The following is a 191,918-nucleotide window of genomic DNA, read 5'->3' as shown; positions in this document are numbered from 1 at the left end:
TTCCCCTCAAAACCTCCGAAACCGAAGCTCCGAAGCCCTCAGGGCCGGCCCGTTTCCGAGCGAGGCGGCTCTATACGGGCCGCTCTTTTCCGCCGCAACCGGATTCTGACCAAACCATGAAAATTCTCGCGGAGTCGGACTCTTCGAACCCGCGCCGGCGCCCGCTTCAGCCCGTCGCTATATAGGTTCTGAGGCTTTCGGCCTCGCGGGCGTGATCGGCGATCTGACATTTGACGACGTCGCCGATGGAGATGACGCCGACCAGCCGGCCCTCGCTCAGAACCGGCAGATGGCGAATCCGCCGGTCGGTCATCCGCCCCATCACGTCGGACAGGGTTTCTCCCGGTTCGGCGAAGATCACCCGGGCGGACATGTAATCGGAGACGGGACGGCCCAGGGCGTTGGGTCCGTCGACCGCCAGGGCCTTCACCACATCCCTTTCGGAAAAGACGCCGGCGACGGATTCGCCGTCACGGACGACCAGGGCGCCGACGCGTTTGCGCTCCAGCTCTCCGCACGCCTGCGCCACCGTCAGGTCGGACGCGATGGAGAAGACGGCGTTTCCCTTGGTCTTGAGGATCTCGGCGACGAACATCGCGGCTCCTTCTCTATGGTTAGGAGACGACCGCCGGGCCGGGATGGCGACAGGGCCGCTCGATAACCATGATCGCGCAGCCGCGCCCCGGAATCAAACGTCCGATTCGGGCCGGGCCGACGTCCCCATGGGCAAAGGCCCCTTGCCGAAGGCGCGGCCCAAGGGGCCGATGACCAGCAATCCGGCGATGAAGCCGAAGGCGTGGGCCTCCCAGGCGATGCGGGCGCCGTCCGCTCCCGGAGCATAGCCGATCAGCCCGGTGACGGCGTTGACCGCCATCCAGGCGATGGACGCCCCGATCACGCGCCGATCGAACAGGCTCAGCACCCTGCCCCGTCCGCCCATCAGGCGGGTCGCTGCTCCAATCAGGCCGAACACGGCCCCCGACGCCCCCACCATGGCCTCGGTCGAGCCCCAGTGGACCAGGCCGTAGCCCAGGGCCGCAACCACGCCGCACCCTATATAGAAGAGCAGGAAGACGGTCGGCCCGATCCGGTCGCCGAACAGCCGGGCCACCGGCGCGCCGAAGGCCAGGGCGCCGATCGCATTCATTAGGGCGTGGGTCCAACTGCCGTGCAGCAGCATGGCGGTGAACAAGCCGCCCCACCGCCCGTTCTGCAGATCGATGGGTGCGAAGGCCATGGCGGCGCCCATGTCCGGCAACTGGCGCTGGAAGAAAAACAGCACGGGCATCGACAGGGCGATCAGCACCACCGCGACCGGGGCGTTGAACAGTCTTTCGGACCTTGGCCCTTCTGAATTCGGGGGCGCTGCGAATCGGCCATCGGGGTCGGACATGCCTCACCAATGCGCAACGATTTCTGCGATCTCAAGCGCTTCTTAATAACCTTAACGCAGTTTGGGGTGCGGATCGTGGTTTCGGTCCGTCGTCCGTTTGCGCGCCAGGAGTATTATCCATGCCGGTCAAGAGGCTGATCGCCCCCCTGCCGACCGTGCTTGCGACCCTGTTCGTCGCCGCCGCCCCGTCTCTCGCCATGGCCCAGACGACGGGCTCCGGCGGCGCCGCCCGCTTCCAGCAGGGCTATGGCTCCGCGCGCAACCTGACCAACACCGCCGCCACCGGTTCGACCCGCGACGCCAACGGCAATCGCCTGATCGTCAACGGCCTCATCCAGTCCGGCGCCTCTTCCTATTCCAGCCAGTCCGGCGGCGTGGCCTCGGCCTATGCCGGGGCCGGCTCGTCTTCCGGCAACGGCACGACCATCGGCGGCTCCACCGCCATCGGCAATCAGTTGAACGTCGTGGTCCAGGGCAGCCACAACACCGTCATCGTCAATTCGAAACAGACCAACAACGGCGACATCAACGCCGGCACGGCCCTGAACGGAAACATCACCCTGCCATGAGCCGCCCTCCTCTCCTTCGCACCGGCGCCGTCGTGACGGCTGCGGCCCTGCTGCTCGCCGGCTGCGTCAGCCCGGTGGCCGGGCCGTCGGGCCAATATGCGACGCCGATCGGCAATGCGCCGGTCACGGCCAACCCCACCCCCTATTCGGCGGCGCTCTATTGCCTGGCCGACTACGCGCGCCGCTACAACCTGCCCTCGCCGCGCATGGCCGTGGGCCGGATCAGCGACTACACGGGCACGGTCTCGTCGGACGGCGGGCGCCAGATCACCGGCGGCGCCTCGCTGATGGCGAACTCGGCCCTGGCCAAGGCCGGCGCCCGGATCGTCGAACGCTACGACACCTCGGTGTCGGAGCTGGAGCTGCGCTACGCCAACAACAAGCTGATCGGCGACAACACCCCCGGCGCCCAGGGACCGGAAGACACCCAGTACCGCCGCATCCTGGCCGGCCAGGTGCCCGGTTCGGACTTCTACATCGTCGGCGGCGTCACCGAGGTGAACTACAACATCCGCTCGGGCGGCTTCGACGCCGCTGGAGGCCAGGTGGACAGCGACCGTCCCGGCTCGGGCATCGCCACCTACCGCACCTATGTGATGAACATCGCCATGGATCTGCGGCTGGTTCAGACCACCACCCTCGAGGTCGTGGACGTCGTCTCGTACCAGAAGCAGATCATCGGCCGCGAGATCTCGGCCGGGGTGTTCGACTTCCTGAACGGCAATGTCTTCGACATCTCGGCCGGGTCCGGCGGGATGGAGCCGACCCAGCTGGCTGTCCGCGCCCTGGTCGAACGGGCCACGGTCGAGTTCATGGCCAATCTCTATGGGGCGCCCGGCCCCGAAATCTGCCTCAACGCCGCCAACGACCCGCTTGGCGATTCCGCTGTCGGTCCGACCGGCGGCTATTATCCGGCCTACCCCACCACGGAGACGAACAATGGCCAGACCCGCGCCGATCCGTCTCGCTGGCATGATCGCCGCGACGGCGACGTTCGCCCTAGCCGCTACTGAGGCGACGGCGCAGGAGACGCCGCTCTGCGATCCGCAGACCGGCTCGACCTGTTCCAGCACCCAGACCCAGTCCGGCGACGTGACCGGGTCGGTGAACCTGAACGTCACGGTCGATCAGCTCGAGGTGACCAATTCGGCCACGGGCAATTCGCTCGCGGGCGGGATCGAGGATTCGTCCGGGTCCCTGACGGCGCGCCAGACCATGACCGGCGCGACACGCGCTGACACGACCCTCGTCCTGAACGGCGAGTCGGACGGGGTGATCGGATCGACGACCCTGGCGCGCGGCGATTATCTGGGCGTCTCCACTGACGGCGCGACCTTCGCCCTTGATGCGGCCCAGGTCGCGACCGGCGATGACGTCACCGCCCGCACCGTCGTCCAGTCGCCGACCGGCCATATGCTGGCCGGCGGTTTCGCCGGCACGGCGGCCGTCGCCAACAGCGTCGCCCTGGGCGGTCCGTCCTCCTCCATCACCGGCGCAGTCGATCAGTCGGCCCAGACCACCGTTCTGGCCGAGACGGTCGCCGACGTTCAGTACATCCCCGCCCCCGCCGACTTCTCGTCCCAGGCCGTGGCCAACGCCGTCCAGGCCTCGACCACCGGCGCCTCTCACCAGGATCTGACGGTGCGCCAGACCAACGCCGCCTCGACGATTGAGGCGCGGACCGACGTCTATGTCGACAACGCCTGGAACCTGGCCGCCCGCGCCAACGTCGGCGCCAACCAGACCGTCCTGTCCAACGCCGGCGGCTCCCTGGTCGCCGCGACCGACCAGACCAACCAGGGCCGGGTCCGCGCCGTCTCCCGGGCCCGGACCAATCTGCAGGGCCAGACCACCGTCTCGGCCCGCGCCGTCGCCAATGAAGTGATCGCCGGCAACACCGACATCTATCTGGCGCTGGACAACACTCAGCTGAACACCGGCGGGGTCGAGGCGACCGCGACCTATACGGGCGTCAGCGGCTATGACGCCTATGTCGGCGCCGAGGCCGTCGGCAACAGCGTCACCGGTTCCGCCTGTTCCCAGTGCGGCGGCGAGGTCAACATCACCAACAACCAGACCAACAACGCCGCCATCACCGCCACGACCAACGCCACCATCGGCTCCGGCCGCGCCGCCGTGGTCGGGACCACCGCCGTCGGCAACAGCGCGACCTTCTATGTGAGCCGTCCGGGCGGGTGAGGCGGATATTCGACCCCGAAAGGCGGTCGAAACTTCTATGTTGAAACGCATCCTCCCAACATCCCGCGTCAGCGACCGCCTCGATATAGGGGCAAGGTCTCGTTCTGTGCCCAAGGCAGCTACACGAACGCAAGCGTGCACTTGAAAAACCGCATTTCAAGCGGCCGGAGCCGCCGAAGGCAGAGGCGTCACCGAGGGTGCCGGCAGCGGAGTCGCCGCAGATCGGGTCACAGAGATGTCGTAGCTGGGAAACTGGAGTTCTTCAGTCGCCGTGTTACCGCCCTTCAGATGGGTGGTTCCACCAAGAGTGCAGCTGACAGACGAGGTAGAGGCATCGATTAGATCCCCCGGCAAAGGTACCTTCAGTGAGATCCGATCGTTCGATTTGGGCACTTCGACATCCGTGGTTTGAAGCAGTATCGCCCGCTCAGGTCGCCCCTGGCATGAGACGGTGACACGCGTCGCGCCGTCCAGAGTGATCGACCGGCCGTGTTTGGATCGGACAGAGTAGGAAATCATATAGTTTAGCGGCGTCGAGGCCGCCGTGAACGCTACGAAACGGGGGCCATCGCCACTCCCTATGACCAGGTCGGCCCGATAGTCTGGGATATCGTAACGTCGCGATTCCAACAGGGGCGGCCCCGATGTGTCCTCGGCGGCGCGGACGGCGATAACGGCGCCGACGACGGAACGCGATGTGCTCTTTGGCGTGACACTAACCGTAAACCTACATGACCCCGGCGTGCCCGGCGCGGGCGCCACCCGCAGATCGCTGGCCTCGCCCAAGTTGCTCGGCTCTCCCGCGTGCTGTTGTGGCGCCGCAAGCCCCCATTCAGCGGTACGGCAGTAGTTGGAGGGAAGGTCAGCCAAGTCAGCTGAAAACTCCACGCGGGAGTTGCTTTGCACCGACAGGTTTTGCCCTTGGGTTGCAGAAAAATCGGCAGCCGAACGCATGTGCCTTTCGATTTGAGCCTTGTCCGGCAAGTCGATAAAATCACTCTCCCCAACCCAATAGGCTACAGCATAGCTGCGCTCCGAGCTCGTAGTGCTGGTCTGCGTGTTGCCGGAAACAGTCGCCCGCGCAGAGAAGAATGGCACATTCAATCCGGCCGCGCCTTCAGCCGTCAAAAGAGCGGTCTGGGTGAGTCCGATCACTCGGTAAACGGCAAGACCCTCCACCTGATTTCGTATCTGTAAATGGGCACCGGGAGCAGGCTTCGTCCGCCGGTACCACTGCCAGATGGCCGAGGCGATCCGGAAACTGGAAACGCCTGTTGGCGCATCGACCGTCGTCGTGTTGAGGCCAAGCACGGCTGCGATAGGCGAGACCATAACGCCTGCATAGGCGAACGCGGTCTCTGTATCTGCACGGGTGGTAGTGGCTGTAAAAGCCGCCCGCAGATCCGCCGCCGACAGACCCGCCGAAAGCTGCGCATTGCTGCCGAGCATGGTGACACAATTATGCTGCCTTTGCGCATTGCTGGCGTGCTCGTAGAGGATCGGCCTGTCCGTGGATGGCCAAGCAACGCCTAGCCTCTGCGCGAGAGGTCTGCGGGTGGCGGCCTCGCCTTCACCAATGACCTCAAAAACCTGCGCAAAGACGGCGTTCAACGACTGGGCTGACTGCACCTCGACCGGCGCATCCCAGTGATCCTTGAGCACCGACCATCCCTGTACGTCAGAGGGCACATATGAAGCAGGCGTTGCAGAGCGGCGCCCCGTTAGGAAGCCAAAACGACGCGCGGCCTGTGCAGGCAAACAAGTCTTTCCTACTTCCTTGAACTCCCCGTTTACGAAGGAGCTAAGGGTGTTCTGGAGGCCCGCTGTGGCCGGGACCGAAGCAGGCGCCGTCGGGACGGACGCCACGACCGGAATCGACGAGATCGCCGCGACGGCCATCAATGTGGAAGCGTACATGTCAAATGTCTCCATACGGCTGCGGACGAACTAGGTTGGGTCAAAAATCTACGCCGGATTGCAAGCCGGTGAGTGTGAACGCCTGTGCAAGCATCCTCCCGGCACGCCGCCAGCAAAGACCACGAGAGATACTGTACGGAACGCTATGGCTGTCTTCTCATGTCTCCGCCTGTCAGAAGGAACTCCAAAAACCATTGTTATGCAAGAGTCGTTCGCGTTGGCCGCGATACGATCTGGAAAGAGACGCGATGGTGACTCGCGCCCTTCTCCTGAGGCGCCTGCCAAACGGTCGCCTTGCCCTCGCCCCCGCCCTCGCCTACTCCAGACATCGGCCGTTCCATCGGGGGTTGCGGCGTTTCGGAGTAAACTCATGCGTTCTGCGCGTCGCCTTCTGCTTGTCGCGGCCTCTGGCCTGGCGCTTTCGACGGGGGCCTTCGCCGTCCCCGTCCTGGCCTTCGCGCCCGCCGCCCAAACCCAGACCCAGGTCCCGCCCTCCGATCCCTGGGCGCAGGCGACCAGCGACGTTCCGGCCGACCCCGCCGTCCGCTACGGCCTGATGCCCAACGGCATGCGCTACGCCCTGATGCACAACGCCACCCCGCCGGGTCAGGCCTCGTTCCGGCTGCGGATCGACGCGGGCTCGCTGATGGAGCGGGACGACCAGCAGGGGCTGGCGCACTTCATGGAGCACATGGCCTTCAACGGGACCAAGGACATCCCCGAGAACGAGATGCTGCGCATTCTCGAACGCCTGGGCCTGGCCTTCGGCGCCGACACCAACGCCTTCACCAGCTTCGAGCAGACGGCCTATATGCTGGAACTGCCCAACACCCAGGACGAGACGGTCGATACGTCCCTGCATGTGATGCGGGAAATGATGGGCGACGCCCTGATGGCGTCGGACGCCATCGACGCCGAGCGGGGCGTCATCGTCGGGGAGGAGCGGACCCGCAACTCGCCGCAGATGCGGGTGCTGAAGACCCAGCTGGCCCTGCTGGCGCCGGGCCAGCGCCTGTCGAAACGCCTGCCGATCGGCGACCTGGAGGTGATCCGCACCGCGCCGCGCGAGCGGTTCGTCGACTTCTATGACGCCTACTACCGGCCCTCGCGCGCGACCTTCATCGCCGTGGGCGACTTCGACGTGGACGCGATGGAGGCCAAGATCCGCACGACCTTCGCGGACTGGACGCCCAAGGCCGCCGACGGTCCCGAACCCGACCTGGGAACCGTCGCCGCGCGCCAGCCGGAGACCAGCATCATCGTCGAGCCGGGCGTCCAGTCGTCGATCCAGATCAACTGGATCAAGGCGCCGGACCTTGACCCCGACAGCCTGGCCGAACGCTCCGAGGCCGTTCGCCGCAGCCTGGGCCTGGCGGTGCTGAACCGCCGCCTGGGCGAGATGGCGCGGGCCGACAATCCGCCCTTCCTGGGCGCCGGCGGCGGTTATCAGTCGCTATTCGACAGCCTGGACGCCGGCGTCCTGTCGGTCGCCTTCACGCCGGGCGAATGGAAACGCGCGCTGGAGACCACCGAGCAGGAGGCCCGCCGTCTGACCCAGTACGGCGTCACCGCCCCCGAGCTGCAGCGCGAGATCACCGAATACCGCACCAGCCTGCAGAATGCGGTGGCCACGGAGGCGACCCGCTCCACCCCCGCCCTGGCCGGCGCCCTGCTGAACGCCGTCAATGGCGACACGGTCTTCACCTCGCCCCAGGAAAGTCTGGACCAGTTCGAGAAGATCGTCGCCGATCTGACGCCGGAACAGGTCAACGCCGCCGTGCGTCCGGTGTTCGAAGGCCAGGGGCCTCTGGTCCTGTTCACCAGCCCGGTCCCGGTCGAGGGCGGCGAGGCCGCCGTCACCGCCGCGCTGGAGGCCTCGCGTCAGGTTCCCGTCGCCGCGCCCGGCGATCAGTCGGCGTTGGAATGGCCCTATACGAACTTCGGCGCGCCGGCCGTTCCCGCCGCGCGCACCGAGGTGGCCGATCTGGGCGCCACCCTGGTCCGCTTCCCCAACGGGACCCTGCTGAACATCAAGAAGACCGACTTCCGCGATGACCAGATCCTGATCCGCGCCAATACGGGCATCGGCGGCATGGGTCTTCCCGCCGACCGCTTCTCGCCCCTGTTCGCCGCCAACACCGTGCTGAACGCCGGCGGCCTGGGCAAGCTGACGGTGGATGAGGCCGACCGCGTCCTGGCCGGCCATGTCGTCAACACCAGCGTCAGCCAGGGTACGGACAGCTACAGCTTCGGCGGCTCCACCCGCCCGGAGGACCTGCAACTGGAACTTCAGGTTCTGGCCGCCTTCCTGACGGATCCGGGTCTGCGCGCCGCGCCGCTGCAACGCGCCAAATCCTCCTATCCGCAGGCGCTGGAACAACAGGCCGCCACGCCCGGCGGCGCCTTCGGTCTGAAGGCCGGGGAACTGCTGGCCGGGGGCGACAAGCGCGCGGCCGCCCCGACCAACGAACAGTTCCAGTCGGTCGAGATCGAACCCCTGCGCGAACAGATCAAGGCGGCCCTCGCCTCCGGCCCGATCGAGATCACGGTCGTCGGCGATGTGGACGTGGACGCGGTCATCGCCGCCGTGGGTTCGACCTTCGGCGCCCTGCCCGCGCGCGGTCCCGCCCCGACCCCGCCGCCCGGATCGGCCGAGCGTCGCTTCCCCGCCCCGACCGCGACCCCGATCCGTTTGACCCACACGGGCCAGGCTGAACAGGCTCTGGGCTTCGTCGCCTGGCCCACCACCGACCAGATCGAAGACCGCACCACGGCCCGGCGACTGGCGATCCTGTCGGCCGTGCTGCAACTGCGCCTGAACGAGGAGATCCGCGAGAAACAGGGCATCGCCTATTCGCCCAGCGCCAGCGCCACCAGCTCCGACGCCTTCCCCGGCTACGGCTATATCGCCGTCGGCGCCGAAACGCCCCCCGAGTCCCTGACGAAACTGTTCGACGCCGTGGACGTGATCGCCGCCGACCTGCGCGACAATCCGGTCAGCGAGGATGAACTGAACCGCGCCCGCCGTCCGGCGGTGGAGCGGCTGCGGCGCAGCATGGCCGACAACGGCTACTGGCTGACCCAACTGTCGGAGGCCCAGTCCGACCCGGCCTCGCTGGACCAGACCCGCAACAATATCGCGGTGCTGGAGGCCGTCACCGCCGCCGACCTGCAAAGCCTGGCCCGGCAGTATCTGAAGCCCGACGCCGCCTGGCGCGCCGAGGTCGTCTCGGACAAGCTGGCCCAGTAAGAAAAACGGCCCCGGTTCGCAGGAACCGGGGCCGAGCCTTTTTGGGGCCAGTCTTCAGGATCGTCGACGGAGAGCCGACGGTCTTGTCTTGCGTCACACGGCCTGAGCCGCGCCTGAACGGGTCGCGTCAGGTCCGGTTCAGAACACCCGGCCGCCGACGCCGCCGTCCAGGGTGATGGCCCCGGTGATGACGGTCGCGCTCTGGACCTGTTCCTCGCGGTATTCGGTGTATTCTTCCTCGCGGTACATGGTCAGGATCTTCACCCCGGCCCCGTAGCGACGCAGCAGCGAGCGTTCGTTGCAGTCCCGCTCGGGCTTTTCGGGGCGGCATTCCAGCTTGCCTTCGCCGCCGAACCACAGGGCCTCGTGCTTCCTGCAGGTCAGGGTCGTGCCGTGGTCGAATTTGATGTCGCCCTCATAGTCGGCGATCGTCGCCTGGAGCCAGGTGCCGGCCAGGCAACGATAGATCTCGCCGTCATAGCCGTCGGCGATCTCGCGATCCGGCTTCACCTGAGAGGCGGGGTGCGGCACCTGGCGGTCGTCGATGCAGACCGCCTGGATCACCACCCGCTTCATCGACCGACGCCAGGCGGTGAAGGGCGTCCGCACCGTCTGGGCCAGGCCTTCGACGGCCAGGCCCTGGATGGTCGTCGGATAGGGCTGGTCCACGGTCACATAGGCCGCGCCGCCGCCCCCGCCGTAACCGCCGGAGAAGCCGCCGGCCCGCGCATTCACAAAGGCCCGCGACCCGGCGTTCGCATTGGCGCTGGCCCCCGCATTGACGTTGACGTTCACATTGACGTTGGTGTTCGAGTTCCAGCCGCCGTTCCCGCCCCCGCACGATCCCCCCCCGCAGGAAGGCGGCGGAGGCGGCGGAGGCTCGCAGCACGGCGGCGGCGGCGGTTCGCACGCCGGCTGGCCACAGCTCTGGGCCGTCGCCGCGCCCGCGACGCCCAACATGGCCCCGCCGGCCGCCAAACCCAGCATCCAATTCCTGATCCGCTGCCGCATCGGCGGGACTCCCGAACGAATTCTCACGTCGCCTGGACAGACTTCCGGACGATCCAACCTTAACCAAGACGACAAAAGCCTTTCGTTTCCGTTGAGATGGGAAAGTCTTCGGGGATGGCGCAATGCCGCATCCGTCTGCTAGACCGCCCGCATCATGACCGTCCGCGTCTCCATTCGCCTGATTTCGATTAGCCGCCCGGCGTAGCGCTTCCGGGCCCCGTGGCCCCGTGCACGCCGGGAAGACCGCCCTCTGTTCGGGCGAACGAAGCCGCCCTCGAGCAGCGCGAAGCGCGACAGGGCGAACGAAGACAGCGACATCACTTTCACGACGCCGAGACGACCCATGGCCGACGCCACAGACACCACCGACACCCCCTCCGGCCGCGACTATCGCGACACCGTCTTCCTGCCCGAGACGCCCTTCCCCATGCGCGGCGGCCTGCCGCAGAAGGAGCCGCTGATCCTGGAGCAGTGGGGCGACCTGTACGGGACCCTGCGCGCCGAGCGCCAGGCGCAGAAGGCCCCGCTCTACGTGCTGCACGACGGCCCGCCCTACGCCAACGGCGACATCCACATCGGCCATGCGCTGAACAAGACGCTGAAGGACTTCGTGGTCCGCAGCCGGTTCCTGCTGGGCTATGACGTCGACTATGTCCCCGGCTGGGACTGCCACGGCCTGCCGATCGAGTGGAAGATCGAGGAACAGTTCCGCGCCAAGGGCCGCCGCAAGGACGAGGTCTCCAAGGACGAGTTCCGCGCTGCCTGCCGCGAATACGCCGGCAAATACATCGACCTGCAACGCGACCAGTTCAAACGCCTGGGCATCACCGGCGACTTCGCCAACCGCTACGCCACCATGGACTTCACGTCCGAGGCGGCCATCATCGCCGAGTTCCATAAGTTCAAGAACTCGGGCCAGCTGTATCGCGGCTCCAAGCCCGTCATGTGGTCGCCGGTCGAGCGCACCGCCCTGGCCGACGCCGAGATCGAGTACCACGATCATGTGTCGCCGACGATCTGGGTCAAGTTCCCGGTCACGGGCGTGTCCGACGACCACCCCGACGACCTGCTGGCCTTCCGCACCAGCACCCCGTCCATCGTCATCTGGACGACCACGCCCTGGACCATCCCGGCCAACCGCGCCATCAGCTACGGCCCCGAGATCGCCTATGGCCTGTATGAGGTCACGGCCATGGAAGAGGGTCTGGAGTTCGCGCCCTGGGCCAAGCCGGGCGACCGGCTGATCGTCGCCGATAAGCTGGCCGAGGAGGTGTTCAAGGCCGCCAAGATCGCCGCCTGGACCCGCATCTACGACATCAATCCGTCGGGCCTGGAATGCGCCCACCCGCTAGCCGCGCTGGACAGCGGCTATGGCTTCTCGGTGCCGCTGCTGGCCGGCGACCATGTCACCGACGACGCGGGTACGGGCTTCGTCCACACCGCGCCGGGCCACGGCGCCGACGACTTCGAGGTGTGGAAGGCCCATGGTCATCATGAGGTGCCGGACACGGTCGATCCCGACGGCGCCTACTACCCCACCGTCCCCCTGTTCGCGGGGCTGAAGGTGCTGGAGACCGAGGGCAAGAAGACCGGCAAGTTCGGTCCCGCCAACGGCGCGGTGATGGACAAGCTGATCGAGGCCGGCAATCTGCTCGCGCGCGGCCGGCTGGAACACTCGTACCCGCACTCCTGGCGGTCCAAGGCGCCAGTCATCTTCCGCAACACGCCCCAATGGTTCATCCGCATGGACGAGCCCCTGAAGTCGGGCGACACCCTGCGCGAGATGGCCCTGACCGCCATTGACGACACGGCCTTCCACCCGGCGGCGGGCAAGAACCGCATCCGCTCGATGGTCGAGGGTCGTCCCGACTGGCTGGTCAGCCGCCAGCGCGCCTGGGGCACGCCCCTGGCCATGTTCATCGACAAACAGACCGGCCAGCCCCTGCATGATCCCGAGGTCGACGCCCGGATCGTCAAGGCCGTGGCCGAACACGGCGCCGACATCTGGTTCACCGCGCCCGACAGCGACTTCCTGGGCGCCCACGACCCGGCCCGGTATGAAAAGGTCGAGGACATCCTGGACGTCTGGTTCGACGCGGGTTCGACCCACGCCTTCGTTCTTGACCCGCGCCTGCCCGAGCATGGCTATACGGGCGACCGCCCGGCCCACTGGCCCGCCGACCTCTATCTGGAAGGCTCGGACCAGCATCGCGGCTGGTTCCAGTCGTCTCTGCTGGAAGGTTGCGGCACCCGTGGCCGCGCCCCGTTCAAGGCGGTCCTGACCCACGGCTTCACCCTCGATGAAAAGGGCGAGAAACAGTCCAAGTCCAAGGGCAATACGACCGATCCGCTGACGGTCATCAAGGAAAGCGGCGCCGACATCCTGCGTCTGTGGGTGTCGCTGGTCGACTATTCGGAAGACCAGCGGATCGGCAAACAGATCCTGCAGACCACGGTCGACGCCTATCGCAAGCTGCGGAACACGGTCCGCTATCTGCTGGGCGCCCTGGCCGACTTCGACGAGGCTGAACGTCTGCCGCTGGAGCAGATGCCGCCGCTGGAGAAGTTCATCCTGCACCGTCTGTGGGAGTTGGACGCCCATGTGCGCCAGGCCTACGTCGAATACCGCTTCCAGGACGTCGTCCGCCCGGTGCTGGAGTTCTGCTCCAACGACCTGTCGGCCCTGTATTTCGACATCCGCAAGGACAGCCTCTACTGCGACCGCCCCGACAGCCTGCGCCGTCGCGCCGCCCGCACGGTGATGGACGCGGTCTTCATGCGCCTGACCGCCTGGCTGGCGCCGCTGACGCCTTTCACGATGGAAGAGGCCTGGACGACGCGCTTCCCGGATGCGGGGACGAACTGTGCGCGGGTGATTCCGGAGACGCCTGCGGAATGGGAGAATGCGGCTGAGGCGAAACGTTGGAAAGACGTCCAGTGGGTTCTCCTGACCGTGAACGAGGCACTGGAGGCGAGCCGTCGGGAAAAGACGATCGGCAGCACTCTCGACGCCGAGGTCGCCATCCTTACCGACCAAAGCGTCCTGGATCTGTTTGAAAGCGAACAGGAAGCGGCAGACGTGTTCCGGAGCAGTTCTGCAAAATTGATTCTCTGGGATGCTGATGACGCCAAGGCGCTCGATGTTTGGGACTCGCTTCCCGCCATCTCGTTCGAGCCCATCGCCAAGGCAATGTCGGACCAAGCGCGATTGATGGTCAAAGTCCTCCCAATTACGGACAGACCCAAATGCGCCCGCTCCTGGCGCCGCGTCCCCGACGTCGGCTCCGACCCCGCCTACCCCGACCTGTCGGCCCGCGACGCCGATGCGGTCCGATACTGGGACCAGACGCGGAGCTGACGCTCAGACCCTCCCCCGCTTGCGGGGGAGGTGGGCCGGCGTCCGCGCAGCGGACCAGGCTCGGAGGGGGAAGTGTCGCCTAAAGAAGAATTCCCCCATCGTCAGGCGTGTCGCTGCGCGCCACGGCCTGACACTTCCCCCGCAAGCGGGGGAAGGCCTTGGGATGAGGTGTCGCCGAATTGCACTGTTTCGCCTGTTGCACCGGTTTCCCCCTGCGCCGTTCAATTTCAGCGCGGCCATTTCAGACTATTCAGACTATTCAGACCCTGTTTTTCGCGTCTGAATCGGACCCGCCTTGACCCCAGCCTCGGACATCGCCGCCAAAACCCCCGCCTGGGTCTGCGCGCCCGGCGTGCTGAAGGTCCCCTTCCTCGAGGTTTTCCTGGCGGACTACGCCCTGCACCGCCTGCCGGGTGATCAGGTTCAGGCCGTGCTGGGCTGGGGGATGAAGCCGACGGCCGCCGCGGGGCGACGCTGGGCCGCAGCCAACGACCGCCCCTATGTGGCGCTGGAGGACGGTTTCCTGCGCTCCGTCGGCATCGGCGAGGCGGGGGCGGCCAGTCTCAGCCTGATCGTCGATGACCTGGGCGTCTATTATGACGCCACCCGGCCCAGCCGGCTCGAACACCTGATCCAGACCGCCGACGCCTGGTGCGACGCCGCCACCATCGCCCGCGCCCGCGCCCTGATCGACCGGATCGCCGCCTCGGGCGTGTCCAAGACAAACATGGGCGGGCCGCTGGACCCCGGCCTGCTTCGGCCCGGCCGCCGCGTCCTGATCGTGGACCAGACCTTCGGCGACGCCTCCATCGGCTATGGCCTGGCGACGCAAGACAGTTTCGACGCCATGGTCGCCGCCGCCCGGCGCGACGAACCCGAGGCCCAGCTGATCGTCAAACGCCATCCGGCCGTGGCGGCGGGCAAGAAGCGGGGGTGCATAACAGACCTGGCCGGCGTCACCCTGGTGGACGCCGACGTGCGGCCCGCCGACCTGCTGGCGGCGGTGGACGCCGTCTATTGCGTCACGTCCGCGCTCGGATTCGAGGCCCTGTTGCGCGGTCTGCCGGTGCGCTGCTTCGGCGCGCCCTTCTATTCCGGCTGGGGCCTGACGACCGACGCCGTGGACACCGGCCGCCGCGGCGTGGCGCGCACGGTGGAACAGGTCGCCGCCGCCGCCCTGATCGCCTACAGCCGCTATGTCGATCCCGTCACCGGCGAACGGTGCGAGGCCGAACAGGCGCTGGAGCGGTTGATTTCCCTGCGGGACCGCGCCGACCGTCTGGCCGGCGACTGGGCGGCCGTCGGCTTCGCCCCGGCCAAACGCCCGCCGGTGCGTCGCCTGCTGAACTCGCCCAAGGCGCGGATGCGCTATTTCATGTCGCCGTCGCGCGCCGCCGCCCACGCCGCTGCTGTCAACGGCCGGCTGATCTGGTGGGCGGGCAAGGAGAGCGAGGCCGTGCGCCGGGCCGCCGCCGACTTTAGCGGCCCGACCGTCCGCATGGAGGACGGTTTCATCCGCTCGCGCGGCCTGGGGTCGGACTTCGTCGGCGCCCTGTCGGTCGCCCTGGATGACCAGGGCGTCTATTATGACCCGTCGCGCCCGTCGCGACTGGAGACCCTGATCGAGACGACAGAAGCGACGCCCGCCCAGTTGGCCCGCGCCGCCGCCCTGCGGTCCCGCATCGTCGAGGCGGGCCTGTCGAAATATAACCTGAAGGGCCAGGCGCCGGCGGACTGGCCTGCGGATCGCGACATCCTGCTGGTCGTCGGCCAGGTCGAGAACGACAAGTCGATTCTGCTGGGCTGCGAACCCGATCTGGCCACCAACTCCGCCCTGGTCGAGGCCGCACGGGCCGATCACCCCGACGCCTTCCTGGTGTATCGCAACCACCCCGACGTCCTGGCCGGCAATCGGCCGGGACGGCTGGAGGCCTCGGCCCTGGCCTCGGTGGACGCCAGCGCGGACGGGCTGGACATCATCGACTGCCTGAACGCCTGCCGTCGGGTGGCGACCCTGACCTCCCTGACCGGGTTCGAGGCCCTGATGCGAGGCAAGGCGGTGTCGGTCTATGGCCGGCCCTTCTATGCGGGATGGGGCCTGACCGACGACCGGCTGGCCTTCGAACGTCGCAGCCGCCGGGCGACGGTCGATCATCTGATCCTGGCCGCCCTGATCCACTATCCCCTCTATGTCACCCCGACGGGCTGGCCCTGCGAGGCCGAGGATCTGGTCCAGGCCCTGATCGCCGCCCGCGATCAGCCCCCGCCCAAGGCGCCGCGCGGCCAGGTCCAGCGCTGGGCCGCCGGGATCATCGCCTCTCTCGACCGCAGGCCGCCGCCGTCCTATTGAAGGCGTTCGCAAAGGAAACTGTCTACCCGTGCAACACGCCGTTATCGCCGCCACCGGCCTCTTCACCCCCGAACAATCGGTCTCCAACGCCGAACTGGTCGACAGCTACAACGCCTGGGCCGACGGCTGGAACGCCCGTCACGCCGCCCAGATCGAAGCCGGCGAGCTGGAGGCCAAGGCGCACTCCTCGCCCGAGTTCATCGAGAAGGCGTCGGGCATCAAGAGCCGCTTCGTCCTGGACAAGGCCGGGGTGATCGACCCCGAACGGATGGCGCCCAACCTGCCGGAACGTTCGAATGACGAACTGTCGATCCTGGCCGAGATGGCGGTCAAGGCCGCCCGCCAGGCGATCGAGGCCTGGGGCAAGCCGGTCAGCGAGATCGGCGCCGTCCTGTGCGCCGCCTCCAACATGCAGCGCCCCTATCCGGCCATGGCCATAGAGGTGCAGCAGGCCCTGGGGATCGAGGGCTTCGCCTTCGACATGAATGTGGCCTGTTCCTCGGCCACCTTCGGCGTCAAGACGGCGGCCGACTTCATCGCCGGCGGGTCGGTCAAGGCCGTGCTGATGGTCAACCCGGAGGTCTGCTCGGCCCACCTGAACTTCACCGACCGCGACAGCCATTTCATCTTCGGCGATGTGGCCACGGCCGTGATCGTGGAATCGGCCGAGACGGCCGGTCCGGGCGGCTGGGATGTACTGGGCACGCGTCTGAAGACGGTCTTCTCGAACAATATCCGCAATAATTTCGGCTTCCTGAACCGCAACGCCCGCGACACCGCCCATCTCGATTCGCCGGTCGCCGACGACAGCGTCCAGAACGACAAGCTGTTCATCCAGCAGGGCCGCAAGGTCTTCCGCGACGTGGTGCCGATGGTGTCGGACATGATCATCGACCACGCCGGCGAACTGGGCCTTGATCCGCACGAATTGAAGCGGTTGTGGCTGCACCAGGCCAACATCAACATGAACACCATGATCGGCAAGAAGGTGCTGGGCCGCGAGCCGTCCTCGGACGAGAACGTCATCATCCTGGACGACTACGCCAACACCTCCTCGGCCGGGTCGATCATCGCCTTCCACCTGCACAATGACGGCTTCGCCCCCGGCGAGACCGGCCTGATCTGCAGCTTCGGCGCCGGCTATTCGGCGGGGACGGTGTTCGTGCGCAAGCGCGCCTGACGATCAGGGCCGGGGCAGGAACAGGACGACGTCCAGACTCCACCGCCCCGGCCCACCGGCGATCAGCCCGAACAGAATGACCATCAGCAGGGTCTCGGGCAGGTCGAAATAGCTCGACAGGCGATAGCCAAGACTGGCGCCCTCCACCGACTTGGCGGCGACCGTCGCCAGCGCAACCATGCAGATCACGATCAGCACCAGGGCCGACAGGCTGGTGAACAGGCCCAGGATCAGCAGGCCTCCGAAGACGAACTCGCACACCGACACGAACCGGGCGGTCTGACGTGGCGCGACGACGCCCGCCTCCACCATCGTCTGCTGCATCTTCTCCGCCTGGGAGGGGGCGAACAACTTGTAGAAGCCCGACAGGAAGAACATTCCCCCGACCACGATCCGCGCGACCAGCAGCGCAACATCCATCAGCGCAGGCGCGCCAAGGCCCAGGGCGCGATACAGATCGATCATAGGACAAAGGCTCCGCAGGCAGGGTTCATCAATGCCTCGGCGCGCGGTCGGTTGCCGACGCGAGCCACGCCGACAGAAGCCGGAGAAATGGACCCGACGGGAGAGAACCAAAAAGTTTGACCGCCGTTACGTCAGGTTAATCCTGATCTGAGAAGATAATTGCTCAGGCTACGCTTGAATCCTGTACTGGATTTTGCGAGGCCTTTGATTGTCGAGAACAGGGGAGTTCCCAGATGGCTCAGACGACACCGAAGACGGTGCTGGAAAGCCTGGCTCAGGATATCGCCGCCGTGCTCAAGAGCATGGGCGGTTCGGCCCATCAGAATCTGGTCGTGGACTGCGTCGCGGCCCTGAAACGTCAGCGCGGCGAGGCGGTCAACACGCCGGACCTGCGTCAGAAGATCATCGAGACCTTCGAGCAGTATCGCGACTGGTTCGTGCGTCCGTTCGGCGAAGGCTCGCAGCGCTGGGCTCTCGCCGGCGACTTCGCCTAAACCACAAAGCAGAAGGCGCGCCCCTTGCGGAGCGCGCCTTTGTTCTTTCGCCTGATCGTGGGGATCAGAAGCGGCGGATGTAGCTGACCGAATAGGCGTCGGCTTCGCCCGCGTCGTCGCGGTAGTCGCGACGGGTCCAGTCGGCCCGCACGCCGTTCACGCCATCCAGATAGTAGTTGGCGCCGGCGCCATAGTTCCAGCTGTCGCCGCCCAAGTCGGTGTTGGCGCCCGGGAACTCCTGCTTGAGCTCGGTGTGGCCGTAGCCGCCGCGCGCGAACAGCTCCAGCTTGTCCGACACCGGGTATTTGCCGACCACATAGCCGGCGGCGTCCCACTCGTGCTTGATCGAACCGTCGACGCCGGCGACGGTGAAGTCGTCGTCCTTGACGCCGACCGAGGCTTCGGTCTCGACGGCCAGGTAACGGTTCAGGTTTACGCCCAGACGGCCGGTGACGGCGCCCGTGGTTGCATTGTCGCCTTCAAGATGAGTGTAACCCAGAGAGCCGTAACCACGCGGTTCGGGATTGGTTTGAGCAAAGGCCGGAGCGGCGATTGCGGAGACGGCGACGGCGGCGAGAAGAATGTTACGCATTGTTTCTTATTAACTCCTAGATGTGATGACCGATTGGATCATCAGCCCCATCCAGCGAATGCTTAAATAGGTGACGCCTTCGTCTGTTCCATAGGCTCGCGTCACATGACGCCGTCTGTGCGCGGCGAGACACACACTGCGTTCCGCCAAGCACGACAGAAATGCGACGCACAACGAAAAGGGGCGGCGCCTCGCTCAGAACCCGATTGATGGATCAGCGGTCCTTTTCGCGCTCCACGTTCAGCGCCGCCTGGGCTGCCGCCAAGCGGGCGATGGGCACGCGGTAGGGCGAGCAGGAGACGTAGTCCAGGCCGGCCTTCTCGCAGAAGGCGATCGACGACGGATCGCCGCCGTGTTCGCCGCAGATGCCCAGCTTGACGTCGGGCCGCACCGCGCGGCCGCGCTCGGCCGCGATCTCGATCAGGCCGCCGACGCCGTCCTGGTCCAGACGCACGAAGGGATCGGTCTCGAAGATGCCCTTGTCCAGATAGGCCTGCAGGAATCGCCCCGAATCGTCACGGCTGATGCCGAAGGTCGTCTGGGTCAGGTCGTTGGTGCCGAAGCTGAAGAACTGGGCGTATTCGGCCAGGTCCCCGGCGCGGATGGCGGCGCGGGGCAGTTCGATCATGGTGCCGACCAGATATTCGACGCTGTCGCCGGCGTCGGCGAACACGGCCTTGGCCGTGCGGTCGGTCAGTTCGCGCAGATATTTCATCTCCAGGCCGAGGGCGACCAGCGGGTGCATGATCTCCGGGATCGGCGCCTGGCCCGAGGTCTTCTTCACCTCCAGCGCAGCCTCCAGCACGGCCCGGACCTGCATCTCATAGATCTCGGGATAGGCGACGCCCAGGCGGCAGCCGCGGTGGCCCAGCATGGGGTTGGTCTCGTGCAGCTCCTTGGCGCGGCGCTTCAGCTTGTCGGCGTCGATGCCCGACGAGGCGGCCAGGGCGTCGATGTCCTCGTCCGTGTGGGGGATGAACTCGTGCAGCGGCGGGTCCAGCAGGCGCACCGTCACCGGCAGGCCGGTCATGATCTCGAACAGTTCGACGAAGTCCGACTTCTGGAACGGCGCGATCTTGGCCAGGGCCGTGCGGCGGCCGGCTTCGTCGTCGGCCAGGATCATCTCGCGCACGGCGGCGATCCGGGTGTCGTCGAAGAACATATGCTCGGTCCGGCACAGGCCGATGCCCTCGGCGCCGAAGCCGCGCGCGGTCTTGGCGTCCAGCGGCGTCTCGGCGTTGGCGCGCACCTTCAGGCGGCGCACCTTGTCGGCCCAGGCCATCAGGGTCTGGAAGTCGCCGGTCAGTTCCGGCTCGATCATGGCCACGGCGCCGTCCAGCACCTCGCCCTTCGACCCGTCGATGGTGATGACCTCGCCGGCCTTGAAGGTGCGGCCGCGCGCGGTGAAGACGCCCTTGGCCTCGTCGATATGGATCTCCCCGGCGCCCGAGACGCAGGCCCGGCCCATGCCGCGCGCCACCACGGCCGCGTGGCTGGTCATGCCGCCGCGCGCCGTGACGATGCCGCGAGCGGCGTGCATGCCGTGGATGTCCTCAGGCGAGGTCTCCTCGCGCACCAGGATGACGGCCTCGCCCAGACCGGCCAGGCGCTCGGCCTCGTCGGCGTCGAACACGATCTTGCCGGTCGCCGCGCCGGGCGACGCCGGGAGGCCGGCGGCGATCACGGTGCGGACGGCCTCGGGGTCCAGGGTCGGGTGCAGCAGTTGATCGAGCGCCGACGGCTCAACCCGGCTGATGGCTTCCTCCTGGGTGATCACGCCCTCGGCCGCCAGATCGACGGCCACCTTCAGCGCCGACTTGGCGGTGCGCTTGCCGTTGCGGGTCTGCAGCATCCAGAGCCGGCCCTGTTCGACCGTGAACTCGATATCCTGCATGTCGCGGTAGTGGCTCTCCAGCTTGTTCACCACCTCGACGAACTGGCCGAACACCTCGGGCATGGCCTCTTCCATCGAGGGGGCGGTCTCGCCCATCTCCTCGCGGCCGATCCTGGTCAGGGACTGGGGGGTGCGGATGCCGGCGACCACGTCTTCGCCCTGGGCGTTGATCAGGAACTCGCCGTAAAGCCGCGCCTCGCCGGTCGAGGGGTTGCGGGTGAAGGCCACGCCGGTGGCCGAGGTCTCGCCCATATTGCCGAACACCATCGACTGGACGCTGACGGCCGTGCCCCAGCTTTCGGGGATGTCGTGCATGCGGCGATAGAATTTGGCCCGCTCGTTCATCCAGCTGGCGAAGACGGCGCCGACCGCGCCCCACATCTGGTCGCGCGGGTCCTGCGGGAAGGGATGGCCCAGTTCGCGTTCGACCACGGCCTTGTAGTCCTCGACCACCCGCTCCCAGTCCTCGGCCTTCAGGTCGGTGTCGACGCTGACGCCCAGCCGGTCCTTGTGGGCGTCCAGCACCTCCTCGAAATCGTCGTGGCTGAGGCCCAGCACCACGTTCGAATACATGGTGATGAAGCGGCGGTAGCTGTCGAAGGCGAAGCGCCGGTCGCCCGACAGCCTGGCCAGACCCTCGACCGTCTGGTCGTTCAGGCCCAGGTTCAGCACCGTGTCCATCATGCCCGGCATCGAGGCGCGGGCGCCCGAACGGACCGAGACCAGCAGGGGATTGTTCACGTCGCCGAAGGTCTTGCCGACGATCGCCTCGACCTTGTCCAGGGCGGTCTTCACCTGGGCTTCCAGATCGGCGGGATAGGTCTCGCCGTTGGCGTAATAGTGGGTGCAGACCTCGGTGGTGATGGTGAAGCCCGGCGGGACGGGCAGACCCAGCGAAGACATTTCCGCCAGATTGGCGCCCTTTCCGCCGAGAAGGTTCTTCATCGACGCATCGCCGTCGGCGGAGCCTCCGCCGAAGCCGTACACCCACTGAGTCATCTTGCAGTCCCTGAGCTTTTCAGATCGTCCGGCGGGTTGCCCCCGCTCGTACATGCAGCACGATCTAGCGCGGAGGAACCGACTTGACCATGGCGGATGTAACAATGCGTGAGCAGGTAACCGGTTTCCTGATCGCTCGCGCGAAGAGGGCGCCCCCCCCCCCCCTCACCTCTCCGCGCGCGAAGGCGCGGGGGGAGGACAGGTCGCAGAGCGACCAGGCGGGGGGGCGACTCAGGCCGTGGTGATGACCACAGCAGCGTCTGACACCGAGTCGCCCCCACCTGGCGCTCGCTGACGCGATCGCCTGTCCTCCCCGCCGGCCTTCGCCGACGGGGAGGTGAAGGATCAGCCGGCGATCTGGCCGAAGTCGGCGACCTGGCCCATGACGTCGCGGACCTGGCCCAGCAGTTTCAGGCGGTTGTCGCGTTCGGCGGGCACGTCGGAGTTGACCAGCACGTCCTCGAAGAACCGGTCCACCGGCGCGCGCAGACGGGCCAGGGCGGTCATGGCGGCGGCGAAGTCCTCGGTCTCCAGCGCGGTCTCGACGGCGGTGCGGGCGGAGGCGACGGCGAAGGCCAGGACGGTCTCGGGCTCGGGCTGGTTCGGCAGGCCGGTCTGGACCATGCCGGTCGGAACCGGACCCTTCTTCTCCTCGGCGCGCAGGATGTTGGAGGCGCGCTTGTAGCCGGCCAGCAGATTGGCCCCGTCGTCGGTGGCCAGGAAGGCGGCCAGGGCCTCGACCCGGCGGACGATGCGGACGAGGTCGTCGTCGCCCAGGGCGAAGACCGCGGCGACGAGGTCGTGGCGCTGGCCCTGGTCGCGGAGGAGGACGGTCAGGCGGTCGGCGAAGAAGTCTAGGAGGTCTGCTGCCTTATCAATGAAGTCGTACTGCCCTGCGAAAATTTTGTTGTCGCGGAACGCAACTTCAAAAGCCCGGCGATTGAAACTCGCGAACGGGAAAACGATCGGCCAAATGTTAACTTGGGACGTTACGCCAGATGCTGCCGAGATCGCGCGCATGTGTGGGAGACCATGAAGCTCCAATAGTTCATGGGCCTCAGCATGCTGCCCTTCTTTGAGGGCCGCTAGTTTTTCAATGACGCTTAGCTCTCCAGAAATCCCCGCGTTTACGGCAGCATCGATTACTGAGCGCAATCCAATACGAACGCGATTATCGACGATCAATCTGATCATCCCCAACGCGGCTCGCCGAAGCGCATATGGGTCTTTAGATCCTGTCGGCTTCTCTCTTATTGCGAAGAAGCCGACCAGGGTGTCCAGCTTGTCGGCCAGAGCGACGGCGACCGTGACGGGCGCGGTCGGGACCGTGTCGGCGGGGCCTTGGGGCTTGTAGTGGTCGCGGACGGCGTCGGCGACGGCGTCGGAATGGCCGGCCAGACGGGCGTAATAGCCGCCCATGATCCCCTGCAGTTCCGGGAATTCGCTGACCATGCCCGACAGCAGGTCGGCCTTGGACAGGCGCGCCGCCATCTCGGCTTCGTCGGCGTCGGCGCCGACCAGGGGCGCGATCGCGCGGGCCAAAGCGGAGATCCGCTCGACGCGCTCGGCCAGGGTGCCCAGTTTGGCGTGGAAGGTGACGCCGGACAGTTTGGCGTTCCAGGCGTCGAAGCCGACCTTCTGGTCCTCGTCCCAGAAGAAGCGGGCGTCGTTCAGGCGGGCGGACAGGACGCGGCTGTTGCCGGCGGCCAGGGCCTTGCCGCCGTCGGTCGCCTCGACATTGGCGACGACGAGGAAGTTGGGCGCCAGTTGGGGCGCGCCCCCCTCCCCCGCTTCGCGGGTGCTCCCCCCAGAGGGGGGAGAGCCGCGGACGGCGAAATACTTCTGGTGCACCTTCATCGACAGGCGCACGACCTCGGGCGGCAGGGCCAGGAACTGCGGGTCCATGTCGCCCAGGATCGGGGTCGGCCATTCGGCCAGGCCCGCCACCTCGTCCAGCAGACCGTCGTCATCGACCAGGACCAGGCCCTTGGCGGCGCAGGCGGCCTTGGCCTGATCCAGGATGCGCAGCTTGCGGTCGGCCACGTCCAGCAGCACGAAATTCTGTTCCAGCTGGGTGCGGTAGTCGACGAAGTCGCTGACCTTCAGCAACTGGCCCGAGCCCATGAAGCGGTGGCCCTCGGTGATGGCGTCGGAGGGGATCCCGTCGATCTCGAACGGGACCACCTTGCCGTCGAACAGGCACAGGATGCGCTTGATCGGCCGCACCCAGCGCAGGGTTCCGGAGCCCCAGCGCATCGACTTGGGCCACGGGAAGGTGCGGATGACCTGATCCACCGTCTCGGCGACCAGATCGGTCGTGGCCCGGCCCTTGGACGACAGGACGGCGAACAGGACGCCGTCGCGCTCGGTCAGTTGGTCGCGGGTCAGGCCGGTCTTGCGCAGAAAGCCCTCCAGCGCCTGTTCCGGGGCCGAGGCGCGCGGGCCTTTCAGCTCTTCCTCGCGGTCGGGCGTGGCGGCGGGCAGGCCGTCGATGACCAGGGTCAGGCGGCGCGGCCCGGCGTAGGTGGTCAGCGCGTCCCAGGTCAGGCCGGCGGCCTTGAGCCGGTCGGAGACCATGCGCTCCAGGTCGCGCGCGGCGCCCTGCTGCATGCGGGCGGGGATTTCTTCGGAGAAGATTTCGAGAAGGAGTTGGGGCATCAGGCGGTTTTCCGCTCTTGTTCAACGTAGGCGAGGGCGCAGGCTTTGCAGAGTTCGCGGATGCGGCCGATGTAGCTCTGGCGTTCGGCGACGGCGATGGCGCCGCGGGCGTCCATCAGGTTGAACAGGTGGCTGGCCTTCAGCACCTGGTCATAGGCCGGCAGGACCAGGGGCTGGTCTTGCGGGCCGCGCATGTCCAGCAGGCGCGAAACCTCCGACACCATGTCCTCGAACCGGCGCTTCAGCCCGTCCACGTCATAGCCGTGGAAATTGGCTTCCGACTGCTGGCGTTCGTTCTCCAGGAAGACCTCGCCATAGGTCAGGCCCTCCTTGGTGAACTTGAGGTCATAGACGTTGTCCACGCCCTGGACATACATGGCCAGACGCTCCAGCCCGTAGGTCAGCTCGCCCGAGACCACATCGACCTCGATGCCGCCGACGCCCTGGAAATAGGTGAACTGGGTCACCTCCATCCCGTCGCACCAGACCTCCCAGCCCAGACCCCAGGCCCCCACGGTCGGGTTCTCCCAGTCATCCTCGACGAAGCGGATATCGTGCAGCTTCGGATCAATCCCGATCGCTGCCAGCGAGCCGAGATAGAGCTCCTGAAGATTGTCCGGGTTCGGTTTTAGTATCACCTGGTATTGGTAATAGTGTTGGAGGCGGTTCGGGTTTTCGCCATAGCGGCCGTCGCCGGGGCGGCGGCTGGGCTGGACATAGGCGGCCTTCCACGGCTTGGCGCCGAGCGCGCGCAGGACGGTGGCGGGGTGGAGCGTGCCGGCCCCGACCTCGATGTCATAGGGCTGAAGAATGGCGCAGCCCTGCTCGCCCCAATAGCGGTGCAGGGTCAGGATCAGATCCTGGAAGGCGAGCGGCTCGGTCGAGGTGGTCAAATCGGGCTCGGGAGGGGCTGGAAAAAGGACGGCGGACCATAGGGCCCGGCGCCGCGCGCTTCAACACGCGCTGGGGATTTATGGCTCAGGCGGCGGCGAGCCGGGTCGCGGCGACCCAGGCCGTGGGATGGGCGGCCGACAGAGCGGCTGCGGCGGCGGCCGCGTCCGCGCTGGACCGGCACAGGCCGAAGACGGTGGCGCCCGAGCCGGACATCCGCGCCAGGGCCACGCCGGGCGTCGCCGCCACCGCCTGAATCCCGTCGGCTATGGCCGGGGTCAGGGCCTCGGCGGGCGGCTGAAGATCGTTGCGCAGGCCGGCCAGCCAGTCGATGACGGCCGCGGGGCTCCAGTCGGCAGGCGGCGCAGGCCGGTCGGCGGCGCGCGGCGGACCGGCGTCATAGGCCCGGTAGACGGCGCCGGTGGGCGAAGGGACGCCCGGATTGAACAGGACGGCGTGGAGCGGCGGCAGGCGCGGCTCGTCGGTCAGGACGTCGCCCCGCCCCTCGGCCCAGGCGGTGCGCATCCGCAGGCACATGGGGCCGTCGGCCCCGATCACCCCCGCCACGGCCTCCAGGGCCGCATCGTCGATGTCCAGCCCCAGGGCCTGACGCGCCAGCTTCAGCGCCGCCCCCGCGTCCGACGAGCCCCCGCCCAGGCCGGCGGCGATGGGCAGGCGCTTGTCCAGCGTGACCCTCAGCGGCGGTTCGCCTGCGCCGGTCGCCTCGCCCACGGCGCGAAGGGCGCGCAGGATCAGATTGTCGGGCTCGGCCGCCAGACCCGCGCCGAACGGGCCGTTCACGGTCAGCGACAGCCGCGCCGCCGGTTCGACCGTCACCCGGTCGCCGACATCGGCGAAGGCGACCAGGCTGGACAGCGGATGATAGCCGTCGGCGTCCACCGGGCCGACGTGCAGGAAAAGGTTGATCTTGGCCGGAGCCAGGGCCGTGAGCGCGGACATGAGGCCTAGTGCGACCCGCCGGTCGCGGGCGCCGCGTCGTCCAGGCCGTGGGCGATCTTGCGCTCGACGTCGGTCTTGCGTTCGGGCTCGGGATCCAGGCTCAGGACGCGGTTCCACAGCCAGACCGCCTCGCGCTGGCGGCCCACCCGCCAATAGGCGTCGCCGAGGTGGTCGTTGATCTCGGGATTGGCGGGCTCCTTGTCGACCGCCTCCTCCAGGGTGACGACGGCGGTGTCGAAATAGCCCTGTTTGAACTGGGCCCAGCCCAGGGAGTCCTGGATGTTGCCGTTCTCGGGCTCCATGGCGTAGGCCTGGGCCAGAAGGCCCGCGCCCTGATCGACGCGCAGCCCCTTGTCCACCCAGAGATAGCCCAGATAGTTCAGGGTGTTGGCGTTGTTCGGATCGGCCAGATGCGCGGCCCACAGCTCGGCCTCGGCCTCGGGGATGCGGTCCAGGGATTCCAGGGCGGCGCCACGCAGGAAATGGATCTGGGCGCCCTGGGTCGCCGTGTTCAGCAGCGGGCCGCTCAACAGGGCCAGGGCCGCCTCATACTGCTCCAGCTGCATCAGCTGGCTGGCCATGACCAGAGCGATACGGGGATCGTCAGGCTCGGCGGCCGCGGCGGCGCGCAGCTCGGTCAGGGCGGCCTGCGACTGTCCGTCCTCTTCCAGGTTCAGCGCCAGCTGGGCGCGGGCGTTGGCGTACAGCACCGGATCCTCCGGCCCGACGCGCGACAGGGCGGTGCGGGCGGCGGCCTTCAGTCCGACCCGGTCCAGCACCTGGGCCAGCTGGATCTGGGTGGCGGCGTCTTCGTTCAGGTTCAGGGCCAGGCGCAGATAGACCACCGCGAACTCGTTGCCGCGCTCGGCCACGGCCTGGGCCGCCGCCGTGGTCAGGGCCTGGGCCGCGCCCTGGCGGAAGTCAGGCGCCGCCGGCGCGCGGCCGCCGGCCTGAAGCCGCGCCAGGGCGCGGGCGGTGGCCAGATCGACTTGCTGACCCTGCATCGCCGCCTGATAGACGGCCAAGGCCTCGTCCCGCTTGCCGCGTCGCTCCAGGAACTCGCCATAGGGGCGGTGGAACAGGGCGCCGATGGTCGGCATGTCGGACAGGGCCTTAAGCTCGGCCTCCGCCTCGGCGTATTTCCGACGCTTCTCCAGCAGGAGGGCCCGGTTCTGGCGGGCGAAGGCCAGGGTCAGGACGTCGCCCTGGGCCGGAGGCGCGGCCAGGGCGCGGGTCCAGTCGCCGGCGGCCGCCGCGATCCAGGGCGCGACCATCAGACCGGCGCGGCTGTGCGGCGCGGCGATGGGCCGGGCGACCAGGGCGGCGTTGGCGGCGCGGGCGTCGCCGTGGACGAAGGTCTGGACGGCCGAGATCAGCCGGCCGATCTCGATGAAGGCGGGCGCGGCGTCGGCGGTCGGCGCCAGTCGGCCCGCCACGTCCAGATCGCCGCTGAGCAGGGCCGAGGTGAAGGCCTGTTCGCGCACGCGGGGCTGTTCGGGCGTCAGGGCCGCGGCCTGGGCCAGCCAATCGGCGCCCTTGGCCCCCTCGCCCGTCATCAGGGCCAGCTTGCCGGCCAGGTACAGGCCATAGGCGCTGCGGCCCTGGGCGTTCAGCGGGACCGGCGCCCAGACCTCGGGAATGGCGGGCTCGGCCGGGTCGTCGGCGATGACGATATGGGGCGGGACATCGCCCTCGGGCGTCTGGGGCGCGCCGTCTTCCGGTTCGTCCTCGAACGGCGCGGCCTCCTGAACCTGGTCCGGCTCAAGTATGACGGCGGGCGGATGGGCGTCGGACGGATTGGCGGGCGCCGAAGCGGGGCCCATGTCCTGCGCCGCCGCCCCCTGGGCCAGGGCCAGGGCGAGGACGGTCAGGGAGGCGGCGAGCAGGCGCGAACGGGAGGCGATCATGCCGCGACCCTTCACGGTTTCCCCTGCCCCCGCAAGAGGACAGATGGTTGACGAGGGCGGGCGACGGCGTATCGTAAGGAAAATCCTTACCGAGGCGATGATGATCACAAGCCGCCTGACGTCCAAGGCCCAGACCACCATCCCCCAGCCGGTGCGCGCCGCCTTGAAACTGCAGGACGGCGACGAGTTGATCTACGAGATCGAGGGAGAACGGGTTCTGTTGAAAAAGGCGCGCAAAACGGCGGCCGACGATCCCTTTGCGACCTTCGAGGAATGGGACAGCGAGGCGGACCGCAAGGCCTATGCCGGACTTTGAACGCGGCGACGTCGTCCGCATCCCCTTTCCCTATACCGACCGCAACACCCGCCAGCATCGGCCGGGATTGGTGGTGTCCGCGGGCGGGATCGGCGATCAGGCCGGTTTGATCTGGGTGGTGATGATCACCAGCGCCGCGAACCGACGCTGGCCCGATGATCTGGATCTGGAGGACCGTTACGGGGAGGCAGGGCTGCCCGCCCCTTCGGTCGTGCGCCCCTCGAAGATCGCCACTATTGAGGCCTCAGCCGCCGAGAGGATCGGCCGGCTGGACGAGGCGCGACTGGCCGTCGTCATGGAGACGATCCGGCGCTGGCTATGACCCCAGCGCCGGTGTTGCGTCACATGTTCGGATAGTTCGGGCCGCCGCCGCCTTCGGGCGTGACCCAGACGATGTTCTGCGACGGATCCTTGATGTCGCAGGTTTTGCAGTGGACGCAGTTCTGGGCGTTGATGACGAAGCGCGGATCGGTCTTGGCGACCTCGTCCGCATAGACGACCTCGTACACCCCCGCCGGGCAATAGAGCCGCGCCGGCTCGCCATATTTGGGCAGGTTGACCTGGATCGGCTTGGACGGGTCCAGCAGTTTCAGGTGGGCCGGCTGGTCCTCGGCGTGGTTGGTGTTGGAGATGAAGACGGACGACAGCTTGTCGAACGACAATTTCCCGTCCGGCTTGGGATAGACGATCGGCTTGTGCTTGACCGCCAGTTCGGTCGAGGCGGCGTCGGTCTTGTCGTGCTTCAGCGTCGGGATCGGCGACCAGCCGCCCAGCAGGGTGCGGCACCACATGTCGAACATGCCCAGCGCCCCGCCCAGGGTGGTGCCGAACTTCGACAGCAGGGGCTTGGCGTTCCTGACCAGGGACAGCTCCTTGTGGACCCAGCTCTTTTCGAAGGCGGTCTGGTATTCGACCAGTTCGTCGCCGCCGCGCCCGGCCTGAACGGCGTCATAGGCGGCGTCGGCGGCGAGCATGCCGGTCTTCATCGCATTATGGCTGCCCTTGATGCGGGGCACGTTCACAAAGCCGGCCGAGCAGCCGATCAGGACGCCGCCGGGGAACGACAGCTTCGGAATCGACTGCAGGCCGCCCTCGGTGATCGCCCGGGCGCCGTAGGAGATGCGCGTGCCGCCCTCCAGATGCGAAGCGATGGACGGGTGGTGCTTGAAGCGCTGGAACTCGTCGAACGGCGACAGGAACGGGTTCTTGTAGTTCAGGTGCACCACATAGCCGATGGCCACGTAGCGGTCGCCGAAATGGTACAGGAAGCTGCCGCCGCCGGTGTGTTCGTCCAGCGGCCAGCCGGTGGTGTGCTGGGCCAGGCCGGGCTGATGCTGTTCGGCGGGCACCTGCCACAGCTCCTTCAGGCCGATGCCGTATTTCTGGGGCGACTTGCCGTCCTGGAGCCTGTGCTTGGCGATGATGGTCTTGGCCAGGGAGCCGCGAACGCCCTCGGCGATGAAGACATATTTTCCGTGCAGTTCGATGCCCGGCTGGAAGTCGCCGGTCGGCTTGCCCTCGCGGTCGATGCCGAAGACCCCCGCGACGACGCCCTTCACCCGGCCGGTGCCCTCTTCCCAGACGACGTGGCTGGCGGCCATGCCGGGATAGACCTCGACCCCCAGGGCCTCGGCCTGTTCGCCGAGCCAGCGCGCGACATTGCCCAGCGAGGCGATGTAGCAGCCGTGGTTGTGCATGAAGGGCGGCAGCAGGGGCATGGGCAGGGACGCCGACCCCTGCGGCCCCAGCAGAAGGAATTTGTCCCTGGTGACGGGGGTCTCCAGCGGCGCGCCGCGGTCCTTCCAGTCGGGGAAGAGTTCGTTCAGCGCCTTGGGATCGATCACCGCGCCCGACAGGATATGGCCGCCGACCTCGGCGCCCTTTTCCAGCACGGCGACACTGATTTCCTTGCCGTCCTTTTCCGCCCGCTGCTTCAGGCGGATGGCGGCGGACAGGCCGGCGGGGCCGCCGCCGACGATGACGACGTCATACTCCATCACCTCGCGCTCGACGCCCTGCAGCGCCTCCAGCGGCGGCAGATTGTCGATGATCGCTTCCTGGCGGGCGTTCTCTGCGCCGCCCTCGATGGCTTCTTCGGCCATGTCTTCCCCTGAAATCCAGCTTGTTCGTATGATTATGCCGCTTATCGGAAGGTGACGCGAGGGCGGTCAAGGCCTATCGGTACCTTAGACATGAACGCGCAACCCCATGACATAGCTGCAGTCGAAAGCCTGCTCGCCTTCTGGCGGGATGCGGGCGTGGACGCCTGCTATGGCGATGCGCCGGTCGATCACACCCATCTGGCCCCGCCCCCGGCCCTGAAGGCGGTGCAGAAGGCCACCGCCTCGGTCGTCATGCCCCTGGCCGGACCCAGCGCCCAGGACGCCCTGGCCGAGGCGCGGCGTCTGGCGGCGGGGGCCTCGACCCTGCAGGATCTGGCGGCGGCGGTGGCGGCGTTCGAGGGCTGTCCCCTGCGCGGCATGGGGGCCAGCCAGTCGGTGTTCGGGCGGGGCAATCCCAACGCCCCCGTCATGGTGATCGGCGAAGGCCCCGGCGCAGACGAGGACCGGCTGGGCCAGCCCTTCGTGGGTCGGGCCGGCAAGCTGCTGGACCGGATGCTGGCGGCGGCGGGCCTGACCGACAAGGTCTTCATCACCAACACCGTCTTCTGGCGCCCGCCCGGCAATCGCACCCCGACCCCGCAGGAACAGGCCGTGTGCGCCCCGTTCGTCGAACGCGCCTTCGCCCTGCTGCAGCCCAAGGCGGTCCTGTTGCTGGGCGCGGCGGCGGCCAAGTCGGTGCTGCAGACCGAAGACGGGATCATGAAGATGCGCGGCCAGTGGCGGGAGTGGCGGCTGGCTGAAGGGGGCGTGTCCGCCCCCGCCCTGCCGACCCTGCACCCCGCCTTCCTGCTGCGTCAGCCCCAGGCCAAACGGCAGGTCTGGGCCGATCTTCTCGCATTTGCAGCAAAACTGGACGGCTCAGGTTGAGGTTAGCGCCGCTTTAAGGCATGCTGGTCGTTTGACGACCAACGCCAAACGATCCCCGCCTGACGAGAACGGGCAGGGTGACGCCAACGGGGCCGCCGCGTATGAATATGTTCCGCCGGGCTAGTCTGGCCTCGACGCTGGTTTTTGCGCTCGCCGCTTCAGGTTGGGCCGCCGCAGGCTCGGCCCTGGCGGAAACGCCTTTTGACGGAATGTCCGGCGCCGCGTCCGGTTCCGCCCGCCCCACGGCCCTGAGTTCGGCCGACCGCCTGTCCTACACCACCGCCTTCGACGCCCTGCGGCGCGGCGACATCGAGGCCGCCCGCGCCTCGGCCCGTCAGGCCCAGGACCGGGTCCTGCTGGGCCAGGTCGAGTTCGAAAGCCTGTTCCACCCCGATCACGTCGCCACCTATGACGAACTGACGGCCTGGCTTGAAACCTATTCCGACCTGCCCTGCGCCGACCGGGTCTATACCCTGGCCCTGCGCCGCCGGCCCGACGGAGCGCCCGAACCGGTCAAGCCCGGCGGTCTTCTGGGTCGGACCTGGAACAGCGTCGTTTCCGCCGTCTCGGGCGGCCCGGCCGTCGATCCGATGAAGGCGGCGCGCATCGCCTATAACAATGACGACCTGACCGGCGCCTCGGCCGTCGGGCGCGAGATCGGCGACTGGTGGACGGTCGGACTGGCGGAATGGCGGCTGGGCCAGTTCCACGAATCCTTCGCCGCCTTCGAACGCGTCGCCAACGATCCGACCGAAGACCCCTGGGTCCGCGCCGGCGCCGCCTACTGGACCGCGCGCGCCGCCTCGCAGTCGGGCCGGCAGGACCGGGTCAACGACTATCTGCGCCTGGCCGGACAGTGGCCGGCCACCTTCTACGGCCAGATCGCCCTGCGTCAGCTGGGCGAGGAGCCGACCATCGAGAACATGGGGCCGCGCGCCTACCAGGCGGAACCGCGCCTGCAACGCGCCGCCTATGTGCCCCAGGGCGCGCGGGTCGAGACCGGCGAACTGGAAGCCTTTGTCCAGACCGACGCCCGCGCCAAACGCACCGTCGCCTATTATGAAGTGGGCCGACGCACCGAGGGCGAAAGCGAATTGCGCTCGGGCCTGCGCACCGCCGTGGGCGACGCCGCGCGCATGTGGACGGCTCTGGCGCGGGTGATGATGTCGGGCAATGGGGGCGACGCGACCCGGATCGACGCGATGCGCTTCCCCATGCCCGTGCTGGAGCCGGAGGGCGGCTTCGTCATCGAGAAGGCGCTGGTCTACGCCCTGGCGCGCAAGGAGACCGACTTCAATCCCGACGCCCGGTCCAGCGCCGGCGCCTATGGGCTGATGCAGGTGATGCCGACGACGGCGGCGGAGATGACCGGGGACCGGACCTTCGTCACCGATCCGTCCAAACTGCTGGTTCCCGCGACCAACATGCGGCTGGGCCAGGCCTATATCAACCGGATGCTCCAGCTGCCGGCCTTCCAGGGCGACCTGCTGCGGGCCGTGGCCTCGTACAACGCCGGACCGGGGCCGATGCTGACGGCGGTGCGCAAGCTGGGGCCGGACGCCGATCCCCTGCTGCTGATCGAGACGATCGACGTGCCCCAGGCGCGCGACTACGTGGAAAAGGTCGTGGCCAGCTACTGGATCTATCAGCGGATGTTCGGCGGACCGCTGAACACCCTGGACGCCGTGGCCTCGGGCGCGAAACTGGTTCCGGTGTCGCTGGACTATGTGCCGCCCGCGCCGGTCGCCGAACCCGTACTGGTCGCCCAGGCGGCCACCGTCGGCGGCGGTCGATAGGGTTCAGAACAGGGCGGTGAGCAGCATCGCCCAGAAGGCGGCGCCGACGACGGCGGCCAGCACATAGGCCATGACGGGATTGAGCGGGCGCGCCTGAACCGGGACCTCCGCCCCCTGTTTCGCCACGACTAAGCGGGTCGGCATCGGTCTTTCTCCCCGGCGAGACGCGCGATCCGCGTTCACATCCGGGATAACGACGTCGCCTTAACACCCGGTGCGAAAGCTTGGTTTCCCGGCTTTTAAGTCAGAGCCTCCGTCTCCCACAGGCGGAAGTCCGGGTGAGCCAGCAGGCTCTGGACATAGGCCGAGGCGACGCCGTCGTCGCCGTGGTCGGCCAGATCGATCTGGAAATGGCGGACACGCGCCGCGACCGGAGTGAAGAAGGCGTCGGCGATCGACCAGTCGCCGAACAGCCAGGGACCGTCCCCGCCGAACCGACGCCGCATCTGCCGAAACAGGGCGACGATCCGCGCCAGATCCCGGTCCAGCGCCGGGTCGGACGGGGTCTCTGACCGGGCGTCGCCGACCATGGGCCGGTCCGGTCCCATGCCGCAGAAGGTCCGAAGGGCGGAAAAGCCGGAATGCATCTCGGCCGTCGCCGACCGGGCCAGGGCGCGGACGACGGGATCGGCGGGCCACATCCGCGCCTGGGGATAGTGTTCAGCCGCCCATTCGCCGATGGCCAGGGTGTCCCAGATCATCTCGCCGTCCACCCGCAGCACGGGCACGAATCCGGACGGGGAGAGATCCCGCAGCGCCGCCTTCTGGGCCTTTGTGTCGTAGCACACGTCGATGACGCCGAAGTCCGCGCCGGTGTGCTTCAGGATCAACCAGCCGCGCAGCGACCAGGTCGAATAGGTGCGGGGGCCGATGATCAGTTCCATGTCGCGTCCTTCGCTCGATTCGCAGGCGGACACGCCGGGCGGCGCGTCTGATGGGATGGCGTTTTGCCCCATCCGGCGAATTTATGCATCCGGCCTGACCCGCCAGGAAGCCCGGCCGTATATAGGGGGCGCCCGACACTGCGTTTGACGCATGGGCCTCCCGCGCCGTTGCGTTGAAACGTGCCGGATTCTAAGGCTGCACAACGATGAACGGGATTTTCTAGATGCGCGTCGCAATGATCGGCACAGGCTATGTGGGCCTGGTGTCTGGAGCCTGTTTCGCCGACTTCGGCCATGTGGTGACCTGCATCGACAAGGATCCGTCGAAGATCGAACGGCTGGAGCGGGGCGAAATCCCGATCTTCGAACCCGGCCTGGACGATCTGGTCGCCGCCAACGTCGAGGAAGGCCGGCTGTTCTTCACGCTGGAGAGCGCCGAGGCCATTCGCAACGCCGACGCCGTCTTCATCGCCGTCGGCACCCCGACCCGCCGCGGCGACGGCCATGCGGACCTCAGCTATGTCTATGCTGCGGCCGAAGAGATCGCCGGGCTGATCGACGGCTTCACCGTGGTGGTGACCAAGTCCACGGTCCCGGTCGGCACCGGCGACGAGGTCGAGGCCATCATCCGCCGGGTCAATCCGAACGCCGACTTCTCCGTCGTGTCCAATCCCGAATTCCTGCGCGAAGGCGCCGCCATCGGCGACTTCAAACGCCCCGACCGGGTCGTGATCGGCGTCAACGACGGCGAGACGGCGCCGCGCGCCAGAGAGGTGATGAGCGAACTCTATCGTCCGCTGAACCTGAACGAGAGCCCCCTGCTGTTCGTCGGCCGGCGCACGTCCGAGCTGATCAAATATGCGGCCAACGCCTTCCTGGCGATGAAGATCACCTTCATCAACGAGATGGCCGACCTGTGCGAGGCCGTAGGCGCCGATGTGCAGCAGGTCGCGCGGGGCATCGGCCTGGACAAGCGGATCGGCTCCAAATTCCTGCACGCCGGCCCCGGCTACGGCGGCTCCTGCTTCCCCAAGGACACCATCGCCCTGGTCCGCACGGCCCAGCAGTACGGCGCGCCGGTGCGGCTGATCGAAACCACGGTCGAGGTCAACGACGCGCGCAAGAAGGCCATGGCCGGCCGGGTCGAGACGACCCTGGGCGACAGCGTCGCCGGCAAGACGGTCGCCCTGCTGGGCCTGACCTTCAAGCCCAACACCGACGACATGCGCGACGCCCCGTCGCTGGACATCGCTCCGGCCCTGATCGCCGCCGGCGCACGGGTCCAGGCCTTCGATCCCGAGGGCATGCACGAGGCCGGCAAGCTGCTGCCGGGCGTGTCCATGAAGGCCAACGCCTATGACGCCGTCGAAGGCGCCGACGCCGTCGTCATCATCACCGAATGGGACCAGTTCCGGGCCCTGGACCTGGACCGGGTCAAGCTGCTGATGAACCAGCCCGTACTGGTGGATCTGCGGAACGTCTATCGCCCCGAGGACATGCTGAAGCGCGGCTTCAGATATTCCGGCATCGGACGCGGCTGATGGCGGCGCCGATCCTGGTCACCGGCGCGGCCGGCTTCATCGGCATGCACACGGCCGAACGGTTGCTGGATCGCGGCGAAACCGTGATCGGGGTCGATAATTTCAACGACTACTACGACCCTGCCCTGAAGGACGCCCGCGCCGCCCGTCTGGAGGCCCGCGAGGGCTTCACCATGGTGCGGGCGGACATCGCCGACCACGAGCGGATGCTGGCCCTGGTGCGCGACCACGGCGTGGAGCGGATCGTCCATCTCGCCGCCCAGGCCGGGGTTCGCTACTCGATCGAGAACCCCTTCGCCTATGAGCGGTCCAACCTGGCCGGCCATCTGTCGATGCTCGAGGCCGCGCGCCACAACGGCGTGAAACACCTGGTCTACGCCTCGTCCAGTTCGGTCTATGGCGACCGGCCGCTGGAAGGTTCGGGCTTTCGGGAAGACGATCCGACGACAGATCCCGTGTCCCTGTACGCCGCGACCAAACGCTCGTGCGAACTGCTGAGCCAGAGCTACGCCAAGCTGTACGGCTTTCCCCAGTCGGGCCTGCGCTTCTTCACCGTCTATGGCCCGTGGGGCCGGCCCGACATGGCCTATTTCAGTTTTACGCGGAAGATCGCGCGCGGCGAGGCGATCGAGGTCTATGGCGAAGGCGAGATGGCGCGCGACTTCACCTATATCGACGACATCGTCGACGGGATCGTGGGGGTGCTGGACCATCCGCCCGCGCAGGGCGGGCACGAGATCTACAACATCGGCGACAGTTCGCCCGTCGGCCTGATGGAGATGATCACCACCCTGGAAGACGCCCTGGGCGCCGAGGCGGACAAGGTCATGCGGCCCATGCAGCCCGGCGACGTCACCGCCACCTATGCCGACGTCTCCAAGCTGAACGCCCTGACCGGGTACAAACCCAAGGTCACCCTGGCCGAGGGCCTGCCGCGCTTTGTCAAATGGTGGCGGGGATACGAGAACGGCTGACCGCCGCCCTCCCCCCACCGGATCAGATGCTGAAATCCTCGGTCGAGAACCGGCCGTCCAGCCAGGCGACGATCCGTTCGGCGGCGTCCTCGGCGGACATGGTGGTGGTGTCCACGACGATCTCGGGGGCCTCGGGGGCTTCGTAGGGGCTGTCGATGCCGGTGAAGTTCTTCAGTTCGCCGGCGCGGGCCTTCTTGTAGAGGCCCTTGACGTCGCGCTTTTCGGCGACGGCCAGAGGCGTGTCGACATAGACCTCGACGAACTCGCCCGGCCCCAGCAGGTCGCGGGCCAGGCGACGCTCGGCGCGGAAGGGCGAGATGAAGCTGACCAGGACGATCAGGCCGGCGTCCACCATCAGTTTCGACACCTCGGCGACGCGGCGGATATTCTCGACCCGGTCCTCCTCGGTGAAGCCCAGGTCGCGGTTCAGGCCGTGGCGGACATTGTCGCCGTCCAGCAGATAGGTGTGGCGGCCGTCGGCGTAGAGACGTTTTTCAACCAGATCGGCGATGGTGGACTTGCCGGCGCCCGACAGGCCGGTCAGCCAGATGACGCGCCCCTTTTGGTTCTTGATGGCCGCGCGCGCGGCCTTGTCCACCGACAGGGCCTGCCAGTGGATGTTGTGGGCGCGGCGCAGAGCGAAGTGCAGCAGGCCCGCCCCGACCGTGCGGTTCGAGATCCGGTCGATCAGGATGAAACCGCCAAGGTCCTTGTTCTCGGCATAGGGGGCGAAGGCGACGGGGGCGTCCAGCGACAGGTTGCAGACGCCGATCTCGTTCAGCTCCAGCCGCTTGGCCGGCTGTTGCTCCAGGGTGTTGACGTTCACCTTGTGCTTGGGCTCGGTGATGGTGGCGCCCACCAGCTTGGCGCCGATCTTCAGCAGATAGGGACGGCCCGGCAGCAGGGGTTCGTCGTCCATCCAGACGACTGTGGCCTCGAACTGGTCGGCGGCCTCGGGCGGGGCGTCGGCGCTGGCCAGGACGTCGCCGCGCGAGACGTCGATCTCATCAGCCAGGGTCAGGGTGATCGACTGGCCGGCGACCGCCTGGGCCAGATCGCCGTCGGCGGTGACGATGCGGGCGACGGTCGAGGTCTTGCCCGACGGCAGGACGCGGACGGGATCGCCGGGGCGCACGGTCCCGGCGGCGATCTGGCCGGAGAAGCCGCGGAAGTCGAGGTTGGGTCGGTTCACCCACTGCACCGGCAGGCGGAAGGGGTCGGCCTGAAGATCGTCGCCGACCTCCAGCATCTCCAGCAGGCTCATCAGCGACGGACCGGCGTACCAGGGCGAATGAGCGCTGGCCTCGGTGATATTGTCGCCGCGCAGGGCCGACATGGGGATGGCGTCGAAGGTCTTCAGCCCGATCTGGTCGGCGAAGGCGCGGAAGTCGGCGACGATGGTGTCGAAGACGGTCTGGGACCAGCCCATCAGGTCCATCTTGTTCACAGCCAGGATGACGTGGCGAATGCCCAGCAGGCTGACCAGATAGGCGTGACGGCGCGTCTGGGTCAGGACGCCCCGGCGCGCGTCGATCAGGATGACGGCGGCGTCGGCGGTCGAGGCGCCCGTGACCATGTTGCGGGTGTATTGTTCGTGGCCCGGCGTGTCGGCGACGATGAATTTGCGCTTTTCGGTCGAGAAGAAGCGATAGGCCACGTCGATGGTGATGCCCTGCTCGCGCTCGGCGGCCAGGCCGTCGACCAGAAGGGCGAAATCGATGTCGCCCCCTTGCGTGCCGACGCGGCGGCTGTCGGCCTCCAGCGCCGCCATCTGATCCTCGAAGATCATCTTGGAGTCGTACAGCAGCCGGCCGATCAGGGTGGACTTGCCGTCGTCGACGCTGCCGCAGGTGATGAAGCGCAGCAGGCTCTTGTGCTGATGGGCGTCCAGATAGGCGTCGATGTCGCGGGTGATCAGGTCCGACTGGTGAGCCATCAGAAATAGCCCTCCTGCTTCTTCTTCTCCATCGAGGCGGACTGGTCGTGGTCGATCATCCGACCCTGGCGTTCGGAGGTGGTGGTCAGCAGCATTTCCTGAATGACCTCGGGCAGGGTCGCGGCCGTGCTCTCGACCGCCCCGGTCAGGGGGTAGCAGCCCAGGGTGCGGAACCGCACCGACTTCATCTGCGGCGCCTCGCCGGGCCGCAGGCGGAAGCGGTCGTCATCCACCATGATCAGGGCGCCGTCGCGCTCGACCACCGGCCGTTCAGCGGCCAGATACAGGGGCACGATGGGGATCTGTTCCAGATGGATATATTGCCAGACGTCCAGCTCGGTCCAGTTGGAGATGGGGAAGACGCGGATGCTTTCGCCCGGCCGTTTGCGGGTGTTGTAGAGCCGCCAGAGCTCCGGGCGCTGGTTCTTGGGGTCCCAGCGATGCTCGGCCGTGCGGAAGGAGAAGATCCGCTCCTTGGCCCGCGACTTCTCCTCGTCGCGGCGAGCGCCGCCGAAAGCCGCGTCGAAGCCGTGCAAGGTCAGGGCCTGTTTCAGCCCCTCGGTCTTCCAGAGGTCGGTGTGCAGGGCCGAGCCGTGATCGAAGGGATTGATCCCGCGCGCCAGGGCCTCAGGATTCTGGTGGACCAGCAGTTCGACGCCCAGGTCGGCGGCGGCCTGTTCGCGCATCGCGTACATGGCGCGGAACTTCCAGGTCGTGTCGACGTGCAACAGGGGAAAAGGCGGCGTGGACGGATAGAAGGCTTTGCGCGCCAGGTGCAGCATCACCGCAGAATCCTTGCCGATCGAATACAGCATGACCGGGCGCTCGGCCTCGGCCGCCACCTCGCGCATGATGTGGATGCTCTCGGCCTCCAGGCGCTGAAGATGGGTCAGCCGCTCGGGACCGGGCGGCGGCGCGGACGGGGTCGGGGTTTCGGTCAGAATAGCGGCGTCCACCAAGTCAGGTCTCCATCGAACGCTGACGTGAAACGCCAGTGTGCGACGGGTCGCAAGCGATTGATACTGCCACACACTGTGAGATTTTCGGACCTGGCGGTCGAGGGGCGGCGTCCGCCTTGTGGAACTGAGCCGCGTGTGGCGACTTTATGGCGTTGAAATGGAGTCGCAATGCCCATCGTCAAATCCCTGATCGCCGCCGTCGTCGCCTCGGCCGCGCTGGCGGCCTGCGTCACAGCCCCCTCCCCCGCCGAATACCGTGCGCCCCAGCCGATCAAGGCCGTCGACGTGGATCGTCTGTGGTCCGGGCGCTGGCATGAGGTCGCCCGCCTGCCCGACCGGCTGACCGCCGGCTGCGTCGCCGGCGCCTCGATCTACACTCCGGTCAAGGCGGACCGCATCCATGTGCGCGACACCTGTCAGGTCGGCTCGCCGGAAGGCAAGGAAAAGGCCATCGAGGGCGGCGGCCGTATTCTGGACCCCGGCATGAACGCCAAGCTGCGGGTCCGGTACCTGCATGGTCTGGTGACCTGGGACTACTGGGTGCTGGACCGGGCGGACGACTACAGCTGGTTCATTTCGGCGGATCCAACCTTCGAGCGGCTGTTCATCTACACCCGCGAGGTTCCCAGCGAGGCGGAGGTGCGCGCCTTGACGGATCGGGCGCGGGCCCTGGGTTATGACGTCAGTCGGCTGGAGTTTCCCGCCCTGCCCAGGCGATAGGCCGACAGCAAAAGGCCCCGGCGAACGCCGGGGCCTTTTCATGGGTGACGGCGTCAGTTGACCGGCTCGACGGACACGGTCGGGGGCGGCTGGATCTGAACCGAGGCCGGGGCGGACGCCGCAGGGCTGGCCGCCGTGTTCAAGGCCGCCGTGTTCAAGGCCGCCGTGGCGGCGCTGTAGGGACGCGGGCCGGTCGGCTCGACAGGCCTATCCACACGCGGGGCCGGACGTTCCGCAGGTGGCGCCGACGGGGCCGCCCGGCGCACAGCGGGCTCGGCGCGACGCGGAACCGGGGCAGGCGTCGTCTGCGGCGTCGTCTGGACAGGGACGGGTTGGGCGAGCGGAGTCTCAACCGGCGTCAAAGCCGTCGGCGCGGTCTGCATCTGCGGCGCCGGGGTCGAAAGCGGCTGCGCCGAAGACGCCGGCGCGGCCGGCGCGTCGCCGCCCATCATCAGGGCCGCCGCCGTGCCGATCACCGCCAGGGCGCCGATCGGGGCGATGATCATCCAGGTCTTGACGGATTTGTTGCTTCGGCTGCGACGCTGAGCATAGCGTGGCACGAAGACCTCGTCGGCGGAACGCCCCGTCGCATCGACGGCGGCTGTGTTGGTCGTAACGTCTGCATAAGTCATCGACATGATGTGTCCTCCATGAGATCGGCAGGAAAACACGCTGTTCTTCGAGGTCGTTCCGATAAACGGTCAATGACCTTGAAGAAGCACTGATACGGCCCCGGCTAAGGCGAAATCAGATCTATTATAGGCCAGAAAAGAGCGAATAAGGCGAAAAATGCGCGTTTCGCTCTGGATTTCCCCGACGTCACCGAAACAAATGGGACACGGCCTTGTCTGATCGCGGTGGTTTCTAAGGCGTTTGTCCGCCTCGCGGTTGACCGAACAGGCTCCTTTCGTTCATCACGAGCGCGGGTGGAACACGCAAAGACCGGAGTAACGGCGAGCATGGGTTTTGTAGCCAATATCCGCAGGGACGTGCGCTTCGCGCGCGGACTGTTCCGCCTGCTCAAGCGTATCAAGCCGATCGAGCTGGATAGCGACATTCTGCTGTGCGACGACTTTGAAGAAGCCGTCGACAAGTTCGCGGACAACGTCGCCGTCGAGGACGAGCGCCGCAGCCTGACCTATCGCGACCTGGACGCCATGGCCAACCGCTACGCCCACTGGGCCAAGGGGCGCGGCCTGAACCGGGGCGACACCATCGCCCTGATGATGACCAACCGCGTCGAATATCTGGCGGCCTGGATCGGCTTCTCCAAGGTCGGCATCGCCACCGCCCTGATCAACACGAATCTGACGGGCCAGGGGCTGGCCCACTGCCTGACCATCTCCAACGCCTTCCAGGTGGTGGCGGACGAGGATTGCTGGCGCCAGGTCGAGGCGACCCGCCCCCTGGTCGGCCACACCCTGATGCTGTGGGTCCTGGGCCTGGGCGACGAGGACGAATCCAGCGACCGGCGCGGCCTGGACAAGCCGGTGCGCGGCGCCTCCTCCGTGCGGCCGTCCCGGTCGGTGCGCGAAGGCCTGACGAACCGCGACACGGCCCTGTATATCTACACCTCCGGCACCACCGGCCTGCCCAAGGCGGCCCGCATCCCGCATTCGCGGGCCCGCACCTATATGCGCGCTTTCGCCGGCGCGACCCGTTCGACGCCCAAGGACCGGATCTTCAACGTCCTGCCGCTGTATCACTCGACCGGGGGCCTGGTCGGCGTCGGCGCGGCCCTGCTGAACGGGGCGCGTCTGGTGATCCGCAAGCGGTTCTCGGCCAGCAGCTTCTGGCCCGACGTGGTGGCGTCCGGCGCCACCATGTTCGTCTATATCGGCGAGCTGTGCCGTTATCTGGTGAACAGCAAGCCCCAGGCCTATGAGCAGAAGCACAAGCTGCGTCTGGCCTTCGGCAACGGACTGCGCGCCGACGTCTGGCCCGAATTCCAGAGCCGGTTCCATATTCCCGAGGTGCTGGAGTTCTACGGCTCGACCGAAGGCAATGTCTCCCTGTTCAACTTCGACGGCAAACAGGGCGCCATCGGCCGGGTGCCGAGCTACCTGAAGAAACAGATCAATATCCGCCTGGTCCAGTTCGACGTGGACAGCGAACAGCCGATCCGCGGCCCGGACGGCCTGTGCCGCCTGACCCGCGTCGGCGAGATCGGCGAAGCCATCGGCGAGATCGGCAACGACATCCGCCACGACTTCTCGGGCTATGCTGACAAGGCCGCCTCGCAGAAGAAGATCCTGACCGACGTCTTCAAGAAGGGCGACCGCTGGTTCCGCACGGGCGACCTGATGAAACAGGACGCCGAGGGCTATTTCTACTTCGTCGACCGGATGGGCGACACCTTCCGCTGGAAGGGCGAGAACGTCTCGACCTCCGAGGTCGAACAGGTGCTGATGGAAGGCCCCGGCGTGTCCGAGGCCATCGTCTATGGCGTCCCCGTGCCCGGCCAGGACGGCAAGGCGGGGATGGCCGCCCTGGTGACGGACGCCAAGTTCGACCCCAAGGCCTTCGCCGAACACGTCGAGGCCCGCCTGCCCGCCTACGCCCAGCCCGTCTTCGTGCGGCTGATCGAGGCGGCCGAAACGACCGGCACCTTCAAATACCGCAAGGCCGATCTGGTGGCCGACGGGTTCGATCCGGAAAAAACCGGCGCGACCCTGTATGTGCGCGGCGGCAAGACCGGCTACCAGAAGCTGACGACGGCAGGGCGGACGGCCATTCTGAACGGCGAAGGCCGGCTGTGACGGTATAAGACGGCGTTTCCCGAAACGCCGTCTTAATCAATAACGGTCATCACTTGACGCCTCTCGCGTCAGGATACCGCGTCTCCATGTTCCAGATCATCGGCATCGTACTGCTGTTCGGCCTCGTGTTCGGCAGCTACGCCATCTCGGGCGGCAAGTTCGAGGTCATCATGCACGCCGCGCCCCACGAACTGATGGCGATCGGCGGCGCGGGCATCGCGGCCTTCCTGATCTCCAACTCGATAACGGTGGTCAAGGGTTCGCTGGCGGGTCTGGGCAAGGCCTTCGCCGGTCCGAAATGGAAGAAGCAGGACTACAAGGACCTGCTGTCCCTGCTGTTCCAGCTGACCAAGACCATGAAATCCAAGGGTGTCGTCGCGCTGGAAAGCCATATCGAAAAGCCCAAGGAATCGACCATCTTCCAGAAGTACCCCAAGGTGCTGAAGGACCATTTCGCCGTCGACTTCATCTGCGACACCCTGCGGATGATGACGATGAACCTGGAGGATCCGCACCAGGTCGAGGATGCGATGGAGAAGCAGCTCGAGAAGCATCACCACGAGCATCTCGACAACGCCCACGCCTTGCAGAACCTGGCGGACGCCCTGCCCGCACTGGGCATCGTCGCGGCCGTGCTGGGCGTCATCAAGACCATGGGCTCGATCACCGAGCCGCCGGAAGTTCTGGGGGGCATGATCGGCGGCGCCCTGGTCGGCACCTTCATGGGCGTGTTCCTGGCCTATGGCCTGGTCGGCCCGTTCGCGGCGCGCCTGACCTCGATCATCAATGAGGAAGCGGCCTACTACAAGATGATCCAGTCCGTGCTGATCGCCCACCTGCACGGCAACGCCGCCCAGATCTCGGTCGAGATCGGCCGCGGCGACATTCCCTCCGCCTCCCAGCCGTCCTTCGCCGAAATGGAAGAAGCGCTGAACAATATCAGCAACGACTGAAGCTGAGCGGGCCGGAACGTCCGGCCGCGCGACGAGTTTCAGACGCGGCATGACGCCGCCGTGATCCCGGCTTGCCCCGAGGTTCACGGCGGCGTTATCGTTTCCAGCGAGGCTTTCGGCCTCGCGAACAGCCTTCGGAGGATTGTCCCATGCGCATCACCGCCCTCATCGCCGCCTCGGCCGCCGCCCTGATCATCGCCGGGTGCCAGAAGGCGCCGGAAGAAAAGGCTCAGGAAGCCGCCAGCGACGCGGTCGAAGCGGCCGGAACCGCCGCCGACGCCGCCCTGACCGCCGACCAGGCCGCTGCGGAAGCCGCCGCCGCCGCCAATGAGGCCGCTCAGGACGCCGGCGCCGCCACCGCCTCCGCCTCCGCACAGCCCCCCGAAGGCGCGCCTGCGGCGACCGACACGGCGGCCGGGCAAGCCGCCGCCCCGGCGACCGACCACGGATCGGCCGAGGCCGCCGGCCACTGAGTCCTTCCCCCGACCCACAAAGGGGCCGCCCCGCGGGCGGCCCTTTTTCGTATCGGCGGCGGAGGTGCTAGAGCCGCGCCATGACGACCGACGACACCGCCCCGCACCTGACCTGGACCGATGACGACGAACCGCGCTCCGGCCGGTTCGGCGACGTCTATTTCTCACGCGACGACGGTCTGGCCGAGACCCGCGCCGTCTTCCTGGAAGGCTGCGGCCTGCCGGACGCCTGGGCCGGGCGACGCCATTTCACCGTGGCCGAGCTGGGGTTCGGCACCGGGCTGAACATCGCCGCCCTGCTGGACCTGTGGAGCCGGACCCGGCCCGAGGGCGGGCGGCTGCACGTCTTCTCCATCGAGGGGTTTCCCCTGACCGCCGACGAGGCGCGGCGCGCCCTGGGCGCCTGGCCCGAACTGGCGGAGGCGGCCCTGGCCCTGACTGAAGCGTGGCCGGAGCGGACGCCGGGCTTTCACCGGGTCGATCTGCCGGGGTTCCACGCGGTGCTCGACGTCGCCGTCGGCGACGTCGACTGGGCCCTGGACCAGTGGTCGGGAGCGGCCGACGCCTGGTTCCTGGACGGTTTCTCGCCGGCCCTGAACCCCGGCATGTGGTCCGAAACGGTGATGGACCGGATCGCCGCCCGGTCGGCCCCCGGCGCGCGAGTCGCCACCTTCACGGTCGCCGGCGCGGTTCGACGCGGCCTGTCGGAACGCGGCTTCGTGGTCGAGAAGAAGCCCGGCCACGGCCGCAAGCGTGAACGGCTGGAGGCGCGGCGGGACGGCGCCCCTGCGCCCGACCAGGCCCCCCGCGTCGCCGTCATCGGGGCCGGAGTGGCCGGGGCGGCCGTGGCCCGCGCCCTGGTCGCATCAGGAATCACGCCGGTGGTGATCGAGGGCGAGCGGCCCGGCGCGGGGGGATCGGGGTTTCCGGCCGGACTGGCGACGCCGCGCCTCGACGCCGGGGATGCGGCCATCGCCGGCCTGTACGCCCAGGCGCTGGAACGGGCGCGGCATCTGTATGACGCCACGCCGGGGGCCGTTCTGAGCCGGGGCGTCCTGCAACTGCCCCAGGCGGCGCGCGATCCGGCGCGCTTCGACAAGATCGCCGCCCAGTCCCTGTGGCGCGACGGCGCCATGTCGGTGATCGACGCCGAGGCCGCTGCAGACCGACTGGGCGAACCGACCGCCGAGGGCGGGCTGATGATGGCCGACGCCCGCGTGATTCACGCCGCCGCCATCCTGTCGGCCTGGCTGAAGGCCGTGCCCATGATCACCGCGACCGTGGCCCGGATCGAGCGCGGCGACGCCGGCTGGACCCTGAGTGACGCCGAGGGCCGGATCCTGGCCCAGGCGGACGCGGTGGTGGTGACGGCCGGCTGGGGAACGGCCGGATTGCTGGCGGACGCCGGCCTGTCGCCCGTCCGGGGCCAGGCCGACTGGGTCGAGGGTCCGGCGTCTCCGGGCGTGGCCTGGGGCGGCTATGTCGCGCCCACCGGCACGGGCGTCCTGTTCGGAGCAACCCACGACCGCGGCGACGTGACCCTGGAGGCGCGCGATGCGGACAGCGCCCGGAACCTGGACGCCCTGCGCGCGCGCCTGCCGCATCTGGCCGCCCAGGCTGAGACGGGCGTCCGCCATCGTCGGGTCGCCATCCGGGCCACGACACGCGACCGGCTGCCGTTGGCGGGGCGTCGAGCGGACGGGCTCTATCTGCTGTCGGGCCTGGGTTCACGCGGTTTCTGCGTGGCGCCCCTGCTGGGCGAACATGTCGCCGCCCTGATCGCCGGTACGCCTTCGCCGCTTCCTGCAACGCTTTTTGGACGGATCGATCCTGACCGTCTGGGGCCGGCTTGATCGGCCTTCAGGCTGTGTTCATGTGCGGCGTCTCTTCCTTGTTCCAGATTCCGTATTGGAGACTTCGATGCGTATCCTGCTGACCTCCGCGCTCGCCGCCTCGACGGTGGCGGCCATGAGCCTTTCCGCCTGCGCGCCCGCCGCAACCAGGGCCGCGGCCGCCGCCGACGGCGAAAAGTCCGTCGCCCGCTGCTTCCGTACAGACAGCGTGCGCAACTTCCGCACCGATCGCCAGTCCGACCTCTATATCCGGTCGTTGCGCGACGATGTGTTCCAGATCAACACCAGCGGCGCCTGCTGGGATCTGGATTCGGCGGTGTCCATCGCCGTGACGCCGACCCTCGGCGGATCCGACACCGTCTGCGTCGGCGATCCGGTCCAGATCCTCGTGCCGAACGCCGACCCGGGTCGCCGCACCTGCCGGGCCTTCGTCACCAAGTCGCTGACCGCGGAAGAGGTGGCCGCCCTGCCGGATCGCGCCCGACCCTGATCCGCCGCCGGTCGCAGGGGCGGCTTGAAATCGGGCGACCACGGGTATCAAATCCTCTCATTCACGGGAGGAAGACATGCGCGGAATCGCCAAACTGACCTTTGCCACACTGACGGTTGTCGGCGTCGCGGCCCTGACGGCGGCGACGCCGGCCGCAGCCGAGACCTGGACCCGTTTCTCGGCCAGCGACCGAACCGTCTATCTGATCGATCAGGACACCCTGACGCCGGTCGACGGCGTCGCCACGGCCCGCTTCGCCCGCGTTCCCGCACACGGCGACGCGGCCGATCAGAGCCATGAGGTCGAGGAGTTGGCGGTCCGCTGCTCGGACGGCCAGTCCCGCACCGTCGCCACCATCGTCCACGGCCCGGACGGCGCGGAAGCGGAACGGATCGCCGAAGACGCCCCCTGGGACGCCACCCCCTCCGGCGGCGTGTACGGCGCCCTCAAGTCCTTCGCCTGCGACGACATGCGCCCCCAGGGCGCGCCCTGGCCGACCATCGCCGCCTTCATCGCCGGCGGGCGCGGGGGCTAGGCGCCCCCGGCGGGGCGGCTCTGCGACCGACGGCGCCCGCACGTCCGGCGAGCCGTCGGAGACACCTCATCTTTGGTATCAGTCAGCGGCCGCCACCGGCGTGGCGTCGCTTGCCTCCGCGCGGCAGGAAATGCCCCACGGACCCTGGGTTTCGGCCCGCAGTGCAAGGCGGATAGGCGCCGTGGATCAGGGCTAGACGCAGAAAAAGGCCATCGCCGGGAATAATAGGCCGCCTCGCGGTGTCTATCGATCAAGTCCACCCTGTCCGATCAAAGGCCGCGATCAATGTCGATCTCCTCCCGCAAGTCCGTGATCCGGTTCGCCGTGCTCGCTGCGCTTGGTCTGTCCACACCGCTGGCGGCGAGCACGCCTTCGGAGCAATTTCTGGTCGAAAACGACGCGGTCATGGCCCGGATGCACGCGGCCATGGAAATCCAGCCGACGGGCGACATCGACAGGGATTTCGTGGCCATGATGATCCCGCATCATCAGGGCGGCATCGATATGGCCGTGGCGGTGCTTCGCCACAGCAACAACGAACAGATTCGTCGTCTCGCCCAGGAAATCATCGTCGAGCAACAGCAGGAGATCGCCGCCCTGCGCCTCGCCGTGGGCGAGCCCTTGCCTGCCTCCTATCCGGCCCCGACCAGCCCCCCGCCCACAGCGCCCGTCGGCGTCGAAGGCCCGCGCCGCCATCACGAAGGCTGAAGCCCCATGACTCGTCCCATCCTTGGCCTCGCCGCAAGCCTTTCGACCGCCCTTCTCGTCGCGGGCGCGGCCCAGGCCCAGGTCGCCCCCATACAGTCCAGCGATCGCGTCTATGCGGCGGAGCAGTTCTCGAACACCGTGTCGGTCACCGATCCCTCCACCAACCGCCTGGTGGGTCTGATCCGTTTGGGAGATGCGTCGCCGGCCAACTTCAGCCCTCTCTACCGCGGACAGTTGCTGGTTCACGGTCTAGGCTTCTCGCCGGACGGCAAGACGCTGGCGGTCGTGTCGATCGGCTCCAACTCCGTCAGCTTCATCGACACCGCCACAAATGCGGTGAAACATGTCACCTACATCGGCCGCTCTCCGCACGAGGCCTTCTTCACCCCCGACGGCGAGGAACTCTGGGTCACCGTGCGCGGCGAGGACTATGTCTCGGTGATCGACCCGGTCAGCTACAACGAGATCCATCGCATTCAGACGCCTGGCGGGCCGGGAATGACGATCTTCTCGCCGGACGGTCGTTACGGCTACATCTGTTCGTCCTTCAATCCCAAGACCGTGGTGGTGGATGCCGCCACCCATGAGATTGTCGGGGAAGTGGCCCAGCCCAGCGCCTTCTGCCCCAACATCGCCGCCTCTCCGGACGGGTCGCAGGTGTGGTTCACCCTGAAGGACATCGGCAAGACGGTGGCCTTCAACGCCCGTCCTCCGTTCAACGTGTTGGCGACCCTGGACACCGGCCCTCTCACCAACCACGTCAACTTCGCCCGGACGGCGCGCGGCCAGTTGGCCTATGTGACCGTGGGCGGGGAGAATGCGGTCAAGATCTTCCGGACGGACGACTTCAGCCCCGTCGCGACCATCCCTGTCGGGGCCCTGCCGCACGGCCTCTGGGCGTCGCCGGACGGATCGCGCGTCTATGTCGGTCTGGAGAACGCCAGCGAACTGGCGGTGATCGACACCGCCTCCAACACGGTGGTCGCCAATGTCGGCGTCGGCCAGGCGCCCCAGGCCGTCGTCTATGTGCCCGGGGCTGCGCCCTCGGGCGCCGGCGACCGGAACCTGCAGCCTCGGTCTGACGCCGGTTCTGTCCTGATCCGCATGCGCGTCAGCGACGGGACGGAGGCCGACACCACCATCAGCCTGTATGATCAAGGCCTGATCCAGGTCGTACAGGGATCGGTGTCGGGGCTGACGCCGCGCTCGCCCTATGTCCTGGCCCTGGCGAACGCTGCGGACGGCTCTGGCCCCCTGGAGCCGATCGCCGCCTTCACGAGCAATCCCGCCGGCGCCGCCATCGTCAATGCTCTGGGGCCTATTCGCCAGCAGGTCCGCGCCGAACAGGGTGTGTCGCGGCGCTATCTGGTGATCGCCCCCGGCACGGCGGCCATGCCCGGGGCTCCGGTTCAGATTCAGGTCGCGGCGCCCTAGGATGAGCACATGACGGACATGGGCCAGTTGATCGAGCCGGTCATCCCGGGGCTGCGGCGATACGCCAACGCCCTGGTTCGCGATCCAGCCGAGGCCGACGACCTTGTCCAGGATTGTCTGGAGCGCGCAGTCACGCGGTGGGGGCAACGCCGCGGCGATGGCGACACCCGCAGCTGGCTTTACGCCATCCTGCATAATCTGGCGGTCAATCGCTGGCGCTCGCTTCGCCGAAGGGGAGTGATGGCCGCGATCGAGACGGTCGATCCGGCGTTTCTGTCCGTGGCGCCAGCCCAGGAGCACGGACTGGCCCGGGCCGACGTTCTGCGCGCACTGGATCAATTGCCGGACGAATATCGAGCCGTGATCCTGTTGGTGACGGTCGAAGGCCTGTCCTATGCCGAGACAGCCCGTATTCTGGGCGTGCCGCTCGGCACCGTCATGTCTCGGCTCTCTCGCGGACGCGCCCGGCTGGCCAGTGCGATGGCCGAAGACACGCCCGTCAGATGTCATTTAAGGAGGATCAAATGACCGGGGACCGCCCGATTAGCGAAGACGACCTCCACGCCTTTCTGGACGGGGTGCTCGAGGAAAGCCGGCGCGACGCGGTGCGACGCTATCTCGACACCCATCCCGAGGCGCAGGAGAGATTCGCGGCCTACCGCGAACACGGCGAGGCGTTGCGCGACGCGCTGGCGCCGGTCTCCGACCAACCCCTGCCCGCGGAACTCAACCTGAAGGCCCTTGTCGAGCGTCGCCGGAAGACCTTGGCCGGAAGGCGTCAGATGGCGGCGGCCGCGGCCATTCTCTGCATCGGAGGCCTGTCGGGCTGGATGGGGCGCGAGGCGGTTTCACCCCCGGCGCGGGGCATTCAGGCCCTCGGTCGAGAGGCCGTCGACAACTATGTGGTCTACGCCTCAGACACGCGCCGCCCGGTCGAACTGGCGTCTGACCAGCGTGCGACGCTGACCCGCTGGGTGTCCGATCGTCTCGATACGCCGGTGCAACCCCCGGATCTGGAAGGCGCCGGCTATCGCTTCCTCGGCGGCCGACTGGTGACGACGCCGAATGGTCCCGCCGCCCTGTTCATCTATGAGGGGGCGGCGGCCGAGCGGCTGGCCGTGATGATGCGGCCGATGGAGATCGAAAAGAACCGGTCCATGTCCGAGCAATCCTACGGCGCGCTGGACGGCGTGACATGGTCGCGGGACGGTCTCGGTTTCAGCGTCGTGGCGCCCCGTGCATCGACGGATCTGCTTCCCGTGGCCGAGGATGTTCGACGGCAGACACCCTTCTCCTGACCACCCTCTCAGGTCGGATCGGCGGCGCGAACTCGGGCCACTGAACGAGGGGTTCGGTCCCCGACTGCTCATTTCTAACCTTGGAGACCCAGATGTACGTGAGACTTCCCAATCCGATCGCCGACTATGTGGACGCCATCGCGCGAGGCGACGTCGAAGGCATGGTGCAACCCTTCGCCGCCGACGGCGTCGTCGTCAGTGACGACGGCCGGCGTCATCAGGGCCGCCCGGCGATACGCACATGGATCCAGGAAACGTCGGCCGCCAACGGGACGGTCCTCACTCCGGACACCCTATGCCACGAGACCAGCAGAATCGTCGTCGAGGGCGTCAAGACCGGCGACTTCGAGGGGAGCCCCCGGCGGTTCGTCCTCGCCTTCGAGCTTGACGGCGGCGTAATCAAGACGATGGAGGCGGCATGACGGCGGAGCAACGCCCCTCCGCTCGATCCAACACATCCAGGCCCATGGGGTCATTCGCAAAATAGGGACAATGCGGAACTGTTTCAGCCGCAACCGGTTTCTCGCACCTCTCTGCGTGCCCGACCTGTAACGACAGCCTATGACCACGCCTGCTTCCCAAGCCCGTTCCACAATGGATCCGGCGACCCGTCAGGCCTCCCTGGCGGACGCGGGCGCAGCGAACGACCATGGGCGACCCCAGGCTCCGGCGGCGGTCGGTCATCCGTCCGACCTGCTGACCGTCCGGCCTCGCATCCTTTTCGCCGCCCGCGCCGCCAGTCCGCTTCAGGACCTGTCTTCGCCCCTTGAGAAAGACGGGATGCGGGTTGTCACGACCGAAACCCCCGCCGGCCTGTTTCGGCGTCTCGGCGACCATCCAAGCCTGGTGATCCTGGACCTCGAGCTCGGCGGCGACGGCCTCAACCTTCTGCGACGCCTGCGTGCGGCGTCGGAGGTTCCGATTATCCTCACGGCGGCGAACTCGCGCCACGCCGCCGACAGGATCGTCGGCCTCGAACTGGGGGCCGACGACTATCTCGACGATCCGGTCGATCCGCGCGAACTCAGCGCCCGAATCCGCAACATCCTGCGCCGACGCAACCGCTTGTCCGGAGCGGCCCGGCTGCATCCCCGCACGCACGTCCGGTTCGGCCCCTGGGAACTGGATTGCCGCACACGGCGCCTGTCCCGGGAGGGTGCTGTCGTCGTCCTGACCCTGGGCGAATTCCGGCTTCTCAACGCCTTCATCGTCGCGCCGCAACGCGTCTTGTCGCGTCAGGATCTGCTCGACGCCACGGGGATGCGCGAGGACCTGTCGGACCGCAGCATTGATGCTCAGGTGTTGCGGCTCCGGCGCAAGCTCCAGACCGGACCGAACAGCGCCGAGGCGATCGCGACCCTGAGGGGCCTAGGCTATATGTTCAAGGCGGAGGTCGAGGCGTCCTGATGCAACCGCAGAAATCGGCCCAAGCGATCCCCAACTGACCGGTCAAAAGGCTTCAACCGGAACGGCGATCCCATATCCGACGCCCCGCTCGGTTCGGATGATGCGCTGAGGGCCGGGCGCGGTTTGAAGCTTTCGCCTCAACCGCAGGATCATGACGTCGATGCTGCGGTCATTCACCTCGTCCGGATGGACTCGGCTGGCCGTGACCAACTGATGACGGGTCAGAATCTGGTTCGGGCTCCTCAAGAGGGCGGTCAAAAGGTTGAACTCCGCTGTCGTGAGCTTGACCAAGGCGCCGTCCGGCGAGGTGAGGCTTCGCCGACGCAGGTCGAGCTCCCACCCGGCGAACCGCCACCGGACGCGTTCTCGCGCCTTCGCCGGGCGCGCGCGACGCAAGACGGTGCGAATGCGGGCGAGCAATTCCCGCGGGCTGACGGGCGTGCTCATGCAATCGTCAGCGCCCAGCTCCAGCGCAACGACCTTGTCCGGCTCGCCGCCGCCAGCATCGGTGATGCTGATCACGGGGGCTTCGTCCCGATCGACGACGCCCCGCATCAGATCGAGGCCGTCCTCGCGCCGTATACCGAGATTGAGGACCACCAGATCGATGGGCCGGGCCCTGAGAATTCGCCGCATGGCTGCGCCGTCGGCGGCTGTGCTGACCTGAAAGGCATGCTCGCTGAGAAATCCGCCAAGCGCATCACGGGCTGAGGCGTTGTCGTCGACGACGAGGACGTGTCTTTGAGCGTACATCATGAAGAAGCACTTTCCTGACATGAACAGACTTGCAGAGGATTGGACGAGGCCCGCCCCGCACTTGAACAGGCGCTTCGACCTTGACCGGGCAGGCGGCCGCCGGTCTCCAACCAGCGGCCGCCCGTTCTTCCGGCCCTAGACCCCGTGAGCCGCGCGGATATAGCGCGAGGCCTTCTCACCGATGATCGTGCAGGGCGCCATGGTGTTGCCCGTCGCGACGCGCGGCATCACCGATCCGTCGGCAATGCGCAGCCCCTCGACACCATAGACGCGCAGACTGCCGTCCACGACGGACAGCGCGTCCCGCCCCATCTTGGCCGAACACGTCTGGTGCCAGTAGGTCACCGCCGCGTCTCGAACGTAACGCTCCATGTCCGCCTGCCCCAACGGGCCGGGCATGGCTTCACGCGCGACCAGCGGCTCAAAGGCCCGGGTGTTGCCCAGATCGCGGCACAGCTGGACGCAGGCGACCGCAGCGCGGAGATCGTCCGGATGGCTGAAGGTGTTGAGTTCGATGCGCGGCAGGGACAGGAGATCCCCGCTCGACAGGCGAACCCGACCGCGGCTCTTGGGGTGGGCGAGACCGGCGAACATGGTCCAACCGTGCTCCGGGACGCCAAGGCCAGCAGTTTCGGGGCTCGGCACCGGGAACTCGACCTGACAGAACAGCAAGTCTGGTTCGCTCAGGGCGGGGTCGGACTTCCAGTAGAGGGTCGCCTCGCTGCCGCTGTTCCGCGGCGCGATCGGCTCGCGGTATTCCCAGATACAGCCGAAGGACACATGGTCCTGCAGGTTGCGGCCTACGCCGGGCAGATGATGAAGGACCTTGATGTCTGCGGCGCGCAAATCGTCCTCGTCGCCGATCCCGGAACGCATCAGGACGGTCGGCGTCATGATGGCGCCGAGCGACAGAATGACCTCATGGGCGGCGTCAAACCGTTCGACCACCCCGTCCCGCACCGCCTCGACCCCGACCGCGCGACCGTTCTGAACGATCACCCGGTTCACCTGGGTGCGGGTCAGGAGCGTCAGATTGGGCCGGTCCAGGTAGGGATAGGTAAAGGCGCGGAAGATGGAATGCCGTTTGCCGTTCCGCGTCAGGACGTCGGAGATGGCGCAACCGCCGTCCCCCTCCATCATCTGGCCGTTCGGACTATCGTAAGTGGGTATGCCGAGCTCGAGCGCGGCGTCCAGCATCGCCAGAGCCGCCGGCCCCGGATCGGGCGTCGGCTGCACAAAGACTGGCCCGCCCGTGCCCCGATACAGGGGATCGGGCGCACCCTGCCAGTTCTCAATCTCAAGGTAGAGGCCGAGAACGGATTCATACCCCCAGGACTCGTCGCCGCTCTCCTGGGCGAAATAGTCCCAGTCGCTGCGGTGGCCGCGCGCCCAGACGCCGACGTTGATGCTTGAACCGCCGCCCAGAACCTTGCCCATGGACATCGGCATGGCCCGTCCGTTCAGCTCGGGATTTGGCTCGGCCACAAACCCCCAGTCTGTCTCGCTGCCCAGGTTGGTCGGCCAGGCGGCCGGCTCCATGACGCTCGGCCGATCATCACTCCCGCCGGCCTCGATCAGCAGCACATGGACAGCCGGATTTTCCGCCAGTCGTCGAGCGAGGACCGAGCCCGAACTGCCCGCGCCACAGACGATGAAATCGTATGTTTTCCGAAGGTTCGCCAGCCGCTGAGCCTGATTGGCCGCGACGCGGGCCGCGAACTCCCCCTTATAGGTTTGCAGTCCATCCGACATTCTCACATCTCCACATTGACGATTTAGGTATCAAATTTACCAATTTCATCAAATGCATCAGATTCTGGCGGAGGTGTGGCGGAGCGGGAGCGCGCCTCCATATTGACGCGAGACCGCGATCAGCCGCAGGAGAGACCATGGACGCCGCCGAGAAGGAGATCGTGACCACCACGGACGCCGCGAAGATTCTCGGCGTGTCGGTCAGAACCGCCCAGTTGCTGATCGAGGGCGGATCGATCCCTTCGTGGAAGACGCCCGGCGGCCATCGGCGGGTTTACCGGAGCGACGTCGTGGCGCTCGTCAAGGGTCAGGAACTCCCGGCCACGCCGGCCTCGGCCAGGGTCATCGTCATTGCGCGGCCCGAACGGTTGCCGCAGTTCAAGGCCGCGCTTGAGAGCGCGCCTTCCTGCTTTGTCGAAACCTATCCCGAGCCTTTCACCGCCTTGTTGGACATAGGCGGCCGCTCGCCGGCGGCCGTGGTCATCGACGCAGAGTCGTTCGCCGTCGCTGATGGCGTGCTCCATGCGCTGGGCTCCGATGTCGCCCTGCAACACACCGTCATACTGGTTGTCGGCCCTGAAGGCCGCCAGACTGTCGTCGACGCGTCCCAAGGAGCGGGCCGGGTTCGGTTCATCGACGACATCGACGATCTGGCCGAGGCGGCCGAGGCGGCCGTAAGGGGACCTGCTCAGCCGGGCGAGGGTCTGGAGGCGACCTCCTTGTTTCCCCTTCCCGGCAATGAGGCGCAGCGTCTACTCGCTCTTGAACGCTCCGGCCTCGTCGATACTCCGCCCGAGGACGCCTTTGACCGACTGACATGGCTGGCGGCGCAGACGCTCGGCATGCCCATCTCGCTGATCACCCTGCTGACGCCGACGCGGCAGTGGTTCAAGTCGCGGCATGGGCTGGAGATGGCCGACACGCCGAGAAGCTGGGCGTTCTGCAATCACACCATCCTGCAGAACAGCTGCATGATTTCAGAGGATCTGTCCGCCGACCCTCGCTTCTCCGACAACCCGGCTGTCGCGGACGCCCCGAACTTCCGCTTCTATGCTGGATGCCCTGTGGTCGATCCCGACGGTTTCACCCTCGGGTCCCTGTGTGTCATCGACACACGTCCGCGCACGCTTGATGACAGCCAGAGGGCGATCCTCACGAACCTGGCGGCGCTTGTTTCGGACGAGATCAAGTTGCGGGCGACCGACAGTCGCCTGCGGCGGGCCATGGAGGCCCTGGACCGAAAGTCTCACTGACCCGGCGCACTTTGATCGGACGGATCGAGGGGTCGGTCCGATCATCCGCGCCCATGCGCCGACCAAGTGGTTTCATCTGTCATCGATGATCACGGATCCTGAAGCTCGCCAGTGACACGGCGCGCTGAACCTGTCGCATCGGCCGTGGCCCACAGCGCCTGTACGGCCGCCGCTCCGACCTACAGGACCAGCGATGACTACGACACGGACCGCCCCCCAGGACGATCATCCGACCACTGCGGACCAGCAACCCGCTCCGTTTCTTGAGCTATCCCCGTCAGGCGAGCCAATCCCCGTCGTCTCCTCACTGGACCTGGAGCGCGACCCCCATGGCCTGTTTCGCCAATGGCGTTCAAAGAGCCCCGTGATCCAACGAGAGGATGGGGCCTGCCTCGTTCTCCGCGCGGATGATGTCGAGCGGCTTCTCAACGATCCCAGGACGCAGCAGATCGACGGCGCTCTCTATGCGCGCATGCGCGGCGTCCCGCCGGGTCCGCTGTTCGACCTCCTGGCGACATCCGTATTGCTGTCAGAAGGTGAGGCGCATCGCCGACGACGGGCGCCCCTGTCGCGCACCTTCGCCTTCCGGGCCATCGAGTCCCTGCGCGATACGGTGCGGACGGCCGCCGAAGGCTTGATCGACGGCTTTGAAGCCGATGGCGCGGCGGACCTGGTCCAGGCGTTCTGCGCGCCCCTGCCGCCTCTGGTTATGAGCCAGCTCCTCGGCGCCCCGGCGAGCGACGCGCAAGAGTTCGCCCGGGCGGTTTACAAAGTCTCTCCCGCCTTTGCGCCGGCCCTGCCCGGCGAAGATATGGACCGAATGGTCGATGGGGCCCGTTGGCTCACAGACTATGTAAAGGCGCGTCTAGCGGACGCGGCTTCCGGCCAGACGCCCCCCGCCGCGCTGCTTGAAGACATGCTCGCCGCCATCGGCGCGGGCGATCTGACCGAGGCCGAAGCCGCCGTCCAGATCGTGACCTTGATCATCGGCGCCAGCGACACGACCCGGGGCGCACTGGCGGTGCAGGTCAGCCTTTTGGCCGAGCGCGGTGCAGACTGGTCCGACTATGGCGACAATCCTGAACTTGCGCGTGCGGCCGTGGCGGAGGCGCTGCGGTTCGAACCGCCGGTGGGCTCCTTCCCCCGGTTCTCGACAGAGGCGATCACGCTGGACGGCATGGTCATTCCGGCCGGCTATCTGGTGTCTCTGTCCACCCTCTCCGCCATGCGCGATCCGGCCCGCTTCCAGGATCCGGACACCTTCCTCATCAACCGGCAAGATCATGTTCGCTGGCACATGGCGTTCGGCGCCGGCGTGCATCGGTGCATCGGCGAGGCCCTGGCCCGACTGGAACTTGAAGAGGGTCTGATGGCCCTTTGCCGCAAGCTGCCCGGGCTTCGCCTCGCTGGACCGCCGGTCAAGGTGGAAGGTTATGCGGGGATCCGACGCATCGGCCAGTTGCAGGTGACGTGGTGACCCAGATCCACTTCAAACGATCGCGCGGCATGACATGGCGCGCCCTCGGTCTGGGGCTCGTCCTCTTGCCCGGCCTTCTCGGCTGTTCGCCGCACCCATCCCCGCTCGAAAGCCTGCCGCCCGAGCGCGCCCTGCCCAGGATCCCCATACAGGGCGGCGTCTGGCGAGAGGCTGCCCATCTTTGGTACGGCGTGATCGGCAGCGGCCCCCCTGTGATCCTGTTGCACGGAGGACTGTCCAGCCACCGGGCCTGGGGCCGACAGGTCCCCGCTCTCCTTGACGCCGGCTATCAGGTCATCCTCATTGACAGCCGGGGCCACGGCCGCAGCACCCTGGGTTCGACACCTCTGAGCTACGATCAGTTGGCCGAGGATGTCGGAGCGGTGATCGATCATCTGCAGTTGAACCGACCCGCAATCATAGGCTGGAGCGACGGCGCCATAACGGCGCTCGTGCTCGGCATGGACCGAGGCGATCAACTCGGCCCCATCTATGCGTTCGGCGCCAATATGGATCTGCAGGGTGTCCGCAAGGACGCCGGCGATGCGCCGATCCTGCGGCAGGTGGGGCCCCGCTCGCCGCCGATTATGCCGAGCTCTCGCCCGCCCCGGATTTCTCCGGGCTGACCCGGGCGGTCAGGACCATGCAGACAACGCGACTTCACTACGGCCCCGGTCAACTCGCCCTGATCCGGGCGCCCCAGGTTCTGATCGTCGCGGGCTCGGAGGATGAATTCATAACGCCGCAGCATGCCGCCTATATTGCGGACGCCATCCCGGGCGCCGGTCTTCAGTATCTGGCGGACAGCGGGCATTTCGCGCCTTGGCAGAGCCCGGAACTGTTCAACCAGTCCATGATCCGGTTTCTGAAGTCAGCCGGATACGCGCCGGACACGGCGGAGACCGAATCCGCCGCGCCAGACGGAATGGACGCGAGAACAATGGCCAGGGGCGACGCCCTGCCCCAGGCCGCAAGCGTCTGCCTCCCCGCCGCCGTCCAATGCCGGTCTCCGGCTGAACCGGCCGGGTCTCGACCGGGACGGAGCGCGGCGCCGCTTCTACATTCAGCGCCGCACCCTACGCCGAAGGCTCAGTGTGGTCCGGGCTGGACGATCCCCCTACCCTTGCGGCCCGTGCGGCATCGCGGCGCAAAGCCTCGGCACGGAGCCGAAGAAGGTTGCCGGTTCGTCAATGACGGGGCGGATCTGTATATCTGAGGTTGATTGTCCAGTACAGATTGACGACGTGCGTATGAAATATTGACGACGCCTGTCAGCTTGTTCGGGTCGTCCAGTCTCTCTGTCGTCTGCGCCTAGGCAGACCACGGGGGACTACATCATGAAAACCAAATCTCGCTATCTGGCGGCGGCCGGAGGCCTGGCGTTGATCGCGGCCTTTCCGCAATGGGCGGCGGCCCAATCGCAGTCGCAATCGACCTCGTCCGAGGCGGAAACGGCGGCGCAACCCAACCCCGCCGTCCTCGATGAAGTCGTCGTCACCGGCTATCTGCAGGGCCTGCGCCGCTCGATCGACGAGAAGCGCAACAGCGACATGATCTCGGACAGCGTCAGCGCCGACGACATGGGCAAGCTGCCCTCGTCCAACCTGACCGAAGCCGCGTCCCGCATTCCGGGCGTGTCGGCGGTCCGCAACCACTTCACCGGCGAAGGCGACCGGGTGGTGATCCGGGGCATGGCGACCGAATACAACGCCTACGCCGTCAACGGCGTGCGCATGGGCGGCACCGGATCGCCGGGCGACAACTTCTTCCGCGGGGTGCGCCTCAGCTTCCTGCCGACGTCGGGCGTGGATGCGATCACCGTCTACAAGAGCCTGCTGCCCTATATGGACGGCGACGCCATCGGCGGCACCATCGACATCAAGACGCCGACGGCCTTCGACTATGATCCGACCCACGTCGCCGGTTCGATCGAGGGCACCCTGCTGCAACAGCGCGACGACCGGACCTCGTGGGCGGCCGACGTCGCCTTCGGCAAGCAGTTCTCCGATCGGCTGGGCCTGTTCGTGACCGGCAACTACTCGGAACGCGCCTCGCAGTTCGAGCAGATCGGCAACTCCGGGGATAATATGCCCCGTAACTGGTACGGCACGGCCCAGAGCCTGGACTTCGATCCCCAGACCTTCGTGACCCGCGGTCTGGAAATGTCCACCGGCGACACGGACGTGACGCGCTGGGGCTTCAACGGCTCGCTGGACTGGCGCGGCGACAATCACGACTTCCACCTGCGTGGTCAGTACAATGAGTATGAAGAGACCCAGTTCAGGAACCGCCTCAACTTCCGCAACGAGGCCGGCACCAGCGCCTCGGCGCGCCTGGAGCAGGTCGACAAGTCGCGCGGCGACCTGACTCAGCCCGCGAACGCCGTCATCGGCTATGGCCCCAAGGGCGCCATCTACAACTACACCACCGCCCAGATCGTCGACCGCGACAAGGATGGGGTGATCACCGACGCCGACAAGGGCTCCAACGGATACTACAGCCTGAACGGCTCGTCGGGTTCATGGGATCCCAAGGGCTTCCGCCTGCGTCGCTACTGGGAAGGCGGCACGACCGAAGGCGTGCTGCAGATGGTCAACTTCGGCGGCGAAAGCCGCTTCCGCGAGTTCACCCTCGACTACGACCTGTCGCACTCGGAATCCGAGGACAATATCGTCGACAGCTACGAGATGTACTTCGGCCGCAACGCCTATCTGTGGAAGGGCAACGAAGGCGTCGAGATCGTCAGCCAGGGGGATCCGCAGTACCTGAAATGGGTGCTGAACCCCGCCGGCATGGCGGGCGTCCAGGACCTGACCCAGTACACCGCCTCCAGCCTGAGCGGCAGCTACGGCGGCGCCAAGGAAACCCTGAACCAGGCCCAGTTCAACCTGCGCTACCAGCCGACAGGCTCCTGGCTGCAAGAGGTCCGCGCCGGCGCCAAATACTACAAGTCCGAGCGTGAACGCCTGGAAGGTTCGCTGATCGACCTGGAGCCCCGGGGCACCATGGCCGGCTATTCCGCCCTGTTCGGCGAAGCGATCACCGACATGTTCGACGGCCGTTACACCGGCCAGTACCAACTCGGCCCCGTCATCGACACCGACAAGATGATGGCCGAGATCGAACGCGCCAAGGCGGGCAACTCGACCCTGCTGACGCTGAACGAGGCGGACTCGATCGACTACGCCTCGACCTGGTTCTACGACGAACAGGTGGTGTCGGCCTACGCCATGGCCACGGCTCGTTTCGGCGCGGCCGAAGTGATCGCCGGCGTGCGGGTCGAGGACACCAGCAACGACATCCGCGCCTGGACCGAAAACCCGGTGCGGGGCGAGGACTACACCACCGACACCTCGGGCTTCACCAACTGGCTGCCCTCGATCCACGTCAACTATGACGTAAGCCGGAACGCCAAGCTGCGGGCGGCGATCTGGACCAGCGTCTCGCGTCCGGACATCAAACGGATGACCTCGGTCAAGGAATACAGCTACGACGGCGATCCCGACGGCGACGGCGTGACCAACCCGACCAGCGAATGGGTGCTGACCGGCATCGTCCAGGGCAATCCCGATCTCGAGCCGATGACCTCGGTCAACTACGACCTGTCGGCGGAATATTACAACGGACGCACGGGCGCCTACTCCGTCGCGCTGTTCTACAAGGATCTGGACAAGTTCCTGTTCCGCTCCTCGTCGTCGGTCATTCGGGACGGCACGGAGGGCGAGTTCGACGATCCGTCGGGCGTGCCCGTCTCCATGCCGATGAACGGTCGCAAGGCCGAGATCCGCGGCGTCGAGATCAACGCCCGCCAGCAACTCCACTGGCTGCCGGCGCCGTTCGACGGGCTGGGCGTGGCGGCGAACGCCACCATCCAGCGCTCGGAAGCCGAAACCGGCCTGTTCTGGCACCCTGAGGGCTACACCCTGCCCTTCATGGAAACCCCCGACCACATCGTGAACCTGGAACTGTTCTGGGAGCGCAACGGCTGGGAGGCCTATGTAGCCTACAACTATCAGGACGTGTCTCTGGAAGACATCGAGGACTTCGGCAACGATCCCTATGAGCAGGACTACCACTTCGTGGACCTGATGGCGCGGCGTCAGATCACGCCGAACCTGACGGCCACCTTCAAGGTGCAGAACCTGCTGGACAACTACACCTACTTCTACACCTTCGGTGCAGGAAAGGGCGGCGTCCGCGACTACATCGAGAACGGTCGTTACCTGAGCCTGAACCTGAACTGGCGGCTCTGATCGCGCCTGCCGCTCGCGGGAGATTTCCCGCGAGCGGCGCCTTTTCCTGACATCGAGGATACTCCATGCGCCTGTCCCTGCGCCTCGCCGCGACCCTGTCCTGCAGCGTCCTGGCCTTCGCCGCCCTCCAGACCGTCCCGGCGCAAGCCCAGACGGTTTCCGCGCCCGAACGCGTTATCGTCAATCTGACCGAGACGCCCTCGACCAGCCTGGCCTTCAACTGGCGCGCCGAAGCGGGCGCGGGCGATGGTTTCATCGAATATGCGATCCTGACGCCGGGGCCGGCCTATCCGGCCCAGGCCGTTCGCCTGCCCGCACAACGCACCTCCGCCGCCTTCACGACGCGGGACGAACAGAACGTCGCCGCCGACTATTACAGCGTGCGGCTGACCGGCCTGACCCCCGACACCCAGTACGTCTATCGCGTGGGCAAGGAAGGCGCCTGGTCGCCCTGGCGCCAGGTCAAGACCGCCGCCGCCGAGGTTCGTCCCTTTACCTTCCTCTATATGGGCGACGTCCAGAACGACATCCGCTCCATGGGCGGCCTGGCCGTGCGCCGCGCCCTGCGCCAGACCCCGGACGCGGCCTTCATGCTGTTCGCCGGCGACCTGATCAACCGGGCCGACAACGACGCGGAATGGGGCGAATGGTTCGATATGGACGCCCACCGTCTGGCCGAGACCCCGTCGCTGATGACGCCGGGCAACCACGAATACATGAAGCCCCAGGGCTCGACCCCGCAAATGCTGGCGCCCCAGTGGCGGCTGCAATTCACCCTGCCCGAGAACGGCCCGTCCGACATGCTGACCGAGACCGTGTATCGGGTCGATTATCAGGGCGTGCGCATCATCTCGCTCGACGCCGACATGATCGACGAAGACCCGCAGGCTGCGCAGGATCAGTTCGCCTGGCTGGAGCGCCAACTCGCGGACAACCCGTCCCGCTGGACGGTCGTCTTCCTGCACTACCCCCTTTACTCCACCGCTCGGGGACGCAGCGGGGAAGAGTTGCAAACCGCGCTGCAGCCGGTGTTCGACCGTTATCACGTCGACCTGGTGCTGGCCGGCCATGACCACACCTATGGGCGCGGCCGCCCCCACGAACAGGGCCCGGTCTATATGGTCTCCAACGTCGGGCCGAAACAGTATCCGCTGGGCGACCTCAACTGGACCGACCGCAAGGCCAGCGGCGTGCAGGTGTTCCAGCAGGTCGAGGTGGCCGGCGACCGACTGACGGTGCGAGCCTTCACCATGGACGGCGCCCTGTACGACGCCTTCCAGCTGGACAAGCCCGGCGCGGGTCCGGCGCGTCTGACCGATCTGAAGCCGGCGACGCCGGAGCTGATCCTGCGGCGCGAGGACCAGTAGTGATCGCGCGCACCGCGATCGTCGGGCTGCTCGCGGCATGGGCGGCGGGGCTGGCGGCGACGCCGGCCCTGGCCGATCCGGTCTGCGGGCAGACCGCCGTCATGTCGCGCCTTCAGGCCGAACTGGCGAAGCCGCGCGGCGCCCTGCTGATCGCCGCACACCGGGCCGGCCACCTCGACGCGCCCGAGAACTCGCTGGCCGCCATCGACGAAGCGGTGCGCGAGGGCGCCGACATCGTGGAGATCGACGTCAAGGTCTCCGCCGACGGCGTGCCCTTTCTGATGCACGATCATACGGTGGCTCGGACCACCGGCGGCGCCGGCGAGGCCGAGAGCCTGACCTACGCCCAACTGCGTCGCCTGCGGCTGGAAGACAGTTCCGAGCCGCCCCCGACCCTAGTCGAGGCGCTTCGCAAGACGTGCGGACGGGTGCTGGTTGATCTGGACCTCAAGACGGATCGCATCGGCCCCGTGGTCGCGGCGGTGCAGGGGCTGGGAATAACGGACCAGGTCGTCTTTTTCGACTCCGACAGGGCGGTGTTGCGGGCGGTGCGTGAGCTCGCGCCGCGCGCCCTGCTCATGCCGCGCGTCAGCCGTCCCGACGGCTTGGCCGCCGCCGTCGAGGGGCTGCCGGCGGCGACGATCATTCACGGCGACCCCGAGTCTCTGACCCCGCAGCTCCGCAACGGGGCGCGGGCCATGCCGGCGCGGATCTGGGTCAACAGTCTGGGCGATGTCGATGAGGCCTTGGCGGTCCGGGCGCCCGACCTGTGTTCCCGGCTGGAGGGACTGCTGGTCCTGGACGCCAATGTGATTCAGACGGATCGGCCACGGGGCCTTCGGCGCGCCGTGAGCGACTGCGGGCTCGCGGCGCTGCCATGATCGAAGCCATGCAAAGGCGCGGGGGCCGAGCGGGCGGCGCCTTCAATCCCCGCCTGACCACGAAGACGCGCGATCTTTCCGGGTCGTGCAGCCTCTCCGTGACGGATCGCTTTGACTTCGCCCAGGATGAGCTTTTGCTGACGGTGTGCAACGCGGCCGGCGGCGATGTGGCGCATCTTCAGATCCTCGATGCGCATCAGCCGTCGGCGTCCATGGACGCCTTCAGCCTGTCGCCCGGCGATCAGGTCGAACTGATCCGGACGGCCGCCCCCTATGATCTGCGCCTGCTTGGACCCGACGGCTTCTGCAGGCGCTTCTCCGGCTGTCTGGCCGAAGACGGCCCTGTCGCGGCGCGCCTGAAAGAGCCGCGCCGAGGTCGGGGCCTGATCCTGGAGATCGTCCCGGCCGAGGACGCCTGGTTCTGCGTCAATGACGAGACGGGCCTGTGTCCCACGCGTCGCTACAGGCTGAGCGCTGGAGCGCCCTTGCGCCTGCGACTTCCGGTCCTGCCGGACGGCGCCTACGACCTGACCGTCTCGCGCCTCGGCGGCGCCTTCAGCCGAAGGTTCGCGGGCCGCCTGGCGTCGCAGGATCCGCTCAGAAGCTGCGGCTGATCGCCAGGGTCACCGTCGGCCCGGTGCGGATGTACTCCCGCAAATCCTCCGGCCCCGAGCCGAAGGTGTACCAATAGGTATGGCTGTTCAGCAGGTTGCGGATCTGAATCGACGCCAAGCCGTCGCCGCCCAACCGTCGTCGAAGGCTGATGTCCACAAAACTGTAGGCCTGTTCGTAGGGGTCGTTGGCGAAACTATCCATACCTTCGAGGAAGCCGCCCTGGCGGCTCCAGCCGGCCGCCGCCTCCCATCCGCCGCCCTGCCAGAACAGTTCGACGGACGCCAGGGTCTCGGGCGTCTCCGTAAAGGGAAGCCGATCGCCGACGCGCCAGACGATGTTGGCGTCGGCGCGGCTGACCTGCCAGGTCAGATTGGCCGTGACGCCCAGCCCATCCAGCGGGGCGGGCGCCCAGTCCAGGCCGTGGCGTATCGCCAGTTCGACCCCGCTGATCCGCGCCCGCCGACCGTTGGCGTAGGCCCGCACGGGCGTCCCGTTCTCATCCCCGCGGTCAATCAGTCCGCCGTCGCGGATCGAACTGGTTGAGGCCCTATAGAGAAAATTATGAATGTCCTTGTGGAACAGGGCCGCCGACCAGGCTGTCGATCGGCCATAGTGTTCGAGCGACAGATCATAGCCGATGGCTTCCATAGGCTTCAGGTCCGGATTGCCTTGGCGGATTTCCTGAAGGATCCAGTCCGCCTCGGGATTGACCTCGCCGTCGCGGTCGGGATCCTGATCGTAGACATACTGCCGCGCCGACGTCATTCGGGCGATGTCCGGTCGGGCGAAACTGGTCCAGATCGCCGCCCGCAAGACCTTGTCGCCCTCCAGGGCGCGCCGCAGATGCAGCGAGGGCAGGACATTGGTGAAACTGTTTCGACGTTGATCCCGTCCGTCGCCACGGAGCGCATCCAGAATGGGAAAACTCACCTTTGATCGGGTGTGCTCGACCCGCACGCCGCCCGTGATCTCGGTTCCGGCCCATCGGGCTGCGGCCATGACATAGCCGGCCGCCGCCTGTTCCTTCAGCCGGAACCTCTCGGCGTCGGCCTGGGGCTCGAACGCGGGGTCTACGGTGAAATAGGCGCTGTCGCCGCGATAGGCCCGTTCGATCTCGGCCGACATCCGTCGGCTGTCCAAGACCACGCCCAGCCGGTGGTCCCCGACATAGCGGCCGTCGAACAAGTCCGTGACCGGCGCGCCGAACAGCCCTTCCAGATCGGCCAGGGTCTCCGGACCGATCAGATCGGGGCGAGCGCCTCCCGCGCTGCGGCGGTTGGAGTGCATATAGCGCCCTCCGGCCTGGACCGACTCCAGCCAGCCGCCGGTCGGCGTATAGGTCAGACCGAACTGGGCCTGGGCCAGGGTCTCGGACGTCTGTTCCCACTCATCGCCCAGATGTCTGAAATCATAGGCGGCCGGATCCTGAACCGCCGCCATGCCGGCGGGATTGAGCCCCCACAGGCGAAAGCGCGGATCGTCGGTCTCGACCACCCGGACGCCGCGATTGCCCAGCCATTCGACGGCGTCGGTCCTGAATTCCAGGAGCGCGCCCTCGTCCAGATCATCCTGAGAGCGCGACAGCGAGACATCATAGTCGATCCGCCACGGCCCGTCCCACCGCCGTCCGCCCACGGTGATGGACGACAAGAGGCCGGATTCCCGCGTCGCTTCCCAGAACCGTCTCAGTCGGAAGCCCATTGGGTCCCACACGCCCGATGCGCCGGCCAGGCTGTAGATGGAGCGGACGTCGCGGTCGGCGTCGGTGATCCGCCCATCCCCGTCCACATCCTTCATGTCCGCAGTCGAGTAGCCGTAGATGCGCCCCAAATCCGGATCCGAACCGACCACCATCGCGTCCGGCTGCGCCAGACCGGTTCGACCGCTGTCCACCTGGACCAGCCGCTCGGTTCCCGCCAGGCCGTCGTTCCGGAAATTCAGACGGTTCCGGTACTCCTCGCCCTCGTAGCGGTTGTACTGAAGCCGCAGGTGAAGCTCCTGCTGCCCGCCTCGCCAATCCAGGCTCCCGTTCACCCCAAGGCGGCGCACCTGGGTCTCGCCGACGGCCAGTTCCATGCCCCTCATGATGAAACGGTCGAAATCCCAGCCGGTCGAATAGAAGGTGTCGAACCAGACGGGCGGCAGGTCGTCGCTCTCGCCGCCGACCATCTCGAATTGCGAGCGGGCGTCGCTCCAGTTGGCGGCGACGAAGAGGCCCAGCTGATCCGAGAGACGGCGCGAGACGGCCAAGGCCAACTTGCCCGACTTCGGTCGATCGAACCGGGTCAGCCAGCCGTTTTCCGCCGACAGCCGCACATAGTCGTGGTCGGCGTCGAAGGCCGTCGGGGTTTGAATGTCGATCAGGCCGCCCAGGGCGTCTCCGTCCAGATCGGGCGTCAGGGTCTTTCGCACGATCAGGTTCTGGATTCCTTCGGGCGGCAGATAGCTGAGGCGGACGCCACGATAGAATTTGTCCGCCCGCGACCCGGCGCCGCCCAGGCGCACGCCATTGATCCGATAGGCGTTCCATTCGGTCGACATGCCGCGGATCGTCAGGCGATCGCCTTCGCCGGTCTGGTGGTTTCTGACGGCGTTGACGCCGGGCAGACGCGCAAGGCTTTCCGCCAGATTGTTGGTGGGCAGCAGGCCCTGGTCGTCGACGCTGACCACATCGCTGACGCCGTCATAGGCCCGTTTAATCTCCAGAGCCTCCTGGAGGGCCCCTTTGCGGCCCAGGACCACCACCTCCTCCAGCTGGGTCACGGTCGTCGGCGCCGGCGCAGCCTGCGCCCGCTCGATGATCAGGGTCTCGCCGACGATGCGGCCCTGCAGGTCCGGATGGGGGGCCAGCAGCCGGGTCAGGGCGTTCCAGGCGGTGGTTCGGCCTTGCCACTGCGCTGTGCGACGTCCGTTCATCAGATCGGCGTCGGCCAGAACGGCCATGCCCGATTGCCGGGAAAGATCACGCAGGGCCTGGGCAAGAGGGCCGCTGGAAATCCGAAACCTGTGCGGGGTCTGGTCGGCGGCGGCGGCGAACGGGGCCGGGGCCGGGGCTTGAGCCGCGGCGCCGCCCGCCGCAAGCCACAGGCTCGTCACCGCTGCTGCGCTCCAAAACCTTGCGCGGCCCGCCCACATCCTGGGTTCACCGATCGATCAGCAGACGGCCGGAGGCGTCCCTGCGAAGCGTCAGATCCTGCATGTCCGCGACCACGCTCAGGACGTCCTGCGGTCGAGAAGCGGCGAACCGCCCGCTGATCCGGCGTCGGCTCAGGGCGGGATCGGCGAGTTCGGCCTGAAGGCCGGGCGATCGGCGTTTCAACTCGATCAGCAGATCGGCCAGGCTCATATTGTCCGCGTCGATCCATCCCTCGGTCCAGTCCGGCGCCCTGACCTCCGGGTCCAGGCGTTCGATCGCCCCGGCTCGGGCAGTCGCGCCGTCGCTCAGCAGTCGACCGCCTGCATTCAGCACCTGGCCGCGCTCGGGGTGGTTCAAAGGGACCACCTCGACCCGGCCTTCCAGGACCGTCACCTCCACCGCGCCGCCGCTGCGTTCATCGACGTTGAAGCGCGTGCCCAGGGCCGTGATTCGATGTGTGGTCGTGATGACCGAGAAGGGGCGTCTGGCGTCCTTGGCCACCGAGAAGAACCCTTCCCCGCTCAGCCAGACGTCCCGCCGTTCCGGGCCGAAGGCCGTGCGGACCCGACTGTCGCCGTTCAGCTGGACCGAAGAGCCGTCGTCCAGCGCCGCTTGAAGGCTGCGTCCCGCCGTTCCCTCCAGCCTCTGTTCGACCAGGGCGGGCTGGGACGGCCATATCAGCACGGCGAGCGTCACGGAGGCCGCCGCCAGCATGCCGCCGGCCCAGAGGGATGGCGAGAGTGGAAGGGGCCGAACCCGCCAGGCGCGCCGACGCCGGCCCGCTTCAGCCGCCAGTGTTGCGCTGGCGGCCGCCAGGGCCGGATCGGCGAGCAACCGCTCCTGGGCCTCCAGCAGTCGGGCGCGCTCCGGCGCTGCGGTCAGCCAGGCGCGCAGCGCCTCGTCCGCCGCGTCGTCCATTTCGCCGTGACGCCGACGGTCGGCCCAAAGGGCGGCCTGTTCTTCGGAGACGCGCGCAGAATTCTTCATCGCGCACGCTCCATGTCCACCGCCTTGCGCACTTCGAGGGCGGCGCGACTGAAGTGTTTTTGGGCGGCCTCGACCGAGATGTTCAGCCGCGCGGCGATCTCCGGATAGCTGAGATCGGCGGACTGGCGCAAAACAAAGACTTCTCGCCTGAGCCGGGGCATGCGCTGAAGCGCGCGGGTGAAAAGGTCCGCTCTCTGCTTCATGTCGAGAACTTCGAACGGGGAGGGCGCGTCCGAGGCCGCCGCGTCGTCGATCGGTTCGTTCACATCCGGGGCGCCGGGGCGCCTCTGATCGCTGAGCAGATTGAGCGCGACCCGAAAGGCGTAGGCCACCGGATCCTTCAGCGGCGTGGCCCGGGATCGGGCCAGGACGCGGGCGTAAGCCTCCTGGCTGATGTCGTCGGCGTCGGCGTCGTTGTGGACCCGGCTGCGGACAAAGGCGCGCAGACGCACGGCGTTCTTCGCCAGCAGCCGCCCCGCACTCAGATCCTGAACAGACATCCTACCCCCGCGGGCGCACCCGTTGGGCCGCGCTTTTACGGCTCAACGATGACGGTGCGAAAACAGTCCGACGAATAATCGAGCGGCGGAACGACCTGGAGCATTGCCTAAGCTTAACTTGATAGGGGCGCGCCGCAGACGGCATGTGAATACCGTCATGGGGCTGACGCGGGCTTTGTTGCTCACCTTCGCCATTTTCCCAGGCCCATGGCGACACAGGATCGCCTTCTGCAGTTGTGCTGCCGGCGCCTGACCGGCGAAGAGTCCACCCGCCCATTTTGGAGAAGTGTTTCGTGAGCTCTGAAATCAAGACGCTTGTTGCAGGCTTTATCGCGCTCGGTTTGACGGTGGGCGCGGCCCCTACCATGGCAGCAGGTCGCCCTGACCTGCGATCCCAGGTCGTTGCAGCGGACGCCCGTCTCTTCGAGTTGTTCATGGAGCGGTGCGACCCCGCCGCCCTCCGCGCCATGGTGACCGACGACTTCGAATTCTTTGATGACCGCGGCGGCCTGGTCGCGACAGACGGTGACGCTTTCGTCGCCCAGTACGCCACGCGCTGTAAGGGTCGAGATGCTCCGGACGCGTGGCGGTCGCGCCGGGAAGCCTTGGACGAAACCGTCGCCGTCTTCCCGATAGAGCAGTATGGCGCCGTCGAAACCGGCGAGCATGTCTTCTATGAACGTCAGGGCGACGGCGAAGAGAGCCGTGTCGGCCGAGCTCGATTTGCTCAAATGTGGAAGCTCGAAGGCGGTTCTTGGAAACTGGCCCGCGTCTTCAGTTACGATCACGGACCTTTGCCCTAGGCAACGACGCGGCTATCTCATTTGGCGTTCGGTCGCCAACCTGGCGACCTGACGGGGCCGATGTCGCGCAGATAATATTCGCCGCCGAGTTTCATCGCCAGCTTCAGACGCTGATACTGCAGCCCGTCATACGGTAGGGCGCTGGAGATGTCGTAGAGCGGCGCCAGCCGCACCTGGCCCTCCTCCGCAATGAGAAACGCGTAGTTCTTGGCGTGGACGTCCGTGCCGCCGATGGCCGACAGCGCGACGGACACGGCCCTCGCCCCGATGCCGCCGATTTTCACGAGCCCCTGCACGCGTCGATCCGGAGCGCGATACGATCACTCCTGCCCCGGCTCGCAACGGCTTTTGAGACGCTCTGAGCCTGGCTCACTTATGGATCGCCCTGCTTGCGCCGCATCGGGCTGCTCTGGCGCCGAAGCCGTTCTCAAGGGATCGCGGCAGTCCGTATTCCCAATGCGAGGCAAGCGACAGCGCGCCCTTCACGCAGCCGGACACGCCCTGGCGACATAGTCCGCATGAGACGGCATCAGGGCGACGCACTTGCCTATGACGGTCTCCACATCCGCCAGGTACCGCTCAATGTCCGGTTCCGGCGTCACATCGACGAGCGGGTCATAGCCGGCCGGGGTTATCCCCTGCCCCAGCAGCACCTGTATCCAGCTTTCCTCGGCGAACAGTTCGTCGTCTTCGCGGAATATCCGGCCGTTGGCGCGGAACAGGTCGATCTTCCGCTCCAGCGTCACAGGGACATCCATGTCGCGGCAATAGCGCCAGAACGGCGTGTCGTCGCGTTCCGTCGCCTTGTAGTGCAGGATGATGAAGTCGCGGATCCGCTCGTATTCGAAATCGGTCTGACGATTGAACTCGGCGATGGTCGCCGGATCGAAACCGGCGTCCGGCATCAGGCGCACCAGCCGGATCAGCACGGATTGGATCAGGTGCAGGCTGGTCGATTCCAACGGCTCGAGAAAACCGGAGGCCAGGCCCGCCGCCACGCAGTTGCGGTTCCAGATCTGACGACGCTTGCCGGCGACGAAACGGATGCGGTTCGGTTCCGCCATCTGGGCGCCGTCCAGGTTCGACAGCAGGATTTGTTCGGCCTCTCCGTCGTCCATATGGCGGCTGGAATAGACGTGCCCGTTGCCCGTGCGGTGCTGCAGCGGAATACGCCACTGCCAGCCGGCCGGGCGGGCGGTCGAGCGGGTATAGGGCGTAAAGGGCTCGGTCCGCGCGCAGGGCACGGCCATCGCCCGGTCGCACGGCAGCCAGTGCGACCAGTCCTCGTACCCGGTCTTCATCGCCTGCTCGATGATCAGACCGCGGAACCCCGAACAGTCGATGAACAGGTCGGCCGATACGACCGCTCCATCCTCAAGCGTGACAGAGTCCACAAACCCGTCCTCGGGCCTGAGTTGGACCGAGACGACCTTGCCTTCGCGACGGCGCACGCCCGCCGCCTCGGACATCCCGCGCAGATATTTGGCGTAGAGGCCGGCGTCGAAATGGAAGGCGTGGGCGATATGGCCCAGCGGCGAGCCCGGTCGTTTCGGGTCGGCGCGCATGAAGCGGTTCTGCAGGGCCGCCGCCGTATTGATCGAATAGGCGGCGAGGTCGGACACCTTCCCCTCAGCCCGCATCTTCAGCCAGTGCTGATGGCAGCGCAGCCATTTCAGATCCCGGCCGATCACGCCGAAGCCATGGATATAGCTTGATCCGACCCGGTCCCAGTCGACGAACTGGATGCCCAGTTTGAAGCTGGCCTGAGTGCGGCGCATGAAGTCGTTCTCGTCCAGGCCGATCAGTTCGTTGAACGTCTTGATCGCCGGGATCGTCGCCTCGCCCACCCCGATCGTGCCGATGGCCTCGGACTCGATCAGGGTGATGTCATAAAGCCCCTTGAACAGTTTGGAGAACAGGGCGGCGGCCATCCAGCCGGCGGAACCGCCGCCGACGATCAGGATTGTCTTCAGTTGCCGCACATCCGCCCCCAAAACGCTGTCAGTCGACAGCGTCGCAGACGCCGGGGGTGGTCGGCAAGGGCAGTTCACCCGTCGTCGCGGGCCGGGCGTAGCTGAGTCCGAAGCCCCGCGCGAACTGCACCACGTCGCCCGCATGTTCGCCGGTGCTGCAGGCCGAACCGGGCCAGGCGAAGGACAGCCGCCCGGCGAAGTCGTAACGACCGCCCGAGAGCACATCGGCCAGCCCCGCGCCCTCGGTGCCGGGCAGGAAGGCCGCGACGAAGGCGTCCGACAGATTGATCAGGTCGTTGGCGTAGGCCGGCCGGCCCGAATACAGCACCGAGACCACCGGCACCCCCTTGCCCGAGACCGCGTACAGCAGCGCCAGGTCGTTGGGGCGACGATGGCTGTACTGGACCGGGGCGGGGAAGCGGACATCCCCGTGATATTCGGCATAGGGCGTCTCGCCCAGCACGACCACGACCTTGGCGAACCGGGTCACGTCCACGCCGACGGCGTCTCTGGAATAGACGATGTTGTCCGCGCCGAACTGCGCTGTGAGAGCCTGCAACAGGGTGGCGCCGGTGGCGAAGTCGCCGTTGACGTTCTCGTTCCCCTGCCAGGTCAGGGACCAGCCGCCGGTCTGGTTGGACAGGCTGTCGGCGCTGTCGCCCACGACCAGGATCTTCTCGCCCTGGACCAGCGGCAGGGCGCGGTCGTTGTTCTTCAGCAGGACGACCGACTTGCGCACCGCCTCGCGCGCCAGATCGGTCGCGGCCACGGCCGAGGCCTGCCCGTTGTAGCGGCTTTCCGACGGCGCACGGTCGAACAGGCCGGAGCGCATCTTGACCCGCAGGATCCGGGTCACGGCGTCGTCGATGCGGGACATCGGGATGCGCCCGGCTTCGACGTCGGCGATGGTATTGCCGATGAAGGCCTTCCAGTCCTCGGGGACCATGATCATGTCGATGCCGGCGTTGATCGCCTGGGCGCATTCGGCCTTGGTGCAGCCGGGGACCTGCTCGATCCCGTTCCAATCGGACACGACCAGACCGTCGAAGCCCAGTCGGTCCTTCAGCACGTCGGTCAGCATCTCGCGGCTGCCGTGCATCTTGCCGTAGTCATGACCGGCGGCGACGTCGTTCCAGCTGCTGTAGGAGGCCATGACGGTCTGCACGCCGGCCTCGATGGTCGAATAATAGCCGGCGCCGTGGCGATTGATCATCTCGCTGAGGCTCGCACGGGCCTCGCCCTGGTCCTGGCCGTTGAAGGTGCCGCCGTCGCCCATATAGTGTTTGGCCGTGGCGACCACGTCGCCGTCGCCGGTCAGATTCCCTTGCAGCCCGCGCACCAGGGCCTCGCCGTATTCGGCGACCAGCTGAGGATCGCTGGAATAGCTCTCATAGGTGCGGCCCCAGCGGCGGTTCTCGCCCACCGCCAGGGTCGGGGCGAAGACCCAGGTGATGCCGGTGGCCCGCACCTGCCGCGCGGTGGCCCGGCCGATCCGCTCGATCAGTTGGGGATCATGGGCGGCGCCCAGGCCGATGTTGTGCGGAAAGAGCGTCGCGCCGGAGACGTTGTTGTGGCCATGGACGGCGTCCGTGCCCCAGATCAGCGGAATCTTCACCGTCATGTCTGCGGCGAGAGCGGCGTCATGATAGCGGTCCGACAGGGCGGCCCACTCCGCGACGGTCGCATGTTTGTTCATGGCCGGCCAGGCGCCGCCGCCGTTCAGAACCGAGCCGATATAATACTGCGTCACCTCTTCCGGCGTGATGTAGCGGACGTCCGGCTGGGTCATCTGACCCACCTTCTGCGCCAGGGTCATGCCGGCGACGATGCGGGCGATCCGCGCCTCCATCGCGGCGTCGGGCGCATAGGCCGCAGTCAGGGCCGGCCAATCCGTCCGCTCCTGCTGGGCGGCGGCGCTCATCGGCGCCAGGGCGCATCCGGCCAGCAGCAGCAGCGGGAGAAGCTTGGTCTTGCGGAAGGTCATGGCCGTCTCTCGGTTACAGGTATCGATCAAAAAAAGAGGGCGAGACGGCATGGCCGCCTCGCCCCGGAGGCTAAGGGCTAGGAGAGTGACGCCCTAGAACCGGTAGTTGACGCCGAACAGGAACTGCCGGCCGTACTCTTCATAGGTTTCGGGCAGCGAACCGCCGTCCGCCGTGGTCGTGCCGCCGCTGTCCAGTCCCAGGCGGGTCCGGTAGGGCGAGTTGGTCAGGTTGTTGACCTGGAACAGCACGCCCAGGCCTTCCAGCGGCCCCTGTTCGAAGGTGTAGCCGACCTGGGCGTCGATCTGTTCGTCATCCAGGATCTCGGTGTAGCCGCGCGTGGCGAACAACTGCACGACCTCGCCCTTGAAGGCTTCGCGGAAGCGCTTGCTGATCCGCGCCTGGAAGCCGCCGCGCTCATAATAGGCGGTCATATTATAGACCGTGCCCGACAGGCCCGGGATACGCACATTCTGGCCGTCCGGCGCCGGGTTCAAATCCGACTCGGTAAAGGAAATGCTGCCAAGCACGCCCAGCCCGTCCAGCGGCTCCCAGACGGTGCCGAAGTTCAGTGCGCCGCTGACTTCCAGCCCCTGCACGGTGCCGCCGTCGCCATTGGCCGGAAGACTGATCTGACCAATGGGGCTGACGATGACGTCGGCCGGGATCGAAGACGCCGTAGATGGCAAGGGGATGCCGGTGAAATCAAACGTGCCGTTCTGGGTGTAGATGTAGGTCTCCAGATCCTTGTAGAATCCGGCGATCGACAGATAGGTCGTCGAATCGACGTACCATTCGTAGGCAAGGTCGAAGGCGTTGGCGCGCCACGGCTCAAGTTCCGGATTGCCGCCGGACGCCGACCACGGATTGACGGTCGATCCCGGCGGACAAGGCTGACCCGAGCAGACCAGAGAGTTGAAGCCCGGCGTCACGTTCGCCCGCATCTCGTCCATCCGCGGCCGCGCCATGGTGCGAGACGCCGCGAAGCGAAGCCGATGGCCGCTGCCCAGGTCGTAGATCAGATTGAAGCTCGGCAGGATATCCAGATATTCGGCGCCCTTCGTCACCGAAATCGGATCGATGGGTGCGCCCGGCTCCGTGCCGTTGATGACGACGCCGGTCGATTCCTGGTTCTGGACCACGGCCTGCATGCCCACATTGCCGCGCCAATTTCCGCCCTCGAAGTCGAGTTTAACGAAGGCCGTGGTGACCTCTTCCTCGATGTCCCAGTTCTTGTCGAAATAGTTGGCGTCGAGGATCGGGGCGCGGTCGTAATAGACGTCGAGCGCCCGACTCATGTCGACCGCGAGGACGTCTCCAAAGCCCGCCCAAGCCAAGGAGACCGGGGTTTCCAGATATTGGGCGTCGACATAGACCTGCTGGCGGCCGTTCTTGAGGAACAGATCATAGTCGTCGACGCGCTTGGACTTCTCGCGCTTGGCGTAGTTGACGCCGGCGGTGAAGGTGTTGAAGAAGCCGTCCATGTCGCGCTGGATCTTCAGATCCGTCGAGGTGATGCTCTCCTCCACGTCCGGGAAGCGGATGGCGCCGTCATGCCCCCAACCGCCCCAGGGCGCGCGGTCGCCAAGGGTCACCTGAGAGGCGTCGGAATAGTCCAGACCTTCCGAATAGGTCGGATAGCCGTCGTCGTTCACCGTGAAGCCGATACTGTCCAAAGTGCGCCCAACATCCGGCGTCGCCGGCGTCACTCCCCCTACGCCCCGGCCATATCCGGCGTAGGTCTCGAGTATGGTCTCACGGCGACGATTGTTCGAATAGGACAGATCGGCGACGACTCGTGTCCGGTCGTTGATCTCATATTCGGTATTGAGACCGATCGAGAAGATCTCGTCCTCGCGGGTATTGTAGTCGTTGCGCAGGATCGGCACGGCGTTGTTGATCGTGCCGCTGCGGCCAAACAGCGAACCGCCCCGCTCCTCGGTCACGACGTCGGTGAAGAAGGCGCCGTCAGCATAGGGGTTGGAGAACCACTGAGCGCCCCGCGTCGTCTCCTCCTGCTCGAACTTGGAATAATAGACATCGAGGATCGAGTGCAGCCGATCATTCGGACGCCATTCCACGATGCCGATGACGGCGTCCCGCTGGTTCAGGCGTGACGTGGCGAACACTTCCTGGCCGTTGAGCAGAAGCGCGGTGTCGGCGCTGTCGGGCTGGACCGAGTCCACGGTGCAGGTCGCGCCGGGGGCGCTCGGCTCACACGCGCCGCCGAAAGCCTCGTAACCATAGGCCTTGTAGTGCTTGTTCTGGGAGGGAGAATCCAGATGGGCGTAACCGAGGGCCAGGCCCAGCGTGCCGTCGGCCAATTGATCGATATAGCTGATCGAGAACCGGCCGCCGTAGTTGCGGACGTCGTCGTTCAGCTTGTCGCCTTCGGTCATCTCTCCGCGCAGGTTCACGGCGAGGGCGCGCTGGCCGAACGCCAGCGGCCGCACGGTCTGCAGGTCGGCCGTGCCCGACAGACCCATGCCCGACACCTCGGCGTCCGGCGTCTTGTAGATCACCACGCCCGACAGCAGCTCGGACGGATACTGGTCGAACTCCACCGCGCGATTGTCGCCCGAGCTGGCCTGCTGGCGACCGTTCAGCAAGGTGGTGGTGAAGTCCGGCGCCAGGCCGCGGATCGAGATGACCTGAGCCCGGCCGTTGACACGCTGCGCCGCCAGCCCCGGCAGACGGGCGATGGATTCGGCGATCGAGACGTCCGGCAGCTTGCCGATGTCCTCCGCGGAGACCGCCTCGACGATGGAGGTCTCCCGGCGTTTGGTGGCGATGGAGTCCGCCAGGCCGCGCCGCAGCCCGGTGACGACGATCTCCTCGACCTCCGTCGCGCCGTCTTCGGTCTGCGACGCCGTCTGGGCGACGGCGACCGCCGGCAGCGCCATGGCCAGCGCCAGGGCCGAGGCCGTCAGATGAAGCGCGCTCGCGCGCGGACGAATTGAATGAAACCCAGCAAATGCGCTGCGCATGTGATCTCCCCTCACGTTTCCCTTGGCGCGGGCCCTTTGAGCCCGGCGTCCATCTCTTTGGCGCCGTATTGGAAGCGCTTCCAACACCATACCGCCTTATTCGTCTTTGGCAATACGAGCTTTAGCGGGGTCCGCTCCACACGTAGGTTGCAGCGCTTGCCGGCGGGAGAGCGACCACAGCCCGCAGCCGGTCTTCGCCGATTTGGAACCGGGCCTCGACGTCAGACGCGTTGAGGACCACCAGCACCCGTCGGCCGTCGGGATTGACGAAACCGACCGCCTCAAGCCCCTCCGGTTTGGAAACGGCGACGCGACGCGCGCCCTGACGCACAAACCGGCTGGCGTGCCCGAAGGCGTAGTATTCCTGGTTCCTCTGAACCGCGCCCGTGCGGCTGTCGATCGTGACCACGCCGCGGCAATCGCTGCATCCGCCGGCGTGGGGGCCATGGTTCTCGTCCAGGGCGATGTTCCACATCAGCACGCCGCGCGCATGGTTCTCGACCGAACCGATGATCAGGGACTTCATCGTCCAGACGAAACTGTCCTTGAAGCCGGACGCCCAGTCGCCCCCCGAGCACTCGGTGAAGAAGACGTCCTTGTCAGGATAGGCGTCGAACACCCGGGACTGGGCCGCCACGTCGCCCGCGTAGCAGTGCCAGGCCACCCCGGAGACATAGGGCCGCGCCACAGGGTCGTTCAGCACGCCCAGGGGCTGCTCCGGCTTGTCCCAGTTATGATCCCAGTCGAGGATCTTCGTCTCAAGACCCGCCCGCTCCAACCGGGGCCCCAGGTCGCGTCCGATGAACCGCGCCCGTCCCTCGGCGCCCCAGCGCATGCCAGGATAGGAGTCAGGCTCGAAGTCCGGCTCGTTCTGGATGCTGATATAGTCGGTCGGCACGCCCGCGTCGGCCGCAGCCGAGATGTAGCGCGTCAGATAGTCGGCGTAGGTGGAATAGTATTCAGGCTTCAGTTCGCCCTGGATCATCGAGCCCGTGGTCTTCATCCAGCCCGGCGCGCTCCAGGGCGTGGCCATGACCTTGAGCTCGGGATTGATCGCCAGCGCCTGGCGCACCGTCGGAAAGACCTCAGCCGCCATGGGTGCAACCGAAAAGCCGGCCAGCGACGGATCCTCGGCGTCCGCCAGACTGTAATGGTTCAGCGAAAAGTCCGACGCCCCGATCGTCACCCGCGTGAAATCGAACCCGAGGCCGCCGTTCTCCCGTCCGAACAGATCACGCAGCAAGGCGTCGCGCTGGGACGGCGTCATTCGAGTCTGGATCAGATGGGCGGTCGCATCCGTCACGGCGGCGCCGAAGCCGACCATGGTTTGCAGCGGCGCGTCGGGGTCGAGGAGAATCGTCGGCGCCCCGGAGCCGGCGACCTCTGCTTTCATCACCAGCCGCTCCGGCGTGAGCAGCCGCGACCGATCGCCCGACGTCACCCAGCCGCCGTCCGGCGCCGATGCGCATCCGGCCGCCGCCAGCGTGGCCAAAGCCATGGCGCAGGCGCTCGCCCACAGCCGATCCCGTCGTTTCATGCCACCCTCCCTACAGGCGTCTCGCACGCGCCCTTTAATTGGAAGCGCTTCCATAATGACGCCGCAGATCGGGGCGTCAAGCGATGACCGTCTTAAGCCTCCCAGGCGCCGGCGGATTCCCGCACGACGACCGAATGGGGCAAGGTGCGGAAGGCCCAATCCCCGCCCCCTCCGGTGATCCGCTCGGACAGCAGTCGAACGGCCTCCCCGCCCATGGCCTTCAGCGGCTGATGCACGGTCGTCAGGGGCGGCCAGACGATGGCCGAGACCGGCGTGTCGTCGAAGCCGGAGATCGACACATCGCCCGGCACCTGGAGGCCGCGCGCATGGGCGACCGACAGCGCGCCCGCCGCCATGTCGTCGTTGGCGCAGATCAGCGCCGAGGGACGTGGTGAAAGCGCCAGCATTCGCTCGGCGATCAAGCTTCCAGACCGGAAGGTGAAATCCCCGCGTTCCACCGTGAGGGCGTCGTCCGGCAGCCCCATCTCCCGCATCGCCCGCCTCACGCCGTCCAGCCGACTTTCGGCCGACAGGTGCCCGGCGATGCCGCCGAGATAGGCGAGATGGCGATGGCCAAGCTCCAACAGATACCGCGCGATGTCGTGCCCGCCGGCCTCGTCGTCGATGCCGACGGCGTCGACCAGCCCCAGCCCGCCGCCGCCCGGCGAGATGGCGGCCAAGTGTACGCCTCTCGCTCTCAATTGCTGGATCAGGTCGGCGTTGTCCGAGAACGGCGGCGTCAGGATCACCCCTTGGCATCTCTGGTTGAGCGCGATGTCGATCACCTGCTGGATTGCTGCGGGATCGTCCTGCGGCACATGGCGCGTGAACAGCTGAAAGCCCGAATGCAGGCATTGCCGCACCGCCCCCAATTCCAGCGCCGAGGCGTAGAAGGAGTTGGGCTCCGCATCCAGATCCGATGCGAGAACCAGCGCCAGCATGCGGCTGCCGCCGCCCGCCAGGGACCGCGCCTGCGGATTGACGCGATAGTCGAGCGTCTGCACCGCCTCCAGCACCTTGCGCCGCACCGGCTCCCGGACGTTCGGCCCGCCGTTGAGCACCCGCGATACGGTCGTCCGCCCCACGCCCGACAGACGCGCCACATCGTCGATCGTGGGTTTTCTGGCCGACAGGCCCTGATCCGGTCTCCACATGATCTCTGGATGACCCATGGCGCCGGCGACTGCAAGCAGCCGCAAGCGCTTCCTATCCGCAACACCCAATCCACGCTTCTTTTGGAGGGGCGGGGATCCGCTGAACCCAAATTCGCCCAAACTTGTTTTTGGTGCGGATCTGGGCGCTCTCACTCCGCTGTCTACAGAGCCTAGTATTTCACAGGCTGCAACGCGTGGCGGACAGAGAGTCTGCAATTTCAAGTTCTTAGCGATTTACGTCAGCTACCCGTCGTTACCTTTCGTCGTTCAAAAACGTACCGTTAGCTCGAAAAGGCGTCGCCAGGGATTTCTGGCGATTTCGGACTATTTCCCATCAAGCGCAAAACCTTTGGTGGGTGTGGTGGTGGGTGTAACGGGTTCCCCCCCACTCGTCCGCCTGACTAGTGGATAACTCGCCTTAGCGACTCGAGATGGTGGGTGAGATGGAGGGCATCCTTTCTCGTCAAAAAGCTTCCGCCATATTCACCGCATTTCGTGCGGTGAATAACGTCGCCATTCGCCGCATGGGCGTGGCAGGGGTCAGAGCGGTTACCGGGTTCGTTCACGTGAACGTCCAATCGCGCACCAGTGAACAACCTGAGAGCCATTCCAGATTCCCGCCCGAATAGTTCTGTGAGATTCTGCACTCCTGATCGTTTTGGCGTGATGGAGGAAGGCGTGCCCAAACTACCGGAGCTCATGGGGCCTCTGGCGGTATCTCGGCTGACCAAGCCAGGCCTGCACGCGGTCGGCGGTGTGCCGGGGCTGGCGTTGCAGGTTTTGAAGTCGGGCGGGCGCACCTGGATTCTCCGCGTCATGATCGGCCCTCGACGGCGGGAGATGGGTCTCGGGGGCTATCCTGGCGTCACGCTGGCCATGGCGAGAGAAGCTGCGCGCGAGGCAAGAGACCTGATTCGGCGAGGCATCGATCCCATTGAGGCCGCGAAGGAGGCGCGCGCGGCGCTCTTGGTGACCCCTACAGTAGGCTACACGTTCCGGGCCGCTGCGGAGGCCTATATCGCGGCCCACGAGGCGAGCTGGAAAAATCCCAAGCACCGCGATCAATGGACTGCGACGCTCAAGAACTACGCGTACCCAGTGATGGGCAAGCTCGATGTCGCGGCAATCGAACTGCCGCATGTCATGCGGGTTCTGGAGCCGATCTGGAACAAGAAGACCGAAACCGCCAAAAGACTTCGAGGCCGTATAGAAATGGTCCTCGACTGGGCAGGTGCGCGGGGATTTCGCTCGGGCCCTAAGGCCCGACGATCGCCCACGAGTGAGCTAGGGTCAGATTGCCCTGGGAATACTGCAGGACGAAAGCGGCCATTCCTGCTGTCCGGACAGCCTATTGGGCAACACTGAGGGGAGATAAGCTGACAACCGCAGGCCTGACTACGGCTAGCCAGCGCAGTGTATTTGCTCCTACGAGGTGGCCGCCGCAATCAAGACGTGGACCAACTTTCGCTTCTGGCGCCTTTGAGACTTGTCGGTGACGCCGATATATCCTCCCCGCTCTGACCGGCTGCTCAAGACGCCGCCTTCAGCTCACCGCGTATGAACCGCGCTGAACAGCCCTGAGAAGCAAAATTCAAGCGCAAAGCCGTTGGCGGGCGTGTTGGTGGGTAAGCCCCCGCACCTACCAAAAAACTGTTTAAAAACAACGCGGGTGGCGGACAGAGAGGGATTCGAACCCTCGGTAGGCTTTCACCTACACACGCTTTCCAAGCGTGCGCGATCGACCACTCCGCCACCTGTCCGTTTCACGCCACGTCTTGCGCGCCGCCGGAGGTCGATCCGGCGGGAGGCGGGCCTGATAGAACACACTCGCCCCCTCGGCAAGCGCCTCTGACATCCCCATATAGGCGTCGAAGTCATTTTTCGTCCGAGGAGCCCCGATGTTGTTCAAGAAAAGCGCGGAACTGCCCACCGCAGAGACCGCCCTGCCCGGCCGCGCAGAGCCCCTGGCGACCAACGAGGTCCATTATGTCAGCGGCCATCCGCTGAAGGGCCCCTATCCCGAGGGGTTTCAGACGGCGATCTTCGGCATGGGCTGTTTCTGGGGCGTGGAGCGGATCTTCTGGAGCCTGCCGGGCGTCTGGGTGACCTCGGCCGGCTATTCCGGCGGGATCACGCCCAATCCGACCTATGAGGAGACCTGCACCGGCCGCACCGGCCATGCCGAGGTGGTCAAGGTGGTGTTCGACCCCAAGGTGATCACCTACGCCGAACTGCTGAAGGCCTTCTGGGAGAACCATGACCCGACCCAGGGCATGCGCCAGGGCAATGACGTGGGCACCACCTACCGCTCGGCCATCTACACCCTGAACGACGAACAACAGGCCGAAGCCGAGGCGTCGCGCAACGCCTATCAGGCGGCCCTGACGGCGGCGGGACGGGGGACCATCACCACCGAGATCGAACCGGCGGGCGAGTATTTCTACGCCGAGGCCTATCACCAGGGCTATCTGGCCAAGAACCCCGCCGGCTATTGCGGCATCGGCGGCACCGGCGTGGTCTGCCCCATCGGGGTCGGCGTCGAGGCCTGATCCCCCGTTATCGGGCGAAATGTCCTGTGGCCGCCGGCTAGGCGTCGGCGGCCGACAGGCGTAGGGAACGGCGAAAAGGTCCAGGGAGCCCCTCATGTCCGACTTCGTCCACCCCGATGAGATTCGCAGCCGTTTCTCGGCCGCCCTGTCCGCCATGTACCGGGCCGAGGTGCCTCAGTACGGCGAACTTCTGGCCCTGGTGGCCGAGGTCAACGCCGGGGTTCTGAAGGCCGATCCGGCGGCGGCGGACCGTCTGGCGGCCTCGGGCGAACTGGCGCGGCTGTCCGAAGAACGTCACGGCGCCATCCGCGTCGGCACGGCCGATGAACTGGCCACCATCGCCCGCGCCTTCGCCGTCATGGGCATGGCGCCGGTCAGCTACTACAATCTGGCGCCCGCCGGGGTGCCGGTCCATTCGACGGCCTTCCGCCCGGTCGATCCGGCGGCCCTGGCGCGCAATCCGTTCCGGGTCTTCTGCTCCCTGCTGCGGCTGGAGCTGATCGAGGACGAGGCCCTGAGGGCGGAGGCCGCCGCCGCCCTGGCCCGGCGCGACATCTTCACCCCCGGCGCCCGCGCCCTGGTCGAAACGGCCGAGACCGTCGGCGGCCTGGACGAGGCTCAGGCCGACCGGTTCGTGTCCGAACTGCTGGAGACCTTCCGCTGGCACGCCCAGGCGACGGTCAGCGCACCAACCTATGAGCGGCTGGTCGCCGCCCACCGCTTGATCGCCGACGTGGTCAGCTTCAAGGGACCGCACATCAACCACCTGACCCCGCGCACGCTCGACATCGACGCCGCCCAGGCCGCCATGCCCGAACGCGGCATCACGCCCAAGGAGACGATTGAGGGTCCGCCCGACCGCGCCTGCGCCATCCTGTTGCGCCAGACCAGTTTCAAGGCCCTGCAGGAGGCCATCGCCTTCCCCGACGCGGACGGGACGACCCAGGGCGTCCACACCGCCCGCTTCGGCGAGATCGAACAGCGCGGCTGCGCCCTGACCCCTGTCGGCCGGGCCCTGTACGATGCGGCTCTGGCGAACAAGGACTTCTCGGCCCTGCCCGACGACTGGGCCGCCCTGCGCCGGGACGGCCTGGCCTGGTTCCGCTATCGCGCGACGCCCCAGGGCCTGGCGGCCCGCGCCGAGACCGCCGATCTGGAGGCCCTGACCGCCCTGGGACACGTCGTCGCGGAGCCGATCACCTACGAGGACTTCCTGCCCGTCAGCGCGGCCGGCATCTTCCAGTCCAACCTCGGGGCCGAGGTGCGCGAAGCCTATGCCGTCGACCAGGCCAAGGCCGATTTCGAAAAGGCTCTGGGCCGTTCGGTGCTGGATGAGATGGCGCTCTATCAGGCGGAGCAGGAGGCCTCGATCGCCGCGACGCTGAAGGCCCTGGGGCTGACCGAGACCATGGCCTGACCACGGCCTCGACGATCAGCCGTATTGCCTGAACCGATCCGCCGGATCATAGACGCGGCCGTGCCCCCCTCTGCTCCCTCGTCCACGCGCCGCTATGATCTGGACTGGATCCGGGTCGGGGCCTTTGGCCTGCTGATCCTGTATCATGTCGGCTTGGTCTACGGGGTCTACGGCTGGCATGTGCACAGCGTCCACACCTTCGAGTGGATGCGCGAAGCCATTCTCATCACCAATCCCTGGCGGCTGACCCTGCTGTTCCTGGTGTCCGGGGCGGCGCTGCGGTTCATGACCTTCCGGCGCAGTCCGCGCGAGGTGGCGCGCGCCCGGTTCGCGCGACTGGTCCCGCCCCTGCTGTTCGGCGCCGTGATCCTGGTGCCGATCCAGTCGTGGATCGAGGCGATGGACAAGGCCGGCTGGCCCAGCGGCCTGGCGGGTTTCGCCGCCTGGATGGTGCATGAGTTCAGTTGGAGCGGCCTGGCCGACGGGGTTCCGGTCAACCACCTGTGGTTCATCGTCTATATCGCCGCCTACAGCGTCGTCACCGTGCTGCTGTGGCGTCGGCCGGGCCTGATCGACCAGATGGGCGCGTGGCTGGAGAAGGCGCTGGCGGGACCGCAGGTGCTGATCCTGCCGATCCTCTACCTGATCGCCATCCGCATCCTGCTGTTCCCCTGGTTCGGGGTGACGAACATCCTGCACTGGGACTGGTACAATCACGCCCTGTCGCTGGGGGCCTTCGTCTTCGGCTTCTGCATCGTCGGGCGCGAGACGATCTGGCGCGACATGGAGCGGTATCGCTGGGTCGCCCTGGGTCTGGCTGCGGTCGCCCTGCCGGTCATGATGGCCCAGGTCTGGCATCCGGGCGGGCGGGCCTTCTGGGGCGTGCCCAAGGCCATGGTCTATGGCCTGGACCAGTGGGCGACGATCGTCGCCATCCTGGGCTTCGGCAGCAAACATCTTCGGTCGCGCGGCGGACCGGTGCTGAAATACCTGACCGAGGCCACCTTCCCCCTCTATCTGGCGCACCAGACCATCCTGGTCGCCGCCGTCTGGATCATCCGGCCCGCCCGCCTGCCCGTCGGGCTGGAAGCCCTGTTCCTGTTGCTGATCACCTTCGCGGGCAGTTTCGCCGTCTTCGAGGTCGTCAAGCGAATCCCCGCCATCCGCCCCCTGTGGGGGCTGAAGCCGCTGGACGGCCGGCCCTGGCCGGTGGACCTGGCGGCCTTGCGACGCCCGACCGCCCGCTATCACCGCCGCCGGCGTCTGCTGGCCATCGGCGTGGCCGCACCGCTGCTGGCCCTGACGGTGGTGGCCGCCGCCATCGCCGCCTATCCCGGTTTCGACAACGCCACCCAGTATCTGAGCGAACTGGGCGGGGCGACGGCCCCCGCGCCGATCATCTTCAACGGCGGGGTCTTCGTCGCCGGGGTGATGGCGGCCCTGGCGGGGATCGGCTTCGGCCTGGCCGTCTACGCCCTGACGGAAAAGCGGATCGCCGCCGCCGTGATCGCCGTGGTCTTCGTCCTGGCCGGGGCGGGCATGTCGGCCTCGACCCTGTATCCCTGGCCCGATCCGCGCCACATGATCATCAACCTGGCCCTGGGCATCCAGCTGGCGCCGGTTCTGCTGCTGTGGGGGCTGGCGTCGCGCCGGGACGCGCCCCGGCTGAAAATCTTCCTGGCCGCCACTTTTGTCATCATGGCGATTCTGACGGTTGTTACAAAACACCTCGTCTTCCCCGGCACGGTCAACGACGACAATGTCGGCTGGTGGGAGCGCGCCTACGCCATTGTTCTGGTGTGCTGGGTGGGGATCGCGGCCTGGGTTCTGGACCGTAAACTGCTGCAGGACGCGGTGAAATTCCCGCAGCGCCTGCCTGACGCCGCCCCGGCGGTCAAACCTGGGTAAAGATTCCCGATATTTTTTGCCCATATCAACATTGCGTGATTGAAAGTCGCGCGAATGTGATCGACTATAGGGCTCGTGCTGCAATGCAGCGCGCCGCCCCCTTCCTGCCTTCGGAAGCGGGGTCGGTCAACACGGGGGCGTCCAGAGCGGCATGAACAAGCTGGCGATCCGGCCTGTCGAACAGGCTGATTTCGAGACGACGAACCAGGCGGCTCAAGGGCCGTCGTGGTCCTGGCTGCCTGACGAGGCGCCGCTGGCCATGCCGGTTCAATCCTTGGCCGCGCCCGACGCCGTCGCCGATACGACCCCGGCCACCGCCCCGCGCACGGTCGCCCTGCGCCGCCTGATGCTGCTGGCCGGCACCGTGGCCCTGACGGGCCTGTCCGCCATCACCCCCTTCTACCTGTACGCCCGCAAGGGCTGGGACCCGACCGAGATGCTGGCCTTCGGCATCTTCATGCTGCTGATCACCGCCATCTCCTGCTGGTTCGTCAGCGGCCTGATGGGCCTGGCCGTCATGCTGCGCGGCAAGGATCAGGCCGATCTGGCCTTCGCCCCCCACCCGGCCCTGCCGCGCACGCGCACGGCCCTGCTGATGCCGCTGTACAATGAGGACGCCCGCGCCTCCTTCGCCCGTCTGGCGATGATCGACCAGTCGCTGACCCGCCTGGGCGCCGCCTCGGCCTTCGACATCTTCGTGCTGAGCGATTCGACCAAGGAAGAGGCCGCGGCCTCCGAACGTTCGGTCTTCCAGGCCTTCCGCCTGGCCGCCGGCTGCAAGTCCTTCTACCGCCGCCGCTCGGACAACGCCGAGCGCAAGGCCGGCAACCTGGCCGAATGGGTCCGTCGGTTCGGCGGCGCCTATGAGAACATGATCGTCCTGGACGCCGACAGCACCATGGCCGGCGAGACCCTGCTGCGCATGGTCGACGCCATGGAGCGCAATCCCGGCGTCGGTCTGATCCAGACCGCTCCGGTCATCATCAAGGCCCGCACCATCTTCGCCCGCGTGTCGCAGTATTCGGTGCGCCTGTACGGCCGTGTCGCCGCTGCGGGCCTGGCCTACTGGACCGGTTCGGAATCCAGCTACTGGGGCCACAACGCCATCATCCGCACGCGCGCCTTCGCGGCCTGCTGCGGCCTGCCCCACCTGAAGGGTCGCAAGCCCTTCGGCGGCCACATCATGAGCCACGACGTCGTCGAGGCCGCCCTGATGCGCCGTGCGGGCTGGGCCGTCCACGTCACCGCCGCCCTGGACGGATCCTGGGAAGAGACCCCGCCGTCGATCACCGACTTCATCCGCCGCGACCACCGCTGGTTCCAGGGCAATCTGCAGCACCTGGGACTGATCGGCGCCAAGGGCCTGTCGCCGATGAGCCGCCTGCAGCTGGCCATGGGCTGCATGGCCTATCTGTCCTCGCCCCTGTGGCTGGCGTCGCTGATGGTCGGCCTGTTCATCCAGATGTTCTATCCGGTCGACTGGACCAGCTTCTTCTACATCCTGAACCCCCAGTTCACCCCCTTCATGCTGGCCTCCTTCCTGTCGGGCGTGCTGCTGATCGGGCCCAAGTTCATGGGCGCCGCCCTGGTGCTCAGCCGTCCGGCCGAGCTGCGCGCCTTCGGCGGGCGTCGCGCCATCGCCAAGGGCATGGCCGCCGAGATCGCCCTGTCGGCCATCCTGGCCCCCATCCTGATGGTCGCCAACACCAAGGCCTTCATCCAGATCCTGTCGGGCCACGACACCGGCTGGACCACCCAGCAGCGCGAGGCCGACGGCCTGGCCTGGTCCGACGCCTTCCGCGCCATGCGCTGGCAGATGGTGGCCGGCGTCGGCTTCATCCTGCCCCTGTGCGTCCGCCCCGACCTGGCCACCTGGTTCGCCCCGATCGTCTTGCCGCTGCTGCTGGCCGCCCCGATCGCGGTCTGGACCTCGCGCGTCCGCTCGGGCGACGCCCTGGCCGCCAAGGGCTTCCTGGTCACTCCGGTTCAGGACGGCGTCAGCGTCAACCCGGCCGTCCTGCACGCGCCGCGCTCGCCCCTGCGGGCGGTCGCCGGCGGCGTCCTGGCCCCGGTCGCAGCCCCGGCCATGGTCCCCGCCCGCGCCCCGGAACTGTAGGTCCCGGCTTTAAGCCAGCGAAAACCGATGCATGGCGGCCACAGCGCCGTCATAACCGCTACGGTCAAGCTCGACGCGCCGGGGCGCAGCCGCCATTTTCGATCCTCAGCTCTGCTGGGGACCCGATTCCATGACCAAGAAAACCGGCGCCGATTCCAAACCCGACCTGCGGCTCGTCGGAACCGAGGCCGCCGTCTATGACCTGATGCGCGCGCCCCAGAGCAACGCCGAACGGGTCAAACGCCTCCAGCTCGAAGCCCACGCCCTGGCCCTGGAGGAGATCGAACAGTTCGAGAAACTGCTGACCCAGGCTGCGGAAAAGGCGAAAGACATCGCCTCGGGCGGCGACGCCTATCCGGTCGGCGTGCGTGAAATCGCTGCGCGCCTCGCCGCCGACCTGCCGCCCCGGGCCGAGACCATCCGCACCATCGTCGGCCGGGTCGGCTAAAAACGGGGAACGGCTCGCCGCCTGGATCGCTCTCCTGAAGACCCCCCCAGTCTTCAGGAGACCCGTCATGGACGACCGCTTCAACGCCCGCGCCGACGACATCGCCGACCAGGAACGCGCCATCCAGCGCGACATCGACGCCAAGGACCAGCAGTCCGGCGGCGATGAAGCCTCCGGCGGCGTCCAGGCCGGCGCCCGTCCCTATCCCGCGCCGCCCTTCCCCAAACAGCACCAGACCAAGCCCGGCGACGAGGCCGCGCTGGACCCGGCCCCGATGTACGACGCCCCCTTCTGGAAGGGCTCGGGCAAGCTTGAGGGTTTCGCGGCCCTGATCACCGGCGCCGATTCCGGCATCGGCCGTTCGGTCGCCGTCCTGTTCGCCCGCGAGGGCTGCGACGTCGTCATCTGCCATCTGGACGAGGAGGCCGATGCCGAGACCACCAAGGCGGCTGTCGAGGCCGAGGGCCGTCGCGCCGTCATCCTGAAGGGCGACGTCGCCGATCCGGCCTTCGCCGAGGCGGCGGTCAAGGCCACGCTGGACGCCTTCGGCCGCCTGGACGTCCTGGTGCCCAACGCCGCCTTCCAGGAACACGTCAACACCTTCGAGGACCTGACCTACGAGCATTTCGACCGGACGCTGAAGACCAATCTCTACGGCTATTTCAACATGACCAAGGCGGCGGTCCCGCACATGAAGTCCGGCGGCGCCATCGTCATGACCGGTTCAGTCACCGGCCTGATGGGCAGTCAGGCCCTGCTGGACTACTCCATGACCAAGGGCGGCATCCACGCCTACGCCCGCTCGCTCGGCACGCATCTGGCGCCGCGCGGTATACGGGTGAACGTGGTCGCCCCCGGCCCGGTCTGGACCCCGCTGAACCCGGCGGACAAGGACGCCGAGGCCACGTCGCAGTTCGGCGCCCAGACGGTGATGAAACGCCCGGCCCAGCCCGAGGAAATCGCCCCCGCCTACGTCTTCCTGGCCTCGCCCCAGATGTCGAGCTTCATCACCGGCGAGATCCTGCCCATCATCGGCGGCTATTCGGGCGGCTGAATTGAAGACGCCGCCCCCTCGCGCGAGGGGGCGGCGTCCCGGCCGCGCTGAAAGGTTTCAGGCCAGCACGTCGTCGTAGTCGGGATGCCGCTTGTGCCAGGCGACGGCGTAGCTGCAACGCGGAAACAGTTTCAGTCCCTTCTCGCGGGCGTATTCCGCCATCGACTGCATGAAACGGCCGGCCGCGCCCGAGCCGCGCAATCCCTGTTCGGCCTCGACATGCAGGATCATCCGCGCCCCGCCGCGCACGGCGTAGTCGGCCCAGACCCGGCCGTGCCCGGTCTCGCTGTCGAACTCCTGTTCGAAGCGGTTCTCATCTGTCGCGTCCGTGAACGGTCCCATACTCAACTCCCTTTTGCCTTCAACAGCTTGGGAGGCGGGATGTTCCATCGGCGGGATCGCGTCAGATCGGCCGGTTCTGCAGCAGATTGATCAGGCCCAGGACGCTCTTCACGGTGAACCAGACGCTGAGCAGGAACCAGATCAGGACGAACAGCAGCAGGAAGGGAATGCCGACCAGAAACACCGAAGCCAGGGCGCTGACGGCGATGCCGATCCAGGCGGCGATGGTCCACCAGAAGACCGACCAGAACAGGCTGATCTGGGCCTCGATATGCTGGCGCGCCACGCCCACGGCCGTGCCGCGCGCCACATAGGACACGACCAGTCCGACCAGAACCAGCACATTGGCGCTGGGGATCGACAGGATGAACAGGGCCCAGGCGATCAGGGCGGCGACCTTGCCTTCCGGCTCCTGGCCTGCAGTGAAGTTCGACTCGGTCGTCATGATCGTCCTTTCAGAACAGCCAGGTGCGAGGATTGTCGATCGGCCGTCCGGCCTTCAGCCGCATGACGCCGAAGACGCCGCGCGCCAGCACCCACAGGGCCAGCAGGAACAGGACGAAGACGCCGATATTGACGATCACCAGCAGGGCGCCCAGCACCACGGCCACGGCCGCGCTCCACAGGGTGCGCTGCTGATAGATGAAGTGGCTGGCGGCCACGGGCTCCTGCGGCCCGTCGCGGCCCGTCACCGCCAGCAGGGCCAGGACGGCAGCCACGCCCAGCGTCGGCACCGCCAGCAGGATCAGCACATAGACGGCGTACAGGCTCATGGGCGCGGTCTGCGGCGCGTTGCGGCCCACGGGTTCGCGTCGGGGGGGCTGAGCGTCCTTGGCCGCCCGCTCGCGCCCCGCCGAAAACCGCGTTTCCCGCGCAGCGGTGAAGGGCTCGGTGCGATCGAAAGGTCCCGGTTCAGGCCTGGGCTCCGGGCGGGCTTCCGCAGCGAACACAGGCGACACCGGCGCAGGTTCCGGCGGGTCGAACAAATCCGGCTCACGCTCCAAAGGCTTGGACACAGCGGGCTGCGGCTCTGGCGCTCTGGGACGACCCGCCAGCGACGCGGGCGAGACGAAGCCGACATGGGCGTCGTGATCGTGGTCGTCTTGCGCGGCCCCTGGGCCTGTCGGATCGCCGGGTTCGGCCATGACTCTCGAACGCTTCTCTCACGCCGCAGCAGCGACTGGATTCGCGACCGACAATGGCCGTGCGCGGCCATGGACGCAACCTGACCCTCGCCCTTTCGTCAATCCGGGCAAGGCGGGGTCTGGACGGCGGCGGGGTCTAAAGCAGCCGCCGCCCCGGTCGCGACAGGCTGGCCCCCGGTTCATAGGCCCCCGGCCGGCGCCGCGTCAGGGCCAGGGCGAAGCCCATGGTCAGGCCCATGGCCAGCATGGACGAGCCGCCATAGCTGATGAAGGGCAGGGTCATACCCTTGGTCGGGATCAGGTTCAGGTTCACCGCCACATTGATGCAGGCCTGAAGCCCGATCAGCATGAACAGGCCCGCCGCCGCCGTCTGTTCGAACGGATCGGTCAGCTTCATGGCCCGACGCATGCCGCGCACCACGATGAAGGCGTACAGGCTGATCATCGTCAGGCTCAGCACCAGGCCGAACTCCTCGGCGCCGACCGAATAGATGAAGTCGGTGTGCAGATCGGGAACATGGCGCTTCATCACCCCTTCGCCGATGCCGCGTCCGACCAGGCCGCCGGCGCGAATGGCCTCCGCTGCGCTGTCGATCTGATGCGTGTCTGTGGTCTCGGGCGAGAAGAAGCGGCTCAGGCGGTCGCGCATGTGGCCGAACACGAAATACAGCGACACCAGGCCGGCCATGCCCGCGCTGGCCAGAACCGCCATCCATTTGAACGGAACCCCCGCCATGAAGAAGACGGCCATGAAGGTGGTGGTGATCAAAAGCGTCTGGCCGATGTCCGGCTGGATCAGCAGCAGGCAGACGGTCAGGGCGTAGAAGCCGAAGGCGATGGTGACGCCGGGCACCCCCTGCCCCTTCTGCGCCTCGGCGAACATCCAGGCGGCGAAGACGATCAGGCCGGGCTTGGCGAACTCGGACGGTTGCAGGCTGAACGGGCCGAAGTTCACCCAGCGGGCGGCCCCCTTCACCGTGTCGCCGATGAACGGCAGGGCCATCATCACCAGAATGGCGCCGAACAGGGCCAGGACCGCGATCCGCCGCACCCCGCGCGGCGACAGCAGCGAACTGGTCAGCATCAGGGTCAGGCCCGCGCCCGAGAAGACCATCATCCGCCAGGAATAATGGAAGGGATCGGTGATCGATTCATCGGCCAGGATGGCGGCCGGGCTGGAGGCGAAGCTGAGCGCCACCCCCAGGCCCATCAGCGCCAGGGCCGCGCCCAGCAGGCCGCGATCCACGGTCCAGAACCACTGGGCGACCGGGCTCTGGTCGTTGCGCGAGAAGGCGGGGGTGTAGGAGGCGCTCATCGGGCTGTCTCCGGGGTTGCGCCGAGGTTCAGCACGGCGGCGCGGAACGCCTCGCCCCGCACCTCGAAGTCGGGGTACTGGTCGAAACTGGCGCAGGCGGGCGACAATAGCACGATCTGGTCGCCGCCCGCAGCCTGGGCGTCGGCGGCGGCTGCGGCGACGGCGGCGTCCATGGTCTTTGAGATGACGTGGGGCGTGTCACCGAGGGTGGCGGCGAAGGCTTCGGCCGCCTCCCCAATGAGATAGGCCTTGGTCACGCGCGGAAAGAGGTCGGTCAGATCGTCGATGCCGCCGTCCTTGGGCTTGCCGCCCGCAATCCAGAAGACGGAGGGGTAGGAGGCCAGGGCCTGACGCGCGGCGTCGGCGTTGGTGGCCTTGGAGTCATTGATGAAGCGAACGTGGCCGATATGGCCGACGGCCTCCATCCGATGGGCCAGGCCGGGGAAGGTCAGCAGGCCTTTGACCACCGTCTCCTCGGGAATGCCCATGTCATTCACGGCGAGAAAGGCGAAGGCTGCGTTCTGGGCGTTATGCCGACCCGGCAAGGAACGAGCCTTCGACAGATCGACGATGGGGGCGGGACGACCGCCCGCATTATAGGTCAGCCAATCGTCCATCAGATACATGCCGAGGTCGTCATCCATCGGCCGCTCGACCGAGACAGGATCGACAGCTCTCCCCTCCGCTTTCAGTTCCTGCCAGATGGCGAAGCCGTAGGGATCGTCAATCCCCACATAGGGCGCGGTCTTTCGCGACTGGAATATACGCCGCTTGGCGGCGACATAGCCCTCCATCCCTCCGTGACGGTCCAGGTGATCGGGGCTGATGTTGGTCAGGATCGCCACGTCGGGCGCGAAACGGGTCGTCAGGTCCAGTTGATAGCTGGAGACCTCGATCACATAGACGGCGCCCGGCGTCGGCTCGGGCAGGGCCAGGACGCCGATGCCGATATTGCCGCCGACATAGACGGTCAGGCCGGCCTGCTGCAGCACCCAGCCGATCAGGGCCGTCGTCGTGGACTTGCCGTTGGTGCCGGTGATGGCGACGACCTTCGGCCGCTGGCCCTGCGGCAGGACGGCGATGGCGCGGGCGAACAGTTCGATGTCGCCGACGACCGGCACGCCGGCCTCACGCGCCTTGTCCACGGTCCAGTGCGGCTTGGGATGGGTCAGGGGCGCGCCGGGCGACAGGACCAGGGCGGCGAAGCCGGACCAGTCGGCGGCCGTCAGATCCTCGACGATGAAGCCCTCGGCCTGGGCCTGCAGCCGGCCCGAAACCCCGTCGTCCCACAGGATGGGCGTGGCGCCCCCGGCCTTGAGCGCGCGCGCGGCCGTGATCCCCGACCGTCCCAGGCCGAAGACCGCGACCCGCCTGCCCTCGAAACCGGGAACGGGGATCATCTCTGCCCCCCGTCATCCTCGGGCTCGACCCGAGGATCGGAGGATCCGCCGCTGGTGCGAACGGCCAGGCGCACAGCCCGACCGGCGCCCGATCCTCGGGTCAAGCCCGAGGATGACGAAGCTCGGGTCAAGCCCGAGGATGACGGAGAATGGGGGAGCCCGCTCATCTCAGCTTCAGCGTCGACAGGCCGACCAGCGCCAGCGCCCCGGCGATGATCCAGAACCGGATGACGACGGTCGATTCCGGCCAGCCCATCTTCTCGAAATGGTGGTGGATCGGGGCCATCAGGAAGATGCGTTTCTTGGTCAGCTTGTAATAGCCGACCTGGATCATGACCGAGGCGGCCTCCATCACGAACAGGCCGCCGACGATGCCCAGCACCAGCTCATGCTTGGTCGTGACGGCGATGGCGCCCAGGGCCCCGCCGAGGGCCAGGGAGCCGGTGTCGCCCATGAAGATCTTGGCCGGAGGGGCGTTGTACCAGAGGAAGCCCGCGCCGCCGCCGATCATGGCCGCGCAGAAGATGGCCAACTCGCCGGCGCCCGGCACATGGTGGACCTGAAGATACTGGGCGAAGACGAAGTTGCCGGCCAGATAGGCGATCAGGCCGAACGCCCCCGCCGCCATCATCACCGGCACGGTCGCCAGCCCGTCCAGACCGTCGGTCAGGTTCACGGCGTTGGAGAAGCCGACGATGGTGAAGGCGGCGAAGGCCACATAGAACCAGCCGATATTCAGCAGCACGGCCTTGAAGAAGGGGAAGGCGATCGAGGTCTCGAGCCCCGGCGAGGTCGGCGAGACCTTCATCCACAGCACGGTCAGAACGCCCGCGATCACCGCCACCACCGTCTGGGCCGCCAGCTTCTGTTTCGAGGTCAGGCCGGCCGAGGTCTGTTTCGTCACCTTGGCGTAGTCGTCGATGAAGCCCAGCACCCCGAAGGCCGCCGTCACGCCCGAGACGATCCAGATATAGGGATTGGTCAGGTCGCCCCACAGAAAGACCGCGACGCCGATGCCCGCCAGGATCATCAGCCCGCCCATGGTGGGGGTGCCGACCTTGGACAGATGGGACACCGGACCGTCGTCGCGGATCGGCTGGCCCTTGCCCTGTTTGGCGCGGATCCAGTTGATGAACCGGCTGCCCATGGCCGCCGCCACAATGGCCGCCGTCGCCAGGGCCAGGGCCGCGCGGACGGTCTGGTACTGGACCAGGTTCAGCAGCGGATACTGGTGCGCGACGTCGGCGTAATAGAGATACAGAAGGTAGAACATGCGGGGGTCTCTATCGGGTCGCGCGCGGCGCGTCTGGGCTTGAAGAGGCGGTTTGCAGGTCGGCCAGGGCCCTGGCGATCAGGGACGCCCTGGATCCGTTCGATCCCTTGACCATGACGATATCGCCGGCCTCCGCCAGTGCGGACGCCTCCGCCGCGAGTTCGACGGCGGTTTCGCGCCACAGGCCGCGTCGCGAGGCTGGCAAGGCGTCGTACAGGCGCCGCATCTCCGGCCCGGCCGCATGGACCAGGTCCAGACCGGCGGCCTCGATGGGCTGGGCCAGACCCTCGTGCAGGGCGCGGCTCTGCTCGCCCAGTTCCAGCATGTCGGTCAGGACCACGATCCGGCGCCCGGTCGTCGGGCGGGCGCCCAGGCTCTTGAACCCGGCGGTCATCGACAGGGGATTGGCGTTGTAGCTCTCGTCGATCAGGGTGAAGGCGCCGCCGGGCACGGCGACCGTGCGCGTCTGGCCCCGCCCCGCCAGCGGCTGGAAGCCGGCCAGGGCCTGAAGCCCCGTCTCCAGCGCCACGTCCAGCGCATCCAGCATCAAGAGGACGCACAGACTGTTCAGTCCCCAGTGGGCGCCGGACTGGGCCAGCCGGTAGTCGATCCGCCGTCCGAACAGCTCGGCCGCGACCGCCGCCCCTTCGGCGTCCGGGCGGAAGTCCAGCAGCCGGGCGTCGTGGCCCGGATCGGTCCCGAAGACGACCAGCCGCGCCCCGACCGCCCTGGCCGCGTCGCACAGGACGCCGGAGAAGGCCACGTCGCCGTTCGCGACCGCCGTCCCGCCGGGAACCAGGCCCTGAAAGATGGCGGCCTTCTCGCGCGCCACCCCCGCCTCGCCGTCGGCGAAGGCCTCGATATGGACCGGACCCACGGTGGTGACGCAGGCGGCGTGCGGGGCGACGAAGCGCGACAGGGGCGCGATCTCGCCCGGCGCGTTCATGCCGATCTCGAACACGGCGCGCCGGGTCTCGACCGGCATCCGCGCCAGGGTCAGGGGCACGCCGATATGGTTGTTGTAGCTCTTGATCGAGGCGTGGGCAGGCCCGGCGAGATCCAGGCCGGCCTTGATCGCCTGGGTCACGCTGGTCTTGCCGACGCTGCCGGTGACGGCGCCGCGCTTCACATGAGGCGCCCGCTCGCGCGCCGCGACGCCCAGGGCTTCGAGCCCGTGCAGGGTGTCGGGCACGACGACATAGGCCCCGCCCTCGACCGGCCGTTCGACCAGGGCCGCCGCCGCGCCCGCCGCAAAGGCGTTCGCCGCAAACTCATGCCCGTCGCGCGCGCCCTTCAGGGCCAGGAACAGGTCGCCGGCCACGATCTCGCGGCTGTTGTAGGTCAGGCCCGTGATCGGGCGGTCGTCGCCGTGCAGCACGCCGCCCGTGGCGGCGGCGACTTCGGCGGCCGTCCAGAGCGGGCGGGCGGTGGATTCAGGCATTCAGCGACAGGGCCTCGGACGCGACGGTGGCGTCGTCGAACGGATGAGTCGTCCCGCCGACGATCTGGCCCTGTTCATGCCCTTTTCCGGCGATGACCACCACATCCCCGTCGCGCATCATTTCGATCGCCGCCTCGATGGCCGCGCGACGGTCGCCGATCTCCAGCGCCTCGGGGCAGCCGGCGCGGACCTGGGCGCGGATCGAGGCGGGGTCTTCGCTGCGGGGATTGTCGTCGGTGACGATGGCCACGTCGGCCAGACGGCCGGCGATCTCGCCCATCAGGGGCCGTTTGCCGCGATCCCGGTCGCCGCCGGCGCCGAAGACCACGATCAGCCGGCCCGTCGCATGGGGCCGCAGCGCGGTCAGCACCGTCTCCAGCCCGTCAGGCGTATGGGCGTAGTCGACATAGACCTCGCCGCGTCCCGTCTCGGCGCCGATCCGTTGCAGGCGGCCTTGCGCGCCGGTCAGGCCTTCCAGGGCGCTGATCACCTCGTCAGGACGGTCGCCGGCCGCGATGCACAGACCCGCCGCCACCAGGGCGTTCGAGGCCTGGAAGGCGCCGGCCAGCGGCAGCAGGATGTCGCGGACATCGCCGCGCACGTCCAGGGTCAGGCGCTGGCCCTCCGGCGTCGCCTGGCGGCCGATCAGGGCCAGGTCGCGCCCGCGCTCGCCCACCCCCATCACGCCCAGCCCGGCCATGATCGAGGCGGCGGCGAAGGCGGAATAGGCGTCGGAATCGGCGTTCAGCACCGCCGTCCGCCCGCGCGGCAGCAGGGCCTCGAACAGACGCATCTTGGCGGCGCGATAGTCGTCCATCGTGCCGTGATAATCGAGGTGGTCCTGGGTCAGGTTGGTGAAGGCGGCCGCCTTCAGCGCCACCCCGTCCAGACGCCGCTGGTCGATGCCGTGGGACGAGGCCTCGACCGCCACATGGGTCACGTCCTTGGCGGCCAGCTCGGCCATCAGGCGCGCGGCCTCGGCGGCGTCGGGGCTGGTCAGGCCGGGGCCGGTCAGGGCGTAGGTCCTGTCGCCCTTCTGGCCGACGACGCCTAGGGTGCCCATGCTGGCCGACTTGTGGCCCAGGCCGGCCCAGATCTGGCGGCAGAAGGCGGCGACCGAGGTCTTGCCGTTGGTGCCCGTCACCGCCACGCAGGTCCTGGGCTGGGCGCCGTAGAAGCCGCGCGCGGCGATGGCGTAGGCCCGGCGCACGTCGCCCGAGGTCACCAGCACCGGCGCGGCGCTGTCCGGCGTGTCGGTCGGCGCCAGCACGGCGGCCGCCCCCTGGGCCAGGGCCTGGGGAATGAAGGCGCGGCCGTCCGCCGCCGTGCCCGGGAGGGCGACGAACAGGGCGCCGGGCGCGACCTTGCGGCTGTCGGAGGTCACGCCGGTGATGATCGGATCGCTGGCCACGTCGCGGCGCAGCAGATCGGACAGGTGCAGGGCGCTCACAGGCCGTCTCCCTGCACGTCCTGATATTCCGGAATCTTCTCGCCGGTCGCCGTGCGCCAGCGGTCGGCGCGGCGCTCGACGCCCAGGAAGCCGGCGATCCGGTCAGCGACATTGCGCACCGCGGGCGCGGCCACATAGGCGCCGGTCTTGGGATAGGTTCCCGGCTCGTCCATCAGGATGAAGACGGCGTAGCGCTTGGCCTCCAGCGGCCCGTCGACCGGGAAGACGGCGGCGAAAGACCCCAGCGCACGGCTGGGATCATAGCGGCCGTTGACCAGCTTGTTGGCCGAACCCGTCTTGCCCCCGACCCGCAGGCCCGGCGCATCGGCGAACCCGCCCGACCCCTTGACCACATTGCTGCGCATCAGCTCCAGAATGGCGCGCGAGGTCTCCTCGGTGACGATCTGGTGCGGCTGGGCCCCGCGCGCGCCGCCGCGACGCAGGGACAGCGGCACCATCCGCCCGCCGTTCGTCAGCGCGCCCATGGCCTGAACCATCTGGGCCGGGGTGATCATGATGCCGTAGCCGAACGACAGCGAGGCCAGGGTCGAACTGTCCCAACGGCGCGGCACGACCGGACGCGCCGATTCCTTCAGCTCGATCCCGGCGGCGTCCAGCAGGCCCAGACGGCGGAAATAGTCGCGCATCGTGTCCGGCCCCATCTGCACCGCCAGCTGCGACGTGCCGATGTTGGACGAGTGCAGATAGACTTCCTCCAGCGTCATCACCCGGTTCTGGGCGTGGAAGTCCTTAATCTTGCGGTCGCCGATCTGGAAGGCCTGCGAGGCGTCGAACAGGGTGTTCATGTCGGCGCGACCGGTGTCGAGCCCGGCGGCGACGGTGAAGGTCTTGAACACCGACCCCATCTCATAGTGGCCCGAGACGGCGCGGTTCAGCGTCGCCCCGTCGGGCGCGGCGCCGCGATTGGACTGGCTGAAGTTCGGCCAGCTGGCCATGCCCAGGACCTCGCCGGTCTGGACGTCGGTGACGATGCCGACCGCGCCCTTGGCCTGGTTCTTGACGGCGGCGGCGGCCAGTTCGTTCTCCAGCACGCCCTGAACGCGCAGGTCGATGGACAGGGGGAAGCTCTCGCCCCGCTGACCCGCCGCCCGGATCTCGTCGTTGAACGCCAGTTCGGCGCCCGAGACGCCCTGGCCGCCCGTGTCCGCATCCCCGATCAGATGCACCGCCGAGGTTCCCAGCGGATAGGCGCGGCGGTCTTCCGGCTCGAATGTCACGCCGCCCAGGGCCAGGTCGTGAACCGCCGCCTTCTCCTGGGGCGTCAGGCCGGTCAGCACGATCAGGCGACGGTCCCCGTCCAGCACCCTGCGCAGCCGCGCCGCCTGCAATCGCGGCAGGGCGCGGCGCAGCTGACGGAAGGCCAGGTCGCGATCCCAGATCTCGGCCGGGTCCAGATAGAGGCCGTAGTGGACGATATTGGTCGCCAGCAGTTCGCCGTTGCGATCGGTCAGGTCGCCGCGCACCAGGGCGTCGGGATTGGCCCCGGCCCAGCGGCCGCCCGCCTCGCCGAACAGAGCCTTGTACGAGGCGCCGATGGCCAGACCGGCGAAGACGCACGAGAAGACGATCAGGATCAGGAAGATGCGGACCCGCGTGTCCTCTTCGGGCCGCCCATCGGCGCGCGCCCGCTCGAATCCGTGTTCCAGCCGCCAGACCAGCTCCGACAGGCCGCGCCAGAAGGGCGACAGCCGGCCCTGCAGGTCCACGCCCGGCGCAGGACGGTGATAGCGATGGTCCTGAACGCTCATTGCACCGCCTCCGGCGCAGCGGCGGCGACCTCGGCGGGAGCCGCCTGCGCAACGGCGGGCGTGGCCGGCGCCGGGGCGGGCGCAGCCTTCAGCGCAGGAAGCTGGTCTTCCTTGGCCTGGCGATGCACCTCGACCGGGGCCAGGCCGATCTGACGCGACAGGCTTTCCAGCCGCGCCGGCTGCTCCAGCCGGGCGACCTCGGCGCGCAGCAGACGGACCCGCTGGCCGTTCTCGCGGATGTCCTGCTCCAGCTGGGCGATGCGGCTGCTCTCGCGCGCCGCCGCCGCCTTGGCCGCATAGACGGAGACGATCATCACGGCCACCAGGGCCACGCCGATGATCTCGATCCAGCGCACGCCGCGCACCTTCCAGTCGAACAGGCGATGCAGCGCGGTGCGGGAATAGGTGAAGAAGGGCGCCGTGGTCATGCCGCAGCCCTCCCGCCGATCCGGCCCCAGGCCGGCGCCTCGGTGCGGACGGCGGCGCGCAGCTTGGCCGAGCGGGCGCGGGGATTGGTCGAGCGTTCTCCCTCCCCTGCTTCGCGCGCGCCCTTGAACTGAAGCGTGAAACTGGGCTTGCGCGGATCGACGGCGATCGGGGCGTGACGCGATCCGGCCGGCGTATTGCCGGTCCGCTCGGTCAGGAAGGCCTTGACGATCCGGTCCTCCAGCGAATGGAAGGTGACCACCGCCAGGCGGCCGCCGGGCGCCAGGGTGGCCTCGGCCGCCTCCAGCCCGCGCTCCAGCTCGCCCAGTTCGTCGTTCACCGCGATGCGCAGGGCCTGGAACACCCGCGTCGCCGGATGGATCGGCGCGCCGCGACGCCCGCCCAGCGCCTTTTCCACCACCTCGGCCAGGTCCAGCGTGCGGGTGAAGGATTGCTCGACGCGGCGGCGCAGAATGGCGGTGGCGACGCGGCCCGACTGGCGCTCCTCGCCGTACAGTTTGAAGATATGGGCCAGCGGCCCGTGGTCCCAGCTGTTGACGATGTCGGCGGCCGTCTCGCCCTCATCCGACATCCGCATGTCCAGCGGCCCGTCGCGCATGAAGGAAAAACCGCGCTCGGCCTGATCCAGCTGCATCGACGAGACGCCGATGTCGAACACTGCGCCGTCCAGCTTCGCCTTGCCGCTGTCGGCGAAGGCCTGGGCCAGACCCGAGAAGGGGGTCCGCACCAGTTGGAACCGGTCGGGATAGTCGGCGGCGACACCATCGGCGTGCGGCTGAACCGTCGGGTCGCGATCCAGGCCAATCACCTCGGCGCCGGTCGACAGAATAGCGCGGGTATAGCCGCCGGCGCCGAAGGTGGCGTCGATCACGACATCGCCGGGACCGGGCTTCAACGCCTCGATCACCTCGGCCAGCAGGACGGGGGCGTGCGGTGCTTCGGTCACGATCCGCCCCCCGCCAGCTTCATCTGGGCCGCCAGTTTCAGGGCGCCGATCTGGGCCATGCCGGCCTTGGCCAGGGCGCGCTGCTCGGCGCGACGGGCCGCCCACTTCTCGCGCGACCAGATCTGGAACCGGTCGTTCAGGCCGACGATGACGACCGTGTCCTCCAGCCCCGCCTCGGCGCACAGACCTTCCGGCAGGGTGATGCGGCCGCCGGAATCATAGGCCAGGCGCACCTGCTCGCCCATCACCTGCCACTCCAGCGCCGAACGTTCTTCGGAGCCGAACGGCAGGGACTCGATCATCTCGGCGTAGACGGCGAACAGCCGGTCCCCGCCCGCTTCCAGACAGTCGGCCTCGATGGAGGGAAAGATGAACACGCCGCCGGCGGCGCCGTTTTCGGTCGTGCGGAAATCGTTCGGGATCAGGAGACGGCGCTTGCCGTCCAGCTGCTTCTCGTAGGTCGAGAGAAACACGCTCTGCCCAATCGAACCCTTCGGCCCGTCCCTAGATGCCCGACGAACGCCCGACGCGCCCGCCTCTCAGCCCCAAATCATGCGACTGGGATAGCATGGGACGAAATGGGTCTCAATGGGATCGAAGCCAAGATTTAACCATGTTTTGACATGTGACGACTTAGGCACGCTTGAACATACAGAACATACACGGAACACGCCTAGTATTCACAGGCTGTGGGGCGTTCTAACCTTCCCTGACCCGTCAACAGGTTAACGACCGCAAAACTGCGGGAGCGTCGCCAGAACACTGAAATGCGGGGATAATCCGAACCCGGACCAGGCGACGCGCAATGGGGAGGCGCCGGCGTCCCACCCCACTGGCTCAAGAAGGCCGATAGGCCCGAGAAAAACCGGCCTCAAGTAGCGCGAAGCGCGATAGGCCTTAAAAAATGCCAGACGGCCTGTAAGCCGGGTTTTGTTCCGCCCCGGGCCGAAACCCGGAACGACGACGATCATTCCTCTGGACCGTCCATTGCTGAACGGTTCTCGCGACCTACCCGGACATCTGAGGCGGTGAGCCCCGCGAGGCGAACCCCGCGCGATGTCCCTATTTGGTCTTGCTCCAGGCGGGGCTTGCCATGCCGTCCCTGTTGCCAGGCACGCGGTGGGCTCTTACCCCACCCTTTCACCCTTACCGGTCTCGCGAGGCCGGAGGTTTGCTTTCTGTGGCGCTATCCCTCGGGTCGCCCCGGGCGGAAGTTATCCGCCGCCTTTTCACCGTGGAGCCCGGACTTTCCTCGACGAGATCAAGTCCCGCCGCGACCGCCCAGCCGTCTGGCGGGGGCTAGATGCGCCGCCACGTCGCGCAGGTCAACAACTAGCTGGGCGAGGCCCTGCGCGGCTGATTGACGAGACAGAACCGCCATGGCTGATAAGCCTGTCGGAGGATGGCGGACATGATGAAGTATGGGGCGGCCAACGGGCGCGCGCGGCTGCTGGTGATCTTCGGAGCCGCCTCGCTGGCGGCGGTCGGCGTGGGGGCGTGGGTGTGCGCGGCCAGCGGCGTGCCGACAGGATCCTGGGTGCGAAATCTGGCGGCCTGGATGGTTGGGGGGCTGGCTGCGGCGGGTTTGGCGGCGACGGCGCGGCCTGCGGTCCTGCCTATCGTGCCTTGGCTGGCGGGCGCAGGGCTGGCGACCACCTTCTTCAATCCGGCCCAGGAGGGCGTTCATCGTTGGATCGACGTCGGTCCCCTTCACGTCAATGTCGCCATGGTCGTTTCGCCTGCCGCAGCGGTCGCTCTGGCGATGGCGGCGGACCGCCTGACGGTCTGGATCGCGGCCTTCGTCGCCCTGGCGCTCCTGGTCGCCCAGCCGGACGCGTCCCAGGCCACGGCGATGGCCGGGGTGATCGGGCTGGTCGCCGCCTTTTCGCTGAAGACCCGCGTGATGAAGGCGCTGGCCATCGCGGGCGCCGGTCTGTTGACCACTGTGGCCTGGATGCGGCCCGATCCCCTGCAACCGGTCGCCGAAGTGGAGGAGATCGTCGGGATGGCCTTTCGACTGTCGCCCGTCATCGGCGGCCTGGCGCTGATCGCCCTGATCGGCGTCGTTGCGGTTCCGGCCGCCCTGAGTCCATCCAAATCCGGATCGGCTCTGGCCGGCGCGGCGCTGAGCCTCTGCCTGGCCTTGTGGGCGGTCACGCCGATGTTCGGCGCCTTCCCCGTCCCTCTCGTCGGGATCGGCATGAGCCCCATTCTTGGCGCCTGGCTGGGCGTAGGCCTGCTGGCGGCCCTGCACCGCAGGCCGCCCCCTAGTCCAGCACGCCCGTGACGCTTTCGACGCTGGCCAGTTGCAGCAGGCCGACCAGCCGCGCCCGCGTCTCGCCGTCGGCGACGCCGTCGATGCGGTCGGGGCGCCAGTGGCGCTGGAAGGCGCGGACAGTGGTTTCGGTCTCGGCGTCATAGTCGCCGCCGGGCGTCAGCCCATAGCCCAGCCGGTGCAGGCCGGCGCGCAGGACCACGGCCCCGATCCCCTGGTCGCCCTTCTGCAACAGGCCGCCCAGGGCCTTGATCCGGTCGGCGGCGGGCTCGAACCAGAGGCCGTGGCCCGCCTCGGCCAGGCGTTTCCACGGGAACAGCTCGCCGGGATCGGTCTTGCGCGCCGGCGCCAGGTCGGAATGGGCGATGATGCGGTTGTCGGGAATGGTCCAGCGGTCGCGGATGTCGCCGATCAGGGCGATGACCGCCGCGATCTGGGCCTCGGGAAACAGCCGATAGCCGAACTCATGGCCCGGATTGACGATCTCTATGCCGATGGAGGCGGCGTTGCAGTCGTCCTCGCCGCGCCAGCCCCCCGCCCCGGCATGCCAGGCGCGCCGTTCTTCGGGCACAAGCTGGAAGATCCGGCCGTCCTCCTCGACCAGATAATGGGCCGACACCTTGGCCTCGGGGTCGCGCAGCCGCGCCAGGGCGGCCTCGCCCGTCTCCATGCCGGTATAGTGCAGCACCAGCATGTCGGGCGGCGCCCGACGCGTGTCGAAGTTCGGCGAGGGCGCCGCAATCAGGTCAATCATGGCTTCAGGCCTCAGCGGCCGTGGCGTTCCCAGCCGTAGGCGACCCAAGTCCCGTCCACCTTGTGCGCCTCGATCACGTCGGGATCCCCGGCGCGGCGGCGGGGCGCCAGGTTGCGGCGCGCGCGCATGGCCAGACCGGCCAGGAAGACCAGCACCCCGGCGAACAGGGCGATCACCGCGACGGCGGCGGCGGTGAAGACGGCCAGGACCGCGCCCACGGCCATGGCGGCGACGGCGGCGATCATGCCGGCGATCCACATCACGGAGGCCACGAGGCCGTTGGGCCGGCGGCGAGCGGCGAAGCCGATGGTGGCGAGACGTTCAGGCTGGAACATGGGTCATCCTTTCAGGCGTCCCGAAGAACGCCCATTCCACAATGTCGGTCCATCGGGCCTCGCGGTCAATGGATCCGCCTTCAAGCCTGCGTGCGATGGATCGTCACTGCCGGCCTCAGAACATCGGCTGGTCGGCCAGGACCACCGCGCCCTCGCTGCGCATCCGCTCGCCTTCGATGCGGCGCATCACCGCCTGGGCCTGGGGATCGGCCATGACGCCGCCCAGCATGACCAGGGCCTGGGCCGCCTCGCTCTGGACCCCGAACATCTCGGACAGGGCTTCCCACGGCGACTTCGACTTGGGGAAATGCTTGAAGCGGACCGATTCCCCGGCGGGGATCTTGGCCAGGGCCTTGGCCTTGGCCACCGCCTCGGTCAGGCCGCCCAACTGATCGACCAGGCCCAGCGGCAGGGCCTGGGCCCCCGTCCAGACCCGGCCCTTGGCGATCTCGCGCACGCGGGCCGGCTCCAGCTTGCGGCCCGTGGCCACCCGCGTGATGAAGTCGTCGTAGATCCGGTCCATCGAGCCGGCGAAGGCGGCGCGCTGGCTGTTGGTGAAGGACTGGGTCGGCGAGAAGGCGTCGGCGTAGGGACCGCCGACCGTCAGTTCACGCATGTCCACGCCGAACCGGCCCAGGGCGTCGGCGATCACGAACTTGCCGCCGAACACGCCGATCGAGCCGGTCAGGGTCGAGGGCTGGGCCACGATCCAGTCGGCTTCCGAACTGATCCAGTAGCCGCCCGAGGCCGCATAGGCGCCCATGGACACCACCACCGGCTTGCCGGCGGCCTTGGCCGCGCGCACGGCGGCCAGGATCTGTTCCGAGGCTTCGGGCGATCCGCCCGGCGAAGAGACGCGGAAGACGATGGCCTTCACGCCCTTGTCCTCGATGGCGTCATAGATGGCCTCGGCCGTGTCGTCCGAATGGATCGAAGAGCCGCCGCCGAAGCCGCCGCCGTCGCTGCGTCCGGTCACGATGGCGCCCTCGCCGCCGACGATGGCGATGGCGTTCTTGCCCGAGCCGGTCCGCTCGCCCTTGTCCGACGTGTACTGGTCGAACTCGACGATTTCGGCGCCCTTGCCGGCGCGGCGCTTGATCTCGGCCTCGGCCTCCTCGACCTGGCCGATCTTGTCGATCAACTTGTTCGCCAGGGCCTGTTCGGCCGAATAGGGGCCGGCCTCGATCACGGTCTTCAGCGCCGCCGGCGTCGTCTTGCGGTCCTGGGCCGCATTGGCCAGGGCGCTGTCATAGAGGGAGGTCATCCAGGCGGTCATGGCCTCGCGGTGCGGGCCGGTATAGTCGCTCTGGGTGTATTCGTTGACGGCGTTCTTGTACTCGTAGCGCTGCTCGAAATCGGCGCGCACCCCGTATTTCTCGAACGCCCGCCCCAGGAAGACGCTGTCGGCCGAGAAGCCCGTCGCCTGGAAGCCGGCCGTGTTCTGCATCCACAGTTCCGAGGCCGAGGCCCCGACCATATAGGTGGACATCACCGCCCCCATGGGCGCGAAGCCCTGGCTGTGGGCGATGACCGGCTTGCCCGAGGCGCGGAAGCGGCGGACCGCCTGGCGCAGTTCGTCCGCCGTCGCCGGGGTCATGCCGCTTTCCGGCAGGCGGATCAGCAGGGCCTTGACGCTCTTGTCCTCCTCGGCCTGGGCCAGGCCGTCCACCACCTGGGTCACCGACAGGCCGGACCCGCCGAAGGCCGCGAACGGGTTGGTCGAGGGCTGGTCGCTGACGCCCTCGCGCAGGTCCAGCTCCAGCACCGAGGTCGCGGGCGCCGTCGGCTTGGACGAGCCGGCGATCGCCACGGTCAGCAGCACCACCGGAATGACGACGACGAACAGGATCAGTCCGGTGAAGACACCCAGGACCGTCAGGAAGAATTGCTTCATGGGAGAAGGCGCGCTCGCAAGGGGCCGAAAATGGCTCGGCTTCACCATAGCCTCGGAACGGTCACCGTCAAATGAACGTCCCGCAACGTAGGCGCGTCGGATCGCCCCGGATCCACCATGTTGCGGCGCCGCGTGACGATTGATGCGCGTCCCGGAAATCCCTATATGAGCCGCAAGCGAGCGGGGGCCTGTCGCCCGCGCCATAGACCGGAGACCGCCCCATGCTGGTCACCCTGATGAAATCCAAGCTGCACCGCGCCACGGTGACCCAGGCCGACCTCGATTACGAAGGCTCGATCGCCATCGACATGGACCTGCTGGACGCGGCGGGCATCTTTCCGCACGAACAGGTCGATGTGCTGAACATCACCAACGGCGCGCGGTTCACCACCTACGCCATCGAGGCGCCGCGCGGCTCCCGGGTCATCGGCGTCAACGGCGCCGCCGCCCGCCTGGTCCAGAAGAACGACAAGGTGATCGTCGTCACCTACGGCCAGCTGCCCCAGGAAGAAGCCCGCCAGTGGACGCCGAACGTCGTGCTGCTGGACGACGCCAACGAGATCAAGCGCGCCGGCTGACGCCCGCCCCTTTCCCACCAGGGAAACAATCGACCCTCACGCCGAATGCAACAAGGCCCGCCGTCGCCGGCGGGCCTTTCTTCATTCCGAACCGCGGATCAGCGGGCGATGTCGTAGACGCCGGTGATGTCGATCCGGACCGTCAGTTCGCCGGCGGCGACCGGGGTGCTGTCGCGGCTTTCCATCGCCATGGCGCGCACGGCGAACAGCTGCGGCGGCGCGGGCGAATAGCCGCCGCCTTCGCTCAGGTTGCGGATGCCGGCCAGCTGGACGTTCAGGGCCTGGGCGTACAGCTGCGCCTTGGCCTGCAGGGCGCGCACGGCCAGCTGACGCGCGCGATCCTCGGCCGCGCTCGGATCCTTCAGGCCGAAGCTGATGCCGTCGATCTGGTTGACCCCGGCGGCGACGACGGCGTCGGCGGTGGTTCCGACCTTGCTCAGGTCGTTGATCGTCACCGTCACCCGGTTCACGGCCTGATAGCCGCGCAGCTTGGGCGGTTCGTTCTGCTCATAGTCATATTGCGCCGACAGGTTCAGGCCCGAGGTCTGGACGTCGCGCTCGGCGATCCCGGCGCGGCGCAGGGCGGCCATGACCTGGGTCATCCGGGTCGCATTGTCGCGCATGGCCTCCTGGGCCGTCGCCGCCTCGGTCTGGACGCCGAAGCTGATGGTGGCCATGTCCGGCGCGGCCTTGACCTCGCCATAGGCCGACAGGTTCAGCGACGGGGCCGGCTGCATCATCTGGATCGCGCCCGGCTGCATGGTCTGGGCCATGGTCGGCGCGGCCGCGCCCAGGGCGACGGCGGCCGTCAGGGCCCCGCCCAGCATCAGGGTTTTGAACGCGCGTTTCATGCAGAAGTCTCCGTAGAACGATCCCGACCGACGGGTTCGTCGATCCATGGCCGCAACCTTGGCCTTTTACACCTGAACCAACGTCCGCGCCTCCCCGTCGGTTTCCGTTCATCTTGATGAATTCGCCGAAAACCGTCCGACGACCCCGCGCCCCTTGGCAAGCCGCGCCAACCCCTGCTAGGCGGTTCCTCCCGCCGCGCCGCGCGCCAGGACCGCCGGTCCCGTCGCGTCCTGGGGGCCTGTAGCTCAATGGTTAGAGCCGACCGCTCATAACGGTCTGGTTGGGGGTTCGAGTCCCTCCGGGCCTACCACTCCTCGATAGATGTCTGATTAGGCAGGAAATCCAGAAGATGCGGCGCTTGTGACACCAAACTGTGTCACCGAACGGGAATGGAAGCCGTGCATGGATGCGCTCATCTCTACCGCCGTGGAGCGGTCTATCAGTTCCACCGGAGGGTCTCGTTCTCGGGCAACTGGACACTTGAAGGTTGAACGTCCTATTGCTCTAGGCTGCTTCAGGGGACAGAGTTTGACGCAGATCGAAGGTATCCATCGTGTAGGCCTTGCTCAGGTGCTGGGCGGCGCTGTCGCCTTCAATGCTGGCAACATCAACGACACCTATCGCGGGGTTATTCGGACCAACGTTGGTGATCGCCCAGCTATCATAAAAGACCTACCCCCTCGTGAGCTGGCCAACGAGGTCCTCGCGGCAGGGCTCGGGCTAGCGGCACGGCTCCCCATACCGCCCGCCTATCTTGCGTTCGCATCACCTGACCGTCTGGCTGCGAAATATGGCCCTCAGCTTGACGGTGGGCGGCTGCTATTCGCTAGCGTGGATGTGGGCCAGCCTCAGGTCGCAATGCTCTGCCGTGACCGTGGAAATGCAGCAGTTCTCGGCCGATTGGCAGCGTGGGCGGAAGCGGGGCGGATGTACGGGTTCGATGCCTTAGTCGCCAACATCGACCGCCATGCGGGGAACCTGCTATTCAGTGGTGATCAAGAGGTTTGGATGATCGACCATGGGCATTGTTTCACAGGACCCGAGTGGGGCCATAGCGATCTGACGCCGCCCGATGTGCGGGTGGCCAATCGGCTGACGGAGTGGCTCACGCCGGTCCTGGCCGAACGTCAGCGAACCTACGCAGCTCACCAAGCGGCTGTGCTTGCTGGCGACGTGCCCGTCGATTTTAACGCCCTTGCGACGGCCAACCATTTGGCCGAGCTTCTGGACGATGGTGATTTCGCCGCCGTGGTCACTTTCCTACAGGGCCGCCGTCCCTTTACCGCAGGACTTGCTGCCGAAGCTCTCGGAATGCTCGCATGAGACGCCCTTTCAGCCTCAGTGATTTTCCGTCTGTGGACGGCACCGTCGCATGTCGGTGGGCTCCCATCCTGCTTTCACCCATCCTTGATAGCCCAGAGAAGCTCGTTATCGGCGTCGCGGCCGCAAACAGTTCTGGCTTTCATATTGAACGTGCGAACGCTCTGGTTCGGCTTAGGTGCTTATTTGGGAAGTCGGCAGAAACCGCGATATTCGCTTCCGAAGTGGCGTTTGAAGAGCTTGCGGAGAGTCTACTAGGGGCGGGCGAGGAGGGTCTTAAAGAGCGCGGCCTAGTATTTACCGGCGTCACCCTAGGGGACGTTCGGGCGGGCGAAGGCAACTCTCTTCGAGACGTTGCTCGGACTTGGATGAGCGCCATGTCGTCGCTTTATGAGCTTCAGCCCGATATCGAGTTGAAGGTTGCGGCGATATCCGATGTCGCGGAGGAGCCAAGCATTCGGGGCGGGGACAGGTTGCCGATCATGGTCCTTGAAGACGTTGTTTCCCGGAATCCAGCCTACAGCCATTTCTTCAGCGAGGAGATTCGTTTGAAGCGACAGCGTCGTTCGAAGGTGGCGGATATCGGTATCGACTACTCCTCGCCCAACCTCGTCGCCAACTTTGCCACCCTTGGTCCCTCGGCCCAAGCGAAGTCGGTCGACCGCATCAAGCGCAAGTTGTTCGATCTAATAGTTCAGCGCGACGCAGAGCAGTCCACGTTCCTACCCAGGGCGCACGAGATGATCGTTTACAGCCCCGGGATTTCGGACCCTCTCATTACCGAGAAGCAGCGAGAGATGCTGGACGAAGTTCACGACGAGCTAGGGGAGCAGTCTAAGCGCGAGGAGATCGGATTCCTGCCCGTCACCGGCATTGGCGAAATTACGCAGCGCATACTGGAGACGCCGTTCGGCCACGCTTGAGTAGCCTTGCAGTGACACAGAGACTGTGACACACAGCCTCCCATTGAGGTCGGAAAAAGCTAGTAAATCCAACGACTGAGGGGTCCGTAGAGGCTCTCCCTCCGAGCCTACCATTTTTGGGGCGGAACCACTTAAGAGGTGGGTCAAAATCGGTTAAAAGCGGCTCAGCGACTGGAGCCATCGGCCCATGCACCGGCTGGCTGTCCGCCCCTTACTCTAAGGGACATCGAGAAAGTCCGCTTTCGGCGGATACCGTTGAAAAAGTCGGCAATTGCCTCGGACGGCGGGGGCTGATTCACTCTGGTCATTGAAGCCGGAGACAGCGCGATGATGGGCGAGCGGCGGGTCGATCAGGCGGCCCTGTTCTATACTTTCTCGTTGGAGGACCACGTCCCGACGAACCATCTGCTGAGGTCGATCGACCGGTTCGTGGAGTTGGAGGGCCTGCGAGCGCATCTGGCTCCGTTCTACAGCGCCATGGGTCGCCCCTCGATCGATCCCGAACTGCTGATCCGGATGCTGCTGGTCGGCTACTGCTTCGGCATTCGGTCGGAGCGTCGGCTGTGCGAAGAGGTCCACCTCAACCTGGCCTATCGCTGGTTCTGCCGGCTGGGTCTGGAAGGCGCCGTGCCGGATCACTCGACGTTCTCCAAGAACCGCCACGGCCGTTTTAGGGAGAGCGACCTGCTGCGTCAGTTGTTCGACATGGTCCTGCGCCGGTGCATGTCGGAAGGCCTGGTCGGCGGCGAGGGCTTCGCCGTGGACGCCAGCCTGATCAAGGCCGAGGCGAACCGCGAGCGCAGCGTGCCTGGCGATCCCGGTCTGCCGCCCGAGGCGTCCAGCCGGGCCATCGACGAGTACCTGGCGGTGCTGGACGACGCGGCGTTCGGTGGGGCCACGCCGGTGACGCCCAAGTTCATCTCGCCGGTGGATCCGGCCGCGCGCTGGACCGCCGCCAACAAGGGGCCGGCCTTCTTCGCCTATGCCACCAACTACCTGATCGATCTGGAACACGCCGTCATCGTCGATGTCGAGGCGTCCACCGCCGTGCGGCCGGCCGAACTGACCGCGGCCCGCACCATGATCGAGCGGGTCCGGGATAGGCATGATCTCCACCCCGATCGCCTTGCCGCCGACACCGCCTATGGCTCGGCCGAGATGCTGGAATGGCTGGTCAACGACCAGGGGATCGCCCCGCACATTCCGATCATCGACAAGTCTGGCCGCACGGACGGGACCTTCTCCCGGGCCGACTTCACCTACGACCGTGCCGCCGACCTCTATCGCTGTCCGGGCGGCAAGGAACTGAAGCAATATCGGCGAGCCTTCCGCGCCGATCACCCCGATACACCGCCGGATGACACCTATCGCTATCGCGCCTCCAAGATCGATTGCGACGCCTGCGCGCTGAAGCCCGAGTGCTGCCCCAACGGGCCGGCTCGGAAGGTGACCCGTTCCATCCACGAAGACGCCAGGGACGTCGCCCGCGACATCGCCAGGACCGACGCCTACGTCACCTCCCGACGCGAACGGAAGAAGGTCGAGATGCTGTTCGCACACCTCAAGCGCATCCTCAGGCTGGATCGGCTGCGCCTTCGCGGTCCCTACGGCGCCCGAGACGAGTTCCTCCTCGCAGCCACCGCCCAGAACCTGCGCAAAATGGCCCGTCTGATCCCGCTACAGCCCGCCCCAGCACCCGCCTGAAGGCCTGAAGCGTCACGAACCCCGCCACAGCCTGACCATGCCGCTCTTCAAGCCGATCTCAGTCAGGCGACTTTTTCAACGGTATCGGCGAACAGGGCTCATTCGGAAGGCAAAGTCGCTTGCGAAGGCTCAGCTGAGCCATTGCGAGGCCAGGTCCGTGCGGCTCCGAACGAGCCCCGGCCGCTGCCGATAGTCGCAACGGCGAGGTCGTGTCCGGACAGCCGTCACGCCAGCTGCTCGTCTCGCGTCCGCAGCCTAGAGCGCCTAGGGCTGCGCGATGCGCCAAGCGCCGTTGAGGACGCCGTCGCCGGTGATGTCGCCCGGCTTGGCGTCCTTGGTCCAGGTGTAGAGGGGGCGGCCCTGGTAGGCCCATTGACGGGAGCCGTCGTCCCGGATGACGACGGTATAGCTTCCGCTCGCTTGCGCATCCGCATCGGCGGCGAAGGGCGGCCAGTTTGCGGCGCAGGGTCCATTGCAGACCGATTTGCCGTCGCTGTCCTTATCGAACGTATAGAGGGTCATGCCCTGCGCGTTCGTGAGCGCGGGACCTTTTGCGGTTTCCCCCGTTCTGGCCGGATCAGCGGCCAGCGCGGCGGTGGATACGGACAGCGCGAACACGGTTGCGATGATGGCGCGGGTTATCACAGGTCAACTCCTTCTGTGGGCTGGACCTGCAATAGACAGCCGACGCACGGCGATTATTCCCGCCCCCCTGATTAAATCTCGCGCGGACAGGTCGACAGAGGTTTGAGAGCTGCCGGGAAATCCCCTTCCGCCGGCTGTCCGCCCCCATGGCGAGACCCGGCGTGGAGCTCCGCCAGCGCTCGCCCCCCCCACGTCAGCCCAACCGTTCGCCCCGCTCCCTAAGGCTGCGGCGACGTGCTCGTCACCACGGCCGTGCCGTTGGACGCCGCCGGCCGGACCGCCGTCGCCCGCTCCACAATGATCGGTTCCGCGGCCTGGGCTTCCGCAGCCCGCGCTTCCTGCGTGGCGCGGACGGCGTCGGCGCGCGCCTCCATGGCCTCGGCCTGGGCGATGGCCACACGATCATTCACAGTCGCGCTGGTCGCGGTCACGGCGTTCGCCGCCGTCGCCTGGGCCTCCGCTGCGGCGGCTTCGGCCTGGGCGAGGCGAAGGTCGGTCAGATCGTCCGCGCCGTCCGGCCGCGTCAGCAGCCACACGGCGACGACCAGGACCAGCGAACACAGGATGCCGACCGCCCACCAGCCTGCGCTGCTTTCCCGCTGGATGACGATGGTTTCCTCGACCCGCGGCAATGTGCTGGTCAGCGGGATGATGACGTTCGGATCGTCTCGCTTGAACTCGTCCACGGCTTGTCTCCTCAGGTTTCAGCTCAAACCGCAGGGCGGCGGCAATGGTTCCGCTTGAGGCGACGCCGCCTCCCCGCCCCCATCGGCCTCAGCTCTGGTCCAGGTCGTCGACGTCCTCGTCCTTCGCGGTGGTCGGGACCGGCGTGCGGGGATCGGCGCTGAGGGGGCCCTGGGGCAGGTCGCCTTCGGGCTGGCGGCTGGACGACGGGCCTTCCTGCAGCCGCTGCGTCAGGGGGTCCGGCCCGATCTGGCCGCCCGGCCCTATTCCGCCGGCGCGCAGCCGCAGCTCTTCCGGCGGGGTGTTCAGCGATCGGCCCCGGGCGACGCCCTGGGGCAGGGCGTCCTCGGCCTGTTGCTCGCGGTTGCGGTCGGTCATGGTCTGTCTCCTGGGTTTCAGGAAATAAGACCCGCGCGCCGCCGATGTTCCCGCACCGCGGCGGCGGCTCAGCCCTCGGTCCAGCGCTCCACGTCGGGCTGGAGCCCGATCAGGGCCAGGCCGGCGGCGATGGATTCGAACTCGCCGCCGGTCTCGATCCGCGATGCGCCGAAGCGACGGTGGAACAGGGCGCGCACGGCCGGGGTCAGGGAGGTGCCGCCGGTCAGGAAGACCCGGTCGATCCCCTCCAGCGGCAGGCCCGAGGCGTGGAGCGCCTCGTCCAGGGCGGTCTCGATGGCGGTCAGCTCCGGCGCGATCCAGGCCTCGAACTGGGCGCGGGCGACTGGAGCCTCGATCCGCACCCCGCCGGCGACGAACGAGAACTGGGCCGTCTCGGCGCGCGACAGGTCCTGTTTCAGGGTCGAGACGGCGCGGTACAGGGCGTGGCCGTGGTTGTCGTCCAGCACCTCGATCAGCCGCTCGATCTTCTCGGGCTCCAGCGATGTCGAGGCCAGGCCCCGGATGTCGCGCATGTCGCGCGAGGCCCGCAGCAGGGCCAGCTGGTCCCAGCGGGCGAAGGCGGAATAATAGCGCTGGGGCGCCGGCAGGGTCTTGCCCAGGCTGGTGTAGAAACTGCCCTTGCCCAGTTCCGGCGACACCAGATTGTCGATGATCCGGTAGTCGAAGGCGTCGCCCGCCACCCCGACGCCCGACCGGGCCAGGGGCGTGGACTTCAGCCCGTCGGGCGTGTGTTCGAAACGGATGATGGAAAAGTCGCTGGTGCCCCCGCCGAAGTCGGCGACCAGCACCGTCGCATCCTGTTTCAGGGTCCGCGCGAAATAGAAGGCGGCGCCGACCGGTTCATAGGCGTAGCGGACGTCCTCGAACCCCAGCCGCTTGAACGCCGTCTCGTAGCGCGACAGGGCCAGGGCCTCGTCGGGCCGGCCGCCGGCGAAGGTGACGGGCCGGCCGACGATGACACGCGGCGGCAGGTCGGCCATGGCGACGCCCGCATGGTGGCGCAGCTTCAGCAGGAAGGCGGACAGCAGGTCCTCGAACGTATAGCGGCGATCGTGGATGCGGGTCTCGGTGAAGGCGGCGCTGGCGGCGAAGGTCTTGAACGACTGGATGAACCGGGTGTCGTGCGGATCCTCGACATAGGCCTCGATGGCCCAGGGCCCGGCCTCGACGATCCGTTCCGGCCGCCCCTCGCCCTCGGCGGCGTGGAACTGGAAGCTCAGGGCCGAGCGGAAGGTGGCGGTCTCGCCGCCCTCGATCGCGAACTGCACCAGGACGGCGCCGGTCGTCGGGTCGGCCAGGGCGACGACGGAATTGGTCGTGCCGAAATCTATGCCGATCGTCAGCGGCTGTGGCGTGGTCATGACCCGGCTCCTCGAAGGGCGGGCTTCCTACAGCGTCCGGGCGCAATAGGAAACGCCGGATCGGCGCCTTACCGGCGGTTCGTCGCCTCGGCGTGTCGCGCCAGCAAGGCTTCGGCCTGGTCCAGGTGCAGACGTTCGACCATGGCGCCCCCGACCCGGATCGCGCCACGGCCCTCGGCCTCCGGCGCTGCAAAGGCTTCGACCACGGCGCGGGCCTGGGCCACCTCGGCCTCCGACGGCGAGAAGGCGGCGTTGGCGCAGGCGATCTGCGACGGATGGATCAGGCTCTTGCCGTCGAACCCGTACAGCCGTCCCTGCGCCGCCTCGGCCGCCAGTCCGTCCCCATCCTCGATCCGGTTGAACACCCCGTCGATGGCCAACAGCCCGTGCGCCCGCGCCGCCACCACCAGGGCCGCCAGCCACGGCTTGAACGGCTCGCGATCCGACGACGCGCCCGTCCCCAGCGCCTTGGCCAGGTCGTTGACCCCCAACATCAGCCCGTCCAGCCGCCCGCCCGCCGCAGCAATGTCATTCAGCGCGATCAGGCCGCGCGGCGTCTCGATCATGGCCCACAGCGCCGCCCCCGGCGCGCGGCCCGAGATCGCCTGCACCGTCTCGACCGTCTCCACCTTGGGCGCAACGATCAGGCCGGCGCCGACCTCCGCCAGAGCGTCCAGATCGTCTTCGCCCCAGTCGGTGTCCAGGGCGTTGATCCGCACCCCCAACCTCGGCCCAAACCCACCCGCCTTCACCGCCGCGACCGCCGCTTCCCGCGCCTCGACCTTGGCCTCGGGCGCCACCGCGTCCTCCAGGTCCAGAATGGCCACGTCGCAGTCCAGCGTCCGCGCCTTCTCCACCGCCCGCGCGTTCGACGCCGGCAGATACAGCACGCTGCGGACCAGATCGCCCCGCATCAGACCCGCCCGGTCACCGGCACCAGGGCGCCGGTCATGGCCCGGCTCTCGGGCGAGGCCAGGAACAGGATCACCGCCGCCAGATCGGCCGGCGCCACCCAGGTCGCCGGATCGGCGTCCGGCATGTCCTTGCGATTGGCCGGGGTGTCGATGATCGAGGGCAGGACCGCGTTGACCGTCACCGCCGTCGTCTTCAGCTCCTCCGCCAGGGCCTGGGTCAGGGCGTGAACCCCCAGCTTGGCCGCCGCATAGGCCCCCATGCCCGCGCCGGGCTTCAGCGCCGCGGCCGAGCCGACATTGACGATCCGCCCGTCCGAGGCCGCCTTCAGATACGGCAGGGCCGCGCGGCTGGCGTTCAGGGCGGTGGTCAGGTTCAGCGCCTGCATCCGGTCCCAGGCCGGCGCCGCGTCGTCCGTCGTCTGCCACACGAAGCCGCCGGCGATATTGGCCAGCACGTCCAGCCGCCCGAACCGGCTGATCACCGAGGCCACGGCCCCCTCGGCCTGGGCCGCGTCGGTCAGGTCCACCCCGCCGATCTCCAGCACCCCGGCCGGGACCGGATGGCCCTCGGCGTGGTCGATGACGGCGACCGCCAGCCCCGCCGCCCGCGCGGCCTCCAGCACGGCCCGGCCCAGCACCCCGTGCCCGCCGGTGATCACCATCACCCGTTGCGTCATCTCGTCCTCCATCCCTTCCCCCTCTTGTTCTTCAGCTCAGCCGGCGGCGAAGACCCTGGCCATCAGCCGCTCCAGCCCCGCCTGGTCCACGGCGTCGAAGGCGGCCGGCGTCGTCGCATCCACGTCGAACACGGCGATCAGCGCGCCCGCCGCGTCCAGCACCGGCACGACGATCTCGCTGGCCGAGCGGCTGTCGCAGGCGATATGGCCGGGGAAGGCGTGGACGTCCTCGACGATCTGGGTCGTGCGCGTCGCCGCCGCCGTCCCGCACACCCCGCGCCCGAAGGCGATGCGCAGACAGCCCAGCGTCCCCTGATACGGCCCGACCACCAGTTCATCCGCCTTGTCCGGCGCCACCACGTAGAAGCCCGTCCAGAAGAAGTCGTCGAAGGCGTCGGCCAGCATCGAGGCGACCGTCGCCATCCGCGCCGTCAGATTGGGCTCCCCCTCCAGCACGGCCAGCACCTCGGCCTCGACCTCGGCGTAGCGGTCAGCCTTGTCGGCGGGGCGGTCGTCGCGGGCGAGGTAGGACATGGGCGGCTCCTTCGATTCGCAGCCGATATAGGGGGCGGTCGTCTCCGACGCGAGCTTTCGTCTCAGGACCGAATTTTCTAAGCATCGGAAATCAAACAACAAGGTTCTCCGGCCTGAAAATAGGGGCTTGCTGCCGCACAGCTTTGTCGCAAAACAGCGTTAACCATGATGAACGATCGGACCTGTCGGCGCACGTGGGCGTCGTCCTGCATCATGGCGTACACAGGATTACCGGGGGCGACAGCGACTGATGAAGGAGCACGACAAAACGGCGCACGACCCCTTCCGTCTCCAGCGGCATCGCACGCCCCTGGCCGGCGGCGCCCTGGCAATCGTGGTCCTTCTGATCGCCGTTCTGCTCCTGGCCAGTTGCGGCGACGGCCGGCCGGGCTTCTGGCGTCGGGGCGGCCAGAATGACGCCGCCCTCTCCTGCCCCCGCCCCGCCTCGGTGACAGGGTCCGAGTTCAACGCCCAGGAGGCCGGTCTGCGCGCCCTGCGCCGCGCCGCCTTCCGCGGCGACGTCTTCGCCCAGCTGGAGCTGGGCTCGCGCTACGCCGCCGTCCGCGCCACCGACAAGAATATCGAGGACCCGATCGAAAGCGCGGTCTGGTACGCCATGGCCCTGGCCAATGATGAGGGCTACGCCCCGATCAACCGGGTCGAACGCAACAGGGGCGGACTGTTCGGCGGCGGCTGGCGCCCGCTGTCGCGCTACGACGACTGCCGCGCCTTCGAACGCCACCGCGCCTATCAGGTCCTGGACCGCCAGCTGTCGCGCATGAGCCGCGAGGAGCAGGAGGCGGTGCGCGACCGGGTCATCTACGTCCTCTCGACCCAGGACGCCGAGGGCTATCGCACCCTGGCCCGGCTGCATGACGGTCTGTACGGCCCGTTCGGCGAGCCCGAGGACAATCCCGAGGCGCGCGAGGCCCTGGGCCGCGCGGCCGACGGCCAGGGCCTCGGCCAGAAGCGTCCGCGCGGCGGCTACTGGGCCGCGATCAACCTGTTCCAGCGCAACGACGTCGACGCCTATCTGTACAACTATCTGGCGGTCCAGACCGGCGACGTCGGCGCCTATGTGCTGATGAAGGACTTCGAACGCTCCTCGCCCGGCCGCGCCCAGTATGCGGGTTTCGTCGAGGCCAAGGCGCGCCAGTGGACGCCGCCGTTCGAATTCTACCCGCTGGAGGCGCCGGCCTCGGGCGTCCCCTTCTCGGACGAGAGCCGGCCGCGCGGCGACGCCTATGAATACGCCCTGTCGCGGCTTCAGGGCGAACTGCCCTTCATCCATGTGGGCCGCGCCCTGCGCTATCTGGGCGTGACCCCCGAGGCCGTCACCGCGCCCGAGCAACTGTCCCGCCAACAGATCGAGGCCTTCGAGGCCATGATCGGCCATGCGACCGAAAGCCGGCTGTCCCCGGTCGAACGGGTCCGCGCCATCCAGCTGGCCGCCGTCAACGGCTCGTCCGAGGCCCAGCTGGTGCTGGCCGTCATGTACGCCGAGGGGATCGGCCTGCCCGCCGACTACGCCCGCTCGTTCAAATGGTTCAGCGAGGCGGCCCGCCAGGGCAGCCCCGAGGCCAAGTTCGCCATGTCCACATACTTCGCCCTCGGCGTCGCCGGGGTGGCGGATCAGGACAAGGCCGACGCCGTCGCCTACCGCATCGAATCCGCGCTGTCGGGCTTCGGCCCCTCGGCCTCGCGCCTGCAGGCCCTGCTGTCCCAGGTGTCCCGCGCCCAACAACAGCGCCGTTAACAGGGAGGGTCTGGTCGCATGAACATCCGCTCGCTCGCGAAAGTCTCGCTCCTCGCGGCCTTCGCCCTATCCACCCTGGCGGCCCTGCCCGACCCGGTTCAGGCTCAGGTGGCCGCCAAGGTCGAGGCCCAGACCCGGCCCAACTTCGGCGTCCTGCTGGACCCGCCGACCCGCAGCCGGCCGCGCGCCCATCGCCGCTACGACTACGGCCGTTATCGCGGCCCCGACTGGCGCCCCCTGCCCCGTCCCCCGCACCAGGAAGAGGTCGTCCTGGTCGATTGCGGCGGCAATCCCGGCTCCGGCGCGATCGAAAGCGCGGTCCAGCGCGTGCGCCCCGGCGGCACATTGATCATCCGCGCCCGGGCCGGCGCCTGCGTCGGCTGGCTGAACATCGACAAGCCGATGACCATCATCGGCGACAGCGGCTTTGATCCGCGCCGCTGGGATGCGGCGACGCCGACCCTTCAGGCGCCGGACGGCCTGCCCTGCCTGACCGTCGCGCCCGGCGTCCGGGTCGAGGTTCGCGACTTGGTCTTCGCCTCGCCCCGCGCCGGCGACGCCGCCTGCGTGGTCGGCTACAACGCCGAGATCGTCATGAGCCGGGTCGGCTTCCGCCACGTCGGCGACGAGGCCGCCATCTATGTCGACGGCGGCCTGCTGGACCTGCGCGACGTCCTGATCGACGCCCGCACCGTCTCGGCCGCCATCGTCGCCGACGGCGCCGCCGTGACCCTGTACGAGACCGCCGTCGCCGGGGCCCAGTCGGGCGTGGACCTGACGCCGGGATCGGGCGCGCCCTCCACCCTGACCTCCGTCACCCTGATCGGCTCGGAACAGCCGAACAATTTCGGCCCCCGCGCCATCGGCCTGATCGTCCGCGCCGCGCGCGACTACGGCCAGGTGGCCGTCAGCAACGCCAAGATCTGCGGCTATGTCGAGGGCGTGGCGGTCGAGGGCGCCTCGGTCTCGGTCTCCAACAGCCGGATCTGCAAGGGCGACAAGGGGGCGGTCCTCTATAACGGCGAGCTGCTGTTCGATCAGAACCGCGTCCGCGTGAACCAGGTCGGGGTCGCCGCAGCCTCGGGCCGGGCCGTGGTAACGGGCAACAGTTTCGCCGGGGTCCGCGACGCCATCTACGCCGAGGAACGGGCGACCATCCAGGCGCGCGGCAACAGCGTCTGGTCCCGCGATCTGTGCCGCCCCCGCTTCGAGAACCGCTACCGCGACCGCTACGCCCCGTCCTGGAACGGCAACGACGGCGGGTACGACTGCCAGCAGACCCCCTACCCCCGCGACTGGTGGGAGGCGGAAGACGGTCCCTATTTCGACCAGGCCTACGTCCTCGACGGCTACGACCGCTACCAGCAGGGCTATGGCTGGTACGACCGCGCCGGCCGCTACATCCCCGACGACCGCTACCGCGGCGACGACCGCTGGCGCCGCGGCGGCTGGTTCTAGGTCCGCGCCCCCTCCGTCTCGCCGGCTTCGCCGGCGATCCACCTCCCCCAAGGGGGGAGGAATGGGATGACGGAGATCCTCCCCCCTTGGGGGAGGTGGCGCGGCGCAGAGCGCCGTGACGGAGGGGGCCCGAACGGGTCCAACTATCACAATGACGCTGGTCCTGCCGTAACGATTCCAGCGGCTTGTCAGATTCTCGTCCCGACTTCCCCGCCTGGGTTCGCCCACCCCCTATAATCACTCCCGGTCTCGTCGCTTGGAGGGCTCGCTTGGCCTGCGACCTTGCGGCGGCGGGAGCGGATGGAACGGGAGCGGGGGTGCAATCCCTCCGCGCCGACGGCGTCTCAAAACGCCGTCGGAGGGTCGAGGGGGATACTCGGCCGCACTCGGGACGGTTCTTCGCAGGGACCGCCGACCCGTCGCAGGCTTATGGGGTTAGGCGATAAGACCGCCACCGCTCGGCGCCCCGAGCTTGCAGACCAACCAACCGCGCGGGGCGTCAAACCTTCGTCGAAACGGTATTTCTAGATCAAACTCCGGGCGAAGGCCCGGCGCCCCGCCCAGCCCTCCGAACTTCGCAGCGAAAGCGCGAAGACGACGCCAATTCAACCCGACGCGACACTGCGTCATCTTGTCAGACGGGGCAAAGCGCCCCACCTGAACCTATCCAAAAATCACCCCTTCGCCCGCGACAGGAGCCTTGATGCCGCATGCCGACAGCCTGATTCTCACCCTGGTCGGAGGATTCGTCCTCGCCTTCGTGTTCGGCATGTTGGCCAATCGGCTGAAGCTGTCGCCCCTGGTCGGCTATCTGGTCGCGGGCGTCGCCGTCGGCCCCTATACGGGCGGTTTCGTCGCCGACACCGAACTGGCGCCGCAACTGGCCGAGATCGGCGTCATCCTGCTGATGTTCGGGGTCGGGCTGCACTTCTCGCCCCGGGATCTGATGCAGGTGCGCAAGGTCGCCGTGCCCGGCGCCCTGGTCCAGATCGCCGTCGCCACCGTCCTGGGCTGGGCCCTGGGCCGGGTGGTGCTGGGCCTGGGGGATGTCGAGGCCCTGCTGATGGGCTTCGCCCTGTCGGTCGCCTCCACCGTGGTCCTGCTGCGCGCCCTGGAAGAGCGCAAACAGGTCAAGGGCGAGGTCGGCCGTATCGCCGTGGGCTGGCTGATCGTGGAGGACATGGTCATCGTCATCGCCCTGGTCATGCTGCCCATGATCATCGTCCCCGCCGGAACCCAGACCGATCTCGCCGCCCTGGGCATGGGCATCGGCTGGACCCTGCTGAAGGTCGGCCTGTTCGTCGCCGGCATGCTGGTCGTCGGCGGCAAGCTGATCCCCTGGCTGCTGGTCCGCATCGCCCACACCCGCTCGCGCGAGCTCTTCACCCTGGGCGTCCTGGCCATCGCCCTGGGCATCGCCTGGCTGGCCTATTATCTGTTCCATTCGTTCGCGCTCGGCGCCTTCCTGGCCGGCCTGGTGATGAACGCCTCGCCGCTGGGCCACAACGCCGCCGAACGGTCCCTGCCCCTGCGCGACGCCTTCGCCGTGCTGTTCTTCGTCTCGGTCGGCATGTTGTTCGACCCCATGATCCTGGTGCGCCAGCCCTGGGCCGTTCTGGGCGTCCTCGGCATCGTCATCATCGGCAAGTCGCTGGCCGCCCTGGCCATCGCCCGCGTCTTCAGGCTGGACCGGTCCACCGGCCTGACCGTCGCCGCCTCCCTGGCCCAGATCGGCGAGTTCTCCTTCATCCTGGCCGCCCTGGGCGTCAGCCTGGGGGCCATGAGCCGCGAGACCCACGACCTGATCCTGGCCGCCGCCCTGCTGTCGATCTCGCTGAACCCCTTCGTCTTCCTGTTCACCGACCGGATGGGCGGCCGGCCCCGCCCGCCGGTCTCGGGCTCGCCCGAGGCCAAACAGGCCGCCATCGATCACAAGGCCGAAATGGCCGGCCCCAACCCGGCGACGGCGTGAAACTGTCCTTGGCCTCGAACCCCGATCATCGTTAACTGACCCCATGGACGCGACGAACACGACACAGGCCGCCCTCCACTATGGCGACGGCGAATTCGCGGTGTTGAAACCGGGACGGTTCGTGCGCTGCGCCGTCACGGAAAAGCCTATCCCGCTGGAGGTGCTGCGCTACTGGAGCCCGACCCGGCAGGAGGCCTATTTCGGCCCGGCCGAGTTCATCGCCCGGATGACCGCCCCTTGATCGGCCGCCGCCCGCTGCTGCTCGGCTTCGGCGCGGCCCTGGCGACCCCGCGGATGCTGGGCGCCTCGGCCCCGGCTCAGGGCGCGGTCGATCTGGTCCTGAACGGCGCCTGGCGTCAGGGCGGCTACGCCCTGGGCCGCACCGAGCCGCGCGCCCTGATCCTCGTGGACGGCGAGGCCCTGTCCACCGCCTCGACCGACGGCCTCTTCATCGTCGGCTTCGACCGCGACGCCCCCGCCCTGGCCGAGATCGAGGTCCGATCCGGCGCCCGATCCACCCGCCGCGTCCTGGACGTCGCGCCCTACGCCTTCCCCTCGACCCGCGTGGACGGCCTGCCGCCCGCCACGGTCGAACCCAGCGATCCGGCGCTTCTGGACCGCATCCGCCAGGAGGTCGCCCTCAAGACCGAGGCCTTCGCCAGCCGGGCCGACGCCGACGACTTCCGCGACGGCTTCATCTGGCCGCTCGAGACCTACCGCATCTCCAGCGAATGGGGCGCCCAGCGTATCCTGAACGGCACGCCCGCGCGGCCCCATTACGGCGTCGATCTGGCCGCCCCGGCCGGGACCGTGATCCGCGCCCCGGCCGACGGCCGCATCGTCTTCACCCGCCCGGACATGCATTTCGAGGGCGGTCTGACCCTGATCGACCACGGCCAGGGCCTGATCAGCGCCTATCTGCACCAGTCGCAACTGGACGTGACCCCGAACCAGCCCGCCGGCGCGGCGATCCCCTGGGCCGCGTCGGCATGACGGGCCGCGCCACCGGCCCCCATCTGTGCTGGCGCCTGAAATGGCGCGACCGCAATCTGGACCCGTCCCTGCTGGTCGGCGCCCGCGCGCCCCGGCGTCTGGCCTGATTTTATGGCTCAGCTTGCGAGAGTAAGGATAAACACGTAGTTTCCCCGCCTCGCTTCGGGGGCTCCGATGTCATCGCTTCAATCGCTGGCCGTTCTGCTGGTGGACGACAATCAGCATATGCGCGCCATCACCTCGGCCGTGCTGAATTCCGCCGGCATCCACAAGGTTCACGAAGCGCCCGACGGCGCCGTGGCCCTTGACATTCTTAGCCACCAGCCCGTCGATCTGGCCATCGTCGACTACAACATGTTCCCGCTGGACGGCGTCGAGTTCACGCGGCTGGTCCGCACCGGCCCGGACAGCGCCAACATCTACCTGCCCATCATCATGATGAGCGGCCATGCCGAAAAGAGCCGCATCTATGCGGCCCGCGACGCCGGCGTCACCGAATTCCTGGTCAAGCCGATCACCGCCAAGGCCATCCTCGACCGGATAAACGCGGTCATCCTCAAGCCCCGCGCCTTCATCAAGACGAGCGCCTACTGCGGTCCCTGCCGCCGACGTCGCGACGTCGAGGCCTATGCCGGGCCGTTCCGCCGCGCCGCCGATTCCAGGCGATCGCCCAGGGCCGCATAGACCCTGTCCGGCCAGCGCCGGTGAACCCAGAACCAGTCCTCCGGAACCTCGCGAACCCGATCCTCGACGAAGCGGTTCACCGCCTGGACGCCCGCCAGCACGTCAGCCGCCTTGTCCGCGGTCTCGGGGATCATGATCGGCTCATGCGCCGTCACCCGGAACCGCACGCCGGGCAGACGCACCACCGACAGGGGCTGAATCACCGCCCCGAACTTCAGCGCCAGTCGCGCCGCCCCCGGCGAGGCGTTGACCGGCTGACCAAAGAACTCGACCTCCGGCCCCTGATTGTATTTCTGATCGACCAGAAGCGCGATGGAATCGCCCCGCTTCATCCCCGCCATCAGCTCGCGCGTCCCGTCGCCCTTGGGCGCGAACAGGCGAATGCCGTAGCGCTCGCGGCTCTGGCGGATCAGGGCGTCCACATAGGGATTGTTCGCCGCCCGATAGGTCACCTGGCACGGCAGGCCCGAGGCCATGATCACCGCCGCCATGACTTCGAAATTCGCCAGATGGCCCGAGATCAGCACCGCCGCCTTGCCGCTGTCACGCAGGGCGTGCAGCCGCTCCATCCCGACCACCTCGACCCGCCCGCCCTCGGGCGTCAGCTGATCCATGACCGCCAGTTCGGCGAAGGTCCGCCCCGTCCGGTCCCACTGTTCCAGCGCCAGAGCCTCGCGCTGGGCGTCCGTCATGTCGGGGAAGGCGATCCGCAGATTGCGCATCACCGTCTTCTGGGTGCCCGTCTTCGGTCCCAGCGTCCGCAACAGCCAGCCGCCCAGGCCCGAGGCGCGCTCGACCCCGAGCAGGCGCAGGAACGAAAACAGCGCCTGGAAGGCGACGGCCTGCAGGCGCCAGATCAGGTCCTGCCGCACGCTTGTGGCGCTGCCGCCCCTCGGGCTGTTTGAGCGCGCCTCTGAGGCGCGCTCAAACTTCGGCTCTTCTCGCGTGTTTTCACCAGGCAATCGTCAATCCACCGTCCACCACAAGGGTCTGCCCCGTCACATAGGCCGAGGCGGGGCTGCACAGATAGACCGCCGTGCCGGCGATTTCATCCGGCTGGCCGATCCTTTTCAGCGGCGCGGGCTCCGTCACCGTCTTCAGCAGCTCCGGATTCTCCCACAGATATTTGGCGAAATCGGTTTGGACCAGGCCCGGGGCGATACAGTTGACCCGCACGTTCGACGGGCCCCACTCCACCGCCAGGTTCCGCACCAGCTGCATGTCGGCCGCCTTGGAGATATTGTAGGCGCCGATCAGGGCGTTGCCGCGCAGGCCGCCGATGGACGAGATCACCAGGATCGCCCCGTCCTTGCGCTCCACCATCTGCGGCGCGACCATCTGGATCAGCCAATGGTTCGAGATGACGTTATTCTGCAGGATCTTCTCGAACTGATCGTCGGCGATCCCGCCCATCGGCCCGGCGTAGGGATTGGTCGCGGCGTTGCAGACCAGGATGTCGATCTGACCGAAGGCGGCGTTCGTCTCGTCCACCAGCCGCTGCAGATCCTCCTTGGAGGCGATATTGGCGGGAACCGCGATGGCGCGCCCCTCGCCGTACTTGCCGTTGATCTCGGCGGCGACCTCGTCGCACGGCCCGGCCTTGCGCGAGGAGATGACCACCTTGGCCCCGTGTTCGGCCAGCCGCTCGGCGATCGCCTTGCCTATGCCCCGCGACGAGCCGGTGATGATGGCGACCTTGCCGGTGAGATCGAACAGTTCCATTGGGTTTCCCTTGAGTTCCGCCGGGTTATTTGCGCCCCGGCTCTAGCCGAACGACATTGATAGCCTGATACTCAGGCGATTCCATCCGGGAGTGGCCACCGCCAGCCGATGCGTAACCTGACCACGGGCTTTCTGTACTTCGCCTATCTGTTCCTCGGCATGACCGTGGGGGCGTTCCTGTGGCGTGCGGGCCTGGGCGCCGGCGCGGGCGTGGCGGGCGCGCTCGGGGCGCTGGGTCTGCTGGGCGCCTTCCACGGCATCGTCACGGGCGTCGCCGCCCGTCACGCCCTGAAGAAGGAGATCGACCAGGTCCGCGAGGCCCACCGCCTGCTGGCCGATGCGATGGAGTCGACCCAGGGCGCCCTGACCGAACTGGCCCACGCCATCGAGAGCGGCGCCCTGTCAGACACAGACGCCCTGACCGGCGAAGTGCGAATGCTGGAGACCCTGGTCCAGCAGATGAGCGAGAGCATCGACCACCGGCTGTCGGCCGCCCCCAGCATCGGGGTCGAGACCTTCGAAGGCCGGCGCCAGGCCCAGTCGAACGTCCTGCTGCGCACCATCCACGAGGCGCTCAGCGAGGGTCGGGTGGACCTCTATCTTCAGCCCGTCGTATCCCTGCCCCAGCGCCGCACGATCTTTTACGAGAGCTTCACCCGCCTGCGCGACGCGACCGACCGGGTCATGATGCCGGCCGAATATCTGTCGCTGGCCGAAGGCGAGGGCCTGGTGCCCGCCATCGACAATCTGCTGCTGTTCCGCTGCGCCCAGATCGTGCGCCGGCTGGCGCGCCAGGACCGCAAGGTCGGGGTCTTCTGCAACGTGGCCCTGACCTCGCTGGGCGACGAGACCTTCTTCCCGCGTTTCCTGGAGTTCCTCAGCGAGAACCGCGATCTGAACCAGGCCCTGATCTTCGAGCTGGGCCAGGCCAATTTCGACGCGCGCGGCGCCGTGGAGGCGCGCAACATGGCGCGGCTGGCCGACATGGGATTCCGCTTCTCGCTGGACAAGGTCCAGACGCTGGACCTCGACTTCGCCGACCTGCAGCGGGCGGACGTCAAGTTCATCAAGGTGTCGGCCGACCTGCTGATCGAACAGCTTCTGGATCTCGACGGCGGAGCGCCGCTGCGCTCCATGCCCGACATCCAGGCCGCCGACTTCGCCGCCCTGACCCGCCGCTACGGCGTCGAGGTCATCGCCGAAAAGGTCGAGAACGAGCGTCAGGTCGTCGACATCCTCGAGCTGGACGTCGCGATGGGCCAGGGCCACCTGTTCGGCGAACCCCGCGCCATCAAGGAACAGGTGCTGGCCGAGACCGACCCGCCCGCCGACTTCCTGCGCTCCACCCTGCGCAGCGCCGAACAAAGGCGTCGGTTCAGCTGAACCGGCCTGTCTGCCTCCTCCCCATTTGATGGGGAGGAGACTTTCGTCATGGTGTCCGAGCGGCTACTCAGACGCCCATGACCCTCCCCCACGCCCTGCCCCACCTCGGCGCCGTCGCCGGCGATTATGACATCCTGCTCTGCGACGTCTGGGGGGTGATCCACAACGGGCGCGAAAGCTGGGCGACCCCGTGCGAGGCTCTGATGCGGTTCAACCGCGAGGGCGGGCATGTGGTGCTGATCTCCAACTCGCCCCGACCGGCCTCGGACGTGATCGCCCAGTTGGACGGCCTGGGCGTGCCGCGCGAGGCCTGGAAGGCCTTCGTCACCTCCGGGGACGCCACGCGCGCCGAACTGGCCAAGCGGGCGCCCGGCCCGGCCTGGATCGTCGGGCCAGAGCGTGACGCCCCCCTCTACGCCGGACTGGGGCTGGACCGCGCCGCCGGCGCAGAGGACGCCGCCTTCATCTCCGTCACCGGCCCCGTGGACGACACGACCGAGACGCCTGAGGACTATCGCGAGCGGTTCGCGGTCGGCGCGGCGCGCGATCTGGAGCTGATCTGCGCCAACCCCGATCGGGTGGTTCAGCGCGGCGACAAGCTGATCTATTGCGGCGGGGCGCTGGCCGACCTGTACGAGTCGCTGGGCGGTCGGGTCGTCATGGCCGGCAAGCCCTATGCCCCGATCTATGATCTGGCGATCAAGGAGGCGCAGACGCTGCTGGGCCGGCCGGTCGATCGGTCGCGCGTCCTGTGCATCGGCGACGGCGTCGTCACCGACATCATGGGGGCCAACGCCCAGGCCCTGGACTGCCTGTTCATCGCCCAGGGCATCCACGGCGACCAGGCCCGAGGCGAGGATGGGACGCTGGATCCCGCCCGCGCCAGCGATCTGCTGAAGGCTGAAACAACATATGCGCGATACGCCGCGCTCGAACTCGCCTGGTAAGGCTCGCCATTTTGTCGCACCGCAGCTAAAGCCTGCAGCATGGTCGAATTGGTTCAGCAGCATCCGTCCGGTGGTTACATCCTGGACGAACTTCACGTCGGCATGGCCGCCGAGAAAATCGTGGTCGCCACGGAGGACCGGATTCGGCTGTTCGCCGAGGCGTCCGACGACTTCAACCCTGTCCACCTGGACGAGGCCTTTGCGTCCAAGACCGCCTATCGCGGCCGGATCGCGCATGGCCTGCTGAGCGCCTCGTTCGGATCGGCCGTGGTCGGCACCATCCTGCCGGGCGCCGGGTCGATCTACATCTCCCAGACCCTGGCCTTTCATCAGCCGGTGCGGATCGACGACGTCGTCCGCATCCTGATTACGGTGATCGAGGTCGAGGCCGAGAGCGCACGGGTCAAGCTGAGCTGCGAAGGCTTTGTCGGCGAGACCATGATCATGGACGGCGTCGCCGTCGTCCGCGTTCCGCGCCGGCGCAAGCCCTCCCAGCGCTGATGCAGATCGTCCGCGACTGGCGCGACCTGCCGAACGCCCTGAGGGGCGCAGCGGTCGCGGTCGGCGCCTTCGACGGCGTGCACCGGGGGCATCAGGCGGTCATTGCGGGCGCAAAGGCCGCCGCCGAACGGCTGGGCGCGCCGCTCGGCGTGGTCAGTTTCGATCCCCATCCGCGCCGCTGGTTCCAGCCCGAGGCGGCGCCCTTTCGCCTGATGACGGCGGACCAGATGGCCCAGGCCCTGGCGCCCCTGGGGGTCGACATCCTGTATCTGCTGCCGTTCGACGGCGAGATGGCGGGCATGAGCGATGCGGACTTCGCCGAAAAGGTGCTGGCGCGGGGGCTTGGCGTGCGCCATGCCGCCGTCGGCTTCGACTTCACCTTCGGCAAGGGGCGGTCCGGCTCGCCCGAAGCCTTGAAGACCTATGGCGAGCGGCTGGGCTTCACGGTTTCGGTGGCCGAGCGGCTGGATGACGCCGACGGGCTGAAACTGTCATCCAGCGCCGTGCGGGAAGCCCTGAAGGCCGGGGACATGGACCGGGCCGCCGCCATCCTGGGCCGCCCCTTTGCTCTTCAGGGCGAGGTGATCCACGGCGACAAGCGCGGCCGCACCATCGGCGTGCCGACCGCCAACATCGCGCTGGGCGATTACATGCGCCCCGCCTACGGCGTCTATGCGACCCGCAGCCGTCTGGCGGACGGGCGGGTCGTCAACGGCGTCGCCAGCCTGGGCGTGCGGCCCATGTATGCGCTGGAGACCCCGCTGCTCGAGGTCTGGCTGTTCGATTTCGACAGCGACCTGTACGGCCAGGTCATCGAGACGGAACTGGTCGCCTGGCTGCGCGGCGAGGAAAGCTTCGACGGGCTGGGCGCCCTGAAGGCCCAGATCGACAAGGACGCCGACGCGGCGCGAAGGATTCTAGCCTCCTGATCCCGCGCATCCCGGCGCTAGCCGGGTTGAGCGGAGACTAGAGGGCGCGCAGATCCGCCGCGAACCGTTTCCAGTTCTGCACGTAATGTTCGGCCGACATCTGCAGGACGGCGATCTGGTCGGGATCGCGCTCTCGCACCACCTTGCCCGGCTGGCCCACGACCAGACTGTTGTCGGGAATGATCTTGCCCTCGGTCAGCAGGGCGTTCGCGCCGATGATGCAGTTGCGGCCGATCTTCACCCCGTTCAGCACCACCGCCCCGATGCCGATCAGGCTGTAGTCGCCGACCTCGCAGCCATGCAGCGTGGCCTGGTGGCCGACGGTGACGCCCCGGCCCAGGGTCAGGGGCGAGCCCATGTCGGTGTGCAGGACGCTGCCGTCCTGGATGTTGCTGTCGGGCCCCACAACGATCGGCTCGTTGTCGCCACGCAGCACCGCGCCGAACCAGACGCTGGCGTTGGGGTGCAGAATCACGTTCCCAATCACCGATGCGCTCGGCGCGACCCAGTATTCGCCGGGCGCGGGAAACTGCGGTTTGCTGTCGCCCAATGTGTAAATGGTCATCAGAACGCCGCCTAATCTTCTAAAAACGAGGGCTTTAACAGATTTCTAACCACGTTAGCATCAGAGTGTTGATGCGATTCGTGGGTCGCCATTTCGGCCCCGGATCCGAAGCCGGATCAAGCCCGATCCGGTCATTAGTCGGGGCTTCGCGTGGCGCGTTGGGATCCGGGTTCGGTTGTTGGGCGGCGGGTCAGTCCCGTTTCTGACGGCCAAGCTGTCGATCCGGGCGGCCGTCACGACACGGGCCACGGCCTTTTCCTCCCCAAGACCAGCCAAGGCGGAACCCGTATGGGTCCGCCTTTTTTCATGCCCTGGAGACGTCCATGACAAAGCGTGCGGCAATGAAGCGTCAGTCCCGTGAAAACGGAATCCTGGATTCGCGGGAGTTCATGGAGGAGTCGAAGGTGCGTCGGCTCCACGCCCCCCATAACGAACGGTCAGGATGGTCGCCCCATTCCTCGAACGACGACCGCGAGCAGGGCTATCTGAAGACGCTGAAGCCGAAGTCGGAGGGCCAGACGGAAATGATGGCGGCCATCGACGCGCATAATCTGGTCATGGCGCTGGGCCCGGCAGGCACGGGCAAGACCTATCTGGCCGTGGCCAAGGCGGTCGAGGCGCTGGAGGCCGGCAAGGTCGGCCGCATCGTGCTGAGCCGCCCCGCCGTCGAGGCCGGGGAGTCGATCGGCTTCCTGCCCGGCGACATGGAGGACAAGCTGGCCCCCTATCTGCGCCCGCTTTACGACGCCCTTTCGGACCGGCTGAGCATGAAGCGGGTCAAGGCCCTGATGGCGGAGGGCCTGATCGAGATCGCGCCCATCGGCTATATGCGCGGCCGCACCCTGAACAACGCCTTCATCGTCGTCGACGAGGCCCAGAACTGCACCTACGTCCAGCTGAAGATGCTGCTGACGCGGCTGGGCTGGCATTCGACCATGGTGGTCACGGGCGACCCGCAGCAGTCCGACCTGCTGCCGGGCATTTCCGGCCTGGCCGATATTTCGGCCCGTCTGGAGGCCATCGACGAAATCGCCGTGGTGCGCCTCGCCGAACGCGACATCGTGCGCCACCCGCTGGTGGCCTCGATGATCGGGGTGATCTGAGCCCGAACCGCCCTGCATCCAAGCTTCTCTGTGTCGTCAGACGGACCGGCGAACCCAGGCGCAGTGCGCGCCTGGGTTTTACGCTTAGGTGCGCCCGGGCGGACTTGCGCTGCGGCGTTTGACTGGACCTCTGACTGAAACGACTTGTGATCCGGCCATCAGGCATAACGCCGTTCCATTACATCCATTTCGTATTGTGAACGCTCTCAATCCGTGCTTTCCTTTGCTTGCGAGAGGACAAAGATCCTCCGTGCAGGGAGCGGAACGATCATCGGCCATTCGGGCCGGCGAACCACGGCGCGACAAACGCCATCCGCAAACATGATCGAAAAGCTCGCCTCGGCGAGCAACGATGTCGGCTGCCCGCCGTCATCCCCGATGGTGTGCGCCGCGTCCCAACTTCTGTTCTGACGGCCGTCGCCGTCCCTGGATGAGTTTGGGAGCCGGCATGAATTTCCTCTCGTTGTCGCTGATCAGTCGTCTCGCCCTGGCGACGGCCATCGGCATGACGCCTGTCGCGGTCTTCGCCCAGACGGACGGCCGGGCAGTCTCGAGCGAACCCGCCTCGGCCACCCCAGTCCCAACCGAAGCCGCCGCCCGGGCCGACGCCTTGCTGGCCCGGATGACGCGTGACGAGAAGTTGCAACTGATCCACGGCTACTTCCCGCCGATGGCCGCGCAGACGCCCGGCGCCCCCGTCGCCGACATGATTCCTTCGGCCGGCCATATCCCCGGCATACCCCGCCTGGGCATACCGACCCTGCGCGAAAGCGACGCCAGCCTGGGCGTCGCCAACCAGGTCGAACAGCGCAAGGGCGACGTCGCCACCGCCCTGCCCTCCAGCCTGGCGACGGCCGCCACCTTCGATCCCGAGATCGCCTATGCCGGCGGGGCCATGATCGGGTCCGAGGCGCGGGCCAAGACCTTCAACATCCTGCTGGCCGGCGGGGTGAACCTCACCCGCGATCCGTGGAACGGACGGAATTTCGAATATCTGGGCGAGGATCCGCTGCTGGCCGGGGTCATGGCCGGGGACCATATCCGCGGCGTCCAGTCGAATAAGATCGTCTCGACCATCAAGCATTTCGCCTTCAACTCGCAAGAGACCGGGCGGATGATCATGGACGCGCGCCTGGACGAGGCGTCCCTGCGCGAAAGCGACCTGCTGGCCTTCCAGATCGCCATCGAGCGGGGAAATCCCGGCTCGGTCATGTGCGCCTACAACAAGGTCAACGGCGACTGGGCCTGCGAGAACGACTTCCTGCTGAACCAGGTGCTGAAGCGCGACTGGAAGTACGACGGCTGGGTCATGTCCGACTGGGGCGCGGTCCATTCGACCGAGAAGGCGGCCCTGGCGGGACTGGACCAGGCCTCGGGCCAGGAGCTGGACCGGGCCCTGTATTTCGACGCCCCCTTCCGTGAAGCCCTGGACGCCGGGCGGATCCCCGAGGCGCGGCTGGACGACATGGTGCGTCGCCTGCTGGTCGGCCTGATCGAGACCGGGGTGCTGGACGCGCCGGTGGTCACGACCCCGCAGCCCATCGACTACGCCCGGAACGCCGAGATCGCCCAGCGCGCGGCCGAGGCGGGGATCGTGCTGCTGAAGAACGAGGGCGGGGTCCTGCCCCTGGCCAGGACGGCGAAGCGGATCGTGCTCATCGGCGGCCATGCCGATGTCGGCGTGCTGTCGGGCGGAGGATCGTCCCAGGTGCGGTCGGTCGGCGGCGCGCCGGTCGAGATTCCGCTGACCTCAGGCGCTGCGGCGTCTTTCGCGCGGATGACCTGGCATGCGTCCTCGCCGCTGAACGCGATCCGCGCCGTCACGCCGGACGCGACCGTGACCTATGTCGATGGCAGGGATCCTGCGGCGGCGGCTGCGGCGGCGCGCGCGGCGGACATCGCCGTCGTCTTCGCCACCCAGTGGACCACAGAGGCCCAGGACGTCGAGAGCCTGTCGCTGCCGGACGACCAGGACGGGCTGATCGAGGCCGTGGCCGCCGCCAACGCCAGGACGGTGGTGGTGCTGGAGACCGGCGGGCCGGTGCTGATGCCTTGGCTGGAGAAGCCCCCGGCGGTGATCCAGGCCTGGTACCCCGGCCAGCGCGGCGGCGAAGCCATCGCCCGCATCCTGTTCGGCGAGGTCAATCCGTCCGGCCGCCTGCCGATCACCTTCCCCGCCTCGGCCGATCAGGCGCCGCGCCCGACCGTGCCAGGCCTGGCCGAGATGAAGGCCGTGGACGCCGCCTCCGCCTCCAACCCCGGGGCGCCGCAGGGGGCCGTGCTGCAGCCCTTCGCCGTCGATTATGTCGAGGGATCGGACGTCGGTTACCGCTGGTACGAACGCGAGGGACGCAAACCCCTGTTCCCGTTCGGTTACGGCCTCAGCTACACAAGCTTCGCCTATTCCAACCTGGCGGTCTCGAACACCCAGGGTCTGAGCGTCGCCGTCGATGTGACCAACAGCGGCGACCGGGCGGGAGCCGAGGTGGCCCAGCTGTATGTCGCCTCGGCCGACCAGCCCAGGCGTCTGGCCGCCTTTGCGCGGATGACGCTGTCGCCGGGCGAGACGCGTCGCATCGTGCTGAAGGCCGAGCCGCGCATCCTGGCCGAATATGACACCGCATTGCCCGGCTGGCGCATCGCGCCGGGCGATTACCGCATCACCGTCGCCCGCGACGCCGCCGAGGCGGGGTTGAGCGCGAACGTCACGCTTTCAGGGTCGATCATCAAGCCTTGAGCCAATGCCGCACAACAAAAACGCGGCGCCAATGAGGAGGGAAAACGAGATGAGAATCCACAAGAGGCCCATGCTGGCGGCCTTGATGGCGAGTTCGGCGCTTGTCGCGCCGGCCTATGCCCAGACCGCGGAACAGGCGCCGATCCCGGCGCCCCAAGACCCGACCGAGGTCGGCGAAATCGTCGTCACCGGCATCCGGGCGTCGCAGGCCCAGGCCATCAACATCAAGCGCAACGAATCCGCTCTGGTCGACGCCATCTCGGCGGAAGACATCGGCAAACTGCCCGACGTCACCGTCGCCGACGCCCTGCAGCGTATTCCGGGCATCCAGGTGCAGCGGTCCGCGGGCGAGGGTTCGACCGTCAACATCCGCGGCCTGCCTCAGGTGATCACCCTGCTGAACGGTGAACAATATCTGGCGCCCGGCAACCTGGGTACGGCCCAGCCGAACCTGAACGACGTGCCGTCGCAATTGATGAACTCGATCGTCGTGTTCAAGTCGCAGGACGTGTCGAACGCCCTTTCCGGCATCTCCGGCACCATCGACCTGCGGACGCGCCGCCCGATGGACTTCGACTACGGCCCGACCGTCTTCACCGCCGCCGAGTATCAGACCGGCGAACGCACGGCGGAAGACGACTATCTGGTCAACGGCCTGCTGAACTGGCGCGGCGACCGGCTGGGCGTGATGATCTCGGGGGTGATGAGCAAGTCGAACCTGGGCAATAACTATTCGGGCATCAGCCAGAGCGTTCTGGGCAACAACGACTGGAGCGGTCCTGATTCCACCGATCCCAACTGGATTTCGCCTCATGGTTACGACAGCTTCAGCCGGGCCGTTGAGCGCGAACGCTACAGCCTGAACGGCGCCTTCCAGTTCGACATCGAGGACGGCGTCCGCCTGACGGCCGAGGTCTTCTACACCCACCAGCAGGAATACAACCGCGCCGCCGGCCTGAACATCTCGAACCGCTGGAGCGGGCTGGGTTGGACGACGCCGACAGACTTCGTCGAGACCGGCGTGAACGGCGGCCCCAATGGTCTGCCCTGGTTGAATGTCAGCGAATACGACCTCGACGTCTGGTGGATGAACTCATTCACCGTGAACCGGGCGACCGAGAACGAGTCCAAGAACTTCAATCTGGAGCTGGATTACGACAAGGGCGGCCCGTTCACCTTCAGCGCAAGGGCCATCAAGGCCGAAGCCAACCTGGAGAGTATGAACGGTCAGGTCCAGGGCGATCTGTCCAACTGGGAATACGGTCCTGATCGTACCTTCACCCTGTTCCGCCAAGGCGCGGACCGGACGCGCGGCACCTTCTATCCCGCCTCGATCGCGGCGCTTTATCCCGCCTCGCGCTATTCCAACGGCGTCGTCGGCAGCCAGGGCGGACGTTACATTTCGCCCAACCCGTTCGGCTATGGCGCGGACCCGCAGTTGCACATCAGCCAGACGGGCTCCAGTCTGGCCTGGAGCGGTTTCGACACGCCGCTGCCGGGCGGTCTGGGGACCGTGCCGCTGACCGACTACATGTCCAATCTCGATTCCTACACGGTCGGCGCCTATTCGTCGGAAGGCAACCAGCGCAACAACTCCGACCTTACCGTGGTGCGCTTCGACGGCGGCTATGAGTTCCAGGACACGCCGCTGTTCGGCTTCGTCAACAAGATCGACGTCGGCGTCCGGCACAGCGGCCGAGAGGTCGAAATCCGCAACTTCCACCTGTTCTCCGACTTCTACGCCGGACAAGGCGCAGGGAACCAGGCGGGCTGCGCGGCCCAGTGGAAAGCCATCGACGTCGTGATGGACAACACGCAGTGCCAGTCGGGTGAGTTCGTCACCAACCCCGGCTTCAACGCGTCGCTTCCGGTCGATGCGACGCCAAACAGTTGCACCGCTGGGACCGTCGCGAACACCCCGACCTGCTTCCAAGGCTATACGGTCAACCGTCCGACCTTGCTGCGCGAGAACAACAACACCTATTTCATGTCCGACTACGGCTCGATCACCTCAGGCCTGCCGGGCGTGTGGGTGGCTGATCCGCGCGACTTCGACGACGTGCGCGCTTTCCAGGAGCGCGTGTTCGGCAACGCCTACGAGGTCATCATTCCGGGCAACACTTATGACGTCGATCTGTACGAGGACAGCGCCTACACCAACTTCGCCCTGGGCTTCGGCAATCTGACCGGAGACCTGGGCGTGCGGATGGTGCGCACGGAACTGCGGGCTCGCCAAAATCTGACGGGTGATACGCGTGCCTATGGCGACACCAACAACGACGTCGGCGACACCATCTCGAGCCGAAGCTATACGGACTGGCTGCCGACGGCGAACTTCCGGTACGATTTCACCGACAAGCTGAAACTTCGCGCGTCCTACGCCAAGACGATGATCCCTCTGGATCTCGGCAACTACGGCGGTGGCGTGACGATCTCGACGGTGGACTCCCTGGGTCCGACGCCAGACGATCCCAGCGCCCCGCCCCTCGGCATCCGACGCGTCACCGGCGCGACCATCGGCGGCACGGTCGAACTCGATCCCTGGCGCTCGACGAATTACGATCTGGCGCTGGAGTATTATTTCGGCCCGGCGACCATGTTCAATGCGGGCATTTTCCGCCTGAACATCGAGAGCTTCGTCAAGCGCGAAACCGTGCCCCTGAGCGGCTCCTATCCTGACGGCGACGGCATCATTCGCCGCATGGTCGACGTCAATCGCCCAGTCCAGGGCGAGGGTGGCGAACTGCAGGGCGTCGAACTGGGCGCCAAGATCGGCCTGTCGGACTTCATCGACACGCCGATCTGGAGCGATTTCGGCTTCGACGGCAGCTATACCTATTCGGACAGTTCACAGAACGCGCAGAACCTGTCGGGCGAGGACCTGCCCTTCCCCGACAACTCCGAGCATTCGATGAACGCCGCCGTCTGGTACCAGGGCGACCGTCTGCAGGTTCGTGTGGCGTGGAACTATCGCACGCCGCGACTGGCCAACACCTTTGGCGCAATCCCGATCTACCAGGATACGTCGCAGTACGTGGACGCCAACATCACCTATGACGTCAACGACATGGTGACCGTCTACGCCAACGGCTCGAACGTCTTCGGTGAAATCGAGGAATACTACTTCGAGTTCGAACCCGGCCAGAAGCAGTTCCACAGCCGCAATCAGTTCGAGCCCCGTTACATGCTCGGCGTGCGCGCTCGCTTCTGATCTCTTCCTGAGCAGACTGGCCGGCGACATTCGTGTCGCCGGCCTCTTTTTTCGCGTATTGGTATTCGTCCATGGATGAGATCGACGATCCTCGCATCCGTTCTGTCGTCATCGTCGGCGGCGGCACCGCCGGCTGGATGACGGCTGCGGCCCTGGTCCAGCATTTCCGCACTGCGCCGCTGAAGATCACCGTGGTCGAGTCGTCCGACATCGGCACGATCGGCGTGGGCGAGGCGACCATTCCCACCATCCGTCGCTTCTATGGCCAGTTGGGGCTGCGCGACGACGACGTGATGCGCGCGACCCAGGCGACCTGCAAACTGGGTATTCGTTTTCTGGACTGGTCCGGGCCGGGCTCGGACTTCATCCATCCCTTCGGCCTGTATGGACAGGACGTCAAAGGGATCGGCTTTCATCACTACTGGCTGAAACAGCGCCGCGCGGGCGACGCCGCTCCGCTGGCGGCCTATTCGCTGGGGGCGGCGCTGGCCGCGGGCGGCAAGTTCACCCTGCCCTCGCCCCATCCGCCGTCGCAGTTGTCGGTGTTCGACTGGGCGCTTCATCTGGACGCCGGCCTGTTCGCCCAGCATCTGCGCGCCTATGCCGAGGCCGGGGGCTGCGCCCGGATCGACGCCCGCATCCGCTCGGTCGAGCTGCGGCCCGAGGACGGTTTCGTGCGCGCCTTGACCCTGGACGACGGACGCGAGGTCGAGGGCGATCTTTTCGTCGACTGCTCGGGCTTCAAGGGGCTGGTGATCGGCGAGGCGCTGGGCGTCGGGTTCGAGGACTGGGGCCGCTGGCTGCCGTGCGACGCCGCCTATGCGGTGCAGAGCGAGAACCGGCCCGGCGACGCGCCGGCGCCCTTCACCCGCGTCACCGCCCGATCGGCCGGCTGGCAGTGGGGGATCCCGCTGCGACACCGGGCGGGCAACGGACTGGTCTTCTCCAGCGCCCATCTGAGCGACGATCAGGCCCTGGCCGAGCTTATGCCACACCTGCTGGGCGATCCGCTGACGGAGCCGCGCCGCATTCCCTTCCGCCCCGGTCGGCGATCGCAGGCGTGGGCCAAGAACTGCGTCGCCATAGGTCTGTCGTCCGGCTTCCTGGAGCCACTGGAGAGCACCAGTATCGCCCTGATCGAGACCGGGATCGAACGGCTGAAAGCCCTGTTCCCCGACCGCCGCTTCGCCCAGCCGATCCTGGACGAGTTCAACGACCAGACCGCGCGCGAGATGGAGCGGGTCCGCGACTTCATCATCCTGCACTACAAGCTGAACCGGCGGACCGACACGGACTTCTGGCGCGACTGTCGCGAGATGCCGGTCCCCGAGACGCTGGAGCGCAAGATCGCCCTGTGGACCGCGCGGGGCCAGTTCGTCCGCTATCGGTGGGAAATGTTCCACCCGGCCAGCTGGCTGGCCATCTATGACGGCTTCGGCCTGTACCCCGACCATCATGATCCCGCCGTGGACGCCATGGACCCGGCCTATCTGGCGCGCAGCCTGGCCGAGATGCGCGCCAATATCGCCGATCTGGTCGCCCGCACCCCCGAACACGCCCAATTCCTGGCGGGGCTAGACCCTGCCGCCTCCGCCGCATGAGACCCGACATGGACCAGCCCCGCCGCCCCCTGAAGAAGATCTGCATTGTCGGCGGGGGCACCGCCGGCTGGGTCGCCGCCGCCCTGATGGCCGAACATTTCAAGGGGCGGATGGCCGAGATCGAACTGGTCGAGTCCGACGACATCGGCACGATCGGCGTCGGCGAGTCCACCGTGCCGCCCTTTCTGGAAATGCTGAAGCGGCTGGGCATCGACGAGCGCGACTTCATCCAGAAGACCCAGGCCAGTTTCAAGCTGGGCATCCAGTTCGAGGACTGGACGCAGAAGGGCGAGAGCTATTTCCACCCGTTCGGCGCCGTTGGGGTTCCGGTGGATATCAGCGACTTCTATCCGGTCTGGCTGAAGGCGCGGATGAACGGTTATGACCGGCCGCTGATGGATTTCGCCGCTGCGGCCCGGATGGCGTCCCAAGGGCGTTTCATGCTGCCGTTCAAGGCCCAGCGCACCCCGATCGGTGGCGCGTCCTACGCCGTCCATGTCGATGCGAAACGGGTGGCCCGTTATCTGCGCGACTTCGCCGAGGCGCGGGGCGTCAAACGCACCGAGGGGATCGTCGAGGATGTGATGACGCGGCCCGACGGCTTCGTCAGCGGGCTGAAGCTGAAATCGGGCCAGACGGTCGAGGCGGACTTCTTCATCGACTGCACCGGCTTCCGCGCCCTGCTGATCGGCAAGACCCTTGGCGTCGGCTATACGGACTGGTCCGAATGGCTGATGTGCGATCGGGCCATCGCCGTCCAGACCGAGAATGTGGGGCCGCCCACACCCTATACCCTGGCTCAGGCTCAGGACTGCGGCTGGCGCTGGCGCATCCCGTTGCAGCACCGCACCGGCAACGGCCATGTCTTCTGCAGCCGCTACATGTCGGACGACGAGGCGACGGCGCGCCTGTTGGCGCAGGTCGAAGGGCGGCCGGTGGTCAATCCGATGGTGGTGCCGTTCAAGACCGGAGTGCGCGAGAAGATCTGGGACAAGAACGTCCTGTCGCTGGGTCTGGCGAGCGGGTTTATCGAACCGCTGGAATCGACGGCCATCCACCTGATCTATCGCGGCATGGACTTCCTGTTCCGCCTGATGCCGGACCTGGACTGCGATCCGAACCTGGCGGCCGAGTACAATCGGCGGATGACGGTGGATTACGAGGAGATTCGCGATTTCATCATCCTGCACTACGCCCTGACGCGGCGGGACGACACGGCCTTCTGGCGGCAATGCCGCGACATGGTCCTGCCCGAAGGGCTGCAGCACAAGCTGGAGGTCTTCCGCGCCAACGGCAGCCTTGTCGAGGCGCTGGACCCGTTGTTCCGCAATGTCAGCTGGTATGCGGTGATGGACGGCATGGGAGTGAGGCCCCGGTCCTATCCGCCGCTGGTGGACCGGATCGATTCCACCGGCCTGACCGACGAGATGGACCGCGCCGCCAATATTCTGAACGCCTTCGTCGCCGACCTGCCGACGCATCAGGCCTTCATCGACACCCATTGTCCAGCCCCGTCGGTGGACCTGCCCGCCCCATTGGCCGTGCCGGCCTGATACCGGCGTGCTTGCCTTCGCGCGGCCAAGGCTGACACAATGGCGCAGGGGATAAGGGATCAGAGTTTGCGTCGCGCCGTCACCATCAAACACGTCGCCGCCGAGGCGGGCGTTTCGCTGCAGACCGTGTCGCGGGTCATCAACAACGAGCCGAATGTTCGACCGGTTGTGCAGGAGCGTGTACGCGCCGCCGTGGCCAAGCTGGGCTATGTTCCCAGTCTGGCGGCGCGGCGAATGGGGGGATCACGCTCCTATCTGCTGATGGCGCTGAACGACCGAGACCGGACCATCGAGGGCTGGAAGTCCGGCGAGGGCACCGACTGGGTCGATCAGATGCTGATGGGCGGCATGCTGAAGTGCGAGGCCCACGGCTATCGGATGATCTTCGAACTGGTCGACACCCATTCGGACCACGTCGATGCGGCGGTGCGCGGGGCCATCGCCGCCCTGCACCCCGACGGCGTCATCCTGACCCCTCCCCACTCTGAGAACCCGGCCATCACCGGCCTGCTGAGCCAGCTGGGCCTGCCCTTCGCCCGGATCGCCTCGATCGCAGAAGGGGACGGATTCGCGGTGTCGATGGACGACGCCAAGGCGGCCGCCTTTGCGACCGACCATTTGCTGGGCCTGGGCCATGTCCGCATCGGCTTCATAACCGGCAGCGAGGAATATGCGGTCAGCGGGGCGCGGCTGGAGGGGTATCGCCGCGCCATGTCGGCCTCGGCGCACGGCCTGGACGAGACGCTGGTCGCGCGCGGCGATTTTTCCTACGAGTCCGGCGTCGCCGCCATGGAGACCCTGCTGGCCCTGCCGTCGCGGCCCACCGCCGTTCTGGCCAGCAACGACCGCATGGCCCACGCGGCCCTGCGCACGGCCAGACGGAACGGCCTGGCGGTCCCTGCCGACCTGTCGGTCATCAGCTTCGACAACACGCCCCTGGCCCGGTTCGCCGACATGACCGCCGTCATTCAGCCTATCGCCGAAATGAGCGCGGTCGCCGCCGAACTGCTGATCCGCTCCACGGCCGGCGACGCCGAACTGCCCCGGCAGAGCATGGTCGATTTCGGCTTCGCCCCCAGAGGCTCCACGGCGCCGCCGACGACCTGATCCGTCGTCCGGACCCGCTCGGCCAAACGCCCGACGCCGCTGTCGTCGCGGCCTGGGCGGTTAATGAAACGTACACGGCTTAATTGTCTTTCATCCGCCGCCTCAACGTCATGCATCGGCGTTCGCAGTGTCGCCTCGGCGACATCACCGCCGGTTACTGATCGCCGTTCAGGCCAAGCTTGGGGAAAAACGATGGCGAGTGAATTCAAGACGCGGCTTATGGCTGCCGCGGCGCTGACCGGCGTGATGGCGGCGGCGCACGGGGCCCAGGCCCAGTCGGCGGAGCCGGCGACGCTGGACGAGATCATCGTCACGGCCCAATTGCGCGCACAGAAGACCATTGAGGTCCCGTTCGCCCTGACCGCCTATTCCGGCCAGTTCCTGGAAGACCTGGGCATTCAGGAGTTCGAACAGCTGTCGGCCTTCGTGCCCGGCTTCCTGGTGCAGAACCAGTCGCCCAACAACCCCGGTTTCGTGATGCGCGGCATCACCTCCGACTCGGGCGCCGCCACGGCCGAACCCCGCGTCTCGGTGTTCCAGGACGGCGTGTCGATCTCCAAGTCGCGCGGCTCCTATGTCGAACTGTTCGACCTGGAGCGCGTCGAGATCGCCAAGGGTCCGCAATCGACCCTGTACGGCCGCGGCGCCCTGATCGGCGCCGTCAACCTGGTCCAGAACCGCGCTCAGCCGGGTGAGACCGAAGCCTACGCCAATATCGAGGCCGGCAACGAAGACTATCGGATGGTCGAGGGCGCGCTGAACCTGCCCGTCGGCGAGACGGGAGGCCTGCGCCTCGCCACCCGCCTGAAGACGCGCGGCGGTTCGGTCGAGAACCTGCTGGGCGGCGAAGACTATAACGCCATCGAGACCAAGGCCGTGCGTCTGTCGGGCGCCTGGGCGCCGTCGGACGCCATGCGGTTCGACGTGATCGGCAACTATCAGAACGACCACGCCTCGGGCACCTCGTTCAAGTCGATCGCCTACGAACCGGCCGATCCGAACACCGGCGCGGTGTTGGGCGGCAAGGAGCCCTGGGAGGGCGCGGCCCTGACGCCGGGCGGCGATTTCGACGGCGGCAAGACGCTGGGCCTGAGCCGCGAAGTCTGGGGCGTGACGGGTCTGGCCCGGATCAATCTGAATTCGGCCTGGACCCTGAACTCGACCACCGCCTATCGCGAGTTCGACAACTACGAGACCTTCGACGCGGACGGCGTCTCCCTGCCCATCCTGACGGCGGCGGAAGAGACCCATGGCGAACAATGGAGCCAGGACCTGCGCCTGGGCTTCGACAACGGCGGTCGCCTGACGGGCTTCGTCGGCGCCGGCTGGTTCCACGAGGAAGGCTACCAGCGCGCCCCGGCCCAGTTCGACGAACGTCTGGTTCTGGCACAACTGGCCGGGCTGCTGGACGGATCGCCGACGGCGGTCGGCGACAACACCCTGCCGCTGTCGGTCTATCCGACGGTGGCGCGCAACGTGCTGACCTCTATGCTGACGCCGTTGGGCGCCGGCGCCTACGCTGCTCCGATCACCGCCAATCTCGACTCGAACCATATCGAGACCTCGACCAACAGCTCGGAACTGACGTCCTATGACGTCTTCGCCGACGCCACCTACGCCTTCACCGACAAGTTCGAAATGTCGGCTGGCGTCCGCTACACCCGCGACGACAAGACCACCGGCTATGCCAGCTCGGTCGATAGCCGGTCGGCCCTCGGCGCCCTGCTGGCGATCCAGGCCGGCGCGATCCCGGCGGCCCAGGTGCCGGCCTTCCTGGCCGCCATGGCCAATCCGGCCTTCGCCAACCTGCCCGCCAGCGTCTTCCCGCTGTTCGGCCTGACATCGCAGCCGACGGCCAACAACGGCGATTTCTCCTACTATGACTCGGAGGACGACGGCGTCACCTGGCGGGTCACGGCCCGCTACGAACTGACCGACGACACCAATGTCTACGCCAACTATGCACGGGGTCGGCGTCCGGAAGTGATCAGCGCCTCGGGTCCGTCCGCCCCCGGCGGCGCGGCGCGCTTCAGCCCGGTCGATGCGGAAACGGTCGACAGCTACGAGATCGGCGCCAAATCGGCCCTGCTGGACGGGCGCCTGCGCGTGGACGGCGCGGTCTTCATGTACAACTACGAAAACTTCCAGACGACGATCCAGCAAGGCACGCAGTTCATCACCACCAACGCCGGCGAAGCCAAGTCCTACGGCTTCGAGGGCCAGGCCAACTTCGCCGTGGCCTCGATGCTCGACCTGTTCGCCACCTACGCCTACAACCACTCGCGCTTCGAGAACGGCATCTACGACGGCAACAAGTTCCGGCTGTCGCCGGACAACGCCGCGTCGATCGGCGCGACCTGGCGCCTGCCGGTGACCGGCGGCGAGATCGAGGTCCAGCCGACCTACACCTGGCAGTCCAAGGTCTTCTTCGAGGACGACAACGACCGCCCCGACCTGCAAACTGTGGCGAGCGGAGCCTTCGTCGCCGACCTGATCCAGGACGAATATCAGGACGCCTACGGTCTGTTGAACCTGCGTATCCGCTACACCCCGGACTCGACGAACTGGGGCGTGGAAGCCTTCGGCGAGAACATTCTCGACGAGGAATACATCAAGGACGCCGGCAACACCGGCGACGCCCTGGGCATGCCGACCTTCATCGCCGGTCGCCCGGCGGCGTACGGCCTGGTGTTCAAACTGAAACTCTGAGGATCGAACGATGAATCTGGATCGCCGCAGCCTTCTGGGACTGATCGGCGCGGGGGCGGCGACGCCCGCCGTCGCCCAGACCGCCCATGCCGGTCAGGTCGCCTTCCTTCACGGGGTGGCCAGCGGCGATCCGGATCAGCATTCCGCGGTCTTCTGGACCCGCGTCACCCCGGCCGATCCGTCGGTCGGGGAGATTGCGGTGGTTCTTGAAGTGGCCAGGGACGCCGACTTCACCGACATGGTGCGTCGCTTTACCGACCTGACCGCCCGGGCCGAGCGCGACTTCACCGTCAAGCACGACCTGAACGGTCGCGGCCTGGAGCCGGGTCGGGAGTATTTCTATCGCTTCATCGCCAATGGCGTGACCTCGCCGGCGGGTCGGGTCCGCACCCTGCCCCAGGGCGCGACGCCGCAGGTCAACCTGGCCGTGGTGTCTTGCCAGCTCTATCCGGGCGGCCTGTTCAACGCCTATGAGGCCATCTCGCAGCTGGACCGGTTGGACGCCGTCGTTCACCTGGGCGACTACATCTACGAATACGGCGCGGCGCCGGGCGACTACGGCATGGCGACGGGCGCGCCGCTGAACCGGGCGCCCCTGCCGCCCCACGAAATCATCAGCCTGGCCGACTATCGGACGCGCCACGCCCAATACAAGACCGATCCCGATCTGCAGGCCGCCCACGCCCGCGCCGCCTTCATCTGCGTCTGGGACGACCACGAGGTCGCCAACGACGTCTGGATGATGGGGGCCGAGAACCATCAGCCGGCGACCGAAGGCGACTTCGCCACGCGCAAGGCGGCGGCCCTGCGCGCCTATTACGAATGGATGCCGATCCGCGAGGCCAAGGCCGGCGCGATGAAGGAAGCGATCAACCGCAGCTTCCACTTCGGCGATCTGGCCAGCCTGCACATGGTCGAAACCCGTCTGACGGCCCGCGCCGAACAGATGGACTTCGCCAACATCCCCAAGACCGCCGACGGCCGCCCGGACATCGCCGCCTTCGAGGCCCAGCGTCAGGAGCCGTCGCGCGACCTGCTGGGCGAGGGTCAACGCCGCTGGCTGGGCGAGGCCATGAGCCAGTCCAAGGCCGCCGGTCGTCCGTGGCAGATCCTGGGCAACCAGGTCGTCATGGCCCGGGTCAAGGGCCCGAACATCGAACAGATGCTGCCGCCCGCCCAGGTGGCGCAGATGATCGCCAGCCTGCCCGCCGATATCCAGCCCCAGGTCGAGGCCGCGATCCAGCTGTTCAAGCTGGGCCTGCCGTTCAACCTGGACAGCTGGGACGGTTATCCGGCCGGTCGCGAGCGTCTGTACGAGACGATGAAACAGGCGGGCGTCGAGCCGATCGTCCTGGCCGGCGACAGCCACGCCTTCTGGGTCAACGAACTGTATGACAACGGCGGCCAGCGTCGTGCGGTCGAGTTCGGGACCTCGGCCATCTCCAGTCCGTCTCCCGGCGACATGGTCGGCGGCCTGCCGCTGGGCCTGGCGCTGGAAGCCGCCAATCCCGAGGTCAAGTTCTGCGACCAGGCGTCCAAGGGCTATGTCCTGCTGACCCTGGACCGGGATCAGGCGGTGGGCGAACTGCGCGCCGTCTCGACCATCCTGGCCAAGCCGTATCAGAACAAGACGGTGAAACGCTATCGGTTGGCTCAGACCGCGACCGGTCTGGGTCCGCTGGAAGACGTCACCGAACCCGCCTGATCGAGGCCACCGCCAGGGTCGCCCCGCCGAAACAGGCGGCGGCGGCCAGGAACAGGCTGCGGAAGTCCAGACCCAGGTTCTCCAGCAGGACCAGGGCGATCAGGGGCGCGATCGCCTGGGGCAGTGTCACGGCCAGATTGATCAGGCCCAGGTCCTTGCCCCGGTCCTCGACCGAGGGCAGGACATCGGTCATCAGGGCGATGTCGATCGCGCCATAGCAGCCCTGGCCCACGCCATAGAGGGCGAAGGCGACGACCACGGTGGTCCAGTCCTGCGTGGTCGCCAGCACAGCCGCCGCGATGGCCAGCAGCACCCCGCCGGCGATGGCGAGCGGCTTGCGCCGCGTGATCCGAGAGCCGCCCATGGCGACGACGGTGCTGACCCCGACCACGCCCACGACGGCGATGGCGGTCAGCAGCGAATGGCCGGCCTCGGCCGAGCGGCCGGGAAACAGGATCGGAAAGCCGATGGCGTCGGCGATGTAGAAGAGCAGATAGAAGGCCACCAGCGAATAGCCGGTCACCACCAGGAACCGATAGGTCCAAGCCAGGGTGAAGTCGCGAACGGCGAAGGGGTGCAGCAGGCTGGGCAGAGAAAACCCTGACAAGGGCGCCCGCACCCGGTCGACGGGCGCCGGATCCTCGCGCGACAGCAGGGCGAAGGGCACGGTCGCCGCCAGGACCACGGCGGCCAGGGTCGCGAACCGCGCGACCTCGCCCTGCGGCCCCCAGGCCATCACGACCGAACCGATCATGGCGGCCAGCGGATAGCCCATGCCCATGACCGCGGACATGGCGCTGCGCCGGTTCTCGGGCACACGGTCCGCGAACAGGGCGATCAGAGGGGCCAGCAGGATATTGAAGGTCAGTTGGAAAGCGACCAGGCCCAGCACCAGGCCCAGCGGGGTCGAGGACTGCTGGATGGCGGCGTAGCTGCCGACCGTCAGCACCGCGCCGACCACGATCCAGGGGCGCCGCCGGCCGTGCCGCGACCGGGTCCGGTCGCTGAGGGCGCCGCCGACGATATTGCCGAGCCCGGCGGCCATACAGCCCCAGAACAGGGCCTGGCTGAGCAACGGCCCCTTGGCCTGACCGTCGATCATCTCGGCGTGGAGGGGCGCGAGCACCTGAAGCAGGGGCGCCACGCCGATAAAGGCGCCGATATAGGCGACGGCGTAACCGATCAGGAAGGCCGACCCGACCGGCCGGGGAGACACGCCGGCGGTCATGCTGCGGGTCTCAGGCCCGGGCGGCCCGCGCCGTCTCGACGCCCAGCGCGCGCAAGGCGGCGGCGGCGATATGGTCCGCGTTGAGCCCCGCCAGAGCATACATGGCGGCGGGGGCGTCCTGGTCCTGGAAGACGTCGGGCAGGTTCAGGGTGCGGACCTTGAGACCGCGATCCAGCGCGCCCTTTTCGGCGAGCAGTTGCAGCACGAAGGCGCCGAAGCCGCCCATGGCCCCCTCCTCCACCGTGATCAGGGCCTCATGCTCCCGCGCCAGGCGCAGGATCAGGTCGGCGTCCAGCGGCTTGGCGAAGCGGGCGTCGGCGACGGTGGCGGACACGCCCCGGGCGGCCAGCAGATCGGCGGCCTTCAGCGATTCCTGCAAGCGGGTGCCCAGGGACAGGATGGCGACCGACGTCCCCTCGCGCACGATCCGGCCCCGGCCGATCTCGAACGGGGCTGCCAGTTCCGGGATCTCGACCCCGACGCCGTCGCCGCGCGGATAGCGGAAGGCGCTGGGGCGGTCGTCGATGGCCAGGCTGGTCGAGATCATGCCCGCCAGTTCGGCCTCATCGGCGGCGGCCATCAGCACCATGCCGGGCAAGGCGCCCATGAAGCCGATGTCGAACGACCCGGCGTGGGTCGCGCCGTCTGCGCCCACCAGACCGGCCCGGTCCATGGCGAACCGCACCGGCAGCGACTGGATGGCCACGTCATGGACCACCTGGTCATAGCCGCGCTGAAGGAAGGTGGAATAGATGGCGCAGACCGGCTTCATCCCGTCAGCGGCCAGGCCGGCGGCGAAGGTGACGGCGTGCTGTTCGGCGATGCCGACGTCATAGGTGCGGTCGGGGAAGGCCTGGCCGAACAGGTCAAGCCCCGTGCCCGAGGGCATGGCGGCGGTGATGGCCACGATCGAGGGATCCAGGGCGGCGTGCTTGATCAGCTCGGTCCCGAACACCTTGGTGTAGCTGGGCGCGTTCGACACGGACTTGGCCTGTTTGCCCGAGACCACGTCGAACTTGACCACCGCATGGAGTTTGTCGGCGCTGCTCTCGGCCGGGGCGTAGCCCTTGCCCTTCTGCGTCACGACATGGACCAGCACCGGCCGGTCCTCGATGGCCGCCGCCTTCTTCAGGATCGGGACCAGATTCTCCATGTCGTGCCCGTCGATGGGGCCGACGTAGTAGAAGCCCAGCTCCTCGAACAGGGTGCCGCCGGTGACCATGCCGCGGGCGTATTCCTCGGCCTTCTTGGCCGCGTTGCGGAACGGGCGCGGCAGGTGCTGGGCGACCGAGCGGCCCAGGCGGCGGACGTTCTGATAGGCGCCGCCGGACACCAGACCGGCCAGATAGGCGCTCATGCCCCCGACCGGCGGGGCGATGGACATGTCGTTGTCGTTCAGGATGACCATCAGCTGACCATTGGTCGCCTCGGCGGCGTTGTTCATCGCCTCATAGGCCATGCCGGCCGACATGGAGCCGTCGCCGATGACCGCCACGACCTTGTTCTTCTCGCCCTTCTGGTCGCGTGCGGCGGCGAAGCCGAGGGCGGCGCTGATCGAGGTCGAGGCGTGGGCGGCGCCGAAGGGGTCGTACTCGCTCTCGCTGCGCTTGGTGAAGCCCGACAGGCCGCCGGGCTGGCGCAGGGTGCGGATGCGGTCGCGACGGCCGGTCAGGATCTTGTGGGGATAGCACTGGTGGCCGACGTCCCAGATCAGGATGTCCTTGGGCGTCTCGAACACATGGTGAAGCGCCGTAGTCAACTCGACCACGCCCAGGCCCGCGCCCAGGTGGCCGCCCGTGACCGAGACGGCGTCGATGGTCTCGGCCCGCACTTCTTGCGCCAGCTGTTTCAGCTGGGCGATGTCGAAGCCCCGCATGTCGGCGGGAAACTTGACGGTGTCGAGAAGCGGGGTGTCGGGCATCAGCCGGGAAAACCTTGAAAGTCTGATCAATCAACCCCTGGGGGAGATCAATGTTTCGTATCAGGACCGGCGCTTTAGCACAAAGTCCACGCTCGCCTTGAGGATTTCCGCCTCGTGCCCGAACGGCTCCAGGTGAGCCCTGGCCTGGTCAGACAGGTGCGCGACCCTCTGTCGCGCCGCCTCGAGCCCCAGCAGGGTGACGAAATTGGTCTTGCCCAAGGCCGCATCCTTGCCGCCGGCGGCCTTGCCCATTTCTTCGGCCGAACCTTCCGCATCCAGAAGATCATCGACGATCTGATAGGCCAGGCCGACATCGTGGGCGAAGCTGATCAGGGCGTGCTGGTGCTGGGCCGAGGCCTCGGCGATGATCAGCGGAATCTCGAAGGCGTAGGCGAACAGGGCGCCGGTCTTCAGCCGCTGCATCCGGGCGACGCCGCCCAGATCGTCGCGCACGCCCAGCAGGTCGATCATCTGACCGCCGGCCATGCCCCGCGCGCCCGAGGCCATCGACAGCCGCGCCGCCAGTTCGCACCGCACGACCGCGTCCTCGTGGGTGTCTTCGTGCAGGATGATGTCGAAGGCCGCCGTCTGAAGCGCGTCGCCGGCCAGGACCGCCGTGGCCTCGTCATAGGCGCGGTGGACCGTTGGGCGCCCACGCCGCATGTCATCGTCGTCCATGCACGGCAGGTCGTCGTGCACCAGGCTGTAGGCGTGGACGCATTCCAGGGCGCAGGCGGCGCGCAGCACCGACCGTTCGTCGATATTGAACAGGCGCGCGGCCTCAAGCGCGAAGAAGGGGCGCAGCCGTTTGCCGGGGCCCAGGGCCGCGTAACGCATGGCCTCGGTCAGGCGGGCTTCCGGTCCGTCGGCGCGCGGCAACAACTGGTCCAGCGCGACCGTGACCAGATCTGCGACCTCGGCCACCCGGTCGATCACGGCCTGTTCGGGCGAATTGGCGGCGAGCATAGGGGTCAAAACAGTCGCCCGCCCAGCGGCAGGTCGCGGTCCACCCCGACCAGCACCACCTCGCCGTCCGCATCGGGAAAGCCGAGGGTCAGAACCTCGGACTTCACCGGCCCGATCTGGCGCGGCGGAAAGTTGACGACGGCGGCGACCTTGCGGCCTTCCAGTTCTTCCAACGTGTAGTGGCGGGTGATCTGGGCCGAGGATTTCTTGACGCCGATCTCGGGGCCGAAATCGATCTGGAGCTTGAACGCCGGCTTGCGCGCCTCAGGAAACGGCTCGGCCTTGACGATCCGGCCGACGCGAATATCGACCTTCATGAAGTCGTCGAAGGCGATGGTCGGCGTCATTCGAACGACGCCGCCTCGACGCCCTTGGCCTGGCCGTCCGGTCCAACGACGATCTTCTCGACGCGCAGCTGGGCCGCCTTCAGACGGGCCTCGCAATGGGCCTTCAGCTTGGCGCCCTCTTCGTACAGGGCGATGGATTCCTCCAGCGGAGCCTGGCCTGATTCCAGGCGTGACACGATGGTCTCCAGGCGCTGCAGGGCGTCTTCGAAGCTGAGGTCGGCGGGGATGGCGGCGGCGGTATCGGTCATGGCGCGGACCCTAGAGGGGGTCGAAGCCTGCATCAACGGTGGATGCGGCTATCGCTTCTCGTAGCGGCGCTGGGACCAGTATTTGAAGCCCTGATTATGCACCAGTTTCCAGCCGTCGGCCTTCAGACGGGCGCCGACCATGTGATTGAAATAGCCGTGGGCGAAGACCAGCACGTCCTGGCCGGTTTCGGCGCGGGCGATCAGCTTGCGCGCCGCCTGTTCGGCGCGGGCCTCGGCCTCGGCGCGGGTTTCCTGGCCGCCGTGGTGGTCGAAGGCGTGCCACCAGAAGCGCGACACCACGCCCCACCATTTCGGCGACAGCTTGATCCAGTCGGGAATTGGCGGCGGCGGCAGGGGCGCCTCGATGAACAGGACGTCCGACATGACCTCACGCCCGGCGGCGGCGGCGGCGGCGGTCTCCTGGGCGCGCTGGCGGGTTGAGGCGTAGATGGCGCCGGCGCCCTGGGCGGTGGCGACCAGTTCGGGCGGCGGAGTCTGGCCGGCCAGCAGGCCGCCGATCTCGTATTTGGCCCACCAGTCGCCGTACTGACGCGCGGTGATCAGGCATTTGCGCGACAGGGCCGGCTCGCCGTGGCGCGTCAGGGTGATGGCGCCCGGCCGCAGAGCCGTTACAGCGCCGGACTCAGTCGATCCTGCGGCCTGCGGCGCAGGCTGATCGGTCGAATCGAGGGACAGGGCGGGGGATGACATGGCGATCGGACGGCCCTTAAGTTTCAAGGCTTTAAACGTCCTATTCCTCCCCGAGCGCGGCGACGTGTGCGACCGCGGAGCGGCCTAGTCCTTCAAGGTGGTAACCGCCCTCGAGCGCGGACACAACCTTGCCCGAACATGTCTGCGCGCCGCCTGTCGGCGGTGACGCGCGCCTCGCCCCATTGTAGAGCCGGATCATGACCGAGACTCTGATCCGCCCTGCCCGCCTCGAAGACGCCGAACCCCTGGGCGCCCTAGGTCGCCGGACCTTCATCGACACCTTCGTGACCGGATTCGCCATCCCCTATCCAGAGATGGACCTGAAGGCCTTCCTGGACGCCAGTTTCGATCCCGAACCGACGTTGAAGAAGCTGACCGAACCCGGCTGCGCCTGGTGGGTGGCCGAGCGGGACGGCGCCCTGCTGGCCTTCGCCAACGCGGGTCCCAACGGCCTGCCCCACCCCGAGGCGCGCCCGGAGCACATGGAGTTGCGCCGCCTCTATGTGTCGAAGGCCGCGCAAGGCCTGGGCGTGGGCACGAAACTGCTGACCCTGTCGCTGGACTGGATGGAGGCCCATACCCAGGGGCCGCTTTGGATCGGCGTCTGGAGCGGAAATGAAAAGGCCCAGCGTCTGTACGCCGCCTATGGGTTCGAGAAGGCGGGCGAATACGAATACCCGGTCGGCGCCTGGCGCGACCACGAGTTCATCTTGCGACGCGGATAGACTATGGTGCGGGCATGACCCGCGCCGAACTGCTGGAAAAGCTGCGTGAGCTGAAGCCCTGGCTCGAGGAGCAGGGCATCGTGAACCTGCGCCTGTTCGGCAGCTACGCCCGCGACGAGGCGGGACCCGACAGCGACGTGGACCTGCTGGTGGATACTTCCAGGCCCATGGGCATCGAGTTTCTGACCACGGAACGCCTGCTGGCCGAAAGACTGGAGACGCCGGTCGAGTTCTGTTCCTGGGAAGTCATGCGGCCCTATGTCAGAACGAAGGTCGAGAAAGACCTGATCCTTGTCTGACGAAGCCGACGCGAACCTGATCGCGGAAATCCTGGACGCCGCCGGTCGTGTAAATTTCTACATCGCGTCTGAAGGCGGGGAGGGCTTCATGCGTCAGACGCTGGTTTATGACGCTGTCTGCATGAACCTGTTGCGGACGGGAGAATGCGCACGCTTCCTGAGCGACGACTTAAAGACGCGCCTGCCAGACATTCCTTGGCCCGACATCGTCAGTCTGCGGAATCGTGTGGCGCACAGTTATGAGATGCTGAAGCCGGACGTTCTATGGCTGATCGCCAGCGTAAGCTTGCCAGAGCTGGACCAGGCGCTCCGCAGCCTGAGCGACATCTGATGCTCCTCCCCTTCTTCACCGCCCTGCGCGACGCCAAGGTTCCGGTGTCGATGAAGGAATGGCTCCATCTGATGGAGGCCATGGATCGCGATCTGGCGGGGCGTGAGATCGAGGCCTTCTATCACCTGTCGCGCGCGGTGCTGGTCAAGGACGAGAAACACTATGACCGGTTCGACCAGGTGTTCGGGACCGTGTTCAAGGGCGTGGAATCGATCGGCGCGGGCGAGGATCTGACCACCGACATCCCCGAGGACTGGCTGCGGCTGCTGAACGCGAAATACCTGACCGACGAGGAGAAGGCGCAGATCGAGGCGCTGGGTGGGTTCGACAAGCTGATGGAGACGCTGAAACAGCGGCTGGAGGAGCAGAAGGAACGCCATTCCGGCGGCTCGAAATGGATCGGCACAGGCGGGACCAGCCCCTTTGGTCACGGCGGCTATAATCCTGAGGGGGTGCGGATCGGCGGGCCGGGCAAGCATGGCCGGGCGGTCAAGGTGTGGGAGAAGCGCGAATTCCGGAACCTTGACGACACGGTCGAACTGGGCACCCGCAACATCAAGGTGGCCTTGCGCCGCCTGCGCCGGTTCGCGCGCGAGGGTGCGGCGGAAGAACTGGACATCGACGGCACCATCGACGGCACGGCGCGCCAGGGCTGGCTGGATATCCAGATGCGGCCCGAGCGGCGCAACACGATCAAGGTCTTGCTGTTCCTGGACATCGGCGGGTCGATGGACGGCCATATCAAGCTGGTGGAGGAGCTGTTCTCGGCGGCCCGGACCGAGTTCAAGAACCTGGAGTTCTTCTACTTCCACAACTGCCTGTACGAAGGCGTCTGGAAGGACAACCGGCGGCGTCACACCGAGCGGATCCCGACCTGGGACCTGCTGCACAAGTATCCTGGGGACTGGCGGGCCATCTTTGTCGGCGACGCGACCATGTCGCCCTATGAGATCACCATGCCGGGCGGCTCGGTCGAGCACTGGAACGAGGAGGCCGGCGCGGTCTGGATGAAACGCGCCCGTCAACAGTGGGAAAAGTCGATCTGGCTGAACCCGGTGCAGGAACGATACTGGAGCTACACCGCCTCGGTCGGCCTGCTGCGCGAGGTGATGGACGAGCGGATGTTCCCCCTGACGCTGGAAGGCCTCGACAAGGCGATGCGCGCCCTGACAAGGTAGATTTCGCGTTCGAAGCGAACGCGCCCCATCACGAAGGGCCTGACCGATGATCGCCGCCGCCTTCGCCCTGCTGTTGATACAACAGACCGCCCCCTCGGTCGTATGGGAGGCGCCCGCCGCCGAGACCGCTGCGGAGACGCCGGTCGCGGCGCCCCGACATACGGTGCCGGAATGGGGCCTGGCGGATCCCTTCGGCTATGAGCGGGCGCGCTGCAGCCCCCAACTGCGCGGCGCCAGGACGCTGGAGGACTGTCAGGCCGAGGTGCGTGGACAACTCGCCTTGGCCCTGGGTGAGGATTTGCCGGATGCGCTGCGACCCGTCGGCATGGCGGGCGATTGCCAGATGACGCAGGCGACGGAGCGCGGATCGCCCTATGGCCTGCAATGCGGGCCGCAGTCGCGGACGCCCGCTGCGTCGTCCACCCCGCAGGAAATGGATTGTCGCCCCCGTCCCGTCGAAGGCGGTTTCAGCTCCGAGTGCCGGCCGGTCGATGAGGCCAAAAACAAGGGTCTGTCGCTACGTCTTTGGGGCGGCAAGGACGACTGAAAACAGGGTCCGCCCAAACCGAAACGCCGCCCGCTTTCGCGGACGGCGTTCGGGCGGTTACGGATCGGGGGAAGGCTTACTTGTCGTCTTTCAAGCTGTCCTTCACGCCGCCGACGGCGTTCTGGACCTTGCCCTCGACCTGATCGGCCTTGCCTTCGGCCTGCAGCTTGGAATCGCCGGTCAGCTTGCCCGCGCCTTCCTTGATCTTGCCGCCCATGTTCTTGGCGGAGCCTTCAATACGGTCTTGATCAGCCATGGGAATTCTCCTTTTCGAGCGGCGCTGTCATAGCGCCGCGACGTGCAGGAAGAACGGGATGGCCGCGAGGCTTGTTCCGTAAGGCTCAGCTTGCGCGACGCAGCCAGACCGCCACCGCCCAGGCGTGAGCGTCGTGCCGCAGGCGCGACAGGGCGACGGTCGGGTCCAGCCAGACCAGAGTGTGATCGTCCTCGCATTTGGCGTCAGGATTTTCGCCCGTGACCACGCCGGTCCAGAAACCGCCGATGTTGCACAACGGCTCGCCATTGCTCTTCAGGTGATACTGGCCCGCCTCGGCGATGCGGTTCAGCGGCTTGACGTCCAGGCCGGTCTCCTCGACGAATTCTCGCACCAGGGCCTGAACCTCGCTCTCGTCCCCGTCCACGGCCCCGCCGGGCAGGTCGAAATAGGCTCCGGTCGTCCGCTCGACCCGCACGCAGGCGATCAGGCCGTCGCGTTCGACGACGCCGAACGCCGTCGCCCGGTGGCGGTAGTCGATTGCAGGATTGCGAACGCCGAACTGAAGCATGACTAAACTGACCCTAGAGGTCGAAGGCCAGCCGGGCGCGCACGCCCTTGTGGGCGGCGTCGAACTCGACGGCCGAACGCAGGCCCGAGGCCATGGCCGAGATGATCTTGCCGCCCAGGCCCGTGCCCTTGGGCGCGCCGTCGCCCAGGCCCGGACCGTCGTCCTCGACCGTCAATATGGCGCGATGTTCGCCCTCGGGCTGCAGCTTGATGCGGATTTCGCCGCCCTGCCCCGGCAGATAGGCGTATTTCACGGCGTTGGTGACCAGTTCGGCGACGACGACGCCGAGGGACACGGCCTGATCCGTCGTCACCCACATCGGCGCGGCGTCCACGACCAGGCGCGGCGAGCCTTCGCCCGGACCGACGGACTTGGACAGTTCGTGCATCAGGCCTTCGAGATATTCATCCATGGCCACCCGGCTCATGTCGCCCGAAGTGTAGAGGCGGCGATGGACGTGGGCCACGGCCTCGATCCGCGCCTGGCATTCCCGCAAGGCCTCGCGCGCGCCCTCGTCGGTGATCTGGCGCATCTGCAGGGACATGAAGCTGGACACCAGTTGCAGCGAATTGCCGACCCGGTGATTGACCTCGCGCAACATGGCCTCGGCCCGGTCACGGGCCAGACGGACTTCCTCCTGCGCGATGTCGTTCTCACGCTGCAGCCGGCGACGCAGCACGGCGTCTTCCAGGGCCGACCGCAACAGGGAGGTGAAGTCTTCCGACACGTCCTTGATGACATAGTCCGCAGCGCCCGCACGCAGGGCGGCCACAGCGATCCGGCCCTCCTGGGCGCCGGTCACGTAAACGACCGGAGGCGGCGCGTTCAGGGTCAGGATGTCCGGCAGAACGTCCAGCCCGTCGCGGCTGGGCATATAGTGGTCCAGGGCGCAGACGTCGTATTCATGGGCCGCAAGCAGCGCCAGCCCGGCGTCACCATCGGGCGCGCAGGTGACGGCGAAGCCGTGGCGGCTCAACTCCTTCTCGACCAGCCGCGCCAGCCCGCGGTCATCGTCGATATAGAGCAGTCGAATGGCGCCGGAGATTGCGGTCACTCGATCTCCGGGGCCTGCATCACCGACAGGAACAGACCCAGTTGGCGGATCGCGCCGGCGAAGGATTCATAATCGACCGGCTTGGTGATGTAGACGTTGCAGCCCAGGTCGTAGCAGCGCTGGATCTCGACCTTGTCGTCCGTGGTCGTCAGAACCACGACGGGCGCGCGCTTCAGTCGGTCGTCGGATTTCACCTTCTCCAGAATGTCGGTGCCCGACATATCCGGCAGGTTCAGGTCCAGCAGGATCAGCAGCGGGCCGTTGGCCAGGATTTCCGCACTGAACAGATAGTCGAGCGCCCCGCCGCCCTCGTCGAAATGCTTGATCTCGTTGCTGATATTCGCACGGCGAATATTCTTCTCGATCAGTTTGGCATGACCGTGGTCGTCTTCGACCATGATGATTTTGACGGGTTGCGTCACAGCACGCCTCCGGGTTCCGACAGGATCAGTCGTTTGGGGAATTTCAGAAGGAAAGTCGAGCCCTTGCCAAGCTCGGACTCCAGATCGATGACCCCGCCGATCCTGCGCACGCTGTTGCGCACGAAGGCCAGGCCCAGTCCCTCCCCGGCGCGGTCCTGCTTGCCCGAACGACGGAACAGTTCGAAGATTCGTTCATGGTCCCTGGGCGCGACGCCGCGTCCATTGTCGGCGACCCGATAGACGATCCAGCCGCCGGGGACCTCTTCGCCCGAGACGACGATCTCGCCCGGCCGGCCGGCGTCCAGATATTTGACGGCGTTGTCGATCAGATTGCCCAGGATCTGTTCCATCGACAGACGGTCGCTCTCGATCGGCGGCAGGCTTTCGACGACGATCCGTGCGCCGGAGGCCTCGGTCTGATGGTGGACGCTGTCGGCGATGTTCTGGGCCATGGCGGTCATGTCCAGCCGCTCCGGCGCCAGATTGCGCCGCCCCTCGCGCGACAGTTTCAGGATGGCGTTGATCAGCCGGTCCATCTTTTCCGTGGAGGCCCGGATGAAGCCCAGGGCCTCCGGCATGTCCTCGCGCACGGCCGTGACGACGTCGGCGCTGACCGGGCCTTCGGCCTCCGCCTCGCGGATCGCCGCATCGATCACCTTGCCGGCCTGCTCCAGTTCGGAGGTGTAACCCATGACATTGACCAGGGGCGCGCGCAGATCGTGGCTGACGATATAGGCGAACCGCTGGATCTCGTCGTTGGCGCGGGTCAGGGCGGCGGTGCGGTCGCGGACCGTGTCCTCCAGGCCGGCGTTCACCGCATCCAGTTCCTCGCGCGCCCTCTGGATCTCGCCGACGTAGCGACGCACCATCCAGGCCGACAGCAGGGCCAGAATCAGCACCAGAAGGCCGGTCATGGCGTTCATCAACACCGTGACGAAGGCGGATCGCTCGGAGGCATGGGTGCGGTCGGCGATGCGGGCGGACTTGAGGGCGTCGAAGTCGTCGATGGCCACGCGCAGTTCGTCCATGTAGCGCTTGCCTTCGCCGGAGCGCACGGACTGGATCGCCTGCCCTATGCGACCCGCGCGCGCCAGGGCCAGCGTGCCCTCCATTTCTTGAAGCTTGGCGTCCGCCAGGCGTCGTATGCGCGCCACCGGCTCCTCCAGGACAGGGTCGCCGACCACGCCCTGCTCCAGAAAGCTGAGGGCCGGCTCCCGCTCCGCCCTTGCGGCCTCGAAGGGCTGCAGGAAGTCGCTCCGTCCGGTCAGCAGAAAGCCGCGCTGCGCCGTCTCGGCGTCCAGCATGGAGATCAGGACGGTGCGCGACGCCCGCCGCATCTGCTGTGCATGTTCGATCGTGTCGTTCACCGTCGCGGTGCGCCGGATCATGACGAAGGTCGAGATATTCACCGTAAGCAGCAGGACGAAGGCCAGGATCAGCAAACCCGAGACGGATCGCACAAGCGACGGCGTCCGCAGGAAGGTGCTGAAACGCGACCAGTTCTGGCTTTGTCGAGGTGTCATGCCACGGAGCATTAGCGGCGCCGGGGCGTGCGTCAAACGCCTGTTGCACGAAACCTGCGGGCTTTTCGCGGCTTGTGGTTAATATGGCCCGGCATGACCTTGCGGGGGCAGGGCTTAATCGGGGACGGGACGATGATCGGGTGGTGGTGGATTTTGCCGACGGCGGTGGCGCTGATCGGGCTGGTTCTGCTGATCCGGGGCTTGCGGGCCCTGTTCGGCGGCAAGCCTCTGAGCGGGGGCCTGGGCGCAGTCTTCGGCGGGGCCATTCTCTGGGCCGCCTGCCTGGCCGCCCTGTTCGGCATGAATATTCAGACCTACGCCCGCCTCACCTACGAGCGTCCGGTCGCCACCCTGACCCTGCGCCAGATCGGGCCGCAGTATTACGAGATCAACCTGGTCCAGCCCCCGCGCGAGGGCCAGGCCGCCGCTGCGGGCGCCCTCTATCCGGTTCACGGCGACGACTGGCGGATCGAGGCCCAGGTCCTGAAGTGGAAGCCTTGGGCCAATGTTCTGGGGCTGGATGCGCAATACCGGCTGGACCGGTTGTCCGGCCGGTATCGAGCCATCGAACAGGAGTTGCACGGCGAACGCAGCGCCTATGACCTGGCGGCGGCCGAAGCCAACGCCCGCAACGGCGCCGTCCCCTTCAAGGTCGAGGCCTGGGACGCCATCCGCCGCTACCGGCGCTATGTGGATGCTGCGGACACCCTGTACGGCTCGGCCGCCTATATGCCGATGGCCGACGGCGCCCGTTACGAGGTCTGGATCACCCAGTCGGGTCTGGTCGCCCGCCCCGTCAACGACGTCGCACGCAACGCCTCCGCCGGCGGCTGGACGGTGGCGAACTAGGCCGCGATCCAGTCTGGTCTAAACCTGCCCCAGGGTGCGCAGCTTGGCGCGCGGGTGGATCTCGTTCTGACTCATCACCACCGTCTGCCCGCGGAAGCGCTCGATGATCGAGCGGACATAGGGGCGGGTCTGGGGTCCGGTCAGCAGGACGGGATTTTCGCCTGACATGGCGATCCGTTCGAAGGTCTCGCGCACGGATCGGATGAAGTCCTGAAGCCGTGACGGCGCCATGGCCAGTTGCTTGTCCTCGCCGCCGCCGACCAGGCTCTCGGCGAAGGCGCTCTCCCACTCCGGCGACAGGGTGACAATGGGCAGGGCGCCGTCGCCGCCCTGGTGCTGCCAGCACAGCTGGCGGGCCAGGCGGGCGCGGACGTGTTCGACCAGGGTGGTGACGCTCGTGCTGTGGGGCGCCGCCTCGGCCAGGCCCTCCAGGATCGCCGGCAGGTCGCGGATCGAGACCTTTTCGCGCAGCAGGGCCTGCAGCACGCGCTGCAGGGTGGTGACGGTGACGACGCTGGGGATCAGTTCCTCGACCAGCTTCTTCTCCTCGACCCCCAGTTCCTTCAGCAGCTTCTGCACCTCGCTGTAGGACAGCAGGTCGGCCATGTTTTCCTTCAGGATCTCCGTCAGGTGGGTCGTCAGCACCGTCGAGGGATCGACCAGGGTGTAGCCGTGGAAGGTCGCTTCCTCGCGCAGGTTCTCGTTGATCCAGGTGGCCGGCAGGCCGAAGGCGGGCTCGCGCATGTGTTCGCCCGGCAGCTCCACCTGGCGGCCGGCGGGGTCCATCGCCATCAGATGGCCCAGACGCACTTCGCCTGCGCCGGCGTCCATCTCCTTGATGCGGATGGCGTAGCCCTGGGTCGGCAGGCGCATATTGTCGAGGATGCGCACCTGCGGGATGACGAAGCCGTATTCCTGGGCCAGCGACCGGCGCAGGGCCTTGATCTGGTCGGTCAGGCGACGCCCCTCCAGATCATTGATCAGGCTGAGCAACGAATAGCCCAGCTCGATCTTCACCTCGTCGATGGTCAGGATGCTGGAGATCGGCTCTTCGACCTCCTCCTTGGGCTTGGCCGCTGCGGCGGCGATCTCGTCCTCCGTCGGCTGCGGCTTCAGCCGGCTGCGTCCCAGTTTCCAGGCCATGAAGCCCGAACCGATGGCCAGGGCGGCGAAGGGGATCAGCGGCATGCCGGGGATCAGGCCGATCAGGCCGGCGGCGCCGGACACAACGCCCAGCGACACCGGGTTGGTGGCCAGCTGGGTCACCATGGCCTTGTCCGCCGTACCCTCGACGCCCGCCTTGGACACCAGGAAGCCGGCGGCGATCGAGATGATGATGGCCGGCACCTGCGTCACCAGACCGTCGCCGATGGTCAGCTGCACATAGGTGTTGGCGGCCTCCATCGCCGGCATGCCGTGTGTCAGGGTTCCGATCAGGACGCCGCCGATGGCGTTGATGAAGGTGATGATCAGACCGGCCACGGCGTCGCCGCGCACGAACTTGGACGCGCCGTCCATGGCGCCGAAGAAGGTCGATTCCTGCTCCAGCTCCTTGCGGCGCAGCTTGGCCTGATCCTCGGTGATCAGGCCCGACGACAGATCGGCGTCGATCGCCATCTGCTTGCCCGGCATGGAGTCCAGGGTGAAGCGGGCCGAGACCTCGGCGATCCGGGTCGAACCCTTGGTGATGACGACGAAGTTCACCACCAGGATGATGGCGAAGATGATCACCCCGATGATGAAGTTGCCGCCCATCATCAGCTGGCCGAAGGCGTTGATGACCTGACCCGCCGCGTCGTGGCCTTCCTGGCCGTGGGTCAGGATCAGGCGCGTCGAAGCCAGGTTCAGGCCAAGGCGGAACAGGGTCGAGACCAGCAGCACGGTCGGGAAGATGGCGAAGTCCAGCGGCCGCTTCATCATCACGGCCGTCATCAGGATCAGCACGCTGGACACCAGCGAGATCGCCAGCAGCAGGTCCAGAAGCATCTTCGGGACCGGCAGGATCAGCAGCATGATCACGCCGATCACGCCGACGGCCATCAGCACTTCGCCGCGGTTGACCCAGCCCAGGACGTCGCGCCCGGTGGGGCGCGCCATGCCGTCCTTCATCATCATGGGCGTATCAGTCACGGCCCAGCGCCTTCAGGGCGCGGCGGGTCGCCTCGGCGATCACGGCGTCGCGCTGATCGTCGGTCGCCTCGGTCGCGCCGGTGAAATAGGCGGCGACGATGACCGGCGAACCGCTCAGCGGCGTCAGCATGGCGATGTCGTTGGCCGTGCCGTTGGCGCCGGTCCCGGTCTTGTGGGCCACGGTCCAGCCTTCGGGCGCAGCGGCCTTGATCCGGTTCGGGCCGGTTGGCGAGGCCGTCAGCCAGCCGTGCAGCAGGGCGTCGTTCTCCGGCGTCAGCCGCTCGCTGAAGGCCATCTCGCGGATATTGGCCAACGTCTGCTCGGGCAGGCAGGTGTCGCGCGGGTCGTTGGGCAGGGCGGTGTTCAGGTCCGGCTCCAGGCGCGAAATCACGGTGGTGGTGTCGCCGAAGGTCGGCCACCACGAACGCCATACGGCGATTCCGCCCATTTCGCGGATCAGGATGTTGGCGGCCGGATTGTCGCTGACCTCCACCGTCGCCTGCATCAGTTCGCGGATCGTCAGCGTACGGCCCACGGCCTTTTCGGTCACAGGCGCATGGGGGACGATATCGGCGCGGGTGACGGCGACGGCGCGATCCAGGCTCTCCTCGTCGCGCTGCACCCGCTCCAGGGTGGCGGCGGCCAGAAAGGCCTTGAACGTCGAGCAGAAGGCGAACCGCTCCTGGCCGCGCCACAGCACGCGTCGGCCGCTGGCGACGTCCAGGGCCGCGACGCCGAGCCGGCCGCCGTGACGCGCTTCAAGATCGTTCAGGAAGAAGTCCGGCGCCTTTTCGGCCGGGATCTCGTCCTGTGTGCGCGGCGTGCAGGCGGCCAGGCCCAGCGCACCGGCGCCGGCGATCAGCTTTCGTCTGTCCACACCGCGCCCCATGCTCAGGCTGCGTAGCCCGAGGCGGAGACGCCCGACTGGGGCGCCGGGATGGTCGTGCCCTCGTCGGCGTATTCGTTCAGCTTGTTGCGCAGGGTGCGGATCGAGATGCCCAGGATGTTGGCCGCATGGGTGCGGTTGCCCAGGCAGTGGGTCAGGGTGTCCAGGATCAGGGTCTTTTCCATCGCCGCCACCGTCTGACCGACGAAGCTGCGCGTCACCGCATCGGCCGCCTGGGCCGCCCGCGCCGCGACGCCGCCGCCGTAGGGGTTTTCCTGACCCGTCGAGGCCGCGCCCATCATGCCCGAAGCCGGGGTCAGGGGCTGACCGTCCGGCAGGCGGATGGCGTCGACGTCGATCTCCGGCCCGGTCGCCAGCAGCACTGCCCGGTGCATGGCGTTTTCCAGCTCACGGACGTTGCCGGGCCAGCGGTGGGCGCTGATGGCTTGGCGTGCGCGCGCCGAGATCGGCCGAACCGGCACGCCGTTGGCGGCGGCGTATTTCTTGATGAAATGCTCGGCCAGAACCCCGATGTCGCCCGGCCGCTCGCGCAGGGCCGGCAGGCGCAGATTGACGACGTTCAGCCGGTACAGCAGGTCTTCGCGGAACGTGCCTTCCGACACGGCGCGGGCCAGGTCGCGGTTGGACGTGGCGATGATGCGGATATTGACCGACACCGGCTTGGAGCCGCCGACGCGGTCGATGACCCGTTCCTGGATCGCGCGCAGCAGCTTGGCCTGCAGCCGGGCGTCCATTTCGCTGATTTCGTCCAGCAGCAGGGTGCCGCCATCGGCCTCTTCGAACTTGCCGATCCGGCGCGCGACGGCGCCGGTGAAGGCGCCCTTCTCGTGCCCGAACAGTTCGGATTCCAGCAGATTGTCGGGAATGGCGGCGCAGTTGACGCTGATGAAGGGACGTTCCGACCGGCGCGAATTGTCGTGCATGTAGCGCGCCATCACCTCCTTGCCGACGCCGCTTTCGCCGGTGATCAGGATCGAGGCTTCCGAGCGCGCCACCTGGTCGGCCAGTTGCAACACCGCCTTCATCGACGGGTCGGCCGAGATCATCGGCTTCTCGTCGTCGGCGACAGCGGCCAGGACGGCGGCGATCAGTTCCGCGTCGGGCGGCAGGGGGATGAACTCCTTGGCCCCGGCCTTGATCGCCGCCGCAGCCTCACGCGCATCGGCGTCGACGCCGAAGGCCACCACCGGCACCGTAATCCGTTCGGCCTCGTTCGCGGCGATCAGGGCCGCGATGTCGAGCTGGTAATCGACCATCAGCAGGTCGGCGCCCTGCCCTCGTCGCAACTGCTCGGTCGCCTGATCCGCGCGCTCGACGTGGCTGACCTTGGCGCCGTGCGCCATGGCCATCTTCACCGCCGAAGCGAGCTGTCCGCTCAGTCTGCCTACCACCAGAAGACGCATTGTTCTTCTCCTCTAAACTTTCATCCGGGTCGCCGTTGTTCAGCCGCGCAGAACCTGCGCGGCGTCGCTTCAGCCCCCCGAGTCCTCGGTCTTGATGATTTCCGTCATGGTCACGCCCAGCCGGTCGTCGACGACGACGACCTCGCCACGCGCGATCAGACGGTTGTTGACGAAGATGTCGATGGCCTCGCCGACCTTGCGGTCCAGCTCCAGCACCGACCCCTTGTTCAGTTTCAGCAGCTGGGCCACCGACATGTGCGACTTGCCCAGCACGGCCGAGATGTTCACCGGCACCTCGAAGACCGTGGCCAGGTCGGCGGCGGTCTTGTCGCCATGATCATCGACCACGGCCAGGGCGGTGGAGTCCGGGAACTCCTCGAGCGAAAGATCGTCGGAGGCCATCAGAAATCACTCCGGTCAGTATTGATAGGGGGTTCGGCGTGCCCGGCCTCGGCGGCCAGGGCGGCGGTCAGAGCTTCGGCCACGCGTGTGGCCGAGCCTTCCGGATCGTGGTCGGCGCGGCCGTCGGCCCATTCCAGCTGGAAGGCCGCAACTCCCATGCCCGGCTCGTCGCGGAAGGCGACGACGCCGGTGAAACCGCTGTCGGCGCAGGCGCTCTCGATCTGGGCGCGGCCTTCGTCGTCCAGACCGGCCGCGCGCACGACCAGACGCGGCGAGGCGTCGATCTCCTGGGCCAGCGCCTCAAGGGCGGCGCGCAAGGGGGCCTGGGGGAAACGCTCCAGCGCCGCGCCGCCGATGGCCCGGGCGGCCGCCAGGGCCAGGTCGGCCGACTGTTCACGATGCGTCTGGGCCACGTTCCTCAGCGAGGGCAAGGCCGCCGCCACGCCCTGGGCGATATTGGTCAGAGCCATGGCCCGGATGTTCTCGATCTCGTTCAGCGCCTGCTGGCGCGCCTCCAGCTGCGCATGGGCGACCAGGGCGTCCACCTCGGCCGGCAGATAGCTGCGCTTGGTCGGCTTCCAGGCGCTTTCGCGCACCACCGAACCGTCGGCGTCGAACTCGGTATCGAAGGCGAAGGGAGTGCTCATGTCAGTAGATCAACTCGTCGTCGGTGCCCTGGCCGGCCAGCATGATCTCGCCGCGGGCGGCCAGATCCTTGGCCACCTGCACCATGGCCATCTGAGCGGTGTCGACGTCCTTCAGCCGGACCGGCCCCATGGATTCCATGTCTTCGCGCATGATCTTGGAGGCCCGTTCGGACATGTTGGAGAAGAACATCTCGCGCAGTGGCTCGGAGGCGCCCTTCAGGGCCAGGCCCAGGGAGTCCTTGTCCACCGCCCGCAGCAGCGTCTGCACGCCGCCGGGGTCCAGCTTGGACAGATCCTCGAACACGAACATCAGGGCGCGGATCCGTTCGGCGGATTCGCGGCTGCGTTCTTCCAGGGCGCCGATGAAGCGCGCCTCGGTTTGGCGATCGAAACTGTTGAAGATGTCGGCCATCATCTCGTGGCTGTCGCGCTTGGAGGTGCGCGCCAGGTTCGACATGAATTCGGTCCGCAGCGTCGCCTCGATCTTGTCCAGAATCTCGCGCTGCACCGGCTCCATGCGCAGCATCCGCTGCACGCATTCCAGGGCGAAATCTTCCGGCAGTGCGGTCAGCACGCGGGCGGCGTGGTCCGAACGCACCTTGGACAGGATGACGGCGACGGTCTGCGGGTATTCGTTCTTCAGATAGTTGGCGAGAACCGCCTCGTTCACATTGCCCAGCTTGTCCCACATGGTCCGGCCGGCCGGACCCCGGATTTCCTCCATCAGGCCATCGACGCGGTCCTTGGGCAGGAAGGCGGCCAGCAACCTCTGGGTCTGTTCATAACTGCCCATGACCGAGCCCGAGCCGGCCAGGCCCGAGACGAATTCGATCATCAGGGCCTCGACCGCCTCGGCGGTGACATTGCCCAGGGTGGCCATGGCCTGGGAGATCTCCTTGACCTCCTCGTCGTCCAGCCGTTCCCACAGGGCGGTGTGCTCCTCGCCCAGAGCCAGCAGGATGACGGCCGCCTTTTCAGGCCCCGTCAGCTTGTTGGGATCGTCGATCGACAGCTTCTTGGTCACGAGCTTGGCCATCAGCCTTCGGCCACCCAGTTGCGCAGGATCCCGGCGGCCTCATCCGGGTGCGCCTGGACGAAATCCGCGACCTTCTTGACCGAAGACGCCTTCACCTGACCCTCGATACGGGCGATGTCGATCTTCTGATCCATTTCGTTCGGGGCCGGCAATTGCACCAGCTGGGGCTGACCGTCGGCGCCGATGACGGTCGTCGTCACCGTGGCCACGGGCAGGCCGGCGGGGGCTGCGGCCACAGCCCCAGGCGCCGCGCCGCCCGCCGTTTTCAAAAGCGGACGCAGCACGAAGAAGATCAGCAGCAACGCCACGACGGCCAGGATGCCCAGTTCGATCAGACGCATCACGTCGGTGCGGGAGAAGTCCAGCAGCGACGACTTGCCTTCCAGACCGCCGGCGATGCCGGTGTCGTGGTTGAAGCGGACATTGATCACCTCGATCTTGTCGCCCCGCGCCTCGTCGATGCCTGCGGCGGCGGCGACCAGGGACTTGATCTGGGCGATCTCCTCGGCGGTTCTCGGCGCATAGGTCGGCTCGCCCTTGCCGTCTGCGGCCGGGGTCCACTTGCCATCGACAGCGACGGCGACGGCGAGTTTCTTGACCTCGCCCGGCTCCTTGGTCGTCGTGGTGGTGGTGTTCGAGATCTCGTAATTTGTCGTCTCGGCGTTTTCCGCACTGGTCGCGCCGGCCGGCGTGGTGGCAGGCGGCGCGCCGCCGGGGATGTTGTTGGCGGCCGTCACGCCGCCGTCGTTCTGGCCCGTGGTGTCCGAGGATTGCGAGCCATTGGCGGTGGTCGAGCGCACGACCTGACCGTCGGGATCGAACTTCTGCTCCTGGGTAGTGGAGCGGCTCTGATCGATGTCGGCCGTGACCTGGACGCGCGCGGCGCCGATGCCGACCACGCCTTCGACGATATCCTTGATCCGCGACTGCAGCTGGGCCTCGGTATTGCCCTTGGTCTCGGCGGCGGAGGCGGACGAGAAGGTTCCGTCATCGGACCCGGCCGCCAGGGTGCGGTTGTTCTGATCGGCGACGGTGACGCGGTCAGGCTTCAGGTTCGGCACGGACGAGGCCACCAGGTTGCGGATCGCCCGCACCTGGTCAGGCGTCAGATCCCGACCGCCCAGCCCGACCAGAACGGCCGCTGTGGGATCTCCGGCCGCAGCGGTGAACATCTCGCGACGCGGCATGGTGATGTGGACGCGAGCGGCGGTGATGCCGCGCATGGACATGATGGTGCGCGACAGTTCGCCCTGCAGGGCGCGCTGCTCGTTCAGCTGTTGCTGGAACTCGGTCTGGCCCAGCACCGACTGGTTGTCGAAGATTTCGTAGCCGACCGACCCCGAGGTCACGAGGCCCTTTCCTGCAATCAGCATCCGCGCGGTGCCGACGTCGTCCCGGTTCACCATCACGGTCGAACCGTCGCCCTTGGAGGTGTATTTGATGCCGGCCTGTTGCAGGGCCGTGGTGATCTCGCCGGCCTCGCGCAGATCCAGATTGGAATACAGCAGGGCGTCCGGCGCCTGACCCATGCGCAGCATGACGGCCACCAGCACGGCGGTCACGCCTGCGGCGACGCCGAGGACTGCCGCCAGACGGCCGATCCCGAACTTCTGCAACGCCGCTGTAAAGCCGCCCACGCGTTCCCGCCCCAAACTCGCGGGAGACACTGACGCCCCGCTAGGCAGAAAATGCCGCCTGGATGGTAAACGTCACGTTAAGAGACGTTTACGGGGTCACCGCCGGCTCGCCGCTCGGCCATCGGGAGCGGCCGGCTTCTCCAGCTCCGGCAGCACCGCGGGCGCGCCCGACGGCAACGCCGCGTCGGGATTCCTCAGCCAGGCGGCGACGTCCCGGTAAACGATCTCGGCGTCCAGATCGCGGTTCAGCAGATGCCAGCCGTTCGGATACCAGGCCGTCTTCAGGGCGCCGCCGTCAGCCAGCGCCCGCTCCAGGGCCAGACGCATCGGCCCCCGCTTCACGATCTCGTCGTGCGCGCCATACATCAGCACGGCGTCGCCCCGGATGCGGCCCAGGCTGCGCGACGCCGTCTCCATCAGATCGACCAGGCCATAGACGGTGTCGAACCGGGTCGCGAGAATGTTCATCGGATCACGCCCGTTGCGGATCAGCTCCAGCGTATTGCTGGAGGCGTGGATGTCGCGGGTGATGAACTCGGGCGGCTCCAGCGCCACATCGCCGAGCGCGCGCGCCGCGATATTCAGGGCCGCGCTGTTCAGCGGCCCCTGGGTCGACCACCCCCAGACCCCCGGCGCCAGCAGCACCAGCCGGTCGGCGTCCGGCGGATTGTCTGAACCGAAGGCGGCCGCCGCCACCGATCCGCCCATGCTCTCGCCCACCACGGCGATGACGGCGTCGGGATAGCGGGCGCGGGCCAGGGCCGTGACCTCGCGCAGGTCGTCGGTCATCCGCTGCTGTCCAGCCCACACGCCCCGTCCCGGCGCCGCGCCGAAGCCGCGTTGGTCATAGGCCCAGGTCTCTATCCCCTGCTCGGCCCACCACGGCCCCGCCAGACGGAAGCTGGCGTCGTGGTCGTTCATGCCGTGCAGGGCCACGATCACCGCCCAGGGCGCCCGATCGGTCGGCCCCCAGCGCAGATAGGGCAGCCGCGCCCCGTCCGACATGACCAGGGCGCGATCCTCGACGTGAGCGCCGGCGAAGTCCGGCGGCGGCGTCAGCGGCGGCTGGATGTGGGGCGCGGCGCAGGCGGACGCTCCCAAGGTCAGAGCGATGGCGGCGGCGGGGAAGGCGGCTTTCATGCGCGCATCCTTGCGGGGGGCGTCAGGATCGAACGCACCCGTTCCCGCAGATAGGGAACCACCTCATCCTCGAACCAGGGGTTCTTTCTCAGCCAGGCCGTGTTGCGCCAGGACGGATGCGGCAGGGCCAGAATGTCCGGCGCATAGTCCCGCCACGCGCGCACCGTCTCCGTCATGTTCCGCTTCGCCCGCTCGCTCAGCGCCCAGGCCTGGGCGTAGCCGCCGACCAGCAGGGTCAGCTCCATCTGCGGCAGGGCCTCCAACAAGGACGGCCGCCACAGGTCGGCGCACCGGCTCGGCGGCGGATGGTCGCCCCCTTTCGGGGCCGTGCCCGGATAGCAGAAGGCCTGGGCCGCCACGCCGATGCGGCGGTCGGCGTAGAAGCTGTCGTAGTCCACGCCCATCCAGTCGCGCAGCCGGTCGCCCGACGGGTCGGTGAACGGCAGGCCGCTTTCATGCACCCGCCGCCCCGGCGCCTGGCCGCAGATCAGCAGCCGCGTCTCGGGAAAGACCCGCACCACCGGGCGCGGCGTATGCGGCAGCACGCCCGCACAGGCGCGGCAGGCGCGGATGTCGCTCAGGACTGCATCGAGATCAGTCGTCATCATCCTCGACGACCGGCGGACGGCGGCTCAGCGCCAGGGCCGTCTCTTCCTCGGTCGGCTGGCGCAGACGCGTCACCCCTCGGAAATTGTCCGGATCGACCGGCTTGCCCTTCTTGGTGATGGTCAGCTTGCCCTGGCGCATCAGGCTCAGGGCGAGGGCGCGCACCTTGGGCAGCATGCGCTGCCACTGCTCCGGCTGTAGCTCTTTGGCCACTTCAGCCGGCTCGATGCTCTTGCCGGGCTCCAGCCCGGCGATTTTGTTCAGGATTGCGGTTTCGATCGGATCGCTCATTGCGCCTATATGCTGCACAGCGAGACCAGAAGTAAGGCCGAGTCGTCATGCCGAAGAAAATCACCGTCACCGAGGGCGAATTCGCCGGCTGGCAGACCTATGACCTCCACGACACCTTCGACGTCGTGGTGGGGCCCTTCTACGGCAAGCTCGATCCTGACGGTCACATGCGCTGCGCCTTCCGCGCCGAGCAGAAGCACATGAACGCCGGCGGGCGGATGCATGGCGGATGCCTGATGACCTTCGCCGACATCGCCATGTTCCAGATCGCCTATCAGGAGATGGAGGGCGCCTCGGGCGTCACGGTCCAGCTGGACTCCACCTTCATCGACGGCGCCTATGTCGGCGAACTGATCGAGGCGACCGGCCAGGTCACCAAGGCGGGCAAGAGCCTGATCTTCGTGCGCGGCCAGATCAACACGGGGGAACGGCTGCTGATGACCTTCTCGGGCGTGATCCGCAAGTTCACGCCGCGCGGTTGAGCCGCACGATCAGGGCCATCAGCAGGGCGAAGCCGGCGGCGGGCCAGAGGGCCGCCAGTCCCAGACGGCCGAAGGTCAGGGCGCCCAGCACCGCCCCGAAGCTCAGCCCTGCCCACAGGGTCAGATAGGCCTTGTAGGCGTATCGGTCTCCGCCCTTTACAGCGCCTGCCAGGGCCTGCCCCAGCTTGACCAGGGTTCCGGTCATATAGGTCAGGCTGACCCCGACCTCTCCGTTCCTCAGGAAGACCGAGTTCTCGGCGCCCATGGCCATGACCATCAGGCCGACGGCGGCGGGCGTCAGCCCCGCGCCGGCCGCAGCGGCGGCCAGCGCCAGCAGCAAGGCCTCGAACATCAGCACCCGACTACGCGAGCGTACGTCCTCGCCGCCCGCGACCAGGGCGCCGGCGAAGGATCCCAGGACGAACAGGCCGAGTATGGCGGCCAGATGCGCCGCCGCCGGCCACTGTCCCTCGGCCACGCTGGCGGCGAACCGGGTGGAGTTCCCGCTCATGAAGGAGACGAAGACGCCGCCCAGATGCAGAAAGCCCAGACTGTCCACATAGCCCGCCAACCCCGCCAGCAGCAGGGCCAGCCAACGGTCCGAAGGCGTCAGCAACCGCAAGGCCGTTCAGACCCCGGCCTTGGCCGCCGGTCGGTCTCGGCAGGCGTCGAACCAGCGGTGCAGGTTCTCGAACTCGGCCGGGGGGCGATAGCGAACCATCCGCGCGAAATCCAGGCCGACCACCGCGACGATGTCGGCGATGGTGAACCGGTCCAGGGCGATGAACTCCCGCTCGGCCAGATGCCGGTCCAGGGTCTTCATGAACCGTTCCGCCGACAGCCGGTTGTAGTCGGCCACCTGGGGAATCTGCACCGCCTCCAGCGCCGCCAGGGCCGGATGCGAGTGGCGCACGTTCAGCATGATCGGGTTGGACAGATAGAATTCGCACCGGCGGGTCCACATCTCGACCACCGCCTGTTCGCGCGCATCGCGACCGAACAGATTGGGCTCCGGATACAGGGCCTCCAGGTAGCGGCCGATGGCCACGGATTCCGAAATGGTCGTGCCGTCGTCCAGCTCCAGCGCCGGCAGGTGGGGCACCCCGACCTTGTCGCGATATTCCGGCTTCTTGTGATCACCCGTCAGAATGTCGATCTCGACCAGTTCGACGTCCTCGACGCCCTTCTCGGCCATGACCCAGCGGACCCGGCGCGGATTGGGCGCGCGGTGCGAGGTGTAGAGCTTCATCGGACGCCTCCGTTCTTTTGAAAAACCTACTGCCCGAACACCGCCGCTGGCAAGGCGCCGACGACGGCCGCGCTCATCAGGGTGGCCATGAAGCCGGCGAACAGGGCCTTCCAGATCAGGCTCAGCACCTCGTGCCGGCGTTCAGGCATCAGCACCGACAGACCGGTCACGGTGATGCCGACCGAGCCGATATTGGCGAAGCCGCACAGGGCGTAGGTCATCAGCATCCGCGTCCGCTCGCTCATCGCCTCGGCCGGCAGCTTGCCCAGATTGATGAAGGCCACGAACTCGGTCAGGGTCAGTTTGACGCCCAGCAGCCAGCCGCCTAGGGCCGCCTCGCGCGCCTCGATCCCGATCAGCCAGGCGAAGGGGGTGAACAGGACGCCCAGGATCCGCTCGACCGTCAGCGGCTCGCCGAAGATGATGATGCCGCCCAGCATCAGGTTGACCAGGGCCACCAGGGCCACGAAGACGATCAGCACGGCCGAGATGTTCAGCACCACCATCAGGCCGTCCGACGTGCCCTTGGAGATGGCGTCGATGGCGCTGTCATACTTCAGGGCCGAGTCATAGCTGATCGACTGGATGGCCTCCTTGTCCGGCTCGGGCACGATGATCCGCGCCAGCAGCACCCCGGCCGGGGCCGAGACGATGGAGGCGACCAGGACGTGGCCGGCGGCGTTGGGCAGGGTCTGCGACAGGATGCTGGCGTAGGCGACCATGGTCGAACCGGCCACGGTCGCCAGGCCCACGGTCATCATCAGGAAGATCTCGGACCGGCTCAGCTTGTCCAGATAGGCCTTGATGACGATGGGGCTCTCGATCGTGCCCAGGAAGATGTTGGCCGCCACAGCCAGGGCCGAGGCGCCGCCCAGGCCCATGGTGCGCTGGAACAGCAGGCCGAAGCCGCGGATCAACCACTTCAGGATCTTCCAGTGCCACAACAGGGCCGACAGCGCCGAGATCACCATGATCAGCGGCAGGACGTTGAAGGCGAAGGTGAACAGCGCCCCCTCGTTCTGAACCGCATAGGGCTGGTCCCCGCCGGCCAGATAGCCGAACACGAACCGCGTCCCCTGGGCCGTCGCAACCGCCAGCCCGTCGATGGCGCCCGTCACCGCCGCCAGCACCGTGCGCGACCCCGGGATGCCGAACAGCGCCAGCACCAGCCCGGCCTGAACCGCCACGGCGCCCAGGGCCAGCTTCCAGGGAAAGACCCGGCGGTTCTCTGAAATCGCCCAGCACAGGGTGATGATGACGACCAGGCCGAACAGGCTCTGGAGGTTCAGAAGGCTGAACATGAAAGATGGATCCCTGACCGGCCCGCGCCGGCTTCATCCGCTTCAAGGACAAAGTGACGCGGCTGACAAGGGGCGTGCGCGTATCAGGCGATCTTCAGCACACGGTCCAGACTGATCGCACCCGGCCCGCGCGCGATCAGATAGGCCAGCGGTCCGGCCCAAAGCAGGTGGACAGGCCAGCCGCCCGGCTCGACAAAGACCTGGATCACCAGGGTCATGAACAGCAGGCCCGCCGCCGCCGGCCGCGTCGCCAGACCCAGCACGATCAGGATCGGCGCCAGATGCTCGGCATAGGTCGCCAGATGCGCCGCCATGTCAGCGGACAGCAGGGGCAGGCGGTATTCCTCGGCGAACAGGTAGCGCGTCGAAGGCGTGATCGTCAGCAGTCCCTCGACCTTGGTCCGTCCCGACAGGAAGAAGGGCGTGGCGACGCCCACGCGCAGCAACAGGGCGAGACCGGCCTCGGGTACGGCGGCGGTGATGCGTCGGTGAATATCCGCGATGCGGTTCATGATCGGTCCTTCTAGATTGAGGGTGAAGTGAAGACGCCGAGCGCGATGAGGTCGGCAAACAGAGCGGACAGATCCAGGCCGGGCGAGGCGGCCTGGGCCGCAGCCGCAGCGACGCCGAACGGCCGGTTGAGGCGGCAGGCGTCCAGAAAGACCCATTCCGCGCGACTCAACCGCCGCGCCTGTACCTCGGCGCCCGAGCGGTGCACCAGCAGGCCTTGCGCCTCGGCCCGCCATTCAAGAGACGCGTCCGGGGACGGATAGCGATGCGCGAGCCAGAGCGAGGGCGCCGTCCACTCGAACCAGAACAGCCGGACCGATGGGTGCAGAGCCGCCGTCGCCCCCGCCAGGGCGGGTCCGAGCGCGGCGGCCTCCCGCGCCTCTAACGGCGCCGCATCCTCCGCGAGATGGGCCTGGGTCCAGGCCCGGTCCAGCCGGGCGCAGGGCGCCAGATAGGTCATGTCCCGCGCCGGCTCGAAGCGGGCCAGCCAGTCGGGAAAGCCTGCGCCGTAGTCAACCAGGACCGGCCTATCGCCCGGCTGTTCTGCGACAAAGACGCTGGCGGCGGCGCGGAACCAGTCCTCGCCGACCATCTGCAACACGGTGGGATAGTTGGCTTCCAGGGCGTCGATCCGCCCCTTGATCGTCGTGTTGCGATAGACGGCCAGCGCCCCCAGCGTCCGGTCGCCCGGCTCCAGGTGCGGCCATAAAGGCTCCAGATCGCCGGTCAGCGCCCTGTCGAAAGCGGCGTGAAACCCGGTCACGCCACGGCCTCCACGGCGGTCATCGCTGCGGCGGCGCGCGCCTGTTCGATCAAAAGAACCGGAAATTCGGGAACATCGCCGTCGCGCTCGACCAGGGTCGGCCGAGGGCCGATGCGCGCGATCAGACGGTCATAAAGCGTCCAGACGGTCTCGGACACGGGGGCGTCGTGGCTGTCGATCAGCAGGGCCTCGCCCCAGACCGGATCGGGGCGATGACCCGCCAGATGGATTTCGCCCACCAGCTCGCCGGGTACGGCGTCCAGCCAGGCCTCGGCGGAGAAGCCCATGTTCGAGGCGCTGACATGGACGTTGTTGACGTCGATCAGCAGGCCGCACCCGGTCCGCCGGGCGATCTCGACCAGAAACTCGACCTCGTCCCACTCGTGGCCGGCCAGGGCCAGATAGGCGGACGGGTTCTCGATCAGCAGCCGTCGCCCCAGGGCCTGTTGCGCCTCGTCGACATGGTCGCACACCAGGTTCAGCATCTCGCGGCTGCGTGGGACGGGCAGGAGATCGGGATGATAGACGCCGCCCCGCCGCGACCAGGCCAGGTGTTCGGACACCACAAAGGGCTCGAACCGGTCGATCAGGGCGCGGAACCGGGCCAGATGGTCGCGATCCGGGCGTTCGTCGCCGGCCAGGGACAGGCCCACCCCGTGCAGCGACAGCGGGTGAACGGCGCGCACCGTCTCCAGCCAGCACAGGCGGGGGCCGCCCGCGACCATGTAGTTCTCGGGATGAACCTCGAACCACAGGCCGCGCTGGGCTCCGGCCGCCGGACAGGCCGCGGCCTCCGAATAATGCTGGGGCTTCAGGCCCAGTCCGGCGGTCGGAAGCGGGGGCATCAGCGGTTCGGGATCGGGGTCAGCGAACCGTTGCCCTTGGGCGTCTGGATCGTGGCGCAGGTGCCCTTGGCGACCAGTTTCCAGGCATTGCCCTGATAGTCGCGCACCGAGGTGCCGGCGCAGGTGGTGCCGGGCCCGGCGGCGCAGTCGTTCTGGCCAGCCTTGGCCACGCCATAGCATTTCTCCATGGCGTTTTCCTGCTGGGCCGTAGGCCGGTTCTGCGCGGCGGCGGCGTTGGCGCCCAGGGCCAGCAAGGCGCCGGCGCCGACCAGGATCTTGGCGGAGATATTCATGGGACGATTTCCTGTGTGACAGCCGTCCGGGGCGGAGCGGCCTGACAGCAGAGGTTTCGGTCCCGGCGCGGCGAAGGTTACGAGAAATATTTCGTCGTCGTCCGCCGCCGGGCGTGTAACCTTCGCCCCGTCCGGCGCGAATGGGATGCTGCGTGGTCGACAAGGAAGCCGAGCTCAAACGTCTGATGTTGCGGGGTCTCGACGGCGACCCCGTGGCCTGGCGCGCCCTGCTGACCGAAATGCGCGGCGCCCTGACCCCCTTCTTCAAACGTCGGCTGACCGGCTGCGAAGCCGATGCGGAGGATCTCGTGCAGGACTGCCTGATCGCCATTCACGCCAAGCGCGCGACCTATGACCGGTCGCTGCCCTTCACGGCCTGGGCCTATGCGATCGCGCGTTACAAGCTGATCGATCATTTCCGCCGCCAGGGCCGCCGTCACGACGTGCCGCTGGAGGAGGCGTCGGTCCTGCTGGCAGATCACACGGTCGAGGACGGCGTCGTCCGCCGGGATCTGAAGAAGGTCCTGTCCATCCTGCCGCTGCGCCAGCGCCGCCTCATCGAGGATGTCCGCGTCGGCGGTTTCAGCCTGGCCGAGGCCGCCCAACGCAACGGCTTTACCGAGGGCGCGGCCAAGGTCAGCGTCCACCGCTCCATGAAGACGCTGGTCGCCAGCGTGAACCCAAATGAAGACTGAAGACCTGATCGACGCCCTGGCCGCCGGTATAGAGCCCGTGCGCCCCGCCCGACTGGACCCGGCGCTGCTGGCCTGGGCCGGCGGCGCGGCTGCGGTGGCGGTCATCTTGTTGCTGGGGGCGCGGTCCGACCTGACCCAGGCGCTGCAGGCGCCCACGCCTTGGTTGAAGGCGATCTATACGGCCGCCCTGGCGCAGACGGCGATCTGGCTGGCGACGCGGCTGGGACGGCCCGGCCTGGACCCGCGGCCGGCCCTGTTCGCCTTGCTGGCTGTGGTCGGGATCGCCGTGGCGTGGGGCGGGATCGAGACGGTTCTAACGCCGCCGGGCCAACGGATGGCCGGCTGGCTGGGCCAGACCTGGGACATCTGCGGCCGCAACATCGTGCTGGTCTCGGCCTTCGCCGCGCCGCTGGTGTTTCTGTCGGCGCGGCGGCTGGCGCCGACACGGCCGACGACGGCCGGTCTGGCGCTGGGTCTGGCGACGGGCGGCATCGCCGCCACCGCCTATGGTCTGCTGCACTGTGGCGAGGCGACCGCCGCCTTCGTCGCCACCTGGTATACGCTGGGGGTCGCGGCCGCCGGCCTGATCGGCGCCGCCGTCGGCCGCTTCGCCCTGCGTTGGTGACGCCGCCTCAGGCCTGGCGGCGCACCAGCCGGCCGTAGGTCTCCATCAGGTCCAGCGACAGGGCGCCCGGCGTGAAGCGATAGTCGCCCACCTCGGCCACCGGCGTCACCTCGACGGCGGTGCCGGTCAGGAAGCACTCCGAGAAGTCCGACAGTTCTTCCGGCAGGATGTCGCGCACCACGACCTCGATCCCCTTGGCCTGGGCGATCTCGATCACCGTCTGGCGGGTGATGCCGTCCAGGATGTGCTCGACCTTGGGCGTGTGCAGCACGCCGTCCTTGACGAAGAAGACGTTGGCGCCGGTGGCTTCGGCCACATAGCCGCGCCAGTCCAGCATCAGGGCGTCGGCGAAGCCGTTCCGCTCGGCTGTGTTCTTGGACATGGTGCAGATCATGTAAAGGCCGGCCGCCTTGGCGGTCGTCGGCGCCGTCCTCGGATCGGGGCGACGCCACTTGGACCATTCCAGACGCAGGCCGCGCGCCTTGACCTCAGGGTCGAAATAGCTGGGCCAGTCCCAGACGGCCACCGCCAGATGGACCTTGTTGTTCAGGGCCGAAACACTGGTCTGTTCCGGGCCGAGATAGGCGACCGGGCGCACGTAGCAGTCCTGCAAGCCGTTTTTGGCGCAGGTTTCGTTACAGATGGCGTCGATTTCAGCGACGCTGTAAGGTATCTCGAAATCGAGCAGGTTCGCGGACCGCTTCAGGCGCTCCGAATGCGGCGTCAGCTTGAAGATTTCGCCGCCGTACATACGCTCACCCTCGAATACCGACGAGCCATAGTGGAGGGCATGGGTCAGAATATGCGTCTTCGTTTCCCGCCAGGGCACGAAATCGCCGTCAAACCAGATCCATCCATCACGATCGTCGAAAGGAACGAAGGCCATTGAAACACGTCTCCTGCAGAAGTCTGTCTGTTAGAGCTCCCCGAATCGCTCAGGTCAACGGCCGGGATCGGGAGAATTGCGGATGAGCATGGCCGAAACGCGCGCATATGGCCGCTCGGGTCCCATCGCCGGGCCGGGCGTGGGTCGCCATCTGCTGATCGTCGACGACGACGACCGCATCCGCGAACTGCTGAAGGAGTATCTGTCGCGCGAGGGTTACCGCGTCACCGGAGCCGCCCACGCGGCGGCGGCCAAGCGGATGATGGAGCTGATCGAGTTCGACCTGGTCGTGCTGGACGTGATGATGCCGGGCGAAAGCGGCCTGGACCTGACCTCCTGGGTTCGCGCCAAGGCCGAAACCTCCAAGACGCCGGTCCTGCTGCTGACCGCGCGCGGCGATCCCGAGGATCGGATCGAGGGGCTGTCGCGGGGCGCCGACGACTATATGTCCAAGCCGTTCGAACCGCGCGAACTCGTGCTGCGGATCGAGGCCATCCTGCGCCGCACGGGCGGCAAGCCCATCGGCCCGCGCGAGATCAAGCTGGGCACGGCCGTGTTCGACATGGAGCGGCTGGAGCTGATCCGCGACGGCGCGCCCCAGCGCCTGACCGAGGCCGAGGCCCAGTTGCTGAAGACCCTGGCGCTTCACGCCCACGCCCCGGTCGAACGCATGAGCCTGTCGCCCGACACGGCCGACATCACCGGCCGCGCCGTCGATGTTCAGGTCACCCGCTTGCGGCGCAAGCTGGAAGCCGACCCCAAGAACCCGCGCTATCTCCAGACCGTGCGCGGCGTCGGCTATATGCTCGCGCCCGACTGAGCCGGCGACGAACACCATGCGGCTGCTGCCCGCCTATCTGTGGCCGCGCTTTCTGAAGCGGCGCCTGCCGACCTCGCTCTGGGGGCGGTCGCTGCTGATCATCGTCCTGCCGGTGCTGGTCATGCAGGTGGTGGTGACCTGGATCTTCTTCGACGCCCACTGGCAGACCGTGACGGCGCGCCTGTCCGAGGGCCTGGCCGGCGATATCGCCTGGGCCGTTGAGAGCTATGAGGACGACCCCAGCCAACGCAATCTGGAGCGACTGGCCGATCGGGCCGAGCGATCCATGTCCCTGTCGATCGCGCTGCAGGAGGGCCGGACCCTGCCGACGGAACAGAGGCGCGGCCCCATCGGGGTGGTGGACCGCGTGCTGGACAAGGCGCTGGCGGCCCGACTGGACCGCCCCTACTGGTTCGACACCACCCGCTACCCCGCCTATGTCGACATCCAGGTGCAGGAGCCGCAGGGCGTGCTGCGCATCATCGCCCCGCGCGAGCGCGCCGTGGCCACCCAGGCCCACATCTTCGTGCTGTGGCTGACCATCGCCACCGTCCTGCTGATGGGGGTGGCGATCCTGTTCATCCGCAATCAGGTCCGCGCCATCGAACGCCTGGCCGACGCCGCCGAGGCCTTCGGCCGGGGCGAGACAGTGCCCCGGTTCAAGCCGCACGGCGCCCGCGAGGTTCGCGCCGCCGCCGTGGCCTTCCTGGCCATGCGCGACCGGATCCAGCGCCACATCGACCAGCGCACCGCCCTGCTCGCCTCGGTCAGCCACGACCTGCGCACCCCCCTGACCCGGCTCCGGCTGGAACTGGCCCTGGCCCCGCCGTTCAAGCGTCAGGCCGCCATGCGCGGCGACCTGGACGAGATGGAGCATATGATCGACGAATATCTGGACTTCGCCCGCGGCGAGGCCGGCGAACCGCCCCAACCGGTGTCGATCCTCGACCTGCTGAAGGCGGCGGGCGAAGACGCCAGGCGCGCCGGGGCCGAGGTCGAACTTTCGGTCGCCCAGGGCCTGACCGCCTCGCTTCGCCCGCTCGCCTTCAAGCGCGCCCTGGTCAACCTGGCCGGCAACGCCGCCTCTCACGGCGAGCATGTGCGTCTGTCGGCGCGGTCGCTGGCCTCGGGCGGGCTGGAGATCGCCGTCGAGGACGACGGCCCCGGCATTCCCGAAGATCTGTATGACGAGGCCTTCCGCCCCTTCTCCCGTCTGGACGAGTCCCGCAACCAGAACCGCAAGGGCGTCGGCCTGGGCCTGGCCATCGCCCGCGACGTGGCGCGCGGCCACGGCGGCGACGTCACCCTGGAGCGCAGCGACCTGGGCGGGCTGAAGGCGATCATCCGCGTGCCGGGCCAGGCGACCGTCGTTCCCGCCGCCTGACGGCGTATTTTTTGAACCAGGGCGCTGAAACGGGCGGACGGAGCGAGATTTGGATGTCCGGCGTCTAGCGGAACCGTGCAGGAAGGATCATCTTCATGCCGACAGGGCATGGAGACAAAACACGATGCGTAAACTCGCCTTCTTCGCCCCTTTGGCCGCGGCGCTCGCCGTCGCCGCCATGGCCCAGGCGCAAACCCCCACGGTCAACGTCACCGTCGGCCCCGAACTGCAACGTCAGATCGAGAAGCTCGGCGAACGTGAAGTCAACGAACAGATCGACGAATTGAAGGCTGAAGTCGGTCAGGCGCTGGAGCACCGCTATCCGGGCGCCACCGCCAATCTGGTCCTGGTCGACCTGAAGCCGAACCGCCCCACCTTCGAACAGATCCGCCAGACGCCGGGCCTGGACCCGATCCGCAGCGTGTCCATCGGCGGCGCGGCGATCAAGGGCGAGATCGTCACCGCCGACGGCCAGTCCCGGCCGGTGGACTTCTCCTACTTCTCGCCGAACATCCGCGACGTCTGGGGCTACGGCGTCTGGCATGACGCGGACCGCGCCTTCGGACGTCTGGGCGACCAGATCGAACAGGGCCGCTTCTGATCCCGCAGGCCTCTCTCCCGTTTCGCGACGGGAGAGAGGCGTCGGGTTTCAGCCCATCTCGCGGTTTCGCCGCACGGCCGCCGCGACCGTCTCGTCCAGCATCCGCGTCAGGCGGCCGTCCTTCGCCAGGGCGTCCAGCCCGGCGCGGGTCGAGCCGCCCGGCGAGGCGATACGGCCGATCAGGGCCTCCAGATCATCGTCGCCCATCGAATCCGCCGCCGACCGCAGGGTCGCTCGCGCCAGGACGTCGGCGGTCGCCGCGTCCAGGCCGCTGGCCTGACCCGCTCGGGCCAGGGCTTCGGTAAAGGCGTAGAAATAGGCCGCGCCCGACCCAGCCACCGCCGTGGCCGCATCCATCAGGGCCTCGTCCGCCAGAACGACCGTCTCGGCCATCGGCTCGAACAAGGCCCGTCCCAGCCCCTGGGCGCGATCATCCGCCGACCAGATCGAGGCCACGCCGCGCCCGCGCGACACCCCGGTCGTCGGCATCACGCGCACGATGGGCCAGCCGCCGATCCCCTCGGCCAGGGTGGGCGCCGTCACCCCCGCCATGACCGACAGGATCACGGCCTGATCGTTCAGGAAGGGCGCCAGGGGCGTCACCACCTCGCGCCAGATCGCCGGCTTGACCGCCAGCACGATCACACCCGCCTCCGTCAGGGCCTCCAGCGGTGGATTGATCCGCGCGCCCTGGGCCCGCGCCGCCTCGGCGGCGGGTTTTTCCGACGGACTGAGAATGATCAGATCGGCCGGCGCGACCGTCTCCGTCAGCAGCCAGCCTTCCAGAATGGCCGAGCCCAGCCGGCCGCAGCCCACCAGGACGACAGGTCCCCCGGACCGGACGGACCCCGCCATCAGGCGTTGCCGACGGTCTCGAACAGGCAGGCGTCGATGGCCTCCTGCGGCTTCTTGTTCCCACGCACCATGAAGTCGAACGCGGGGTAATAGCGATCCGCCGCCTCGATGGCCGCATCGATCATCGAGGCCGCCTGGGCCAGGGTCGGGCGCTCGCCCATCGGCAGGGCCAGCGAATGACGGAAGACGATCTCCCCGTCCTCGGCCCAGACCTCGAAATGCCCCATCCAGGTGCGTTGGTTGATCAGGCCGACCAGTTCATAGGCGGCCATCTTGCGGCTCTTGGCCACACGCAGATCCAGGGCGCAGCACAGCTGAAGGCAATCGCCCTCGGGCCGCCAGGCGAACCACAGCTCGTAATCCTTCCAGTCCCCCGCCAGGGCGAAGGCCAGGTCGCCGTCGTCGGTGCGGTCGAACGGGAGGTTCTCGGCCGTGAGGACATGCTCGACGACCTCAAGCGGGTCGAAGGGCGTGTCCATTTCCTCGGGCCGGGCGATGTCCATCAAGTCTCTCGATTCGCGCTGCGTCCGCGAGAATCGCGGCCGTTAACAGAGTGGTAAGCCTGTTCGCGGATTCGGCTCAACCGGCTGCGTCCCCGGGTTGAGTTCCATCTGTGGACGTTCCCGTCGCGAGCTTGCCGGAAGCCTTGGCGGCGGGCTTGCTGGCAGGTTTCTGGGCCGCCTTCAGTTCGGCGATCTCGGCCCGCAGGGCGGCGATCTCGTCCTTCAGCACATCGAATTCGTCGCGGCGGACCAGGTCCATCTCGGCGGCGATCCGGTCGGTCTGGGCGCGCCAGGCGGTCTTGGCCTCTTCTCCCGCCGCCTGGGCCAGGCCCATGGCGCCGGTGGTCAGTTTGGCGAACTCGTCCAGGATGGGATTGCGGGTCTGCATGGCGGTCTCCGACTTCAACGTCGTTAACGAAGCTTCACCGACTATGGTGAATGAAACCTTTCTTTCTGCTGCTTCGCGGACGCCATCAAGGCGTCGTGATCTTTCTTCACAGGCGACGCAGCCGGCGACGCTTGCTAAACCGCCCTTCTGAGACAGGCTTGCACAGGAACGCCCCTTGCCCTTTCCCGAATTCGATCCGGTCCTGATCCATCTCGGACCGCTTCCGATCCGCTGGTACGCCCTGGCCTATGTCGCCGGCATCGTCCTGGGCTGGTGGTACGCCGCCCGTCTGGTCAAGACCGAACGCCTGTGGGCGCCGGGCAAGCCGCCGATCAACACCACCCAGCTGGACGACCTGGTGCTGTGGATCGTGCTGGGCATCATCCTGGGCGGCCGCCTGGGCTACGCCCTGTTCTACAAGCCGATCATGTACGCCCAGTTGTTCACCGGCCAGACCCTGGGCGAGCGGTTCGAACTGTTCCAGCTCTGGACCGGCGGCATGAGCTTCCACGGCGGATTCCTGGGCGTCTGCCTGGCCATCTTCCTCTACGCCCGCGCCCAGAGGATCGACATGCTGCGCCTCGGCGACGTCATCGCCCCGGTCGTGCCCATCGGCCTGATGTTCGGCCGCCTGGCCAACTTCATCAACGGCGAGCTGTGGGGCCGCGAGACGACCGTCCCCTGGGCCGTGCGCTTCTGCAACGCCCGCATCCAGCAGATGTACGGCTTCTGTCCCGCCGGCGACGCCCCCCGCCACCCCAGCCAGCTCTATGAGGCGGGACTGGAGGGGATCGTCCTGCTGTCCATCCTGTCGCTGGGCATCTGGAAGTTCGATCTGCTGAAGAAGCCGGGCTATATCACCGGCCTGTTCCTGGTCGCCTACGGCGTCTGCCGCGCCGCGCTGGAGAATGTACGCGAGCCCGACTTCGGCATGCCCGACTTCCCCCTGGGCCTGACCATGGGGATGATGCTGTCCATCCCGATGATCCTGGTCGGCGGCTGGTTGATCTGGCGCGCCTGGAACCGGCCGCCCGTCCAGGCATGAGCGACGCCGAAACCCTGAAAACCCGTCTGGCGCGCGAGATCGCCCTGACGGGGCCGATGACGGTCGCCGACTATGTCACCCGCTGCCTGCATGATCCCAAGGGCGGCTATTACGCCTCGCGCCCTGCTCTGGGGGAAGGCGGCGACTTCATCACCGCGCCCCTGATCAGCCAGATGTTCGGCGAACTGATCGGCCTGTGGGCGGTCGAGACCTGGAACCGCCTGGGCGCGCCCGAACGGTTCCGTCTGGTCGAGGTCGGACCGGGCGACGGAACCCTGATGAGCGACGCCTTGCGCGCCGCCCGCCTGGTCCCCGGCTTCCTCGAGGCCTGCGACCTGATCCTGATCGAGCCCAGCGGCCCCTTGCGCCACCTCCAGGCCAAGGCCCTGGCCGGCGCCGACCTGTCGCCGCGCTGGGTGCGCGACCTGACGCGGATCGAGACCGACGCCCCGGTCATCCTGATCGCCAACGAGGTTCTGGACTGTCTGCCCGCACGCCAGTTCGTCCGCACCGATGGCGGCTGGGCCGAACGCCGCATCGGCGTCACCGACGACAACGACCTGATCTTCGGCCTGACCGCGATTTCGGGCGGGTTCGAAAAACCCGGCTTCGACATCGCGCCCGGCGAGGTGTTCGAGATTTCGGAACAGCAGGCGATCTTCGGCCGCGACCTGGCCGGGCTGCTGAAGGCCGCCTCGGGCGCCGCCCTGCTCATCGACTACGGCCGCGCCCGGCCCGAGGCCGGCGACACGCTTCAGGCCCTGCGCCGCCACCAGAAGGTCGATCCGCTGGACAGTCCCGGCGAGGCCGACCTGACCCAGTGGGCCGACTTTCCGCGCGTGCTGGAAGCCGCCGTCCGCGCCGGCGCCGATGTCACCGGTTGCCTGACCCAGGGCGAGTTCCTGAGACGGCTGGGGATCGAAGCGCGCGCTGAACGGTTGAAGGCGGGACGGCCCGACGCCGCCCCCGTGATCGACCGCCAACTGCATCGCCTGACCGCCGAGGACCAGATGGGAAGCCTGTTCAAGGCCGCCGCGATCTTCTCCCCCCGCACCCTGATCGTGCCGGGGTGGGACCTGTGAGCGACCCGGCCCCCATCACCCATCCGCTGCTGACCGCCGCCGGGTTCGACCACGGCTTCTTCACCCGCGCCGGCGGCGTCTCGACCGGCGTCTATGAAGGGCTGAACGCCGGCGTCGGTTCGAAGGATGATCCCGCATCCGTGGCCGAGAACCGCCGTCGCGTCGCCGCCCATTTCGGCGCCGACGTCAATCATCTGAACGGCTGCTACCAGATCCATTCCGCCGTCGCCCGCGTCGCCGACGGCCCCTGGCAGGGCGACCGGCCCGAGGGCGACGCCGTCGTCACCGCCGAACCCGACCTGTTGTGCTCGGTCCTGACCGCCGACTGCGCGCCTATTCTGCTGGCCGATCCCGAGACGCGGATCGTCGCCGCCGTCCACGCCGGCTGGAAGGGCGCCCTGGGCGGAGTGGTCCATTCGGCTGTCGCGGCCATGCAGGCCCTGGGCGCCGATCCCCGTCACATCCGCGCCGTCGTCGGTCCCTGCATCGCCCCCGCCAGCTATGAGGTCGGCCTCGACTTCCAGGACCGTTTCGCCCACCACGACCCGGGCAGCGAGCGCTTCTTCCACCCCGGCGAGACCGACGACAAACGCCGGTTCGACCTGCCCGGCTTCGTCCTGTGGCGCCTGCAACAGGCCGGCGTCGGCCAGGCCGTCTGGACCGGCCACGACACCTGCGCCGACGCGGCGCGCTTCTACTCCAACCGCCGGGCGTTCCAGCAGGGCGAACCGGACTTCGGCCGATTGATCAGCGTGATCGGGGTCTAGGCGCGCGCACGATAATTCTCCCTCCCCGTCCGGGGAGGGGCGTCGCGCAGCGACGGGGTGGGGGCGGCCCGGCACACAGGGACGCACTATTTCCGAAAAGATAAATCAGTGGACCGGCGCCCTGCCCGTCCCACCCGGCTTCGGCTGCGCCTTCGCCCCCCCTCCCCCGCTGGGGAGGGAAAGGCTGATGCGCTTGTCAGCCCGCCTGCGCCATCTCGGGCACGCGTGTGACCTCGCGCCACGCATGGGGCGCAGCCAGCAACGCACGGACCAGCTTGTTGTTGACCGCGTGCCCGGCCTTGTAGCCTTCGTAACGGCCCAGCACGGGCGCGCCCAGGACATACAGGTCGCCGATCGCGTCCAGCGCCTTGTGGCGCACGAACTCGCGTTCCATCCGCAGGCCGCCGGGGTTCAGGATTTCGTCGCCGTCGATGACCACGGCGTTCTCCAGCGAACCGCCGCGGGCCAGACCCGCCTGACGCAGGGCCTCGACCTCATGGGCGAAGCCGAAGGTGCGGCAGGCCATGATTTCCTTGCGGAAGGTCGGCTCGTCCACGACGAAATCGATGATCTGGTTGCCGATCACCGCCGAAGGGAAGTCGATCTCGAACCGCATTTCATAGCGGTCGCACGGCAACAGGGCCGCGTGCTTGTCGCCTTCGGTGACGTGAACCGTCTCCAGAATCTCGATATAGCGCTGCGGCTGCGCCTGGGGACGGAAGCCCGCCCGGTCCAGCAACTGCACGAACTCCAGCGCCGACCCGTCCAGGATCGGCAGCTCCGGCCCGTCCACCTCGACCACGGCGTTCGAAACGCCCAGAGCGCAGAAAGCCGCCATCAGGTGTTCGATGGTCGACAGCCGCACGCCGGCGGCGTTCTCGATCATGGTGTTCAGGCGGGCGTCGACAACGGCCTCGCCCGAGACGGGGATGCGGTTGTCGCGGTCGGTCACGTCGGTGCGCACGAAGACGATCCCCGCCCCCGCAGGCGCAGGACGAACCGCCAGCCGCACCCGGCGGCCGGTGTGCACCCCGACGCCGGCGATGATGGCCGGCGCGACGATGGTGCGCTCGTGATGGTCGTTTCTGACCGACAAACTCAAACTCGCTTCAATCTGATTGGGTCCCGCCTCTAAGTGCGGATTACGCCCCTCGAGTGATCTAGCCCTGCCCCCGCAAGTGCGAAATGAAAGTCGGGTTTCGGATTGTTTCGTTATGGGACCGTCGCAATTGAAAACGCCCCGAAGCCAGTGGCTTCGGGGCGCGGCTTTCAGAATTTCAGTCGGTCAGTTTGCGAGACGGCGGAGAAAAGAAGGAATCTCCAGGTCGTCGTCCGCATGGCCCGTCTCGGGCTCGGCCTGGGCCTGCGGCTGGGCCGCCGACCGCATCTGCGAGGTCGGACGGGGGCTGTAGGTCGGCTCGGGCTGCGGCTGGGCGCGCTTGCCGCGACCGAACAGGCTCCAGCCGCTGCGGCGGTGGTCACGGTCGTCATAGTCATCGACGGCCGGCTCGGGCGAACGGGCGGCGTATAGGTCGCCCTGGGGCTCGGGCGCGCGGCTCGACTGCGTGGCCGGCGCGCGGGTGGTTTCGTACTCCTCGACCCACGGATCGACGATCGGGTCCAGGGCGCGCGGGGTCGGTTCCGCGACGCGGATCACCGGCTCGGGCCGGGGCTCCGGCGCGGGAGGGGATTGAAAGCTGGGGACGACGGGGGCCGCCTCGATCCGGGGCTCAGGACGCGGTTCCGGCGCGCGTTCGGCGCGGACCGGCTCACGGTAGGGTTCGCGGGCGGGCTCGGGGGCACGCGAAGCCTGGGTTCCGTACAGGCCGCCGGCGGAACGGCGCGCGCCGTGATCCGCCAGGGGCGCGGTCTGGGAGGGCGCAGCCGGAGCCGAGGGTTCGGCGCGTTGCACGCCGCTCTCGTCCATGCCGGTGGCGACCACCGAGACGCGGATCTTGCCGTCCAGCGCCGGATCGAAGGCGGCGCCGAAGATGATGTTGGCGTCGCCGTCCACCTCGGCCGAAATGGCGTTGGCGGCCTCGTCGACTTCCAGCAGGGTCATGTCCAGACCGCCGGTGATGTTCACCAGCACGGCCTTGGCGCCCTTCAGCGACGTCTCGTCCAGCAGCGGGTTGGCGATGGCGTTCTGGGCGGCCAGCAGGGCGCGGTCGTCGCCGGAGGCCTCGCCGGTGCCCATCATCGCCTTGCCCATTTCGGACATGACGGCGCGGACGTCGGCGAAGTCGAGGTTGATCAGACCCGGCAGGATCATCAGGTCGGTGATCGACCGCACGCCCGAGTGCAGCACCTGGTCGGCCATGCCGAAGGCGTCGGCGAAGGTGGTGCGTTCGTTGGCGACGCGGAACAGGTTCTGGTTCGGAATGACGATCAGGGTGTCGACATAGCGCTGCAGTTCGGCGACGCCCGCGTCGGCCAGGCGCATCCGGTGACGGCCCTCGAAGGTGAAGGGCTTGGTCACGACGCCGACGGTCAGGATGCCGCGATCGCGCGCGCATTTGGCGATGACGGGTGCCGCGCCGGTGCCGGTGCCGCCGCCCATGCCACAGGTGATGAACACCATGTGCGCGCCTTCGAGGTGCTGATGGATCTCGTCGGCGGATTCCTCGGCGGCGTTCATGCCGACTTCGGGGTGAGCGCCGGCGCCCAGGCCCTGGGTGATGGTCTCGCCCAACTGGATGCGACGATCCGTCTTGGCGAAGCTGAGGTGCTGCGCATCGGTGTTGGCCACGACGAACTCGACCCCTTCAAGGCCGGCGTCGATCATGTTGTTCACGGCGTTGCCGCCGGCGCCGCCGACGCCGAACACGACGATACGGGGTTTCAGTTCAGTGTGTTGCGGCTTGACCAATGAGAGCGACATTTCTTTTCCGACCTTCCGACCCTGACCCCTTCAAACCGATGCGACCGCCCCGCCGAATCACATTGGTTATGAGCGTGTTAAGGATTGCACCCATGAGGGTTAAGAGAAGGTTACGGCGATAATGTGAGTCGGACTCGAGGAAAGCACAAACTGCGAGCTTGGCTGCAGTTTCTTCGAAAAACGACGACCTTCAGGAAAAAGGGCGGCCCGTGAGAGCAGCCCTTTCCTTATTTTAGAAAGACTGGACCTAGAAGCGAGCCGTCAGGCCGACCTGATAATAGCGTCCGGTGAGGTCATAAACGCCCACGCAGTTAGTGCACTTAGTGCACAAGGAGCGGCTCGCTGTCGAGCATTGCACACTTGGAGACGGGCGTGCAATCACGCGCGCCAATGCCGAAGCTGTTTTCCCAAGTTTAAGCCAAGGACAGATCATGAAGATACTGATCGCCAATGGTCAACGGCGCAAAGCTCTCGATGGTCGCTGTATTGCTGCGAAAGCCCAGTTCTGACAGCGATACCACCCGTTTTTATAGGTTGTCGCGCAACCAGCCCGCGACACGCCCTACCACATTGCCCCGATGGATTCTCGGCGCGTCCGCCGCCGTGATCTGCCGCGCCATAAGCTTCCGGGCGGACACGGCTTCGCGCGGGCCGTAGGCGGCGCGCAGCAGGACTCCGGCGGTGGCGCAGAAGGCCGGACCGGAGGCGGCGTCGGCCAAATGTGGCGCGCGCTGAGGCTTGCCCAGGCGGACCGGGCGGTCGAACACCCGCACAGCCAGCTCCCGCACCCCGTTCAGTTGGCTGGCGCCGCCGGTCAGGACCAGGCCCGCGCCGGGCTCAAGGCCCACGCCGGCGTTCTTCAGCCGGTCGCGCAGCAGTTCCAGCGTCTCTTCCACGCGCGGGGCGATGACGGTCTTCAGCATGGCGCGCGGGACGATGACCGGGCCGGCCGAGGCGTCCTCGCCGCGCGGCGGAGCCTCCAGCATTTCGCGGTCCTCGTTGGCGCTGGCCATGGCCGAGCCGTGCAGGGTCTTCAGCCGTTCGGCGCCCGCCTTGGACGTCGACAGGCCGCGCGCGATGTCCGAGGTGACATGGTCGCCGCCGACGTTCAGGCTTTCGATGTGCAACAGGGACCGGCCGCCCCAGACGGCGGCGCTGGTCGAGCCGCCGCCCATGTCGATGCAGACGGCGCCCAGGTCCATCTCGTCCTCTTCCAGCGCGGCCAGGGACGAGACGACGGGCGCGGCGGCCACGCCCTGCAGGTCCAGATGCGCCAGCTCAAGGCAGTGGCTCAGGGTCGTGAAGACATTCTCGGCCATGGACACAACCAGCAGGTCGAGCCCCAGCGAACCGCCGCGCATCGAACGCGGATCATGCACGCCGCGCGCGCCGTCCACCGACCAGGCGATGGGCAGGACGTGGATCGGGCGGCGGTTGGGCAGGCGGATCTGGGCCAGGGCCATGCCGATGGCGCGCGCCAGATCGGCGTCCCCGACCGGATTGGCGCCCAGAGACACCCGGGCCTGGACGCGGTGGCTGGCCATCTGGCCGATGGCGGTGGTGACGACGACGCCGGAGACCGGGCTCTGGGCCGCGCGTTCGGCCCGTTCGACGGCGTGGCCGATGGCCTGGGCGGCCTCGTCCATATTGATGATGGCGCCGCCCTTCACGCCCTTGGACTGGACATGGCTGGCGCCGGCGACGCGGATAGTGCGGTCGGCGTGCCGCACGCCGTCAGGCTTCATGATGAAGCACGAGACCTTGGACTGGCCGATGTCCAGGGCGGCGATCACGGGGGCGCGGCCGGCGCGGGGATCCATGCCCCGGCCCTGGTCATTCGCCGATCCGCGCTGCTTTCCCGCCATGTCTTACTGGTCCTTTAAGCGTCGGCGGCGGGTCGCACGGCGACCTCGTCCGGCGTTCTGAGATCGACCCGGGCGAAGCCCAGGTCGAGCAGGCGTTCGCGCTGATCCAGCGCATCGAGACGGATCAGGGCCGCCTCCTGTTCGACGGCGGGCAGCTGGATCAGGCTGCCGTCCTTCAGGCGCAGGTCCCAACGGCGTTCGTCCACCCGCACCAGGGCGTCCACCCGGCTCATCAGGCGCGGGCGCTGGGCCAGCAGGGGCAGGACCTCGCCGGCGGCCAGGTCGGCGCCCTTGCCCACGACGAGGGGCAGGGTCGGATAGCGGCGCGCGTCGGCGCCCTGGATCACCTGGCCCTGGGCGTCGATGACCTTGATCTGGCCGGCGTCCTGCCAGACGGCCAGACGACCGTGTTCCTTGATCTCGACGATCAGGGTGTCGGGCAACAGGCGCACCACGCGCGCCTCGCGCACCCAGCCGACGCCCTGCACGCGTTCGCGGATGGCGTTCAGGTCCAGACTGATGATCGGCTGGCCGGAATACAGGCCCAGGGCCTGCTGGATCGCCGGCTCGGCCTCGGCCGAGGCGCCGGTGATATGAACCCGCTTCAGCGTCAGCCCCATGCCCGCCGTCACCCCGTCGATCCCGTGCGAAACCGACTGGCCGATCCGTTCGGCGCGGGCGCCGGTCGCCAGAACCCCGATCACCAGCAGGGCGCTGGCGCCCAGGGCGATCATGACGGTGCGGGGTGAAACATCGATACGGCCGATGGCGGCCATCTTGCCGGGGATGGCGGACGCGGGCTTGGGCGCGCCGCCGCGTGGCCGCCCGCCCTTCTTGGAGGCGACGCCACGCGAGGAACCCGAACTCTGTCGCCGACCGCCGCGAACTACCGCGGGCATGAGGCGTCCTCCACCATCCACCGAACCAGGTCTTCGTAGCTCATTCCGGTATGGGCGGCCTGCTCGGGAGCGAGCGAGGTCGGCGTCATGCCCGGCTGAGTGTTGACCTCCAACAGAACCAGATCGTCCTTAACATCATCATAACGGAAGTCGCTTCTGGACACGCCTCGGCAACCCATGGCGACGTGCGCCGCCTCCGCCTGACGCAGGGCCGCCTCGAACACGGCGGGCGGCAGGACGGCGGGCAGGACGTGGACCGAACCGCCGGGCGCATACTTGGCCTCGTAGTCGTAGAAGCCCTTGGTCGGGGTGATGTCGGTCACGGTCAGAGCGCGCGGCCCGTCCGCATAGCCGATCACGGCGACGGCCAGCTCCTTGCCGGCGATATAGGGCTCGACCATCACCTGTTCGCCATAGCCCCAGCCGGGCTCGCCCACCTCGGCGACCGGCCGATTGGCGCCCTCGGTCACCAGATAGACCCCGACGGACGAGCCTTCGGCGTTGGGCTTGACCACATAGGGGGGCTCGATCACGTGGCGCGCCGCCACCTCATGCCGGTCGTACAAGCCGCCGCCGGGCACCTTGACGCCCGCCGCCTTCAGCACGGCCTTGGACCTGTTCTTGTCCATGGCCAGGGCCGAGGCCAGGACGCCGGAATGGGTATAGGGAATCCGCAGGGTCTCCAGCACGCCCTGGACGCAGCCGTCCTCGCCCCAGGCCCCATGCAGGCAGTTCAGCACCACGTCCGGCTTGATCAGACCCGACAGCACATTGGCCAGGTCGCGACCCGCGTCCACCCGGCTGACGCGCACGCCCTGCCGCTCCAGCGCCTGCGCGCACTGCTCGCCGGAGGTCAGGGACACCTCCCGCTCGGCGGAAAGACCGCCCATCAGGACGGCGACATGAAGGTCTTTGAAAGCGCGGGTCATGGGCTCTCCGATTGCGGCCGACTTGTTTAACAGGCCGTCAACCTTATCGCCCGCCCGGCGTGAAAAATGTGTGTCAAACCCCGACGATCAGAGGCGCCGGCCGATCCGCTTGATCTCCCAGTCCAGCTGAACGCCGGTCTTCGCCAGGACGTCGGCGCGCACCGCCTCGCCCAGGCCTTCGATGTCGGCGGCGGTGGCATCGCCGGGGTTGATCATGAAGTTGGAATGGAGGTCGCTGAACATGGCCCCGCCCCCGGTCTCCACGTGCAGCTTGCCGCGCCAGCCGGCCTCGTCGACCAGTTTCCATGACGAATGGCCGGGCGGATTCTTGAAGGTCGAACCGCCGGTCTTTTCGCGGATCGGCTGGGTGGTTTCGCGGCGGCTGGTGATCTCGGTGATGCGGGCCTGGACGGCGGCGGGATCGTCCGGCGTTCCGCGATAAGTCGCCTCGACCCAGATAATCTCGGCCGGCGCCTGCGAATAGCGATAGGTGTAGCCGAAGTCAGCCAGGGCGTAGTCGACCCGCTCGCCATACCGCGTCAGGCCCCATGCCGAGACCAGAACATCCTTGGTCTCCGATCCGTAGCAACCGGCGTTCATGGTCAGCGCCCCGCCGACCGTGCCCGGAATGCCGGCGTAGAATTCCAGCCCCGCCAGCCCCGCCTTGGCGCTGGCCTTGGCCACCATGGAGTCCAGCGCGCCGGCGCCGGCCGTGATCGTGTCGCCGTCCGTCGTCACCAGCGCCCAAGGCCGGCCCGCCAGACGGATCACCACCCCCTCGACCCCGCCGTCGCGGACGATGACGTTCGATCCGACGCCCAGCACGGTCACGGGGACGGACGGGTCCAGCGCCTTCAGGAAATCAGCCAGATCTTCGGCGTCCGCCGGAATGAACAGGGCCTCAGCCGCGCCGCCGACGCGGAACCAAGTGTAGGGGCCGAGCGGTTCGTCCCGCAGAAGCTTGCCGCGAACGGGGGGAAGGGTGATCTCGGTCATGCGGCTTCGATGTCGGTCCGGGAAAAGTCGTCGCCCTTGTACAGCAGGGGCGACCGCGCGTGGCGGGCGCAGGCATAGGCGAAACAGTCGCCGAAATTCAATGCCGCCGGGTGACGGCCCTTGCCGTATCGGACATGGGCGCGGATCGCCTCGTGTCGCACCTCGGCGTGAATGGCGACCACCTCGATATTGAAGGTCTTCAAGAACGCCTCAACGGCGACTTCGCTGTCGGTGATGTCCAATTTCAGCCGACGCGCGACCGCGAGGACCGCCTCCCAGACGGCCATGGGCGACGTCGTCCGAAGAGGATAGGCTTCCAGGCGCGCATAGAGTAGCCGCGCGTCGTCCTCGTCGGTCAGGATGGCCGTAAGCGCCGAAGCGTCCACGAACATCAGTCGTCCTCATAGAGGCTGTCGATCCAAGCCTTGTCCACCGGCTGGCCCTCGGCGAGGTCGCCCCGAGCTATTAGAGCGCGGGTGAAGGCAAGGCCGCGCTCGACAAAGTCGGACGAAGTCTCGACCTGCTCCAACTGACGGCGCAGCGCGCGGCGCACCGCCTCCGTCTTGCTGATCCCTCCGATGCGGCTGAGGCGTTCAGCCATCTGATCGACTTCCGGGTCCTTCACATAAAGCGCCACGACATCCTCCAAGGATATACCGTCACGCCATAATATATACTTTCGAACCCCCCGGACAAGCCGAGCCTCACCCCAACGCCTCCAGCTGCGCCGGCAGGCCATAGGCCCAGCTGGTGATGTCGCCGGCGCCCAGCAGCACGACCACATCGCCCGGCCGGGCCTCTTCCTTGATCAGGCGCGGCAGGACGGCGGCGTTCTCCAGCGCCTGGACATGGCGGTGGCCATAGCGGCGGATGCCGTCGGTCAGGGCGTG

Annotated in this window: 175 protein-coding genes, 2 tRNA genes and 1 other RNA gene (1 of these 178 only partly in view); 81 read left to right on the top strand and 97 right to left on the bottom strand. The window is 67.4% G+C overall.

All coding sequences use genetic code 11. The features are described 5' to 3' along the window. Positions 1-166: 166 nt before the first annotated feature. A complete protein-coding gene (locus AC1RSI_RS01925; RefSeq protein ID WP_154726915.1) occupies positions 167-595 on the bottom strand; it encodes a CBS domain-containing protein in 429 nt (142 codons plus the stop codon). Between the two features lie 93 nt (positions 596-688). Continuing rightward, a complete protein-coding gene (locus AC1RSI_RS01920; protein ID WP_035310632.1) occupies positions 689-1,393 on the bottom strand; it encodes a rhomboid family intramembrane serine protease in 705 nt (234 codons plus the stop codon). A gap of 119 nt (positions 1,394-1,512) precedes the next feature. On the opposite strand from AC1RSI_RS01920, the gene hfaA reads away from it, so the two are divergent. The 3 genes from hfaA to hfaD are packed head-to-tail and all read left to right on the top strand — an operon-like array spanning position 1,513 to position 4,161. Further along, a complete protein-coding gene (gene hfaA / locus AC1RSI_RS01915; RefSeq protein ID WP_035310630.1) occupies positions 1,513-1,962 on the top strand; it encodes a holdfast anchoring protein HfaA in 450 nt (149 codons plus the stop codon). Continuing rightward, positions 1,959-2,975, top strand: coding sequence for a holdfast anchoring protein HfaB (gene hfaB, locus AC1RSI_RS01910; protein ID WP_035310629.1), 1,017 nt, complete (start codon positions 1,959-1,961; stop codon positions 2,973-2,975). Before hfaA ends, hfaB begins: the two co-directional genes overlap by 4 nt. After that, complete coding sequence (hfaD, locus tag AC1RSI_RS01905) at positions 2,902-4,161, top strand: holdfast anchor protein HfaD (RefSeq protein WP_230307736.1); 1,260 nt, start codon at positions 2,902-2,904, stop codon at positions 4,159-4,161. The genes hfaB and hfaD overlap by 74 nt, the downstream gene beginning before the upstream one ends. Positions 4,162-4,317: 156 nt before the next feature. Here the strand turns inward: hfaD and AC1RSI_RS01900 are convergent, their stop codons facing one another. Continuing rightward, positions 4,318-6,078, bottom strand: coding sequence for a hypothetical protein (locus AC1RSI_RS01900; protein WP_156796454.1), 1,761 nt, complete (start codon positions 6,076-6,078; stop codon positions 4,318-4,320). Between the two features lie 370 nt (positions 6,079-6,448). On the opposite strand from AC1RSI_RS01900, the gene AC1RSI_RS01895 reads away from it, so the two are divergent. Next, on the top strand, positions 6,449-9,328 hold the full coding sequence (locus AC1RSI_RS01895) for a M16 family metallopeptidase (RefSeq protein ID WP_447941439.1): 2,880 nt from the start codon (positions 6,449-6,451) through the stop codon (positions 9,326-9,328). A gap of 138 nt (positions 9,329-9,466) precedes the next feature. On the opposite strand, the gene AC1RSI_RS01890 is transcribed toward AC1RSI_RS01895, so the two are convergent. Next, positions 9,467-10,339 (bottom strand): hypothetical protein, encoded by an 873-nt coding sequence (locus AC1RSI_RS01890; protein WP_196066307.1) that lies wholly within the window; start codon positions 10,337-10,339, stop codon positions 9,467-9,469. Between the two features lie 343 nt (positions 10,340-10,682). Between AC1RSI_RS01890 and ileS the strand changes: the two genes are divergently transcribed. The 3 genes from ileS to AC1RSI_RS01875 all read left to right on the top strand — a co-directional run bounded on the left by ileS (position 10,683) and on the right by AC1RSI_RS01875 (position 17,227). Then, the gene (ileS, locus tag AC1RSI_RS01885) at positions 10,683-13,697 is read left to right on the top strand and encodes an isoleucine--tRNA ligase (protein WP_154725353.1); all 3,015 of its coding nucleotides are present in this window, start codon (positions 10,683-10,685) and stop codon (positions 13,695-13,697) included. Positions 13,698-13,992: 295 nt separating this feature from the next. After that, on the top strand, positions 13,993-16,047 hold the full coding sequence (locus AC1RSI_RS01880; RefSeq protein WP_291753013.1) for a capsule polysaccharide biogenesis protein: 2,055 nt from the start codon (positions 13,993-13,995) through the stop codon (positions 16,045-16,047). A gap of 28 nt (positions 16,048-16,075) precedes the next feature. Further along, a complete protein-coding gene (locus AC1RSI_RS01875; RefSeq protein WP_035305385.1) occupies positions 16,076-17,227 on the top strand; it encodes a beta-ketoacyl-ACP synthase III in 1,152 nt (383 codons plus the stop codon). Between the two features lie 3 nt (positions 17,228-17,230). Here the strand turns inward: AC1RSI_RS01875 and AC1RSI_RS01870 are convergent, their stop codons facing one another. Next, on the bottom strand, positions 17,231-17,692 hold the full coding sequence (locus AC1RSI_RS01870; RefSeq protein WP_154725354.1) for a DoxX family protein: 462 nt from the start codon (positions 17,690-17,692) through the stop codon (positions 17,231-17,233). Positions 17,693-17,925: 233 nt separating this feature from the next. On the opposite strand from AC1RSI_RS01870, the gene AC1RSI_RS01865 reads away from it, so the two are divergent. Beyond that, on the top strand, positions 17,926-18,186 hold the full coding sequence (locus AC1RSI_RS01865) for a hypothetical protein (protein ID WP_008260179.1): 261 nt from the start codon (positions 17,926-17,928) through the stop codon (positions 18,184-18,186). A 64-nt stretch (positions 18,187-18,250) separates the two neighbouring features. Here the strand turns inward: AC1RSI_RS01865 and AC1RSI_RS01860 are convergent, their stop codons facing one another. The 6 genes from AC1RSI_RS01860 to AC1RSI_RS01835 all read right to left on the bottom strand — a co-directional run bounded on the left by AC1RSI_RS01860 (position 18,251) and on the right by AC1RSI_RS01835 (position 28,087). Then, on the bottom strand, positions 18,251-18,778 hold the full coding sequence (locus AC1RSI_RS01860) for a porin family protein (protein WP_154725355.1): 528 nt from the start codon (positions 18,776-18,778) through the stop codon (positions 18,251-18,253). Between the two features lie 214 nt (positions 18,779-18,992). After that, on the bottom strand, positions 18,993-21,671 hold the full coding sequence (ppdK, locus tag AC1RSI_RS01855) for a pyruvate, phosphate dikinase (RefSeq protein WP_154725356.1): 2,679 nt from the start codon (positions 21,669-21,671) through the stop codon (positions 18,993-18,995). Positions 21,672-22,016: 345 nt separating this feature from the next. Then, entirely contained in the window at positions 22,017-24,329 is a 2,313-nt protein-coding gene (glyS, locus tag AC1RSI_RS01850; RefSeq protein ID WP_154725357.1) for a glycine--tRNA ligase subunit beta, read from the bottom strand. Further along, the gene (locus AC1RSI_RS01845; protein ID WP_154725358.1) at positions 24,329-25,222 is read right to left on the bottom strand and encodes a glycine--tRNA ligase subunit alpha; all 894 of its coding nucleotides are present in this window, start codon (positions 25,220-25,222) and stop codon (positions 24,329-24,331) included. The genes glyS and AC1RSI_RS01845 overlap by 1 nt, the downstream gene beginning before the upstream one ends. Before the next feature lie 85 nt (positions 25,223-25,307). After that, a complete protein-coding gene (locus AC1RSI_RS01840; protein WP_154725359.1) occupies positions 25,308-26,180 on the bottom strand; it encodes a 4-(cytidine 5'-diphospho)-2-C-methyl-D-erythritol kinase in 873 nt (290 codons plus the stop codon). Between the two features lie 5 nt (positions 26,181-26,185). Then, entirely contained in the window at positions 26,186-28,087 is a 1,902-nt protein-coding gene (locus AC1RSI_RS01835; protein WP_154725360.1) for a tetratricopeptide repeat protein, read from the bottom strand. A gap of 100 nt (positions 28,088-28,187) precedes the next feature. Here AC1RSI_RS01835 and AC1RSI_RS01830 point away from each other — a divergent pair, with 100 nt between their 5' ends. Both AC1RSI_RS01830 and AC1RSI_RS01825 read left to right on the top strand, forming a co-directional pair. Continuing rightward, positions 28,188-28,403, top strand: a complete 216-nt coding sequence (locus AC1RSI_RS01830; RefSeq protein WP_035305435.1) for an AbrB/MazE/SpoVT family DNA-binding domain-containing protein — start codon at positions 28,188-28,190, stop codon at positions 28,401-28,403. Then, positions 28,390-28,725, top strand: coding sequence for a type II toxin-antitoxin system PemK/MazF family toxin (locus tag AC1RSI_RS01825; protein WP_008264285.1), 336 nt, complete (start codon positions 28,390-28,392; stop codon positions 28,723-28,725). The genes AC1RSI_RS01830 and AC1RSI_RS01825 overlap by 14 nt, the downstream gene beginning before the upstream one ends. Before the next feature lie 19 nt (positions 28,726-28,744). On the opposite strand, the gene AC1RSI_RS01820 is transcribed toward AC1RSI_RS01825, so the two are convergent. Continuing rightward, positions 28,745-30,400: an electron transfer flavoprotein-ubiquinone oxidoreductase gene (locus AC1RSI_RS01820; protein ID WP_154725389.1), complete on the bottom strand. Its 1,656-nt coding sequence runs from the start codon at positions 30,398-30,400 to the stop codon at positions 28,745-28,747. 195 nt (positions 30,401-30,595) lie between these two features. On the opposite strand from AC1RSI_RS01820, the gene AC1RSI_RS01815 reads away from it, so the two are divergent. Together AC1RSI_RS01815 and AC1RSI_RS01810 are read left to right on the top strand one after the other, a co-directional pair. Continuing rightward, the gene (locus tag AC1RSI_RS01815; RefSeq protein WP_154725361.1) at positions 30,596-31,393 is read left to right on the top strand and encodes a uracil-DNA glycosylase; all 798 of its coding nucleotides are present in this window, start codon (positions 30,596-30,598) and stop codon (positions 31,391-31,393) included. A 101-nt stretch (positions 31,394-31,494) separates the two neighbouring features. Continuing rightward, a complete protein-coding gene (locus tag AC1RSI_RS01810) occupies positions 31,495-33,189 on the top strand; it encodes a lytic transglycosylase domain-containing protein (RefSeq protein WP_008260649.1) in 1,695 nt (564 codons plus the stop codon). A 3-nt stretch (positions 33,190-33,192) separates the two neighbouring features. Here AC1RSI_RS01810 and AC1RSI_RS01805 read toward each other — a convergent pair whose 3' ends face one another. Together AC1RSI_RS01805 and AC1RSI_RS01800 are read right to left on the bottom strand one after the other, a co-directional pair. Continuing rightward, positions 33,193-33,333, bottom strand: a complete 141-nt coding sequence (locus AC1RSI_RS01805) for a hypothetical protein (RefSeq protein ID WP_154725362.1) — start codon at positions 33,331-33,333, stop codon at positions 33,193-33,195. A gap of 95 nt (positions 33,334-33,428) precedes the next feature. After that, complete coding sequence (locus AC1RSI_RS01800) at positions 33,429-34,073, bottom strand: glutathione S-transferase (RefSeq protein WP_035305365.1); 645 nt, start codon at positions 34,071-34,073, stop codon at positions 33,429-33,431. A 224-nt stretch (positions 34,074-34,297) separates the two neighbouring features. Between AC1RSI_RS01800 and AC1RSI_RS01795 the strand changes: the two genes are divergently transcribed. Further along, on the top strand, positions 34,298-35,614 hold the full coding sequence (locus AC1RSI_RS01795; RefSeq protein ID WP_154725363.1) for a UDP-glucose dehydrogenase family protein: 1,317 nt from the start codon (positions 34,298-34,300) through the stop codon (positions 35,612-35,614). Next, entirely contained in the window at positions 35,611-36,588 is a 978-nt protein-coding gene (locus AC1RSI_RS01790; RefSeq protein WP_154725390.1) for an NAD-dependent epimerase/dehydratase family protein, read from the top strand. The genes AC1RSI_RS01795 and AC1RSI_RS01790 overlap by 4 nt, the downstream gene beginning before the upstream one ends. Before the next feature lie 22 nt (positions 36,589-36,610). On the opposite strand, the gene cysN is transcribed toward AC1RSI_RS01790, so the two are convergent. Both cysN and cysD read right to left on the bottom strand, forming a co-directional pair. Continuing rightward, positions 36,611-38,524 (bottom strand): sulfate adenylyltransferase subunit CysN, encoded by a 1,914-nt coding sequence (gene cysN, locus AC1RSI_RS01785; protein ID WP_035305359.1) that lies wholly within the window; start codon positions 38,522-38,524, stop codon positions 36,611-36,613. After that, a complete protein-coding gene (cysD, locus tag AC1RSI_RS01780; RefSeq protein ID WP_197019689.1) occupies positions 38,524-39,483 on the bottom strand; it encodes a sulfate adenylyltransferase subunit CysD in 960 nt (319 codons plus the stop codon). Before cysD ends, cysN begins: the two co-directional genes overlap by 1 nt. A gap of 168 nt (positions 39,484-39,651) precedes the next feature. On the opposite strand from cysD, the gene AC1RSI_RS01775 reads away from it, so the two are divergent. Beyond that, positions 39,652-40,203: a lipocalin family protein gene (locus AC1RSI_RS01775; protein WP_008261607.1), complete on the top strand. Its 552-nt coding sequence runs from the start codon at positions 39,652-39,654 to the stop codon at positions 40,201-40,203. Positions 40,204-40,256: 53 nt separating this feature from the next. On the opposite strand, the gene AC1RSI_RS01770 is transcribed toward AC1RSI_RS01775, so the two are convergent. After that, positions 40,257-40,841: a hypothetical protein gene (locus tag AC1RSI_RS01770; protein WP_052004652.1), complete on the bottom strand. Its 585-nt coding sequence runs from the start codon at positions 40,839-40,841 to the stop codon at positions 40,257-40,259. Between the two features lie 288 nt (positions 40,842-41,129). On the opposite strand from AC1RSI_RS01770, the gene AC1RSI_RS01765 reads away from it, so the two are divergent. The 12 genes from AC1RSI_RS01765 (at position 41,130) to AC1RSI_RS01710 (ending at position 52,113) form a co-directional block, all read left to right on the top strand. After that, a complete protein-coding gene (locus AC1RSI_RS01765) occupies positions 41,130-42,962 on the top strand; it encodes a long-chain-acyl-CoA synthetase (RefSeq protein WP_255343266.1) in 1,833 nt (610 codons plus the stop codon). A gap of 86 nt (positions 42,963-43,048) precedes the next feature. Then, a complete protein-coding gene (motA, locus tag AC1RSI_RS01760; RefSeq protein WP_154725364.1) occupies positions 43,049-43,915 on the top strand; it encodes a flagellar motor stator protein MotA in 867 nt (288 codons plus the stop codon). A gap of 149 nt (positions 43,916-44,064) precedes the next feature. After that, positions 44,065-44,388, top strand: a complete 324-nt coding sequence (locus AC1RSI_RS01755) for a hypothetical protein (RefSeq protein WP_008259486.1) — start codon at positions 44,065-44,067, stop codon at positions 44,386-44,388. 80 nt (positions 44,389-44,468) lie between these two features. Continuing rightward, positions 44,469-46,241, top strand: coding sequence for an FAD-dependent 5-carboxymethylaminomethyl-2-thiouridine(34) oxidoreductase MnmC1 (mnmC1, locus tag AC1RSI_RS01750; RefSeq protein ID WP_008259130.1), 1,773 nt, complete (start codon positions 44,469-44,471; stop codon positions 46,239-46,241). 67 nt (positions 46,242-46,308) lie between these two features. Beyond that, on the top strand, positions 46,309-46,731 hold the full coding sequence (locus AC1RSI_RS01745) for a DUF6491 family protein (protein ID WP_035305353.1): 423 nt from the start codon (positions 46,309-46,311) through the stop codon (positions 46,729-46,731). Between the two features lie 76 nt (positions 46,732-46,807). Then, on the top strand, positions 46,808-47,266 hold the full coding sequence (locus tag AC1RSI_RS01740) for a hypothetical protein (RefSeq protein WP_008260774.1): 459 nt from the start codon (positions 46,808-46,810) through the stop codon (positions 47,264-47,266). A 285-nt stretch (positions 47,267-47,551) separates the two neighbouring features. Beyond that, positions 47,552-47,974 (top strand): DUF305 domain-containing protein, encoded by a 423-nt coding sequence (locus AC1RSI_RS01735; protein ID WP_035305350.1) that lies wholly within the window; start codon positions 47,552-47,554, stop codon positions 47,972-47,974. Positions 47,975-47,980: 6 nt separating this feature from the next. After that, on the top strand, positions 47,981-49,408 hold the full coding sequence (locus AC1RSI_RS01730; protein ID WP_154725365.1) for a YncE family protein: 1,428 nt from the start codon (positions 47,981-47,983) through the stop codon (positions 49,406-49,408). 9 nt (positions 49,409-49,417) lie between these two features. Next, the gene (locus tag AC1RSI_RS01725) at positions 49,418-49,936 is read left to right on the top strand and encodes an RNA polymerase sigma factor (RefSeq protein ID WP_035305343.1); all 519 of its coding nucleotides are present in this window, start codon (positions 49,418-49,420) and stop codon (positions 49,934-49,936) included. Continuing rightward, a complete protein-coding gene (locus tag AC1RSI_RS01720) occupies positions 49,933-50,706 on the top strand; it encodes an anti-sigma factor family protein (RefSeq protein ID WP_154725366.1) in 774 nt (257 codons plus the stop codon). The genes AC1RSI_RS01725 and AC1RSI_RS01720 overlap by 4 nt, the downstream gene beginning before the upstream one ends. 92 nt (positions 50,707-50,798) lie before the next feature. Beyond that, entirely contained in the window at positions 50,799-51,128 is a 330-nt protein-coding gene (locus AC1RSI_RS01715) for a YybH family protein (protein ID WP_154725367.1), read from the top strand. Positions 51,129-51,267: 139 nt separating this feature from the next. Continuing rightward, positions 51,268-52,113, top strand: a complete 846-nt coding sequence (locus AC1RSI_RS01710; RefSeq protein WP_154725368.1) for a winged helix-turn-helix domain-containing protein — start codon at positions 51,268-51,270, stop codon at positions 52,111-52,113. Positions 52,114-52,155: 42 nt separating this feature from the next. Here AC1RSI_RS01710 and AC1RSI_RS01705 read toward each other — a convergent pair whose 3' ends face one another. Together AC1RSI_RS01705 and AC1RSI_RS01700 are read right to left on the bottom strand one after the other, a co-directional pair. Next, positions 52,156-52,869, bottom strand: a complete 714-nt coding sequence (locus AC1RSI_RS01705) for a response regulator (protein ID WP_081836061.1) — start codon at positions 52,867-52,869, stop codon at positions 52,156-52,158. A 135-nt stretch (positions 52,870-53,004) separates the two neighbouring features. Continuing rightward, complete coding sequence (locus AC1RSI_RS01700) at positions 53,005-54,621, bottom strand: GMC family oxidoreductase (RefSeq protein WP_154725369.1); 1,617 nt, start codon at positions 54,619-54,621, stop codon at positions 53,005-53,007. A gap of 137 nt (positions 54,622-54,758) precedes the next feature. Here AC1RSI_RS01700 and AC1RSI_RS01695 point away from each other — a divergent pair, with 137 nt between their 5' ends. The 7 genes from AC1RSI_RS01695 to AC1RSI_RS01665 all read left to right on the top strand — a co-directional run bounded on the left by AC1RSI_RS01695 (position 54,759) and on the right by AC1RSI_RS01665 (position 64,466). Continuing rightward, a complete protein-coding gene (locus tag AC1RSI_RS01695) occupies positions 54,759-55,874 on the top strand; it encodes a GAF domain-containing protein (protein WP_154725370.1) in 1,116 nt (371 codons plus the stop codon). A gap of 364 nt (positions 55,875-56,238) precedes the next feature. Further along, positions 56,239-57,351 (top strand): cytochrome P450, encoded by a 1,113-nt coding sequence (locus AC1RSI_RS01690; protein ID WP_196066308.1) that lies wholly within the window; start codon positions 56,239-56,241, stop codon positions 57,349-57,351. Then, positions 57,348-57,977, top strand: coding sequence for an alpha/beta fold hydrolase (locus AC1RSI_RS01685; RefSeq protein ID WP_154725372.1), 630 nt, complete (start codon positions 57,348-57,350; stop codon positions 57,975-57,977). Before AC1RSI_RS01690 ends, AC1RSI_RS01685 begins: the two co-directional genes overlap by 4 nt. Positions 57,978-58,688: 711 nt before the next feature. After that, positions 58,689-61,604: a TonB-dependent receptor gene (locus AC1RSI_RS01680; protein ID WP_154725374.1), complete on the top strand. Its 2,916-nt coding sequence runs from the start codon at positions 58,689-58,691 to the stop codon at positions 61,602-61,604. Between the two features lie 65 nt (positions 61,605-61,669). Continuing rightward, entirely contained in the window at positions 61,670-62,971 is a 1,302-nt protein-coding gene (locus AC1RSI_RS01675; RefSeq protein ID WP_154725375.1) for a purple acid phosphatase family protein, read from the top strand. Then, positions 62,971-63,852 (top strand): glycerophosphodiester phosphodiesterase family protein, encoded by an 882-nt coding sequence (locus AC1RSI_RS01670; protein WP_447941438.1) that lies wholly within the window; start codon positions 62,971-62,973, stop codon positions 63,850-63,852. Before AC1RSI_RS01675 ends, AC1RSI_RS01670 begins: the two co-directional genes overlap by 1 nt. Continuing rightward, entirely contained in the window at positions 63,849-64,466 is a 618-nt protein-coding gene (locus tag AC1RSI_RS01665) for a phospholipase domain-containing protein (protein ID WP_154725377.1), read from the top strand. The genes AC1RSI_RS01670 and AC1RSI_RS01665 overlap by 4 nt, the downstream gene beginning before the upstream one ends. Here the strand turns inward: AC1RSI_RS01665 and AC1RSI_RS01660 are convergent. From AC1RSI_RS01660 to AC1RSI_RS01650, 3 genes are read right to left on the bottom strand one after another with little or no spacing between them, the layout of a single operon-like run. Continuing rightward, positions 64,450-67,563, bottom strand: coding sequence for a TonB-dependent receptor (locus tag AC1RSI_RS01660; RefSeq protein ID WP_492322688.1), 3,114 nt, complete (start codon positions 67,561-67,563; stop codon positions 64,450-64,452). The genes AC1RSI_RS01665 and AC1RSI_RS01660 overlap by 17 nt on opposite strands. Before the next feature lie 46 nt (positions 67,564-67,609). Further along, the gene (locus tag AC1RSI_RS01655) at positions 67,610-68,590 is read right to left on the bottom strand and encodes a FecR family protein (protein WP_154725379.1); all 981 of its coding nucleotides are present in this window, start codon (positions 68,588-68,590) and stop codon (positions 67,610-67,612) included. Then, positions 68,587-69,090: a sigma-70 family RNA polymerase sigma factor gene (locus AC1RSI_RS01650; protein WP_008261505.1), complete on the bottom strand. Its 504-nt coding sequence runs from the start codon at positions 69,088-69,090 to the stop codon at positions 68,587-68,589. The genes AC1RSI_RS01655 and AC1RSI_RS01650 overlap by 4 nt, the downstream gene beginning before the upstream one ends. A 293-nt stretch (positions 69,091-69,383) precedes the next feature. On the opposite strand from AC1RSI_RS01650, the gene AC1RSI_RS01645 reads away from it, so the two are divergent. Beyond that, positions 69,384-69,893: a nuclear transport factor 2 family protein gene (locus tag AC1RSI_RS01645; protein WP_197019686.1), complete on the top strand. Its 510-nt coding sequence runs from the start codon at positions 69,384-69,386 to the stop codon at positions 69,891-69,893. 17 nt (positions 69,894-69,910) lie between these two features. Here the strand turns inward: AC1RSI_RS01645 and AC1RSI_RS01640 are convergent, their stop codons facing one another. The 6 genes from AC1RSI_RS01640 to AC1RSI_RS01615 form a co-directional block, all read right to left on the bottom strand. Continuing rightward, positions 69,911-70,147 (bottom strand): HipA domain-containing protein, encoded by a 237-nt coding sequence (locus AC1RSI_RS01640; RefSeq protein WP_230307510.1) that lies wholly within the window; start codon positions 70,145-70,147, stop codon positions 69,911-69,913. 228 nt (positions 70,148-70,375) lie between these two features. Next, the gene (locus AC1RSI_RS01635) at positions 70,376-71,875 is read right to left on the bottom strand and encodes a tryptophan halogenase family protein (protein ID WP_154725381.1); all 1,500 of its coding nucleotides are present in this window, start codon (positions 71,873-71,875) and stop codon (positions 70,376-70,378) included. 19 nt (positions 71,876-71,894) lie between these two features. Beyond that, complete coding sequence (locus AC1RSI_RS01630) at positions 71,895-73,850, bottom strand: glycoside hydrolase family 3 protein (RefSeq protein ID WP_492322687.1); 1,956 nt, start codon at positions 73,848-73,850, stop codon at positions 71,895-71,897. A gap of 93 nt (positions 73,851-73,943) precedes the next feature. Then, positions 73,944-76,835, bottom strand: coding sequence for a TonB-dependent receptor (locus AC1RSI_RS01625; protein ID WP_154725383.1), 2,892 nt, complete (start codon positions 76,833-76,835; stop codon positions 73,944-73,946). Between the two features lie 121 nt (positions 76,836-76,956). Continuing rightward, positions 76,957-78,372 (bottom strand): glycoside hydrolase family 30 protein, encoded by a 1,416-nt coding sequence (locus AC1RSI_RS01620; protein ID WP_154725384.1) that lies wholly within the window; start codon positions 78,370-78,372, stop codon positions 76,957-76,959. 92 nt (positions 78,373-78,464) lie between these two features. After that, complete coding sequence (locus AC1RSI_RS01615; protein ID WP_154725392.1) at positions 78,465-79,544, bottom strand: LacI family DNA-binding transcriptional regulator; 1,080 nt, start codon at positions 79,542-79,544, stop codon at positions 78,465-78,467. A gap of 570 nt (positions 79,545-80,114) precedes the next feature. Here AC1RSI_RS01615 and AC1RSI_RS01610 point away from each other — a divergent pair. Continuing rightward, positions 80,115-80,891: a tyrosine-type recombinase/integrase gene (locus tag AC1RSI_RS01610; RefSeq protein WP_492322686.1), complete on the top strand. Its 777-nt coding sequence runs from the start codon at positions 80,115-80,117 to the stop codon at positions 80,889-80,891. A gap of 305 nt (positions 80,892-81,196) precedes the next feature. Here AC1RSI_RS01610 and AC1RSI_RS01605 read toward each other — a convergent pair. Next, positions 81,197-81,286: transfer RNA gene (locus tag AC1RSI_RS01605), tRNA-Ser, on the bottom strand. Between the two features lie 138 nt (positions 81,287-81,424). On the opposite strand from AC1RSI_RS01605, the gene msrA reads away from it, so the two are divergent. The 6 genes from msrA (at position 81,425) to AC1RSI_RS01575 (ending at position 89,018) form a co-directional block, all read left to right on the top strand. Beyond that, on the top strand, positions 81,425-82,075 hold the full coding sequence (msrA, locus tag AC1RSI_RS01600) for a peptide-methionine (S)-S-oxide reductase MsrA (RefSeq protein ID WP_154726010.1): 651 nt from the start codon (positions 81,425-81,427) through the stop codon (positions 82,073-82,075). Between the two features lie 94 nt (positions 82,076-82,169). Then, positions 82,170-83,492, top strand: a complete 1,323-nt coding sequence (hglS, locus tag AC1RSI_RS01595; RefSeq protein WP_154726009.1) for a 2-oxoadipate dioxygenase/decarboxylase HglS — start codon at positions 82,170-82,172, stop codon at positions 83,490-83,492. Positions 83,493-83,552: 60 nt separating this feature from the next. Beyond that, the gene (locus AC1RSI_RS01590) at positions 83,553-85,400 is read left to right on the top strand and encodes an acyltransferase family protein (RefSeq protein WP_447941434.1); all 1,848 of its coding nucleotides are present in this window, start codon (positions 83,553-83,555) and stop codon (positions 85,398-85,400) included. 151 nt (positions 85,401-85,551) lie between these two features. Further along, the gene (gene mdoH, locus AC1RSI_RS01585) at positions 85,552-87,516 is read left to right on the top strand and encodes a glucans biosynthesis glucosyltransferase MdoH (RefSeq protein ID WP_008262960.1); all 1,965 of its coding nucleotides are present in this window, start codon (positions 85,552-85,554) and stop codon (positions 87,514-87,516) included. Between the two features lie 130 nt (positions 87,517-87,646). Then, positions 87,647-87,964: a hypothetical protein gene (locus AC1RSI_RS01580; RefSeq protein ID WP_008263590.1), complete on the top strand. Its 318-nt coding sequence runs from the start codon at positions 87,647-87,649 to the stop codon at positions 87,962-87,964. Positions 87,965-88,031: 67 nt separating this feature from the next. Beyond that, entirely contained in the window at positions 88,032-89,018 is a 987-nt protein-coding gene (locus tag AC1RSI_RS01575) for an SDR family oxidoreductase (protein ID WP_154725426.1), read from the top strand. A 57-nt stretch (positions 89,019-89,075) separates the two neighbouring features. Here AC1RSI_RS01575 and AC1RSI_RS01570 read toward each other — a convergent pair whose 3' ends face one another. The 13 genes from AC1RSI_RS01570 to rnpB all read right to left on the bottom strand — a co-directional run bounded on the left by AC1RSI_RS01570 (position 89,076) and on the right by rnpB (position 101,839). Further along, complete coding sequence (locus tag AC1RSI_RS01570) at positions 89,076-89,360, bottom strand: GNAT family N-acetyltransferase (protein WP_035309610.1); 285 nt, start codon at positions 89,358-89,360, stop codon at positions 89,076-89,078. A 61-nt stretch (positions 89,361-89,421) separates the two neighbouring features. Further along, positions 89,422-89,805, bottom strand: a complete 384-nt coding sequence (locus AC1RSI_RS01565; protein WP_154725427.1) for a hypothetical protein — start codon at positions 89,803-89,805, stop codon at positions 89,422-89,424. A 10-nt stretch (positions 89,806-89,815) separates the two neighbouring features. Continuing rightward, positions 89,816-90,505, bottom strand: coding sequence for a DUF4870 family protein (locus AC1RSI_RS01560; protein WP_154725428.1), 690 nt, complete (start codon positions 90,503-90,505; stop codon positions 89,816-89,818). Positions 90,506-90,641: 136 nt separating this feature from the next. Beyond that, entirely contained in the window at positions 90,642-91,820 is a 1,179-nt protein-coding gene (locus AC1RSI_RS01555) for a peptidoglycan glycosyltransferase FtsW (RefSeq protein ID WP_154725429.1), read from the bottom strand. Then, positions 91,817-93,220, bottom strand: a complete 1,404-nt coding sequence (gene murD / locus AC1RSI_RS01550; RefSeq protein WP_154725430.1) for a UDP-N-acetylmuramoyl-L-alanine--D-glutamate ligase — start codon at positions 93,218-93,220, stop codon at positions 91,817-91,819. The genes AC1RSI_RS01555 and murD overlap by 4 nt, the downstream gene beginning before the upstream one ends. A gap of 163 nt (positions 93,221-93,383) precedes the next feature. Next, the gene (gene mraY / locus AC1RSI_RS01545) at positions 93,384-94,493 is read right to left on the bottom strand and encodes a phospho-N-acetylmuramoyl-pentapeptide-transferase (protein WP_154725431.1); all 1,110 of its coding nucleotides are present in this window, start codon (positions 94,491-94,493) and stop codon (positions 93,384-93,386) included. A 10-nt stretch (positions 94,494-94,503) separates the two neighbouring features. Continuing rightward, positions 94,504-95,934, bottom strand: coding sequence for a UDP-N-acetylmuramoyl-tripeptide--D-alanyl-D-alanine ligase (locus AC1RSI_RS01540; protein WP_154725432.1), 1,431 nt, complete (start codon positions 95,932-95,934; stop codon positions 94,504-94,506). Further along, positions 95,927-97,384, bottom strand: a complete 1,458-nt coding sequence (locus AC1RSI_RS01535; protein ID WP_154725433.1) for a UDP-N-acetylmuramoyl-L-alanyl-D-glutamate--2,6-diaminopimelate ligase — start codon at positions 97,382-97,384, stop codon at positions 95,927-95,929. Before AC1RSI_RS01535 ends, AC1RSI_RS01540 begins: the two co-directional genes overlap by 8 nt. Continuing rightward, complete coding sequence (locus AC1RSI_RS01530; protein ID WP_154725434.1) at positions 97,381-99,153, bottom strand: peptidoglycan D,D-transpeptidase FtsI family protein; 1,773 nt, start codon at positions 99,151-99,153, stop codon at positions 97,381-97,383. Before AC1RSI_RS01530 ends, AC1RSI_RS01535 begins: the two co-directional genes overlap by 4 nt. Then, positions 99,150-99,581, bottom strand: coding sequence for a cell division protein FtsL (ftsL, locus tag AC1RSI_RS01525; RefSeq protein ID WP_050771666.1), 432 nt, complete (start codon positions 99,579-99,581; stop codon positions 99,150-99,152). The genes AC1RSI_RS01530 and ftsL overlap by 4 nt, the downstream gene beginning before the upstream one ends. Then, positions 99,578-100,546: a 16S rRNA (cytosine(1402)-N(4))-methyltransferase RsmH gene (gene rsmH, locus AC1RSI_RS01520; RefSeq protein WP_035309065.1), complete on the bottom strand. Its 969-nt coding sequence runs from the start codon at positions 100,544-100,546 to the stop codon at positions 99,578-99,580. Before rsmH ends, ftsL begins: the two co-directional genes overlap by 4 nt. Further along, positions 100,543-101,019, bottom strand: coding sequence for a division/cell wall cluster transcriptional repressor MraZ (locus tag AC1RSI_RS01515; RefSeq protein WP_008263595.1), 477 nt, complete (start codon positions 101,017-101,019; stop codon positions 100,543-100,545). The genes rsmH and AC1RSI_RS01515 overlap by 4 nt, the downstream gene beginning before the upstream one ends. A gap of 430 nt (positions 101,020-101,449) precedes the next feature. After that, positions 101,450-101,839: RNase P RNA component class A (gene rnpB, locus AC1RSI_RS01510), an RNA gene on the bottom strand. Between the two features lie 118 nt (positions 101,840-101,957). Here rnpB and AC1RSI_RS01505 point away from each other — a divergent pair. Beyond that, the gene (locus AC1RSI_RS01505; RefSeq protein ID WP_230307517.1) at positions 101,958-102,833 is read left to right on the top strand and encodes a hypothetical protein; all 876 of its coding nucleotides are present in this window, start codon (positions 101,958-101,960) and stop codon (positions 102,831-102,833) included. Here AC1RSI_RS01505 and AC1RSI_RS01500 read toward each other — a convergent pair. From AC1RSI_RS01500 to sppA, 3 genes are all read right to left on the bottom strand, one after another. Beyond that, positions 102,814-103,575 (bottom strand): N-acetylmuramoyl-L-alanine amidase, encoded by a 762-nt coding sequence (locus AC1RSI_RS01500; protein WP_008262983.1) that lies wholly within the window; start codon positions 103,573-103,575, stop codon positions 102,814-102,816. The genes AC1RSI_RS01505 and AC1RSI_RS01500 overlap by 20 nt on opposite strands. Positions 103,576-103,586: 11 nt before the next feature. Next, a complete protein-coding gene (locus AC1RSI_RS01495; protein ID WP_008259396.1) occupies positions 103,587-103,910 on the bottom strand; it encodes a hypothetical protein in 324 nt (107 codons plus the stop codon). A gap of 115 nt (positions 103,911-104,025) precedes the next feature. Further along, positions 104,026-105,804, bottom strand: coding sequence for a signal peptide peptidase SppA (gene sppA, locus AC1RSI_RS01490; protein ID WP_008263743.1), 1,779 nt, complete (start codon positions 105,802-105,804; stop codon positions 104,026-104,028). Between the two features lie 221 nt (positions 105,805-106,025). Here sppA and panD point away from each other — a divergent pair, with 221 nt between their 5' ends. Next, positions 106,026-106,382, top strand: a complete 357-nt coding sequence (gene panD / locus AC1RSI_RS01485) for an aspartate 1-decarboxylase (protein ID WP_008263195.1) — start codon at positions 106,026-106,028, stop codon at positions 106,380-106,382. Between the two features lie 98 nt (positions 106,383-106,480). Here the strand turns inward: panD and AC1RSI_RS01480 are convergent, their stop codons facing one another. Next, positions 106,481-107,233: an SIMPL domain-containing protein gene (locus AC1RSI_RS01480; protein ID WP_196066311.1), complete on the bottom strand. Its 753-nt coding sequence runs from the start codon at positions 107,231-107,233 to the stop codon at positions 106,481-106,483. A 235-nt stretch (positions 107,234-107,468) separates the two neighbouring features. On the opposite strand from AC1RSI_RS01480, the gene AC1RSI_RS01475 reads away from it, so the two are divergent. From AC1RSI_RS01475 to AC1RSI_RS01460, 4 genes are all read left to right on the top strand, one after another. Then, positions 107,469-107,544: transfer RNA gene (locus tag AC1RSI_RS01475), tRNA-Ile, on the top strand. Positions 107,545-107,762: 218 nt separating this feature from the next. Then, positions 107,763-108,557 (top strand): HIT family protein, encoded by a 795-nt coding sequence (locus AC1RSI_RS01470; protein WP_154725484.1) that lies wholly within the window; start codon positions 107,763-107,765, stop codon positions 108,555-108,557. Continuing rightward, positions 108,554-109,477 (top strand): hypothetical protein, encoded by a 924-nt coding sequence (locus tag AC1RSI_RS01465; RefSeq protein ID WP_492322685.1) that lies wholly within the window; start codon positions 108,554-108,556, stop codon positions 109,475-109,477. Before AC1RSI_RS01470 ends, AC1RSI_RS01465 begins: the two co-directional genes overlap by 4 nt. 327 nt (positions 109,478-109,804) lie before the next feature. Beyond that, positions 109,805-111,181 carry a transposase gene (locus AC1RSI_RS01460; protein ID WP_154725486.1) on the top strand — a complete coding sequence of 459 codons (1,377 nt, stop codon included), beginning with the start codon at positions 109,805-109,807 and terminating at the stop codon, positions 111,179-111,181. A 264-nt stretch (positions 111,182-111,445) separates the two neighbouring features. Here the strand turns inward: AC1RSI_RS01460 and AC1RSI_RS01455 are convergent, their stop codons facing one another. The 7 genes from AC1RSI_RS01455 to AC1RSI_RS01425 form a co-directional block, all read right to left on the bottom strand. Next, the gene (locus tag AC1RSI_RS01455; RefSeq protein WP_154725487.1) at positions 111,446-111,826 is read right to left on the bottom strand and encodes a COG4315 family predicted lipoprotein; all 381 of its coding nucleotides are present in this window, start codon (positions 111,824-111,826) and stop codon (positions 111,446-111,448) included. Between the two features lie 218 nt (positions 111,827-112,044). Next, positions 112,045-112,512: a hypothetical protein gene (locus tag AC1RSI_RS01450; RefSeq protein WP_154725488.1), complete on the bottom strand. Its 468-nt coding sequence runs from the start codon at positions 112,510-112,512 to the stop codon at positions 112,045-112,047. 88 nt (positions 112,513-112,600) lie between these two features. Then, a complete protein-coding gene (locus AC1RSI_RS01445) occupies positions 112,601-112,888 on the bottom strand; it encodes a hypothetical protein (RefSeq protein ID WP_154725489.1) in 288 nt (95 codons plus the stop codon). A gap of 68 nt (positions 112,889-112,956) precedes the next feature. Then, complete coding sequence (locus AC1RSI_RS01440; protein WP_154725490.1) at positions 112,957-114,270, bottom strand: Hsp70 family protein; 1,314 nt, start codon at positions 114,268-114,270, stop codon at positions 112,957-112,959. Between the two features lie 68 nt (positions 114,271-114,338). Beyond that, a complete protein-coding gene (locus tag AC1RSI_RS01435) occupies positions 114,339-115,184 on the bottom strand; it encodes an HpcH/HpaI aldolase/citrate lyase family protein (protein WP_291752524.1) in 846 nt (281 codons plus the stop codon). Continuing rightward, entirely contained in the window at positions 115,184-115,861 is a 678-nt protein-coding gene (locus AC1RSI_RS01430; RefSeq protein WP_154725492.1) for an SDR family NAD(P)-dependent oxidoreductase, read from the bottom strand. Before AC1RSI_RS01430 ends, AC1RSI_RS01435 begins: the two co-directional genes overlap by 1 nt. Positions 115,862-115,897: 36 nt before the next feature. Then, positions 115,898-116,395 (bottom strand): GAF domain-containing protein, encoded by a 498-nt coding sequence (locus AC1RSI_RS01425; protein WP_154725493.1) that lies wholly within the window; start codon positions 116,393-116,395, stop codon positions 115,898-115,900. A gap of 250 nt (positions 116,396-116,645) precedes the next feature. Between AC1RSI_RS01425 and AC1RSI_RS01420 the strand changes: the two genes are divergently transcribed. The 6 genes from AC1RSI_RS01420 to AC1RSI_RS01395 all read left to right on the top strand — a co-directional run bounded on the left by AC1RSI_RS01420 (position 116,646) and on the right by AC1RSI_RS01395 (position 123,258). Further along, complete coding sequence (locus AC1RSI_RS01420; protein WP_154725494.1) at positions 116,646-118,151, top strand: tetratricopeptide repeat protein; 1,506 nt, start codon at positions 116,646-116,648, stop codon at positions 118,149-118,151. 18 nt (positions 118,152-118,169) lie between these two features. Next, positions 118,170-119,609 carry a right-handed parallel beta-helix repeat-containing protein gene (locus AC1RSI_RS01415; RefSeq protein WP_447941433.1) on the top strand — a complete coding sequence of 480 codons (1,440 nt, stop codon included), beginning with the start codon at positions 118,170-118,172 and terminating at the stop codon, positions 119,607-119,609. 703 nt (positions 119,610-120,312) lie between these two features. Next, positions 120,313-121,581 (top strand): cation:proton antiporter domain-containing protein, encoded by a 1,269-nt coding sequence (locus AC1RSI_RS01410; RefSeq protein ID WP_052004674.1) that lies wholly within the window; start codon positions 120,313-120,315, stop codon positions 121,579-121,581. Between the two features lie 43 nt (positions 121,582-121,624). Next, positions 121,625-121,822, top strand: coding sequence for a DUF2093 domain-containing protein (locus AC1RSI_RS01405; protein WP_008261088.1), 198 nt, complete (start codon positions 121,625-121,627; stop codon positions 121,820-121,822). Continuing rightward, positions 121,819-122,574: a M23 family metallopeptidase gene (locus AC1RSI_RS01400; protein ID WP_367118294.1), complete on the top strand. Its 756-nt coding sequence runs from the start codon at positions 121,819-121,821 to the stop codon at positions 122,572-122,574. Before AC1RSI_RS01405 ends, AC1RSI_RS01400 begins: the two co-directional genes overlap by 4 nt. A 174-nt stretch (positions 122,575-122,748) precedes the next feature. Next, positions 122,749-123,258 carry a response regulator gene (locus tag AC1RSI_RS01395; RefSeq protein ID WP_035305571.1) on the top strand — a complete coding sequence of 170 codons (510 nt, stop codon included), beginning with the start codon at positions 122,749-122,751 and terminating at the stop codon, positions 123,256-123,258. On the opposite strand, the gene AC1RSI_RS01390 is transcribed toward AC1RSI_RS01395, so the two are convergent. Further along, on the bottom strand, positions 123,201-124,130 hold the full coding sequence (locus AC1RSI_RS01390) for a lysophospholipid acyltransferase family protein (protein ID WP_154725749.1): 930 nt from the start codon (positions 124,128-124,130) through the stop codon (positions 123,201-123,203). The two genes, AC1RSI_RS01395 and AC1RSI_RS01390, sit on opposite strands and share 58 nt — an antisense overlap. A 79-nt stretch (positions 124,131-124,209) precedes the next feature. Beyond that, positions 124,210-124,980, bottom strand: coding sequence for an SDR family NAD(P)-dependent oxidoreductase (locus AC1RSI_RS01385; RefSeq protein ID WP_008260395.1), 771 nt, complete (start codon positions 124,978-124,980; stop codon positions 124,210-124,212). Positions 124,981-125,088: 108 nt separating this feature from the next. Between AC1RSI_RS01385 and tipF the strand changes: the two genes are divergently transcribed. The 4 genes from tipF (at position 125,089) to AC1RSI_RS01365 (ending at position 128,740) form a co-directional block, all read left to right on the top strand. Beyond that, on the top strand, positions 125,089-126,363 hold the full coding sequence (tipF, locus tag AC1RSI_RS01380; protein WP_154725750.1) for a flagella assembly cyclic-di-GMP phosphodiesterase TipF: 1,275 nt from the start codon (positions 125,089-125,091) through the stop codon (positions 126,361-126,363). 77 nt (positions 126,364-126,440) lie between these two features. Beyond that, positions 126,441-127,310 (top strand): TIGR01459 family HAD-type hydrolase, encoded by an 870-nt coding sequence (locus AC1RSI_RS01375; protein WP_035305577.1) that lies wholly within the window; start codon positions 126,441-126,443, stop codon positions 127,308-127,310. 39 nt (positions 127,311-127,349) lie between these two features. After that, a complete protein-coding gene (locus AC1RSI_RS01370) occupies positions 127,350-127,811 on the top strand; it encodes a MaoC family dehydratase (protein WP_008263736.1) in 462 nt (153 codons plus the stop codon). Beyond that, on the top strand, positions 127,811-128,740 hold the full coding sequence (locus AC1RSI_RS01365) for a bifunctional riboflavin kinase/FAD synthetase (RefSeq protein ID WP_008260029.1): 930 nt from the start codon (positions 127,811-127,813) through the stop codon (positions 128,738-128,740). The genes AC1RSI_RS01370 and AC1RSI_RS01365 overlap by 1 nt, the downstream gene beginning before the upstream one ends. Before the next feature lie 37 nt (positions 128,741-128,777). On the opposite strand, the gene AC1RSI_RS01360 is transcribed toward AC1RSI_RS01365, so the two are convergent. Beyond that, the gene (locus tag AC1RSI_RS01360) at positions 128,778-129,305 is read right to left on the bottom strand and encodes a gamma carbonic anhydrase family protein (protein WP_154725751.1); all 528 of its coding nucleotides are present in this window, start codon (positions 129,303-129,305) and stop codon (positions 128,778-128,780) included. Positions 129,306-129,616: 311 nt separating this feature from the next. On the opposite strand from AC1RSI_RS01360, the gene AC1RSI_RS01355 reads away from it, so the two are divergent. The 8 genes from AC1RSI_RS01355 (at position 129,617) to AC1RSI_RS01320 (ending at position 145,031) form a co-directional block, all read left to right on the top strand. Next, positions 129,617-130,408, top strand: a complete 792-nt coding sequence (locus AC1RSI_RS01355; protein ID WP_154725752.1) for a PhoH family protein — start codon at positions 129,617-129,619, stop codon at positions 130,406-130,408. A 448-nt stretch (positions 130,409-130,856) separates the two neighbouring features. Then, complete coding sequence (locus tag AC1RSI_RS01350; RefSeq protein WP_052004676.1) at positions 130,857-133,145, top strand: beta-glucosidase; 2,289 nt, start codon at positions 130,857-130,859, stop codon at positions 133,143-133,145. 49 nt (positions 133,146-133,194) lie between these two features. Next, on the top strand, positions 133,195-136,356 hold the full coding sequence (locus AC1RSI_RS01345) for a TonB-dependent receptor (protein ID WP_230307583.1): 3,162 nt from the start codon (positions 133,195-133,197) through the stop codon (positions 136,354-136,356). A gap of 71 nt (positions 136,357-136,427) precedes the next feature. After that, positions 136,428-137,957, top strand: a complete 1,530-nt coding sequence (locus AC1RSI_RS01340; RefSeq protein ID WP_008262805.1) for a tryptophan halogenase family protein — start codon at positions 136,428-136,430, stop codon at positions 137,955-137,957. Between the two features lie 8 nt (positions 137,958-137,965). Then, positions 137,966-139,510: a tryptophan halogenase family protein gene (locus AC1RSI_RS01335; protein ID WP_008264259.1), complete on the top strand. Its 1,545-nt coding sequence runs from the start codon at positions 137,966-137,968 to the stop codon at positions 139,508-139,510. Between the two features lie 66 nt (positions 139,511-139,576). Further along, a complete protein-coding gene (locus AC1RSI_RS01330) occupies positions 139,577-140,617 on the top strand; it encodes a LacI family DNA-binding transcriptional regulator (RefSeq protein WP_198004296.1) in 1,041 nt (346 codons plus the stop codon). Positions 140,618-140,836: 219 nt separating this feature from the next. Then, on the top strand, positions 140,837-143,326 hold the full coding sequence (locus AC1RSI_RS01325; protein WP_419178329.1) for a TonB-dependent receptor: 2,490 nt from the start codon (positions 140,837-140,839) through the stop codon (positions 143,324-143,326). A 10-nt stretch (positions 143,327-143,336) separates the two neighbouring features. Continuing rightward, the gene (locus tag AC1RSI_RS01320; protein WP_035305594.1) at positions 143,337-145,031 is read left to right on the top strand and encodes an alkaline phosphatase D family protein; all 1,695 of its coding nucleotides are present in this window, start codon (positions 143,337-143,339) and stop codon (positions 145,029-145,031) included. On the opposite strand, the gene AC1RSI_RS01315 is transcribed toward AC1RSI_RS01320, so the two are convergent. The 6 genes from AC1RSI_RS01315 to AC1RSI_RS01290 are packed head-to-tail and all read right to left on the bottom strand — an operon-like array spanning position 145,015 to position 150,452. Continuing rightward, entirely contained in the window at positions 145,015-146,259 is a 1,245-nt protein-coding gene (locus AC1RSI_RS01315; RefSeq protein WP_196066343.1) for an MFS transporter, read from the bottom strand. The genes AC1RSI_RS01320 and AC1RSI_RS01315 overlap by 17 nt on opposite strands. A 10-nt stretch (positions 146,260-146,269) precedes the next feature. Next, positions 146,270-148,183: a 1-deoxy-D-xylulose-5-phosphate synthase gene (gene dxs / locus AC1RSI_RS01310; protein ID WP_196066344.1), complete on the bottom strand. Its 1,914-nt coding sequence runs from the start codon at positions 148,181-148,183 to the stop codon at positions 146,270-146,272. A gap of 57 nt (positions 148,184-148,240) precedes the next feature. Continuing rightward, positions 148,241-149,146 carry a polyprenyl synthetase family protein gene (locus AC1RSI_RS01305; RefSeq protein ID WP_008261771.1) on the bottom strand — a complete coding sequence of 302 codons (906 nt, stop codon included), beginning with the start codon at positions 149,144-149,146 and terminating at the stop codon, positions 148,241-148,243. Between the two features lie 5 nt (positions 149,147-149,151). Then, positions 149,152-149,493 (bottom strand): tRNA-binding protein, encoded by a 342-nt coding sequence (locus AC1RSI_RS01300; RefSeq protein WP_035305605.1) that lies wholly within the window; start codon positions 149,491-149,493, stop codon positions 149,152-149,154. Then, positions 149,490-149,741 (bottom strand): exodeoxyribonuclease VII small subunit, encoded by a 252-nt coding sequence (locus tag AC1RSI_RS01295; protein WP_008260204.1) that lies wholly within the window; start codon positions 149,739-149,741, stop codon positions 149,490-149,492. Before AC1RSI_RS01295 ends, AC1RSI_RS01300 begins: the two co-directional genes overlap by 4 nt. A gap of 48 nt (positions 149,742-149,789) precedes the next feature. Next, on the bottom strand, positions 149,790-150,452 hold the full coding sequence (locus AC1RSI_RS01290) for a histidine phosphatase family protein (RefSeq protein ID WP_008258932.1): 663 nt from the start codon (positions 150,450-150,452) through the stop codon (positions 149,790-149,792). Positions 150,453-150,649: 197 nt separating this feature from the next. Here AC1RSI_RS01290 and AC1RSI_RS01285 point away from each other — a divergent pair, with 197 nt between their 5' ends. The 5 genes from AC1RSI_RS01285 to AC1RSI_RS01265 are packed head-to-tail and all read left to right on the top strand — an operon-like array spanning position 150,650 to position 153,532. Beyond that, positions 150,650-151,177: a GNAT family N-acetyltransferase gene (locus AC1RSI_RS01285; protein WP_154725756.1), complete on the top strand. Its 528-nt coding sequence runs from the start codon at positions 150,650-150,652 to the stop codon at positions 151,175-151,177. 14 nt (positions 151,178-151,191) lie between these two features. Then, a complete protein-coding gene (locus AC1RSI_RS01280) occupies positions 151,192-151,476 on the top strand; it encodes a nucleotidyltransferase family protein (RefSeq protein WP_154725757.1) in 285 nt (94 codons plus the stop codon). Continuing rightward, complete coding sequence (locus AC1RSI_RS01275; RefSeq protein ID WP_154725758.1) at positions 151,469-151,807, top strand: HepT-like ribonuclease domain-containing protein; 339 nt, start codon at positions 151,469-151,471, stop codon at positions 151,805-151,807. The genes AC1RSI_RS01280 and AC1RSI_RS01275 overlap by 8 nt, the downstream gene beginning before the upstream one ends. Continuing rightward, positions 151,807-152,985, top strand: a complete 1,179-nt coding sequence (locus AC1RSI_RS01270; protein ID WP_154725759.1) for a vWA domain-containing protein — start codon at positions 151,807-151,809, stop codon at positions 152,983-152,985. The genes AC1RSI_RS01275 and AC1RSI_RS01270 overlap by 1 nt, the downstream gene beginning before the upstream one ends. Positions 152,986-153,031: 46 nt before the next feature. Then, the gene (locus tag AC1RSI_RS01265) at positions 153,032-153,532 is read left to right on the top strand and encodes a hypothetical protein (protein WP_154725760.1); all 501 of its coding nucleotides are present in this window, start codon (positions 153,032-153,034) and stop codon (positions 153,530-153,532) included. A 76-nt stretch (positions 153,533-153,608) separates the two neighbouring features. Here AC1RSI_RS01265 and AC1RSI_RS01260 read toward each other — a convergent pair whose 3' ends face one another. From AC1RSI_RS01260 to AC1RSI_RS01240, 5 genes are all read right to left on the bottom strand, one after another. After that, a complete protein-coding gene (locus tag AC1RSI_RS01260; protein ID WP_035305613.1) occupies positions 153,609-153,788 on the bottom strand; it encodes a CsbD family protein in 180 nt (59 codons plus the stop codon). A gap of 85 nt (positions 153,789-153,873) precedes the next feature. Continuing rightward, a complete protein-coding gene (locus AC1RSI_RS01255) occupies positions 153,874-154,317 on the bottom strand; it encodes an NUDIX domain-containing protein (protein WP_008262403.1) in 444 nt (147 codons plus the stop codon). A gap of 13 nt (positions 154,318-154,330) precedes the next feature. After that, entirely contained in the window at positions 154,331-155,371 is a 1,041-nt protein-coding gene (locus AC1RSI_RS01250) for a sensor histidine kinase (protein ID WP_154725761.1), read from the bottom strand. Then, entirely contained in the window at positions 155,368-155,769 is a 402-nt protein-coding gene (locus AC1RSI_RS01245; protein WP_154725764.1) for a response regulator, read from the bottom strand. The genes AC1RSI_RS01250 and AC1RSI_RS01245 overlap by 4 nt, the downstream gene beginning before the upstream one ends. A gap of 20 nt (positions 155,770-155,789) precedes the next feature. Beyond that, positions 155,790-157,316 carry a sensor histidine kinase gene (locus AC1RSI_RS01240; protein ID WP_035305615.1) on the bottom strand — a complete coding sequence of 509 codons (1,527 nt, stop codon included), beginning with the start codon at positions 157,314-157,316 and terminating at the stop codon, positions 155,790-155,792. Positions 157,317-157,448: 132 nt separating this feature from the next. Between AC1RSI_RS01240 and AC1RSI_RS01235 the strand changes: the two genes are divergently transcribed. Beyond that, the gene (locus AC1RSI_RS01235; RefSeq protein WP_035305618.1) at positions 157,449-158,165 is read left to right on the top strand and encodes a hypothetical protein; all 717 of its coding nucleotides are present in this window, start codon (positions 157,449-157,451) and stop codon (positions 158,163-158,165) included. An 18-nt stretch (positions 158,166-158,183) separates the two neighbouring features. On the opposite strand, the gene flhA is transcribed toward AC1RSI_RS01235, so the two are convergent. The 10 genes from flhA to AC1RSI_RS01185 all read right to left on the bottom strand — a co-directional run bounded on the left by flhA (position 158,184) and on the right by AC1RSI_RS01185 (position 168,364). Then, positions 158,184-160,280: a flagellar biosynthesis protein FlhA gene (gene flhA, locus AC1RSI_RS01230; protein ID WP_035305621.1), complete on the bottom strand. Its 2,097-nt coding sequence runs from the start codon at positions 160,278-160,280 to the stop codon at positions 158,184-158,186. A 7-nt stretch (positions 160,281-160,287) separates the two neighbouring features. After that, entirely contained in the window at positions 160,288-161,172 is an 885-nt protein-coding gene (gene bla, locus AC1RSI_RS01225; protein ID WP_052004681.1) for a class A beta-lactamase, read from the bottom strand. Positions 161,173-161,186: 14 nt separating this feature from the next. After that, the gene (gene flbD / locus AC1RSI_RS01220) at positions 161,187-162,605 is read right to left on the bottom strand and encodes a sigma-54-dependent transcriptional regulator FlbD (RefSeq protein WP_035305627.1); all 1,419 of its coding nucleotides are present in this window, start codon (positions 162,603-162,605) and stop codon (positions 161,187-161,189) included. A gap of 69 nt (positions 162,606-162,674) precedes the next feature. Next, positions 162,675-163,007 (bottom strand): flagellar motor switch protein FliN, encoded by a 333-nt coding sequence (gene fliN / locus AC1RSI_RS01215; protein ID WP_008258919.1) that lies wholly within the window; start codon positions 163,005-163,007, stop codon positions 162,675-162,677. Further along, positions 163,007-163,654: a FliH/SctL family protein gene (locus AC1RSI_RS01210; protein ID WP_008263439.1), complete on the bottom strand. Its 648-nt coding sequence runs from the start codon at positions 163,652-163,654 to the stop codon at positions 163,007-163,009. Before AC1RSI_RS01210 ends, fliN begins: the two co-directional genes overlap by 1 nt. 1 nt (position 163,655) lies before the next feature. Next, positions 163,656-164,690 (bottom strand): flagellar motor switch protein FliG, encoded by a 1,035-nt coding sequence (fliG, locus tag AC1RSI_RS01205; protein WP_008262778.1) that lies wholly within the window; start codon positions 164,688-164,690, stop codon positions 163,656-163,658. After that, complete coding sequence (fliF, locus tag AC1RSI_RS01200) at positions 164,690-166,327, bottom strand: flagellar basal-body MS-ring/collar protein FliF (RefSeq protein WP_008259645.1); 1,638 nt, start codon at positions 166,325-166,327, stop codon at positions 164,690-164,692. The genes fliG and fliF overlap by 1 nt, the downstream gene beginning before the upstream one ends. 96 nt (positions 166,328-166,423) lie before the next feature. Further along, a complete protein-coding gene (locus AC1RSI_RS01195; protein WP_035305635.1) occupies positions 166,424-167,467 on the bottom strand; it encodes an alpha/beta fold hydrolase in 1,044 nt (347 codons plus the stop codon). Next, on the bottom strand, positions 167,464-168,072 hold the full coding sequence (locus AC1RSI_RS01190; RefSeq protein ID WP_035305637.1) for a uracil-DNA glycosylase family protein: 609 nt from the start codon (positions 168,070-168,072) through the stop codon (positions 167,464-167,466). Before AC1RSI_RS01190 ends, AC1RSI_RS01195 begins: the two co-directional genes overlap by 4 nt. Then, entirely contained in the window at positions 168,062-168,364 is a 303-nt protein-coding gene (locus AC1RSI_RS01185) for a DUF3253 domain-containing protein (protein ID WP_035305639.1), read from the bottom strand. Before AC1RSI_RS01185 ends, AC1RSI_RS01190 begins: the two co-directional genes overlap by 11 nt. 47 nt (positions 168,365-168,411) lie before the next feature. Here AC1RSI_RS01185 and AC1RSI_RS01180 point away from each other — a divergent pair, with 47 nt between their 5' ends. Next, the gene (locus tag AC1RSI_RS01180; protein ID WP_008262173.1) at positions 168,412-168,846 is read left to right on the top strand and encodes a PaaI family thioesterase; all 435 of its coding nucleotides are present in this window, start codon (positions 168,412-168,414) and stop codon (positions 168,844-168,846) included. Here AC1RSI_RS01180 and AC1RSI_RS01175 read toward each other — a convergent pair. From AC1RSI_RS01175 to AC1RSI_RS01145, 7 genes are all read right to left on the bottom strand, one after another. Further along, positions 168,830-169,462 carry a YoaK family protein gene (locus AC1RSI_RS01175; RefSeq protein WP_081836072.1) on the bottom strand — a complete coding sequence of 211 codons (633 nt, stop codon included), beginning with the start codon at positions 169,460-169,462 and terminating at the stop codon, positions 168,830-168,832. The genes AC1RSI_RS01180 and AC1RSI_RS01175 overlap by 17 nt on opposite strands. A gap of 12 nt (positions 169,463-169,474) precedes the next feature. Beyond that, positions 169,475-170,095, bottom strand: a complete 621-nt coding sequence (locus AC1RSI_RS01170) for a glutathione S-transferase family protein (RefSeq protein ID WP_008258672.1) — start codon at positions 170,093-170,095, stop codon at positions 169,475-169,477. Between the two features lie 26 nt (positions 170,096-170,121). Next, on the bottom strand, positions 170,122-171,396 hold the full coding sequence (locus AC1RSI_RS01165; protein ID WP_035305644.1) for a NupC/NupG family nucleoside CNT transporter: 1,275 nt from the start codon (positions 171,394-171,396) through the stop codon (positions 170,122-170,124). A gap of 83 nt (positions 171,397-171,479) precedes the next feature. Beyond that, positions 171,480-171,908, bottom strand: a complete 429-nt coding sequence (locus tag AC1RSI_RS01160) for a DoxX family protein (protein WP_154725762.1) — start codon at positions 171,906-171,908, stop codon at positions 171,480-171,482. A gap of 11 nt (positions 171,909-171,919) precedes the next feature. Next, on the bottom strand, positions 171,920-172,669 hold the full coding sequence (locus tag AC1RSI_RS01155; RefSeq protein ID WP_035305647.1) for an HvfC/BufC N-terminal domain-containing protein: 750 nt from the start codon (positions 172,667-172,669) through the stop codon (positions 171,920-171,922). Then, on the bottom strand, positions 172,666-173,514 hold the full coding sequence (gene bufB, locus AC1RSI_RS01150; protein ID WP_035305650.1) for an MNIO family bufferin maturase: 849 nt from the start codon (positions 173,512-173,514) through the stop codon (positions 172,666-172,668). Before bufB ends, AC1RSI_RS01155 begins: the two co-directional genes overlap by 4 nt. After that, complete coding sequence (locus AC1RSI_RS01145; protein ID WP_035305653.1) at positions 173,514-173,807, bottom strand: BufA1 family periplasmic bufferin-type metallophore; 294 nt, start codon at positions 173,805-173,807, stop codon at positions 173,514-173,516. The genes bufB and AC1RSI_RS01145 overlap by 1 nt, the downstream gene beginning before the upstream one ends. Positions 173,808-173,959: 152 nt before the next feature. Here AC1RSI_RS01145 and AC1RSI_RS01140 point away from each other — a divergent pair, with 152 nt between their 5' ends. Together AC1RSI_RS01140 and AC1RSI_RS01135 are read left to right on the top strand one after the other, a co-directional pair. Beyond that, the gene (locus tag AC1RSI_RS01140; protein ID WP_035305656.1) at positions 173,960-174,502 is read left to right on the top strand and encodes a sigma-70 family RNA polymerase sigma factor; all 543 of its coding nucleotides are present in this window, start codon (positions 173,960-173,962) and stop codon (positions 174,500-174,502) included. Then, entirely contained in the window at positions 174,492-175,127 is a 636-nt protein-coding gene (locus AC1RSI_RS01135) for an NrsF family protein (RefSeq protein ID WP_008261328.1), read from the top strand. Before AC1RSI_RS01140 ends, AC1RSI_RS01135 begins: the two co-directional genes overlap by 11 nt. 7 nt (positions 175,128-175,134) lie before the next feature. On the opposite strand, the gene AC1RSI_RS01130 is transcribed toward AC1RSI_RS01135, so the two are convergent. Then, positions 175,135-176,013 carry a branched-chain amino acid aminotransferase gene (locus AC1RSI_RS01130; protein ID WP_008262906.1) on the bottom strand — a complete coding sequence of 293 codons (879 nt, stop codon included), beginning with the start codon at positions 176,011-176,013 and terminating at the stop codon, positions 175,135-175,137. 88 nt (positions 176,014-176,101) lie between these two features. Between AC1RSI_RS01130 and AC1RSI_RS01125 the strand changes: the two genes are divergently transcribed. The 3 genes from AC1RSI_RS01125 to AC1RSI_RS01115 all read left to right on the top strand — a co-directional run bounded on the left by AC1RSI_RS01125 (position 176,102) and on the right by AC1RSI_RS01115 (position 178,818). Next, entirely contained in the window at positions 176,102-176,833 is a 732-nt protein-coding gene (locus AC1RSI_RS01125; RefSeq protein ID WP_369733943.1) for a response regulator, read from the top strand. Positions 176,834-176,849: 16 nt separating this feature from the next. Continuing rightward, entirely contained in the window at positions 176,850-178,217 is a 1,368-nt protein-coding gene (locus tag AC1RSI_RS01120; protein WP_008264280.1) for an ATP-binding protein, read from the top strand. Positions 178,218-178,341: 124 nt separating this feature from the next. Beyond that, positions 178,342-178,818, top strand: coding sequence for a hypothetical protein (locus AC1RSI_RS01115; protein ID WP_035305660.1), 477 nt, complete (start codon positions 178,342-178,344; stop codon positions 178,816-178,818). Between the two features lie 48 nt (positions 178,819-178,866). Here AC1RSI_RS01115 and AC1RSI_RS01110 read toward each other — a convergent pair whose 3' ends face one another. The 3 genes from AC1RSI_RS01110 to AC1RSI_RS01100 all read right to left on the bottom strand — a co-directional run bounded on the left by AC1RSI_RS01110 (position 178,867) and on the right by AC1RSI_RS01100 (position 180,564). Beyond that, entirely contained in the window at positions 178,867-179,673 is an 807-nt protein-coding gene (locus AC1RSI_RS01110) for a pyrroline-5-carboxylate reductase family protein (protein WP_035305663.1), read from the bottom strand. Then, positions 179,673-180,176, bottom strand: a complete 504-nt coding sequence (locus tag AC1RSI_RS01105) for a type III secretion system chaperone family protein (protein ID WP_035305665.1) — start codon at positions 180,174-180,176, stop codon at positions 179,673-179,675. The genes AC1RSI_RS01110 and AC1RSI_RS01105 overlap by 1 nt, the downstream gene beginning before the upstream one ends. A gap of 76 nt (positions 180,177-180,252) precedes the next feature. Next, positions 180,253-180,564, bottom strand: coding sequence for an accessory factor UbiK family protein (locus tag AC1RSI_RS01100; protein ID WP_154725763.1), 312 nt, complete (start codon positions 180,562-180,564; stop codon positions 180,253-180,255). A gap of 175 nt (positions 180,565-180,739) precedes the next feature. Between AC1RSI_RS01100 and lgt the strand changes: the two genes are divergently transcribed. The 3 genes from lgt to pgeF are packed head-to-tail and all read left to right on the top strand — an operon-like array spanning position 180,740 to position 183,458. Beyond that, positions 180,740-181,609, top strand: coding sequence for a prolipoprotein diacylglyceryl transferase (gene lgt / locus AC1RSI_RS01095; protein ID WP_035305668.1), 870 nt, complete (start codon positions 180,740-180,742; stop codon positions 181,607-181,609). Further along, entirely contained in the window at positions 181,606-182,691 is a 1,086-nt protein-coding gene (locus AC1RSI_RS01090) for a class I SAM-dependent methyltransferase (RefSeq protein WP_035305670.1), read from the top strand. Before lgt ends, AC1RSI_RS01090 begins: the two co-directional genes overlap by 4 nt. Beyond that, complete coding sequence (gene pgeF / locus AC1RSI_RS01085; protein WP_035305672.1) at positions 182,688-183,458, top strand: peptidoglycan editing factor PgeF; 771 nt, start codon at positions 182,688-182,690, stop codon at positions 183,456-183,458. Before AC1RSI_RS01090 ends, pgeF begins: the two co-directional genes overlap by 4 nt. A 196-nt stretch (positions 183,459-183,654) precedes the next feature. Here pgeF and lpxC read toward each other — a convergent pair whose 3' ends face one another. The 9 genes from lpxC to murC form a co-directional block, all read right to left on the bottom strand. Further along, positions 183,655-184,554: a UDP-3-O-acyl-N-acetylglucosamine deacetylase gene (gene lpxC / locus AC1RSI_RS01080; RefSeq protein ID WP_035308931.1), complete on the bottom strand. Its 900-nt coding sequence runs from the start codon at positions 184,552-184,554 to the stop codon at positions 183,655-183,657. A 189-nt stretch (positions 184,555-184,743) separates the two neighbouring features. Continuing rightward, a complete protein-coding gene (gene ftsZ, locus AC1RSI_RS01075; protein ID WP_008261244.1) occupies positions 184,744-186,339 on the bottom strand; it encodes a cell division protein FtsZ in 1,596 nt (531 codons plus the stop codon). Positions 186,340-186,866: 527 nt separating this feature from the next. Next, positions 186,867-188,159, bottom strand: a complete 1,293-nt coding sequence (ftsA, locus tag AC1RSI_RS01070) for a cell division protein FtsA (RefSeq protein WP_008263640.1) — start codon at positions 188,157-188,159, stop codon at positions 186,867-186,869. Positions 188,160-188,218: 59 nt separating this feature from the next. Next, complete coding sequence (locus AC1RSI_RS01065; protein ID WP_035308928.1) at positions 188,219-189,103, bottom strand: cell division protein FtsQ/DivIB; 885 nt, start codon at positions 189,101-189,103, stop codon at positions 188,219-188,221. Further along, positions 189,091-190,032, bottom strand: a complete 942-nt coding sequence (locus AC1RSI_RS01060) for a D-alanine--D-alanine ligase (RefSeq protein ID WP_035308927.1) — start codon at positions 190,030-190,032, stop codon at positions 189,091-189,093. The genes AC1RSI_RS01065 and AC1RSI_RS01060 overlap by 13 nt, the downstream gene beginning before the upstream one ends. An 87-nt stretch (positions 190,033-190,119) precedes the next feature. Next, entirely contained in the window at positions 190,120-191,028 is a 909-nt protein-coding gene (gene murB / locus AC1RSI_RS01055; protein WP_035308925.1) for a UDP-N-acetylmuramate dehydrogenase, read from the bottom strand. Beyond that, a complete protein-coding gene (locus tag AC1RSI_RS01050) occupies positions 191,025-191,420 on the bottom strand; it encodes a type II toxin-antitoxin system VapC family toxin (protein ID WP_035308924.1) in 396 nt (131 codons plus the stop codon). The genes murB and AC1RSI_RS01050 overlap by 4 nt, the downstream gene beginning before the upstream one ends. Continuing rightward, positions 191,420-191,665 carry a type II toxin-antitoxin system VapB family antitoxin gene (locus tag AC1RSI_RS01045; protein ID WP_035308921.1) on the bottom strand — a complete coding sequence of 82 codons (246 nt, stop codon included), beginning with the start codon at positions 191,663-191,665 and terminating at the stop codon, positions 191,420-191,422. The genes AC1RSI_RS01050 and AC1RSI_RS01045 overlap by 1 nt, the downstream gene beginning before the upstream one ends. Positions 191,666-191,732: 67 nt before the next feature. Further along, positions 191,733-191,918 carry the 3' end of a UDP-N-acetylmuramate--L-alanine ligase gene (murC, locus tag AC1RSI_RS01040; protein WP_035308919.1) on the bottom strand. 1,227 nt of this gene lie beyond the right edge of the window, so 186 of the gene's 1,413 nt are visible here — the last part of the coding sequence; the start codon falls outside the window, past its right edge — the gene reads right to left on this strand; the stop codon is at positions 191,733-191,735.

The sequence above is a fragment of the Brevundimonas sp. GW821-FHT10E09 genome, from assembly GCF_058809375.1.
Note: the sequence above shows the minus strand (reverse complement) of the source record. Positions and strands in the feature narration are given on the sequence as shown.

Coding starts and splice junctions, on each gene's coding strand:
- AC1RSI_RS01170 (WP_008258672.1), bottom strand. CDS start 170,095: ATGAAGCTCTACACCTCGCACCGCGCGCCCAATCCGCGCCGGGTCCGC.
- AC1RSI_RS01235 (WP_035305618.1), top strand. CDS start 157,449: ATGATCGGGTGGTGGTGGATTTTGCCGACGGCGGTGGCGCTGATCGGG.
- AC1RSI_RS01425 (WP_154725493.1), bottom strand. CDS start 116,395: ATGTCCTACCTCGCCCGCGACGACCGCCCCGCCGACAAGGCTGACCGC.
- AC1RSI_RS01135 (WP_008261328.1), top strand. CDS start 174,492: ATGAAGACTGAAGACCTGATCGACGCCCTGGCCGCCGGTATAGAGCCC.
- ftsA (WP_008263640.1), bottom strand. CDS start 188,159: ATGGATCCCCGCGCCGGCCGCGCCCCCGTGATCGCCGCCCTGGACATC.
- hfaA (WP_035310630.1), top strand. CDS start 1,513: ATGCCGGTCAAGAGGCTGATCGCCCCCCTGCCGACCGTGCTTGCGACC.
- hfaD (WP_230307736.1), top strand. CDS start 2,902: ATGGCCAGACCCGCGCCGATCCGTCTCGCTGGCATGATCGCCGCGACG.
- AC1RSI_RS01920 (WP_035310632.1), bottom strand. CDS start 1,393: ATGTCCGACCCCGATGGCCGATTCGCAGCGCCCCCGAATTCAGAAGGG.
- AC1RSI_RS01745 (WP_035305353.1), top strand. CDS start 46,309: ATGCGTATCCTGCTGACCTCCGCGCTCGCCGCCTCGACGGTGGCGGCC.
- AC1RSI_RS01565 (WP_154725427.1), bottom strand. CDS start 89,805: ATGACGACCGAGTCGAACTTCACTGCAGGCCAGGAGCCGGAAGGCAAG.
- AC1RSI_RS01630 (WP_492322687.1), bottom strand. CDS start 73,850: ATGACCTTCCGCAAGACCAAGCTTCTCCCGCTGCTGCTGCTGGCCGGA.
- AC1RSI_RS01675 (WP_154725375.1), top strand. CDS start 61,670: ATGCGCCTGTCCCTGCGCCTCGCCGCGACCCTGTCCTGCAGCGTCCTG.
- AC1RSI_RS01335 (WP_008264259.1), top strand. CDS start 137,966: ATGGACCAGCCCCGCCGCCCCCTGAAGAAGATCTGCATTGTCGGCGGG.
- panD (WP_008263195.1), top strand. CDS start 106,026: ATGCTGGTCACCCTGATGAAATCCAAGCTGCACCGCGCCACGGTGACC.
- AC1RSI_RS01800 (WP_035305365.1), bottom strand. CDS start 34,073: ATGGAACTGATCATCGGCCCCCGCACCTATTCGACCTGGTCGCTGCGC.
- AC1RSI_RS01130 (WP_008262906.1), bottom strand. CDS start 176,013: ATGGCCTTCGTTCCTTTCGACGATCGTGATGGATGGATCTGGTTTGAC.
- AC1RSI_RS01315 (WP_196066343.1), bottom strand. CDS start 146,259: ATGACCGCCGGCGTGTCTCCCCGGCCGGTCGGGTCGGCCTTCCTGATC.
- AC1RSI_RS01500 (WP_008262983.1), bottom strand. CDS start 103,575: ATGATTGACCTGATTGCGGCGCCCTCGCCGAACTTCGACACGCGTCGG.
- sppA (WP_008263743.1), bottom strand. CDS start 105,804: ATGAAGCAATTCTTCCTGACGGTCCTGGGTGTCTTCACCGGACTGATC.
- AC1RSI_RS01240 (WP_035305615.1), bottom strand. CDS start 157,316: ATGACACCTCGACAAAGCCAGAACTGGTCGCGTTTCAGCACCTTCCTG.
- AC1RSI_RS01650 (WP_008261505.1), bottom strand. CDS start 69,090: ATGTCTGTTCAGGATCTGAGTGCGGGGCGGCTGCTGGCGAAGAACGCC.
- AC1RSI_RS01125 (WP_369733943.1), top strand. CDS start 176,102: ATGGCCGAAACGCGCGCATATGGCCGCTCGGGTCCCATCGCCGGGCCG.
- AC1RSI_RS01810 (WP_008260649.1), top strand. CDS start 31,495: ATGAATATGTTCCGCCGGGCTAGTCTGGCCTCGACGCTGGTTTTTGCG.
- AC1RSI_RS01820 (WP_154725389.1), bottom strand. CDS start 30,400: ATGGAGTATGACGTCGTCATCGTCGGCGGCGGCCCCGCCGGCCTGTCC.
- AC1RSI_RS01770 (WP_052004652.1), bottom strand. CDS start 40,841: ATGTCGATGACTTATGCAGACGTTACGACCAACACAGCCGCCGTCGAT.
- AC1RSI_RS01740 (WP_008260774.1), top strand. CDS start 46,808: ATGCGCGGAATCGCCAAACTGACCTTTGCCACACTGACGGTTGTCGGC.
- AC1RSI_RS01405 (WP_008261088.1), top strand. CDS start 121,625: ATGGACGCGACGAACACGACACAGGCCGCCCTCCACTATGGCGACGGC.
- AC1RSI_RS01100 (WP_154725763.1), bottom strand. CDS start 180,564: ATGCAGACCCGCAATCCCATCCTGGACGAGTTCGCCAAACTGACCACC.
- AC1RSI_RS01105 (WP_035305665.1), bottom strand. CDS start 180,176: ATGGACATCGCCCGGCCCGAGGAAATGGACACGCCCTTCGACCCGCTT.
- AC1RSI_RS01145 (WP_035305653.1), bottom strand. CDS start 173,807: ATGAATATCTCCGCCAAGATCCTGGTCGGCGCCGGCGCCTTGCTGGCC.
- glyS (WP_154725357.1), bottom strand. CDS start 24,329: ATGCCCCAACTCCTTCTCGAAATCTTCTCCGAAGAAATCCCCGCCCGC.
- AC1RSI_RS01305 (WP_008261771.1), bottom strand. CDS start 149,146: ATGCTCGCCGCCAATTCGCCCGAACAGGCCGTGATCGACCGGGTGGCC.
- AC1RSI_RS01300 (WP_035305605.1), bottom strand. CDS start 149,493: ATGACGCCGACCATCGCCTTCGACGACTTCATGAAGGTCGATATTCGC.
- AC1RSI_RS01715 (WP_154725367.1), top strand. CDS start 50,799: ATGTACGTGAGACTTCCCAATCCGATCGCCGACTATGTGGACGCCATC.
- AC1RSI_RS01340 (WP_008262805.1), top strand. CDS start 136,428: ATGGATGAGATCGACGATCCTCGCATCCGTTCTGTCGTCATCGTCGGC.
- AC1RSI_RS01480 (WP_196066311.1), bottom strand. CDS start 107,233: ATGAAACGCGCGTTCAAAACCCTGATGCTGGGCGGGGCCCTGACGGCC.
- AC1RSI_RS01835 (WP_154725360.1), bottom strand. CDS start 28,087: ATGATCGCCTCCCGTTCGCGCCTGCTCGCCGCCTCCCTGACCGTCCTC.
- AC1RSI_RS01615 (WP_154725392.1), bottom strand. CDS start 79,544: ATGGGTCATCCAGAGATCATGTGGAGACCGGATCAGGGCCTGTCGGCC.
- AC1RSI_RS01825 (WP_008264285.1), top strand. CDS start 28,390: ATGCCGGACTTTGAACGCGGCGACGTCGTCCGCATCCCCTTTCCCTAT.
- AC1RSI_RS01900 (WP_156796454.1), bottom strand. CDS start 6,078: ATGTACGCTTCCACATTGATGGCCGTCGCGGCGATCTCGTCGATTCCG.
- AC1RSI_RS01115 (WP_035305660.1), top strand. CDS start 178,342: ATGCGTAAACTCGCCTTCTTCGCCCCTTTGGCCGCGGCGCTCGCCGTC.
- fliG (WP_008262778.1), bottom strand. CDS start 164,690: ATGGCCAAGCTCGTGACCAAGAAGCTGTCGATCGACGATCCCAACAAG.
- AC1RSI_RS01210 (WP_008263439.1), bottom strand. CDS start 163,654: ATGAGCACTCCCTTCGCCTTCGATACCGAGTTCGACGCCGACGGTTCG.
- AC1RSI_RS01065 (WP_035308928.1), bottom strand. CDS start 189,103: ATGCCCGCGGTAGTTCGCGGCGGTCGGCGACAGAGTTCGGGTTCCTCG.
- AC1RSI_RS01580 (WP_008263590.1), top strand. CDS start 87,647: ATGACCAAGAAAACCGGCGCCGATTCCAAACCCGACCTGCGGCTCGTC.
- AC1RSI_RS01420 (WP_154725494.1), top strand. CDS start 116,646: ATGAAGGAGCACGACAAAACGGCGCACGACCCCTTCCGTCTCCAGCGG.
- mnmC1 (WP_008259130.1), top strand. CDS start 44,469: ATGACGACCGACGACACCGCCCCGCACCTGACCTGGACCGATGACGAC.
- AC1RSI_RS01465 (WP_492322685.1), top strand. CDS start 108,554: ATGAGACGCCCTTTCAGCCTCAGTGATTTTCCGTCTGTGGACGGCACC.
- AC1RSI_RS01430 (WP_154725492.1), bottom strand. CDS start 115,861: ATGACGCAACGGGTGATGGTGATCACCGGCGGGCACGGGGTGCTGGGC.
- AC1RSI_RS01445 (WP_154725489.1), bottom strand. CDS start 112,888: ATGACCGACCGCAACCGCGAGCAACAGGCCGAGGACGCCCTGCCCCAG.
- AC1RSI_RS01925 (WP_154726915.1), bottom strand. CDS start 595: ATGTTCGTCGCCGAGATCCTCAAGACCAAGGGAAACGCCGTCTTCTCC.
- AC1RSI_RS01735 (WP_035305350.1), top strand. CDS start 47,552: ATGTCGATCTCCTCCCGCAAGTCCGTGATCCGGTTCGCCGTGCTCGCT.
- AC1RSI_RS01350 (WP_052004676.1), top strand. CDS start 130,857: ATGAATTTCCTCTCGTTGTCGCTGATCAGTCGTCTCGCCCTGGCGACG.
- cysN (WP_035305359.1), bottom strand. CDS start 38,524: ATGGCTCACCAGTCGGACCTGATCACCCGCGACATCGACGCCTATCTG.
- AC1RSI_RS01260 (WP_035305613.1), bottom strand. CDS start 153,788: ATGGCTGATCAAGACCGTATTGAAGGCTCCGCCAAGAACATGGGCGGC.
- mraY (WP_154725431.1), bottom strand. CDS start 94,493: ATGTTCTACCTTCTGTATCTCTATTACGCCGACGTCGCGCACCAGTAT.
- AC1RSI_RS01370 (WP_008263736.1), top strand. CDS start 127,350: ATGGTCGAATTGGTTCAGCAGCATCCGTCCGGTGGTTACATCCTGGAC.
- AC1RSI_RS01710 (WP_154725368.1), top strand. CDS start 51,268: ATGACCACGCCTGCTTCCCAAGCCCGTTCCACAATGGATCCGGCGACC.
- AC1RSI_RS01720 (WP_154725366.1), top strand. CDS start 49,933: ATGACCGGGGACCGCCCGATTAGCGAAGACGACCTCCACGCCTTTCTG.
- AC1RSI_RS01815 (WP_154725361.1), top strand. CDS start 30,596: ATGAACGCGCAACCCCATGACATAGCTGCAGTCGAAAGCCTGCTCGCC.
- motA (WP_154725364.1), top strand. CDS start 43,049: ATGTTCCAGATCATCGGCATCGTACTGCTGTTCGGCCTCGTGTTCGGC.
- mdoH (WP_008262960.1), top strand. CDS start 85,552: ATGAACAAGCTGGCGATCCGGCCTGTCGAACAGGCTGATTTCGAGACG.
- AC1RSI_RS01375 (WP_035305577.1), top strand. CDS start 126,441: ATGACCCTCCCCCACGCCCTGCCCCACCTCGGCGCCGTCGCCGGCGAT.
- AC1RSI_RS01795 (WP_154725363.1), top strand. CDS start 34,298: ATGCGCGTCGCAATGATCGGCACAGGCTATGTGGGCCTGGTGTCTGGA.
- AC1RSI_RS01460 (WP_154725486.1), top strand. CDS start 109,805: ATGATGGGCGAGCGGCGGGTCGATCAGGCGGCCCTGTTCTATACTTTC.
- AC1RSI_RS01295 (WP_008260204.1), bottom strand. CDS start 149,741: ATGACCGATACCGCCGCCGCCATCCCCGCCGACCTCAGCTTCGAAGAC.
- AC1RSI_RS01120 (WP_008264280.1), top strand. CDS start 176,850: ATGCGGCTGCTGCCCGCCTATCTGTGGCCGCGCTTTCTGAAGCGGCGC.
- AC1RSI_RS01755 (WP_008259486.1), top strand. CDS start 44,065: ATGCGCATCACCGCCCTCATCGCCGCCTCGGCCGCCGCCCTGATCATC.
- AC1RSI_RS01555 (WP_154725429.1), bottom strand. CDS start 91,820: ATGAGCGCCTCCTACACCCCCGCCTTCTCGCGCAACGACCAGAGCCCG.
- AC1RSI_RS01410 (WP_052004674.1), top strand. CDS start 120,313: ATGCCGCATGCCGACAGCCTGATTCTCACCCTGGTCGGAGGATTCGTC.
- AC1RSI_RS01890 (WP_196066307.1), bottom strand. CDS start 10,339: ATGCGGCAGCGGATCAGGAATTGGATGCTGGGTTTGGCGGCCGGCGGG.
- bufB (WP_035305650.1), bottom strand. CDS start 173,514: ATGCCCCCGCTTCCGACCGCCGGACTGGGCCTGAAGCCCCAGCATTAT.
- AC1RSI_RS01365 (WP_008260029.1), top strand. CDS start 127,811: ATGCAGATCGTCCGCGACTGGCGCGACCTGCCGAACGCCCTGAGGGGC.
- AC1RSI_RS01725 (WP_035305343.1), top strand. CDS start 49,418: ATGACGGACATGGGCCAGTTGATCGAGCCGGTCATCCCGGGGCTGCGG.
- AC1RSI_RS01415 (WP_447941433.1), top strand. CDS start 118,170: ATGAACATCCGCTCGCTCGCGAAAGTCTCGCTCCTCGCGGCCTTCGCC.
- AC1RSI_RS01440 (WP_154725490.1), bottom strand. CDS start 114,270: ATGACCACGCCACAGCCGCTGACGATCGGCATAGATTTCGGCACGACC.
- AC1RSI_RS01245 (WP_154725764.1), bottom strand. CDS start 155,769: ATGGTCGAAGACGACCACGGTCATGCCAAACTGATCGAGAAGAATATT.
- AC1RSI_RS01775 (WP_008261607.1), top strand. CDS start 39,652: ATGCCCATCGTCAAATCCCTGATCGCCGCCGTCGTCGCCTCGGCCGCG.
- AC1RSI_RS01395 (WP_035305571.1), top strand. CDS start 122,749: ATGTCATCGCTTCAATCGCTGGCCGTTCTGCTGGTGGACGACAATCAG.
- AC1RSI_RS01255 (WP_008262403.1), bottom strand. CDS start 154,317: ATGCTTCAGTTCGGCGTTCGCAATCCTGCAATCGACTACCGCCACCGG.
- AC1RSI_RS01695 (WP_154725370.1), top strand. CDS start 54,759: ATGGACGCCGCCGAGAAGGAGATCGTGACCACCACGGACGCCGCGAAG.
- AC1RSI_RS01495 (WP_008259396.1), bottom strand. CDS start 103,910: ATGTTCCAGCCTGAACGTCTCGCCACCATCGGCTTCGCCGCTCGCCGC.
- AC1RSI_RS01360 (WP_154725751.1), bottom strand. CDS start 129,305: ATGACCATTTACACATTGGGCGACAGCAAACCGCAGTTTCCCGCGCCC.
- AC1RSI_RS01540 (WP_154725432.1), bottom strand. CDS start 95,934: ATGCCTGAATCCACCGCCCGCCCGCTCTGGACGGCCGCCGAAGTCGCC.
- murB (WP_035308925.1), bottom strand. CDS start 191,028: ATGACCGAGATCACCCTTCCCCCCGTTCGCGGCAAGCTTCTGCGGGAC.
- AC1RSI_RS01265 (WP_154725760.1), top strand. CDS start 153,032: ATGATCGCCGCCGCCTTCGCCCTGCTGTTGATACAACAGACCGCCCCC.
- AC1RSI_RS01505 (WP_230307517.1), top strand. CDS start 101,958: ATGATGAAGTATGGGGCGGCCAACGGGCGCGCGCGGCTGCTGGTGATC.
- AC1RSI_RS01050 (WP_035308924.1), bottom strand. CDS start 191,420: ATGTTCGTGGACGCTTCGGCGCTTACGGCCATCCTGACCGACGAGGAC.
- flbD (WP_035305627.1), bottom strand. CDS start 162,605: ATGCGTCTTCTGGTGGTAGGCAGACTGAGCGGACAGCTCGCTTCGGCG.
- AC1RSI_RS01570 (WP_035309610.1), bottom strand. CDS start 89,360: ATGGGACCGTTCACGGACGCGACAGATGAGAACCGCTTCGAACAGGAG.
- fliN (WP_008258919.1), bottom strand. CDS start 163,007: ATGGCCTCCGACGATCTTTCGCTCGAGGAGTTCCCGGACTCCACCGCC.
- AC1RSI_RS01680 (WP_154725374.1), top strand. CDS start 58,689: ATGAAAACCAAATCTCGCTATCTGGCGGCGGCCGGAGGCCTGGCGTTG.
- msrA (WP_154726010.1), top strand. CDS start 81,425: ATGTTGTTCAAGAAAAGCGCGGAACTGCCCACCGCAGAGACCGCCCTG.
- AC1RSI_RS01620 (WP_154725384.1), bottom strand. CDS start 78,372: ATGAAACGACGGGATCGGCTGTGGGCGAGCGCCTGCGCCATGGCTTTG.
- AC1RSI_RS01160 (WP_154725762.1), bottom strand. CDS start 171,908: ATGAACCGCATCGCGGATATTCACCGACGCATCACCGCCGCCGTACCC.
- AC1RSI_RS01090 (WP_035305670.1), top strand. CDS start 181,606: ATGAGCGACGCCGAAACCCTGAAAACCCGTCTGGCGCGCGAGATCGCC.
- AC1RSI_RS01870 (WP_154725354.1), bottom strand. CDS start 17,692: ATGATCGATCTGTATCGCGCCCTGGGCCTTGGCGCGCCTGCGCTGATG.
- AC1RSI_RS01665 (WP_154725377.1), top strand. CDS start 63,849: ATGATCGAAGCCATGCAAAGGCGCGGGGGCCGAGCGGGCGGCGCCTTC.
- AC1RSI_RS01185 (WP_035305639.1), bottom strand. CDS start 168,364: ATGAGCGATCCGATCGAAACCGCAATCCTGAACAAAATCGCCGGGCTG.
- tipF (WP_154725750.1), top strand. CDS start 125,089: ATGCGTAACCTGACCACGGGCTTTCTGTACTTCGCCTATCTGTTCCTC.
- AC1RSI_RS01560 (WP_154725428.1), bottom strand. CDS start 90,505: ATGGCCGAACCCGGCGATCCGACAGGCCCAGGGGCCGCGCAAGACGAC.
- AC1RSI_RS01625 (WP_154725383.1), bottom strand. CDS start 76,835: ATGCGCAGCGCATTTGCTGGGTTTCATTCAATTCGTCCGCGCGCGAGC.
- hfaB (WP_035310629.1), top strand. CDS start 1,959: ATGAGCCGCCCTCCTCTCCTTCGCACCGGCGCCGTCGTGACGGCTGCG.
- murD (WP_154725430.1), bottom strand. CDS start 93,220: ATGATCCCCGTTCCCGGTTTCGAGGGCAGGCGGGTCGCGGTCTTCGGC.
- hglS (WP_154726009.1), top strand. CDS start 82,170: ATGTCCGACTTCGTCCACCCCGATGAGATTCGCAGCCGTTTCTCGGCC.
- AC1RSI_RS01060 (WP_035308927.1), bottom strand. CDS start 190,032: ATGACCCGCGCTTTCAAAGACCTTCATGTCGCCGTCCTGATGGGCGGT.
- AC1RSI_RS01435 (WP_291752524.1), bottom strand. CDS start 115,184: ATGCGGGGCGATCTGGTCCGCAGCGTGCTGTATCTGCCGGCGTCGAAC.
- AC1RSI_RS01575 (WP_154725426.1), top strand. CDS start 88,032: ATGGACGACCGCTTCAACGCCCGCGCCGACGACATCGCCGACCAGGAA.
- AC1RSI_RS01865 (WP_008260179.1), top strand. CDS start 17,926: ATGGCTCAGACGACACCGAAGACGGTGCTGGAAAGCCTGGCTCAGGAT.
- ftsZ (WP_008261244.1), bottom strand. CDS start 186,339: ATGTCGCTCTCATTGGTCAAGCCGCAACACACTGAACTGAAACCCCGT.
- AC1RSI_RS01280 (WP_154725757.1), top strand. CDS start 151,192: ATGACCCGCGCCGAACTGCTGGAAAAGCTGCGTGAGCTGAAGCCCTGG.
- AC1RSI_RS01285 (WP_154725756.1), top strand. CDS start 150,650: ATGACCGAGACTCTGATCCGCCCTGCCCGCCTCGAAGACGCCGAACCC.
- AC1RSI_RS01655 (WP_154725379.1), bottom strand. CDS start 68,590: ATGAAGAATTCTGCGCGCGTCTCCGAAGAACAGGCCGCCCTTTGGGCC.
- AC1RSI_RS01110 (WP_035305663.1), bottom strand. CDS start 179,673: ATGGCGGGGTCCGTCCGGTCCGGGGGACCTGTCGTCCTGGTGGGCTGC.
- ppdK (WP_154725356.1), bottom strand. CDS start 21,671: ATGACTCAGTGGGTGTACGGCTTCGGCGGAGGCTCCGCCGACGGCGAT.
- AC1RSI_RS01860 (WP_154725355.1), bottom strand. CDS start 18,778: ATGCGTAACATTCTTCTCGCCGCCGTCGCCGTCTCCGCAATCGCCGCT.
- AC1RSI_RS01700 (WP_154725369.1), bottom strand. CDS start 54,621: ATGTCGGATGGACTGCAAACCTATAAGGGGGAGTTCGCGGCCCGCGTC.
- AC1RSI_RS01325 (WP_419178329.1), top strand. CDS start 140,837: ATGGCTGCCGCGGCGCTGACCGGCGTGATGGCGGCGGCGCACGGGGCC.
- AC1RSI_RS01270 (WP_154725759.1), top strand. CDS start 151,807: ATGCTCCTCCCCTTCTTCACCGCCCTGCGCGACGCCAAGGTTCCGGTG.
- AC1RSI_RS01705 (WP_081836061.1), bottom strand. CDS start 52,869: ATGATGTACGCTCAAAGACACGTCCTCGTCGTCGACGACAACGCCTCA.
- AC1RSI_RS01180 (WP_008262173.1), top strand. CDS start 168,412: ATGCCGAAGAAAATCACCGTCACCGAGGGCGAATTCGCCGGCTGGCAG.
- AC1RSI_RS01895 (WP_447941439.1), top strand. CDS start 6,449: ATGCGTTCTGCGCGTCGCCTTCTGCTTGTCGCGGCCTCTGGCCTGGCG.
- flhA (WP_035305621.1), bottom strand. CDS start 160,280: ATGATGATGAAGGACGGCATGGCGCGCCCCACCGGGCGCGACGTCCTG.
- ileS (WP_154725353.1), top strand. CDS start 10,683: ATGGCCGACGCCACAGACACCACCGACACCCCCTCCGGCCGCGACTAT.
- AC1RSI_RS01530 (WP_154725434.1), bottom strand. CDS start 99,153: ATGAGCGTTCAGGACCATCGCTATCACCGTCCTGCGCCGGGCGTGGAC.
- AC1RSI_RS01195 (WP_035305635.1), bottom strand. CDS start 167,467: ATGAAAGCCGCCTTCCCCGCCGCCGCCATCGCTCTGACCTTGGGAGCG.
- ftsL (WP_050771666.1), bottom strand. CDS start 99,581: ATGACCACGGCGCCCTTCTTCACCTATTCCCGCACCGCGCTGCATCGC.
- AC1RSI_RS01190 (WP_035305637.1), bottom strand. CDS start 168,072: ATGACGACTGATCTCGATGCAGTCCTGAGCGACATCCGCGCCTGCCGC.
- AC1RSI_RS01830 (WP_035305435.1), top strand. CDS start 28,188: ATGATCACAAGCCGCCTGACGTCCAAGGCCCAGACCACCATCCCCCAG.
- AC1RSI_RS01840 (WP_154725359.1), bottom strand. CDS start 26,180: ATGTCCGCGCTCACGGCCCTGGCTCCGGCCAAGATCAACCTTTTCCTG.
- AC1RSI_RS01385 (WP_008260395.1), bottom strand. CDS start 124,980: ATGGAACTGTTCGATCTCACCGGCAAGGTCGCCATCATCACCGGCTCG.
- AC1RSI_RS01320 (WP_035305594.1), top strand. CDS start 143,337: ATGAATCTGGATCGCCGCAGCCTTCTGGGACTGATCGGCGCGGGGGCG.
- AC1RSI_RS01290 (WP_008258932.1), bottom strand. CDS start 150,452: ATGTCATCCCCCGCCCTGTCCCTCGATTCGACCGATCAGCCTGCGCCG.
- AC1RSI_RS01730 (WP_154725365.1), top strand. CDS start 47,981: ATGACTCGTCCCATCCTTGGCCTCGCCGCAAGCCTTTCGACCGCCCTT.
- AC1RSI_RS01345 (WP_230307583.1), top strand. CDS start 133,195: ATGAGAATCCACAAGAGGCCCATGCTGGCGGCCTTGATGGCGAGTTCG.
- AC1RSI_RS01805 (WP_154725362.1), bottom strand. CDS start 33,333: ATGCCGACCCGCTTAGTCGTGGCGAAACAGGGGGCGGAGGTCCCGGTT.
- AC1RSI_RS01165 (WP_035305644.1), bottom strand. CDS start 171,396: ATGTTCAGCCTTCTGAACCTCCAGAGCCTGTTCGGCCTGGTCGTCATC.